Source organism: Citrobacter sp. JGM124, assembly GCF_018257795.1.
In the GTDB taxonomy this organism is placed as follows: Bacteria; Pseudomonadota; Gammaproteobacteria; order Enterobacterales; family Enterobacteriaceae; genus JGM124.
Genome location: NZ_JAERJD010000001.1, coordinates 346,028 through 548,971, shown reverse-complemented (window position 1 = coordinate 548,971; position 202,944 = coordinate 346,028). Strand labels below are relative to the sequence as shown.

The 202,944-nt window shown below is 49.0% G+C and carries 185 protein-coding genes, 1 tRNA gene, 1 pseudogene, 2 CRISPR repeat arrays, 1 riboswitch and 1 other annotated feature; of the genes and pseudogenes, 84 read left to right on the top strand and 103 right to left on the bottom strand.

Annotated elements, in window-relative coordinates; all coding sequences use genetic code 11:
• The 5 genes and pseudogenes from JK154_RS02570 to pspA form a co-directional block, all read right to left on the bottom strand.
• Positions 1 to 353: pseudogene (locus tag JK154_RS02570) on the bottom strand (TIGR01620 family protein); the annotation flags it as partial.
• Positions 350 to 1,747 carry a YcjX family protein gene (locus JK154_RS02565; RefSeq protein ID WP_211990906.1) on the bottom strand — a complete coding sequence of 466 codons (1,398 nt, stop codon included), beginning with the start codon at positions 1,745 to 1,747 and terminating at the stop codon, positions 350 to 352. The gene JK154_RS02565 and the pseudogene JK154_RS02570, both read right to left, overlap by 4 nt.
• A gap of 137 nt (positions 1,748 to 1,884) precedes the next feature.
• Complete coding sequence (gene pspC, locus JK154_RS02560; protein ID WP_211990953.1) at positions 1,885 to 2,244, bottom strand: envelope stress response membrane protein PspC; 360 nt, start codon at positions 2,242 to 2,244, stop codon at positions 1,885 to 1,887.
• Entirely contained in the window at positions 2,244 to 2,468 is a 225-nt protein-coding gene (pspB, locus tag JK154_RS02555) for an envelope stress response membrane protein PspB (RefSeq protein WP_211990905.1), read from the bottom strand. The genes pspC and pspB overlap by 1 nt, the downstream gene beginning before the upstream one ends.
• A gap of 56 nt (positions 2,469 to 2,524) precedes the next feature.
• The gene (gene pspA, locus JK154_RS02550; protein WP_211990904.1) at positions 2,525 to 3,193 is read right to left on the bottom strand and encodes a phage shock protein PspA; all 669 of its coding nucleotides are present in this window, start codon (positions 3,191 to 3,193) and stop codon (positions 2,525 to 2,527) included.
• A 179-nt stretch (positions 3,194 to 3,372) separates the two neighbouring features.
• Between pspA and pspF the strand changes: the two genes are divergently transcribed.
• The 13 genes from pspF (at position 3,373) to JK154_RS02485 (ending at position 17,380) form a co-directional block, all read left to right on the top strand.
• The gene (pspF, locus tag JK154_RS02545; protein ID WP_211990903.1) at positions 3,373 to 4,383 is read left to right on the top strand and encodes a phage shock protein operon transcriptional activator; all 1,011 of its coding nucleotides are present in this window, start codon (positions 3,373 to 3,375) and stop codon (positions 4,381 to 4,383) included.
• A 214-nt stretch (positions 4,384 to 4,597) separates the two neighbouring features.
• Positions 4,598 to 5,281, top strand: a complete 684-nt coding sequence (locus tag JK154_RS02540) for a lipopolysaccharide core heptose(II) kinase RfaY (protein WP_211990902.1) — start codon at positions 4,598 to 4,600, stop codon at positions 5,279 to 5,281.
• Between the two features lie 241 nt (positions 5,282 to 5,522).
• Positions 5,523 to 7,160, top strand: coding sequence for an ABC transporter substrate-binding protein SapA (gene sapA / locus JK154_RS02535; protein WP_211990900.1), 1,638 nt, complete (start codon positions 5,523 to 5,525; stop codon positions 7,158 to 7,160).
• The gene (gene sapB / locus JK154_RS02530; protein WP_211990899.1) at positions 7,160 to 8,125 is read left to right on the top strand and encodes a putrescine export ABC transporter permease SapB; all 966 of its coding nucleotides are present in this window, start codon (positions 7,160 to 7,162) and stop codon (positions 8,123 to 8,125) included. The genes sapA and sapB overlap by 1 nt, the downstream gene beginning before the upstream one ends.
• 122 nt (positions 8,126 to 8,247) lie before the next feature.
• Positions 8,248 to 8,526, top strand: a complete 279-nt coding sequence (locus JK154_RS02525) for a hypothetical protein (RefSeq protein WP_211990897.1) — start codon at positions 8,248 to 8,250, stop codon at positions 8,524 to 8,526.
• A 363-nt stretch (positions 8,527 to 8,889) separates the two neighbouring features.
• Positions 8,890 to 9,780 carry a putrescine export ABC transporter permease SapC gene (gene sapC, locus JK154_RS02520; RefSeq protein WP_211990896.1) on the top strand — a complete coding sequence of 297 codons (891 nt, stop codon included), beginning with the start codon at positions 8,890 to 8,892 and terminating at the stop codon, positions 9,778 to 9,780.
• Positions 9,780 to 10,772: a putrescine export ABC transporter ATP-binding protein SapD gene (gene sapD, locus JK154_RS02515; protein WP_211990894.1), complete on the top strand. Its 993-nt coding sequence runs from the start codon at positions 9,780 to 9,782 to the stop codon at positions 10,770 to 10,772. Before sapC ends, sapD begins: the two co-directional genes overlap by 1 nt.
• Positions 10,772 to 11,587, top strand: a complete 816-nt coding sequence (gene sapF / locus JK154_RS02510) for a putrescine export ABC transporter ATP-binding protein SapF (RefSeq protein ID WP_211990893.1) — start codon at positions 10,772 to 10,774, stop codon at positions 11,585 to 11,587. Before sapD ends, sapF begins: the two co-directional genes overlap by 1 nt.
• A 131-nt stretch (positions 11,588 to 11,718) precedes the next feature.
• Entirely contained in the window at positions 11,719 to 12,510 is a 792-nt protein-coding gene (gene fabI / locus JK154_RS02505) for an enoyl-ACP reductase FabI (RefSeq protein WP_211990892.1), read from the top strand.
• A gap of 195 nt (positions 12,511 to 12,705) precedes the next feature.
• Positions 12,706 to 13,887: a carboxymuconolactone decarboxylase family protein gene (locus JK154_RS02500; RefSeq protein ID WP_211990891.1), complete on the top strand. Its 1,182-nt coding sequence runs from the start codon at positions 12,706 to 12,708 to the stop codon at positions 13,885 to 13,887.
• Positions 13,888 to 13,963: 76 nt separating this feature from the next.
• Entirely contained in the window at positions 13,964 to 15,898 is a 1,935-nt protein-coding gene (locus tag JK154_RS02495) for an exoribonuclease II (RefSeq protein ID WP_211990890.1), read from the top strand.
• 228 nt (positions 15,899 to 16,126) lie between these two features.
• Positions 16,127 to 16,309 (top strand): hypothetical protein, encoded by a 183-nt coding sequence (locus tag JK154_RS02490; protein WP_211990889.1) that lies wholly within the window; start codon positions 16,127 to 16,129, stop codon positions 16,307 to 16,309.
• Positions 16,310 to 16,957: 648 nt separating this feature from the next.
• Positions 16,958 to 17,380, top strand: a complete 423-nt coding sequence (locus JK154_RS02485) for a hypothetical protein (RefSeq protein WP_211990888.1) — start codon at positions 16,958 to 16,960, stop codon at positions 17,378 to 17,380.
• 102 nt (positions 17,381 to 17,482) lie between these two features.
• Here the strand turns inward: JK154_RS02485 and yciH are convergent, their stop codons facing one another.
• The 4 genes from yciH to JK154_RS02465 form a co-directional block, all read right to left on the bottom strand.
• On the bottom strand, positions 17,483 to 17,806 hold the full coding sequence (gene yciH, locus JK154_RS02480) for a stress response translation initiation inhibitor YciH (protein WP_211990887.1): 324 nt from the start codon (positions 17,804 to 17,806) through the stop codon (positions 17,483 to 17,485).
• Entirely contained in the window at positions 17,803 to 18,540 is a 738-nt protein-coding gene (gene pyrF, locus JK154_RS02475) for an orotidine-5'-phosphate decarboxylase (RefSeq protein ID WP_211990886.1), read from the bottom strand. The genes yciH and pyrF overlap by 4 nt, the downstream gene beginning before the upstream one ends.
• Before the next feature lie 283 nt (positions 18,541 to 18,823).
• Complete coding sequence (lapB, locus tag JK154_RS02470) at positions 18,824 to 19,993, bottom strand: lipopolysaccharide assembly protein LapB (RefSeq protein ID WP_211990885.1); 1,170 nt, start codon at positions 19,991 to 19,993, stop codon at positions 18,824 to 18,826.
• 6 nt (positions 19,994 to 19,999) lie between these two features.
• Complete coding sequence (locus JK154_RS02465; RefSeq protein ID WP_211990884.1) at positions 20,000 to 20,299, bottom strand: LapA family protein; 300 nt, start codon at positions 20,297 to 20,299, stop codon at positions 20,000 to 20,002.
• Positions 20,300 to 20,797: 498 nt separating this feature from the next.
• On the opposite strand from JK154_RS02465, the gene ribA reads away from it, so the two are divergent.
• A complete protein-coding gene (gene ribA / locus JK154_RS02460; RefSeq protein WP_211990883.1) occupies positions 20,798 to 21,394 on the top strand; it encodes a GTP cyclohydrolase II in 597 nt (198 codons plus the stop codon).
• Between the two features lie 72 nt (positions 21,395 to 21,466).
• Here the strand turns inward: ribA and acnA are convergent, their stop codons facing one another.
• The 3 genes from acnA to topA all read right to left on the bottom strand — a co-directional run bounded on the left by acnA (position 21,467) and on the right by topA (position 28,112).
• Complete coding sequence (gene acnA / locus JK154_RS02455; RefSeq protein ID WP_211990882.1) at positions 21,467 to 24,118, bottom strand: aconitate hydratase AcnA; 2,652 nt, start codon at positions 24,116 to 24,118, stop codon at positions 21,467 to 21,469.
• Between the two features lie 228 nt (positions 24,119 to 24,346).
• Entirely contained in the window at positions 24,347 to 25,321 is a 975-nt protein-coding gene (cysB, locus tag JK154_RS02450; RefSeq protein ID WP_211990881.1) for an HTH-type transcriptional regulator CysB, read from the bottom strand.
• A gap of 193 nt (positions 25,322 to 25,514) precedes the next feature.
• On the bottom strand, positions 25,515 to 28,112 hold the full coding sequence (topA, locus tag JK154_RS02445; protein ID WP_211990880.1) for a type I DNA topoisomerase: 2,598 nt from the start codon (positions 28,110 to 28,112) through the stop codon (positions 25,515 to 25,517).
• A 403-nt stretch (positions 28,113 to 28,515) separates the two neighbouring features.
• Between topA and JK154_RS02440 the strand changes: the two genes are divergently transcribed.
• Positions 28,516 to 28,761 (top strand): YciN family protein, encoded by a 246-nt coding sequence (locus tag JK154_RS02440; protein WP_211990879.1) that lies wholly within the window; start codon positions 28,516 to 28,518, stop codon positions 28,759 to 28,761.
• A 64-nt stretch (positions 28,762 to 28,825) separates the two neighbouring features.
• On the opposite strand, the gene sohB is transcribed toward JK154_RS02440, so the two are convergent.
• Positions 28,826 to 29,875, bottom strand: a complete 1,050-nt coding sequence (gene sohB, locus JK154_RS02435; protein ID WP_211990878.1) for a protease SohB — start codon at positions 29,873 to 29,875, stop codon at positions 28,826 to 28,828.
• 235 nt (positions 29,876 to 30,110) lie between these two features.
• Between sohB and JK154_RS02430 the strand changes: the two genes are divergently transcribed.
• A complete protein-coding gene (locus tag JK154_RS02430; RefSeq protein ID WP_211990877.1) occupies positions 30,111 to 30,872 on the top strand; it encodes a YciK family oxidoreductase in 762 nt (253 codons plus the stop codon).
• Positions 30,869 to 31,459, top strand: a complete 591-nt coding sequence (gene cobO, locus JK154_RS02425) for a cob(I)yrinic acid a,c-diamide adenosyltransferase (protein WP_211990876.1) — start codon at positions 30,869 to 30,871, stop codon at positions 31,457 to 31,459. Before JK154_RS02430 ends, cobO begins: the two co-directional genes overlap by 4 nt.
• Before the next feature lie 57 nt (positions 31,460 to 31,516).
• Here cobO and rluB read toward each other — a convergent pair whose 3' ends face one another.
• The 4 genes from rluB to JK154_RS02405 form a co-directional block, all read right to left on the bottom strand.
• Positions 31,517 to 32,383 (bottom strand): 23S rRNA pseudouridine(2605) synthase RluB, encoded by an 867-nt coding sequence (rluB, locus tag JK154_RS02420; protein ID WP_211990875.1) that lies wholly within the window; start codon positions 32,381 to 32,383, stop codon positions 31,517 to 31,519.
• A gap of 347 nt (positions 32,384 to 32,730) precedes the next feature.
• The gene (locus JK154_RS02415; RefSeq protein ID WP_211990874.1) at positions 32,731 to 33,540 is read right to left on the bottom strand and encodes a MerR family transcriptional regulator; all 810 of its coding nucleotides are present in this window, start codon (positions 33,538 to 33,540) and stop codon (positions 32,731 to 32,733) included.
• 9 nt (positions 33,541 to 33,549) lie between these two features.
• On the bottom strand, positions 33,550 to 34,170 hold the full coding sequence (locus tag JK154_RS02410) for an L-threonylcarbamoyladenylate synthase (RefSeq protein WP_211990873.1): 621 nt from the start codon (positions 34,168 to 34,170) through the stop codon (positions 33,550 to 33,552).
• Positions 34,171 to 34,187: 17 nt separating this feature from the next.
• The gene (locus JK154_RS02405; protein ID WP_211990872.1) at positions 34,188 to 35,048 is read right to left on the bottom strand and encodes a PHP domain-containing protein; all 861 of its coding nucleotides are present in this window, start codon (positions 35,046 to 35,048) and stop codon (positions 34,188 to 34,190) included.
• Positions 35,049 to 35,208: 160 nt separating this feature from the next.
• Positions 35,209 to 35,302: a sequence feature (Trp leader region), on the top strand.
• 21 nt (positions 35,303 to 35,323) lie between these two features.
• Here JK154_RS02405 and JK154_RS02400 point away from each other — a divergent pair.
• The 5 genes from JK154_RS02400 to trpA are packed head-to-tail and all read left to right on the top strand — an operon-like array spanning position 35,324 to position 41,855.
• Entirely contained in the window at positions 35,324 to 36,886 is a 1,563-nt protein-coding gene (locus JK154_RS02400; protein WP_211990871.1) for an anthranilate synthase component 1, read from the top strand.
• Positions 36,886 to 38,481, top strand: coding sequence for a bifunctional anthranilate synthase glutamate amidotransferase component TrpG/anthranilate phosphoribosyltransferase TrpD (gene trpD, locus JK154_RS02395; protein ID WP_211990870.1), 1,596 nt, complete (start codon positions 36,886 to 36,888; stop codon positions 38,479 to 38,481). Before JK154_RS02400 ends, trpD begins: the two co-directional genes overlap by 1 nt.
• A 3-nt stretch (positions 38,482 to 38,484) precedes the next feature.
• A complete protein-coding gene (gene trpCF, locus JK154_RS02390; protein WP_211990869.1) occupies positions 38,485 to 39,846 on the top strand; it encodes a bifunctional indole-3-glycerol-phosphate synthase TrpC/phosphoribosylanthranilate isomerase TrpF in 1,362 nt (453 codons plus the stop codon).
• A 9-nt stretch (positions 39,847 to 39,855) separates the two neighbouring features.
• A complete protein-coding gene (gene trpB, locus JK154_RS02385; RefSeq protein WP_211990868.1) occupies positions 39,856 to 41,049 on the top strand; it encodes a tryptophan synthase subunit beta in 1,194 nt (397 codons plus the stop codon).
• A complete protein-coding gene (gene trpA, locus JK154_RS02380; protein WP_211990867.1) occupies positions 41,049 to 41,855 on the top strand; it encodes a tryptophan synthase subunit alpha in 807 nt (268 codons plus the stop codon). Before trpB ends, trpA begins: the two co-directional genes overlap by 1 nt.
• 114 nt (positions 41,856 to 41,969) lie before the next feature.
• Here the strand turns inward: trpA and ompW are convergent, their stop codons facing one another.
• A complete protein-coding gene (gene ompW / locus JK154_RS02375; RefSeq protein ID WP_211990866.1) occupies positions 41,970 to 42,605 on the bottom strand; it encodes an outer membrane protein OmpW in 636 nt (211 codons plus the stop codon).
• 451 nt (positions 42,606 to 43,056) lie between these two features.
• Here ompW and JK154_RS02370 point away from each other — a divergent pair, with 451 nt between their 5' ends.
• The 3 genes from JK154_RS02370 to yciA are packed head-to-tail and all read left to right on the top strand — an operon-like array spanning position 43,057 to position 44,792.
• Positions 43,057 to 43,800 carry a YciC family protein gene (locus JK154_RS02370; RefSeq protein ID WP_211990865.1) on the top strand — a complete coding sequence of 248 codons (744 nt, stop codon included), beginning with the start codon at positions 43,057 to 43,059 and terminating at the stop codon, positions 43,798 to 43,800.
• 57 nt (positions 43,801 to 43,857) lie between these two features.
• On the top strand, positions 43,858 to 44,397 hold the full coding sequence (locus JK154_RS02365) for a septation protein A (RefSeq protein ID WP_211990864.1): 540 nt from the start codon (positions 43,858 to 43,860) through the stop codon (positions 44,395 to 44,397).
• Positions 44,397 to 44,792: an acyl-CoA thioester hydrolase YciA gene (yciA, locus tag JK154_RS02360; RefSeq protein ID WP_211990863.1), complete on the top strand. Its 396-nt coding sequence runs from the start codon at positions 44,397 to 44,399 to the stop codon at positions 44,790 to 44,792. The genes JK154_RS02365 and yciA overlap by 1 nt, the downstream gene beginning before the upstream one ends.
• A 152-nt stretch (positions 44,793 to 44,944) precedes the next feature.
• Here yciA and JK154_RS02355 read toward each other — a convergent pair whose 3' ends face one another.
• The gene (locus tag JK154_RS02355; RefSeq protein ID WP_211990951.1) at positions 44,945 to 45,709 is read right to left on the bottom strand and encodes an energy transducer TonB; all 765 of its coding nucleotides are present in this window, start codon (positions 45,707 to 45,709) and stop codon (positions 44,945 to 44,947) included.
• Between the two features lie 220 nt (positions 45,710 to 45,929).
• Between JK154_RS02355 and JK154_RS02350 the strand changes: the two genes are divergently transcribed.
• A complete protein-coding gene (locus JK154_RS02350) occupies positions 45,930 to 46,226 on the top strand; it encodes a YciI family protein (protein ID WP_211990862.1) in 297 nt (98 codons plus the stop codon).
• A 193-nt stretch (positions 46,227 to 46,419) separates the two neighbouring features.
• Complete coding sequence (locus JK154_RS02345) at positions 46,420 to 46,953, top strand: hypothetical protein (RefSeq protein ID WP_211990861.1); 534 nt, start codon at positions 46,420 to 46,422, stop codon at positions 46,951 to 46,953.
• Positions 46,954 to 47,251: 298 nt separating this feature from the next.
• Here JK154_RS02345 and JK154_RS02340 read toward each other — a convergent pair whose 3' ends face one another.
• Positions 47,252 to 47,425, bottom strand: coding sequence for a YciY family protein (locus JK154_RS02340; protein ID WP_211990860.1), 174 nt, complete (start codon positions 47,423 to 47,425; stop codon positions 47,252 to 47,254).
• A 149-nt stretch (positions 47,426 to 47,574) separates the two neighbouring features.
• Between JK154_RS02340 and cls the strand changes: the two genes are divergently transcribed.
• Positions 47,575 to 49,035 carry a cardiolipin synthase gene (cls, locus tag JK154_RS02335; protein ID WP_211990859.1) on the top strand — a complete coding sequence of 487 codons (1,461 nt, stop codon included), beginning with the start codon at positions 47,575 to 47,577 and terminating at the stop codon, positions 49,033 to 49,035.
• A gap of 49 nt (positions 49,036 to 49,084) precedes the next feature.
• Entirely contained in the window at positions 49,085 to 49,408 is a 324-nt protein-coding gene (locus JK154_RS02330; protein WP_211990858.1) for an HI1450 family dsDNA-mimic protein, read from the top strand.
• 123 nt (positions 49,409 to 49,531) lie between these two features.
• On the opposite strand, the gene JK154_RS02325 is transcribed toward JK154_RS02330, so the two are convergent.
• From JK154_RS02325 to JK154_RS02295, 7 genes are all read right to left on the bottom strand, one after another.
• The gene (locus tag JK154_RS02325) at positions 49,532 to 50,380 is read right to left on the bottom strand and encodes an ion transporter (protein ID WP_211990857.1); all 849 of its coding nucleotides are present in this window, start codon (positions 50,378 to 50,380) and stop codon (positions 49,532 to 49,534) included.
• A 189-nt stretch (positions 50,381 to 50,569) separates the two neighbouring features.
• Positions 50,570 to 51,574, bottom strand: a complete 1,005-nt coding sequence (gene oppF, locus JK154_RS02320; protein ID WP_211990856.1) for a murein tripeptide/oligopeptide ABC transporter ATP binding protein OppF — start codon at positions 51,572 to 51,574, stop codon at positions 50,570 to 50,572.
• Positions 51,571 to 52,587 carry an ABC transporter ATP-binding protein gene (locus tag JK154_RS02315; RefSeq protein WP_211990855.1) on the bottom strand — a complete coding sequence of 339 codons (1,017 nt, stop codon included), beginning with the start codon at positions 52,585 to 52,587 and terminating at the stop codon, positions 51,571 to 51,573. Before JK154_RS02315 ends, oppF begins: the two co-directional genes overlap by 4 nt.
• 11 nt (positions 52,588 to 52,598) lie before the next feature.
• Positions 52,599 to 53,507, bottom strand: coding sequence for an oligopeptide ABC transporter permease OppC (oppC, locus tag JK154_RS02310; protein WP_211990950.1), 909 nt, complete (start codon positions 53,505 to 53,507; stop codon positions 52,599 to 52,601).
• A 16-nt stretch (positions 53,508 to 53,523) separates the two neighbouring features.
• Positions 53,524 to 54,444, bottom strand: coding sequence for an oligopeptide ABC transporter permease OppB (gene oppB, locus JK154_RS02305; protein ID WP_211990854.1), 921 nt, complete (start codon positions 54,442 to 54,444; stop codon positions 53,524 to 53,526).
• A gap of 108 nt (positions 54,445 to 54,552) precedes the next feature.
• Complete coding sequence (oppA, locus tag JK154_RS02300) at positions 54,553 to 56,184, bottom strand: oligopeptide ABC transporter substrate-binding protein OppA (protein WP_211990853.1); 1,632 nt, start codon at positions 56,182 to 56,184, stop codon at positions 54,553 to 54,555.
• Positions 56,185 to 56,901: 717 nt separating this feature from the next.
• Complete coding sequence (locus JK154_RS02295; protein ID WP_211990852.1) at positions 56,902 to 57,549, bottom strand: YchE family NAAT transporter; 648 nt, start codon at positions 57,547 to 57,549, stop codon at positions 56,902 to 56,904.
• Between the two features lie 478 nt (positions 57,550 to 58,027).
• Between JK154_RS02295 and adhE the strand changes: the two genes are divergently transcribed.
• Positions 58,028 to 60,703 carry a bifunctional acetaldehyde-CoA/alcohol dehydrogenase gene (gene adhE, locus JK154_RS02290; RefSeq protein WP_211990851.1) on the top strand — a complete coding sequence of 892 codons (2,676 nt, stop codon included), beginning with the start codon at positions 58,028 to 58,030 and terminating at the stop codon, positions 60,701 to 60,703.
• Between the two features lie 542 nt (positions 60,704 to 61,245).
• On the opposite strand, the gene tdk is transcribed toward adhE, so the two are convergent.
• A complete protein-coding gene (tdk, locus tag JK154_RS02285; protein ID WP_211990949.1) occupies positions 61,246 to 61,872 on the bottom strand; it encodes a thymidine kinase in 627 nt (208 codons plus the stop codon).
• A 534-nt stretch (positions 61,873 to 62,406) separates the two neighbouring features.
• Here tdk and hns point away from each other — a divergent pair.
• Positions 62,407 to 62,814: a histone-like nucleoid-structuring protein H-NS gene (hns, locus tag JK154_RS02280; RefSeq protein ID WP_211990850.1), complete on the top strand. Its 408-nt coding sequence runs from the start codon at positions 62,407 to 62,409 to the stop codon at positions 62,812 to 62,814.
• Between the two features lie 173 nt (positions 62,815 to 62,987).
• On the opposite strand, the gene JK154_RS02275 is transcribed toward hns, so the two are convergent.
• Positions 62,988 to 63,134 carry a hypothetical protein gene (locus JK154_RS02275; protein ID WP_211990849.1) on the bottom strand — a complete coding sequence of 49 codons (147 nt, stop codon included), beginning with the start codon at positions 63,132 to 63,134 and terminating at the stop codon, positions 62,988 to 62,990.
• 934 nt (positions 63,135 to 64,068) lie between these two features.
• On the opposite strand from JK154_RS02275, the gene JK154_RS02270 reads away from it, so the two are divergent.
• Positions 64,069 to 64,245, top strand: coding sequence for a hypothetical protein (locus JK154_RS02270; RefSeq protein WP_211990848.1), 177 nt, complete (start codon positions 64,069 to 64,071; stop codon positions 64,243 to 64,245).
• An 81-nt stretch (positions 64,246 to 64,326) separates the two neighbouring features.
• Here the strand turns inward: JK154_RS02270 and galU are convergent, their stop codons facing one another.
• Together galU and rssB are read right to left on the bottom strand one after the other, a co-directional pair.
• The gene (gene galU / locus JK154_RS02265) at positions 64,327 to 65,235 is read right to left on the bottom strand and encodes a UTP--glucose-1-phosphate uridylyltransferase GalU (protein WP_211990847.1); all 909 of its coding nucleotides are present in this window, start codon (positions 65,233 to 65,235) and stop codon (positions 64,327 to 64,329) included.
• Positions 65,236 to 65,430: 195 nt separating this feature from the next.
• The gene (gene rssB, locus JK154_RS02260; RefSeq protein ID WP_211990846.1) at positions 65,431 to 66,444 is read right to left on the bottom strand and encodes a two-component system response regulator RssB; all 1,014 of its coding nucleotides are present in this window, start codon (positions 66,442 to 66,444) and stop codon (positions 65,431 to 65,433) included.
• A gap of 729 nt (positions 66,445 to 67,173) precedes the next feature.
• Here rssB and JK154_RS02255 point away from each other — a divergent pair.
• The 4 genes from JK154_RS02255 to JK154_RS02240 all read left to right on the top strand — a co-directional run bounded on the left by JK154_RS02255 (position 67,174) and on the right by JK154_RS02240 (position 69,305).
• Positions 67,174 to 67,626 carry a YchJ family protein gene (locus tag JK154_RS02255; protein ID WP_211990845.1) on the top strand — a complete coding sequence of 151 codons (453 nt, stop codon included), beginning with the start codon at positions 67,174 to 67,176 and terminating at the stop codon, positions 67,624 to 67,626.
• A gap of 62 nt (positions 67,627 to 67,688) precedes the next feature.
• Positions 67,689 to 68,531, top strand: coding sequence for a formyltetrahydrofolate deformylase (purU, locus tag JK154_RS02250; protein WP_211990844.1), 843 nt, complete (start codon positions 67,689 to 67,691; stop codon positions 68,529 to 68,531).
• 157 nt (positions 68,532 to 68,688) lie between these two features.
• Positions 68,689 to 68,773 (top strand) — tRNA-Tyr (locus tag JK154_RS02245).
• A gap of 178 nt (positions 68,774 to 68,951) precedes the next feature.
• The gene (locus JK154_RS02240) at positions 68,952 to 69,305 is read left to right on the top strand and encodes a DsrE/DsrF/TusD sulfur relay family protein (RefSeq protein ID WP_211990843.1); all 354 of its coding nucleotides are present in this window, start codon (positions 68,952 to 68,954) and stop codon (positions 69,303 to 69,305) included.
• 96 nt (positions 69,306 to 69,401) lie between these two features.
• Here the strand turns inward: JK154_RS02240 and JK154_RS02235 are convergent, their stop codons facing one another.
• A complete protein-coding gene (locus JK154_RS02235) occupies positions 69,402 to 70,070 on the bottom strand; it encodes a gamma-glutamylcyclotransferase (protein ID WP_211990842.1) in 669 nt (222 codons plus the stop codon).
• Between the two features lie 522 nt (positions 70,071 to 70,592).
• Between JK154_RS02235 and chaA the strand changes: the two genes are divergently transcribed.
• Positions 70,593 to 71,696, top strand: a complete 1,104-nt coding sequence (gene chaA, locus JK154_RS02230) for a sodium-potassium/proton antiporter ChaA (RefSeq protein ID WP_211990841.1) — start codon at positions 70,593 to 70,595, stop codon at positions 71,694 to 71,696.
• An 88-nt stretch (positions 71,697 to 71,784) separates the two neighbouring features.
• Here chaA and kdsA read toward each other — a convergent pair whose 3' ends face one another.
• The 5 genes from kdsA to hemA all read right to left on the bottom strand — a co-directional run bounded on the left by kdsA (position 71,785) and on the right by hemA (position 76,935).
• Complete coding sequence (gene kdsA / locus JK154_RS02225; protein WP_211990840.1) at positions 71,785 to 72,639, bottom strand: 3-deoxy-8-phosphooctulonate synthase; 855 nt, start codon at positions 72,637 to 72,639, stop codon at positions 71,785 to 71,787.
• Positions 72,640 to 72,663: 24 nt separating this feature from the next.
• Positions 72,664 to 73,473, bottom strand: a complete 810-nt coding sequence (sirB1, locus tag JK154_RS02220) for an invasion regulator SirB1 (protein WP_211990839.1) — start codon at positions 73,471 to 73,473, stop codon at positions 72,664 to 72,666.
• 251 nt (positions 73,474 to 73,724) lie between these two features.
• On the bottom strand, positions 73,725 to 74,561 hold the full coding sequence (prmC, locus tag JK154_RS02215; RefSeq protein WP_211990838.1) for a peptide chain release factor N(5)-glutamine methyltransferase: 837 nt from the start codon (positions 74,559 to 74,561) through the stop codon (positions 73,725 to 73,727).
• Positions 74,561 to 75,643, bottom strand: a complete 1,083-nt coding sequence (gene prfA, locus JK154_RS02210) for a peptide chain release factor 1 (protein WP_211990837.1) — start codon at positions 75,641 to 75,643, stop codon at positions 74,561 to 74,563. The genes prmC and prfA overlap by 1 nt, the downstream gene beginning before the upstream one ends.
• A gap of 35 nt (positions 75,644 to 75,678) precedes the next feature.
• Positions 75,679 to 76,935: a glutamyl-tRNA reductase gene (gene hemA / locus JK154_RS02205; protein WP_211990836.1), complete on the bottom strand. Its 1,257-nt coding sequence runs from the start codon at positions 76,933 to 76,935 to the stop codon at positions 75,679 to 75,681.
• Between the two features lie 199 nt (positions 76,936 to 77,134).
• Here hemA and lolB point away from each other — a divergent pair, with 199 nt between their 5' ends.
• From lolB to prs, 3 genes are all read left to right on the top strand, one after another.
• Entirely contained in the window at positions 77,135 to 77,764 is a 630-nt protein-coding gene (gene lolB, locus JK154_RS02200; protein ID WP_211990835.1) for a lipoprotein insertase outer membrane protein LolB, read from the top strand.
• On the top strand, positions 77,761 to 78,630 hold the full coding sequence (gene ispE, locus JK154_RS02195) for a 4-(cytidine 5'-diphospho)-2-C-methyl-D-erythritol kinase (protein ID WP_211990834.1): 870 nt from the start codon (positions 77,761 to 77,763) through the stop codon (positions 78,628 to 78,630). The genes lolB and ispE overlap by 4 nt, the downstream gene beginning before the upstream one ends.
• Positions 78,631 to 78,756: 126 nt before the next feature.
• On the top strand, positions 78,757 to 79,704 hold the full coding sequence (gene prs, locus JK154_RS02190) for a ribose-phosphate diphosphokinase (RefSeq protein WP_211990833.1): 948 nt from the start codon (positions 78,757 to 78,759) through the stop codon (positions 79,702 to 79,704).
• A gap of 64 nt (positions 79,705 to 79,768) precedes the next feature.
• Here the strand turns inward: prs and ychH are convergent, their stop codons facing one another.
• The gene (gene ychH / locus JK154_RS02185) at positions 79,769 to 80,035 is read right to left on the bottom strand and encodes a stress-induced protein YchH (protein WP_211990832.1); all 267 of its coding nucleotides are present in this window, start codon (positions 80,033 to 80,035) and stop codon (positions 79,769 to 79,771) included.
• 226 nt (positions 80,036 to 80,261) lie between these two features.
• On the opposite strand from ychH, the gene pth reads away from it, so the two are divergent.
• The gene (gene pth / locus JK154_RS02180; RefSeq protein ID WP_211990831.1) at positions 80,262 to 80,846 is read left to right on the top strand and encodes an aminoacyl-tRNA hydrolase; all 585 of its coding nucleotides are present in this window, start codon (positions 80,262 to 80,264) and stop codon (positions 80,844 to 80,846) included.
• A gap of 140 nt (positions 80,847 to 80,986) precedes the next feature.
• Positions 80,987 to 82,078: a redox-regulated ATPase YchF gene (ychF, locus tag JK154_RS02175; protein WP_211990830.1), complete on the top strand. Its 1,092-nt coding sequence runs from the start codon at positions 80,987 to 80,989 to the stop codon at positions 82,076 to 82,078.
• Positions 82,079 to 82,599: 521 nt separating this feature from the next.
• Positions 82,600 to 82,988: a CRISPR direct-repeat array (repeat unit 28 nt; unit sequence TTTCTAAGCTGCCTGTACGGCAGTGAAC).
• Between the two features lie 130 nt (positions 82,989 to 83,118).
• Here the strand turns inward: ychF and cas6f are convergent.
• The 6 genes from cas6f to cas1f form a co-directional block, all read right to left on the bottom strand.
• Positions 83,119 to 83,673 carry a type I-F CRISPR-associated endoribonuclease Cas6/Csy4 gene (gene cas6f, locus JK154_RS02170; RefSeq protein WP_211990829.1) on the bottom strand — a complete coding sequence of 185 codons (555 nt, stop codon included), beginning with the start codon at positions 83,671 to 83,673 and terminating at the stop codon, positions 83,119 to 83,121.
• A 9-nt stretch (positions 83,674 to 83,682) separates the two neighbouring features.
• The gene (gene csy3, locus JK154_RS02165) at positions 83,683 to 84,693 is read right to left on the bottom strand and encodes a type I-F CRISPR-associated protein Csy3 (RefSeq protein WP_211990828.1); all 1,011 of its coding nucleotides are present in this window, start codon (positions 84,691 to 84,693) and stop codon (positions 83,683 to 83,685) included.
• Between the two features lie 14 nt (positions 84,694 to 84,707).
• On the bottom strand, positions 84,708 to 85,637 hold the full coding sequence (csy2, locus tag JK154_RS02160; protein WP_211990827.1) for a type I-F CRISPR-associated protein Csy2: 930 nt from the start codon (positions 85,635 to 85,637) through the stop codon (positions 84,708 to 84,710).
• The gene (gene csy1 / locus JK154_RS02155) at positions 85,634 to 86,968 is read right to left on the bottom strand and encodes a type I-F CRISPR-associated protein Csy1 (protein ID WP_211990826.1); all 1,335 of its coding nucleotides are present in this window, start codon (positions 86,966 to 86,968) and stop codon (positions 85,634 to 85,636) included. Before csy1 ends, csy2 begins: the two co-directional genes overlap by 4 nt.
• A gap of 101 nt (positions 86,969 to 87,069) precedes the next feature.
• Entirely contained in the window at positions 87,070 to 90,360 is a 3,291-nt protein-coding gene (cas3f, locus tag JK154_RS02150) for a type I-F CRISPR-associated helicase Cas3f (protein ID WP_211990825.1), read from the bottom strand.
• Positions 90,357 to 91,337 (bottom strand): type I-F CRISPR-associated endonuclease Cas1f, encoded by a 981-nt coding sequence (gene cas1f / locus JK154_RS02145; protein WP_211990824.1) that lies wholly within the window; start codon positions 91,335 to 91,337, stop codon positions 90,357 to 90,359. Before cas1f ends, cas3f begins: the two co-directional genes overlap by 4 nt.
• A gap of 295 nt (positions 91,338 to 91,632) precedes the next feature.
• Positions 91,633 to 93,103: a CRISPR direct-repeat array (repeat unit 28 nt; unit sequence GTTCACTGCCGTACAGGCAGCTTAGAAA).
• A gap of 440 nt (positions 93,104 to 93,543) precedes the next feature.
• On the opposite strand from cas1f, the gene JK154_RS02140 reads away from it, so the two are divergent.
• Positions 93,544 to 93,720, top strand: coding sequence for a hypothetical protein (locus JK154_RS02140; protein ID WP_211990823.1), 177 nt, complete (start codon positions 93,544 to 93,546; stop codon positions 93,718 to 93,720).
• An 85-nt stretch (positions 93,721 to 93,805) separates the two neighbouring features.
• On the top strand, positions 93,806 to 95,107 hold the full coding sequence (locus JK154_RS02135; RefSeq protein ID WP_211990822.1) for a dicarboxylate/amino acid:cation symporter: 1,302 nt from the start codon (positions 93,806 to 93,808) through the stop codon (positions 95,105 to 95,107).
• A gap of 120 nt (positions 95,108 to 95,227) precedes the next feature.
• Here JK154_RS02135 and JK154_RS02130 read toward each other — a convergent pair whose 3' ends face one another.
• The 4 genes from JK154_RS02130 to JK154_RS02115 form a co-directional block, all read right to left on the bottom strand.
• A complete protein-coding gene (locus JK154_RS02130) occupies positions 95,228 to 96,577 on the bottom strand; it encodes a GntP family permease (protein WP_211990821.1) in 1,350 nt (449 codons plus the stop codon).
• A gap of 106 nt (positions 96,578 to 96,683) precedes the next feature.
• Positions 96,684 to 98,651, bottom strand: a complete 1,968-nt coding sequence (locus tag JK154_RS02125; RefSeq protein ID WP_211990820.1) for a YjhG/YagF family D-xylonate dehydratase — start codon at positions 98,649 to 98,651, stop codon at positions 96,684 to 96,686.
• A gap of 10 nt (positions 98,652 to 98,661) precedes the next feature.
• On the bottom strand, positions 98,662 to 99,567 hold the full coding sequence (locus JK154_RS02120; protein ID WP_211990948.1) for a dihydrodipicolinate synthase family protein: 906 nt from the start codon (positions 99,565 to 99,567) through the stop codon (positions 98,662 to 98,664).
• 4 nt (positions 99,568 to 99,571) lie between these two features.
• On the bottom strand, positions 99,572 to 100,360 hold the full coding sequence (locus tag JK154_RS02115; protein ID WP_211990819.1) for an IclR family transcriptional regulator: 789 nt from the start codon (positions 100,358 to 100,360) through the stop codon (positions 99,572 to 99,574).
• A 378-nt stretch (positions 100,361 to 100,738) separates the two neighbouring features.
• Here JK154_RS02115 and JK154_RS02110 point away from each other — a divergent pair, with 378 nt between their 5' ends.
• A complete protein-coding gene (locus tag JK154_RS02110) occupies positions 100,739 to 101,278 on the top strand; it encodes a DUF2058 domain-containing protein (RefSeq protein WP_211990818.1) in 540 nt (179 codons plus the stop codon).
• Between the two features lie 98 nt (positions 101,279 to 101,376).
• Here the strand turns inward: JK154_RS02110 and JK154_RS02105 are convergent, their stop codons facing one another.
• Positions 101,377 to 102,075 carry an RluA family pseudouridine synthase gene (locus tag JK154_RS02105; protein ID WP_211990817.1) on the bottom strand — a complete coding sequence of 233 codons (699 nt, stop codon included), beginning with the start codon at positions 102,073 to 102,075 and terminating at the stop codon, positions 101,377 to 101,379.
• 257 nt (positions 102,076 to 102,332) lie between these two features.
• Between JK154_RS02105 and JK154_RS02100 the strand changes: the two genes are divergently transcribed.
• Positions 102,333 to 102,578: a DUF2543 family protein gene (locus JK154_RS02100; RefSeq protein WP_211990816.1), complete on the top strand. Its 246-nt coding sequence runs from the start codon at positions 102,333 to 102,335 to the stop codon at positions 102,576 to 102,578.
• A gap of 194 nt (positions 102,579 to 102,772) precedes the next feature.
• On the opposite strand, the gene JK154_RS02095 is transcribed toward JK154_RS02100, so the two are convergent.
• From JK154_RS02095 to JK154_RS02070, 6 genes are all read right to left on the bottom strand, one after another.
• Complete coding sequence (locus JK154_RS02095) at positions 102,773 to 103,702, bottom strand: 2-hydroxyacid dehydrogenase (protein ID WP_211990815.1); 930 nt, start codon at positions 103,700 to 103,702, stop codon at positions 102,773 to 102,775.
• A 49-nt stretch (positions 103,703 to 103,751) separates the two neighbouring features.
• The gene (locus tag JK154_RS02090) at positions 103,752 to 105,074 is read right to left on the bottom strand and encodes an MFS transporter (protein WP_211990814.1); all 1,323 of its coding nucleotides are present in this window, start codon (positions 105,072 to 105,074) and stop codon (positions 103,752 to 103,754) included.
• A gap of 349 nt (positions 105,075 to 105,423) precedes the next feature.
• Complete coding sequence (locus JK154_RS02085) at positions 105,424 to 106,269, bottom strand: sugar phosphate isomerase/epimerase family protein (protein ID WP_211990813.1); 846 nt, start codon at positions 106,267 to 106,269, stop codon at positions 105,424 to 105,426.
• A 109-nt stretch (positions 106,270 to 106,378) separates the two neighbouring features.
• A complete protein-coding gene (gene tkt / locus JK154_RS02080) occupies positions 106,379 to 108,373 on the bottom strand; it encodes a transketolase (RefSeq protein ID WP_211990812.1) in 1,995 nt (664 codons plus the stop codon).
• Entirely contained in the window at positions 108,360 to 109,340 is a 981-nt protein-coding gene (gene tal, locus JK154_RS02075) for a transaldolase (RefSeq protein ID WP_211990811.1), read from the bottom strand. The genes tkt and tal overlap by 14 nt, the downstream gene beginning before the upstream one ends.
• Positions 109,341 to 109,353: 13 nt before the next feature.
• Positions 109,354 to 109,833: an RpiB/LacA/LacB family sugar-phosphate isomerase gene (locus JK154_RS02070; RefSeq protein WP_211990810.1), complete on the bottom strand. Its 480-nt coding sequence runs from the start codon at positions 109,831 to 109,833 to the stop codon at positions 109,354 to 109,356.
• 329 nt (positions 109,834 to 110,162) lie between these two features.
• Between JK154_RS02070 and JK154_RS02065 the strand changes: the two genes are divergently transcribed.
• The 3 genes from JK154_RS02065 to JK154_RS02055 all read left to right on the top strand — a co-directional run bounded on the left by JK154_RS02065 (position 110,163) and on the right by JK154_RS02055 (position 113,792).
• Positions 110,163 to 111,917: a dihydroxyacetone kinase family protein gene (locus JK154_RS02065; protein ID WP_211990809.1), complete on the top strand. Its 1,755-nt coding sequence runs from the start codon at positions 110,163 to 110,165 to the stop codon at positions 111,915 to 111,917.
• On the top strand, positions 111,914 to 112,696 hold the full coding sequence (locus tag JK154_RS02060) for a triose-phosphate isomerase family protein (RefSeq protein ID WP_211990808.1): 783 nt from the start codon (positions 111,914 to 111,916) through the stop codon (positions 112,694 to 112,696). The genes JK154_RS02065 and JK154_RS02060 overlap by 4 nt, the downstream gene beginning before the upstream one ends.
• A gap of 133 nt (positions 112,697 to 112,829) precedes the next feature.
• On the top strand, positions 112,830 to 113,792 hold the full coding sequence (locus JK154_RS02055; RefSeq protein ID WP_211990807.1) for a sugar-binding transcriptional regulator: 963 nt from the start codon (positions 112,830 to 112,832) through the stop codon (positions 113,790 to 113,792).
• Positions 113,793 to 113,858: 66 nt separating this feature from the next.
• On the opposite strand, the gene JK154_RS02050 is transcribed toward JK154_RS02055, so the two are convergent.
• Positions 113,859 to 114,494, bottom strand: a complete 636-nt coding sequence (locus JK154_RS02050) for a carbonic anhydrase (protein ID WP_211990806.1) — start codon at positions 114,492 to 114,494, stop codon at positions 113,859 to 113,861.
• A 128-nt stretch (positions 114,495 to 114,622) separates the two neighbouring features.
• On the bottom strand, positions 114,623 to 115,150 hold the full coding sequence (gene blc / locus JK154_RS02045) for an outer membrane lipoprotein Blc (protein WP_211990805.1): 528 nt from the start codon (positions 115,148 to 115,150) through the stop codon (positions 114,623 to 114,625).
• A 228-nt stretch (positions 115,151 to 115,378) separates the two neighbouring features.
• On the opposite strand from blc, the gene JK154_RS02040 reads away from it, so the two are divergent.
• The gene (locus JK154_RS02040) at positions 115,379 to 116,338 is read left to right on the top strand and encodes a DUF523 and DUF1722 domain-containing protein (RefSeq protein ID WP_211990946.1); all 960 of its coding nucleotides are present in this window, start codon (positions 115,379 to 115,381) and stop codon (positions 116,336 to 116,338) included.
• Positions 116,339 to 116,398: 60 nt separating this feature from the next.
• Here the strand turns inward: JK154_RS02040 and arnT are convergent, their stop codons facing one another.
• Together arnT and JK154_RS02030 are read right to left on the bottom strand one after the other, a co-directional pair.
• Positions 116,399 to 118,063 carry a lipid IV(A) 4-amino-4-deoxy-L-arabinosyltransferase gene (arnT, locus tag JK154_RS02035; RefSeq protein ID WP_211990804.1) on the bottom strand — a complete coding sequence of 555 codons (1,665 nt, stop codon included), beginning with the start codon at positions 118,061 to 118,063 and terminating at the stop codon, positions 116,399 to 116,401.
• Between the two features lie 744 nt (positions 118,064 to 118,807).
• Complete coding sequence (locus JK154_RS02030) at positions 118,808 to 120,400, bottom strand: ABC transporter substrate-binding protein (RefSeq protein ID WP_211990803.1); 1,593 nt, start codon at positions 120,398 to 120,400, stop codon at positions 118,808 to 118,810.
• 108 nt (positions 120,401 to 120,508) lie between these two features.
• Between JK154_RS02030 and pepT the strand changes: the two genes are divergently transcribed.
• On the top strand, positions 120,509 to 121,738 hold the full coding sequence (gene pepT, locus JK154_RS02025; RefSeq protein ID WP_211990802.1) for a peptidase T: 1,230 nt from the start codon (positions 120,509 to 120,511) through the stop codon (positions 121,736 to 121,738).
• A gap of 495 nt (positions 121,739 to 122,233) precedes the next feature.
• Here the strand turns inward: pepT and attM are convergent, their stop codons facing one another.
• From attM to JK154_RS02010, 3 genes are all read right to left on the bottom strand, one after another.
• A complete protein-coding gene (gene attM, locus JK154_RS02020) occupies positions 122,234 to 123,025 on the bottom strand; it encodes an N-acyl homoserine lactonase AttM (RefSeq protein WP_211990801.1) in 792 nt (263 codons plus the stop codon).
• Between the two features lie 103 nt (positions 123,026 to 123,128).
• Positions 123,129 to 124,295: an iron-containing alcohol dehydrogenase gene (locus tag JK154_RS02015; RefSeq protein WP_211990800.1), complete on the bottom strand. Its 1,167-nt coding sequence runs from the start codon at positions 124,293 to 124,295 to the stop codon at positions 123,129 to 123,131.
• 41 nt (positions 124,296 to 124,336) lie between these two features.
• Positions 124,337 to 125,788 (bottom strand): NAD-dependent succinate-semialdehyde dehydrogenase, encoded by a 1,452-nt coding sequence (locus tag JK154_RS02010; protein WP_211990945.1) that lies wholly within the window; start codon positions 125,786 to 125,788, stop codon positions 124,337 to 124,339.
• A 120-nt stretch (positions 125,789 to 125,908) separates the two neighbouring features.
• Between JK154_RS02010 and JK154_RS02005 the strand changes: the two genes are divergently transcribed.
• Complete coding sequence (locus JK154_RS02005) at positions 125,909 to 126,694, top strand: IclR family transcriptional regulator (protein ID WP_211990799.1); 786 nt, start codon at positions 125,909 to 125,911, stop codon at positions 126,692 to 126,694.
• A 118-nt stretch (positions 126,695 to 126,812) separates the two neighbouring features.
• Here the strand turns inward: JK154_RS02005 and mqo are convergent, their stop codons facing one another.
• Entirely contained in the window at positions 126,813 to 128,468 is a 1,656-nt protein-coding gene (mqo, locus tag JK154_RS02000) for a malate dehydrogenase (quinone) (protein ID WP_211990943.1), read from the bottom strand.
• Between the two features lie 906 nt (positions 128,469 to 129,374).
• Here mqo and JK154_RS01995 point away from each other — a divergent pair.
• Positions 129,375 to 130,112, top strand: a complete 738-nt coding sequence (locus JK154_RS01995) for a flagellar brake protein (RefSeq protein ID WP_211990798.1) — start codon at positions 129,375 to 129,377, stop codon at positions 130,110 to 130,112.
• On the opposite strand, the gene emtA is transcribed toward JK154_RS01995, so the two are convergent.
• Positions 130,107 to 130,715, bottom strand: coding sequence for a membrane-bound lytic murein transglycosylase EmtA (gene emtA, locus JK154_RS01990; RefSeq protein WP_211990797.1), 609 nt, complete (start codon positions 130,713 to 130,715; stop codon positions 130,107 to 130,109). The two genes, JK154_RS01995 and emtA, sit on opposite strands and share 6 nt — an antisense overlap.
• Before the next feature lie 164 nt (positions 130,716 to 130,879).
• Between emtA and ldcA the strand changes: the two genes are divergently transcribed.
• Together ldcA and JK154_RS01980 are read left to right on the top strand one after the other, a co-directional pair.
• Positions 130,880 to 131,806 (top strand): muramoyltetrapeptide carboxypeptidase, encoded by a 927-nt coding sequence (gene ldcA / locus JK154_RS01985; RefSeq protein ID WP_211990796.1) that lies wholly within the window; start codon positions 130,880 to 130,882, stop codon positions 131,804 to 131,806.
• Between the two features lie 82 nt (positions 131,807 to 131,888).
• On the top strand, positions 131,889 to 133,616 hold the full coding sequence (locus JK154_RS01980) for a potassium/proton antiporter (protein ID WP_211990942.1): 1,728 nt from the start codon (positions 131,889 to 131,891) through the stop codon (positions 133,614 to 133,616).
• A 35-nt stretch (positions 133,617 to 133,651) separates the two neighbouring features.
• Here JK154_RS01980 and dadX read toward each other — a convergent pair whose 3' ends face one another.
• Positions 133,652 to 134,722, bottom strand: coding sequence for a catabolic alanine racemase DadX (gene dadX / locus JK154_RS01975; protein WP_211990795.1), 1,071 nt, complete (start codon positions 134,720 to 134,722; stop codon positions 133,652 to 133,654).
• 21 nt (positions 134,723 to 134,743) lie between these two features.
• Positions 134,744 to 136,030, bottom strand: coding sequence for a D-amino acid dehydrogenase (locus JK154_RS01970; RefSeq protein ID WP_211990794.1), 1,287 nt, complete (start codon positions 136,028 to 136,030; stop codon positions 134,744 to 134,746).
• A gap of 324 nt (positions 136,031 to 136,354) precedes the next feature.
• Between JK154_RS01970 and JK154_RS01965 the strand changes: the two genes are divergently transcribed.
• The gene (locus JK154_RS01965; RefSeq protein WP_349291087.1) at positions 136,355 to 137,884 is read left to right on the top strand and encodes a SpoVR family protein; all 1,530 of its coding nucleotides are present in this window, start codon (positions 136,355 to 136,357) and stop codon (positions 137,882 to 137,884) included.
• A gap of 93 nt (positions 137,885 to 137,977) precedes the next feature.
• Here JK154_RS01965 and fadR read toward each other — a convergent pair whose 3' ends face one another.
• Positions 137,978 to 138,697, bottom strand: a complete 720-nt coding sequence (fadR, locus tag JK154_RS01960; RefSeq protein ID WP_211990940.1) for a fatty acid metabolism transcriptional regulator FadR — start codon at positions 138,695 to 138,697, stop codon at positions 137,978 to 137,980.
• Between the two features lie 685 nt (positions 138,698 to 139,382).
• Between fadR and dsbB the strand changes: the two genes are divergently transcribed.
• Entirely contained in the window at positions 139,383 to 139,913 is a 531-nt protein-coding gene (gene dsbB / locus JK154_RS01955; RefSeq protein ID WP_211990792.1) for a disulfide bond formation protein DsbB, read from the top strand.
• 172 nt (positions 139,914 to 140,085) lie between these two features.
• Here the strand turns inward: dsbB and JK154_RS01950 are convergent, their stop codons facing one another.
• Positions 140,086 to 140,400 (bottom strand): BON domain-containing protein, encoded by a 315-nt coding sequence (locus JK154_RS01950; protein WP_211990791.1) that lies wholly within the window; start codon positions 140,398 to 140,400, stop codon positions 140,086 to 140,088.
• A 440-nt stretch (positions 140,401 to 140,840) separates the two neighbouring features.
• Here JK154_RS01950 and JK154_RS01945 point away from each other — a divergent pair, with 440 nt between their 5' ends.
• Entirely contained in the window at positions 140,841 to 141,041 is a 201-nt protein-coding gene (locus JK154_RS01945; protein ID WP_211990790.1) for a hypothetical protein, read from the top strand.
• Positions 141,042 to 141,163: 122 nt separating this feature from the next.
• Here JK154_RS01945 and JK154_RS01940 read toward each other — a convergent pair whose 3' ends face one another.
• The 3 genes from JK154_RS01940 to JK154_RS01930 form a co-directional block, all read right to left on the bottom strand.
• Complete coding sequence (locus tag JK154_RS01940; RefSeq protein ID WP_211990789.1) at positions 141,164 to 141,610, bottom strand: YcgN family cysteine cluster protein; 447 nt, start codon at positions 141,608 to 141,610, stop codon at positions 141,164 to 141,166.
• Positions 141,611 to 141,701: 91 nt separating this feature from the next.
• Positions 141,702 to 142,361: a fumarylacetoacetate hydrolase family protein gene (locus JK154_RS01935; protein WP_211990788.1), complete on the bottom strand. Its 660-nt coding sequence runs from the start codon at positions 142,359 to 142,361 to the stop codon at positions 141,702 to 141,704.
• 260 nt (positions 142,362 to 142,621) lie between these two features.
• On the bottom strand, positions 142,622 to 142,897 hold the full coding sequence (locus JK154_RS01930) for a YcgL domain-containing protein (protein ID WP_211990787.1): 276 nt from the start codon (positions 142,895 to 142,897) through the stop codon (positions 142,622 to 142,624).
• A 126-nt stretch (positions 142,898 to 143,023) separates the two neighbouring features.
• Between JK154_RS01930 and minC the strand changes: the two genes are divergently transcribed.
• Genes minC through minE form a run of 3 tightly spaced genes read left to right on the top strand, consistent with a single transcriptional unit; the run spans position 143,024 to position 144,850 of the window.
• Positions 143,024 to 143,734: a septum site-determining protein MinC gene (minC, locus tag JK154_RS01925; RefSeq protein ID WP_211990786.1), complete on the top strand. Its 711-nt coding sequence runs from the start codon at positions 143,024 to 143,026 to the stop codon at positions 143,732 to 143,734.
• A 24-nt stretch (positions 143,735 to 143,758) separates the two neighbouring features.
• Positions 143,759 to 144,571, top strand: a complete 813-nt coding sequence (gene minD / locus JK154_RS01920; protein WP_211990785.1) for a septum site-determining protein MinD — start codon at positions 143,759 to 143,761, stop codon at positions 144,569 to 144,571.
• Positions 144,572 to 144,574: 3 nt separating this feature from the next.
• Complete coding sequence (gene minE, locus JK154_RS01915) at positions 144,575 to 144,850, top strand: cell division topological specificity factor MinE (RefSeq protein ID WP_211990784.1); 276 nt, start codon at positions 144,575 to 144,577, stop codon at positions 144,848 to 144,850.
• A gap of 83 nt (positions 144,851 to 144,933) precedes the next feature.
• Here the strand turns inward: minE and rnd are convergent, their stop codons facing one another.
• From rnd to JK154_RS01895, 4 genes are all read right to left on the bottom strand, one after another.
• Complete coding sequence (rnd, locus tag JK154_RS01910) at positions 144,934 to 146,052, bottom strand: ribonuclease D (protein WP_211990783.1); 1,119 nt, start codon at positions 146,050 to 146,052, stop codon at positions 144,934 to 144,936.
• A gap of 58 nt (positions 146,053 to 146,110) precedes the next feature.
• Positions 146,111 to 147,796: a long-chain-fatty-acid--CoA ligase FadD gene (gene fadD / locus JK154_RS01905; RefSeq protein WP_211990782.1), complete on the bottom strand. Its 1,686-nt coding sequence runs from the start codon at positions 147,794 to 147,796 to the stop codon at positions 146,111 to 146,113.
• Positions 147,797 to 148,055: 259 nt separating this feature from the next.
• Positions 148,056 to 148,751, bottom strand: a complete 696-nt coding sequence (gene tsaB, locus JK154_RS01900; protein ID WP_211990781.1) for a tRNA (adenosine(37)-N6)-threonylcarbamoyltransferase complex dimerization subunit type 1 TsaB — start codon at positions 148,749 to 148,751, stop codon at positions 148,056 to 148,058.
• A gap of 68 nt (positions 148,752 to 148,819) precedes the next feature.
• Positions 148,820 to 150,730, bottom strand: coding sequence for an ATP-dependent DNA helicase (locus tag JK154_RS01895; protein WP_211990780.1), 1,911 nt, complete (start codon positions 150,728 to 150,730; stop codon positions 148,820 to 148,822).
• A 128-nt stretch (positions 150,731 to 150,858) separates the two neighbouring features.
• On the opposite strand from JK154_RS01895, the gene JK154_RS01890 reads away from it, so the two are divergent.
• Positions 150,859 to 151,203 carry a RidA family protein gene (locus JK154_RS01890; protein ID WP_211990779.1) on the top strand — a complete coding sequence of 115 codons (345 nt, stop codon included), beginning with the start codon at positions 150,859 to 150,861 and terminating at the stop codon, positions 151,201 to 151,203.
• A gap of 20 nt (positions 151,204 to 151,223) precedes the next feature.
• Here JK154_RS01890 and JK154_RS01885 read toward each other — a convergent pair whose 3' ends face one another.
• A complete protein-coding gene (locus tag JK154_RS01885; protein ID WP_211990778.1) occupies positions 151,224 to 151,409 on the bottom strand; it encodes a YoaH family protein in 186 nt (61 codons plus the stop codon).
• A gap of 74 nt (positions 151,410 to 151,483) precedes the next feature.
• On the opposite strand from JK154_RS01885, the gene pabB reads away from it, so the two are divergent.
• The 4 genes from pabB (at position 151,484) to JK154_RS01865 (ending at position 156,845) form a co-directional block, all read left to right on the top strand.
• Entirely contained in the window at positions 151,484 to 152,839 is a 1,356-nt protein-coding gene (gene pabB, locus JK154_RS01880) for an aminodeoxychorismate synthase component 1 (protein ID WP_211990777.1), read from the top strand.
• Positions 152,840 to 152,842: 3 nt separating this feature from the next.
• Positions 152,843 to 153,415, top strand: a complete 573-nt coding sequence (locus JK154_RS01875; RefSeq protein ID WP_211990776.1) for a CoA pyrophosphatase — start codon at positions 152,843 to 152,845, stop codon at positions 153,413 to 153,415.
• A 278-nt stretch (positions 153,416 to 153,693) separates the two neighbouring features.
• A complete protein-coding gene (gene sdaA, locus JK154_RS01870; RefSeq protein WP_211990775.1) occupies positions 153,694 to 155,058 on the top strand; it encodes an L-serine ammonia-lyase in 1,365 nt (454 codons plus the stop codon).
• 221 nt (positions 155,059 to 155,279) lie between these two features.
• Positions 155,280 to 156,845: an EAL domain-containing protein gene (locus tag JK154_RS01865; protein ID WP_211990774.1), complete on the top strand. Its 1,566-nt coding sequence runs from the start codon at positions 155,280 to 155,282 to the stop codon at positions 156,843 to 156,845.
• A gap of 32 nt (positions 156,846 to 156,877) precedes the next feature.
• Here JK154_RS01865 and JK154_RS01860 read toward each other — a convergent pair whose 3' ends face one another.
• On the bottom strand, positions 156,878 to 158,440 hold the full coding sequence (locus JK154_RS01860) for a TerC family protein (RefSeq protein WP_211990773.1): 1,563 nt from the start codon (positions 158,438 to 158,440) through the stop codon (positions 156,878 to 156,880).
• A 471-nt stretch (positions 158,441 to 158,911) separates the two neighbouring features.
• Here JK154_RS01860 and manX point away from each other — a divergent pair, with 471 nt between their 5' ends.
• From manX to mntP, 5 genes are all read left to right on the top strand, one after another.
• On the top strand, positions 158,912 to 159,874 hold the full coding sequence (gene manX / locus JK154_RS01855; RefSeq protein ID WP_211990772.1) for a PTS mannose transporter subunit IIAB: 963 nt from the start codon (positions 158,912 to 158,914) through the stop codon (positions 159,872 to 159,874).
• A 65-nt stretch (positions 159,875 to 159,939) separates the two neighbouring features.
• On the top strand, positions 159,940 to 160,740 hold the full coding sequence (locus JK154_RS01850; protein WP_211990771.1) for a PTS mannose/fructose/sorbose transporter subunit IIC: 801 nt from the start codon (positions 159,940 to 159,942) through the stop codon (positions 160,738 to 160,740).
• Positions 160,741 to 160,752: 12 nt separating this feature from the next.
• On the top strand, positions 160,753 to 161,607 hold the full coding sequence (locus tag JK154_RS01845) for a PTS mannose transporter subunit IID (protein WP_211990770.1): 855 nt from the start codon (positions 160,753 to 160,755) through the stop codon (positions 161,605 to 161,607).
• A 190-nt stretch (positions 161,608 to 161,797) separates the two neighbouring features.
• A complete protein-coding gene (locus tag JK154_RS01840; RefSeq protein ID WP_211990769.1) occupies positions 161,798 to 162,256 on the top strand; it encodes a DUF986 family protein in 459 nt (152 codons plus the stop codon).
• 194 nt (positions 162,257 to 162,450) lie between these two features.
• Positions 162,451 to 162,635: riboswitch (yybP-ykoY riboswitch) on the top strand.
• Between the two features lie 6 nt (positions 162,636 to 162,641).
• Entirely contained in the window at positions 162,642 to 163,208 is a 567-nt protein-coding gene (gene mntP, locus JK154_RS01835) for a manganese efflux pump MntP (RefSeq protein WP_211990768.1), read from the top strand.
• On the opposite strand, the gene rlmA is transcribed toward mntP, so the two are convergent.
• The 5 genes from rlmA to JK154_RS01810 all read right to left on the bottom strand — a co-directional run bounded on the left by rlmA (position 163,193) and on the right by JK154_RS01810 (position 166,044).
• A complete protein-coding gene (rlmA, locus tag JK154_RS01830; RefSeq protein ID WP_211990767.1) occupies positions 163,193 to 164,017 on the bottom strand; it encodes a 23S rRNA (guanine(745)-N(1))-methyltransferase in 825 nt (274 codons plus the stop codon). The two genes, mntP and rlmA, sit on opposite strands and share 16 nt — an antisense overlap.
• A gap of 464 nt (positions 164,018 to 164,481) precedes the next feature.
• Complete coding sequence (cspE, locus tag JK154_RS01825; protein WP_001062678.1) at positions 164,482 to 164,691, bottom strand: transcription antiterminator/RNA stability regulator CspE; 210 nt, start codon at positions 164,689 to 164,691, stop codon at positions 164,482 to 164,484.
• Between the two features lie 12 nt (positions 164,692 to 164,703).
• Positions 164,704 to 164,847, bottom strand: coding sequence for a DUF2627 domain-containing protein (locus JK154_RS01820; protein ID WP_211990938.1), 144 nt, complete (start codon positions 164,845 to 164,847; stop codon positions 164,704 to 164,706).
• Between the two features lie 706 nt (positions 164,848 to 165,553).
• The gene (locus tag JK154_RS01815; protein WP_211990766.1) at positions 165,554 to 165,844 is read right to left on the bottom strand and encodes a YebO family protein; all 291 of its coding nucleotides are present in this window, start codon (positions 165,842 to 165,844) and stop codon (positions 165,554 to 165,556) included.
• Positions 165,845 to 165,900: 56 nt separating this feature from the next.
• Positions 165,901 to 166,044, bottom strand: a complete 144-nt coding sequence (locus JK154_RS01810) for a PhoP/PhoQ regulator MgrB (protein ID WP_211990765.1) — start codon at positions 166,042 to 166,044, stop codon at positions 165,901 to 165,903.
• A gap of 871 nt (positions 166,045 to 166,915) precedes the next feature.
• On the opposite strand from JK154_RS01810, the gene JK154_RS01805 reads away from it, so the two are divergent.
• Entirely contained in the window at positions 166,916 to 168,289 is a 1,374-nt protein-coding gene (locus JK154_RS01805; protein WP_211990764.1) for an MFS transporter, read from the top strand.
• A gap of 47 nt (positions 168,290 to 168,336) precedes the next feature.
• Here JK154_RS01805 and htpX read toward each other — a convergent pair whose 3' ends face one another.
• From htpX to JK154_RS01785, 4 genes are all read right to left on the bottom strand, one after another.
• Positions 168,337 to 169,218: a protease HtpX gene (gene htpX / locus JK154_RS01800; RefSeq protein WP_211990763.1), complete on the bottom strand. Its 882-nt coding sequence runs from the start codon at positions 169,216 to 169,218 to the stop codon at positions 168,337 to 168,339.
• Positions 169,219 to 169,480: 262 nt separating this feature from the next.
• The gene (prc, locus tag JK154_RS01795; RefSeq protein ID WP_211990762.1) at positions 169,481 to 171,529 is read right to left on the bottom strand and encodes a carboxy terminal-processing peptidase; all 2,049 of its coding nucleotides are present in this window, start codon (positions 171,527 to 171,529) and stop codon (positions 169,481 to 169,483) included.
• Positions 171,530 to 171,549: 20 nt separating this feature from the next.
• A complete protein-coding gene (gene proQ / locus JK154_RS01790; protein ID WP_211990761.1) occupies positions 171,550 to 172,254 on the bottom strand; it encodes an RNA chaperone ProQ in 705 nt (234 codons plus the stop codon).
• A gap of 103 nt (positions 172,255 to 172,357) precedes the next feature.
• Positions 172,358 to 172,846, bottom strand: a complete 489-nt coding sequence (locus JK154_RS01785; RefSeq protein WP_211990760.1) for a GAF domain-containing protein — start codon at positions 172,844 to 172,846, stop codon at positions 172,358 to 172,360.
• A gap of 144 nt (positions 172,847 to 172,990) precedes the next feature.
• On the opposite strand from JK154_RS01785, the gene yebS reads away from it, so the two are divergent.
• From yebS to JK154_RS01765, 4 genes are all read left to right on the top strand, one after another.
• Positions 172,991 to 174,247: a membrane integrity lipid transport subunit YebS gene (gene yebS, locus JK154_RS01780; protein ID WP_211990759.1), complete on the top strand. Its 1,257-nt coding sequence runs from the start codon at positions 172,991 to 172,993 to the stop codon at positions 174,245 to 174,247.
• Positions 174,204 to 176,837, top strand: coding sequence for a PqiB family protein (locus JK154_RS01775; protein WP_211990758.1), 2,634 nt, complete (start codon positions 174,204 to 174,206; stop codon positions 176,835 to 176,837). Before yebS ends, JK154_RS01775 begins: the two co-directional genes overlap by 44 nt.
• A 71-nt stretch (positions 176,838 to 176,908) precedes the next feature.
• Complete coding sequence (gene rsmF, locus JK154_RS01770; RefSeq protein ID WP_211990757.1) at positions 176,909 to 178,354, top strand: 16S rRNA (cytosine(1407)-C(5))-methyltransferase RsmF; 1,446 nt, start codon at positions 176,909 to 176,911, stop codon at positions 178,352 to 178,354.
• 109 nt (positions 178,355 to 178,463) lie between these two features.
• Positions 178,464 to 178,655 carry a YebW family protein gene (locus JK154_RS01765; protein WP_211990756.1) on the top strand — a complete coding sequence of 64 codons (192 nt, stop codon included), beginning with the start codon at positions 178,464 to 178,466 and terminating at the stop codon, positions 178,653 to 178,655.
• 48 nt (positions 178,656 to 178,703) lie between these two features.
• Here the strand turns inward: JK154_RS01765 and JK154_RS01760 are convergent, their stop codons facing one another.
• From JK154_RS01760 to JK154_RS01750, 3 genes are all read right to left on the bottom strand, one after another.
• Positions 178,704 to 179,231: a GNAT family N-acetyltransferase gene (locus tag JK154_RS01760; protein ID WP_211990755.1), complete on the bottom strand. Its 528-nt coding sequence runs from the start codon at positions 179,229 to 179,231 to the stop codon at positions 178,704 to 178,706.
• A gap of 21 nt (positions 179,232 to 179,252) precedes the next feature.
• A complete protein-coding gene (locus JK154_RS01755) occupies positions 179,253 to 180,497 on the bottom strand; it encodes an MFS transporter (RefSeq protein WP_211990754.1) in 1,245 nt (414 codons plus the stop codon).
• Between the two features lie 320 nt (positions 180,498 to 180,817).
• Positions 180,818 to 182,314, bottom strand: a complete 1,497-nt coding sequence (locus tag JK154_RS01750) for a SulP family inorganic anion transporter (RefSeq protein ID WP_211990753.1) — start codon at positions 182,312 to 182,314, stop codon at positions 180,818 to 180,820.
• A 165-nt stretch (positions 182,315 to 182,479) separates the two neighbouring features.
• On the opposite strand from JK154_RS01750, the gene JK154_RS01745 reads away from it, so the two are divergent.
• The gene (locus JK154_RS01745) at positions 182,480 to 182,674 is read left to right on the top strand and encodes a hypothetical protein (protein ID WP_211990752.1); all 195 of its coding nucleotides are present in this window, start codon (positions 182,480 to 182,482) and stop codon (positions 182,672 to 182,674) included.
• A 548-nt stretch (positions 182,675 to 183,222) separates the two neighbouring features.
• Here the strand turns inward: JK154_RS01745 and JK154_RS01740 are convergent.
• Genes JK154_RS01740 through yobA form a run of 3 tightly spaced genes read right to left on the bottom strand, consistent with a single transcriptional unit; the run spans position 183,223 to position 184,843 of the window.
• The gene (locus JK154_RS01740) at positions 183,223 to 183,564 is read right to left on the bottom strand and encodes a YebY family protein (protein WP_211990751.1); all 342 of its coding nucleotides are present in this window, start codon (positions 183,562 to 183,564) and stop codon (positions 183,223 to 183,225) included.
• A gap of 26 nt (positions 183,565 to 183,590) precedes the next feature.
• Positions 183,591 to 184,466: a copper homeostasis membrane protein CopD gene (copD, locus tag JK154_RS01735; protein ID WP_211990750.1), complete on the bottom strand. Its 876-nt coding sequence runs from the start codon at positions 184,464 to 184,466 to the stop codon at positions 183,591 to 183,593.
• A 2-nt stretch (positions 184,467 to 184,468) separates the two neighbouring features.
• Positions 184,469 to 184,843, bottom strand: coding sequence for a CopC domain-containing protein YobA (gene yobA / locus JK154_RS01730; RefSeq protein WP_211990749.1), 375 nt, complete (start codon positions 184,841 to 184,843; stop codon positions 184,469 to 184,471).
• Positions 184,844 to 185,080: 237 nt separating this feature from the next.
• Between yobA and JK154_RS01725 the strand changes: the two genes are divergently transcribed.
• Together JK154_RS01725 and exoX are read left to right on the top strand one after the other, a co-directional pair.
• Positions 185,081 to 185,311, top strand: coding sequence for a DNA polymerase III subunit theta (locus JK154_RS01725; RefSeq protein WP_211990937.1), 231 nt, complete (start codon positions 185,081 to 185,083; stop codon positions 185,309 to 185,311).
• Positions 185,312 to 185,401: 90 nt separating this feature from the next.
• Positions 185,402 to 186,073 carry an exodeoxyribonuclease X gene (exoX, locus tag JK154_RS01720; RefSeq protein WP_211990748.1) on the top strand — a complete coding sequence of 224 codons (672 nt, stop codon included), beginning with the start codon at positions 185,402 to 185,404 and terminating at the stop codon, positions 186,071 to 186,073.
• A 57-nt stretch (positions 186,074 to 186,130) separates the two neighbouring features.
• Here the strand turns inward: exoX and JK154_RS01715 are convergent, their stop codons facing one another.
• Positions 186,131 to 186,442: a YebG family protein gene (locus tag JK154_RS01715; RefSeq protein WP_211990747.1), complete on the bottom strand. Its 312-nt coding sequence runs from the start codon at positions 186,440 to 186,442 to the stop codon at positions 186,131 to 186,133.
• A gap of 131 nt (positions 186,443 to 186,573) precedes the next feature.
• On the opposite strand from JK154_RS01715, the gene purT reads away from it, so the two are divergent.
• A complete protein-coding gene (gene purT / locus JK154_RS01710) occupies positions 186,574 to 187,755 on the top strand; it encodes a formate-dependent phosphoribosylglycinamide formyltransferase (RefSeq protein WP_211990746.1) in 1,182 nt (393 codons plus the stop codon).
• Between the two features lie 71 nt (positions 187,756 to 187,826).
• Here purT and zwf read toward each other — a convergent pair whose 3' ends face one another.
• On the bottom strand, positions 187,827 to 189,302 hold the full coding sequence (gene zwf, locus JK154_RS01705) for a glucose-6-phosphate dehydrogenase (RefSeq protein WP_211990745.1): 1,476 nt from the start codon (positions 189,300 to 189,302) through the stop codon (positions 187,827 to 187,829).
• A gap of 848 nt (positions 189,303 to 190,150) precedes the next feature.
• Here zwf and pyk point away from each other — a divergent pair.
• Entirely contained in the window at positions 190,151 to 191,593 is a 1,443-nt protein-coding gene (pyk, locus tag JK154_RS01700) for a pyruvate kinase (protein WP_211990744.1), read from the top strand.
• A gap of 89 nt (positions 191,594 to 191,682) precedes the next feature.
• Here pyk and lpxM read toward each other — a convergent pair whose 3' ends face one another.
• From lpxM to znuA, 3 genes are all read right to left on the bottom strand, one after another.
• Positions 191,683 to 192,657 carry a lauroyl-Kdo(2)-lipid IV(A) myristoyltransferase gene (gene lpxM / locus JK154_RS01695; RefSeq protein WP_211990743.1) on the bottom strand — a complete coding sequence of 325 codons (975 nt, stop codon included), beginning with the start codon at positions 192,655 to 192,657 and terminating at the stop codon, positions 191,683 to 191,685.
• A gap of 172 nt (positions 192,658 to 192,829) precedes the next feature.
• Positions 192,830 to 194,146, bottom strand: coding sequence for a murein DD-endopeptidase MepM (mepM, locus tag JK154_RS01690; protein ID WP_211990742.1), 1,317 nt, complete (start codon positions 194,144 to 194,146; stop codon positions 192,830 to 192,832).
• Between the two features lie 15 nt (positions 194,147 to 194,161).
• Complete coding sequence (gene znuA, locus JK154_RS01685) at positions 194,162 to 195,106, bottom strand: zinc ABC transporter substrate-binding protein ZnuA (RefSeq protein ID WP_211990741.1); 945 nt, start codon at positions 195,104 to 195,106, stop codon at positions 194,162 to 194,164.
• 79 nt (positions 195,107 to 195,185) lie between these two features.
• Here znuA and znuC point away from each other — a divergent pair, with 79 nt between their 5' ends.
• The 3 genes from znuC to JK154_RS01670 all read left to right on the top strand — a co-directional run bounded on the left by znuC (position 195,186) and on the right by JK154_RS01670 (position 197,442).
• Positions 195,186 to 195,941, top strand: coding sequence for a zinc ABC transporter ATP-binding protein ZnuC (gene znuC / locus JK154_RS01680; protein ID WP_211990740.1), 756 nt, complete (start codon positions 195,186 to 195,188; stop codon positions 195,939 to 195,941).
• The gene (gene znuB, locus JK154_RS01675; protein ID WP_211990739.1) at positions 195,938 to 196,723 is read left to right on the top strand and encodes a zinc ABC transporter permease subunit ZnuB; all 786 of its coding nucleotides are present in this window, start codon (positions 195,938 to 195,940) and stop codon (positions 196,721 to 196,723) included. Before znuC ends, znuB begins: the two co-directional genes overlap by 4 nt.
• Positions 196,724 to 196,950: 227 nt before the next feature.
• Complete coding sequence (locus JK154_RS01670; protein ID WP_211990738.1) at positions 196,951 to 197,442, top strand: GNAT family N-acetyltransferase; 492 nt, start codon at positions 196,951 to 196,953, stop codon at positions 197,440 to 197,442.
• Positions 197,443 to 197,520: 78 nt separating this feature from the next.
• On the opposite strand, the gene ruvB is transcribed toward JK154_RS01670, so the two are convergent.
• The 6 genes from ruvB to aspS all read right to left on the bottom strand — a co-directional run bounded on the left by ruvB (position 197,521) and on the right by aspS (position 202,813).
• A complete protein-coding gene (gene ruvB, locus JK154_RS01665) occupies positions 197,521 to 198,531 on the bottom strand; it encodes a Holliday junction branch migration DNA helicase RuvB (protein ID WP_211990737.1) in 1,011 nt (336 codons plus the stop codon).
• An 8-nt stretch (positions 198,532 to 198,539) separates the two neighbouring features.
• Positions 198,540 to 199,151, bottom strand: a complete 612-nt coding sequence (gene ruvA / locus JK154_RS01660; protein ID WP_211990736.1) for a Holliday junction branch migration protein RuvA — start codon at positions 199,149 to 199,151, stop codon at positions 198,540 to 198,542.
• 117 nt (positions 199,152 to 199,268) lie between these two features.
• Positions 199,269 to 199,790 carry a crossover junction endodeoxyribonuclease RuvC gene (ruvC, locus tag JK154_RS01655; protein WP_211990735.1) on the bottom strand — a complete coding sequence of 174 codons (522 nt, stop codon included), beginning with the start codon at positions 199,788 to 199,790 and terminating at the stop codon, positions 199,269 to 199,271.
• A gap of 43 nt (positions 199,791 to 199,833) precedes the next feature.
• Entirely contained in the window at positions 199,834 to 200,574 is a 741-nt protein-coding gene (locus JK154_RS01650; RefSeq protein ID WP_211990734.1) for a YebC/PmpR family DNA-binding transcriptional regulator, read from the bottom strand.
• A 23-nt stretch (positions 200,575 to 200,597) separates the two neighbouring features.
• Complete coding sequence (nudB, locus tag JK154_RS01645) at positions 200,598 to 201,041, bottom strand: dihydroneopterin triphosphate diphosphatase (RefSeq protein WP_211990733.1); 444 nt, start codon at positions 201,039 to 201,041, stop codon at positions 200,598 to 200,600.
• Entirely contained in the window at positions 201,041 to 202,813 is a 1,773-nt protein-coding gene (aspS, locus tag JK154_RS01640; RefSeq protein WP_211990732.1) for an aspartate--tRNA ligase, read from the bottom strand. Before aspS ends, nudB begins: the two co-directional genes overlap by 1 nt.
• Positions 202,814 to 202,944 lie beyond the last annotated feature (131 nt).

Sequence of the window (202,944 nt, the reverse complement as noted above, 5' to 3'; positions counted from 1 at the left end):
ACCGAGCCTACACCCGCAATAACGATCAATGTCCCCGCAGCCCCGGCACTCAAAGCTATCCAGTCCTGATCAACCCAGGCACGATACACCCACAACCCGCCTTCGGCGATAACACTCAGACCAAACAGCGCCAGCCCACAAGTGACCAGTCGCCGCCACAAACTGTGCTTCGGACGCAGGGCCGCCACCACAATAGCCTCACTACGGTCATCATCTGTTTCTGTTGCCCTTTCTTGAGGGGTAAAGTATTCCGACTCTTGCTCACTAAAGGTGCGGGCTGTTTTTGCCTTTTCTATGGCGTCATCCTGCTGAGTTGCCGCAAAGTCGATACGTGGTTTAATTGATTGGTTCATTGCAACTTGTCTCCAATTAAGAAATCCAGCGCGGCATCCATGCGGATATGAGGCAACGGGCTGTCAAAACTCATCACGCGCGGGCGGAACTGTTCAAACTGGAATTGTTGCTGTTGCCAAAATTCCGCCCCCGGCAGTCGTGGTGGCACATCCCCCGGATAAACGGTCAGGGGGGCACCATCACTCAGCCGCTCACCGCGCAGGGCGGGTATCTGCTCACCGTCAACCGTCACCAGGCCACTCTGTGTGGCTTGCACCGAAGCGATTCCCATACAGTTCATATTCACACCTTCAAAGGCGACATGCTGCCGGGCTTCAAGCACCAGCTGGGAAAGCAGCGACACCAGATTTTCATGCTGATCATGGGTTACGTGATCAGCTTTGGTGGCAGCAAACAGGAGTTTGTCGATAACCGGTGAAAACAGACGGCGATAGAGTGTACGCTGGCCGTAATGAAAACTTTGCATTAACTGACTCAATGCAAGCCGCATATCATTAAACGCCTGAGGCCCACTGTTCAGTGGCTGCAGGCAGTCAACCAACACAATTTGGCGATCAAAACGTACAAAATGTTCTTTATAAAATCCTTTGACGATTTTTTCGCAGTAGTAATTAAAGCGGGCACGTAACATACCAAAGTTAGTGCTGGGATCAGCCTGAGCCAGTTTAGACTCCCCCAGTGTTTCGATACCCGGCCAGGGGAAAAATTGCAGTACCGGGGCGCCGGCTAAATCGCCGGGTAGTACGAACCTGCCGGGCTGAATGAAGTGCAGGCCTTCATTTTTACACGTTCGCAGGTATTCGGTCCAGGACTCAGCAATAGCCGCCAGTTGACTTTCATCTGCTGGGGCAAACGGGTCCAGCCCCGCGCAACGGGACCGCCATTCGGCGCTCCATTGATGACGGTCTCCTTGAATCATTCCCGTCATCTGTCGTGACCAGCTAAAGTAGTCCTGGTCAAGCATCGGGAGATCCAGTAGCCATTCCCCAGGATAATCGACAATCTCAAGATAGAGTGTCGATATATCTTTAAGATGTCGCAGAAGACCATTCGCAGGACGATAGCGTAACGCCAGACGCATTTCACTCACCCCCCTTGTGGCCACTGGCCAGGCGGGGGGGGAACCATAAAGTTGAGCCAGTCCCTGGTCATAGGTAAAACGCTGTAGCCCCAAATCACGTTGAGCAACACGTTTAACCCCCAGCAAACGCCCTTCTCTTGCCACACTGAATAGCGGTAGTCGGGCGCCAGTATTGGCACCCAGGAGTTGGTTCACCAGTGAAGTGATAAATGCGGTTTTACCGCTACGGCTCAAACCGGTTACCGCCAGTCGTAAATGCCGGTCAACACCGCGATTAACCCATGCACTGAGTTCATTTTTAATTCGGTTCATCCCTATCCTGATATCTTGAGATATGTCATCTTCAATTACCCTGGTGACCCAGCACAGCCTGGCAGCCAATAAATGATGGCCAAACTACTAAGAGGCTGCACCGTCATGTCACTGTGGTAACCCGTTGGACCGATGTATCAGAGCTCACGAAAATTACTGCGTAACTGGAAGGTGTCTGATGTGACATAACGCTCCATGGCACGCAATCGTTGTTCCCCCGAACGCAGCTCTGTATCAACAATATTGAGGAGTTCACGGGAACCCGGTGCACTGGACTGCCATTGCTCATCTGCAGGCATCGGGTCAAGTAAAAACGTGAGTACGATATATCCCACCAGCACGAAAAACGCCAAGCCGAAGAAAAAGGCCAGAACGGTGATAATTCTGACTAATTTAACCGGAATATCAAAATACTGTGCAATACCTGCACAAACCCCTTTAATCATCCCTTTTTCTGGAATACGCCATAATTTACGGCCCTGAATCTCAGTCATCATCATTGATTCCTCCAGCCTGTGTGTTCAGTATCAAGGATTTGTTCCAGTGCGTGAATACGCTCACGCATTTGGCGAGCTTCTTCGGTCAGCTGCACCAGCCTCTGTCGCTCATTGGCGGATAGCCGGGCCCCTCCACTGCGATTGCTGTAATGTAACCAGAGCCAAAGAGGGGCAACAAAAAATAGAAAAATCGTCAAAGGTATCGCAAGGAAAAGCGCGCTCATAGGTACTCCTTACTCGCCTGTCTTACAGTGATGCGCACCACCGTCAGACAGAATTATTAATCGCGGCCAGAATTCATTTTGGCTTTTAACGCTGCAATTTGCGCGCTAATTTCATCATCGGCTTTCAGTTCTGCAAACTGCGTATCCAGTGACGTCGGTTTACCAAAACGCTGACTCTCCGCCTCTGATTCCATCTGGTCAATACGACGTTCAAAAGAGTCAAAACGTGCCATGGCCTGGTCCAGTTTGCCGCTGTCCAAATGACGGCGCACGTCACGGGAGGATGACGCAGCCTGATGGCGAAGGGCCAGAGCCTGCTGCCTGGCACGCGTTTCACTGAGTTTGTTTTCCAGCTCACCAATCTCCAGTTTCATCCGTGCCAGGGTTTCATCAACCTGACTAATTTCGCGTTCCAGCACAGCAATTAAATCTGTCAGTTTCTGCTTTTCAATTAAAGCAGCACGTGCCAGATCTTCTTTGTCTTTACGCAGAGCCAGTTCAGCCTTTTCTTGCCATTCTTGCTGTTGTGTTAACGCCTGTTCAACCCGCCGCACCAGCTGTTTTTTTTCAGCCAGGGCTTTGGCTGAAGTAGAACGTACCTCCACCAGCGTGTCTTCCATCTCCTGAATCATCAGGCGCACCAGTTTCTGTGGATCTTCAGCTTTTTCCAGCAAGCTATTGATATTGGCATTTACAATATCGGCAAAGCGCGAAAATATACCCATAATGTTTTCTCCATCACTATTTTAGTCTGTCATTCGGAATTGAGTTATCCCTCAAATACTTTTTTTGCAAAACACGTGCCAATTATTATGGTTATGATTTTAAAGGTTTTTTAAATTTTGACCTAATGGAACGCACTGCTATATTAAGTCAATAACACTAACTATTAGTTAATTTAACCATGCAAAAAAGTAAAGATAACCTGATTGGTGAAGCCAATAGCTTTCTTGAAGTACTGGAGCAAGTTTCCGAAGTGGCGCCATTAAACAAACCGGTACTGGTGATTGGCGAACGGGGAACCGGTAAGGAGCTGATTGCTAACCGCCTGCACTTCTTGTCTTCACGCTGGCAGGGGCCATTTATCTCATTAAACTGTGCCGCACTGAATGAAAACCTCCTGGACAGTGAGCTGTTTGGTCATGAAGCGGGGGCCTTTACCGGGGCACAAAGACGTCACCCTGGTCGCTTTGAGCGTGCTGAAGGCGGCACATTATTTTTAGATGAACTGGCAACAGCCCCAATGCTGGTTCAGGAAAAACTGCTACGGGTCGTGGAATACGGTGAATTAGAACGTGTGGGTGGCAGCCAGTCCCTGCAGGTGAACGTCCGCCTGGTGTGTGCGACCAATGCAGATCTTCCCCTACTGGCTCAGCAAGGCAAGTTTCGTGCTGACCTCCTTGACAGGCTGGCATTCGATGTAGTGATGCTCCCCCCTCTGCGTGAACGTCAGGCCGATATTCTGTTGCTGGCTGAACATTTCGCCATGCAAATGTGCCGGGAACTAAAGCATCCCTTCTTCCCGGGCTTTAGTGATAAAGCCCGTCAAGCACTGTTAAATTACGGCTGGCCCGGGAATATACGGGAGCTTAAAAATGTGGTCGAGCGTTCCGTTTATCGTCATGGAAACAATGAAAAAGTGCTTGATAACATGATTATCAACCCTTTTGCCAGTAAACCCCCCCCGTTCCCCGCCACTGAGAACTCCTCAGTACTACAAGCGTCCGGGAATTTGCCTGAATTACCGATGGACTTACGTCGGTTTCAGCATCAACAAGAGTTGCAACTGTTAACACAGAGCCTGCAAAAAGCGTTGTTTAATCAACGCCGTGCTGCTGAACTTTTAGGCATTACCTATCACCAGCTCCGGGCGATGATGAAAAAACATCATTTGAACCCTGGGGCATTCAATTAAAACGCGCCATGGATACCCAGGAGTGCGGAACATAAATATGGGTGCCAAAAAGAAACCCTGTGGTGGTGACTACGGCCAGAAGCCCACATAACAACATAAAAAATATGCAGAATTAACACAGATAAAGATCATCTCTTGAGGTTTAAAAGATATGTACTAATATTGAATTGTTAATATCAACGGGGTATTTAAGCAACGAATCCAGGGAGCAATTATGCGGATAACTAAAAAAAATGGATATAATATATTTTTCACTGACAAAGGTGCTTTTTTAAATGATTTAATATTCACCGATAAGCTTAAAGACTTTGTCGTGAAGCAACTTTCCACTGAAAATGAAAAAAGAGAAGTTTTTTTAATAGACTATCATGGGCGTAAGTTTGTCATCAAACGAGACAGAGAAATAGACCGTCGCTTTGAAAAGAAACTACAGTCCTTTATCTTCGCCTCATGTAACGTGAAGATGATGAAAAAGCTAAGGGAATATGAAAAAGAATTGACGCATGTTACTACTATGATTCATTTTTTAGCTGAAAAAAGGCGTTTCAGAAGAGTAATTGATAGCTATATTGCTTACGAATATATAGAAGGCACGCCATTAAAATCAATTGATGATTCAAATAAACATGCTGTTGCAAAATGCATTTCCACATTGCACAAATGCGATCTGGCATCGAATGATATCCATTGTGGGAATTTCATTCTCGATAAAGACCGCAATTTAAAGGTCATCGACTTATCGATCAAAGGCAGCCTTTTAAGATGCAAGGCAAATGACCTGGTCTTACTGAACGATAAATATGGAATCAAGCCATCACGAGAGAATATGGCTTATCATCTCGTAAGTATACGAAATAAAATAAGAAGAACCTTAAAAAAGATGAGAAGTCACAAATAATACTGCGCTCCCGAATGCGGCTCTTTTACTGACTATGATCATGATATGGCATTACAGAGCGCGATCTGCCTGCGCCACGCGCAGACATTCCAGGCACCGGCAAGTACTTCAGACCTGCAGGTTACGGTCAACAAGGCATGTCACATTAACAAAACGCTATCTCGCGTCATTCACAGGGATTTTGGGAACCAGCCAGAGTGCGATACAATTTGCATTATCACCTGAAAAGATACAGACCTTTATGCGCGCATTCATCTCTTCCCTGTTACTGAGCTTATGCTGTCTGCAGGGTATCGCCCGGGCCGCCCCCCCCGATACAAAGCCTGTAGATATCCGCCATAACGGCTTTATCTATTGTGTTAATGGCCAGGTTAATACCTTCAATCCGCAGATGGCCAGTACCGGTCTCACCGTCGACACCCTGGCGGCACAACTCTATGACCGCTTGCTGGATGTTGACCCCTATACTTATCGTCTGGTACCTGAGCTGGCTGAACGCTGGGAAGTCCTGGATAATGGCGCAACCTATCGCTTTCATCTGCGTCCCGGCGTTCAGTTTCAAAAAACGGCCTGGTTTAGCCCGACCCGAACCTTAAATGCCGATGATGTCGTGTTTACTTTTCAGCGTATTTTTGACCGTAACCATCCCTGGCATAACGTGAATGGTGGTCATTATCCCTACTTTGATAGCTTACAGTTTGCAGAAAGTATTAAAGAGGTACGTAAGCTGGACCAGAATACGGTGGAGTTTCGCCTGAATAAACCCGATGCCTCTTTTCTGTGGCATATGGCAACGCATTATGCCTCCGTAATGTCAGCCGAATATGCTGACCAGCTGACCCGGGAAGATAAACAGGAATTGATGGATCGCCAGCCTGTCGGAACAGGCCCTTTTCTGCTGAGTGACCATCGTGCCGGGCAATATATCCGTCTTGCGCGCCATCCGGGGTATTGGCGAGGCATACCATTAATGCCTGAAGTAGTACTGGATTTAGGGTCCGGGGGAACCGGCCGTTTATCCAAACTGATCACCGGTGAGTGTGATGTGTTAGCCTGGCCCGCAGCCAGCCAGCTTAACATTTTACGTGATGATCCTCGTTTGCGTCTGACACTGCGTCCGGGGATGAATATTGCCTATTTATCATTTAATACCAACAAACCGCCGCTTAATAACCCGGAGGTCCGCCACGCTTTGTCACTGGCAATTAATAACCAGCGTCTGATGCAGTCCATCTATTATGGCACGGCGGAAACGGCAGCATCTATTTTGCCCCGGGCATCCTGGGCCTATGATAATGATGCCCGGGTAACCGAATATAACCCTACCAAAGCACGGGAATTACTGGCCTCGCTAGGTATTAAAGATCTTGAACTGACGTTGTGGGTGCCAACCAGTTCACAACCCTGGAACCCCAGCCCCTTAAAAACCGCAGAGCTGATTCAGGCGGATATGGCGCAGATTGGCGTTAAAGTGACGATTGTGCCAGTGGAAGGACGCTTTCAAGAAACCCGGCTGATGGATATGAACCATGATATGACACTGGCGGGCTGGTCAACGGACAGTAATGATCCGGACAGTTTTTTCCGTCCGTTACTGAGTTGCCCGGCCATTGAATCCCAGACGAATCTCTCCCATTGGTGTAATCCACAATTTGATTCAGTATTACAAAAAGCACTGTCCTCACAACAACTGGCTTCCCGTATTGATGCCTATCATGAAGCACAACAGATTTTGTCTCAGGATATGCCTTTACTTCCCCTGGCCTCCTCTTTGCGTTTGCAGGCATCTCGCTACGATATAAAAGGACTGGTCTTGAGCCCATTTGGTAATGCGTCGTTTGCCGGTGTCTCTCGGGAGAATGTTGAGGTGAAGAAATAATGATAATTTACACGTTGCGACGTTTGATGTTGTTGGTTATCACCCTGTTACTTCTGTCCCTTGTGGGATTCTCATTACTCTATTTTACGCCCCATGCCCCGTTACAGGGCGTTTCGCTCTGGAATGCCTGGCTTTTCTGGGCTGAAGGCCTGATGCACTGGGATTTTGGGGTGTCGAGTATTAATGGGCAGTCCATTAACGCACAATTACATGATGTTTTCCCTGCAACCATGGAATTATGCCTGCTTTCGTTTTCGCTCGCCTTGTTACTGGGAATACCGGTTGGCATCCTGGCAGGGATCATGCGGAATCGTTGGCAAGATAAGCTTATTAGTGCCCTGGCTCTGGTGGGTTTTTCGATCCCCGTCTTCTGGCTGGCCCTGCTGTTGATCATGTTCTTCTCGCTGACCCTTGGCTGGCTCCCGGTGTCCGGACGTTTCGACCTGTTATATGAGGTAAAATCGGTAACCGGATTAGCCCTGGTAGACGCCTGGTTGACGGACTCACCTTATCGTCATGAAATTATCGGTAGCGTTGCCCGGCATATGGTTTTACCGGTAGTCGCCCTGGCCGTGGCCCCCACGACTGAAGTTGTTCGTCTGATGCGGCTCAGTACCATTGATATCTGTGAGCAAAATTATATTAAGGCCGCAACAACACGTGCCCTGTCACGCTTTACCATTATTCGTCGTCATGTGCTCCATAATGCGCTTCCACCGATCATCCCACGCCTGGGACTACAGTTTTCAACAATGTTAACCCTGGCGATGATAACGGAAGTGGTATTTAACTGGCCCGGACTGGGACGCTGGTTGATCAGTGCCGTACGTCAGCAAGATTATGCCGCTATTTCCGCCGGTGTTATGGTGACGGGGACACTGGTGATCGTGGTGAATATTTTATCCGACATCGTCAGTGTATTGACCAGCCCGCTGAAAAATAAAGCGTGGGGCAGTATCCGATAACAGTAACCACGTCGTTTGATGCCGTTTGAGTGCGGATGCTGTCAGCCCGATGAAACGGCTTCATATAGACTATATTGTGAGTAAGACAGGTAAGCTCCTGTGCTACAGACTCGGGTGACGCTATGGACAAATATATTTTTTATTATAAAGGTGATGACATTCAGGCCATCCCTAAGGCAGCGCTTTCAAGAAAGCTCAAAGCTGAGTTTTCCAGTAATGGTTTTAAAAAACATCCCATCACCGTCATGGCCAGTAATCAACAAGCAGCATTAGGTGAATTGCAGAAAGAGAATAACCTTAACCTGAGTATGCTGAGTGAGTATTCCGGTGGGATGTTTATTATCGCCCTGACCATGATACCCGTTCTTATCATTGCGGTTGTCGCCTTATTCCTCTCTTAACGGGCAATAACCGTAGAAAGGGTGCTCTGGTCGGTGCTGTCTGACTACCATGAGCGACAAATTGCAGGCCTCATACCCTTGCATGAACCCTGGAGTTCGATAGATAATTGCCAACACTGGGTTGTTTATACTTACTGTCAGTCAGGCGGGTAAACTCCACCAACGTATTGGCAGTTTAAAACATTATGCCGTCAGACACCCTGCGTCTGGCATTCAGGCCTGGTAAGTGTGATATCGTGGCACCTTTCCCCTCTTTCCCGAGGAATGTCCTCAGTTTGGTTTCAGTAAACCATCCAGCGATACATTTTGGGGCCGTCAGGCATAAAACCAAGGCAATAAATATGAAAAACAGATCAGGTCTCTATGCCCTACGATAGTGTTTACCGGGAAAAACGCCCCCCAAGCACGCTGCGCCTGACGTGGTACAAGTTTTATGGTGACACCACAGGGATGATTGGCCTGTATGGTTGTGGTGGCCTCATTATACTTTGCCTGTTTGGCGGGCTTTTCTCCCCTTACCAGATAGACCAGCAGTTCCTGGGCTATCAGCTGTTACCCCCCTCCTGGTCACGTTACGGTGAGATTTCATTCTTCCTGGGGACGGATGATTTAGGGCGAGATGTGCTGAGTCGCCTCTTGTCTGGTGCAGCACCAACCGTTGGCAGTGCATTTCTTATTACTCTGGCAGCAACCGGATGCGGTATCGTTCTTGGCAGTATTGCCGGGGCCACTCACGGCCTGCGCTCGGCGGTATTAAACCACATTCTTGATACCTTGCTGTTCATTCCCTCGTTGCTGTTAGCCATTATTGTCGTGGCGTTTGTTGGCCCCAGCCTGGGTCATGCGATGTTTGCTGTCTGGCTGGCACTTTTACCACGAATGGTTCGCTCGGTTTATAGTGCAGTACATGATGAGCTGGAGAAAGAGTATGTCATTGCGGCACGACTGGATGGCGCATCCACCTTTGAGTTAATGCGTTTTGCGGTAATACCTAATACCGCATCCACGCTGATTACAGAAGTGACCCGGGCCTTATCGATAGCTATTTTAGATATTGCCGCACTCGGTTTTCTTGATCTTGGGGCTCAGTTCCCTTCCACAGAATGGGGCAGCATGCTGGGTGACTCACTGGAATTAATTTACGTCGCGCCCTGGACCGTGATGCTCCCCGGGGCTGCTATCATGGTAAGTGTACTGCTCGTCAACTTACTGGGCGATGGTTTACGTCGCGCCATCAATGCCGGGGTTCAATAATGCCACTGCTTGATATTCGTAATCTGACCATAGAATTTATGACACCTGAAGGTTGGGTCAAAGCCGTCGACCGCGTTAGCATCACCTTGAACGAAGGTGAGATTCGTGGCCTGGTGGGTGAGTCAGGGTCAGGGAAGAGTCTGATTGCTAAAGCCATTTGTGGCATTACCCGGGATAACTGGCGAACAACAGCTGATCGCATGCGTTTTGATGATATTGACCTGTTAAAACTCTCACCACGCCAGCGGCGGCGGTTAATGGGGTATAACCTGTCGATGATTTTCCAGGAACCTCAGTCCTGTCTTGACCCTTCGGAAAAGATTGGTCGTCAGTTGATACAGAACATTCCCGGCTGGACTTATAAAGGCCGTTGGTGGCGTCGTCCGGGCTGGCGTACTCGTCGTGCAATTGAACTGTTGCATCGTGTGGGAATTAAAGACCATCGGGGCATCATGAACTGCTACCCCTATGAACTCACCGAAGGGGAATGTCAGAAAGTCATGATCGGCATCGCACTGGCTAACCAGCCACGACTCCTGATCGCCGATGAACCCACCAATGCCATGGAGCCCACGACACAGTCACAAATTTTTCGGCTGTTGACCCGGCTGAATCAAAACAATAACACTACCATTCTATTGATTAGTCATGACTTACAGATGCTCAGTAAATGGGCGGATAAAATTAATGTGATGTATTGCGGGCAGACGGTCGAAAGTGCATCCAGCGAAGAGCTGGTGACCACCCCGCACCACCCTTATACCCAGGCATTGATTCGTGCGATCCCTGATTTTGGTAGCCCGATGCCCCATAAAAGTCGTCTGAACACCCTGCCAGGAGCTATCCCGGTGCTGGAGCAACTTCCCATAGGGTGCCGTCTTGGACCTCGCTGCCCTTACGCACAACGAGAGTGTATTGATGCCCCCTGGCTTGAAAATACGAAGAATCACTACTATGCCTGTCATTTCCCGCTAAATATGGAGAGCAATTGATGCTCAATTCGCTGCTGGAAGTGCGTCATCTGAGTAAAACCTTTCGCTATCGTAACGGTTTATTTAAGCGTCATCAGCTTGAGGCGGTAAAACCGCTGAGTTTTACCTTACGTGAAAAGCAGACGCTGGCAATTATTGGTGAGAACGGTTCCGGAAAATCAACACTGGCAAAAATGCTGGTGGGAATGATTGAGCCTAGTGGCGGTGAGATCCTGATTGACGACACACCGCTGCACTATGGTGATTATGCTTATCGCAGTCAACGCGTCCGCATGATTTTTCAGGATCCTACAACGTCACTTAACCCCCGGCAGCGTATTTCACAGATTCTGGATTTTCCTCTGCGTCTGAATACGGAGTGGCAGGCCCATGAGCGTCGCCAGCATGTGATGGAAACGTTACGCATGGTGGGCTTGCTCCCGGACCATGCGAGTTATTACCCTCATATGTTAGCCCCAGGGCAGAAGCAGCGTTTAGGCCTTGCCAGGGCATTGATCCTACGCCCACAGGTGATCATTGCCGATGAGGCACTGGCCTCACTCGATATGTCGATGCGGTCGCAACTGATTAATCTCATGCTGGAATTGCAAGAGAAACATGGTATTTCCTATATTTACGTCACCCAGCATATTGGCATGATGAAACATATCAGTGATCAAGTGATGGTCATGCATCAAGGTGAAGTGGTGGAACGCGGCAGTACCGCTGATGTGCTGGCCTCTCCGTTGCATGAACTGACCAGGCGTTTGATAAACAGTCACTTTGGTGAGGCTTTAACCGCCGATGCCTGGCGAAAAGACCGCAAACAACCGTAATTGAGTGAAATAAAGTGGTCGGATTAACGATTGGCGTCGAGTCATGGTAGAATTGCCGCCGTTTTAACGCTGGCCTGGACGCGTTTTAATCCACAGGCCGCAAACAATAATGACAACTAAGGATTATCGCTATGGGTTTTCTTACCGGTAAACGCATTCTTATCACTGGCGTAGCCAGTAAACTCTCCATCGCCTATGGTATTGCACAAGCTATGCACCGTGAAGGTGCTGAACTGGCGTTTACCTATCAGAATGAAAAGCTGAAAGGCCGTGTTGAAGGTTTTGCTGCAGATCTGGGGTCAAACCTGGTTCTTCCTTGTGATGTAGCAGAAGATGAAAGCATTGACGCGTTGTTTACCGAACTGGCAAAAAGCTGGCCGAAATTTGATGGTTTTGTGCACTCTATCGGTTTTGCTCCGGGAGATCAGCTGGATGGGGACTATGTGAATGCTGTCACCCGTGAAGGCTTCAAAATTGCCCACGACATTAGTTCTTACAGTTTTGTGGCACTGGCCAAAGCCTGCCGCGAGATGCTGAACCCAAATTCTGCCCTGTTAACCCTGTCCTACTTGGGTGCTGAACGTGCTATCCCTAACTACAACGTGATGGGCCTGGCAAAAGCCTCTCTGGAAGCCAACGTTCGTTACATGGCAAATGCTATGGGACCAGAAGGTGTGCGTGTTAATGCCATCTCTGCGGGCCCTATTCGTACCCTGGCTGCTTCGGGTATTAAAGATTTCCGTAAAATGCTGGCTCATTGCGAAGCCGTGACCCCGATTCGTCGTACCGTTACCATTGAAGATGTAGGTAATTCAGCGGCGTTCCTGTGCTCGAATCTGTCTGCCGGCATCTCCGGTGAAGTCGTTCACGTTGATGGTGGTTTTAGTATTGCTGCCATGAATGAGCTCGAACTCAAGGATTAATTTCCAGTACTCATGAGGCGAACACCCGTTCGCCTCAACAGGCTGATTAGCACCATCCTCCCGGATTACCCGGTTATTATGCCTTTCTGATATTTATTATCACCGATCGTTATTTTGTCTGTTGCCCGCCTTGCGTCAGGATTACACCGGAACCCAACCCCTTTCGGTTTATAAACTGTCTTTCAAGGAACAAGCATGGAACAACGACGCTTTTCAGGTAAAAGCCAGTGGTATCATGAAACACAGTCCAGTCAGAATCTGACAAATGTTCAACCTCTCGTGCCTGAAGTGCCCCAGGTTGATGATCGTTTTCTGCTTGACCTCAAGCTGGCTGACCCCCCTCTCCTGAGAGGCATTCCCTGGGCACCAATCGCCCGTTCTTTGTCGAATTTGTTGCTGCCTGAACAGGTAGAAACGAATCGTCTGCACACTTTCACTCGCTATGAACGACTGACCACAGCCCTGACGGTGGCACAAGTCTTTGGTGTACAACGCCTGTGTAATTACTATGCTGCACTCCTTGCCCCGGAATGCAGCAGTGATTCGTCCCGCGAATCCAATCGCCGTCTGACACAAATCACACAATTCTCTCGCCAGCTTGCCAGCCACCCCACCAGCATCAAAGCAACATCATTAATGGAACTGGATGAGTGTGGATTATCGATTGAGGATATCATTACCTTTACTCAACTGATTGGGTTTATAGGTTTTCAGGCGTATACGATTGCTGTTTTACAGGCCTTTATGCACTTCCCTGTTCGCCTGCTACCGGGCCTTAATGCCCAGCAAGATGCTGATGGGGCAATATTCAATCACCCGGAGGGAATTTGGCAGTCTGATTTGGCCGCCCTTGAACGTCGTTATGCCAGTGAGGAACAGTTGCACGCCCTGAAGACGGGCCGTAAATCGGCCACACTTCATGAGCTAGCTGGCCTGCTGGCTCATGACCCACAAATGCTGATGGGGCTGGAACAACTCACCCGTCAGTTTTGGCCCACAGGACTGCCCGAAGATGATGACGGACGCCTGGTCATGATGCTGGTTTCCCGAATTAATGGCAGCCTGACATGTTTCAATAGCGCGGCATCGCACTGGCAAGGGGCCCCAAGTTTGCCTGATACGGTTCGCCAGGGAGAAAGTGCAGTCGACGCATTCAGCCAACATCACCCGCGTGAAAATGCCATAATGCAAACCGTTCAATTATTGACGCGCTCACCAGATAGATTTAGTTATACACAGCTGGCACCGCTCTTCGCCCAGGGCTTTACTGAACAGCAAGCCTTTCATCTTTTAATCCATTCCGGGCTGGTGGGATGGCTGAATCGGCTGAAGACGGGGCTTGGCACACTGAATGCCCCAAAAACCTTCCCCCCGTAAGGTAATCATCACTTGCCGCAAGGTAAGGATTCGCGTAAAACTGTCAGCCGCTCTTTGGCCACGAAAAAAAAATAATATGCTTCAGGATAACCCGCTGCTCGCGCAGCTAAAACAGCAACTGCATGCCAAGACTCCACGCGCAGAAGGTGTGGTGAAAGGCACTGAAAAAGGCTTTGGCTTTCTGGAAGTTGATGCCACCAAAAGTTATTTCATCCCGCCGCCACAGATGAAAAAAGTCATGCATGGCGACAGGATAAGCGCGGTTATTCATACGGAGAAAGACCGCGAATCTGCTGAACCAGAAACGCTGATTGAACCATTCCTCACACGTTTTGTTGGACGCATTCAGAAAAAAGATGACCGACTATCCATTGTCCCGGATCATCCATTACTGAGGGACGCTATCCCTTGTCGTGCTGAAAAGTCTGTTACTCATGAGTTCCAAAATGGGGACTGGGCAGTAGCGGAGATGCGTCGTCATCCCTTGAAAGGTGATCGAGGTTTTTTTGCTGACCTCACCCAATACATCACCTTCGCAGATGATCCCCTGGTCCCATGGTGGGTGACGTTGTCACGTCATAATTTGGAACGAACGGCTCCTGAGGGGATCGCGACAGAGATGCTGGATGACGGCCTCGTTCGTAAAGACCTCACCGCACTCAGTTTCGTTACCATTGATAGTGCCAGCACTGAAGATATGGATGACGCACTCTATGCAGAGGCGATGGATGACGGTAGTCTGTTGCTGACGGTGGCTATCGCCGATCCCACCGCATGGATAGCCCCGGATAGCCCCCTGGACAACATTGCCCGAGTTCGCGCCTTTACTAACTATCTGCCGGGGTTCAACATTCCTATGCTCCCTCGCGAGTTGTCAGATGACTTGTGCTCGCTGCGTCCGAATGTTACCCGCCCGGTGTTGGCTTGCCAGATGTCTGTCGGTGCAGACGGGGCCATTGGCGATGATATCCACTTCTTTACGGCGACTATCGAGTCCAAAGCGAAACTGGTGTATGACGAAGTTTCAGACTGGCTGGAAGAACAAGGAAGCTGGACACCGCCAAATGACGCGGTGGCTGAACAAATTCAGTTACTCCAGCGTATCTGTCTGGCAAGAAATACCTGGCGTCAACAGCATGCTTTAGTATTTAAAGATCGTCCAGACTACCGTTTTGTGCTGGGTGAAAAAGGCGAAGTCCTGGATATTGTTTCTGAATCTCGACGTATTGCAAACCGCATCGTGGAAGAATCCATGATTGCGGCCAATATCTGTGCAGCCATTGTGCTACGCGATACTCTCGGTTTTGGTATTTATAACGTGCATACGGGCTTTGACCCGGCAAATACTGAACAGCTAACCGAGATGCTTAAAACCCACGGTATCACGGCCGATCCTCAGGAAGTGCTGACGCTGGAAGGTTTTTGTAAATTACGTCGTGAACTTGATCGCCAGCCAACAACCTTCCTTGACAGTCGTATCCGTCGTTATCAGTCATTTGCAGAAACGAGTACCGAACCAGGCCCACACTTTGGTCTCGGGCTTGAGGCTTATGCTACCTGGACGTCACCGATTCGTAAATTTAGCGATATGGTGAACCACCGCCTGTTAAAAGCCATTATTAAAGGTGAAGTCGGACAGCGCCCGGGGAATGATATAACCACACAAATGACGGAGCGCCGGCGTCTGAACCGCATGGCGGAGCGTGACGTCAGCGACTGGTTATATGCCCGTTTTCTGAATGATAAAGCCGGAACAGAAACGCGTTTTGCCGCTGAAATTGTTGATGTCAGCCGGGGGGGTATGCGTGTCCGTTTGATCGATAACGGTGCCAGCGCTTTTATTCCGGCTCCCTTTATTCATACCGTGCGTGATGAGCTGGTCTGCAGTCAGGAACTGGGTACCGTACAAGTGAAAGGTGACGTGGTTTACAAAGTGGCAGATGTCATTGATGTCACTATTGCAGAAGTCAGGATGGAAACTCGCAGTATTATTGCGCGTCCCGCCCTCTAAAACGTAAAAACGATGCGGCTGCAGTAAGCCTTATCATGTCCCCCTGACAGCAACATGCTGCCGGGGGGATTTTAGCGATAGTCTGTGACAAACAATGTTATGATAACCAGGTATAAGTTATTCATAATCAATTGGAAAAAAAGCCAAAAAATCGCATTATCATCTTCTCTTTGTCCTGGTTATTTTGCATTATAGCGGGACTCACTATTTCTGTTTACAGGGGTTGCCATGTCAGCGATTGATCCACAACAATTAATCAAACGTATTGATACCGTGCTGGATATTCTGGTGGCGAAAGACTATCCCTCCGCGATTAATAACCTGGAAATTTTGAAAGCAGAACTGCTCGAACAGTATCGGGATCAGAACATTAATCATCATGAGCACAAGAAATCCCCCTGGGAGATCTAGTTCCAGGCCTTCTTTTTCCTGATATTTTCAGCGTCAGGCGATCTGCCCTGATGGGGTTTCCTGCTAAAAAGCGCGCAGGTTGCTTGTTGTCTTTTTCTTTTCGCCAGACTATTCGCTTTAACACTCACATGGCCCAATACCCTATTTTGTGTTGCTATAAAAACAGCCTCCCCCTCTCATATTGCCGGTGAAATAAATAAATCCGTACTCTCTGCGGCCGTTCGTAAACTGAGGTTTCCACCCACAATATTTACTCATTTATCCCTTGAACTCACAGAAGAAATTAAAGCACTTCGGGCGATAGCCTCATGATTTAGCCGTTATTTGATAGACTGCTGATTATTTAATGCAGGAGAATATATACATGGCATTTATAAATCATAAAATAAAGAGAAGGCGAAGATGAAAATAATTTATTGCTCCCAATTCATCCAGGAAATACAAAAAATCACTGCACCAATAACAGAGAAAATCAGACAGACATGCTCATTTCTGTCAAAACTATTCAGTGTTAAAAATACCGATCAAACTTGTAAAAAAAACGCAGCCGCCCCGGGCAGGGAACCATTTTATCAGCAGCGCACTCCCGTGAATGAGTCCAGATCCATGCCAGTCGACATACAATTCAGCCCCCATTTAACAGGAAAAATGGCGACTGCGGATAACCATAGCACTCAAATTAAAAAGGAACGGTATCCTCTTTCTTCTTGCGAATCAGGAGCCAAACGCCGATCATCTTTACAGACTCTGCCATTACGTCCACAGATAACGGCGAAAGCTCCGACAATGGCTGCCCCTGTCAAAAAGCGTCGCGCACCTTTGCCGCCACTGACGCCAAAAATGATATCCCAGCTTGAGCAAATGATAAAACAGGATACCTCCACCGCCCGACCTGCTGAGAGGGAGCAGATCAATATCGAACAATTAACACCAGACAAAATGAAAAATTTAAAACTGGCATTAAAAGACTTTGCGGTGGATCGACAGATGGCGCGAGATAAATGGATAAATACCAGTAATTCAAATAATCTCAATCCAGCAGACAATAATAAAATACCCCCCCATGAATAGCCGGTTCTATTCACGCAGTCAACGGCAGATATAGGGCATAAGAATTAAAGCAACCACCGGGAAAAATAGCAGGCCGGTTTATTACGGCCTGCATTAATATCGTTACCCACCAGCCAGTTTCACTTTCATCCCTTTTGCTTCAAGTAGCGACTTTAATAATTCTCTGTTATCTCCCTGAATTTCAATGATGCCCTCTTTCACTGCACCACCACAGCCACACTTCTTTTTTAATTCCGCAGCAATACGGGCAAGCGTGGCATCATCCGCATCAATACCACTGATAAGACAAACGCCTTTACCTTTACGGCCGCTGGTCTGTTTTTGTATACGTACAATGCCATCACCTTTAGGGCGCTGGACGACAGCTTTTGGCGTATCAATGCGCCCCGTTTCAGTAGAATAAACGAGGGGGTTATCTTTACTCATATTACCTCCTGTGCCAGTGATGCCCGTATGTCACGCAACGTCTGTGCAGGATCGTTTGACTGGGTGATAGGCCGGCCAATGACCATGAAATCCACCCCTGCTTGCTGTGCTGCAATCGGGGTCATAATACGGCGCTGATCATCCACATTGCTGCCTGACGGACGGATCCCCGGAGTAACTAATTTAAAATCATGCCCCAGTTCCTGTTTAAAGCGAACGGCTTCCTGAGCTGAACAGACCACACCATCAAGGCCACAATCACGGGCCAGCGTAGCCAGGCGAGCAGCATAGTCAGCAGGGGACATATTTACACCCAGATCAGCAAGGTCGCTCGCCTCCATGCTCGTGAGCACAGTAACAGCAATCAGTAATGGAGCATCCTTCCCAAAGGGAATCAGTGCCTCCCGGGCTGCACTCATCATACGTTTACCACCACTCCCGTGCACATTCACCATCCACACCCCTAACTCAGCTGCAGCCGCCACGGCATGTGCAGTCGTGTTAGGAATATCGTGAAATTTTAAGTCCAGGAAAACATCAAAGCCGCGCTGTTGCAGGTCCCGCACAAGCTGGGGCCCAGACAGGGTGAATAACTCTTTGCCGACTTTAAGGCGGCAATCACGAGGGTCGATACGGTCGACAAATGCTAATGCTTTATCACGACTGTCATAATCCAGCGCGACCACGATGGGGGACTCGGTGACCATACGGGAGGAGCAATCAATTGAATTCATAGCAGAACCTTCTGTCTGTTTGGCACCGTTCGGCGCAGAAAGATAAATCGGGTGCATTCTACTCGTCGACTTAAAAAATTGACAGCCAACTCCGTGTTTATGGGAAGATTGTTTGTGAAAATGATTTTAGCAGGCGCCCTGCCGCTGCCAGGCTTATGATCTTGCTGACGACACGGTTGCTGATGGTGGAATGGTAAATAGCAACTAGTATGTTGTAACTAATGAAAGCAAGACAAACACCAGCACACAGCATGTCGGTAACAGAATAATATGATAAGTTTCTTTATTGCCCGTCGAGCCCGCGAATCGGTTTAACGGTTGACCAGGCACGGCATGATGGGCAGTGCCAGTAAAGGCTAAATGCGGTGAAACCACATTTTTGACAGCGGTAGCGCGGTTTTGTACGGATTTGCTCGCCCACCATGTTCCGCAAGATCATCAGGCTTTCTTTCGCTCGCCCTTCTTCCGCTTCATGCAAGTGGTAGTCCATCAGGCGATGAAAAACGCGCATCGTTGGGTGACGTTGTAACTGGCGGTTAATATAAAGTTGGGCGGTCTCCGCCCCTTCTTTCTGTTCCAGGACATCCGCCAGCATCAACTCAGCACTGGACCCCACATTTTCTTCCACGCAACGCCGCAGAAAGGTTTCCCAAATATCAGGTTCATCCAACTGTCGGTAGCATGTCTGCAACATTTCAAGGGTTTCACTCACCAGCTCACTGTCCTGGTCTATCACGCGGGTCAGCGTTTCCGCAGCACGGCTGTACTCCCCTTTTTCCATAAAAATGCGCCCCATCATAATAGAGACCCGGGCACAATTTTTATCCGCTGCAGCGCCTTTCTTCAGTAAAGCCATACCCTTATCGAGGGAGTCACTGGCTATACTCTGCAATGCCAGTTCACAGTAGAAATGCGCGATTTCAGTATGATGCTGATCTTTACCATACTTAACCAGTTTTTCAGCGACATCAATGGCCTTCTGCCAGTCACTGGTGGCCTGATGGAGCTGCAGCAGTTGCTGCAGCGCGCTACTGCGAAAATCGGTTTCATCCACTAACTGGCTGAACATGTCTTCGGCACGGTCATACAGGCCTGCGGCCATGTAATCACGGCCCAGCTGCTGAATGGCGAGCAATCGCTGGTCGTAATTGAGGGAAGCGCTTTCCATCAGGGTTTGGTGAATACGTATCGCCCGATCAACTTCCCCGCGCTGACGAAACAAATTGCCTAATGTCAGATGGGCTTCAACCGTCCCCGTGTCCTCTTTCAGCATGTCCAGAAACAGGTCAACGGCTTTGTCCTGCTGATTGGAAAGTAAGAAATTGACCCCGGTGACATAGTCACGTGACAGCCGGCTGGCCTCCTGTTGCTTATCTTGTTGCGCACTCCGCCGCCCCATATACCAGCCATATGCGGCCGCAATAGGTAACAACAAAAACAACAGTTCAAGCATCGTCGCTTATCCCTTCACTACTGGCACATTCGCTGTTTCAACAGAAGAGACAACCTGTTGTTCCAGTCGCTTAATTTTGCGCTCTGCACGCACCAAAGATAAACGAACCCGCAGCCAGAAAAGTGTGCAAATTAACCAGCCGATGATAAACCCGCCAGCAAACAGTGTCGCCAGTAATGTCGACACACGATACTCGCCTTGAGCAATCAGATAGTTAAAGTTAACAACTTGATCATTTTGCGCCCCGAGAGTAATGGAGATCACAAAGATGGCGAGTACTAATAAAAAAATGAGTAAATATTTCACATTACATCCCGATATGTGCGAAAGGTCATCTACTATACCCAAATGCAACCTAATGATACCACTTACTACACTGGGGGATATCACGAAATCCATTGCCAGGGGCTGGTTTACTAAGAATGGGGGTTAAACAGAGAAGATCAACCCTCTTCTGCATATTCAATATCAGTCAATTCAAAGCGATGACGATCTGATTTTGTCACTGTTTGTCAAAAAAAAACGCCACCGGATACTGATATTTTCTAAGCATAACACCCCTTAATTAAAAAGACGCAGCTCTGCGCCTCACAGGAACAAACAATAACATTGTATCCAGGAATAAAAAGAGGTTCACCATCATCATAGTGCACAGATAGATAAACGGATTTTTCCAGAGTTAAAGAAAATAGAGCCGTTAATAACAGTTGAGGCGTACTGTTGTCGGTTGTGGCAAAATATGCCGTCATATTGCATCAGTGGTTTGGCGCACCCTTACGCCAAATCAAGTACCTGGAGAATCACATGCAGCTTAAACACGTGGCAGAAGCCAAACTGCCAACCCCATGGGGCGATTTCCTGATGGTCGGATTTGAAGAATTAGCCACCGGAAAAGATCACGTCGCGCTGGTGTATGGTGATATTACTGGGGAAGAGGCTGTGCTGGCGCGGGTACATTCCGAGTGTTTAACCGGCGATGCATTGTTCAGCCTGCGATGCGACTGTGGATTTCAGCTGGAAGCCGCACTCGCCCGGATAGCAGAAGAAGGTCGCGGGGTTCTACTCTACCATCGCCAGGAGGGCCGTAATATTGGCCTGTTAAATAAAATCCGTGCCTATGCCCTGCAAGATCAAGGCTATGACACGGTGGAGGCTAATCACCAGCTTGGTTTCGCGGCGGATGAACGTGACTTCACCCTCTGTGCTGATATCTTTAAATTGCTTGGGATCGACGGGGTTCGTTTACTCACTAACAATCCGAAGAAGGTCGATATACTCAGTGGTGCAGGAATCAATATTGTTGAAAGAGTACCGTTGATCGTCGGACGTAATCCCAACAACGAACACTATCTTGATACCAAAGCCAAAAAAATGGGGCACCTGCTGGGCGACACCCAGTAATACCACCGGTCCGGGGTACTGCCAGAGAAAAAGGGGACATTCCCCTCTTTCTCTGGTGATTATCGCCGCTTTTTAATTAAGCATCTTACGAATAACATATTGTAAAATGCCCCCATGACGGAAGTAGGTTAATTCATTCCCGGTATCAATACGGCAACGACAGAGCAATGTCTGTTGGCTGCCATCCGCACGGGTCAGAATAACAGGAATGTCTGCTTTCGGTGTCAGGCTATTCAGTGACGCTACCGCAACCAGCTCCTCTCCGGTTAACCCCAGTGTCTTACGCGTCGCACCCTCAGGGAATTCCAGCGGTAATATCCCCATACCAATCAGATTTGAGCGATGAATACGCTCAAATGACTCGGCAATCACCAGACGCACCCCCAACAGATTAGGACCTTTTGCTGCCCAGTCACGGCTGGAGCCTGATCCATACTCTTTACCGGCAACCACCGCCAGGGGCAAATTTTGCTGTTTATAGGCCATCGCCGCATCATAAATAGACATAATCCGGGAATCCGGTAACAGCCGTGTCATCCCCCCTTCGATACCGGGAACCATTTCATTGCGAATACGGATGTTGGCAAAGGTGCCCCGCATCATCACCTCATGGTTACCCCGTCTTGAACCATAAGAGTTAAAGTCTGACTCAGGGATACCCTGCTGTTGAAGGTATCGCCCCGCAGGGCTATCAGGCTTAATACTACCAGCGGGTGAAATATGATCAGTTGTCACCGAATCCCCCAGCATTGCCAGTATCCTGGCACCCTGAATATCCATCAGCGGTGCGGGTTCCGCCTCCATAAGGTCAAAAAAAGGCGACTGGCGAATGTAAGTCGACTCAGGCTGCCAGTGATAGGTTTGAGCCCGTTCGGTCTTGATATTACGCCACGCCTCAGTACCGGTGAAGACTTCCCGATATTCCCGGACGAACATAGCACTGGACACCTGGGCCACCGCCTGAGCAATTTCATCACTGCCAGGCCAGATATCATTCAAATAAACCGGCTCTCCCTGCTTATTATGGCCTAATGGTTCATGTACCAGGTCGATGCGCATATTCCCCGCCAGTGCATAGGCCACCACCAGTGGTGGTGATGCCAGCCAGTTAGTTTTAACCAGGGGGTGGATACGCCCTTCAAAATTGCGGTTCCCGGAGAGTACCGCCGCGACCGTAAGCGATTCAGCTTTGATGCTTTGTTCAATAGTCTCAGGCAGTGGCCCGGAGTTACCAATACATGTGGTACAGCCATAACCCACCAGATTAAAACCCAGCTGGTCAAGACTGGCTGTCAGCCCTGCTTTATCGAGGTAATCCGATACCACTTTAGAGCCCGGGGCCAGTGAGCCTTTTACCCAGGGCTTAACACTCAGTCCCGCTTTTATGGCGTTTTGAGCCAGTAACCCCGCGGCCATCATCACCCCAGGATTAGAGGTATTAGTACAAGAAGTAATTGCCGCGATCACTACCGCACCCTCCGCCAGCGCCCCCGTGTTCTCACGCGGGTGCCTGGGCGTATTCACCTCAAGCTCACGGGACGCATTAAAGGCCTGGGGTACGGCACTCAAGGGGACCCGATCCTGCGGACGTTTCGGTCCGGCAAGGCTGGCCTCAACATCTTGCATATGGAGTTCCAGCGTACTGGTAAATACGGGTTCATCCCCGGCGTGTCGCCACAATCCTTGCTCTTTCGTATAGGCTTCAACCAGGGCAATTTGTTGCTCACTACGGCCACTCAGACGCATATAATCAAGGGTGATATCGTCAACCGGGAAAAAACCACAAGTCGCACCATATTCGGGTGCCATATTCGCAATGGTCGCCCGGTCAGCCAGTGACAGTGAGGCCAGCCCGTCTCCATAGAATTCAACAAATTTCCCGACCACACCATGCTGACGCAGCATCTGTGTCACCGTCAGGACTAAATCAGTTGCGGTGATACCTTCCCGTAGTTTCCCCATAATCTTAAAGCCCACCACGTCCGGGATCAGCATCGACACAGGTTGCCCAAGCATTGCGGCTTCAGCTTCTATCCCCCCAACGCCCCAGCCAAGCACGCCCAGTGCATTGATCATTGTGGTGTGTGAGTCGGTTCCTACCAATGTATCCGGATAAGCTATCCAGTCCTCCCCCTGTAGTTCACTCCAGACGGTCTTCCCCAAATACTCAAGATTCACCTGGTGGCAAATCCCCGTACCCGGGGGAACCACTCTGAAGTAGTTAAACGCTTGCTGACCCCAGCGCAGGAACACATAGCGTTCGTGATTACGCCGCATTTCAAGATCCACATTCTCTTCAAAAGCGTCCGGCGTGCCAAAGTTATCCACAGTGACCGAGTGGTCAATCACCAAATCAACGGGAGTCAATGGATTAACCCGGCTGACATCCCCGCCCAGTCTTTTCACTGCCTCGCGCATCGCGGCCAGATCAACCACCGCAGGAACGCCGGTAAAGTCTTGCATCAGAACGCGTGATGGTCGGTAGGCAATTTCTCGCTCAAAATGCGCATCTTTAAGCCACAAGGCCACAGCCTGGATATCTTCCCTGGTGACGGAGTCTTCATCCTGCCAGCGCAGCAGGTTTTCTAACAAAACTTTCAGGGATTTAGGTAAGCGGTGAATATCACCGAGTTGCTGTGCAGCAAGCGCGAGGCTATAGAAATGGTAAGTCTTATCGTTGATTTTTAGTTTACTTTTGCTGATGGTCCTCAGGGTACACGACATAGCTCCTCCTTAACAAAGGCAAGGATGTTATAACCCTGTGGGATCACAGGGTACAGAGTAAAGATACCATAAGTTGATACCATCAGCCTGAAGTGGCGTTAATGAAGGAATAAGGGCGCGACAATAGCCAGGAGGAACGTATCAAGGGAATGCGGAAATCATCTCAAAAGCGAGTTATTCCTGAGGTAAAAATGGGTATCTTCAAGGGCCAGAAGACACCCGTTTCTGTTATTTCTCAGGGAGTTTAATGTCTTTAAACATCTCTTCGATATCATCATTGGAGCGTAATGCCACTGCGGTGTCCACAACATCACGCGTCAGATGCGGGGCAAAACGCTGGATAAAGTCATACATATAGCTACGCAGGAAAGTACTGCGTCTGAAACCTATCTTGGTAGTACTGTGGCTAAAGATGCCCGGGGTTTCGATACGCACCAAGTCCGGATCCGTGATCGGGTCAACCGCCATGCTGGCAATCACCCCTACCCCCAGCCCCAGTCGTACATAGGTTTTAATCACATCAGCATCAGTGGCGGTAAACACAATTCGCGGCGTCAGCCCGGCACGATTAAACGCAGTATCCAGTTCTGAACGTCCGGTAAAACCAAATGTATAGGTAACCAGAGGGTACTGGGCCAGTTCCTCAATCGTCACCGTTGTTTTGGAAGCCAGCGGATGATCTGGAGTCACCACAATGGAACGGTTCCAGTGGTAACAAGGCAGCATCACCAGGTCGTCATAAAGGTGGAGCGCTTCTGTCGCAATGGCAAAGTCAGCATTACCTTTAGACACAGCCTCGGCTATCTGGGTTGGTGAGCCTTGGTGCATGTGTAACGAGACCCTGGGATAGCGCTCGATAAAGCCCTTGATCACACTCGGCAGGGCATAACGCGCCTGAGTATGAGTCGTGGCAACATACAGGGAGCCTTTATCTGGCCAGGTATGTTCCCCGGCAACGGATTTAATGGCATCCACTTTTGACAGCACTTCCCGGGCGATGCGGATAATCTCTGCCCCTGCCGGAGTGACTTGGGTCAGGTGTTTACCGCTACGGGCAAAAATCTGGATCCCCAATTCATCTTCCAGCATGCGCACCTGTTTACTGATGCCCGGCTGGGAGGTATAGAGCCCTTCTGCCGTTGAGGAAACATTAAGATTGTGATTGACGACTTCAACAATATAACGAAGCTGCTGTAGTTTCATGATTGAGTATCCAGAATCAAAATAAGTACGCTATCGCGATGGGCGGCATGGCAGTATCGTGAGCGTAAAATAACCGTATATCCACTATATCATTTATAGCTACTTTGTATAGATTGTAGCGAATAATAATAAACAAGTTATATAGGGCTAAAAAAAAACCGGAGTCGCCCCCGGTTTTCTCATCGCTCAGACGCTATTTCTTTCCTTCAACCCATTTGCCGTCAACAAAGAACGCTGACCAGCCTGTTGCCTTGCCCTCTTTTTCAGAAGAGACATACTGCTGCTTGGTTTTACGGCTAAAGCGAACCACTGATTTATTACCTTCAGCATCAGCCTGGGGGGCATCCGCCAGATAACGCAGTTTTTCTGGCAGACGATCCCGGAAACGGTGCAACTCTTCAACCAGAGGGGCACGTGTTTCTCGTGATTTCGGGAACGTATTGGCCGCAAGGAAAACCCCGGCTGCACCGTCACGCAACACGAAATAGGCATCTGACCTTTCACAAGGTAACTCAGGCAATGGCACCGGATCTTCCTTCGGTGGGGCAACTTCGCCATTACGCAGAATTTTACGGGTGTTTTTACACGCTTCGTTGGTGCATCCCATATACTTGCCAAAACGCCCCATTTTCAGGTGCATCTCTGAGCCGCACTTCTCACATTCCACAACCGGGCCATCGTAACCTTTGATGCGGAACTCACCCTCTTCAATCTCATAGCCGTCACAAGTTGGGTTATTACCACAAACATGCAGTTTACGCTTAGGATCGATTAAGTAACTGTCCATTGCCGTGCCGCATTTCTGGCAACGACGTTTGGCTCGTAAGGCATTGGTTTCCGCATCGTCCCCTTCAAGGACGTTAAGCACTTCATTTTCGGCTACCAGATTGATCGTAGTCTTACAACGCTCTTTCGGGGGTAATGCATACCCGGAACAGCCTAAGAAAACCCCGGTACTGGCCGTACGAATTCCCATTTCCCGCCCACAGGTCGGACAATCGATACTGGTCAGCACCATCTGGTTAGGCCGCATGCCACCATGTTCAGGATCCTGCTCCGCTTTTTCAAGCTGGGCACTGAAATCACTGAAGAAGTGATCAAGAGCCTGTTTCCATTCCGCTTTGTTGGTCGCTATTTTGTCGAGGTTGTCTTCCATCTGGGCGGTAAAGTCATAGTTCATCAGCTCGCGGAAGTTTTCTTCCAGACGATCTGTGACTATCTCACCCATTTTTTCGGCATAGAAGCGGCGATTTTCCGCACGCACGTAACCACGATCCTGAATGGTGGAAATAATAGATGCATAGGTAGACGGACGCCCAATGCCACGTTTTTCCAGTTCCTTGACCAAAGAAGCTTCACTAAAACGCGCAGGCGGTTTGGTGAAGTGCTGGGCTGGCATCAGTTCCGTCAGGGAAAGAGCATCCCCCGGGTTCACGGCTGGCAAGGTGCGGTCTTCATCGCCTTTGCGCAGGGCTGGCATCACTTTAGTCCAGCCATCAAAACGCAGAATACGTCCCCGGGCTTTGAGCCGGTATTCTCCGGCTTCCACTGTCAGGGTGGTCGCATCGTACTGGGCCGGTGTCATCTGACAGGCAACAAACTGGCGCCAAATCAGTTGATACAGCTTCTGCGCATCCGCTTCCATATCTTTCAGGACTTCCGACTGTATCTGGATATCCGTCGGGCGAATCGCTTCGTGAGCTTCTTGCGAATTATCTTTACTGGCGTACTGATTCGGTTCTTTAGGCAGGTATTCCGCTCCAAAATTTTCCGAAACATAGTCACGGACCATGCTCAACGCATCCTGGCTCAAATTCGTCGAGTCAGTACGCATGTAGGTGATGTGCCCGGCCTCATAGAGACGCTGTGCCATCATCATGGTTTTTTTCACCCCGAAACCAAGACGAGTGCTCGCGGCCTGCTGCAGTGTCGAGGTGATAAAAGGCGCACCAGGTTTACTGCTGGTCGGTTTATCTTCACGATCCCGAACGGTGTAGCTTGCTTTTTCCAGCAGCGCTACTGCGGCCATAGTCTGTTCACGATTAACCGGGCGGAAGGGTTTATCCTGATGGTGACTGACCTGCATCCCCAACAAATCACCCTTTGGTGTGTTCAGGCTCGCATCAATTTGCCAGTACTCTTCCGGCACAAAAGCTTTGATCTCACGCTCACGCTCAACCACCAGCCGTACGGCAACGGACTGGACACGTCCGGCAGACAGGCCACGGGCGATCTTTTTCCACAGTAATGGCGAAACCATATAGCCTACGACACGGTCCATAAAGCGGCGTGCCTGTTGAGCATTAACCCGATCAATATTCAGTTCACCGGGTTTATCAAAAGCCTGTTGAATCGCATTTTTAGTGATTTCGTTAAAAACCACACGACTGTAACGGGCATCATCGCCACCGATCACTTCCCGCAGGTGCCAGGCAATGGCTTCCCCTTCGCGGTCAAGATCCGTTGCGAGATAGATGTGGTCAGCGTTTTCAGCAAGGGACTTGAGCTCGGCAACGACTTTCTCTTTACCAGGCAGTATTTCATAACGTGCCTTCCAGTCATGCCACGGGTCGATACCCATACGATTGACTAAGGCAGTATGTTCGTCCTTTTTGACCTTTTTAGCGCCCTTAGGGGCTGCTGCGTCGGTGCTTTTCTTGGTGGTTGATCCACTGGTCGGCAAATCACGGATATGACCCACGCTGGACTTAACCACGTAGTTATTTCCGAGATATTTGTTAATCGTTTTAGCTTTTGCCGGGGACTCAACGATGACGAGAGCTTTACCCATATTCACCTTTACCTATTTAATTCATCCAGGAATACGTCGCTGGTTTCACCATCCACTGGCGACGTGCCATACATGTGGTGGTCACGTCGGAGGAGATCAACCTTTTCATTTATCAACTGCGCCACAATCCACGACACAGCAAGGTGTTAAGTGCTCAGGCTTTCGTGTAAATGCTACAGTGCTACGAATATTTGGTTGAATGTCAAGCAATTCTGTTGCCAGATTCGCGAAAGCGTCACACTCTACCTGATAAAATATGTTACGCAACTTTATTAGCACGCAATTTTGGTTAACGCCAATTTGTCCTGCTATTTTGAACCGCTACCGATAGTACAGGGTTATTTGCCCTGACAGGAAAAATAGACGTACACTAACCTCATTTTTCATAAGAGACGAATGTTCCATGCAAACTCAACCCATCAATAGTGCATCCCTACTGGCCGAAGCGAATAAGATCATCCAGGAACATGAAGATTTTATTCATGGCATGGCTGTCACCAGTGTAGAACAGAAAAAGGGTGTTTTGATTTTTAAAGGCGAATACTTTCTTGATGAACAAGGGTTACCTACTACAAAAAGTACCGCCATGTTCAACATGTATAAACACCTTAGCCATATGCTGTCTGAAAAATACCGTCTGGTTGACTGAATCGCGTCCCCTGTAGCAAAGCAGGACAACGCTGCCTGTCAGCCACCAGACGAATAACGCAGATTTACAGTAAGGGCTTCTCACCCCTCTGCCACCAGCGCAGCAGCAACCGGTCAATACTTTGCGCAGCACTACGGGTGAAACGATCCATCATTTTTTTACGTTTAGCAAAACGCACTTGTACCACGTCATACTCTTTCATCATTGACAAGATCAAGTCATCACTGGTGGATATATCGTCCACCAGACCGCGCTCTTTTGCCTGAACGCCATACCAGTGTTCCCCCGTGGCCACCGCATCAATATCCAGTCCTGGACGCATCTCATGCACGAACTGTTTAAACAACAGATGTGTTTCATTCAAGTCTTCACGGAACTTTTCCCGGCCTTGTTCAGTATTCTCACCAAACAGGGTTAAAGTACGTTTATACTGCCCTGCCGTGTGCAGCTCCACATCAATATTGTGCCGTTGCAACAAACGATGGAAATTAGGCACCTGGGCGACAACACCTATCGACCCGATAATAGAAAAGGGTGCCGCAACAATGCGCCCGGCGACACAAGCCATCATGTAGCCGCCGCTGGCAGCGACTTTATCAACAGCCACCGTCAAAGGGACCTGTTTTTCACGTAAGCGTTGCAATTGTGAGGCCGCCAGACCGTAACCATGCACCACCCCACCCGGGCTTTCCAGACGCAACAAGACTTCATCCTGGGGTTTAAATACCGCCAGTACTGCGGTAATTTCTTCCCGCAGCGCACCCACTTCATGAGCATCCATACTGCCATTGAAATCAAGCACAAACAGACTCGGTTTACCCGAACTCGCCGTTTCACCTCGCTTCGCCCGTGCTTTAGCTTCTTTTGCTTCCAGTTTGTGTTTCTTCTTTTCTTCTTTATGCCACAGCTTTTGTTGATGACCGTCGAGCATAGCAACGTGCATCTCTTGTTGCATCTCCTGGTACTGCTCGCTCAGGTTGGTTACCTTTAACTCTCCAGGTGTGTTATTTCTGCGTAGCGCGATATTAGCGATAACTATCGCAATCGCGGCAATCGCCACGACGACCGTAACGATTTTTGCCAGGAAAAGTCCATAATTCGCAAGTAGATCCACAAGTTCCGCCTTTATTACTGAACAGTATTTATTTCACTAAGTGTACCTGAAATAGCCTTCTATCTGTAAACTACGATAAAAATGGCACAATGGAGAACAGGTGAGTCGCCTGAATGCCGTTTATTTCCAGGTGACAAGTGTCAGGAATAATCAGGCTGATCCATGAATATAACGCCAGTCAGCCTGCAATGACGCTATCACATTCGCCGTGTTATTCCATTCCGGGGAGTCTATTTTGCATTACCAACCAACAGAAAATTGCCTGGAGCAGCGTATTATTCTTGTGACTGGGGCAAGTGACGGGATTGGCCGTGAGGCCGCGATAACCTACGCCAGGCACGGTGCGTCTGTTATTCTGGTGGGGCGCAATGAAAGCAAATTGCGCGCTGTAGCAGAATCCATTCATCAGCAAGGCTTACCTGAAGCTGACGTGCTATTGCTGGATTACGCCAGCGCAACGGCGGACGATTGCCGTGAACTGGCTGATCGGCTGGCTAAAAAGATCTCGCATCTTGATGGTATCTTGCATAACGCAGGGATCCTCGGTGATTTGGGGCCAATGGCAGAGCAAGATCCCACCACCTGGGAGGCGGTGATGCAGGTCAATGTCAATGTGACCTTTTTTCTGACTCAGGCACTGTTACCCCTGCTGCTTAACGCCACCAGACCCTCGCTGGTATTCACCAGTTCGAGTGTGGGTAAACAAGGCCGGGCTGACTGGGGGGCTTATGCGGTCTCCAAATTCGCGACTGAGGGCATGATGCAAGTTCTGGCAGATGAATATCGTGAACAAAATTTACGGGTTAATTGTGTCAACCCGGGGGGAACGCGTACGGCAATGCGTGCCAAAGCGTTTCCCACCGAAGATCCGAATAAACTCAAGACCCCCACCGATTTGATGCCACTTTATGTGTGGTTGATGGCTGATGATAGCCATCACCAGTCAGGCATCAGTTTCGATGCACAGCCCCAGCGTAAACCAGGAATAGCCCAATGAGTGAATCACGTTATCAGCAACGACAACAACGTCAAAAAGAGCAAGTAGATGCCCGGGTAGCCAGTGCTCAAGAGGAGCGCGGCATTTTGATGGTGTTTACCGGCAATGGTAAAGGCAAAACAACCGCCGCGTTCGGGACAGTGACTCGCACTGTAGGCCATCAGAAAAAAGCCGGCGTTATTCAGTTTATTAAAGGCACATGGCCTAATGGTGAGCGAAATATGCTGGAATCAGCAGGCGTTGAATTCCAGGTCATGGGTACGGGTTTCACCTGGGAAACGCAAAACAGGGAAACGGATAAAGCAGCTTGTCAGGCTGTCTGGGAACATGCCATACGTATGCTGGCTGACGAACACCTTGACCTGGTGGTGCTCGATGAGCTGACCTATATGGTTACCTATGACTATTTAGCGCTGGAAGAGGTGATAGCGGCCCTTAATGCACGCCCGGCACACCAAACCGTGATTATCACCGGTCGCGCTTGTCATCGGGATCTGGTCGAGCTGGCTGATACCGTCAGTGAAATGCGGCCAGTAAAACATGCTTTTGACAGCGGGGTTAAAGCTCAGATAGGGATTGATTACTAACAGGAACCGTGAATTTCAGAGGGAATATGGGTTTCCCTCTGCATAAGATTCGCGGGTTTAGCTACTGCGCCCACCGGAACGACGCCCTGTCACCTGACCGTGACGCTTTACCGCCCGGCGAATTTGGTTCGCTTTCAGACGACGGCGATCTTTTTCTACCGCAACTTTACTGCCGGTCTCTTCATCTAAACCAACTAAAGTACGCAGGTAGTTGGTCGGCCCCAAATCAAGTTCAGTGTATCCACCCCGTGGTAAACCTTTTGGCAGGTTGATATCACCGTAACGAACACGGATCAGGCGACTGACCTGGACACCAACCGCCTCCCATAAGCGGCGAACTTCACGATTACGCCCCTCAGTCAGGGTGACGTTGTACCACTGGTTAATCCCTTCCCCGCCACTGAATTTAATCGTTTTAAAGGCTGCCGGGCCATCTTCTAACTGTACACCCCGTGAAAGCTGTTTGATTTTATCTTCATCAATCTGACCAAATACCCGAACAGCATATTCCCGCTCAACTTCACGGCTTGGGTGCATCAGGCGGTTAGCCAGCTCACCATCAGTGGTAAACAGCAACAGACCACAGGTATTCACATCAAGGCGTCCAACCGCTATCCAGCGTGCTCCACGTAATTTAGGCAAACGATCAAACACCGTAGGGCGACCTTCCGGATCGTTACGGGTACAGAGTTCCCCTTCTGGCTTATAATAGGCCAGTACACGGCAAATCTGCTCAACAGACTCTTTCACCGAGATCAGATGGCCGTCAATACGAATTTTAAGCCCTGGGGTGACGTCCACACGATCCCCCAGCGTGGCGACTTTACCGTCAACACTTACGCGGCCTGCAGAGATAATTGTTTCAATCTCACGACGAGATCCATGACCAGCACGAGCCAGTACTTTTTGTAACTTTTCGCTCATTGAGCTTCCTCGGTGTCGCCTTCACAGGCGTCTACTATTCTTTAGAAAAAACAATAAGTTAATGAAATATCAACTAACTTACTGATAAGTAACTCTTTCATGGTATACAGCGCGGCAAAATAATGCGTTACATCGGCTGTCACACACAATGATTCGTGGGCGCACATACTACACGAATTTTAGATTAAATGGTTCATCAAGTTATATTCGTGTGATTTTAACAATATGACCACTGTCAGGGCACTCACCCGGGGACAAAATCAGGCACGTTCCCGGTCGGGAACCAGGCAGTTAACTGCCGCATATCATCCTGAGAAGGAACGGCAAAAATACAGTTCACTTAACGACTAACGCTGACTGGATGATTCACTCACGCACTGACTGTGACTGATATTCGTATCCAGTATTTTTTGGGTCTCTTTCGCTGCTGGTCCAATTAAAAAGACGGGTCTGCCCTCGGTTATCCAGCGGCTATACTCTTTAAGCTGCCGGCCGTTTAATACCTTATCAACCCAAATCATAATATGATCAGCGTTTATTTTTTCCAGTTTAGGCAATATCACCACACTACTTAAGACTTCGACCCGGAAACCATCGCTGGCATACCGTATAGATTCCAGCCAAATATCGACGCTGTCTTTCAATGACATGGCCAGAATGTACATGCTGCCACCAAAACGCTTACGTCCGCTGGCCAGTACAAAAGTTGCGTATTCAATAATGGTGCTGTCCAGCACCGCTTTGGCCATCTGCAAGTCTGCCCGTTTATCGGCATTGATCCAGGCCCGTAGCGGGCGGATAACTTCATCAATGAAAATGGCCGGTGGAATATCCCGACCGTGACGCCACATCAAATTCCGGAGTCTGGCGGGCTGCTGCTGCTGGCAATAAGTGAGAAAGTGTTCTTGTACGTCAAACCAGCCAGATGCGCGACACGTCTCAGCCCCATTAAGTATCGCGAGCATGCTACTGAGTGCTACGCCCTTCTCCAGCCAGCCAACGATTTCACGAACTCTTGTGCAGTGGTCAATATCAAAAAAACGATGGCCTTTTTCATCAATGTGAGGGGTTATCAGCCCATAACGTTGCCAGCTCCGAATATTGGCTGGGGTAACACCACACTGAGAGGCAAAGACATCAATATTGAAACGTGCCATAGTTTTCCCTTACAGAAAAGGTGTGACGTCACCAACCCCCTCACGCAGAATTATCGGCGTATCTTCGGTCAGGTCAATCACTGTTGTCGGTTGCTGCCCCAAATACCCCCCGTGAATAATTGCGTCGACAACTTTTTCCAGCCTGTCTTTTATCTCTTCCGGGTCTGATTCGGTAAACTCACTGCCGGGCAACATTAACGATGTCGAAAGCATCGGTTCATTTAATACTTCCAGTAAGGCCTGGGCTATCGGATTGGAGGGGACGCGCAAGCCAATGGTTTTACGTTTCTCCTGCAACAGACGGCGCGGCACCTCTTTTGTACCTTTAAGCACAAAAGTATAATTACCTGGCGTGTTATTTTTAATTAAACGAAATGCCACGTTATCAACAAAAGCATAAGTAGACAACTCAGACAAATCCCGACACATTAACGTAAAATTATGCCCGTCCGGTAACTGGCGAATTCGGCATATACGCTCCATCGCGCTTTTATCTTCAATTTTGCAGCCCAGTGCATAGCCGGAATCGGTAGGGTAAACAATAACCCCACCTTTGCGAATCACCTCCACAGCTTGATTGATCAAACGGGGCTGGGGGTTATCCGGGTGAATATACAAAAACAGACTCATAGACTTATCTCTTCTTACTAAGGGCAATTTGCCCAGCGCAGCCATACTGGTTCAACACCTGCAGGCAGCCATAATTTGCGCCCCAGCTCGATCCATGCGCAAGGCTGATGGAAATCGGAGCCTTGTGAGGCCAGTAAATTAAATTGTCGGGCATAACTTGCCAGCAAAGTACGTTCGTTAGGTGCTTGCTGGCACTGTGCGACTTCCATGGCATCTCCGCCACATTCGGAAAAATACGCTAACAGTCGTTTTAACCATTTGGCGCTCAAACCGTAGCGTGCCGGATGGGCTAAAACCGCCTGTCCACCCGCCTGGTGAATCACATCAATTGCCTGCTGTATAGTACACCATTGAGGGGCAACATATCCCGTTTTACCTTTTGCAAGATACTTTTTGAAAACATCAGCAATGCTATTTGCTCGTTTCTCCTCCACCAGGAAGCGCGCAAAGTGCCCCCGGGTAATCTCGCCCCCCTGGGCATGTCGCATAGCGCCCTCCAGTGCCCCCGGAATTTTGGCTTTATCAAGACGCTCGGCAATCAGCACGGCTCGCTGCTGTCGGCGTTCGCTCTGGGCGCGCAACAAGTGAGTGATCTGCGGATGCGTCTCTTCAATATTCAGCCCCACAACATGAATCTCAATATTTTCCCAGAGTGTGGATATTTCCACCCCACTGACAAGCTGTAATGGCAAATTCGCGTCCGCAATGGCTTGTCTGGCGGGAGCAATACCGGCAACTGTATCGTGATCCGTAATGGCCAGTACATTAACCCGCATGTCCACCGCTCGCTGCACCAACGCATCCGGGGAAAGAACACCGTCAGAGGCTGAGGTATGGCTATGTAAGTCGTGAATGATGACCCGCCCTGTTTCGTTCAAAATAGCTCCGGCAAACAAAAAATTGATCTGGGTGCCCTATCATACCGATATTCAGTGGTTTAAAAAAATCGCTATTGACAACTTCCCTGTGAACTAGTTTACTAGTACGAAAGTTCACTTAGTCAGGTATCTGAATATGAAAGCGATGATTTGTTTAAACCGTGGTTGGCGTACTTCCTAAAACAGGACGGCGCGCGCATTCATGCTATTTGTCAGCACAGATATCCAGCCCGCCACCATGCGGGCTTTTTTATGAACAAAATTTGAGACATTCCATGCAACCACAAAAATACACACTTGAATTACTGAGCAGTGAGGCAGCTTACTGTGAAAACCCAACAGCCCTGTTCCACAAACTTTGTGGTGCCCGCCCGGCAACGTTATTGCTGGAATCTGCGGATATCAACAGCAAAGACGATTTAAAAAGTCTGTTACTGGTTGACAGCGCGATGCGCATTATTGCTGAGGGCAATACGGTAACGTTACAGGCACTGTCTCCAAACGGTGCGGCACTACTCCCGTTACTGGACAACGTTTTGCCTGACGATGTGAAAAGCGAGCAGCACCCCTCGTCACGGGTTTTGCACTTCCCGGCTGTCAGTGCATTACTGGATGAAGATGCCCGCCTCTGTTCCCTGTCGGTCTTTGATGCTTTTCGTCTGTTGCAGGCATGCGTGAATGTGCCAACAGCTGAACGTGAAGCCATGTTTTTTGGTGGACTGTTTGCCTATGATCTGGTTGCCGGATTTGAAGCCTTGCCGCCAGTTGAAAGAGATAATAATTGCCCTGATTACTGTTTCTATTTGGCGGAAACCTTACTGATTATCGATCATCAGAAACAGCAAACCCGGATTCAGGCTAGTCTGTTCACGCCGCTGGAAAGCGAGAAAACACGTCTCAAGGGGCGGATGGCACAGATAAAAGCCCAGATGGAGGAGCCTGTAGACAGCGTCCCCGTCCAGGTGGTTAATTCCCTGCGTTATGATGTCAATCAAAGCGATGAAGCTTACGGTGCCGTGGTTCGCCAGATGCAGAAATCAATCCGTGCCGGGGAGATTTTCCAGGTCGTACCATCACGCCGTTTTTCTCTGCCTTGCCCGTCACCACTGGCGGCTTACCAAACCCTGAAAAAGAGCAATCCCAGCCCTTATATGTTCTTTATGCAGGATAACGATTTCACCCTGTTTGGTGCGTCACCGGAAAGCTCACTGAAATATGACGCCAGTAACCGCCAGATTGAAATTTACCCTATTGCCGGTACACGTCCTCGTGGGCGTCGTCCTGATGGCTCATTGGATCGCGATTTAGACAGCCGTATTGAGCTGGAAATGCGCACCGATCAAAAAGAGTTGTCCGAACACCTGATGCTGGTTGATTTAGCCCGAAATGATCTGGCCCGGATTTGTACACCAGGCAGTCGTTACGTAGCCGATTTAACTAAAGTGGACCGCTACTCTTTTGTTATGCATTTGGTTTCCCGCGTCGTCGGAGAGTTGCGCCATGACCTTGATGCACTCCATGCCTATCGGGCCTGTATGAATATGGGGACGCTCAGTGGAGCACCTAAAGTCAGAGCCATGCAGCTCATTGCTGAGGCCGAAGGAGTGCGCCGGGGAAGCTACGGCGGTGCCGTGGGATATTTCACCGCTGCCGGAACGCTGGACACCTGTATTGTTATTCGTTCTGCCTATGTTGAAGAAGGGATCGCAACCGTCCAGGCGGGTGCGGGTGTCGTTCTTGACTCCGATCCCCAGTCTGAAGCAGACGAAACCCGTAATAAAGCCCGCGCAGTTCTGCGTGCGATTGCCAGTGCACACCATGCTCAGGAGCGTTTCTAATGGCTGATATTCTGCTGCTCGATAATATCGACTCTTTTACTTATAACCTGGCAGACCAGCTGCGTGCGAGTGGGCATAATGTCGTAATTTATCGTAACCATCTGCCCGCACAAACGTTAATTGACCGTCTGGGAACCATGAATAACCCTGTACTGATGCTTTCACCTGGTCCAGGCACCCCCAGTGAGGCGGGTTGTATGCCAGAACTGCTGACCCGTTTAAAAGGACGTTTACCCATTATAGGTATCTGCCTGGGGCACCAGGCGATTGTTGAAGCCTACGGTGGCTATGTTGGACAAGCGGGTGAGATCCTGCACGGTAAAGCGTCAGCCATTACCCATGACGGTGAAGGGATGTTTGCCGGCCTGCCAAACCCGTTACCGGTGGCCCGTTACCATTCCCTGGTGGGCAGTAATATTCCCGCGGGATTAACCATCAATGCCCAGTTCGATGGTATGGTTATGGCAGTACGTCACGAGGTCGATCGCGTTGCGGGTTTCCAATTCCATCCTGAGTCCGTGCTCACCACCCAAGGTGCGCGATTACTGGAGCAGACGCTTGACTGGGCACTCCTGAAACTGAAACAGACCAATACGTTACAGCCCATACTGGACCAGTTATATCAAGGCAAGACACTGAGTCGGGATGATAGCCACCAGCTTTTCTCCGGTATTGTACGTGGCGAATTAAAGCCTGAACAGTTAGCCGCGGCGTTGGTGAGTATGAAAGTTCGTGGTGAACATCCTCATGAGATAGCCGGCGCAGCGAGTGCCCTGCTGGAACATGCCAGTGCCTTTCCAACACCAGACTACGAGTTTACCGATATTGTCGGTACTGGTGGTGATGGCAGCAACAGCATTAATATTTCCACCGCCAGTGCCTTTGTTGCCGCCGCTTTGGGCATGAAAGTGGCTAAACACGGGAACCGTAGTGTTTCCAGCCGATCCGGTTCATCTGATTTATTAGCCGCCTTCGGTATTAACCTGGATATGAGTGCGGAAGCATCCCGCCAGGCACTGGACGAATTGGGGATCTGTTTCTTATTCGCGCCCAAGTATCATACAGGTTTCCGCCACGCCATGCCGGTACGGCAACAGCTGAAAACACGGACTCTGTTCAACGTACTGGGGCCACTGATTAACCCGGCCCATCCCCCTCTGGCACTGATTGGTGTCTACAGCCCGGAACTGGTCCTGCCCATTGCTGAAACTTTACGTATGTTAGGTTACAAGCGGGCAGCAGTCGTACACAGCGGCGGAATGGATGAGGTCTCCCTGCATGCCCCGACACAGGTAGCGGAGCTGCGCGATGGCGAAGTCAGCAGCTATACCTTAACGTCGGCGGATTTTGGCCTGGAACCTTATGTTCAGGAGGCGCTGGCAGGCGGTTCGCCTGAAGAAAACCGTGACATTCTCACCCGGCTGTTACAAGGTAAAGGTGACATTGCCCATGAGTCTGCTGTGGCAGCCAATGTCGCCATGCTGATGCGTTTACATGGTCATGAAGATTTGAAAGAGAATGCCCGACAGGTACTGAAGGTCATTCGTAGTGGGGCCGCCTACTCGCGCGTTACCGCCCTGGCAGGGAGAGGATAAGCCATGCAAGAGACCGTATTAACTAAAATCGTCGCCGACAAAGCACTGTGGGTTGCCGCGCGGAAACAACAGCAACCGCTGGAACACTTTCAAGAACAGATAGTAACCAGTGACCGTGATTTTTATCAGGCTCTGAGCGGACCACGTACCGTATTTATTCTTGAATGCAAGAAAGCGTCCCCATCCAAGGGCGTGATCCGCGAAAATTTTGACCCACAACAGATTGCCAGTGTGTATAAGCACTATGCATCAGCGATTTCAGTCTTAACCGACGAAAAATATTTTCAGGGTAGTTTCGACTATCTGCCCCTGGTCAGGGCGCAGGTGACTCAGCCCGTACTATGCAAAGACTTTATTATTGATCCCTACCAGATTTATCTGGCCCGTTTCTACCAGGCAGATGCCTGTTTGTTGATGCTCTCCGTGCTGGATGATGAGCAGTACCGCCGTCTGGCCGCCGTCGCCCACAGTCTGAATATGGGGGTACTGACGGAGGTCAGTACTGAGGAGGAGCTGGTACGAGCCATTGCCCTGGAAGCCAAAGTGGTCGGAATTAATAATCGCAACTTACGCGATCTTTCCATCACTCTTGACCGTACCCGGCAGCTTGCCCCTCGACTGCCACGTGATGTGACAGTGATCAGTGAATCGGGCATTAATACCTATGCTCAGGTACGGGAACTCAGTCATTATGCCAACGGTTTTTTAATCGGCTCGGCGTTAATGGGTGAACCTGACCTGGCTCTGGGCGTCCGTCGGGTACTCCTGGGAGCGAACAAAGTCTGCGGTTTGACACGCCCTGAAGATGCCGCCGCGGCTTACCATGCCGGTGCAAACTATGGCGGATTGATTTTTGTTCCGGCCTCTCCCCGCCAGGTCACTCAGCAGCAGGCGATGGCGATAATTACCGCTGCCCCACTGCGTTACGTGGGCGTCTTCCGCAACCAGCCAATTGATGATGTCGTGGCCAAGGCCATCGCCCTGAAGCTTGCCGCCGTTCAGTTACATGGGGACGAGGATCAGACTTATATCAATACGTTGCGTGAAGCGCTACCTGCAGCTGTTGAAATTTGGAAGGCCCTCAGCGTGGGCGCTTCACTGCCAGCACGCAACATCCAGCAGGTTGACAAATATGTCCTGGATAATGGCCAGGGCGGCAGCGGGCAGTCTTTCGACTGGGGCCTGCTGGCAGACCAGCCACTGGATAATGTTCTGCTGGCGGGTGGCTTGAATGAAAGTAATTGTCTGAGTGCGGCTAAACTGGGCTGCGCCGGTCTGGATTTTAACTCTGGTGTGGAAAGCGCGCCAGGTATTAAAGATGCTCACAAGCTGGCTGCGGTCTTCCAGGCCCTGCGAGCTTACTAAGGAGATGTTGTGATGACCTTATTGAACCCCTATTTTGGCGAGTTTGGTGGTATGTATGTCCCCCAGATCCTGATGCCTGCGTTACGCCAGCTTGAAGAGGCGTTTGTCGCGGCTCAAACCGACCCGGCGTTTCAGGCCGAATTTACCGATTTGCTAAAAAATTACGCCGGGCGCCCCACCGCCTTGACCAAATGCCGTAATTTAACGGCTGACACCCGTACGACGCTCTATCTGAAACGTGAAGATCTGCTACACGGTGGTGCTCATAAGACCAACCAGGTTCTGGGGCAGGCTTTGCTGGCAAAACGTATGGGGAAAACCGAAATCATTGCTGAGACGGGGGCGGGTCAGCATGGTGTGGCCTCAGCACTGGCATCCGCCCTGCTGGGGCTGAAATGCCGGATCTACATGGGCGCTAAGGATGTTGAACGCCAGTCTCCAAACGTATTCCGTATGCGTCTGATGGGCGCAGAGGTGATCCCTGTCCACAGTGGGTCGTCCACCCTGAAAGATGCCTGCAATGAGGCACTGCGCGACTGGTCTGGCAACTATGAAACCGCACACTATATGCTGGGCACCGCTGCAGGCCCGCACCCTTACCCAACGATTGTCCGTGAATTTCAGCGTATGATTGGTGAGGAAACCAAAGCACAAATCCTCGAAAAAGAGGGGCGTCTGCCTGACGCTGTGATTGCCTGTATCGGGGGGGGTTCCAACGCCATCGGGATGTTTGCAGACTTTATTGATGATGCCGGAGTGGGCCTGATTGGAGTGGAACCTGCAGGTCATGGCATTGAAACCGGTGAACATGGCGCACCACTGAAGCATGGTCGGGTGGGCATCTACTTCGGTATGAAATCCCCAATGATGCAGACCGAGGATGGCCAGATTGAAGAGTCGTATTCTATTTCTGCGGGTCTGGACTTCCCGTCGGTCGGGCCACAGCATGCCTACCTGAACAGTATTGGTCGCGCGGATTATGTCTCCATTACTGATGATGAAGCGCTGGAGGCTTTTAAAGATCTGAGCCGCCAGGAGGGCATTATCCCCGCACTGGAATCGTCACACGCCCTGGCATATGCCCTGAAAATGATCCGGGAAAACCCGGAAAAAGAGCAACTCCTGGTGGTGAACCTCTCTGGTCGTGGCGATAAAGATATTTTCACCGTCTATGATATTCTGAAAGCGCGAGGGGAAATTTAATGGAACGCTATCACCAACTGTTTAAACAACTGCAGGAAAAGAAAGAAGGCGCTTTTGTTCCCTTTGTTACACTCGGTGACCCTGGCCCTGAGCTGTCACTGCGTATCATTGATGCCCTGGTTGAAGGTGGCGCGGATGCTTTAGAGTTGGGTATCCCCTTTTCTGATCCCCTGGCAGATGGTCCAACCATCCAGAATGCCAATCTGCGTGCTTTCGCTGCCGGCGTTACCCCCGCCCAGTGCTTTGAAATGCTGACCCTTGTCCGCCAGAAGTATCCGGACTTACCGATTGGTTTACTGATGTATGCCAATCTGGTATTTAGCCCGGGTGTTGAGGCATTTTACGCCAAATGTGCCGCTGTGGGGGTTGACTCTGTGTTGGTTGCGGATGTCCCCGTGGAAGAGTCTGAAGTTTTTCGTAACGCGGCACTGCACCATGACGTGGCCCCTATTTTCATCTGTCCACCTAATGGGGATGATGCGCTGCTGCGTGACATTGCGTCACGGGGCCGTGGCTACACCTATCTGGTTTCACGTGCTGGAGTTACAGGTGCCGAGAGTCGCGCTCAGTTGCCCTTGCACCACCTGATTGAAAAACTCACTGAGTATCATGCAGCCCCGGCTCTGCTCGGTTTTGGTATTTCAGAGCCATCACAAGTGCGTGAGGCGATTAAAGCAGGTGCCGCGGGGGCCATTTCTGGCTCCGCGATTGTGAAAATCATTGAGAACCATCTCGATGCCCCTGAACACATGCTTGAACGCCTGAAACAGTTTGTCGCCGAAATGAAAGCGGCTACACGTCAGTAAATTGACGGCTGATGCCATTACCTCATAAAGTAAAACGGATAAAGTGACGGTGTCACTTTATCCGTTTCGTCTGATAAGGCTAAAACACCCCTAAATTTGCGGAGTGCCTGATCACTAGAAGCGATAACCCGCCCCGAACATAAACACCCAAGGATTGATTTTGGTATCAATACTTTGACGCCCTGCCTCACCCGCATCGAATCGCACTTTAGTATCGATATTGATGTACCAGACAGACATGTTAAGCATCCAGTCTTTATTGATCATGTAATCCAGACCGACCTGACCTGCCGCACCCCATGAGTTTTTAACACTCAGGTTACTCAAACCTGCATCTTTACCCGTATCATTGAAGTCGGTTTTAAAGAACATGGTGTAGTTGATACCCGCCCCGACATAAGGGCGAACCTTACTGTTAGCATCACCAAAATACCACTGTGCCATCAGGGTTGGTGGGAGTTGATGAACGGTTGCCAGTGTACCGGTCGGGCCAAGGCCGACTCTGTGGCGAAACGGGGTAGCGGCCAGCAGCTCAATCCCGACATTATCCGTCACCATGTAGTCAAAAGTCAGACCAAGCTGGGTATTATTGTCGATGCTGAATTCGCCCATGCCCAGAACGCTGTCGGAACTGGCGTTTGGACGCACAGTTGCGGTCCCAGCACGCATAAAGAAATCACCCGCCTGATGTGCTTCCGCAGCCCCAGACATTCCCATTAATGCCACTAATGCCAACGTCAATTTTTTCATCTTTATCTGCCTTGATATGGTTTTATCGTCAGCAAATATACGGGTAAATACCGGTAAAGTGATCGGGCAATGGTGCCTGTTTACAGGCTAACGTCACATTCATTGATCTGGATTAATTTTGATTCAGGCTGTTAAAAAGAATCGGTGTGATCTGGATCATAAAATGTTGTTTCCCACCGATATCCCCCTCCAATCACGTTCAGAAAACCGGGCGGCTGTTTACCGCCTTGCGTCATTAGCATGCCGACAGAGAGTCCGTCATTTCGTGCATTATTTACATCAGCTGACATAGTCTGAATAAAACCCAGGATGGATCTTATCTGGTGCCAGAATTCCACCAAAGAACCCTAATATTTGGTCATGCATAACAGGAGTTATAGATGCCAGCGCCCAGCATCCAGGGTACAATTACTCGTTGATTTATAACTGCAAGCAATACCGAGGAGAGTGCATGTCTATCACGGCAGGTTCTGTGTACCGTGACACGGGAAATTTTTTACGCCATCAGTTTGTGACTATTCTGCTGATTGCACTGCTTTGCGCCCTAATATCGGTGCTGTTTAGCAATGCGCTTTCACCCGGTGAACAGCAAATGGCCATTCTGAACGAAGGTGACAATCTGGTGGGTAGCACGGGGTTGTTTGACTTGGTTCAGAATATGACACCCGAGCAGCAGCGTGTGTTATTGAAGGCGTCCGCCGTGTCGACGTTTTCTGGCCTGATTGGTAATGCCATTTTAGCGGGTGGCATGTTGGTGCTAATGCAAATTGTTTCAAATGGTCATCGCGTCAGCGCATTACGGGCCATTGGTGCCGCCGCTCCTGTTCTGCCAAAAATGCTGGTACTGATTTTTATCACAACGCTGGTGGTTCAGATTGGCATTATGCTGGTAGTGGTACCCGGGGTTCTGTTTGCGATTCTTTTGTCGATGGCTCCGGTCATTCTGGTGCAAGACAAAGCAGGCATTTTCCAGTCCATCCGCCAGAGCGTTCAACTGGCATGGGCGAATATGCGCTTAGTGACGCCTGCTGTTGTACTCTGGTTAGCGGCTAAAACAGCTTTGCTGTTTATGGTCTCTTCTTTTGCTGCGTTTTCACCAGAAGTGGGGGCAGTGATAGCTAATACCATCAGTAATTTGATCTCAGCAATCTTACTTATCTACCTGTTCCGCTTATTTATGCTGATACGTCCATAATTCTACCGATGCCTGGCGGGTTGTCTGCCAGGCATCATCTGTTAACGGAATCCACTTATGAAGCAGTTTCTCGATTTTCTGCCCCTGATTATTTTTTTCATCTTCTACAAGATGTACGACATTTTCGTCGGTACTTGGGCGCTGATTATCGCCACCGGTGTCGCACTTATTTACAGCTGGTATAAATACCGCAAAGTCGAAAAAATGACGCTGGTCACTTTTGTGATGGTTGCCGTCTTCGGCAGTCTGACCATCTATTTCCATAATCCTGAATTTATTAAATGGAAAGTATCCATCATCTATGCCCTGTTCGCCATTGCTCTGCTGTTTACTCAGTATGTGATGAAAAAGCTGTTAATCCAGGGGCTTCTTGGTAAAGAAATCACCCTGCCAGCTGAAGTCTGGGCCAGGCTTAACGTCGCCTGGGCACTGTTCTTTATCGTCTGTGGCTTACTCAATATCTATGTAGCTTTTTGGTTATCAGAGGATATCTGGATCAACTTTAAAGTCTTCGGCTTGACGGCATTGATGCTGGTATTTACTTTGTTAAGTGGCGTCTATATCTATCGTCATATGCAGCCTCAGGACAAACAATAATGTCAGAACAATTACCCCAGGGTGACCTGGTCATGCGAACCATGGCCATGCCTGCTGATACCAATGCTAACGGTGATATTTTTGGTGGCTGGTTAATGTCACAAATGGATCTCGGCGGTGCCATTCAGGCTAAAGAAATAGCCCATGGACGTGTCGTCACTGTGCGTGTTGACGGCATGACGTTCCTCAAACCCGTCGCTGTCGGTGATGTTGTATGCTGCTATGCGAATTGTATTAAGCGCGGCAAAACGTCCATTACCATTAATATTGAAGTTTGGGTTAAAAAGGTCGCCAGTGATCCGATTGGTCAACGGTATAAAGCCACAGAAGCGGTCTTTATTTATGTTGCTGTAGACCATGAAGGTAAACCCCGCCAGCTACCCGCCGAGGGGTAACCTTGTTGTCCGGCGTAATAGGGCAATGATGATAACATCGCCCTATTACGCCCTCTCAGAAGACAGTTAATCACCATCCTGATGCAACAACCGTAACACCCGCCACTACTACGCCCAGCTATGGCCCGGGGCTCACTCCGTGTGGGTGAACCTTATTCGACTTTAGAACCACTGTTAATCTGGAAAGAAATATTTACAACGATCCCTTTCGCTGGCTTGCCGCTTTCATAACGCCATTTTCTCATCGCCAGTCTCACCTCACGTTCAAACATATTGCTGGGCTTCGCGGACAGGATCTCTATATTGCGCAGGCTTCCGTCGTCACCAATATCAAATTTAACGCTGACTTTACCCTCCTGACGCAAGGCATAGGCACGTGCTGGGTACTGAGGTTCACTCCGTGATACAGGGCGAGGTCCACTGGTTACAGAAGGAGATGGTGCAGCCCGGGATGCCGTCGCGGATGACGCTGCCTGATTTGCTGGCGCTGTTTCAGACAGTGGAGCGGTATTAACCGGTTCAGCCGCCTTTGCTACTGGTTTATTCACCGGTTTTGGCGGTGTCACTTTTTTAACCGGTTCTGGTTTAGGCTTGGGCTTGGGTTTAGGCTTGGGTTTTTCAATCACCACTGGCGCCTCTTGCGGGGGCTCAGGAATGGGTTCTGGTTCTGGCACTGCAACTGGTTCGGGTTCTGCGACCGGCTCTGCCACGGGTTCTGGCTGCGGCTCAACTGCTTCTGGTTTCGGAGGCTCTAATGATGACGGCGCCACCATACTCACACTGATAACCTGCGACGGGGCAGGTTGTTCAACGACCTTATGTACCGAGACGTAGAGAAGCCCAACGACGACAGCACCATGGAGGGTGACAGACAGTACGGTTGACCACGGAAAGCGGCGAGGTAAATCAAGGTGCATTGACGTCATAATTTTTTCAGTTTAACCAGGAGAAGTTAATTCTAAATGCAAATAGCAATCATATTCAACAATACATCGGTTAAAACCTGTTACTTTGTCCGTCGCCGCGATAAATGCTAATGCTCACAAACGTATATTAACGTGTTCTTTATCTTTTATTTGCAGTTCCGTCACCATTAACTTACTGTATTTTCACCTCTAATCAGTTCAGGAATTCTGTATGTTATACGTTATTTTTGCCCAGGATATTGCCCACTCTCTGGAAAAACGCCTTGCTGCACGCCCGGATCATTTGGCTCGTCTGCAAAAACTGCGTGATGAAGGTCGTTTACTGACCGCAGGCCCCCTGCCCGCCATTGACAGCAATGACCCCGGTGCTGCCGGCTTTACCGGTTCAGCTGTTATTGCTGAGTTCAACTCACTGGAAGAGGCAAAAATCTGGGCGGATAATGACCCTTATGTCGGTGCGGGCGTTTATGAAAATGTCGTGGTAAAACCGTTCAAAAAAGTTTTTTAACTGATTCATTAAATGATTAAATATCAATTGGTTATATAGTCACCGGTCAGATATATAACGCGGGCGCAATTTCCTTATTCTTATTGCGCCCATCTCAACCCCGCTGACTGACAGTGCGCAGCCATCAGTAACGAAGCAACTACAGTTCCAGAACGGCACCATTCATCTGATGTTAATCAGAAAGAGGTTTCCTGTGAAAACAAATAAAACAAGAATTCACCGAATCAGGACTGTATTATTTGCCTTTTTTTGTCTCAGTCTGGCAGGGTGCAGCCCGTCACCGGGCCTGGAAAAAACCGAGCAAGGGTACCTGATAACACCGGGGGTTGGTATTGAAAATCTTTCGTTAAATGACTCGATTCAACATGCCAGAACACATTTCTCGCCGCACTTTGTCACAAAAGACGGATACTTGTTGCTTCCCTCAAAAGGGATAGATACTGCATATGATGTTAATGGAAAAATAAAGACCATCTTCCTCTACTACAGATTACCGGAATATACGACTTTTTATGGCAAGACAGATAAAGGAATAGGGAAAGACAGTTCCGTTGAAGAGGTCTATGCGGCTTATGGCGTTCCTACAGCAGAGAGCGACAGCGTTATTTCAGCGTTTGGTGCCCTTCCAGGTGCGCAAGAACATTCAATGGATTATGAACATCAAGGGATAACCTTTACGTTCTGGGATAACAGGCTGGCTGATATAAGGATTTTTCCCTCCCGTTGAATCGGCCCGCAAAAGCGTTATGACCCGTCGTCAGTTACGGGATGAAACTCACGAGAGTCACCCCGCCATAGCGAGTGCCCCGTTCTGCACCAGCAGAAGTACCCGTGACGGCATCTCATATTAATACCATCAGGGCGTTGCCGTCACTTTTATTGGCGCCGCCGGATGCGAAGAGTGCTTTGGGCTCCAGGGGAAAGTTTTACCAGGGCGAAACAGAAAGGATTATTTCAGAAAAAACCGAAGACCTTTCCATAAAATATTCCCCAGGATATCCTCAAATAGCATGTCTGATTCGTTTTTATCTGTCATGAATAGCAAACAGCAATGAATTACGCTGATGGTTGATAGAAGACTTCCGAATGGCATAAATACGTAAATTACGCCGGGACTGACTCTCCAGCCAGCGTGTTCTGCGCCGCTGCTGCTGACGCAACATACGCCAGCGCCCTACTTCAGTTCTGCTGCGTCTCATTTTATCACTCTATTTTTTTAAGAAGACCCGGTATTATAGGGATATCAACCAGGCAAACCACTCGTTTTATACATTGTTTATTTAATATGAAAAAGAGTTAATTATGCCTATTCACTTATGTTTACGCTTTAATGGGATATATTGAGCGCATGACAACAATTTTTAGCATACTAAGCTGGCTGATCATTTTGGGATACTGGCTGATTATTGCCGGTGTCACAATTCGTATTCTAATGAAACGCCGCCCAGCGACGTCAACCATGACATGGCTGCTGATTATTCATATCCTGCCTTTATTGGGGGTGGTGACTTATCTGTTAATAGGCGAACTGCACCTCGGTAAAAAACGGGTTGAACGCGCGCAAGCGATGTGGCCCTCCACACAGAAATGGCTGCAAAATTTAAAGGCTTATGGCCGGATTTTTGCTAAAGATAACAGCGATGTGGCAATAAACCTGTTCAAGTTGTGTGAGCATCGTCAGGGAATTGCTGGTATTAAAGGTAATCAACTACAGCTTTTTACCCAGTCCGATGAATCCATGACAGCCATGATTCGTGATATTCATCTGGCGCGCCATCATATCGAGATGGTGTTCTATATTTGGCAGCCCGGGGGCATGGCTGACGACGTTGCTGAAGCACTGATGACGGCAGCAAGGCGTGGTGTCCACTGCCGCCTGATGCTCGATTCCGCTGGGAGTAAGGCGTTCTTCCGCAGTCCCTGGGCTAAAAAAATGCGCGCCGCCGGTATCGACGTAGTGGAGGCATTAAAAGTCAATATTATGCGGGCATTTCTGCGACGTATGGACTTACGCCAACACCGTAAGATGGTCATGATCGATAACTATATATCGTACACTGGTAGTATGAATATGGTTGATCCACGTTACTTTAAGCAGGACGCTAATGTGGGCCAGTGGATAGACTTAATGGCCCGAATGGAGGGGCCTGTCACCAGCGTGATGGGAATTGTCTACGCCTGTGACTGGGAGGTTGAAACCGGTAAACGCATTTTACCCCCCCCACCGGATCAAAATATTATGCCGTTTGAAGAGGCTACCGGGCATACTATTCACACTATCGCCTCAGGCCCGGGTTTCCCGGAAGACCTCATCCATCAGGCGCTTCTGACTGCCACATATTCCGCACGCAATTATTTAATCATGACGACCCCTTACCTGGTTCCCAGTGATGATTTACTGCATGCTATTTGTGCTGCCGCACAGCGTGGGGTTGATGTCAGTATTATCCTGCCACGTAAGAATGATTCCCTGTTGGTGGACTGGGCCAGTCGTGCCTTCTTTACCGAGCTGCTCGAAGCAGGGGTCAAGATTTATCAGTTTGAAGGCGGGTTGTTACATACCAAAAGTATCCTGGTCGATGGTCAGTTAAGTCTGGTGGGGACGGTTAATCTGGATATGCGCAGTTTGTGGTTAAATCTTGAGATCACCCTGGCAGTCGATGACGCAGGTTTCGCCAGCGACCTCTCGGCGGTACAGAACGACTATATTTCCCGTTCACGTCTGCTGACCCAGGAAGAGTGGCAAAAGCGCCCGTTCTGGAACCGTATGGTTGAGCGACTATTTTACTTTTTCAGTCCGTTACTGTAAAAGTGCCGGCTTAAGCATCTGAACATTGAGCAAAGAGATGGAATACCCTATGGATTTAAATAACCGCTTGACCGAAGACGAAACCCTGGAGCAAGCGTATGATATTTTCCTGGAACTGGCCGGGGATAATCTCGACCCCGCTGATATTATTTTATTTAACTTACAGTTTGAAGAACGTGGTGGCGCGGAGTTGTTCGATCCCGCAGAAGACTGGAGTGAGCACGTAGACTTTGATCTGAACCCTGACTTTTTTGCTGAGGTCGTTATCGGCCTGGCCGAAAGTGATGGTGAGGAAATCAATGATATCTTTGCCCGGGTTTTACTGTGTCGCGAGAAAGACCATAAGCTGTGCCATATCTTGTGGCGTGAATAGTAGCCACTGCCGTGACGCGTACTGAATAACGCCGGTGGTTTCGTCAGCATGGCGAAAAAAAAGGGAGTGAAACGCTGTTTCTCTCCCTTTTTAATTGCACCACAGAGTGCCGCAGTAACTGCGTTATTTTTGCTCAGTCTGTGGCAGATGCTCACCACATGTCTTGCAATAGTGAGCGTCAGACTCGTGATCCTGCTGATGACAACGAGAACAGGTGCGAAGACGCTCTTTCCGCTGCAAGTCCTGGGACATTTGGGCGGTCAGAATACCGGTTGGGATGGCAATCACTGAGTAGCCAACCAAGATCAGTAACGAGGCCAGGAAGCGACCAAAAGCAGTATGGGGCACAATATCACCGTAACCCACCGTGGTAACCGTCACAATCGCCCAATAGACCGAAGCCCCAAGACTCGTGAAACCATTGGCCTTGCCCTCTATCCCAAACATAATCGCGCCAGATGCGATCATCAGCACCATGATGAACGAGAAGAACAGGATTAGCTGATGGCTGGCATTCATAATGCTGCGTTTCAGGCTCTGCAAAGCAGGCATATAGCGCAGTAGTTTCAGAATACGCAATACACGAATGGCCCGCATTGAACGCCAGGCAAAGTAATAATGCACTGAAAATTCAGGCCATAACCACAATACATAGAGCGGTATTGTCGTCGCAAGGTCAATAACCCCCCAAAAACTAAAAATATAACGGGCTGGTTTGGGCCAGCTAAGTACTCGCAGAATGTACTCCAGGGTAAACATCAGTGTAAAAAAGAGTTCCACACCAATAAAAAGATACCATTCGTCGAGCGTGAGGTTACTATCACTGCCAATACTGGACTCAATAAATATCACCACCACACTGAGTAGCGCCAGTATTCCACAGAATGCCTCAATGCATCGCCCTGAACGGGTTGCCTGATCAAACAGATAACGATATACCAGACGCCTGAGGGATGAAAAATGCCTGAGCACCGGGAGCCTCACCAATAGAAAAAGAAAGAGTATAAATCAGGGATTTCGAGGATAACGAATAAACAGAGCACATGAAAAGGTTATTAGGCGCTGATTAACTGACAATGGCCAGCCCTGTATCCCGATTCATCAAATAGCAATGGGCCGTTCAAGCTATCAGGCGGGGGCTCCCCGCCTGATATGACTGACTTACAGAGGATCAATTTTAAGGCAGGATACCGCATGGCGGAAACTGCCTTCCAGCACAGGGCGTGTTATTGCACACTCCGGTCCCGCAATAGGGCAACGCGTACGGAACACACAACCCGATGGAGGATTGATGGGAGACGGTAATTCCCCTTCAAGCAGCTGTATCACCTTATTTTTTTCCAAGTCCGGGTCAGGGATAGGTACTGCTGACATCAGGGCTTTCGTATAAGGATGAAGGGGATTACGGTACACCTCATCGTAGGTTCCTAACTCCACCGCATGACCGAGGTACATCACCAGGACACGATCTGAAATATGTTTTACTACGGCCAGATCATGGGCAATAAAAATCAGTGACAGCCCCATCTCTCGCTGTAATTGCTGGAGTAAATTAACCACCTGAGCCTGAATCGATACATCCAGTGCAGAAACCGGCTCATCACAGATAATCAGCTTTGGCTCCAGGATCAACGCTCTGGCAATACCAATACGCTGGCATTGGCCACCGGAAAACTCATGGGGATAACGGTTAATCAGATTCGGTAGCAGTCCCACCTTCATCATCATCGCCTGTACCCGCTCACGCACTTCATGGCGAGACATTTTGGGATGATAAGTCAGTAAAGGTTCGGCAATAATATCGCCAATGTTCATACGCGGGTTCAACGATGCCAGGGGATCCTGGAAGATCATTTGGATATCACTGCGTACGTCACGCCATTGATCAGGACTCATGCCCAGCAAATCTTTACCAAGCCACGCCACACGCCCTTCTGTCGCCTTCACCAGGCCAATGATGGCCCGGGCAAACGTGGACTTTCCGCAACCTGACTCCCCTACTACGCCCAGCGTTTCACCTTCGTACAAGCGCAGGGATACACCATCAACAGCCTTAAGCGTTTTAGCCGGTTTCCAGAACCACTGCTTGCCATCCTTAATGGTAAAGTGCACTTTCAAATCCTGCACTTCCAGCAGAACTTTTCTCTCTTCCGTCAGATGACTCATGCTAACTCCTCCGCAGTTCTGAAGCAGGAACGTAGACGGCCTTCACCATAGGCTTCCAGTGGTGGTGCAGTGGTGCATTTTTCCATCGCATAAGGGCAACGTGGCTGGAAAGGACAACCGGAAGGGAGACGGAGCAGGTTTGGCGGATTACCCGGGATAGTCTGTAACAGCTCCCCTTCAGTATCAAGACGCGGAACCGCATTTAGCAGGCCGATTGAGTAAGGATGCACGGGATCATAAAAGACTTCCCGGGCACGGCCGTATTCCATTGTGCGCCCGGCATACATCACCAGGACTTTATCGCAAATACCCGCAACCACCCCCAAATCATGGGTGATCATGATAATGGCAGTATTGAATTCATGTTTTAGCTCATTTAATAATGTCATTATTTGAGCCTGTACCGTTACATCAAGCGCTGTGGTCGGTTCATCAGCAATCAATAGCTTTGGCCGGCACAACAGGGCCATGGCTATCATGACCCGCTGACGCATACCGCCAGAAAATTCATGGGGATACATACCCATGCGTTTACGCGCTTCAGGCATTTTTACCGCATCAAGCATACGCAGCGATTCTTCAAAGGCCTGCGCTTTACCCATTTTTTTATGCAGGATCAATACTTCCATTAACTGCTCGCCTACCTTCATATAAGGGTTTAGCGAGGTCATCGGATCCTGGAATATCATTGCGATTTGTTCAGCACGCAGACGGTTAAGCTGGGCTTCAGGGATATTAAGCAGTTCACTGCCGTTGAAGCGAGCGGAACCCCCCACGCGACCATTTGCCGCCAGTAAGCCCATCAGTGCAAATGCAGTTTGCGACTTGCCTGAACCCGACTCCCCTACAATACCCAACGTCTCACCTGCCGATAAGCTGAAATTTAAATTGTTTACGGCGGTTACATCCCCATCAGGGGTTGAGAAACTGACGCGAAGATCTTTAACATCCAGTAGCACGTCATCATGCGGATCAAGCAAAGTGGTCTTCGCTGAGGTGTTAGTGATACTCATAGAGGACCGCCTTATCTGTCTTTCGGATCGAGGGCATCACGCAGGCCATCGCCGATAAAGTTGAAACAAAACAGGGTGACAACCAGGAACGCTGCTGGAAAAAGCAACAACCAGGGAGACACTTCCATCGAATTAGCACCATCACTGAGTAACGCCCCCCAGCTGCTTAATGGCTCCTGTGTACCCAGGCCAAGAAAGCTGAGGAAAGATTCAAACAGGATCATACTGGGTACTAACAATGACGCGTAAACCACCACCACACCCAATACGTTTGGCACTATATGACGCACCACTATTTTAAACGTTGATACCCCACCGACCTGCGCGGCTTCAATAAACTCTTTACGTTTCAGACTCAGGGTCTGGCCACGTACAATACGTGCCATATCCAGCCAGGAGACCATGCCAATCGCGACAAAAATCAGCAGGATATTTTGGCCAAAGAAAGTGACCAGCAGGATCACAAAAAACATAAATGGAAACGAGTTCAGGATCTCCAGCAAACGCATCATGACGGAGTCTGTTTTCCCCCCCACATAGCCCGCCAGTGAACCATACAACGTACCAACGAGCACAGCCACTAGTGCGGCAGCAACCCCGACCATAAGAGAAATGCGCCCACCAATGGCAACACGAACCAGTAAGTCACGCCCGGAGGAGTCTGTGCCAAAATAGTGGCCGGTTTCCATCTCCGGGGCTTCTGACATCATGCCAAAATCCGCATCAAAGTAGGTGAAAGATGACAGCATCGGTGCAAAAGTCACGAACAGAGCTATCAGAAACAGAATACCTAAACTGGTGACCGCAGCACGGTTATGGATAAAACGGCGGCGCGCATCTTGCCAGAGACTACGACCTTCAACTTCTAATTGCTCACTGAAGTTGCCTACCGCTTCGCTGTTTTTATTGGTTAACATTATGATTACAACTCCAGCATTAGTATCGAATTTTCGGATCGATAACGGCGTACAAAACATCGACGATGGCATTAAACAAAATCGTCAGAGCCCCAACCAGAATGGTCAGACTTAAAACCAGTGAATAATCACGGTTTAATGCGCCGTTAACAAACAGCTGACCGATACCCGGCAAGCCAAAGATGGTTTCAATAACCATCGAACCCGTGATAATACCGACAAATGCCGGACCTAAATAAGAGAGCACTGGCAATAAGGCTGGTTTCAGTGCATGCCGCAGGATAATACGCCGCATTGGCAAACCTTTTGCCCTTGCGGTACGAATAAAGTTAGAGTGCAACACTTCAATCATTGAGCCGCGTGTAATACGCGCGATACTGGCAATATAAGCCAGTGACAGGGCCGTCATTGGCAGGATGATGTAGGGAAGTGCCCCACCATTCCAGCCGCCGCCGGGAAGCCACTGTAAATTAATCGCAAAGATCAGTACCAGCAACGGTGCCACAACAAAACTCGGGATCACCACCCCGGTCATAGCAAACCCCATCACGGTAAAGTCCCATTTGGTATTTTGCTTCAGTGCCGCAACCACCCCTGCCGAAACGCCCAGCAATATCGCCATGATAAAGGCGGCCAGACCCAGCTTGGCTGACACCGGGAAACTCGCGGCAACCAAGTCATTAACAGAGTAGTCTTTATATTTAAAGGAAGGTCCGAAATCACCATGCCCCAACTGTTTTAAGTAGTTAAAGTACTGGAGATACATCGGATCATTTAAGTGATATTTCGCTTCAATATTTGCCAAAACTTCTGGTGGCAAAGCGCGTTCGCTAGTAAAAGGGCTCCCCGGAGCCAGACGCATCATAAAGAAAGAGATAGTTATTAGAATAAAGAGTGTCGGAACCGCTTCCAAACAACGACGTAGAATAAATTTCAACATTGCCCGTACCTTCTGGCCTGTGCCTTTATAGTGCGATGTAAACAAGACACGATGGGGCAGACTGAATTTCCCCGTAAAAACGGCGGCAGTCTGCCCCACTATTTGCCATTAATGTTTGATGATATACAGATCTTTCACGTAAACGTTATCTTGTGGATCCTGCCCGGTGTAACCGCCAACCCAGGGCTTAACCAGACGGGCGTTAACATAGTAGAACACCGGCACAATGGCAGAGTCTTTGTCCATTTGTTGTTCAGCTTTGTTATACAACTCAGCACGCTGCTCTTCGGTACTGGCTTCCAGAGCCGCGCCCACGAGTTTGTCGAACGCCGGGCTCTTATAACCGGTGAAGTTATTTGAGCTATCGGACTGCATGGCGTTCAGGAATGAAGTTGGCTCATTGTAGTCAGCACACCATGCCGCACGTGCGACGTCATAATTACCCTGGCGACGCGAGTCAAGGAAGGTTTTCCATTCCTGGTTTTCGAGTTTAACATCAACACCCAGATTCTTTTTCCAGATGGAAGAAGCCGCAATCGCCAGTTTTTTATGCAGGTCGGAGGTGTTGTATAACAGGTTGAAAGTTAGCGGTTTATCTTTGGTATAACCAGCTTCAGCCAGTAATTTTCTGGCTTCTTCATTACGCTTCTCTTGTGTCCAGCCGAACCACTCTGGCTCAGTCAGTTTTGCACCATCAGTATAAGGAGGGGTGAAGCCATAAGCGGGCAAGTCCCCTTGATTCTTCACTTTATTTACAATGATATCACGGTCCAGACCCAGCTTCAGGGCAGCACGTACACGTGGATCGGTAAATGGCGCTTTCTGGTTATTCAACTCGTAGTAGTAAGTGCACAGATAAGGCGAGACACGGACCTCTGCCGGGATCTCTTTTTTCAGTTTCTGGAACAGTTCAATCGGCATGTTGTTGTAAGTCATGTCGATTTCACCACTACGGTAACGGTTAACGTCAGTCACTTCTGATGCGATAGGCAAGTAAGTCACTTCGTTAATTACCGTTTTGGCGTTGTCCCAGTATTGCGGGTTACGCTCCAGTACGATGCGCTCGTTAACAACCCAGTCTTTTAATTTATAGGCACCGTTGGAGATAATATTGCCAGGCTGGGTCCATTTCTCTTTGTATTTCTCAACCGCACTTTGAGGAACCGGGGACATTGAAGGGTGGACAAGGAGTTTATAGAAGTATGGAACAGGTTCATCCAGCGTCACTTCAAGGGTATGGTCATCCAGCGCTTTTACGCCAAGATCACTGGTAGGTTTTTTACCGGCAAGAATATCATCAATATTGTTCAGATGACCGTACTGCAAATAACTGGAATAAGGAGAAGCGGTGTTAGGATCAGCCAGACGACGCCAGCTATAGACAAAATCATTAGCCGTCACCGGCTCACCATTGGACCATTTGGCATCTTTACGCAGATGGAAGGTCCAGACTTTACCGTCTTTATTTTCCCATTTCTCAGCAACGCCTGGAACGGGATGGCCGTCAGCCCCACTGATAACCAGGCCTTCAAACAGGTCACGGCTTACATTGGACTCAGGAACGCCCTGAATTTTATGTGGGTCAAGGGATTCAACTTCAGAGCCATTATTACGTACTAAGGTTTGTTTCTCGGCTAATGTCACGCCAGCCGGAACGTCGGCTGCTATTGCAACATTACCCGCAATAAGCGCACTCAAAATACTTGCTGTGATCAAACTTTTTTTAGAAATTATCGCCATCTTGTTGCTACCCCACTTATCATCGTTGTTCATCAATTCGTCAACGTGTTTTAGCCTTAACAGGAGGCTGCGTGAACCCTCTGTAAGGCATCCCGCTGCTTTTGATATTATTCCCGGGTCATCCTTACTGACAGTCAAGTCCTTGACGCTTTATTGCCCATTAATTGCGTGGTCATGGACAATAAATACGCTATTCCGTAGAGCAAAACTTGCAAGCCATATCATTCTGCTCTGAAAACACACCATTTCTAAGAGAATTATTTTGCATGGAAAGTATCAAAAGCTTGTGGCTGTCGCCAATACAATTTGCAGATTTGTTAAGTAATTCTCTTTATTTTTATCTGAAGGGGCGATAAAAAAACAACCATATAATAATAAAACATTAAAAATCAAACCGATATGACATTATTTTCAGTGTGAATAAAGTGACATCCATTCATCTGCCGATATAAGCAAAATCAATAAGCTGATGATTTTTTAGCACGTTATCTCCCTGTAATATAAGAAATAGTTATATCACTATAAACTGACGTCAATATGTCTTGCCCTGAGCGTGTCAGACCACACCTGATGAGGCGAAATAAATGCGGTGCCCCGCACCGGTCATAATGCAATTCACCGCTAATCATCTGGAAAAACAAAAAGTAATAATGCCCCTTATTGCCGACACTAAAAATCAGTGCAGGCATTTCTCCTCTCCGGACGCAACGTCTTACACTAACCCGCCAGCCCCGGGAAAATAGATTTCACACCCGTCACGATAAATTCGATACCCAGAGACATTAATAGCAGCCCCATAATACGGGTTATAACGTTAATACCGGTCTGCCCCAGCATACGAACCAGCCAGGGAGCGATACGGAACAGTGCCCAGCAGCTCAGAGCAAACAAGGCTATCGCCAGAGAGAAGCCAAGAAAATGCTGCCAGTTGTTATATTTCACGCCCCAAACAATGGTGGAACTAATCGCACCGGGGCCAGCCATCAAGGGTAGTGCCAGTGGAACGACCCCAATACTTTCCCTTATAACACTCTCTGATTTCTCCTGTTTGTTCTGCTTATCTTCACCCAGTTTGCCACTGATCATCGACATGGCAATGGTCACCACCAGAATACCGCCAGCAATCCGGAAGGAGTCGATTGAAATACCAAACATTTGCAGAATAGCGTTACCGAGGAAAAGTGAAGTCCAGAGTATTATTGCGACAGACAGGTTGGCGGTAAGATTGGTTTTATTCCTGGCAGCCGCCGTCTGGTAGCTCGTCATGCTAATAAACACGGGAATAATACCCACCGGGTTAACCAGCGCAAACAGGCCGATGAAAAATTTAAAATAGGTTGCTAAATCAAAAAAAGATTGTGTCACACATCGCCCCACAAGGTAAAAATGACTGCAAATACCCGCGTAATGTAATAGAAAACCCTCATCAGGGCTACGTTCTTTCATCACATAACGTCCCTGGCAACCTATTATGCTCAAACCGGGTTGTTATGTTGGGATTCTGTTAACCAATATCCGTGAAAATTTAAATGGAATGTAACCAGTTTTATCTGGCAATTCATAAGGCTGAATATTGCATGCTGAAAGGAGTCAGCAATAGAAATATGTGATTTAGATCACGAAACAAGATAAAGAAAATCGCTAGTCTTGATAGCAAGTTAAGGGCAGAAAACCAACAGAATGTCTGAACCAGCAGGACCAGGCTTTTTTAGTAAATAGGCAGAACATATTAATAAAGTTTCATTAACATGTCCTTCTTAACACATTATTTTCATTTGCTGACTATACTTGCGTTTTGGGATGCTTATTTACTAAAAAAGTTTAACATTATCAGGAGAGCATTATGGCTGTTACTAATGTCGCGGAACTTAACGCCCTTGTAGAACGCGTAAAGAAAGCCCAGCGTGAATATGCCAATTTCACTCAAGAACAAGTTGATAAAATCTTCCGCGCAGCGGCCCTGGCTGCAGCAGATGCACGTATCCCATTAGCAAAACTTGCTGTTGCGGAATCGGGCATGGGGATTGTTGAAGATAAAGTGATTAAAAACCACTTTGCTTCTGAATACATTTACAATGCTTACAAAGACGAAAAAACCTGCGGTGTCCTTTCTGAAGATGACACTTTTGGTACCATCACTATTGCAGAACCTATTGGTATTATCTGCGGCATCGTCCCTACGACTAACCCAACCTCTACTGCCATCTTTAAATCACTTATCAGCCTGAAGACACGTAACGGTATCATTTTCTCACCACACCCACGTGCAAAAGATGCAACCAATAAAGCAGCGGATATCGTACTGCAGGCGGCTATTGCAGCTGGCGCACCAAAAGACCTGATCGGCTGGATTGACCAGCCATCTGTGGAACTGTCCAACGCCCTGATGCATCACCCGGACATTAACATGATCCTGGCGACGGGTGGACCGGGCATGGTTAAAGCAGCATACAGCTCCGGCAAGCCTGCTATCGGCGTTGGTGCCGGTAATACCCCTGTCGTCATTGATGAAACAGCCGACATCAAACGTGCGGTCGCTTCTATCCTGATGTCAAAAACCTTCGATAACGGGGTTATCTGTGCATCTGAACAGAGTGTCATTGTGGTTGATGAAGTCTATGCCGCAGTGCGTAAACGTTTTGAGGAGCATGGCGGTTATCTGCTGCAAGGTAAAGAACTGAAAGCCGTGCAGGATATCATCCTGAAAAATGGTGCGCTGAACGCAGCCATTGTCGGCCAGCCAGCGTTTAAAATTGCAGAACTGGCGGGTTTCAGCGTCCCGGCTGGTACCAAAATTCTGATTGGCGAAGTGACTGATGTTGATGAGTCTGAACCTTTTGCTCATGAAAAACTGTCGCCGACCCTTGCGATGTATCGTGCTAAAAACTTTGATGACGCAGTCGTTAAAGCAGAAAAACTGGTTGAAATGGGGGGTATCGGTCATACCTCTTGTTTGTACACTGATCAGGATAACCAACCTGAGCGTGTGAAATACTTCGGCGATAAGATGAAAACCGCTCGTATTCTTATTAACACCCCTGCGTCTCAAGGGGGGATTGGTGACCTGTATAACTTCAAACTGGCGCCATCGCTGACGCTGGGTTGTGGTTCCTGGGGAGGTAACTCCATCTCTGAGAACGTGGGTCCAAAACACCTTATTAATAAGAAAACTGTGGCTAAGCGAGCTGAGAATATGCTGTGGCATAAACTTCCTAAATCCATCTACTTCCGTCGTGGTTCATTGCCTATCGCGCTGGATGAAGTCATCACCGATGGTCATAAACGCGCCCTCATTGTTACTGACCGTTTCTTATTCAATAATGGTTATGCAGACCAGATCACCTCAGTTTTAAAAGCGGCAGGTGTCGAAACTGAAGTCTTCTTTGAAGTCGAAGCTGACCCGACACTGACCGTTGTACGTAAAGGTGCAGAATTAGCCAACTCCTTTAAACCGGATGTGATTATCGCTCTGGGGGGCGGGTCCCCAATGGATGCGGCTAAAATCATGTGGGTGATGTATGAACATCCTGAAACCCACTTTGAAGATTTAGCACTGCGCTTTATGGATATCCGTAAACGTATTCACAAATTCCCGAAAATGGGCGTCAAAGCGAAAATGATCGCCGTGACCACCACTTCAGGTACCGGCTCTGAAGTCACACCGTTTGCGGTAGTGACTGACGATGCGACAGGACAGAAATACCCGCTGGCAGATTATGCCCTGACCCCGGATATGGCTATTGTTGATGCCAACCTGGTCATGGATATGCCGAAGTCTCTCTGTGCCTTTGGTGGCCTGGATGCGGTAACCCACGCACTGGAAGCTTATGTTTCTGTCCTGGCGAGTGAGTTTTCTGATGGTCAGGCCCTGCAGGCACTGAAACTGCTCAAAGAAAACCTGCCAAATTCTTATAAATTTGGTGCCAAAGACCCTGTTGCTCGTGAGCGTGTTCACAGTGCTGCGACCATTGCCGGGATTGCGTTTGCTAACGCCTTCTTAGGGGTGTGTCACTCAATGGCCCACAAACTGGGTTCACAGTTCCATATTCCTCATGGTCTGGCGAACGCCCTGCTTATCTCAAACGTTATTCGCTATAACGCTAACGATAACCCAACCAAACAGACTGCTTTCAGTCAGTATGACCGTCCACAGGCTCGTCGTCGTTACTCTGAAATTGCTGACCACTTGGGTCTTACTGCCGTCGGTGATAAAACTGCGGTTAAAATTGAGAAATTGCTGGCCTGGCTGGATGAGATTAAAGCTGAACTGGGTATTCCGAAATCTATCCGCGAAGCCGGTGTTCAGGAATCAGACTTCCTGGCGAATGTAGACAAGCTTTCTGAAGATGCATTCGATGACCAGTGTACTGGCGCCAACCCACGCTATCCGTTGATTTCTGAACTGAAACAGATTCTGCTGGATACTTATTATGGTCGTGAGTATGTCGAAGGTGGTGCTGAGGCAGTGAAAGAAACCGCGGTCCCCGCACCAAAAGTAGAGAAAAAAAGCAAAAAATAACGCCTGATTAACGGCTGCGACGGTCAGTAACGTCGCCTCATTGAGCCCCGAACACCACGTTGTGGTCAGTAGGGGCTTTTTATTTCGTCAGCGGACACGATTCGGGCATATATCCCTCATGCCCAGTCACTGCCTCCCCCGCCTGATACCCCGCCCCAGCGCAGTCATATGACCTCTTATTATTACCCGCTATCGTACCGCTGAGAGGACGGCCATCCCTGTCCCCCGGGGATATATCTCCCGGCGCGACAACGGGTTTCTGCTCACGTTCCGCCCCGACAGCCCCTGACAGAATATTTGCCGGAAAAGATGGCAGACTGCCGGGCGATAAACAATATTCAGATGGTGGTCACCGCGGGCCGGGAAAGAGAATGTGCTGAGAGGCCTGATTACCACCTCTGGGGGGATTGCGGACATAACGCGCCGAACTGGCGGGAGCGTTTCTCCATTCAGGTGAGCCTCTGTGTCTTGAATGCGTCACGGTTATCTCGTGCTGCATAGCCGCCCGATAACCGCCTGAGGACGTTCCTGCGGCGTCGTTATCACAGGTCCCCTGTTCTGCCTGCATTCATCTGTATATCACGCAGAGAACCTTTTTTTTGTGCCTCTTTATAATGTTTTCGACAGACCGAGACATAGCGTTCATTTCCCCCAATAACGACCTGCTCACCTTCGTTATAAGGGCGCCCTTCACTGTCGAGCCTTAATACCATCCCCGCTTTACGCCCACAGAAACAGATGGTTTTCAGTTCCACCAGTTTATCGGACAGCGCCAGTAAATAGTGACTGCCGTTAAACAACTCCCCGCGAAAATCAGTGCGTAAGCCATAACATAAAACGGGAATCGATAATTCATCGACAACATCAGATAAGGCATATACCTGCTCACGGGTTAAAAACTGACTCTCATCAACTAATACACAATGGATCGGTGAGGATAAGTGCTCTTCTTTGATCTCTGCATATAAGTCTGTGGTTTGATGATAAAGTTTTGCCGGGGAAGCCAGGCCAATACGTGAGCTCACCTTGCCGCTACCAAAACGATTATCGATTTCTGCGGTATAAACCAGGGTGCGCATGCCTCGTTCTTGATAATTGTATGAAGACTGTAATAGAGCGGTAGATTTACCCGCATTCATTGCCGAGTAGTAGAAATAGAGTTGTGCCATCGCGCTTGCTGCCTGAGTCAAAGTGAAGATTGTTTTGCCAGATTGTATCACAAGCCTTTCACCTAAGGCGCTGATGATGTTGAGTAACACAGCCATAAGAACATTAGCCGATATATAAACGGTGTGACATCCCACACATAATAGAATTCGGATAATTATGTTTAATTGTAACATTCACCGTAATCAAGGCGTTAATTCGTATAGCTCACAATGATAATTTATCGAAATTATTTTCGTTTGTAATCGGTTACCCAATACCTGCCTGTATAATAGTTCGGTATTATATTTATCAACTAATGCTAAATTCTGTTGCACGACACAGCTGTTGACGCAGTAAGGTAAACTGGTTAAAAAACGAGTGTCATCCGCGCCATTACTACAGAAAAATCCTGGTAATTTAAGTTATCGACATTTAATTTCTGCGTATATATCTGTATATTTTTATCCAACGCCATTATTTCCTATTGCAGAACGGATATAATGGCTCTATTATTATCACAACATACCCCAATAAATAATCCTGAGATTACTAAAATGAGCGAAGCACTTAAAATTTTGAACAACATCCGTACACTGCGTGCACAGGCAAGAGAATGTACTCTGGAAACTCTGGAAGAGATGCTGGAAAAATTAGAAGTTGTTGTTAATGAGCGTCGTGAAGAAGACAGCGCTGCTGCTGCTGAAATTGAAGAACGTACTCGTAAATTACAGCAATATCGTGAAATGCTGATTGCAGACGGTATTGATCCAAATGAATTACTGAACAGCATGGCTGCCGTTAAAACTGCCGGTAAAGGTAAACGTGCTGCTCGCCCTGCTAAATATCAATATATTGATGAAAATGGCGAAACCAAAACCTGGACTGGCCAGGGTCGCACCCCTGCTATCATCAAAAAAGCAATGGACGAGCAAGGTAAGACTTTGGATGATTTCTTGATCTAATCCCTTGAGTGCTGCTTATTAAAATCCCGCTTCGGCGGGATTTTTTATTATATAACGTCACCAATAATGTCACCCTGAGTCATGCTCTGACGCTCTGGTTTACTTTCCTTAAGGGTGATTACCCTTGGGGGCAAACGCATCAGCAGAGGGCTTCTCCTTGCGCTGACAGGCTCTCACCGGGTTTCATCAACCATCAGCAGAATACACCAGGCACTGATTGCAGCAAAACAGGTTGCTGACAGCCCTGTTGTTTGTGCCACCACCCGAATGGACGCCACAAAAACAGCATCAAGGTCACTACTACAGCAAATAATATTCACAGCGATACTTTTATACCCAGAATAAGTGCCCTTATCCTGCGGCAGAAACAGTCCCTGTTATCCCTGTTTATTGTCAGGTAACCTTGTATTTACAGATAAGAATTATTGCTTTTTACACCACAATTCTCGCCCCGCTACCTGACGGTGTAACCCGGCAGTCTCCCTGGCTGCGGCATATTAACCTATTAAAATAGCTTTTGATTCAGGTATCCGTTGGTGCTCATAACCAATAGCAATGAAAAATAACCAGCCCCTTATTTTTGAATACTTAACCCATGCTATCAGACAAATGACGTCATAATCACTCCAGTAGACAGCTTAAAAAAACCCGCCATACATTAAGGACGTTAACAGAACAAATTATAAACCCACAGCGTTGCCCATACTTTCGTTAGCATAGAAATCATGCGGCAATTACCTTTATGCCAGAAGCGTATGGCCATCCGTCTATAAACTGAGTGGGGAACATTTTCCTGTTATATACCATCGGCAGCAGAATTCTACCTGTATCAATTTATGACAATATGCTTTTTTAAAGTTATTTAATCTACTTGTTTAAAATAAAGGGATGACAGACGTGCAACAATCTTTTTCCTGGTGTTAACTTACACCAGCAGATGTAAATTATTCATTACTCCCCTCAAAATCCTGCCTACCCCTAAAGGAGTACGACGTGCCGATAACGCTGGTTATTTAATCTTTCAGGTACAGACAGCATTTTATCAATACCAGTAGTTCATCTGGATACAGTATCCCTGACCAGGTAAGGGCATAGCAGCCACAGGCTGGCACTAAAAAATTCTTTATTTCATCTCTGAATGGCGGAAAGAAAAGCAATACCCGCTCAGTTTTTTGATTTTCTTGGGTAACTTTAAACAATTTTTCATTCCGTGTATCACGTTATCTATTATCATCACTCTCAGTGGCTGAATGTATGGAACATGAGTACGGCGGGCTTTATTTCAAAAAACGATTTAATCCCTTTATATTTTCAGGGCTTATTCGTCGACTGGCAGGATACGTTAATGATGACAAGTACGGTGACGTTATTTGCCTGATACCCGCATGGTTATCAGCACAGCGCGATAAATCAAACTCCCTGCTGCTGTAACACATAAAAAAACGTGGCAAACCTTTTCAGGAGAACCACGTCCGGTAAACGTCACATTTTAATTAATGAACGATAATGTCTTTACTTTAAGTTACCCAGTGTTGTTTTTAACCAGGCTTTAAAATCTTCGCCCAGCGTTTTATGGCGAATGCCATATTCTACAAATGCTTCCATATAGCCTAATTTATTGCCACAGTCATGACTGACGCCCTTCATGTGGTAAGCCTCAACGGTCTCTTTTTCCATTAGCATCGCGATAGAGTCAGTTAACTGAATCTCGTCACCAGCACCTGGAGGCGTCTTCGACAGCAGTGGCCAAATGCCAGCACTCAGAACATAGCGTCCGACAACCGCAAGATTGGACGGTGCTTCATCAGCTTTAGGTTTTTCTACAATGCCCACCATCGGCGCACTGCCACCCGGGGAAAGCGTTGCGCCCTGGCAGTCGACCACACCATATGCGGTGACATCCGCAACCGGCTCAACCATTATCTGGCTATGTTTCGTCTCATCAAAGCGGCTAATCATTTCCGCTAAGTTGTCACGGGACAAATCTGACTCGTATTCATCCAGGATGACATCGGGGAGGATGACAGCCACTGGCTCGTCACCCACTACTGGATGGGCGCACAGCACTGCATGGCCCAGACCTTTCGCCAGTCCCTGACGCACCTGCATGATGGTGACGTGCGGAGGGCAGATCGACTGAACTTCTTCCAGAAGCTGACGCTTAACGCGTTTTTCAAGCATCGCTTCCAGTTCAAAGCTGGTATCAAAATGGTTTTCAATGGAGTTCTTTGATGAGTGAGTCACCAGAACAATTTCGGTGATACCCGCTGCAATACACTCATTTACCACATACTGAATCAGCGGTTTGTCCACCAACGGCAGCATTTCTTTAGGAATTGCTTTGGTTGCGGGCAACATACGCGTGCCTAATCCCGCTACCGGGATAACAGCTTTTGTTACTTTAGAATTGATAGCAGCCATCAAAAAATCTCCAACACTGTTTAAGCTGTATATTTGCCATTAATATTAAAGAGGCTAGTCATTATATCGATTGTAACGTTAAACACTGCGATTTATCCATGCCCCTGTTAATAGGATAAATACGAGAAAACCGCATGATACTACCACCAGGATATAAACCTGAGTACGGCTTCTTTTTTTTTATCGTCTGACTGCTCATTCCGCAGACAACATTAACCGTAAGCGTCCCCCGCTCCCCCATACCTGGCAATGCCAGGAGTCGCATTCAAGACTCATCTGATTAGGGTAAACATTGCTGAGGGTGCCGAGTGGTAACCCACTATTCAGTTCCTTGTGCTGTTTATCAATGCTCAGGCTGGCATTCAAACCGGCAGAGATCAGAATCAGTTTCCTTCTGCCGCGATGATAATAACCAATTAACAACGGGAACTGACCGGTCAGATTGGCCTGTCGAAGCAGCTGATTAAGCTGTTTCAGTAACCGACCTAATTCAGGTAAACGATGGTGCTCGTGAACCAGCTGCTCTTGCAATAAACCATTAAACAGCACGCGCAATAATAAGGCAGCTAACACGCCGTTATCACCACTCCGGGTAACGTCGAGGCAGTAAAAAGCTAAATCATCTTCTGACAGTGGTGCAATATCCAGCACCAACCCGGGTTTATCCACTGAAATCAACTGACGATAATTGACGCGACAATGGGAAACGACTTGCTGTACCGGGGGCTGTAACTCATGCAATAGCTTTGATGCCGCGATGGGATCCCGGGCGAATGCATCCCAGTGTTCAAACAGTCTCTCTTCTTCTTCAACACGCGAACCAAACATCAGTGGATAAAGACAGGTAAGAACGGTTTCACGTAGTCTGTCAAAATCCTCCATCGGTTTTAGCAGCACATCCTGCACACCAAAACGCAGTGCTTTGGCAATTTGTGACATGTTATCCGCCCCGGAGATCACCAGAATGGGCAGTTCGCTATCTTGATGCCGGATCTGTTCTATGAGCTGTAACCCCGTCACCGGAGACATGTTCAGATCACAGATTAATAAATCAGGTTTTGCCTCATTAAACTTAGTTAATGCCGTAACGCCATCATTGACCGTGACAGGCACTGCCCCCAGAGATAAAAAATACCGGTCGAGCAAAGTGCCAAATGTTGTGTCCTCATCGGCTATAAGGATTTTCTTTCCTTCTAATGGCCGGCGCATGAATGCTCTCCAGCCTGATAGTAACTCAATCGTGACACAATACTGTTTTTATCCTCACCGGGTCTGGCATAACGAAAAAGATGCTGGCGTTTGCGTGTATGACAACCAAAAAATGTAAAAGCTGCAGGCTGCGATTCAGCACAATATTGCCCGTGCATAATCCTGCTGGCAATGTGTACCGGGTACGGTGCAGCAACGGGTTCATTCCCTGAATCGGCTTGCTCCTGAGTTGCTTCTTGTGGCTGAATGACCCAAGTAGCAACTGAAGCTAAGTGATTTTCATTATAGCCCACATCAGTGAATTTTACCGCCTGACCAGGCACCAGTATAAAAAACGGCCGGCTGGCAGATAGTGGCAACCTGACAACATATAATGAGATGTAACACGCCCTTCGGCTCTCCCTCACGATAAACTCCTCCTTGAGTATGACTAAATACATCTTCGGTATTGGTAAAAGGGGTCTCCCTCTGGTGGGGAGCATATCCACTCAAGTACCCTACCCCCAATAGCCCTGCTCTGGTATAATTACCGGACTCAACCATCACTATCACTGCATGTTCTGATTTTGCCACAGGATTCGACAAGATTGTCCACGTCACTCTTACCAGTAGCATTGCGCTCAGTCAAATTTCACGGCAATCACGCCATAGCGGCAAAGTAACGATTCGGTTAACCGAACCTCGGTCATTATCTTACAGATAACGTCCCTATTTCCTGGAGATCAATAAATGCAGCTGTGTCCATGTGGCAGCGGTCTGGAGTATAGCTCATGTTGTCAGTCTTATCTGGATGCCCGCCAGTATCCTGAGCACGCAGAGCAATTGATGAGATCGCGTTATACTGCTTTCGTACTTGCCCGGGCAGACTATTTAGTGGCGAGCTGGCACCCGACTCGCCGCTATCCTGAGCTCGAATCTGAAATTTCTGCGAGTTTTGGCACCCCAGACTGGCTGGGTCTGACCGTCTTTGAGAAAGCCAGCGGCAGTGATCAAAATGAGGCTTATGTCAGTTTTGTCGCTCGTTTTAAGGAAAGCGGCAAAGAAATTGCCATAATTGAACGTTCTCGTTTCCTGAAAGAAAACGACCAGTGGTACTATGTGGACGGCGTACGTCCCGCATTTGGTCGTAATGACGCCTGCCCTTGCGGCTCAGGCAAAAAATTTAAAAAATGTTGTGGTTAGGCTCGCTTAACCCCCTGAAGCATTATCGTTTTGCAGACACACTCAACAGGACTTAGCATTCCATGCAGGCATTACAACGTAAAATTCTTCGCACTATCTGCCCTGACCAAAAAGGTCTGATTGCGCGTATCACTAACCTCTGCTACAAGCACGAACTGAATATTGTGCAGAATAATGAATTCGTTGACCATCGTACCGGGCGTTTCTTTATGCGCACCGAGCTGGAAGGTATTTTTAACGACACCACGTTACTGGCTGACCTCGACAGCGCGTTACCGGAAGGTTCAATTCGCGAACTGACGCCTGCAGGAAAACGCCGCATAGTGATCCTGGTCACTAAAGAGGCACACTGTCTGGGTGATTTACTCATGAAATCCGCCTATGGCGGCCTGGACGTGGAAATCGCAGCAGTAATAGGTAATCACGATACCCTGCGTAGCCTGGTTGAGCGTTTTGACATTCCATTCCAGCTGGTCAGCCATGAAGGCCTGACGCGTGACGAGCATGATGCACAGATGGCAGACGCCATTGCCGCCCACCAGCCGGATTATGTGGTACTGGCTAAATATATGCGTGTGTTAACACCGCAATTCGTCGCCCGTTTTCCGAACCAGATCATTAATATTCATCACTCATTTCTGCCAGCGTTTATCGGTGCACGCCCTTATCACCAGGCTTATGAACGTGGTGTCAAAATTATCGGCGCAACCGCACATTATGTTAATGATAATCTGGATGAGGGGCCGATCATTATGCAGGATGTCATTCATGTTGATCACACCTACAGTGCCGATGACATGATGCGTGCCGGGCGTGATGTCGAAAAAAATGTCCTTAGCCACGCACTCTATCAGGTCTTAAACCAGCGTGTATTTGTCTATGGCAACCGCACGATTATTCTGTAGTCGCTTTTTCAGTAACGCGGCTTAGTCCGACGCCAGTCCGGGTAAAAAAACGGCAAACGATTCATTTTATTCATATAACGTCTTTACAGCGGCGCATTGTTTGGTATGATGCGCCCGCTTTACAACGTTTCGTGGTCAGTAAAGTGCATTACCCCGTGGTGGGGTTCCCGAGCGGCCAAAGGGAGCAGACTGTAAATCTGCCGTCATCGACTTCGAAGGTTCGAATCCTTCCCCCACCACCATCTGCTTTCCTTATTAAGGATGTTATGTTCATCCTGAACATCGTCGATATCTCTCTGCCCTTTTAATCTTCAGCCGTGTCTACCATTTACCCTGCTTCCAACGTATGCTGAACCGGGTATGACGTTCTGTACAGGCGGCATAACTTTCCCCGGCCATACTGGTATACAAGGAGTACACGTGCAGAAAATTGTCATTATTGCCAACGGCGCTGCTTATGGCAGCGAATCCATGTTCAATAGTTTACGTCTGGCCATTGCTCTCAATGAACAAACCCCTTCCCCGGAAGTTAAACTCTTTTTAATGTCTGACGCGGTCACCGCGGGTATTCGCGGCCAGAAACCGGCTGAAGGTTATAATATTCAGCAAATGCTGGAAATCCTGACCGCACAAGGGGTCCCGGTGAAACTGTGCAAGACCTGCGCAGATGGTCGGGGGATCAGTACGCTCCCACTGGTGGAAGGCATTGCTATTGGTACGCTGGTAGAACTGGCTGAATGGGTTATCGCGGCGGATAAAGTACTGACGTTTTAACGTGGGATAGCGCCACGATCCAAACCCTACGGTGACCTGGGGGAAAGCCCGGTCGCCCGTGGATTCTATTATTGTCACCGTTATGACAGCAGGGCATTATTCCTGCTGTTTTTGTTGCAAAGACCGCACCCTGCTCGCTAATTCAGAAAGAACATCATCGTGCATTCCCCGTTCTTTCATGGCTTGTTCAAGTGAAAAAAGATACTGGGCATTGCTGCCTAATGGCCCGCTGGCTGTTGCTATCAGAGGCGCAATAGTCTCCGCCCGCGAATCTGCTTCATACAGCGGATGCCGGGAGTCCATCGCGAAGACCAGTGCATTAACCTCACGTCCATCGTCAAGTAACAGCGGGCACCACGTCGGTAAATAGCACCCCGTGATCATTTCCCGTTTCCAGACAAGAGTGAGTTCCTCTTTGAGTCCTTCTTCTGGTAACCGGAATGCCAGCCCCGTTGTTTGCCCCCCCTCTTTAAGGGCCAGCATTCGCCCTGGGTGGCATGCGGTACCACGCCCGGCGGTGAGCCGTAAACAGAAGTCCCGGTGCCAGCCTTCAAGAATGGCTGGGGCGGTTTCATCATAGACAAAGGCCGGATTCCACATTAAAGAACCATAACCAAACAGCCACACTGGACTCTGATCTGGACGTCGGGCAAGCGTAGCCAAAAGCGAGGCTGAACGTTGCTCAGGACTCCATAATAATGATTCCTCAATGGCACCAAAAGCTGTCTTACAATCCGCTTTCATTAAGAAATCTCTTGTTATCACACCATGCCTCCACTACAGCAAACGTCCCTCTGTTCAGGTAGATTGACTTATCCTGTCCAATCGATGACTAAACTGACCATAATAAATTAATTGATGTCTCGCAAGTCAGAGAGCGATCCCGGTATCTGTCATTTTGCACGTTAACCACCGTGATGACGCTTCATGGCACAGCCCCACTTTTATTCGCTACAACCTTGTTATCGCTGGTTTGAATTGTAAGATTACCTGAACGGACAGCGTAACATTAACCATGTATTATCTCTGATACTATGAACCAAAACAGGGTTTCAGCAAAGCATTACCGATCATGTATATTGTGCATTATTAAATTCTATTTATATGTTTTAATGGATTAAATTGTTAAACATAGTTCTTTTAATGCATTTAAATGGTTAATCAACTAAAAGCAGTAAAAAAAAGTAAATATTAAGTAAAAAACACACTTTTTTGCTATATTATTGAAATCAAAAACACAGCAACAACAAATACACCACTTGTCATCTGCAGCAATGGAGTAGTTTAATGCCAAAAACACAGCATGAGGCGGTTAAAACCCGTCACAAGGAGAGTTCTCTCATTTTTCCTGTTCTCGCACTGGCCATACTGGCGATGTGGGGCTCCAGCCAGTCTCTGCCGGTGGTTGTCGGGATAAATATCCTCGCACTGGTGGCCATTCTGACCAGTGCTTTTAGTGTGGTTCGCCATGCAGACGTACTCGCACACCGTCTGGGTGAACCCTATGGTTCACTCATTCTGAGCTTGTCCGTGGTCATTCTCGAAGTCAGCCTGATCTCAGCCTTGATGGCGACCGGTGATGCGGCCCCGACCCTGATGCGTGACACGCTCTATTCTATCATTATGATTGTGACTGGTGGTCTGGTTGGTTTTTCACTGCTCCTGGGCGGCCGAAAATTTGCCACACAGTATCTGAACCTGTTCGGTCTGAAGCAGTATCTTATCGCCCTGTTTCCACTCGCCATCATTGTGCTGGTTTTTCCTATGGCGTTGCCAGAAGGAAACTTTTCCACCGGTCAGGCACTATTGGTCGCTTTAATCTCTGCGGCTATGTACGGTGTGTTTCTGTTAATTCAGACCAAAACCCACCAAAATTTATTCATCTATGAGCATGAAGATGAAGGCGATGATGGCGATCCACACCACGGTAAACCGTCTGCCCATAGTTCAAAATGGCATACAGCCTGGCTGATTGTTCACTTAATTGCGGTTATTGCCGTGACTAAAATGAATGCCAACCCTCTTGAGCATTTACTCAGTAGCCTGAATGCCCCTGAGCAGTTCACAGGCTTCCTTGTCGCTTTATTGATCCTTTCCCCTGAAGGGCTTGGAGCGCTGCGAGCCGTGCTGAATAATCAGGTTCAGCGTGCTATGAACCTGTTTTTTGGCTCAGTGCTGGCCACGATTTCACTCACCGTCCCTGCGGTGACGGTTATCGCAATGCTAACCGGTAATGAACTGATATTCGCATTAGGCATGCCACAAATGGTGGTGATGGTTTCCGCACTGGTCTTGTGTCAGATATCATTCTCAACGGGCAGAACGAACGTCCTTAATGGCTCCGCCCATCTGGCATTATTTGCTGCCTACCTGATGACTATTTTTGTCTGACCGTATGCATGCAGAAAAAAAGCCCTTGTTATAACAAGGGCTTTTTATTTTACTGGCGCAAGTCAAGACTTACCATCAGTCAGCAGGATTAATGGCTGGTATCCAGAAAATCAAAACCTTTCACCAAATCATCGATGGCTTTAATTTGGCTCAAGAAACCTTCAAGCTTGCCTAATGGCAGTGCAGAAGGCCCATCACACAAAGCACTCTCTGGGTGTGGGTGAGCTTCAATAAATAAGCCAGCCAGCCCTGTAGCCATACCAGCACGAGCCAGTTCAGCAACCTGCGCACGACGGCCACTCGACGCCGCACCAAAGGGGTCACGGCATTGCAACGCATGAGTCACATCGAAAATTACCGGTGCGCCATGTGAGACCTGTTTCATCACGCTGAAACCCAGCATGTCCACAATCAGGTTGTCATAACCAAACTGGGTACCACGGTCACATAAAATGACCTTGTCGTTACCCCCTTCAGCAAACTTATCAACGATATTGCCCATCTGCCCCGGGCTGACAAACTGGGGTTTCTTCACATTGATAACGGCACCGGTTTTTGCCATGGCTTCGACTAAGTCAGTCTGACGGGCAAGGAATGCTGGCAGCTGAATCACATCCACCACATCGGCAACCGGCTGTGCCTGCCAGCTTTCATGCACATCAGTAATGATTTTCACACCAAAGGTCTGCTTAAGTTCCTGGAAGATCTTCATGCCCTCTTCCAGACCAGGACCGCGGTAAGAACGAATTGATGAACGGTTCGCTTTATCAAACGATGCTTTAAACACATAAGGGATGCCTAGCTTTTGTGTTACCTGAACATAGTGTTCACAAATACGCATCGCCAAGTCACGAGACTCCAGCACATTCATGCCACCAAATAGCACAAATGGCAGATCGTTTGCGACGTTGATATCGCCAATGTTAATCACTTTTTGTTTCATATATTCGCCTTGTTAGGTGTGCGCTTAATGAAGAGTTATCTGCTTATGCGCAATTGCATTAATTTGCGCTTTGATCATGTCACTGATCGGATCTTCGGGACACTGTTCAACAAAGTAGCTCAGGTCATTCAGCGCCACATGCTCACAATCCAGCTGAGCATAGATAAGACCACGATCGCGTATTTCATACGGGTCTTCAGGATTAAACTGTAACAACACCTCGCTGACGCGCAGGGCTTGTTCCATTTGCCGTTCTTCCATTAATGAAGACTTTAGGGTATCCAGCAATTTACGAATAACCTCTGCATTATCGGACTCTTCGAGGTCTTCTTCATACAGCTCGGCGGTCGGGTTGATGTTACCTTTCAGCCATACTTCAAGAGTATGTTCGTCCAGCGTATCACCATTAAACGGGTTAATAAGCCACATTTCACCGTCCACCCAGTCTGCACGCAAAATAAGCTGTGTCGGGAAAATAACCGGCATCAACGGAATATTAAGCTGTCCGGCTACCCATAATAAAATCGCCCCCAAAGAAGCGGCGCTCCCCTGACGTCGTGTTAATACAGTATCAAGCCACAGGGCATCAGACAGACGATAAATACCCTCGGCATCTTTAAATCCCCAGGCGCCATAAAAAAGCTCGATCAGCTTTTCAAGTTGCAAGTCTGGATGCTGACCTTCACAAATTTCCTCACGCGCCAGGGCCACTAACTGCCCCAATTGCCGCTCGACCTCTGCTGCTGGAAAGTCATCACGAATCAGTTGTGAGACTAAAATCATGCCTTCACAAAGCGGTGCCTGATTAAATTCGAAATCGGCTAACGACTTCATACTTACCCCAGTAACGATATTTTAGTGGTGATGAATTCAGTGATGATGTTGTGCACCACCAGTCCAGGCAAATAACAGACCAAAAAATACTGGTTTTACTGATATTGGCTGGGTCAATAAACTTTAAATCAGCGTAAATAATAACGCTAAATATTATGTCAGTCAGCTTTCAGAGCCGGGTTTGCAACAAACTGATAAGTAAATACCGTATTTTGAAGTAAAAAGGGACATCGGGTTTAACGATCTCTTTTTTAAGGGATAAATTGCCCCGATGTGAAACGCTCATTTCCTCCATAATCCTTACCCGTGCTGACATGATGATAACCCGCCTCACGAAAAAGTTGTCGGACCTGTGCGCCTTGTTGCCAGCCATGTTCTAAAATCAGCCAGCCACCCGGCTCGAGGAACCCCTGGCTATGGCCGACTAAAATTTCGATATCAGCAAGACCATGATGATCGGCAACCAGTGCACTCTTCGGTTCAAAGCGAACATCTCCCAGGCTGAGATGCTTATCCGCACTGTCAATATAAGGCGGATTACTGGCAATCAGGTTAAAGCGCTGATCATTATCCAGAGCACTAAACCAGTGACTCTGCTGCACCGTAACATTTGTGATACCCAGCTGAAGCCCATTACTGCGCGCCAATTCAACTGCTTCAGGCACCACATCGAGGGCAATGATCTGACAGTCTGGGCGTTCACTGGCCAGCGCCAGGGCTATCGCCCCTGTACCTGTCCCCAAATCGAGAATATTGCAAGGATGAGATGGCAAGTATGCTAAGGCCTGTTCAACCAGGCACTCCGTATCAGGGCGAGGGATCAGTGTGGCAGGAGATACACGCAGGGGAAGTGACCAGAATTCGCGCTCCCCCACCAGGTAGGCCACAGGTTCCCCCTTTACCCGACGACTCAGTAATGCAGCCAGCTGACTGAGCTGGCTGTCATCTAACACTGTCTCGGCAAAGGCCAGGATGAATGTCCGGGATTTACCCGTCACAAATCCCAGTATGATTTGCGCATCACGTTTCGGGCTGTCGCTATTCTCAAGCTCCGTTACCGCACGGGCCAGCCAGGTCTGAAAATCCATTAATCCTGCTCAGAAAGTGCAGCCAGCTGGTCGGCCTGGAATTCCTGAACAATCGGCTCAATCAGGGCGTCGATTTTCCCCTCCATTACCTCATCCAGACGATAAAGAGTTAAGTTAATACGGTGATCCGTCACACGGCCTTGAGGGAAATTGTAGGTACGGTTACGATCAGAACGATCCCCTGAACCCAGCAGGTTACGCCGTGTGGAAGCCTCTTCTTGCTGGCGTTTTGCGACTTCAGCGGCACGAATACGGGCCCCTAATACCGACAGTGCTTTCGCTTTGTTCTTGTGCTGAGAGCGTTCATCCTGGCACTCAACAACAATTCCCGTCGGTAAGTGGGTAATACGAATCGCTGAGTCGGTGGTGTTAACATGCTGGCCACCGGCACCTGAAGAGCGGAAAGTATCAATACGCAGATCAGCCGGATTAATGTCTGGCAATTCCGCTTCGGGGATCTCAGGCATCACCGCGACGGTACAAGCGGAGGTATGAATTCGCCCCTGAGACTCGGTGGCTGGCACACGCTGAACACGATGCCCACCTGACTCAAATTTGAGCCGGCCATAAACTCCATCACCGCTAATTTTTGCGATAACTTCTTTAAAACCACCATGTTCACCTTCGTTGGCGCTGATGATCTCCACACGCCAGCGACGCGCTTCAGCGTAACGGCTATACATGCGAAACAAGTCCCCGGCAAACAGCGCGGCTTCATCACCACCAGTACCCGCGCGTACTTCGATAAACGCATTACGCTCATCATCCGGGTCTTTCGGTAGCAATAACACTTGCAGCTGCTGTTCCAGTTCTTCACCACGGGCTTTTGCTTCGGTCAGTTCTTCCTGAGCCATCTCACGCATTTCAGGATCACTGAGCATGCTTTCAGCTGTCTCAATATCCTCCTGCACTTGACGCCAGTCCAGGAAACAACGTGATACGTCACTTAATTGCGCATATTCACGGGACAATGCACGAAAACGATCTTGATCGGCAATAGTTGCAGCGTCACCCAGCAGAGCCTGAACTTCTTCATGGCGCTCTTGCAAGGCTTCCAGTTTGGCAACAATAGAAGGCTTCATAGGCGGTGTTTCACCTTGTAATAAGAGTTATTGGATTAATCCAGCCCGAGGCTGTTACGCAGGATTTGCAGACGTTCATGGTCACCGTCACGGGCGGCCTGCGTCAGGGATTTTGTTGGCGTATGAATTAAACGATTCGTCAGTTTCCATGCCAGTTCCTGAAGGACGGCTTCGGCATCACCACCTTGTTGCAGGGATGCCAGCGCTTTGGCCGTCAGGTCATCGCGTATCTGCTCGGCCTGGGTACGATATTCACGAATCGTCTCTGAGGTGCTCTGAGCGCGCAGCCAGGCCATAAATTCGCAGGATTCCTGGGCAACAATCGTCTCAGCTTGTACCGCAGCGGCTTGCCGCTGGGCAAGGTTGGTCTGAATAATAGCCTGGAGATCATCGACACTATAAAGGTAAACATTGGGCAATTTACCCACTTCCGGTTCAACATCCCGTGGCACGGCAATATCGACCAGCAGCATCGGCTGATTACGTCGCGTTTTCAGTGCACGTTCAACCATGCCTTTACCCATAATGGGCAAGGGGCTGGCTGTTGAGCTAATCACAATATCCGCATCAGCTAAACGCACATCAATATCACTGAGGCTAATCACCTCAGCCCCGACCTCATCTGCCAGTAACTGTGCCCGTTCACGAGTACGGTTGGCTATAATCATTTTTTTAACATGGTGTTCGCGCAAGTGACGAGCAACAAGTTCAATCGTTTCCCCTGCGCCCACCAGCAAGACACTGACCTCTGAAAGCGACTCAAAGATTTGTCTGGCCAGCGTGCAGGCAGCAAAGGCGACAGAAACCGCACTCGCACCAATATCTGTTTCAGTTCTGACTCGTTTAGCGACGGAGAATGATTTCTGAAACATGCGTTCCAGTTCCCCCGATAACGCCCGCTCTTTCTGGGAGTCAGCAAAGGCTTTCTTTACCTGCCCCAGAATTTGGGGCTCGCCCAGTACCAGAGAATCAAGCCCACTGGCAACCCGCATCAAATGGCTGACAGCATCATTGCCGTTGTACCAGTAAAGACTTTTACGTACCTCATCTTCATTCAGATTGTGGTAACTGCACAACCAGTTCACCAGTTGTTCATGAAGGTTTTCTTGCTGTTCGACACTCAGATACAGCTCTGTCCGATTACAGGTCGACAACACCACCCCGCCCTGCACTAAAGGCTGGGCAAGCAGACTCCCCAACGCCTGGTCGAGCGTATCCGGCGAAAACGTGACACGTTCTCGCAACGATACTGGGGCTGTTTTGTGGTTAATACCTAGTGCTAACAGGCTCATATAGCAATCTGAGTAATACTAATGTTGATAAGGATTTCTGGGCGCATCATACAGGATGAGCGCAGTCAATAAAAGAGAGCGACGCATCCCAGTCTTCTTCGCTGATTTATGATTTAGGACAAGATGATACTGGACGCCCCCTGGTCCTGCCGTTAGCATGGTGTTAACCCCGAATTTTATCTATGGATGATCTGACATCATGTTGACCGCAGGATTTCGTTTTAAATACCTTTTACTGCCCCTTGCCAGCCTGGTCCTGACGGCCTGTTCTTATCATTCTTCAACCGATCCGGTGATAACCCCCGACGCCCCACAATGGCGTGAACACCAGCAGGCCGTACAGAAAATCACGCAATATCAGACACGTGGTGCCTTTGCGTATCTCACGGAAGACCAAAAAATTTATGCACGCTTTAACTGGCAACAGACAAACCCGGAACGCTACCGTCTGTTGCTGACGAACCCCCTGGGCAGTACAGAACTTGAACTCAATGTCACACCGGAGCAGGTACAGCTAACCACCAGCGATGGTCAGCGTCATACCACAGCCGATGCAGAAAAAACCCTGACGCAGCTCACTGGCATGCCAATTCCATTGAATAGTTTGCGCCAGTGGATCCTCGGGCTACCCGGTGAAGCGACCGATTATCGCCTGGACAGTAAGTACCAGTTAAAAGAGCTGCACTATAAGCAAAATGGCAAAACCTGGAAGGTTGTTTATAGCAGTTATGACAACACCCGCGTCCCGGCACTGCCTTCCAATATGGAACTGAGTAGCGGTTCTCTGCGTATTAAGCTGAAAATGGACAACTGGGCGGTGAGTCAATGATAACCCGCTGGCCCTCTCCGGCCAAAATAAACCTCTTTCTTTATATTACGGGTCAGCGTGCTGATGGCTACCATAACCTGCAAACGTTGTTTCAGTTTCTGGATTATGGGGACACGCTCCTGGTGGAACCACGCCATGACGGTGAAATTGTTCTCACTACCCCTCTCCAGGACGTTGCGGACGAAGACAATCTCATCATCCGCGCGGCCCGTTTACTGGCCACCTTTTCCCAGGGGAAAGGAACACTCCCGTCAGGAGCCGGGGCCAGTCTTGGCGTCGAAAAACGGCTTCCTGTAGGGGGCGGGTTGGGTGGTGGGTCATCGAATGCGGCCACCACGCTGGTGGTATTAAATCAGCTGTGGAACACCCGCTGTACCGAGGACGAACTGGCAGAGCTCGGTCGTCAGTTAGGGGCCGATGTCCCGGTATTTATTCGCGGTCATGCCGCTTTTGCCGAAGGGATTGGTGAACAACTCACCCCGGTCAATCCTGCAGAAAAATGGTATCTGGTTGCCCACCCTGGGGTGAGCGTTTCCACCCCTGCCATATTCAGTGATCCAGACCTACCGCGCAAAACACCGGTCAGGTCAATCAATACCTTACTTAATTGTGAATTTAGTAACGATTGTCAGGTTATCGTAAGAAATCGGTTTCGCGAGGTTGATGCACTGCTTTCCTGGCTGTTAGAATATGCCCCGTCGCGCCTGACTGGTACCGGCGCTTGTGTGTTTGCAGAATTTGACACCGAGCACGCTGCCCGACAGGTGCTTAAGCAAGCCCCGGATTGGCTGTATGGGTTTGTTGCGCGAGGTGTTAATGTCTCTCCGCTGCACCAAACCTTATCCGGGCAAGCTGGGCATTGGTGACAACGTCACCCTGTTTCAGACGTTGCACCGTGCTTTAAATACATCGCATGGATGGGTGCTACCCTCCCCGCACATTATATGCGGTAGTCACCATCCACCACTGGACGCATGCCTGAGGTTCTTCTCGTGCCTGATATGAAGCTTTTTGCTGGTAACGCTATCCCGGAACTAGCACAACGTATTGCCAACCGCCTGTACACCTCTCTTGGTGACGCCGCCGTCGGTCGCTTTAGCGACGGTGAGGTAAGCGTACAAATCAATGAAAATGTACGCGGTGGTGATATATTCATCATCCAGTCCACCTGTGCTCCCACAAACGACAACCTGATGGAATTGGTTGTTATGGTCGATGCTCTGCGCCGCGCTTCTGCTGGCCGCATCACCGCCGTTATTCCGTATTTTGGTTATGCCCGCCAGGACCGCCGTGTGCGCTCTGCTCGCGTTCCCATCACCGCGAAAGTTGTGGCTGATTTCCTGTCGAATGTGGGTGTTGACCGTATTCTGACAGTGGATTTGCATGCCGAGCAGATCCAGGGTTTCTTTGATGTCCCGGTTGATAATGTCTTTGGCAGCCCTATCCTGCTGGAAGACATGCTGCAACTGGATCTTGAAAACCCGATTGTTGTTTCCCCGGATATCGGTGGTGTTGTGCGTGCTCGTGCTATTGCGAAGCTGCTGAACGACACTGATATGGCTATCATTGATAAACGCCGCCCACGGGCAAACGTTTCCCAAGTGATGCATATCATTGGTGATGTTTCTGGCCGTGACTGTGTCCTGGTCGATGATATGATTGACACGGGTGGTACACTGTGCAAAGCCGCTGAAGCGCTGAAAGAGCGTGGTGCCAAGCGCGTATTTGCCTATGCGACTCACCCTATCTTTTCGGGCAATGCGCTGCACAACTTACGTAACTCCGTCATTGACGAAGTTATCGTTTGTGACACCATTCCCCTGTCACCGGAAATTAAAGCGCTGCCTAATGTACGCACTCTGACGCTGTCAGGTATGCTAGCAGAAGCCATTCGCCGTATTAGCAACGAAGAGTCTATCTCTGCGATGTTTGAGCATTAATTACTGCTCAAGACAAAAAACCCGCCATCATGGCGGGTTTTTTTATTTCTGTTTCTGCGCTAAATCACTGCCCGCCTTTGCGGCAGCGTTTATCAAAATGACGGATCCACCAGTAACGATCGCTGACCTGTTCATGACCACTCAGGCGAGCTCCCGCCAGCCAAACCACCGCACCAACAAAGATGCCCAGCACGGCGCCGGAAGCCACTATCGCGGGTATATTGAACTGTGGAAGATGGTTCGCCACAGCCCCTATTACCCCGGCAGCCATGACCAGTAGTCCACACCCCATTAAGATATTGCCGCATAATGTTGCATTTTTACGTTTCATACCCACCTCCGCTTAGTGACAACTCATCAGCTTATGAATGTTGCCCTGATTTATCTTTACATAAGTATAAACAAGGGCCGGGCGGATGCTTGCGTGGCAGATCACAATTGTTAACAAAAGCACATTTATCTTGCTATGAAATGACGTAAATGCCATTGAACTTTGTCAACCGGGTGTGAGCACAGTAAACTACCCGGCTCTGAACTGTTTTCTTCAGGATGAAACCGTGAGCATTAAACTGATTGTCGGCCTGGCTAATCCAGGCGCGGAATATGCTGCTACCCGCCATAATGCCGGAGCATGGTATGTGGATTTACTGGCAAGCAGACATAACCAGTCATTAAAAGAAGAAGCTAAATTTTTTGGCTACACTGCCCGTATTAATGTCGATGGGGAAGATGTGCGTCTACTCGTGCCGACGACATTTATGAACCTCAGCGGTAAAGCTGTCGGAGCGATGGCCAATTTTTATCGCATCCAGCCCGACGAGATCCTGGTGGCCCATGATGAACTCGATTTACCCCCCGGCGTTGCAAAATTCAAACTTGCGGGTGGGCATGGTGGCCATAATGGTCTGAAAGACATTATCAGTAAACTGGGTAATAACCCTGGGTTTCATCGGTTACGCATTGGTATCGGGCATCCGGGAGACAAAAACAAAGTCGTCGGGTTTGTGCTCGGCAAACCGCCCCTGAGTGAGCAGAAATTGATTGACGATGCCATTGACGAAGCCACGCGCTGTACTGATGTCTGGCTAAAAGAGGGGCTGACGAAAGCGACTAATCGTCTGCACACCTTTAAGGCACAGTAAACAGCCCATATAAATAGCAGAATAAGCATTTCTGCCCCCGATTATCCAGCTTTAAGTGTATAATGACCCAGGCTGGCTACATTTCTTCAATGAAACTAAACTAATTCATTGATTATAAATATATTAAGGTGATTTAAAACATGGGATTCAAATGCGGTATTGTTGGTTTACCAAATGTAGGTAAATCCACCCTGTTCAACGCGCTCACGAAAGCTGGCATTGAAGCAGCCAACTTCCCTTTTTGTACTATTGAGCCGAACACCGGTGTCGTTCCTATGCCGGACCCGCGTCTGGACAAACTGGCCGAAATCGTAAAACCTCAGCGAATTCTGCCAACCACCATGGAATTTGTGGATATCGCTGGTCTGGTAAAAGGCGCTTCCAAAGGTGAAGGCCTGGGAAACCAGTTCCTGACGAACATCCGTGAAACAGAAGCCATTGGTCATGTTGTTCGTTGCTTTGAAAATGACAATATTATTCATGTTGCCGGTAAAGTTGACCCCGCCGAGGATATTGACGTGATCAATACCGAGCTGGCGCTGTCCGATTTGGATACCTGTGAGCGCGCTATCCATCGTGTGCAGAAAAAAGCCAAAGGTGGTGATAAAGACGCCAAAGCCGAACTGGCTGCCCTGGAAAAATGCCTGCCACACCTCAGTAATGCGGGTATGCTGCGTGCACTCGACCTGACTGAAGAAGACAAAGCCGCCATTCGTTATTTAAGCTTCCTGACCCTGAAGCCGACCATGTATATTGCTAATGTCAATGAAGATGGTTTCGAGAATAACCCATACCTGGATAAAGTCCGGGAAATCGCAGCGGCAGAAGGATCGGTAGTGGTTCCAGTTTGTGCTGCAGTAGAGTCTGACATTGCTGAACTTGACGATGCTGACCGGGACGAGTTTATGGCCGAACTGGGTATCGAAGAGCCGGGCCTGAACCGCGTTATCCGGGCTGGCTACGCCCTGCTTAATCTGCAAACCTACTTCACCGCGGGTGTCAAAGAGGTTCGCGCCTGGACCATCCCTGTCGGTGCGACCGCGCCACAGGCAGCCGGTAAAATCCATACCGACTTTGAGAAAGGCTTTATCCGTGCCCAGACCATCGCCTATGAAGACTTTATCACCTACAAAGGTGAACAAGGGGCTAAAGAAGCCGGCAAAATGCGTGCGGAAGGGAAAGAGTATATTGTTAAAGATGGCGACGTGATGAACTTCCTGTTCAACGTCTGAATAATGTTTGTCGTCTTATGATGCTTCATAAGAATCGATAAAAAACGATAAAAACCACGCAATGGCGTGGTTTTTTTATTCCATAACGTCTCAAATCATCGCGTAACAATGCTGTCAAAAATGCGTATTTGGATAAGTACAACAGGCTTTCTACCTATTGCTGCTGAAACCCACCGCACTATTTCATCGGTTTTTTAGCTGGCAGCCCTTTGATATTAACTGGCCCGCATCTTGCACGACTAAATTACCCCAGGGGTCTGGCGACGGTGAGAGGTATAGCGAGCATACCGAACGCTTTGAACCACTCGGCAAAAACCGGGCCAATACATGAAGTTACCTATCTTTTGGTATGCGGCGAATATTTTGCAAACTCCACTGAACGGTGGGGAGGTTCTGAATCTCATTCACCTGCCCCCAGTGAGATTAGCCACAGCAATGTGCAAGCCATTATCGCACGAAGATATCTGAACGACTTATATGGCATATAAAGTTACAGTGTCACAAAATGCGGTTATCAAAACGTTCTAAGCTGCCTGTACGGCAGTGAACATCTGGGTCGAAGTATCACGGTCTTTTGATGCTTTCTAAGCTGCCTGTACGGCAGTGAACACTTGCCGAGACCCGCATCGCATGACGCTGTGCTTTCTAAGCTACCTGTACGGCAGTGAACTTTATCCAGTGCTGTTACTTTTGACTCAAGCGTTTCTAAGCTACCTGTACGGCAGTGAACACCAAAAGATAGAAATGGGCAGGAACTAATCTTTTCTAAGCTACCTGTACGGCAGTGAACCAATCATCTTCATTCCTGAAGCTGATTAATATTTTCTAAGCTGCCTGTACGGCAGTGAACATCCGGTGGCTGATATATTCCTGACATTAGCTTTTCTAAGCTGCCTGTACGGCAGTGAACTGTTTATATTTTACTATAACAGCCAGATTTTCAAAGAAAATCTGGCTGTTTCGTGACCAGAACCCTTTTGGGGAACCTTTTAATTTCATATTAAAAATCAAAGAATTAAATTACCTCTAAAAAAAAAGGGTTAGAACCATGGGATCGTGGCTTCAGAACTCAGACCATATGAAGAAAAGCGACCCGCAACAGCGCTATCACGGAGTGGGCCATGTTCCACAAACACAAAAAACATCTGCCCATTCGACAGGCTTTTAATTTGCAGAAATGGCAGTTTGCTGCGTTTCTCACTGGTGTCTGGGATCCGGGTTACAGCCTCTTCAGTAGTCAGCCAGCCTTTCGCGACGGAACGGCGACGTAATCGTTCAGCGCTACTCTTGTACTGAACACGGCGTACTGTGCGGTACTGCACCTTGAGCGGAATTTTTTGACAGGGGGAAATGAGGGTGTAATCCCGTAGCCCTTTTAACCAACAGGTTTGTTCCAGCGCGGCCAGTGCCTCAGCACTACCGTGCAGCCGTAAACATTCCCCTAAGGTTTTGTCCACTTCGGGAAAGCTGATCCCTATTTTGCCATCTGCCAGTTGCCCGAGCGCCCGATGCAGTTTGGCAAACAGGGCATTCATCAGCTGGGAGGCGGTAAACTCAGGATCAGGCTGGACGTGAATATCGATGTAGTTTTCCATCACACCACCCTATTCGCCTTTTTCACCAAATACACCACCCCGAATAAGGGTCGCTATCACGTAATGCTGCTGTTCTGGTACTGGAATATCACCTTTCACTACCCAGTTATCCAGCAGGGTATAAAAATCCATTTTTTCCTTAGGCTGGCGATAGGCTTTCCCCCTGCTGGTAACAGAACCGTAGGGTTCGACAGCGATCGGGCCAGCTTCATGTGCTGCCGGATACCAGTCATCGATTGTGCGTAGTGCGTTACCAATTTTTTGTGAGTGAATCGCAGCCACTTCATTGACTTGATAAAGGATTTTGCTTTTTCCATTTCGTGATTTTTCATCAAGCACCAGCTCCTGGGAGGGGAAAACCTCCTGGCCGTTACCAAGCTGTACACAAGCTTCTATGGTCAATAACACTGACGAGTCTCCAGCCAGCCCTTGCTCAATGGTCTTAGTCAGCTCTGCCAGATTTCCCGCAGGCTTGCTGAACTGGCGCAAGGAATAGTCCTCCCCGTTAAATTCCCAGCGTTGTGAACCCGTTGTCACCACAATGCTGATTGCCTCTGCCCCGACACGGTTACGCCACAAGAAGCGACCATTCGCGATATTTTCCGCATAACGGGCCGCTAAAATGCTAAAACCCTGCTGCCGGGCGTAACCGGTAATAATATCGCTAAGGGCCGTTTGATAGGCCTGATCGTTACAGACTGAAGGCTGCGCCAGATTACCCAGCACACGCAAGGTAAACACCACCCTCAGCGTATCAGCATGAAAAGGGAGTGAGGCAACATCAACCTTTTGCAGGTTGGCTTTCTGAATTTCAGCATCCAGTTTGGCCGGATCGCTGGCCAGGGTATTTTTCAGGCGGTTGGATATGGTGCCACGTACAGATTTTTCCTGAATAACAATCGGCACCCAGTTGTCTTTCGACGCCCAGTTACCGGCATACATCACTGCGTCCGAGTTTGCCAATTTACGTTCAAAAGCCAGTACAGATGCGGTTTTAATCGTTGCTGGTGCTTTAGCCATGAGAGTTATCCTTTTTAGTAATCGAAATCATAAGAAGCGTTATCTACTGCTAAATCGGTATCTGATGACTGACGACAGTAATAGTCACCATCCTGATACTGGTATTGCCAGAACGCCTGGCGGATGTCATTAATGCGGTGAGCTCCTTGCCATTCTCCGATACCATAAGCGGCTTCTGCAAAACAGAATGGCGTCTGTTGACAACGTACTTTTTCAACCTCACCTTCCGAATAGAGGGGGGAAATGGCCCGGTATCCCACCATCAATGGCGTAAGAAAACCGCCACCAGGTTTAGGGAGAGAGTGCCAGCTTACGGGATAATCAGGCGGTGCTGGTTCTGCCTGCATCTTTAATGCAGCAAAATCCAGCCAGGCATCGAGCAGTTCAGCGTGCGGATTCACCTGACGTAGCGCCTGAAAGTGTTGGTGCAATAGTGAAGTCCGATCTCTTAAAATAAACCCCGGGATCAAACGGCGCATCACCTGCCGGGTCTGTGCCTCATCCTGTGGAAATGACTGGATAGCAACCTGCTCAATATCAATAATGGTGCCCCCTGCCAGCCTCTGGCACTGCGCCTGCTGTGTTATTGCATCCCGCAGGACGGCGATATCCGCCGGAAGCTGCCCCTGGCAATCAATCAGCAGGGAGACCGTCATGTGCATACGCCCCTCTTCATTGAACGCAGCGGTTTTCGCTTCCCTGGTCAGGGGATTACGCGTCAGAGCAAAGCTTTTTTCCCAACGGGTACCGTAGGCATGGAGCTGCTGTTGATGGCTGATAACCGCGCAGCCTTCCAGGGTCAGGCCGTGACTTTGTTGCAATTTACGTGATAAGGCATGCGTAAAACCAAGAAAGTGGGTGATCGCAGGAAAACCATAAGTCAGCCCGGCAATGGCATTGGCGTTTTCAACCTTAATGCGACGCAGAATAATTAGTGTACTCATGCCAGTTCCCCTTTCAGTGCATCTTCCATTTCGCGCATCCGCCGTTTGAACAGTACCGCACTGGCCCACTCCTTGCGTTCAGCATCGCCGAAAATCAATGCCTCATGCTTCAGGCGCCGGTTCAGCCAATGGCTAAATTCCTCCACCACGGACTGCTGCCAGTCGCCCGCTTCCAGTTCCAGCCGAAAAGCGGGATCGGTTTTTGCTCGCCAGGGATCGAGCCACAGCTGCTGGGCGGGTTTAAGTTTTGACTGTGCACTCCAGCCAGGAGCAAGATTTTGAATAGTGGCGACATAGAAGAACAGCTGGTCAATCAGTTGGTCGAGATACGTTAAGCGCTGCTGCCGGATATCGCGGTTATTCTGGATATCTTTCACCCGCAGTAAAAAACGCCGCATCTGGTTTAATGTGGTGCTAGTGTGGTAGTCCGCTTCTCCGCGTTCCCGAAAAATGGAACCATGATGCAAGGGCGGATGGTCAACAGTGTTCCACTCGGGCGGCGCACAGCTAAGTAAATAGGAACGGCCGCCACGCACGCTATTGAGCGAGGAAATATTTTGCGGTTTAGTCCCACCCATGTACTGCACCGCCAGATCGGGGTAGCTGATATCCGCCTGCTCATGCCACTGCTGGTTTTTTCTTGCCTGGCGAATAATTTTGGCTTGTTCACCAAAACGTGTCGCATTAATCCGCTGGTAGAGTGCCTGAGCCAGAGAGGTGGAGTAAAGCGGGCTTAACAGATGATATTGACCCTGCCCCACCGGGAAATAGACCTGCTTTGCCAGTTTATGGGAACTGAGCTGTTTGTCGCTAAAAACTTGCCTGAAACCCTCCAGCCATTGCTGGAGCTGCGCGGGGCTTTCTGCCAGTGCCTCCAGGGCCTGATTATCCCCGCGTTGTAACGCCGCTACCAGAGAGTCCCCTTCGTGTTCGGTTTGCAGTAGTTTTGCGACATCCAGAGCGGCCGCGTTGCCAACCGCATCAATGGCGGGCTGTAACAGGGTCGAGGTGGTCAGCGTTTGAGAGTCATCCGCCGTCATGGTGCTAAAAACACTGGAGCCTTTTGCATCACTGTGGGTATATTTTAGCGCGTGTGTCACCAGGCTAATTTGCCCCGCGCGGCTGGCGGCATCCGTTAGCCAGTGTCGTGCTTCATGCCTGAGTTCAATATCCCGGCGCGCCTGCGCCAGTTCCAATGTTACAAGACTTAGGGCGTCACCACTGAGCCCTGAACGTTTCTTCTCCGCTTCTTTATCGAAAGTATCCAGTTTGGCCTGCTTTCGGGTATTGATGTAGGAGAGTATGAACACCTTCAATTTCTCACCACTCATAGTTAATCCTTTTTTATAGCATTATATAAAATCCTGCTGATTTAGATTTAATGACCAAAAGAAGCATTACCGGGTACTACTTTTACCAGGAATTAATAGCTTTAACCCAGTGCGCCAAACATCCCTAATAATGGGTGCCAGCACCAGTTATCACTGTCTCGCAGGCGAATCTCTCCAAACCGGGCGCTAACCCAGCTCAATTCCCACTGTTTTTCGTCTGCCACCTGTTGATATAATCTGAGGTAATCCGGTGTTATCCAGGCGTTAACACCCTCAGCCATTGTCAGACTAATGGAACGGGCAATATTGTTCTGTTTCCAGCCACTGCCACTTTCATCCACGACCATAAATACCGGCTCCTCATCCTCATCCGCTATCCAGAAGTAACAGGCATCCTTCTTTTCTGACTGGCGAAATGGTGTGCGTCGTTGCATTTCACCATTCCAGTGCGGGTGCTCCCGCCACCAGAATGCAGCAGGGGGATGTTTCAGGTCATCGATATTTTGATTTTTTAAACCAAACAACACCTTACCCAAAGCAATATGTTCCAACGTGACCAGTGACAGCGGCCTTTTTAATGATGGGGGGGACACAATACGCGGCACAGCACTGAGATGCCGGTACTCTTTTTCCTGTAATAGCTGATGGAGATCATGGCTCTCCAGGCTTATCTCCTTTGACTCATAGCCAGGCTTGCAGAAGGCGGGGATCTGCCCTTTTAGCGCGCGGATATTGTGACTCAGCAGATGAATATTGGGTGATTCAGGAATGAATTCCTTCAGCTGGCGATGGCGTAATACCCTTCCCGCTAACTGGATAAATGAACGCACAGAGCTGGGCTCGACAATTGCCCAGTCGTAGTCATGATCCCGCCCTACCTCGGCCACCGAGGTGGCTAAGACCACAAAAATATGATGCTGCTGTGAGGTGTTTTCCAGCGCGTGTCGAATTTCGTCGACCTGCCACAGCGCGTTAATATCACTACGCATCAGCGCAGTGTCCAGCCGCTGCTCAATATGTGATCGCATCGCTAACGGGTGCTGACTATGGTAAATACAGTAATGAATACAGGTATCTGGCGGGGAAGGTGTCGTGAGCAGATGCCGGGCCACAGCAACCAGCGGATCAATATTTGCCATCCTGATCAACCCCAACGAAACCGTTCGGCCCTGTTCATCTCTTTGCTGGTGCCGGGCATGGGAATCCAGTATCAGGGGATGCATAACCTGCGCGACAGACAGATGTACCTGATCCTCGTCTTCCGTCGGGCTATTCACCGGAACGATAGAAGCGAAACGGAGCGGGAGCTCATTATTACTCAGATTTTCGATGCGTTTATGGACGAAGGCTTCATGCCGCGTGGTGAAATGACTCACATCACCGTATTCCTCATGCTGACAGTCAAACTCGTCAAACCAGCCACAACAGACGGTTAATGGCCTGCCGGGAGGCCCGTAAGCCTGTTGCCAGGCACCACGGCCATCAAGATAAGCGTCAAATAAGGCACGGATAAATACCGGGGGAAGTGTGGCTGATGATAACAATACCCGTGAGCCCAGCATGCCAGCCCAGTTAACCAGCCGACACAGTGCCGGGAGATCCTCCTGCCCAAAGTCATCCGGCTCATCGAGCACCAGATCAGAGGTTAATAGCCGCAGCATCGGCGCAATTTGATGACCACCGCGCAACCCTTCTGTCACCGGCATTAAATGGTCAATGGTACTGACCAGTACCGGGGCACTTAATAACCGATGCAGGGTTGGGTCGCGTTCCAGCCATTTTTTGAGTCGACCATCATCCAGGGAGCCGTCATAACGCACATACTGATGCTCAGAAAACAGTGCCCCGGCAGACTCACTCCCCGTTTGTGGTATCAGCGGCTGCCGGTTTTGTTGGCCCATGACATAGAGATCCTGTACTGCCTGGGAACCAATCAGTACCGCGAGATCATCCTCTTCCAGTTTCAGCCGCTGACGAAGCGCATCCCCGGTTTGCAGCGTCAGGGTGCGTAATCCCAGCGCGACTGAAAAACGGCATCCCACTGACTCGTTCGACAGACCATACATAATTCGGGCATTAGCAAAGGTTTTACCCCGCCCGGTCGATGCCATATTGACCCCAAAGAAGCCCTGTTGCTGGCTGCGCTCGCGAATAGAACACGCCAGATCGAACGCCTTATCCTGCCAGCGAAAACGCGGATCTGTGGCACGCAGACGAAACCCTTTATGACGCGTGATAGCTGGTAATGTCTCGCGCAGAGAAGGCAGGCTCCGCCCCAGTAGCAGAGCATTTTGACCAACGCCAATGCAATGTTCATCCAGGCGCTGCTTATATTTCCCGGTTTTGCGGTCAGTATTCGCCCAGGCAGAATAAGTATTATCCTGCCAGCCCAGTGTCGCGTCGCCAGATGAATAGTGATGATCAGCCAGCATCAGGGCGAGGCGCGCTAAGTGGACAGTGAGCCGTTGATCCAAACGGCCAAAATGCGTCAACCCAGGTAGTTTTAGTATCCGGCTGGTAAATTTTTGCGCCTTTTCGCGCCAGGTATGACTTTGCAACGGCGTTCCATAGGGAAACTGCCAGTTCAGTGCTAAGTCCGCAGCGGTATGCTTGCCCTGGCAATGGTTCAGTGAATTCCATTGTGGTGAAAAGCGATCAGTGAGCCATTTGTCGGCAAAGCTTAACTCTGGCGTGATACCCGGGGTCTGGGTATCCGTAGTGGGAGTAAATACCGGCAAACGATGGTGAGAAATAATAAGCCAGGCAACAGTCTGCGCTATCGGAGGCAAAGAGCGAAATGGGCTGGGGCTGAAGGTCAACGTGTCGCACTGCAGCCCGGCCAGCACCGTTTTTTCAGCATCCGGGGCCAGCGTATTCAGAGCCGTTAACCAGCCGGTATCGTCCCGATCCCCCACAAAAGCCTGAAATAGCCGGAGCGATACCCACTCATGGCGATAAGGCTGGCTGTAGGGCCCTGCTCCACTGAGCCCTCTCTGAAAAAGGGCATTGGCTTTGCCAATATCATGAAAGAGCCCGGCAATCGCTGCCAGTAAGCTAAAAACTTCGGCACTGTGCCAGGGGTTTTCATCTTTTCCACGCAGAATATCCCGCCCTGTGGTGTTGGTCGGTACTGTCCCCTGGGCATTGAAGCGACGCAGGTTGCCGACTATCCAAAGCAATTCCGTATGATTGGCACTACGGACCCAATGGCATGAAACGGCAGTATTTCTTCGCGCCGTCTTTCGCAGTAACTTGCGCAACGTGTTTAATCCATCCTGGGTGATAGCCGTTTGCCAACAGCGATCCCCTTTACGTTCAGCGAACTGATCCAGTATGCGACGTGTTTCACCCAATGCACGTTTACTGCATTCAGAGATCAGCAGAATATTCATTGTCCCACCTGACTCAGTTTAGTGGAGACATCCTGCAGGCTGCCTATCATGACATCTAAGGCTTCACATTGCTGGAATAGGGTCAGGCAACGCTGGCGAAACGCTTGTTCATCTTCCCCTTCCATCGCCGCAATAAATGCCAGAGGCAGGACTAACGCATCTTTAATTAAATCAGCGATATCAAAGACCAGCCCACCACGACGAGTCTTACCATGTAACACCGCTAACCCATGAGGCAGACCGAGGACCCAGGCAGACACAGCAGCCAGGCCATAAGCCAGGTAGTTACCGTGATCCAGAAAGCGATTTGCCAGGTCAGTCCCACCACCACGTTTGGCTCGCGTAAAGTCACCATAACTCACGGCATTGGCGGCCAGTCGGTAGAGTGCCTTGGTCATCATCGCTTCCTGCACCAGCACATCATTACTGGTTCTGCAGCCTGCTAACCCTTTTTCATAACGCTCAAGTAGCGCCTGCAGGTGTTCTTGCTTAAAAGCAAACCGGGGTTCGCGAGACAGCCGGGAACCTGACCAGTGCTGACGAATTTGAGCTATCCGAATCTGCTGAAAGGCGATGGCCGCCGACAACCTTTTTGTATCATCAAACCAAAAACTCACCCAGTTTTGCAGGTACTCCGTGGGGCGATATTCGCTTTGTGGTGATAGCCAGGAAACCGCCACTTCCGCCTCATTGGCTGCAAATAGCGGTGTACCGCCACCGCCACAAAAACCAACCATCACCCCTGCCCTGGCAAACTCCCGCATCGCCGCTTGTGTCACCGATGTCCCGGTTCCCAGCATCACAACACTGGTGTTAGCGATGGGAATATTCCAGTAGAGGGACTGATTCCCCTCCTCAGTGACATATTCCACCCGACCGCCATTCACCAGAATACGACAATACTGGAGGTAATAAATGTTCGCTCGTTTGGAATGCAATATTGTTTTTAAATCCGAAGGGCTAACAGGCTTATTCATAATTTATTTTCTGCCACCATAAGTCATCGTTGTCAGACCGAAGATAAAATCCCTGGCTAACTCTTTGATCAGAAAATACTAATGTCTTCAGAACGGGTACAGGTATAAGATTAACACAAATAATCTCTTACAAAACAGGTTGCAAAAAATACTCCCCGGCAGGAGACCCTTTTTTTCAGCCATCTTTAACGGCTTTAATAATCAATGGGTTACATCGATGCATTGAAAAAGGGTCTTGTCGGTGAAAACAGCAATTGCGACTAATAAAACAAATCGTTAGAGTGAAAAGGCTACAGTTCACTGCCGTACAGGCAGCTTAGAAACGTTAGTCTCTACTGTTCTCGGGTAGAATGCAGTTCACTGCCGTACAGGCAGCTTAGAAATTTCTTATCAGCAGAAAGTGCGTCCCACGCAAGTTCACTGCCGTACAGGCAGCTTAGAAACTGATGGAACAATGTTTGCTGGAGTCAATAACGTTCACTGCCGTACAGGCAGCTTAGAAAGTACAGCAAAGACAGTCGTAAAAACACGATTGGTTCACTGCCGTACAGGCAGCTTAGAAAATGACTCCAGGTGTAGTAGAACTATCAATTGATGTTCACTGCCGTACAGGCAGCTTAGAAACTTCGGTGTCATTTTCTGACGTTGGTTTTTTTGTTCACTGCCGTACAGGCAGCTTAGAAAATTGTCGCGGCTTGCAATATCATCAATAGCTAGTTCACTGCCGTACAGGCAGCTTAGAAAATCTACTCCGACTGCTGGAACGTTAACCACAGGTTCACTGCCGTACAGGCAGCTTAGAAATCTTGGGTAATCCTTACCGCATGGTGAATACAGTTCACTGCCGTACAGGCAGCTTAGAAAAGAAAAATGGGCTGGGCGCATTCTATCCAAGAAGTTCACTGCCGTACAGGCAGCTTAGAAAGTTAGCATCAATCGCACTGCCAGCAGGAGCAAGTTCACTGCCGTACAGGCAGCTTAGAAATTGATTGAATGGGTAGAAACCATCAGCAAAGCGTTCACTGCCGTACAGGCAGCTTAGAAACATTGATGTCGATTTTTGCATCCGCTCGCAGCGTTCACTGCCGTACAGGCAGCTTAGAAAAGTTCAATATTACCACGTCGGCGGAATTGTAAGTTCACTGCCGTACAGGCAGCTTAGAAATATGAGTCGGATTGGACTATCTGTGCAGATTAGTTCACTGCCGTACAGGCAGCTTAGAAAATTACATGCTCAGGAGCTGATGAAGGAAGTTTGTTCACTGCCGTACAGGCAGCTTAGAAAATTCTGAGTTCTAACAAAAGCAACAAGTTGGTGTTCACTGCCGTACAGGCAGCTTAGAAAACCGGGGCGGGAATGCTTTCTCCTGATTCGATGTTCACTGCCGTACAGGCAGCTTAGAAAATTTCCCATCCCCGGCAACCATGTTCATATGAGTTCACTGCCGTACAGGCAGCTTAGAAATGCTCAGTGACGGTCTGAGTGTTGACGGCCTAGTTCACTGCCGTACAGGCAGCTTAGAAAATTCAAAACTATCTTCATTAATATCGGGCCGAGTTCACTGCCGTACAGGCAGCTTAGAAATCAACCCATTGTTCGTATGATCCGTTGTCCCACGTTCACTGCCGTACAGGCAGCTTAGAAAACTGCATCATCTCGCGGCGCTTGTCCATGTATGTTCACTGCCGCACAGGCAGCTTAGAAAACAACAGAGAGAACACCGGTATTGAGATTCGCGTTCACTGCCGCATGTGCAGATTGGAAAACTTAACAACGCTGCCGGCATACTGGTTCAGGGGGGCGCTGAGATCACCCTCGCCTTATTATCAAATTAACTCATTGGCCGTTAACTTTTTGCAGCAGAATGCTGGATACTCCCCGCCACCGCCCGTCCGGTTAACGGCCCCGCATCAAAGGATTAATAAAACAGAATTTGATGCTGCCAATTATTTTTCCCGGTAAATGATACGACCCCATATTATTGTCTAAAAATATCGGGATACCGGGTTTTATTATGCATAAAAATTAAAGACGAAAGTCCTGTAATGATGTGACAACGGTCACAAGAAACATTCTATTGGCAATCATCGAATAGTTTGATCGTCTTAACATTAATGAAAATATGGTATGTCCTCCTGTGGAGAACTCTGTTAAATATGTTGCAGAAATATGGATATTAACAATGTTATTACTATGGATAAACATATGATGCTGGATTCAGCAACCTGTTTAAACAAGATGCAGGCACATGAGAGTAATGGATATTTTATAGATTTCATTACCCTTAATGATGTCAGTCAATGGGTTGGCGGGGGCATTATCCTGAGCAAAAAATATGATAGCCGCAATCCTCATGCGTTGCGGTCGATGCTATCAACATAGCGGTGTCTGAGAAGCCGTGACCGAGAAGATGTGATGGTAAGAGTAAATAATATTTTGTAGTCGATCCCTCTTATAGGTATATTTAATGTCGAAAAAAACCGCAACAAAACAACCTCTTTATAAAATACTGTACGTTCAAGTTATTGTCGCCATCCTTCTCGGTATCCTCCTCGGGCATTTTTATCCTGATGTGGGGGAGTCTTTTAAACCACTGGGTGATGCCTTTATCAAAATCGTCAAAATGATCATTGCGCCAGTTATTTTTCTGACTGTGGTTACCGGTATTGCGGGAATGAAAGACATGGCATCCGTCGGCACTGTCGCGGGTAAGTCAATGTGCTATTTTATATTCTTCTCGACACTGGCACTGATTATTGGGCTGATAGTCGCGAATATAATCAGGCCGGGGGATGGGCTTAATATATCGCCAGACTCACTTGATTTCAGTAAAGTTCAGGGTTACGTACAACAAGCACATGATGCTTCAATTGTCGGCTTCCTGATGAATATCATTCCTGAAACGGTAGTGAGCCCGCTGACAAACGGGAATATTCTGCAAGTGCTCTTTGTCTCCGTTATCTTCGGGCTTGCACTGTCTGCATCGGGTAAACACGGCGAGCCGGTATTAACTTTTTTCCAGAATCTCTCCACCCCTGTCTTTAAAATGGTCACCATGCTGATGAAATTAGCACCCATAGGTGCGTTCGGGGCTATGGCGTTCACTATTGGAAAATATGGTGTGTCATCCATCAGCAATTTACTCTTGCTGATCATGACATTCTATATTACCTCCTTGTTATTTATTCTGGTGGTACTGGGGCTGGTTGCCCGGTATAACGGCTTCTCTATTATCGCCCTTATCAAATACATCAAAGAAGAGCTGTGGTTAGTGCTGGGTACCTCTTCATCTGAAGCCGCACTCCCCAGCCTGATGAATAAAATGGAAAATGTGGGTTGTAAAAAATCCGTCGTCGGGCTGGTTATTCCTACCGGGTATTCATTCAATCTGGATGGCACCAATATCTATATGACGATGGCGGCGTTGTTTATTGCGCAAGCCACAAACATTGAGCTGACACTGACACAGCAAGTGACATTGCTCGTTGTTGCCATGGTCAGCTCAAAAGGTGCGGCAGGTGTGACAGGGGCTGGTTTTATTACCCTCGCAGCAACACTCTCTGTTGTGCCAAGTATTCCCGTGGCAGGCATGGCACTGATCCTGGGTATTGATCGCTTTATGTCAGAATGCCGTGCCTTAACAAACCTGGTAGGTAATGCTTGTGCCAGCATTGTTGTCGCACGCTGGGAAGGCGCCCTGGATAAAGAAAGAATGAATGAGGTTCTGGGTGGTAATGTCAGGCTTGAAAGCGAAGCTAATAATACCTGATGCAAATAAAGGGGTTGAAACGGTGCATTTGTTCCACGACACCCCCGGCCCCTGGGATATCACAGACAACAATATTGCAAGACTGGTGAACCCGCACAGGGTTCACCAGTAAAAGCGAGATTACAGTACAGTATTAACCATCAGAATAAATATCAACCCACAGATGGAAAGCAGCGTTGACATTAATGTCCAGGACAGCAGTGTTTCTTTAATAGTCAGCCCGAAGAAGTCTTTAATCATCCAGAAACTGGCATCATTAACGTGGGAACAGATACAAGACCCGGCCCCTGTTGCCAGTGTGATCAGCGCCAGATTCGTGCTGGGATGCACCGCCAGCATAGGGATAACCAGCCCCGCGGTGGAAATCGCCGCCACAGTGGCTGACCCCAGGCAAATCCGCAGGAAAGCAGCAACCCCCCAGGCCATGAGCAGCGGATTGATGTCCATACCAGAGACCAGTGTGGAGATATACTGCCCAATGCCAGAGTCAATAAGCACCTGCTTGAAGGCACCACCACCGCCTATAATCAGCAGCAACCCGGCAATACCCGCGATACCTTTCCCGCAGGAGTCCATCAAATCAGGGATCGTTTTTCCACGCCCCAGTCCCATGGTGTAAATCGCGAATAACAGTGAGATCAGCATCGCAATGGTCGAATTACCCAGGAACAGTATCACATGATAAAACATGCCAGTATCTGCGGCGTTTTTTACCTGCGTCATCTGAATAATCGTCACGAGTGCCATCAGGATCACGGGCAACATCGCCGTGAGAAAGCTGATACCAAAACAAGGCATTTCACTTTCACTGAAATGTCGGGTTGCCCCGAGCGACGCGATATTACCCTCTTTTTTAAAAGCCTCTGGAATAATACGCTGGCAGAATTTATTCAGTACGGGGCCGCAAAGAATAAAAGTAGGAATACCCACAATAATACCGTAGATCAATACCAGCCCCACATCAGCACCATATTCGCGAGCAATCACGGTGGGGCCTGGGTGCGGAGGTAAAAAACCGTGTGCAACAAGCAAACCTGAAAGCATAGGGACGCACATATACATCGGTGATATTTTAGCTTCACGGGCAATAGCGAATAAAATCGGGACCAGCAGAATTAAACCTACCTCGAAAAAAAGAGCAATACCCACAATGAAGGCGGAACAGACAACAGCCCAGTCAAGTTTTTTAGCGCCAAAGTAATTCAGCATTGTCAGGGCTATTCGTTGTGCCCCACCGGCATCAGACAATAAACGACCGAGCATCACACCAAAGCCAAATATCAGACCAATATGACCAAGAGTGCCCCCAAGACCAGACTCTACCGATCCGACGACTTTATTTAATGGCATACCGCTGGCAATGGCGACAGCAATCGAGACAATAATTAAAGAAACAAAGGTATTGAGTTTAACTTTTATGGTTAAAAGCAGGAGTAAAGCAATCCCTGCCACAACGATAATTAGTGGCATAACAACCTCTTATTGTAGGGTAACCGCACCTCATAATCTGACTACGAGAATAATTAATAATATGTAGTCAGATTATTAAGGTACCAGGATGTTTTTATTATTTACTTCAGTTCTTATTAATATAATCGTGTAAGGCAATACCAATTTTATTCACATCATAAATACATCCTCGCCAGGTTCCGCCGCTCACCGCCTGAAGCATCGCCCAGAGTCGGGTATCATCGGGTAGTTCCGGGTCGGGTAATAAATCCTGATGGCTGGGTCTGGCGTTTAATATTTCCGTCGCTTGTTCCCGCGATGGTAATATTTCCTGACTACGAGTACCCAGGAAATTGATTTCACCCTGGAGTTCACGGCAGTCAATTTTAATTTCAATGATATCCCCGGTACGCAATTTCCCAATTGGCCCGCCCGCCAAAGCTTCTGGCCCGACATGGCCAATACATGCCCCGGTTGATACACCGGAAAAACGCGCGTCGGTAATCAAGGAAACATGCTTACCGTAGGACAGATGTTTCAGGGCACTGGTCACCTGATAGGTTTCCTCCATCCCGGTCCCGGAGGGGCCAACACCGATGATGACCAGGATATCCCCTGCTTTAATCTTGTCATGCTTAATATCGTAAATGGCACTCTTCTCAGACAGGTAAACTTTTGCGATACCTTTATGATAATAAATACCCTGATCATTGATCACCGAGGCATCGATGGCTGTCGACTTAATCACCGAGCCTTCAGGCGCAATGTTACCTTTCGGGAAGGTGATGGTGGAGGTCAGGCCACGTTCCTGTGCTTGTTGTGGCGACATGATCACGTCCCGGGCATCGATTTGTTCCTGATCCCACAGTAATTGTTTGAAGCGCTGGCGACGTTCGGAGTGTTCCCACCAGTCAAGGTTCTCTTTTAATGTGCTGCCTGTTACGGTCATCACGTCTTCATGGAGCAGTCCAAGGCTGCGCAGATGCAACATCACTTCCGGCACGCCCCCGGCCATAAAAGCATTCACTGTCGGGTAAGGAACGGGCCCATTAGGCAACACACTCACTAGCCGGGGGACACGTTTGTTAATCCGGATCCAGTCATCCACTGTCGGGATATGACACCCGGCCTGATGGGCAATCGCGGGTATATGCAGCAACAGGTTTGTCGACCCACCAAACGCCGCATGCACGGTCATCGCATTCTCAATAGCTTTATCGGTAAGTATTTCCCGGGTGGTGATGCCCTGCTTACACAGGTTCAGTGCTGCCCGGGCAGAGGCCCTGGCAATTTCCTGCCATACGGGTTCCCCCGAGGGGGCCAGGGCTGAGTGTGGCAGCGCCAGTCCCAAGCCTTCAGCGACAACCTGTGATGTCCCGGCCGTACCGAGGAATTGGCACCCTCCACCCGAAGAGGCACAAGCCTTACATCCTGCACGACGCGCGTCTTTGAGGGATAATTCCCCGTTAGCAAAACGTGCACCAATGGTTTGTACCTTGCCGTTATCTTCCCCGTCCCTGGCAGGGAGTGTGGCACCACCAGGCACCAGCACCGTGGCTTTGTTATGCTGTGAGGCGAGCGCCATCATTGTGGCCGGCAGCCCTTTATCACAGCTCGCCACACCAATAACCGCTTTAGCGTCAGGCAGTGAACGGATAAGGCGGCGCATGACCATTGAGGCATCATTGCGGTAAGGCAGTGAGTCAAACATGCCGGTTGTGCCTTGAGTACGCCCGTCGCAAGGGTCAGAGACATATACCGCATAAGGTAATGCCTGCCCCTCTTTGATAACCTCCGCCGCCGCTTTCATTTGAATATCGAGCTCATAGTGCCCCTGATGCAAGGCCAGAGCCACAGGCTTGCCATCAGCACCACGTAAGCCGCCCAGGGTACTCAGCAGTAAAATCGCGTCCCGATCCAGCTCGTCCGGTGACCAGCCCATTCCCGCATTCATGGTCATCCCAAACAGATCTCCGCTGGGGCGGTTGATCAGCATCTCTGGGGTTAATGGCAGTTCGCCATCCGGCCCGTTCGCGTGGGTTCTCACCGTGTAGATGTCCTGATTTTCATCAGCAAAAATAGTGCGAACTGACATGAGTGCCTCCTCAGACGGGTAAAATGCCCTGTGCGTTTAGTAGTGCATGAACTTTCTCTTTCGCTTCTTCTGAAATATCCAGAATCGGCGGTAAGCAATACGTCTCTACAGGCAGGCCCACACATTGCATGCCGTACTTAATCAGCGACACAAAAGGTGTTTCCAGGGCATAAATTGACGGCAGTTGTAACAGTTTTTTATTCAGAGTGGCAGCCGTGGCAAGATCTCCTTTTTTCCAGGCCTGATAGATACCAACGGAGAGTTCTGGCGCAAAATTCGCGCTGGCGGATATGGCACCATCCCCCCCGAGTAGTAAATTATTCAGTAAATGGTCATCATAACCACAGAAGACTGAAAATGACGGGCGTACTGACTTCAGGGTATTGATCATGGTGCGCAGGTGGCTGACGCTGTCGATAGTGTCTTTAATACCCACAATATTTTCATTTTGCAGGACAAGGCGTTTTACTGTTTCCGGGGATAAATCCTGCCCTGTCAGGTCCGGGAAGTTATACAGGATCACGGGCAGTGAGGTACTGCGTGCGATTTGCTGGTAATAGTCGTCAAGATTGCGAGATGCGACTTTCCAGTAGTAAGGATTGATTGCCACCACTCCATCAGCACCACAGCTTTCCGCATGTTTGGTGAGTTTGACTGCCTCATCAGTCGAGGGGGAACCCACACCGATTAATACTGGCACCCGTCCATCAGCCGCAGCAACCGCCTCTTCGGCAAATTCCATTCGCCTGGCCGTGCTCATTTGGCTAAACTCCCCCCCTGTGCCCAGGTAAAATAGCCCATCGACACCTTTATTGATCAGGAAATCGGCCACTGCACGCATTGCTTTTTTATCAAGGGTTCCATCACGATGAAACGTGCTGGATACCGGTGGAATAATGCCACTAAATTTTTTCACTGTTTCAGTTTCCTTTTCGTAAGTATTCATTTTCGTTTCTGTATCCCAACCCACTGGATATTTGCCACGCACATTTCTTGAGTAATTCTAAATAGCCATCAATCTTATTGGCGGAGTAAACAATAGGATCACCCGACAGGGAAATGGCATAGTTAACCCGGTTGTACATATTAAAAATCGGCATGCTTAAACAAACAGCGCCATAGGTTGATTCTTCGTTGTCGATGGCCCATCCCCTTAGCCGTGTTTTTTGTAATTCGTCCAGAAATAATTTTTTATCGGTAAATGTATTTGTGGTATGCGACGTCAGCGTAAGCACGTCCAGAAAATAGTCCAGCTCTTCCCGGCTTTTCCATGCCAATAATGCTTTACCTAATGCAGTAATATGCAATTCGAGTTTTTTGCCGATCCAGCTTTTATTTGTCGGTACTGAACTGGGGCTCTCTATTTTATCAAGGTAGATGGCTGAGTGGCTTTCCATCGCGCCCAGGTGGCAAACCAGGCCACTTTTCAGTGACAGTTCCTGCATCGGTCGTTTAGTCATCTCAAATATGTTCTGGCGGTGTAACGCCTGGCAACCCAGCTCATAATTTTTTATTCCCAGTAGATAGTGGCCATTTTTGTTTTTAATTAAAAAACCGCACTCCACCATGACATTCAATAAATTAAGCAGGCTACTTTTAGGATATTCAAACTCCTTCAGTAATTCCATATAACTCGCCACTCCCACCCACGCTATATGGGTTAATATTTTTTCAGCACGAATTAATGAATTACAACCTTTGCGAACCATAATAGCCACCTTGTGTTAACGAAAAATAGAATATCGGCATTACACCGTGGGAAATATACTTTGTTCAACATGCTGAACCGCAATTCAACTATTAAATGTGACCCGGCACACAATTTTAATTAAGATGCTCTTATTATTTCTAACCGGGCCTGGATAAATATATTGATAATCGATGACATGGCCTGACTAATAAATAACAGACAACACCGGATCAGGTTCAGAAGTCACCGCCATCGTTAACGAGTCGATACCTTCAAAACGGTTGAATAACCGTTATCCTGCCAGGGCATTTGTACCGGAACCCGGTGTCTGAATCTGGCACAGTGGTAAAATTTACGGGTATAATCCCCCCATTGTTCAATATGTTTGGAAGTCGAGATGACAAAGCTCACGTTGCAGGAGCAGATGCTCAAAGCGGGATTAGTAACCAGTAAGAAAGTGGCCAAGGTTCAGAGAACAGCCAAAAAATCACGCGTTCAGGCACGCGAAGCCAGGGAAGCCGTGGAAGAGAATAAAAAAGCCCAGATGGAACGGGACAAGCAGCTCAGTGAGCAGCAAAAGCAAGAAGTTTTAGCGAAAGAGTACAAAGCCCAGGTTAAGCAGCTTATTGAAATGAATAAAATTATTGTTGCTAAAGGTAATATTGATTTTAACTTTACCGACCATAATCTGATCAAAAAAGTCGCGGTTGATAAGCTCACCCAGTCCCAGTTAATTAGCGGCCGTCTTGCCATTGCTCGCCTGAGCGTGGAAGGGAGTGTTGACAGCCAATACGCCATTATTCCGGCGAGTGTCGCGGATAAAATTGCACAACGCGACGCCAGTAGTATTGTATTAAACAGCACCTTGAGCCAGGACGCACAGGATGAGGATGATCCTTATGCTGACTTTAAGGTACCGGATGATTTGATGTGGTAGCACCCATGCGGGTATGGAATACCGGTATTCACGCCCCGCTGCGATGATTAAAGCACGACGTATCGCTCTGTGGCATCAGAGTGCCACGCACCACAGGATTAAAATGGGCTTTCCTGTACCCAGGACATCTTTTCTTGTTTTATTGGATGCATAAAATGCAGCTCGCTGGCATGCAGCATAAGCCGGGGAGTTCCTTGTGTGCCTGGCAACAGGCACCCACCGTACAGATCACACCCCAGAATGGGATGGCCTAGCCACTGGCAGTGGATACGCAGTTGATGGGTTCGCCCAGTTTCAGGGGTGAGTTTTACTCGTGTTACTGGCACTGCCATTCCGCTGTCAGACGTATAACTCAAACGCTCAATTACCTGATAATGGGAGCGTGCCACCTTGCCTGTTAACGCACAAATGGACATTAACGGAAACAACGCCGGGTCTTTAGCTATCGGGGCATCGATGATGCCTTCATTCTTGTCCAGGTCGCCGCACAACAGTGCGGTATAGACTTTTGTCACCGAACGCTGGCTGAACTGGTGGCAAAGTGCGGCATTGATCCCTTTATTACGCGCCACCACCATAAGTCCGGAAGTACCAAAATCGAGGCGATGCACTAATGTACAGCCGGGAAAGCGTTGTACTAGCCGGTGATGAACAGAGTCAAGATTTTGCGGATTTTTCCCCGACAGGCTGAGTAGCCCCGACGGCTTATTGATGACGATAAGGTCATCATCCTGATAGAGCACGGTGATTTGTGCATGACACTGGGTGGCAATAAACGTGTCGATAATCGTGGACATGAAATAACCTGGCTAAAGAATGACAGCGGATGATAACGAATTTCCTGTTACCTGGCGAATCTGGCCATCTCTCGTGACGGGCTGAAGATAAAAAGGGATCAAACTCACGCCCATTTTACAGTACACTCCCCCGGAAGCCGCCTTCAGGGCGATAAAATCGTTTATTCACGGTTTCTGTTTAAGACACGCCATGCCGTGTGCTTATGGGACAGTAATCCCGACAGTAAATAATCAACGCCAATCCCGGAGGGTAATATATGCGTAATGAAATCCCGCTTAAGTACTATGATATCGTCGAAGAGTATTCAGCGGAATCCCCCAAGCCGGTTGAAGATTCAGAGCAGGATGCCCTGGCTCATTATTTCCAGCTGCTGGTCACACGCTTGATGAATAATGAAGAAATCAGTGAGGAAGCCCAGCAACAGATGGCCAATGAGGCAGGGATCGACACGCGGCATATTGATGCCGTAGCAGAATTTTTGAATCAATGGGGCAATGAGTAATCATCCCCCAGCTACCCTGTTCTGACGGGCCGCGGGATAACTGAGGCCCCATCGGGAAGATGGCCTGGCCCTTGGGTCATGATGTGCTGATCCCGGAGCCTGTTGAGCCGGTGTGGTTCCGGGCAACATGAAGCAGGGGAAAACATTCATCTTCCCCTGCCCCCGTTCACTGATGCGTTTTTAATACCTGCCGTTTATCTTACTGGTGTCAGTAGTGCCTCGCCAGCATAGAAGGCGGCGATATTATCCATAACCAGTTTCGCCATGGCCGCGCGTGTCGCCCGGGTAGCGCTGCCGATATGTGGTGTCACCACCACATTATCGCGGTTCAGCAATGCCGCCGGAACATGAGGTTCGTTGGCAAAAACATCCAGCCCCGCGCCACCAAGTGTTCCCTGACTGATTGCCTCCACGAGCGCCTCTTCATCAACCACGCTGCCCCTGGCAATATTAATCAAAATGCCCTCCGGCCCCAGCGCGGTGAGGACATCCCGGTTGATCAGTTTTAAGGTTTCAGCCCCCGCACTGGCACACACCATCAAAATATCACTGTTTTTAGCCAGTTCCTGGAGGCTGGGATAGTATGTTATTTCACTATTTTCGACCGGGTTGCGGTCAAAACAGGAAATTTTCATTGAGAAACCCTGTGCTCTTTTCGCGACAGCCCGCCCAATGCGCCCGAATCCAACAATGCCCAGACGCCCGCCACTGACCTTGGTTGACTGGGGATAAACACCGGAAAGCCAGTCACCACGTTCAATAAACTTTTGTGCACCATTAATACGTCTTGAGACATTCAGCATCAGCGCAATTCCAAGGTCGGCAACGTCATCGGTTAAAATATCCGGCGTGTTGGTCACCTCGACGCCTCTTGCCTTGGCGGCGCGAATATCCACACCGTCATACCCGACACCAAATACTGCGATCAATTTTAATTCTGGTAGTTGGTTAATTAGCGCGGCTTCAACTTTTGACTCTCCACTGGCTAATATCACCTGAACGTCTTCGATAATAGCCTGTAATTGCTCCGCAGATAATTGACTGTATTCATATAAGGTATGAGTCTGCGCTAATGCGTCAGCTAATACTTGAGGTACTTTATCAACTCTTAATATAACAGACATTTCAGTATCCTGTATTATTCATGAACATCCACCAATTTTGCCTGGCGTATTATTTCTGTGAAGCGTACTGTTTATTACCTTGAGGTAATTTATTGAAGTTAATGCACAGCGTTCCAACAGTATAGAAGCCTGCACAGATAGCAAAATAGACAATGACGCTTTCAAAGCTCCCCGTGGCTTGTAGAATGATCCCCACCAGAATAGGAACCAGAATCCCGGCGCAACTGTTAGCCATGTTCATCAGCCCGCCAACTAAACCAACACGATCTCTTGGTGCAAGGATTGCCGGGAAACTCCAGTAAAGGCTGCCAAACATCATGAAGAATGCCGCAACAGAAAGCAGGCCTACTGCCAAGTCCGGGTCAGTCACCGTGGCCAGGGCATACAGTATGCTCAAACCAACAATGCCCGAGACAGAAAGCATGCTCTTCAGGGCAATATTGTAGCTGACGCCTCTTTTCACCAGGAAGTCCACAAAGAAACCACTGAACAGGCAACCCAGGGTGCCCATAATGAAGATGATAAACGTTGAGTTGCCGATGGCTGCCAGCTGCAGACCCTGAGCCTGGGCCAGGTAGCTCGGCCCCCATGTCAGTAGTCCCCAGTAAACCATACCCCAGGAGGCCCGGCCAACCATAATGGCTATCATGGTAAACCAGCTTATCCCCAGACCTTTGGTCGGCACACTGTTGTCCACACCGGAAGCAGTATTAATGTTACCAGCATTAATATACGCCACCTCCTGCTCGCTCACTTTAGGGTGTTGATTTGGATGGTCACGCAGGATGCGCCACGCCACAAATCCAAGCAACATGGTGAAGATCCCTACCAGCACGAAGGTGATGCGCCATGAATCCAGCAACACGATTAGGTGGGCAACAATGATACCGCCAATAGCCACACCCAGCGGGCTACCGGAATCCATGATAACGGCGCCACGTCCCCTTTCTGACTTAGTCAGCCACGTTGAACTCAGCTTTGCCCCACTGGGGGAAACTGGCGCCTCTGCCGCCCCCAGACCAATGCGATAAAGGATCAGACTAATCCCGCCGGTCGCCAGGCCGATGATAGCCTGGAAGAACCCCCAGCCAAACAGCGCCCCGGTTATCACTTTACGCGGGCCATAACGGTCAAGCAGCCAGCCTCCAGGTACCTGTAACAGTGCGTAGGACCAGAAGAAACTGCTCAGAATTAAGCCTTGAGTGGTCGGTGAAAGATCAAATTCTTCTTTGATATACGGCATTCCAATGGACAGGGTAATACGGTCCATTAAGTTAACGGCTAATAAGAAGAACATGGTGGCAAAGATAACCCAACGGAAGTTGGTGGATTTCTTGGTATTGGGTAATGGTGTGAGCGTAGAGTCAGACATAATTAACCTTCGATTTTAAAAGTCGTTAAAGAAATAAAACGAAATTAATCTATGAACATGGAGTACCCAGTGAACATTAGTTACTATTTTTAATTAAAATGAACAAAAGAAATACTTGTGAACTTATGTTATATTTATGAAATCATATACACTAAAAATCGTATGCGAGCTTAATCACAGAACCTGGAAATATGCTTATAATTATTTTCACATTTCTCAGAAGATAATTTTCATGAGGATTTATTCATTTTTATATATAAAAATGAATTGTTATTTTAAAAATAAATTGCACTCGCGACTAATATATTCAGAAGTAAGCCCAGCCGCGAGACAATTTTATTTATTCATTTTACAAGGCATAACCCAGCCATTTTTCCAGCATTAATCTGGACTGAATTAACACATCAAGACTATATGCTGGATCAATCGGTGATGCCCCACGCACAGGGTAGCTATCACGCTGACGATGCATGCGTAAAGGAATTTCCAGGCTGCAGGGGATCGCACGGGTTTCCAGCGCGTTAAGCATGGGAACATAATTTAACTGCCCGTAGCCCATTGGAGTGAAGTGAACTTCCCCATCAATAACCTGCAGGTCCTTCAGATGGCAGTGCTGTGCTCCTGGTAACATGGCGATCGCCTGTTCTATCGGATTAACATCCGGACAGAGCGATACAATATTCCCCGCATCAACATTGAATGCCACGGCAGGACTGTCGATAGCCTCCAGTAACCCAAAGCCATCATCAGCCAGACGGAACACGTCGTAATTCGGGTCCCCCCCGTTTTCCAGACAGATAACACAACCATGTTCTTCAGCAACAGGGGCCAGAGCCCGGAGATTTTCGATAATACGCGCCCGATCGGCATGCCTGCCGACACAGATGTTAATCCATTTTGCGCCAATCATACTGGCGAACTCGATACGCTTACCGAACTGTTCAACGGCGTCCACAGCGCCCATATTCATGGTGGCACCCAGGGAATGCGTACTCAGTTGGTACTTTTCCAGCAGTTCACGAATATGCTGCGCATTTTCCGCGCCGAAGAGCTCTGGGGGCATATCCCCAACATAGCCCTGGTTGTAAGCGAGCTCAACGTAATGAAACCCGGCTTTTTTTATAGTACTAAAGGCAATATCCGTATCAAGCCCGTCGAACATTGCGGTATTTACGCCAATCACAAGTCTATTCATACTGATTCCTTCCCCTCTATAACAGCGTTACCAACAGGAGTCCTGGCAAGCAGCGGGAATATATTCCCGCCAGGTTTTATCAGCCACTTCTGAGAGCTCAGAGCAGATTTTATTCCAGTAGCGCTTTTGCTTTAGCGACAATATTGTCAACCGTGAAGCCAAACATCTCGAATAGCTGCTCTGCGGGAGCCGACTCACCAAAGCGAGTCATGCCAACAATCGCCCCATTCAGGCCCACATATTTAAACCAATAATCTGCAATACTGGCTTCGATGGCCACACGGGCAGAGACCGCTTTTGGTAGCACGGATTCACGATAAGCAGGATCTTGCTTGTCATAGACATCTGTGGAAGGCATCGAAACCACACGCACTTTCACCCCGTCCCGGGATAATTGTTCCCGGGCGGATACCGCAAGCGCAACTTCCGAACCTGTGGCAATAAAAATCAGCTCTGGCTGACCGTCACAATCTTTCAGCACATATCCCCCCCTGGCCACATTGGCCAGCTGTTCCTCGGTACGTGCTTGTTGTGCCAGATTCTGTCGAGACAGGATCAGTGCCGTTGGGCCATCCTGCCGTTCAACAGCAGATTTCCAGGCTATCACGGATTCCACCTGGTCACAGGGACGCCATGTGGAGACATTCGGCGTCAGGCGCAGTGAGGCTAACTGTTCAACCGGCTGGTGTGTCGGGCCATCTTCCCCTAAACCAATGGAGTCGTGGGTGTAAACCATCACCTGACGTTGCTTCATTAGCGCCGCCATGCGTACCGCATTACAGGCATATTCAACAAACATCAGGAAAGTGGAGGTATAAGGCAGGAATCCTCCATGCAAGGCGATGCCATTGGCAATCGCGGTCATCCCGAACTCACGCACGCCGTAATGGATATAGTTACCTGCGGCATCATCATTAATCGGTTTAGAACCAGACCAGAGAGTGAGGTTCGATGGGGCTAAGTCAGCAGATCCCCCGAGAAACTCAGGTAACAACGGGCCAAAAGCTTCAATCGTATTTTGAGAAGCCTTACGACTGGCAATTGTCGCTGGATTGGCTTGTAGCGTCTTAATAAGTGCCGCAATTTTTACGCTAAAATCTGCCGGCATATCCCCGTGGGTGCGACGAACAAACTCAGCAGCTTCCCGGGGAAAGGCCTGAGAATAGGCAGCAAACTGCGCATCCCAGGTGGATTCGCTGATCGCGCCGGCCGCCCTGGCATCCCACTTTTCATAGATTTCAGTGGGGATGTCAAACGCCGGATAAGGCCAGTCCAGGCGCTCACGGGTTAACACAATTTCAGCATCACCCAGGGGAGCTCCGTGAGACTCGTGAGTACCCTGTTTGTTGGGCGAGCCAAAGCCAATAATGGTTTTACACATCAGCAAAGAAGGCTTGTCTGTCACTTGCCGGGCTTGTTCTACCGCACGCTTAATGGCATCGGCATCATGGCCATCAATGTCCCGCACCACATGCCAGTTATAGGCTTCAAACCGTTTGGCTGTGTCGTCAGTGAACCAGCCTTCAACCTGGCCGTCAATGGAGATCCCATTGTCGTCATAAAAGGCCACCAGTTTACCCAGTTTCAGGGTTCCTGCCAGGGAGCACACTTCGTGAGAAATGCCTTCCATCATGCAGCCATCACCCAAAAAGACGTAGGTGAAGTGGTCAACAATATTGTGTCCCGGGCGGTTAAACTGGGCTGCCAGCGTTTTTTCGGCTATCGCCATACCCACCGCATTGGCCACCCCCTGCCCCAGCGGGCCCGTGGTGGTTTCAACACCCGCGGTGTAACCCAGTTCCGGGTGACCCGGCGTTTTTGAATGCAGTTGACGGAAGTTTTTCAGCTCTTCAACAGGCAAATCATAACCTGTGAGGTGCAGCAGGCTGTAAATCAGCATTGAACCGTGACCATTAGAGAGTATGAAGCGGTCCCGGTTGACCCATGAGGGATTAGCAGGATTATGTTTCAAGAAATCACGCCACAAGACTTCGGCAATATCCGCCATTCCCATGGGGGCGCCAGGATGACCTGATTTCGCTTTCTGAACCGCATCCATACTCAGGGCGCGAATCGCATTAGCCAGCATCTTACGCGATAACATGGTTTACCCCCTGTGTTGCCAACCGTTCACTGAGCATCAGTTCGAGTTTTTGCTGGTCCCGGGCAAACAAACGAATGCCTTCAGCCAGCTTATCTACCGCCATCGGGTCCTGATTGTGCAGCCAGTAAAACTCGGACTCGGTTAATGGGGTGGGTGCTATCTCCGCATGCTGAGAAGGCACTAATGCCCGGGTAAGGTCCCCGCTCATTTGGCTGAGTTCTTCCAGTAATCCCGGGGCTATCGTCAGACGATCGCAGCCCGCAAGGGCAATCACCTGGGCCGTTTTACGGAAGCTGGCCCCCATAATCACCGTCGGGTAGCGATGCTTCTTGTAATAATCGTAAATATTACGCACCGAAATAACCCCGGGGTCATTCTCGGGCGTATCATCAGCCAGCTGATTATGCTCCCGATACCAGTCGTAAATACGCCCGACGAAAGGCGAAATCAGCCATACTCCAGCCTCGGCACAGGCTCGTGCCTGGGCAAATGAAAAAAGTAGCGTCAAATTACAGTGAATACCTTCACGCTCAAGCTCTTCCGCTGCTTTAATTCCCTGCCAGGTGGATGCCAGCTTAATCAGTACTCTGGAGCGTTCAATCCCTGCTTGTTCGTAAAGACGGATCAGCTTTCGCGCTTTCGCCACACACAGACCGCGATCATAAGAAAGGCGGGCATCAACTTCTGTGGACACTTTACCCGGAACCTGTTTAAGAAGCTCAACCCCAATATTCACGGCCAGTTTGTCGCTGGCATTCATCAGTACCGTGTGTTCCGCTCCCCCCTGCTCGCGGGCCCAGGCGATGGCGTCTTCAATAAGAGGACGGTACAGTGGTTGAGCCGTCGCTTTCAGTATTAGTGAAGGATTCGTCGTTGCATCTTCAGGGTGGTATTCACGGATGGCCGTAATATCGCCGCTGTCCGCCACTACGGTAGTCACTTTCTTGAGTTGTTCCAAAATGCTCATCGTGCTAGTTCCTCTATTCCTCAGTATCGGGGGTCGCAGTGGAGTGAGCTAACTGGTCATAGTAATCAATACGCGCCACTTTAGGCCCTGAACGCCCGGCTTCAAATTCAGAAGCCAGCCAAATATCCACCAACATGAGCGCCAGCTCACTTCCGACCACTCGTGCTCCAAGGGTCATAATCTGGGCATTATTACTTTTACGCGCACGTTCGGCGGAGTACGCATCATGGCACTGAGCCGCGCGGACGCCAGGCACTTTGTTGGCAACAATCGCCATCCCTATGCCCGTGCCACAAAACAGCAGCCCACGTTCAAAAGTGCCTTCGCGAATGGCCGAAGCCAGGTTAAAAGCAATATCAGGATAGATCTGATCATTACCAGCCACGTCGTGGCTAAAATCGACCACCTCAATACCCTGCTGCTGCAGATGTTCTTTCACCTGATTCTTGAGCCCGGTCGCAGCATCATCAGCCCCGATTGCAATTTTCAACATTTCTCTTACCTCATGGATGACAGCATCAATTTCAAACTTATGTTCAGAAGCCAATCTTGTGATGGATTCAGGCTGGATATCCTGGTTGCTTAACTGAACTAAAGTTCAATGGTTGTTCTAATGATATAATATTTACCAAGAAAATACTGACTAAAAAAGGGGCTGAATCACAAAAATAGGCTTTATATGGCAAATCATGATTCGGATCACATAACCACTCATCGAACATTTGATTAACGCATCTGTTCTGATAGCGTTCATTTGTGATGGTGGAAATGGCCAAAAGCTGGCGGCTGGAAACTCAATACAAATCATCTGGAGAAGATAAAATGAGCTGGATTTTTAATCGCCCGTCAGACTTTGCAAAAGAAATGGTGGCTGGCTTTGTCAGCGCCTATTCCTCTATGGTGCGTCAGGTGCCTGGCGGTGTGGTGCGTAACACTCAGAGTAAAGCTGGCAGCGTGGCTATTGTGGTCGGTGGTGGCTCCGGGCACTATCCGGCATTTGCCGGGCTGGTCGGTCAGGGCCTGGCACATGGAGCCGCCATGGGTAACCTTTTCGCCTCACCTTCTGCACAACAAATCTGCTCCGTCGCCAGGGCTGCTGACAACGGCGGCGGCGTGTTACTGATGTTCGGCAACTATGCCGGGGATGTACTTCATTTTGGTCTTGCCTGCGAGCGACTCCGCGCCGAAGGGATCCCTTGTGAAATTCTCCCCATCACCGATGATATCTCCAGTGCCCCCCTGGCCGAAAAAGAGAAGCGCCGTGGCGTGGCGGGTGATCTCGTGATGTTTAAAATCGCGGCAGCGGCGGCGGAACGCGGTGATTCGCTGGCGGATGTGCTGGCAATATCCCGTCGCGCCAATGAACAGACTCGTTCCTTGGGTCTGGCCTTTGGCGGGTGTACCTTTCCTGGGGCAGAACACCCCCTGTTCACCATCCCTGAAGGCAAGATGGGCTTTGGGATGGGGATTCACGGTGAGCCTGGCATCAGTGAGCTGAACCAGCTTTCCTCAAATGAACTGGCACAGCTGCTCACCCGTACATTGCTGGAAGAACGTCCGCAAGCGATAGCCCAGGCAGAAGGGGCTCGTGTAGGGGTGATAATCAACGGTCTTGGCACCGTGAAATATGAAGAATTATTTGTTCTTTGGCATGATGTCCAGCCATTACTACAGAATGCAGGGGTCCTGGTGGCGGACATTCAAGTTGGTGAGTTTGTCACCAGTCTGGATATGGCGGGGTTATCCATCACATTCGCCTGGTTTGATGATGAACTGGAAGCCTTGTGGCTGGCCCCCGCCACCACACCTGCTTTCAGCCGTGGCTCCGTACTCCCCCATATCCCCCTTGATCCACAGCAGCTGGAACAGAGCAGTGAAGTCAGTATTCAGCCGGGCAGCCCGGCGTCGCAAGACGTGGCGGTTAAGGTCATGCATATGGTTGATGTCCTGACACAAACGGTTATCGATAATGTGGAAGAGTTTGGTCGTATCGATGCAGTTGCCGGGGACGGTGACCACGGTATCGGTATGGAACGCGGGGCCGTTGCCGCCCGTCGGGCCGCGAAGGCAGCACTGGATAAAGGCGCTGGTGCGGGTACTCTGCTGCAGTTCGCAGCAGATGCCTGGGCAGATGATGCCGGGGGAACGTCTGGCGCTATCTGGGGCGTGATCCTCAATACGTTGGGTATCACCATTGGTAATAGTGAAAAACCGGATGCGCCGCAGGTTGCCAGGGCCATCTCCCAGGCCTGTTCAGGGGTGATGCATTTTGGCAAAGCTAAACTGGGTGATAAAACACTGGTTGATGTCCTGCTGCCGTTTAGTCAGGCGCTCAATGCCGCCACTGAAGAGGGGCTTTCTCTCGCGCAGGCGTGGAATAAAGCGGCTCGGGTGGCCAGTCAGAGCGCCAAAGACACGGCACAGTTATTACCTAAAATTGGCCGTGCCCGTCCATTAGCTGAACGTAGCCTGGGCACGCCTGATGCGGGTGCGGTCTCCCTGGCGATGATTATCGTGGCGATCGGGGCCTGCATGGACGAGAATACCGTCACTGACGCTATCCAGGAGAACGCATGACCCTGAACCCCATTATCGGTATTAGCCATAAGACGTATTTTGGTTATCACCAAACGCAGCAATGGTGTTTGCAAGTGGCGGATTTGCTCCGCCACTTGCCTGCGGAACAGGTGTCTCGCCTGCAGTTATTCACCTTCCCGGCAATGCCGGCACTCGACGTGACACTGCAAAGTTTTGCGGGAACATCAATGGCGACGGGTGCCCAGAATATTTGTGCAGCCCCCCCGGGGGCATGGACAGGGGAAAGCAGTGCTGCCATGGTGCAGGAAATGGGCTGCCGCTATGTGGAGCTCGGTCATGCCGAGCGGCGACGCTACTTTGGGGAAACCACGGAGATAATCAATCAGAAAATTGATATGGCATACGCGAGTCACCTCACGCCGGTTATTTGTATTGGTGAAGACCAAAAAATGGCCGCTGAAGAGGCTGTTCGTTACGCTATCGGACAGGTGCAGGCACTACTGGCGCACCGCGGAAACAAGGCACTGCCCGCGACCCTCTTCGCCTGGGAACCCCAGTGGGCTATTGGCGCCTCAGAGCCCGCAGGTGATGACTATATTCGTCAGGTTTGCCGGGAGCTGCGCCGTCATTTACAGCAACACTATGGCCCGCAGTTCCAGGTTATCTACGGCGGGAGTGCCGGGCCGGGTCTGCTAAGTCGTTTGTGGCCGGATGTTGACGGAATCTTCCTCGGTCGCTTTGCTCACCAGCCCGAAGCCTTTGCCTCGATTCTTGCTGAAGCACAAAAAATAGTAGCCCCCCGTACTGATCAGGCGTGATACTTTACCCAGCCGCGACGGTCTCACCGCAGGCCGTCGCCCTGGGGTGACTTGAGGTAAGCGTGTTTCTGATATACATTTCAACAAATGTTCACCCACTAAACATTACTCTAACACGGGGAGAAACAGCCGGATGGAAAAATCGAGCGCATCACAGGAATATGAACTACTGACTGAGATTGCCGTCGCTTATTACTGTGATGAGATAACCCAGGAAGAGATTGCTAACAAATTTGGTTTTTCCCGTATTAAAGTAGGACGTTTGCTGAAACGGGCAAAAGAAGAAGGGATCGTCGAAATAAACGTACGTTATCATCCCATCTTCAGTACTCAGCTTGAAAAACAACTTAAAGATCGTTTCCCGATCACCCGGGCACTCATCGCCCTCGATCATAACGATGAAGAGGAGCAACGCCGCCAGGTTGCCACACTGGTCTCCAGCCATCTTAATAATATGCTGAAAGATAATGTGGTGGTTGCGGTTGGCCAGGGGCGTAATGTGGCAGCAGTGGCTGAGTTTTCTGGCACGATTCAGGAACGTGATTGTCGTTTTATTTGTGGTATCGGTGGCACTCACAGGCCGGGGGATATTATCAACGCCGACCATATCAGCCGTCTGCTGGCTAAAAAATTTGGGGGCAGCAGCGAGTCACTTTATGCCCCGGCCTACGTTGAAAACCCGCAGTTAAAAGAGCTATTACGGCAGAATGGTACCATTAAAGAAACACTTGATCGTGCCCGTAAAGCGGATATCGCGCTGGTGGGGATCGGGGATATGAATGAAGAAAGCTACATGGTGAAACTTGGCTGGTTCACCCCGCAAGAGATCAACGATGCCAGTATTAATCAGGGTGTCATTGGTGATGTGGCTGGCTATGATTTTTTCAACTCCCGCGGGGAGCATGTCAATACCGTGATGGACGACCGGGTTATTGGCCTGAGTGTTGAAGAGCTCAGACAGATCCCTTGCGTGATTGCCATTGCGTCAGAGAATACCAAAGCCATGGCGATTATGGGCGCCCTGCGTACTGGCGCTATTAATATTATTGCCACCAGCGCGCGTAACATTCGCACTATTTTAAGCATGAGTCAGTAACAGACTGACCAGGAAATATCCCCGCAAAGTATCATCTTTGGCGGGGACGTTTTCCGGGGTCAATACTTACTCAAAATAAGTGTCCGGATTGTCCACCAGTGAAATAAAGCGTTTGCTGTTTTTATCCAGCGTACGGATCACACCCGTTTCAATATCATAGACCCAGCCGTGTAATCGCAGTGCATTGTTGCGCAGACCAACCGCAACGGAAGGATGAGTTTTAATGTTATTAAGCTGCGCAATAACATTTTCTTCCACCATGGCATTCACTTTATCGGTTTCGTTATCCCAGTCCTTTTTCTCAACCACGGCTTTTGCCGCATCCGCATAATGCAGCCAGTGAGCCACGGCAGGCATCGGGTCGAGGCACTGACAGGTGGCGATGGCTTTCATCGCGCCACAGTTGGAGTGCCCACAAATCACGACGTCAGTCACCCCAAGGGCTACCACAGCATACTCGATGGTTGCTGAGACCCCACCTGGCTCTGGCCCAAATGAAGGCACAATGTTGCCGGCGTTACGGATAACAAAAAGTTGCCCGGGCTCTTGCTGGGTAACCAGTTCCGGTACCAGGCGACTGTCTGAGCAGGAAATAAACAGCGCTTTGGGGTTTTGGCTGGATGCCAGGCTGCGGAACAACTCTTTACGTTCGGGGAAGACCTCTTTTTGAAAATTGAGGAAACCTTCAATGATATGTTGCATAGCACATTCTCTTTTTTTCAAATATCACCTGTATCATAAGGCCAAGATTCTGTGCAGCAACCCCCGGAGGTGAAAAAAGCGCATTATGCTCATCGTCGGTAACCGGGGTTAACTTTAGCATGGTGCATTCAGTGCGGTGAAATCCATAACAAATCATCAATGGCAAACCCAAGATGATGCGCAATCGCCAGATAGCGCTGTTTAATATTTTCCGGAATGGTGGGGGTTCGGGAAAGTATCCATAAATAATCACGATTAGGTCCACTGACCAGTGCATACTGATACTGATTATCCAGGGCAATAATATTATAGCCACCGTAGAATGGTCCGAAGAACGAGACTTTCAGCGCTCCGGTGGTTGGTGCCCCGGTAAAATAGGCTTTTCCTTCACTTTCACGCCACTTCTGCTGTTCGCGGTGATAACCTCGGTTTATCACCCTGATCCCGCCATCACGACGTTCTGTATAGGTTGCTGTCACCTGCTCAAGTCCCCGTTCAAAACGGTTATCCAGCCGGGCGACTTCGTACCACTTACCCAGATAGCGCTGCACATCAAATTCCTGTATCGGCTCTACGCCTTTCGGCGGTGTTGGTGACGAGCAGGCCACCAATGTCAGCGCAACAACAATGCCGGTTATAACAGGCCATAATGCCATATGGACTTCCTCTCTCTGTCTGTACCGCCCCAGTATAGAGCACATGGGCATAATACGTTACCGCACTGCCACCCCACCAGGAGTGATACGGGCTGCTACACTGATGAGACTGAATCGGTGTGTTCTGAGAGGACTCACCGTTAAGTGACTGTGAATGAACGAGTTAAAAAACAGCAACACTACCGGCCTGTTCTGTGCGTAAACAATACACTGAAAGGGGATGACGCGATGAAAACACCACCCATAATTGGGATCAGTGGCTGTTTAACAGGCGCCAGTGTTCGCTTCGACGGAGGGCATAAGCGCATGCCCTTCGTCATGGACGAACTGGCATCCTGGGTAACCTTTAAACCCATTTGCCCGGAAATGGCTATTGGCCTGCCCTCGCCACGCCCGCCATTACGTCTGATTCAGATGGCTGATGGTGAGGCACGGATGCGTTTTACCCGGGCACCGAATGATGATGTGACCGAAAAAATGTCTCAATTTACTATGACCTGTCTCCCGGGGCTGGAGGATATTGCGGGGTTTATTGTCTGCGCCAAGTCACCGAGTTGTGGAATGGAGCGTGTACGCCTGTATGATGAAAAAGGCAATCGTGGGCGTAAAGAGGGGGTTGGGTTATTCACCCGGGCACTTATGGCAACTTATCCATGGCTACCGGTGGAAGAAGATGGCCGTCTGAATGATCCCCAGCTCAGAGAAAATTTTGTCAGCCGTATTTTTGCGCTTCACGCGCTGAATACATTGCGTCGCCAGGGGCTCACACGCCAGGGACTAATGGACTTCCACCGCCGTTATAAGCTGCAATTATTGTCCCATACCCAGTCAGGCCAGCGGGAAATAGGACGATTTATTGCTTCGTTACATGAGTGGGACAACCTTGATGCCTGTTTTGTTGCCTACCGTGAAAAACTGATGGCTCTGCTGCGGAAAGTCTCTTCCCGAAAAAATCATACCAATGTGTTGATGCATATTCAGGGTTACTTTCGTCCGTACCTGAGTCAGCGCCAGCGTGGCGAGTTACGGGAAGTGATCCTCCATTATCATGCGGGAGTATTGCCCCTCCTCGCACCGATAACGTTGCTGAAGCATTATCTGGCAGAGTACCCGGATAACTATTTATTAACACAGAACTACTTTGACCCTTACCCACAGGATTTAGCCTTACGCCTTACGGCGTGCTAAAACGACGGCTGGTCTCTGAACAGAAAGACGGATCGCCCTGACCCGCCTTTCTGTGAAGTATCAGGGCTGCTTAAAGTATTGCAACAACACCAGACGACCATCGCTGTACGTGTAATCCGCCGGCGGTAAGTTCATCTCTTCCAGCGTCTCATTCCTTGTGGTCAGCACGACCAGTGACACATTGCCACTCTTGCGGTGCTCGGCCAGCCACTGGGGGAATGCCTGAGCAGTGGTGTAACGATCTTCATTACCAGGGTAAGCGAGCCCATACCCCAACTCGCCCCGGGATTTATACAGGTCAATATCGCTGCGTTTCATCTCCCAGGCAATGCCCGAAGCAATACCCGTATTACTCGCCAGGATGTACTGACTGTCAGCCAGTTCAGGCCTGACAGCCTCGATAAATGCCTGGGGCTGCTTTGAATGGACGACCGAATCAGGAATGGCAAAACCAACCAGCAAAGCGATGCCTAATGGGCAACAACCTGCCCAGAACCAACGACGCTCACTGTGGAATAGTGTAATGATGCCAACGACAGCCCAGACCAGAAAGGCAAAAGACCCAAGCATGACTTTATTGACTTCATTTTCATCATACAGGGTATGTGCCCCCATGCCCCATGGTGCCAGCGCCACTAAGACCACAAGTACACAGATCAGACCAAATATGACATTAACCCAGCCGTTAACACGGAGTGTGCGGGCCTTGCTTTTTGCCAGTATTACCGCATGGCGTGCCATCAGAATAGACAGAGGGGCAAAACACGGCAAAATATACGTGGGCAGTTTCCCCTTAGCAATGCTGAAAAAGAGTAACGGCATTATGACCCAGCCTAACAAATAGAAAGAGCCGTTCTCAGAACTTCGCTCCTGGAAGCCCCGTTTCAGTGCGCCAGGCAGCAGCCCTAACCATGGCATGCAACCCACAATAAAGATAGGCAAGTAGTACCAGAATGGCGCCTTATGCTGCGCATTATCTTCAGCAAAACGCTGAATATGCTCAACCCAGAAGAAGTAGCGCCAGTAATCCGGTTCTTCCCTGGCGATGGCTAGCGCCCAGGGCAATACGATCACCACCGCACTGATAATGGCGACAGGACCAAATAAAAACAGCTCTTTCCAGCGTTTTTGCAAGACGACCCAGGGCAGTACCCCAACGACTGGAATGGCGAGGGCCAGAAAACCTTTGCTCATAACCCCTAAACCACAGGCAAACCCCAGCAGAATATATCCCCCGATTTTCGCCCTGGTGGTGTTCGTGCTGCTCGCTGCCCAGAAAAAGCACATAGCCCCGGTCAGACACAGGGTCAGCATAGGATCCAGAACGGAATATGTGCCAATACCGTAAACCAGGAAACAGGTGAGGTAAATAACACCGGATAAGGCCGCAATGGCTTTGTCTCGCCACAGGCGGAATGCCAGCCAGACGACCAGCAATGCACTTGACGCAGTGGAGAACACGGAACCAAAACGCACGGCGAAATTATTATGACCAAAGATAAACTGGCTAATATTGTTTATCCAATAACCAAATACTGGCTTTTCAAAATAACGTAATTCCAGAAAATGGGGCACTACCCAATTACCAGAAACCAGCATCTCGCTACTAATTTGTGCATAACGTGTCTCATCTGGTTGCCATAATGCCCGGGAATCCAGCGGAATGAGATACAACAAGGCAAAACAAATACCAAAGGCGATTCCATAATTTACTAAGGGTTTCATCAATCAAAACTCGATAAGTTATTGGCTGCCCGGCCTCCCGGACCAGGAAGAAAAAAGTCATACCCCAAAGTGCCGACATGTGACATCGGGTCCGTTCTGCTGAACCCGCAAACACGCAGCATGCTGAATTTATCCACACATCAACATCTTTTGGTAACTCACTGGCAATTAACGGAAATCAGCGTACAAAAACGCCCGACGGCCCCGCCCTCTGCCTTTCCATGTGTCCATGTGTCGATAACTACACTCATTCTATTAATAGAATATTGTTTTTCAGCTAACGGGGTGACTCACAACGTTCAATTAAGCATTAAGTAACTTAAACAAAATAAAGTATAAGAGAGTGTTCTTCATTTCAGATGAAACAGGCCCCCCTCAAAAACTATTCAGGATACTTGGTTTCGACACAGCAGAGTGAGTATCGTTCACTCAGCAGAGCACAAATATAAACAGTACGCGTATCTTTTGATACTTTACAGGCAGTATTAATCCACATTTTTTGCATGGCTTAAAATCTTTAACAAAAAATGCGGTTAACCTGAATGGTAACAGGACGGCAGGGAGGTTAGTAACATTATTTTTTCTTCACACTCCCTTACCTCTGTTTCTTAAATGGGCTTTTGGCTGAGACGCTGCCCTGGATAAGCTGAATAACAGAAATACCAGATAGCCGTGGGGAAACCAGCACGCATACAGCTTGAAATATTAGCCCCCCTGCCCATGAAACAAAGAGGCTAAAGTGCACTATTTTTTATCGACTTGATAGAAAATATGCTTACCAAATGGGTCTATCTCATACCCGGTTACTTCTTTACGCACCGGCTCGAAAATAGTTGAATGCGCAATCATGACGGCGGGCATCTGGTCGTGCATCATCTGCTGCGCTTGCTGATACAATACTGCCCGTTTACTTTGATCACTTTCGCTACGGGCTGCTTCGATAAGTTTATCAAAAGGCGGATAACACCATTTTGCAGAGTTAGACCCACCCTGTGCGGCGGTACAGGTAAACAGCGGGCCAAAGAAGTTGTCCGGGTCCCCTGTTGCTGTCGTCCAGCCCATTAGTGCTGCCTGGTGTTCACCATTTTTCAACCTCTGGAGATATTCGCCCCATTCATAGGTCACAATTTTGGCGTTGACTCCCACCTTCTTCCAGTCAGCCTGGATCATTTCCGCCATGCGTCGGGCATTGGGATTATAAGGACGCTGAACCGGCATCGCCCAGAGATCAATGGTGGTTTCAGGGTTATATCCCGCTTCTTTCAGTAAGGCTCTGGCTTTTTCTGGATCGTAAGCATAGTCTTCCAGTTTATCATCAGCGCTCCAGACACCTGGCGGTAACAGGTTCTTAGCTTGCGTTCCACTACCGTTAAAAACCGCTTCAATAATTGCTGGTTTATTGATAGCCATCGCCAGAGCCTGGCGAATTTTTACATTATCCAGGGGTGGTTTTTGCGTATTAAATGATAAGAAACCAGTATTCAACCCGGATTTACTCATGAGATTAATATTTTTATTCTCTTTCATCCGGGGCAAGTCGGCCGGATTGGGGAATGGCATGACCTGACATTCATTTTTTTCAAGCTTGGCATAACGAATAGACGCATCCGGCGTGATGGAAAACACCAACCTGTCCAGCCTGGCTTTCCCCTCCCAGTAGTCAGGGAATGCGGTGTACAGGATGCGCGAATCTTTCTGGTACTGTTTCAACTCAAAAGGACCAGTACCAATCGGTTCCATATCAACGCGTTCAGGGGTGCCTGTTTTCAGCATGGCATCAGCGTATTCTGCTGAAAGAATTGACGCGAAATACCAGCCCAGGGCTGCAATGAATGGCGCATCAGGACGTGACAGGGTAAAGCGAACCGTGTTGTCGTCTATTTTATCAATACGGGTAATCAGTTTCGCAAATTCCATACTATTGAAATTGGAATAGTTACCATTAGACACGTTATGGTACGGGTGCTGAGGGTCTTTTTGACGCATAAATGAGAAAATCACATCATCAGCGTTGAAATCCCGGGTTGGTTTAAAATATTTATTACTTTGGAATTTCACGCCTTTCCGAAGATGAAAAGTATACTCTTTGCCATCCTCGCTAATATCCCAGCTTTCAGCGAGACTCGGTATTAGCTCCGTCGTCCCGACTTTAAAGTCCACCAGCCGGTTATAAATGGGGACCGCACTGGCATCCACACTGGTTCCAGAAGTATAAAGCTGAGGGTTAAAATTTTCCGGTGATCCTTCAGAACAAAAAACCAGGGTATTGGCGGAAACACTTGTACTAAATGCCAGAGCCGTTAAGGTCATAGCAAAGGCAGTTATCTTTTTTTTCATTCCTACTCCCAATGTTGTAACTCGCAAGAAAATAATTATTATTAATTCTTGCTATAAATAACATTAAATTTCCATACTGTGATACCGTTATTTTTTAAGGAACTTATTATGTCATCTCCACTGCAGTTGCAATTAACCCAGCGCTTCTTTCGTTATTTAGCCGTTAGTAGCCAGAGTGACCCGCGGGTTAATACTTTACCCAGCACACCAGGACAGAAGGAGATGGCAAAATTATTAGCTGACGAACTACAATCTTTGGGGCTGGAAGATATTATTATTGATGATCATGCGACTGTGACCGCGGTGAGAAAAGGCAATGTATCCACTGCACCACGGATTGGTTTCATTACCCATATTGATACGGTTGATGTAGGTTTATCACCGGATATTCATCCGCAAATACGCCCTTTTACTGGCAGTGATCTGTGCCTTAATCAGCAGCAAGATATCTGGTTAAAAGTTGAGGAGCACCCGGAGATTCTGCGCTATAAAGGGGAAGACATCATTTTTAGTGACGGTACCAGTGTGCTGGGGGCAGACAATAAAGCTGCGGTCACCGTGGTGATGACTTTGCTTGAGAATTTAACCCCACAAGATCAGGTCGGGGATATTGTCGTCGCCTTTGTTCCTGATGAAGAAATTGGTCTGTGCGGTGCAAAAGCACTTGATTTAAAACGTTTTGATGTCGATTTCGCCTGGACCATTGATTGCTGTGAAATCGGTGAAGTCGTCTATGAAAACTTTAACGCCGCTCATGCGGAAATGACCTTCACCGGGGTGACCAACCACCCCATGTCTGCCAAAGGCGTGCTGGTGAATCCTTTACTGATGGCGATGGACTACATCAGCCATTTTGACCGTCTGCAAACGCCGGAGCACACGGAAGGCCGGGAAGGTTATACCTGGTTTAATGGCATGGAAGCATCCCAGAGCACCGCCGTGCTGAAAGCCAATATACGTGACTTTGACTTGGCGCGTTTCACCGCCCGAAAACAGCAGATTGCAGAAGTGGCAGAGAAAATTACCGCGCAGTATCCTACCGCTAAAGTCAGCTATGAGATAAGCGATACTTATAGCAATATCAGTAATGCACTCGGTGAAGATCGTCGAGCCATTGACCTCATTTTTTCTGCACTGGAACAGTTAAATATTCCACCTAAAGTGATTCCTATGCGTGGTGGCACAGATGGTGCGGCGCTTTCGGCCAAAGGTTTATTAACGCCTAACTTCTTTACTGGCGCACATAATTTCCATTCCCGGTTTGAATTCCTGCCACTCAGCTCTTTCGAGGCCTCTTATCAGGTCGCACGAAAATTGTGTTTGCTAGCCGCTAAATAATGCATTCATGCTGCGGGAATCGATGGCCAGGGTGCAAATAATCTGAAGCGAATGCCGGGGGGAAATACTCCCTCCCCCCGATAATCTGAGCATATATACCGCCCGACCGAAAATTATCCCCTGTCTGCAGACATTATCCTTATGTCAGCAGCAAATAATGCGATTCACCATCTGATGGTTTATGAACAGTCTCATATGAGTGGCGTAATTTCGCTTAAAGGAATAAAACGTATTGTCCCGATGACATATATATCCTCCCCATTAAGGGCCCCATTATTGTGCACTGCACCATAATTGTTTGTCATGCGGCTTTTTCAGACTGATATGAATGAAAAATATATACTGGCTGAAAATAAACATCATCAGTGATTTTATAATGTATATTTGATTTAACCTTTGGTGTAATTCTTTTTTTTAGATAATTAGCTATATAAAAAGCGATAAAAGCAGCGTAATCATCGGTCAGTTCTCTGAGCGCTGGCCGATCAATAAAGGCTAGTCGTAATATTCTGGCGCATGGCGGAAAGTCGGCCAGGCATCGGGGTCATGCCCGGTAACCACCTGGGCGTGAGTTCGCTCAACAATGGCTCTCATTTTCTGTACTGAGCGTACGGCTTCAACCGCGGACGACATAAAACCAGGCAGCGCTTTTTCTTCCCAGTGATCAAGGGTGTAAGCAGCATCAATAGCCAGCAGCAAACTTCCACTGCCAGGCAGTGTCACCAGGATTGACTGGTGACCAGGGGAATGTCCGGGTGTGAAAATGGTTTTGAGGGTTCCATCACCATAAATGTCATAGAGATCAGTATATTCACCATCAAGGAACTGCCATTTCAGGTTCGGGCGGTCGAAATCATTACGTATATACCCCCCTGCCGCAAACCAGTCGGGTGTGAAGGCATACTCATATTCCCGGCGCTGTACAATATGGGTGGCATTAGGAAAGCGCCCTACTGCGCCAGTATGGTCAAGATGCAGGTGGGACTGTAATACATAGCGCACATCTTCAGGGGCAATGCCCATCTTTTTTAGCTGTGCGACACAGCCTTCATCTTCCCTCATGACAGGCCAGTAAACATCCGTTATACCGCCCCAGTACCCCACGGGGTCCAGCGCAGTTTCAACCGCATTTCCCCCATCAATCAGGGTATGGCCTTCCGGGTGCGTCAGCAGGAAAAAGGGGACCGGGATTTCATAGTCAGCCCCGTTCCCTTGGTTCATCTTAATGTTATGCACCTTACATTTAAGCGTACCGGTTTGAAACATATACAGGCGGATATCTGTCATTATTATTATCCTTATACAAGGTTTTTGTAGGGTACTTGCTTGCACTGTTACAAACCGATCCCCACTCACAGCATCGGTTTGCTGATCATGTGTGCCAGACGCTTTAAAACGCTTGCCGGTACAGTGCCAGAGCATCAGCCTCTGTGACGTCCACCGGGTTATTCATTAGTAAACGGGTCTGTTTCATTGCTTCACTGGCAAGTGAAGCTAATGAGGCTTCACTCACCCCAACATCCCGCAGGCGACGTGGAGCACCGCTATCATCCATGATGGTGGTCAGTGCGCTAATGAACGCCGCTGATCGCTGTTGAATATCCCCCTCCCCAGGCAAATTCAGTACTTCTGCCAGTTCGGCATATAGCGGAGCCGCTGACTGACTGTTGTATCGCAGAACCCCCTCCAGCATCAGTGCATTAGAAAGCCCGTGGGGGATGTGATACTGCCCCCCCAGAGGGTAAGCAAGGGCATGAACGGCTGCCACCGGGGAGTTAGAAAATGCCTGACCTGCCAGCGTGGCCCCCAGTAAAACCGCTTCGCGAGCCGCACGATTGCTACCATCACGGCAGGCAGTGACCAGATGTTTACTAATCAGACGCAGGGCTTCGCGACTCAGGGCATCAGACAGAGGGTTTTTCTTATGCTTACCGGTGTAAGCCTCTATGGCATGAACCATGGCATCAATGCCCGTTGCCGCCGTATGGATGGCAGGAAGCCCCACCGTCAGTTCCGCATCCAGCAGGACAAAATCCGCATATAACTGGCGCGACACCACCCCCATTTTGGTCGTTTCACCCGTGGTCAAAATAGAGATATTGGTGACTTCTGAACCCGTACCTGCGGTTGTAGGGATCTGAACTAAGGCAAGGCGTTTCCCTTGCACGTTATCAATACCATACAGCGCGTTAAGGGATTGCTTTGAGGGTGTCAGCACAGCGGTGAGTTTTGCCACATCAAGGGATGAACCACCCCCAATCCCCATTACCAGGTCAATCTGTTGCGCTTTTGCCAGTGTCGCTGCCTTTAAGACAATCCCTTCAGGTGGATCAGCGATGACGTCATCAAATACCGTGACACTGAAGCCTTGCTGACGCAGTGATGCTTCCGCCGACTGGAGTAACCCCGCTTTAACCAGTCCCCCGTCGGTGACAATCAATACCCGACGTTCAGTAAATCGGGTGGCAAGGATCTCCCCCAGACGTTTGGCCCCGGACCACTCCACCAGCATGGATGGCACGCTATTGAATTCAAATGGTTGTATGACACTCGTCATGATCAATTCCTCTCCCGCAGGTGAATGAAGTTCATTGTGGTTTAGTCCACTGCGCTACAGATATATTTGCTCTCCATGTATTCTTCGATACCGTATTTAGAGCCTTCACGACCAATACCAGACTGTTTTATACCGCCAAATGGTGTTACCTCATTAGAAATGAGGCCGGTATTGTGGCCCACCATGCCGTACTCCAGTGCTTCGGCAACACGCCACATGCGCTTACTGCTGTCGGTATAAAAATAGGCAGCCAGGCCGAATTCAGTATCATTCGCCATCGCAATCGCTTGTTCCTCGGTGTCAAAGCAAAAGAGAGGAGCGACCGGCCCGAATGTCTCTTCATGGGCAATTTTCATCTCCAGGGTGACGTCGGCCAGGACGGTAGGCTCAAAGAAGTTCCCACCCAGCGCATGACGCTGTCCCCCTGCCAGCACGGTTGCCCCTTTCGTGCGGGCATCATTTATGTGATCCATGGCCTTGGTGACGGCAGCCTCATCAATTAATGGTCCAACGACAACCCCGCTGTCACGGCCATCACCAACCTGCAGTGCTTTTACTCGTTCAGTCAGTCGCCGGGCAAAACGGGAATAAATACCTGACTGCACCAGGAAACGGTTGGTGCAGACACAGGTTTGCCCCGCGTTACGGAATTTCGACTGCAGAGCCCCTTCCACTGCGGCATCCAAGTCCGCGTCATCAAAAACAATAAACGGCGCGTTGCCACCCAGCTCCAGAGAAACACGTTTGACCGTGTCAGCACACTGTGCCATTAACAGGCGACCAATACCGGTGGAGCCGGTGAAGGAGAGTTTCCGCACAACCGGGCTTTGAGTGAGAAGACCACCGATCATTTTGGCATCCCCAGTCACTATCTGTAGCACACCCGCTGGGATACCCGCTCGCCGGGCCAGCTCCCCCAGTGCCAGGGCAGTGAGTGGCGTTTGTTCCGCTGGTTTGACTATCATCACGCAGCCCGCCGCCAGTGCAGGGGCGACCTTCCGGGTTATCATCGCCGCCGGAAAATTCCATGGGGTAATAGCCGCGCAGACACCAACGGGTTGTTTAATCACTAACAATCGTTTATCCGCCTGGGGGGAAGGAATAATATCCCCATAGGTACGTTTGGCTTCTTCGGCAAACCAGTCAATAAAGGAAGCGGCATACTGTATCTCCCCCCGGGCCTCAGCCAGGGGTTTACCCTGCTCAAGAGTCATTAAACTGGCAAGATCTTCAGTATTTTCAATGATCAGATCAAACCAGCGACGCAAGATGACACTGCGGTCTTTGGCGGTTTTTTCACGCCAGCGAGGCAGGGCTGTTTGTGCTGCCGTGATGGCTTCTTCAATGGCAGCTGAGTCCAACCCGGCGACCTCAGCAATGACCTCCTGAGTTGCCGGGTTCAGTACCGGGAAAGTGTGGTGGTGAGCTGCCTGACGCCACTCCCCGGCAATCAGACTAACTTCTTTGAATAACGTGGGATCGCGCAGATCTATCATGTTCTTTCCTTTTAATATCAAATTGACAAGTTCAATATATTGAACTACATTCTATACACTGAACTTTAGCATCTATTTTAACCTATCGTCAATTTTCCGTTAGCAAAGTGAGATAAAATGCCAAAAATTTTGTCCAGTGAACCGGCGACTGGCAGCGCCCCTGCATTACGCCGTGCGGTACATATTCTTGATTTAGTTAGCCAATTAACAACACCGCCTACCTTTACCGAGATTGTCGATACGCTTGGACTGCCCAAGAGCTCAGTGCATGGGTTATGTGCCACACTGGTGGAACTGGGGCTACTGATTCGTTCCGAAGCAGGAACCTATCGACTCGGCCCGCACACTATGTCCTGGGCAAATGGTTTCCTGCGACAAACAGACTTAGTGGCTGAGTTTCAGCAGCTTCTGAATGAACGGCAAGAACTGAGCCAGTTTACGGTGACCTTGACGGTTCTGGAGGGGATGCAGGTCATCTATCTTGCCTGTGCCAACAGTAACAGGGCTCTGGGCTTTACTTTCCGCATTGGTATGCGGCTGCCTGCTCCTTTTACTGCCACCGGGAAGGCGATACTCAGTGCCCTAAGTGATCAGGAGATAAGCCAGCGTCTCAGCGGGCAGTGGCCAGCCCCTCTCACGCCGCACAGTGTGGCAACCTATAATGAACTCATGACTGAGCTGGCAGAGGCGCGTCAGCGCGGGTTCTCGGTTGATAACGGGCAAATTCGCGATGGGATGCTGTGTATTGGTGCCCCGGTCTATGACTTTTCGGGCAATGTTGTCGCCGGGTTAGCGGTCAGTATGCTGGAATTGGAAGCAACGGCGGAGGCCATTGATCAGACTGGACACCGGCTGGTGGAACTGTCCAAAAAACTCTCGGCACGTATGGGGAATCGGCCCTGACGACGGCGAATGTCTGTCTGCCGGGGATAAAAAAATCCCACGTCGATAGACGTGGGATTCAGCGGCAGAGCAACAGGCTCTCAGAATATAAATTACCGTCAGTGACTATTGCTGGCGATTACAGTGCCATATCTGCGGCTGGCTTTTCTGCTGTATTTTCCTGTGCTGCTGGTTTGGCTGTTACTTCTCCAGCACCGGTAGGAATAACAGGCGGAGTGGTCAGTTGCAGTGCTGCCGCTGTGTCATTCCACACTTTTTGGGTCAGGGCCACATTGCCATTCAGATTCTGTCCATAGCTTGGTACTATCTGATGAATTTTTTCCTGCCACTCTGGTGTTGCAAACTGCTCAGGGAACATCTTTTTAATCACGTTCAGAGCAATAGGCGCTGCGGTAGAAGCACCTGGTGATGCACCCAGCAGGGCAGCGACACTCTTCTCTTTATCAATGACTATCTCTGTACCCAGTTTCAGGACGCCGCCCTGTTTTTCATCTTTCTTGATGATCTGAACACGCTGACCAGCCTGAATAAGCTTCCAGTCTTCTTTACGCGCTTCCGGGTAGTACTCTTTCAGGGCTGCAAAACGGTCATCATCATTCAGCATTACTTGGCTAACCAAGTATTTTACCAAGTCAAAGTTATCAATTCCCACATCGGTCATCGGCATTACGTTACCGAAAGTCGTCGTGCTGAGCAGATCAAAGATAGAGCCGTTTTTCAGGAACTTAGTAGAGAAGGTAGCGAAAGGCCCGAAAAGAACAACGTTTTTACCATCAATGATACGTGCATCAAGGTGCGGTACTGACATCGGAGGTGCACCGACAGATGCCTGACCATAGACTTTTTCCAGATGGCGCTTCGCGATTTCTGGATTTTCTGTGACCAGGAATGATCCTCCCACTGGGAAACCGGCGTAGTTTTTACCTTCTTCAATACCCGTTTCTTGCAGCAGTTTCAACGCTCCACCACCCGCACCAATAAAGACATATTTGGCGTCGATAGCGTGCTTTTTACCACTTTTCACATCTTTAACAGTCACATGCCAGGAGTTATCTTTGTTACGTTCAAACTCGGTCACTTCTGTGGAGGTTTCCAGCTGGAAGTTTGGACTTTTCTTCAGGCTACCGATTAACTGACGGGTAATCTCACCATAGTTAACATCAGTGCCCACTGGTGTCCAGGTTGCCGCAACTTTCTGATCAGCAGGACGGCCTTCCATTACAAGAGGTGCCCACTCTTTAATTTGGTTGTGATCCGTTGAAAACTTCATGCCCTGGAACAGCGTTGTATTCTGTAACGCCGCATAGCGTTTACCCAGGTAGTCGACATTTTTGTCGCCCCAGACAAAGCTCATATGAGGAGTGGAGTTAATAAAAGAGTGAGGGTTGTTAAGCACACCGCGATGAATCTGAGACGACCAGAACTGACGGGAAATCATAAACTGTTCGTTAATATCCAGTGCCTTGCTGACATCAATTGAACCGTCTGGACGCTCTGGAGTGTAATTCAGCTCCATATTGGCTGAGTGACCGGTTCCGGCGTTATTCCAGCCGTTTGATGACTCAAGTGCGACACCATCAAGCTTTTCAACCATAATCTGTTTCCAGTCTGGTTCAAGAGCCTGAAGCCAGGTTCCCAACGAGGCGCTCATGATACCGCCCCCGATTAACAGGAAATCTGTTTTTTGATTATCTTGCGTTTCCGCATAGCTTGCTGAACTCACTAATATTGCGCATGAGGTCAAAGAAATAAGGACTTTTTTCATTACAGGCATGGTCATATTATTTCGTCTGGAGTAAATGTTTTCACGTTATTTTAACCATAATTTACTTTATTTTAAAATATAAACTACATTTCTATTCATCATATTCACCTGGCTTTTTTAATTAAAAAAAGAGGCTCCACTCTTAGTGTGGAATTAATAACAACAATAGAAAAATATTCTATAGAATAACCAATAAGATAATTAATCATTATCAATACCGATTTATTAAAATTTAGTTACAATATATTGTCTAAATGAAGTTCCCGGCGCGCTGTCAGGGCCACCGAACCCCCTTTTTCTGGCTGGGATCGGCATGTTTTTCATCATTTGTTGTGATCAGTGAATTAAAAAAATGAGGGAACCTGAGGCACCGGACAGGATACCTCAGGCAAATCAACGGCAGGTTATTTTGCGAATACCCATTTACCTTGATAATTATCACAATCAGGCAAGTCGCTGATGACCATATTTATGATTTTTTACTTAACAGTCAAGTCACGCCCCGGGGGGACGAGCCGAGCGTTTTATGTACTGTCATTATTATAAGCAATAACATATTAGTGGCGGTGCTTTCCCCCTGTTAATAACAAGGATATACACCAGCAACTCAATATATAAATAATGTTGCTCGTTATATAAGGTTATTCTTCTGCAGAAAAAAGGGACGTAAACGGAATACTCTCCATCAGCAGAGCATTTTTTAAACTAAATGTGCCACCCTGTCGGTGGGTGTTTTACTGCCGGGTCTCAGGCAGCCCTGACGGATAGCTGCTGATAAAAAATGCGCGATCTGATGGGGGTTCTGCGAGTAAGATACTCCGTGTTTCATGCTTAAAAATATCGCTGAAGATCAACGTCGTTTTGCCGATAAAAGGTCTTACCCGAACCACTTGAAATACAATAAGGGTTTTAGTCTTGAGTCACTATCACGAGCAGTTTCTGAAACAGTCCCCGTTAGCCGTTATGGGTGTGCTCCGGGATCTACAACGTGGCCAGGTTGCTATCAAACTGGCATGGCCACAGGGGCAGCTTATCAGTAAAATTCTGGCGGTGACGCCCGAACGTTTGACCCTCGATTTCGGCAGCCAGAGTCATGAGAACCATGCGGTGCTGCAGGCCGGACATATCGACGTGACTGCCGAGACGGCTGGCGCAAAGGTTGAGTTTTCCCTGCCAGGTTTAATCGCCATCGGATATCAGAATCTGCCGGCCTTTAGTGCTGAACTGCCACCTTCCCTTTGGTTTGTACAGCGCCGGGAGTTTTTCCGGATTGCCGCGCCCCTGCAGCCGCGCTATTTTTGTCGCACCTCATTAGCGGATACAACACCTTTTGTTTTCCAGCTTTGTGATCTGTCTCTTGGCGGGCTGGGAGCATTGCTCGAAGGGGAGTTACCTGAAACGTTAAAAGAAGGGGTTAACTTCAGCCAGGTTGAGATGGATTTGGCCCAGTGGGGTAAATTCTATTTCGATATGCAACTGGTGACCATTTCCGAACGCAAAGTGGTCGACAGTAAAAACCAGACGATAACAACCCCACGCCTGAGCTTTCGCTTCTTAAATGTAAACGCGGCTGTCGAACGAGAGTTACAGAAAATCATCTTCTCCCTTGAACGAACAGCCAGAGAAAAAGCCAATCGTGTCAGAGAGTCATAGCACTTCCATGGCGCGCGTTATTTTATATAGGTAACGCGCGGCTTGGGGAGCAGGATGATTTTTCGCGATATGCTGCATAAACTGTTGCGCATTCATCCGATTGATTTTCTTGATAGCCGTGGGTCTGTCATTATCGAACGTTCTCAGCATTGCCCCTGCGCCGTTGGCATAAGAGACGACCAGAGCATATTCCATCACTTCCGGGTCATTGATCCCTTTCAGAATGCCGTTTTCCAGCACACTTAAATAGGCGGTTCCAATCGTAATATTACGTGCCGGGTCTTTTAACTCAGCATCTGTAGGCTGGCCTTTTAACCCCATGTGGCGGTAAACATCCTTGCCTGCGGTGGAGCCCTTAATCTGCATCAGGCCAACCGCATTGGATGTGCTGACCAGGGCTGGGTTACCCCCCGTTTCAACCGCAATAATGGCAGTAATCACCTTTGTGCTTACTCCCCACTCCTGCCCGGTCTGTTCAGATATCGGCATCCAGGTCAGGGCCCCTTGCACAGGCACCGTTGGGTTCCATTCTGCCTGTTGGGTTGGCTTGCTGGAACACCCAGCCAGAATCAGAATCAGAACAAGTAATCCCGTTAATTTCACGTCTCGTATCCTTTATTACGGGCCGATGCCCTGAACCATGTAACTTGTTATGGGGACCAGTACGCCGTCCCACAGGGAATTAAACTATGATGGGGTTATATCATCAATGACAAGTTCCGTTAATCCCGGCATGATAATCAATCCGTTTTCAGCAAGGAACGTTAATGTCTGTTATTCAGTTAATTGCCCCATCCGGTTATTGTCTTAATCAAACTGCAGCGGCGCGTGGCATTCAGCGTCTGCAGGATGCGGGGCACCGGGTGAGTAATCCGCATATTGTGGCTCGCCGTTTTCAGCGTTTTGCTGGTACGGATGAAGAGCGACTTGCCGAACTGAACGCCCTGGCGGCACTGCCATCGGATATCGATTTAGTACTGGCAGTACGCGGGGGTTATGGCGCCAGTCGATTACTGGAAGGTATAGACTATTCCCGATTGAGTGCCGCCTTTCGTCAGCGAATGCCTGTTATCTGCGGACACAGCGATTTCACCGCTATTCAGCTGGCCCTGCTGGCACAGTGTGGCGCCATTACTTTTAGTGGCCCAATGCTGGCAGGAAATTTTGGTGCCGATGATCGGGATGACTATACCTGGCAGCATTTCTGGCAGGCCATCAGCCAGCCACGCTATACGGTTAACTGGGAATGCCATACCCCGGCATGTCATGTGAGTGGCACCCTGTGGGGTGGTAATTTGACCATGCTGAGTTCATTGACAGGATCCCCCTGGTTGCCAGTGATAAGCGGAGGTATTCTTGTTGTGGAAGACATTAACGAGCACCCCTTCCGGGTAGAAAGGATGCTGTTACAGCTTTATCATGCGGGTATTCTCGCCCGCCAGAAAGCCATTATCCTTGGCAGTTTTAATGGTGTTACCCATACTGATTATGATGCCGGTTATGACTTCAGTGCCCTGTCCCGGTTATTACAACAACGTCTTAATATCCCGGTGCTGCATGGTTTGCCCTTCGGGCATGAGCCCAAAACAGTGACCTTACCCCTGGGTGCTTTCGGGGAATTAGCCCATGACGGCCAGGCCGCCAGCCTGACGCTCAGTGGTCACCCTGTTTTACGTTATTCTGTAAACAGTTAAGGCCCTTTTTGACACCTGATTTTTTCGGGTTGATGCTACTATTTTACTATTATAAACCGCCGATTACGGGAGAATGGCAATCTTGGATGCAGGAACAATCATCAGTCTGTTTATTTTAGGTTCCGTTCTGGTTACCTGTAGCATCTTATTGAGTTCTTTTTCCTCGCGTCTTGGCATCCCTATTCTGGTCATTTTTTTAGTGATTGGCATGCTGGCTGGCGTGGATGGTCTTGGGGGGATCCCTTTCGACAACTACCCTCAGGCTTATCTGGTCAGTAACCTCGCCCTGGCCGTTATCTTGCTCGATGGGGGGATCCGTACTAAAGCCAGCTCATTCCGAGTGGCTTTAGGTCCGGCATTATCATTGGCGACCGTCGGCGTGCTCGTGACGTCCGGGCTGACGGGCATCGCCGCGGCCTGGTTGTTTCATCTGCACTGGCTTGAAGGTTTGCTGATTGGTGCCATTGTCGGCTCAACCGATGCTGCAGCCGTGTTCTCTCTGTTAGGTGATAAAGGACTTAATGAACGCGTTAGTGCCACGCTGGAGATAGAGTCAGGAAGCAATGACCCCATGGCGGTCTTTCTGACAATCACCCTGATTGAGATGATTCAGGCCCACCACATTGGTCTGGACTGGATGTTTGTGGTCCATATTGTTCAGCAGTTTGGGCTGGGGATTTTGTTAGGGTTGGGTGGGGGATATTTGCTGCTGCAGATGATCAATCGCATCACCCTGCCCCAAGGGCTTTACCCCATGCTGGCCCTCAGTGGCGGAATTATGGTGTTCGCCGTGACAACCGCCCTGGAAGGGAGCGGAATTCTTGCCGTTTATCTGTGTGGCGTGGTACTGGGAAATAACCCTATTCGTAGCCGTTTTGGTATCTTACAAACCCTTGACGGGCTTGCCTGGATGGCGCAAATCGGAATGTTCCTGGTTCTGGGCCTGTTGGTCAACCCGTCGGATCTTTTGCCGATAATGATCCCGGCATTACTGCTCTCAGCCTGGATGATACTCGTCGCCCGGCCGTTAGCCATTTTTACTGGCTTATTACCCTTCCGTGGTTTTACCTTTCGTGAGCGTACCTTTATCAGCTGGGTTGGGCTACGGGGAGCCTTACCCATTATTCTGGCAGTCTTCCCCATGATGGCCGGGCTGGATAACGCCCGCCTGTTTTTCAATATTGCCTTTTTTGTGGTCCTGGTTTCGTTGCTGTTACAGGGGACATCCCTGGGCTGGGCAGCTCAAAAAGCCAAAGTCATTGTGCCCCCAGTCGGGCTGCCACTCTCACGCGTGGGGCTGGATATTCACCCTGAAAGCCCCTGGGAACAGTTTGTCTATCAACTCAGTGCTGACAAGTGGTGTATTGGGACTGCATTATGCGACCTCCCTATCCCACCAGAAACCCTGGTAACGGCTGTATTTCGCGATGACAGGCTGTTACGCCCCACAGGCCGCACGAGACTGCAGGAGGGGGATATTCTCTGTATCATTGCTCGTGAGCAGGATTTAGTGGTACTGGGGAAATTGTTTAGTCAGCCCCCTACCGTGGAACTTGAACAGCGCTTCTTTGGTGACTTCATTCTTGAGGGCAATGCCCCCCTGGACGACATCGCGACGCTTTACGGCCTGGAACTGTCTGACGACATTAATCGTGAGCAATCATTAGCAGATTTTATTCAGTTAATGCTGGGGGCAGCACCGGTCGTCGGAGACCAGATTACCTTTGCAGGACTGATTTGGACGGTCGCGGAAAAAGAAGATAACCAGGTACGGAAAATAGGACTGCGGATGGTGGAGTCTGAAGAATAAGCGTCCCGGGGCAGCTCAGTCGCTGCCCCGTTACATTAACCGGCGATGACGGGTACTCGCGGTGCAAGGGCGCACATAAGTTCATAGCCCACCGTGCCTGCTGCACTGGCTACATCATCAATTTTAATATTTTTGCCCCATAATTCGACGCGACTGCCGATACCCGCATGCGGGCAAGGGGTCAAATCAACCGCCAGCATATCCATGGATATCTTGCCCACGGTGCGGGTATGGATGCCATCCACCCACACGGGTGTGCCATCAGGGGCATGGCGCGGGTAGCCATCAGCATACCCCCCTGCAACAATGCCAATCCGCAGCGCATCGGTTGCCTTAAAGCGCCCCCCATAACCGACTCTGTCGCCGGCCTGTAATTGCTGTATGCCAATGATTTCGCTCTCAAGACTCATCACTGGCTGGATGCCAGTCGTGGCCACATCCTGCCACTGTCCACTGGGTGAGGCTCCGTAGAGAATGATCCCAGGGCGCACCCAGTTATAATGCGTCTCCGGGTGCCATAGCGTCGCTGCCGAATTAGCAAGGGAACGAGGGCAACCGAGTCCTGCAGCCGCCTGGTGGATACGGGCCAGTGGTTCAATGATACCTTCTGGTGATTCTGCATCGGCAAAGTGTGCCATTAAGGTGACCTGACCAACATGGGGACTTTCCTGAAGCTTTTTCCAGACGGTTCCCACACTATCCGGCGTGAATCCCAGACGGTTCATGCCGCTGTTAACCTTCAGGTAAACATCAACCGGAGCCGACAGTTTCGCATCGTCCAGCGCCTTAAGTTGCCAATTGCTGTGAACCGCCGTTGTCAGACGATACTGATCATATATGCTCAGTTCATCATGGTGGAAAAAACCTTCCAGCATTAAAATCGGGCCTTTCCAGCCACGCTCCCGCAGCAGTATTGCCTCTTCAAGGTTCAGCATGGCAAAACCATCGGTCTGCTTCAGGGCTGACCAGACTCTTTCCAGGCCATGCCCATAAGCATTTGCCTTCACCACAGACCAAATCCGGGACTGTGGTGCCGCGCGTCGAGCCACTTCCAGATTATTGCGTAACGCCCCCAAGTCAAGGTGGGCAACAAGAGGACGAGACATGCCAGCTCCTTAAAAACTGAATTATGACAAGGAAGTAAAGTGACCCGGAGTGAAGCCCGGCGCATAGCGTTCTACCGCTAAATCATCAAAAGCGATGGCGGGTTCTGTGCCACTGATTAAATCACTTAACAATTGGGCAGAACCACAGGACATGGTCCAGCCAAGCGTTCCGTGACCGGTATTGATCCAGAGATTACTGAACGGCGTTGCCCCGACAATAGGGGTGCCATCGGGGGTCATTGGACGTAACCCACTCCAGAACGTCGCCTGTTCAACCGCCCCGCCCCTGGGATAGAGATCGCTCACTACCATTTCCAGGGTCTTGCGCCGGGCTTCCAGTAACTCTTGATTAAAACCGACGATCTCAGCCATGCCCCCGACACGGATGCGATCATCAAAACGGGTAATTGCAACTTTATAAGTCTCGTCAAGAACGGTAGACACCGGGGAGGCTGCAGCATTAATGATTGGCAACGTTAAGGAGTAACCCTTAAGTGGGTAGACCGGGATATTGACAATATCTTTCAATAGCCCAGTGGAATAAGCAGCTAAAGCAACAACATAGGCGTCGGCTTTGATGATTTCATCGCCACACTTTACGCCATAGATTTTTTGATTTTCATACAGTAGACGATCAATCGAGCAATTAAAGCGGAACTTTACCCCGGCAGCGGCAGCCATTTTCGCCAGATTTTGGGTAAATAGCTGACAGTCGCCAGTCTCGTCATTGGGTAAGCGTAGCCCCCCTGTCAGCTTCTGAGCAACGTCCGCAAGGGCGGGTTCAACCCCTTCCAACTCATGAGATGCCAGCAGTTCGTAGGGCACCCCCGCGTCTTTGAGGACGGCGATATCTTTGGCGGCATTATCAAACTGCTGGGCAGTGCGGAACAGTTGCAGTGTCCCCCCCTGACGGCCTTCGTACTGAATGCCTGTAGTCTGACGCAGGGTTTTCAGGCAATCACGGCTATATTCCGCCAGGCGCACCATGCGGCTTTTATTTTCTTTATAATGTTTTTCGTCACAATTACGCAACATCTGCCAGACCCACTTCAGCTGAAAGGGGGTTCCATCCAGGTGCATCGCCAAAGGGGCATGACGCTGAAACATCCATTTAATGGCTTTTAAAGGTACCCCTGGTGCTGCCCAAGGGGCCGCATAGCCAGGTGAAATCTGCCCCGCATTTGCCGCACTGGTTTCCAGCGCAGGCCCAGCCGCCCGGTCTATAACCGTGACATCATGCCCTGCCTGGTTTAAATACCAGGCACTGGTTACCCCAATAACACCACTACCCAGTACGACAATTTTCATCTTACCCCCTGTTGTTTGTTAAAGAATAATACTCTAATTACAAATTGATAACCCAGATGAAAATCTTATTCAATATCTATGGCTCTCATGGTGAACAAATTCACTATTATCATCATGGTAACTGGGCTCTGGAGGTTAGCATCTCCTGCGATGGAAGATATTCATCGTAGTTTTTTATTCTGAAAAAATGAATAAAAATGGTTTCTGTCGTAAGTTAATCGTGAAGACGAAACAAAGGGTACTAATCCATCTTCATATTGATTGTCCGGGCATTAAACTGATACTTTCTAATCAAAGAGTAGATGATCGGGAGGGGCGCTGATGGTGACTGTAACTGATTCTGATGCGAAAGACCTGGGACGTCTGGATGACGGCCCTGACTGGACATTTGAGCTACTCGAACAGTATCTCGCTGAGATAGATCGTGTGGCGAAGCTATATCAGCTTGATACGTATCCCCATCAGATTGAGGTGATTACCGCCGAGCAGATGATGGATGCCTATTCCAGCATAGGGATGCCAATTAATTATTCCCACTGGTCATTTGGGAAAAAATTTATTGAAACAGAACAGCGCTACAAACAAGGGCAGCAAGGCCTGGCCTATGAAATAGTCATTAACTCCAATCCGTGTATCGCCTATTTAATGGAAGAAAACACCCTGACGATGCAAGCCCTGGTGATGGCTCATGCCAGTTATGGTCACAACTCATTTTTTAAAAATAATTACTTGTTTCGTAGCTGGACGGATGCCGGATCCATTGTTGACTATCTTATTTTTGCCAGAAATTATATCCGTCAATGTGAAGAACGCTATGGGGTTGATGAAGTAGAACAACTGCTGGACTCAAGCCATGCCCTGATGAACTACGGTGTGGACCGCTATAAACGCCCGCAAAAAATTTCGCTTGAACAAGAAAAGGCCCGCCAGGAAAGCCGCGAAGCCTATCTCCAGAGCCAGGTAAACACCCTGTGGCGCACGTTGCCACGGCGTGAAGAAGAGACACCGGCCGCCACTGAACAGCGTTTTCCCACTGAGCCTCAGGAAAACCTGCTCTATTTTATGGAAAAAAATGCACCACTGCTTGAACCCTGGCAGCGGGAAATCATGCGTATTGTACGTAAATCCAGCCAGTATTTTTATCCACAAAAACAGACCCAGGTCATGAACGAAGGCTGGGCAACTTTTTGGCATTATACCCTGCTTAATCATCTCTACGATGAAGGGAAAGTCAGTGAACGCTTTATGATGGAGTTTCTCCATAGCCATACGAATGTCGTGTTCCAGCCCCCCTATAATAGTCAGTGGTATAGCGGGATTAACCCCTATGCGCTGGGTTTCGCTATGTTTCAGGATATTAAACGGATCTGTCTGTCGCCAACCGAGGAAGACAAGTACTGGTTCCCGGATATTGCCGGAAAGGACTGGCTGGAAACATTGCATTTTGCCATGCGTGACTTTAAAGATGAGAGCTTTATCAGCCAGTTCCTCTCGCCGAAACTCATGCGTGATTTCCGGCTATTTACCGTACTGGATGATGATCAAAAGCCTTATCTGGAAATCTCCGCTATCCATAACGAGGAAGGCTACCGCCACATTCGTCATCAGCTTGCGGCACAATATAACCTCAGTCATCTGGAGCCCAACATCCAGGTATGGAATGTGAATTTACGCGGTGATCGATCATTAACCTTGCGGTATGTTCCACATAATCGAATCCCTCTGGACATAGGGTACAAAGAAGTTTTGAAACACGTTCATCGTTTATGGGGATTTGGCGTCGTGCTGGAACAACAAAATGAAGATGGGAGCATCGTGCTGCTGGATCGTTGCCCGGGCCCCGCTCAGGGCTGATATCAGGCTCAGATTGCGATAAAGGGGCCAGGCGCCCCTTTATCGCAAACAAACAAGGTTGTCAGTCCCCTTGCGTATTGTCTAATCCGGGGGCTAACGCCCTTGCATTTTTAAATCACCAGGCAGGTTCTTCTGCATGCCGTGCCAGATTTCCCCACTTTCTCGACCATAATTTCTGACCACATCGAAGACGTTGTCATAGCGATGCTGCTCGCACAGCGCGTCAAGCTGGCGGTAAAAATCCAGGGCCAGCCGGCGAGCCGCCGGGTTTGAAAAATAATGACGACCAATACGGGTGTACAACCCTTTCATCCCATTAATGATCAAGCCATAAACCGGATTACCGGAAGCAAACGCCAATCCGCGAAAGATATTATAATCGAGTTCAGCAAACGCATCGGCGTGGTCATCAACCCCGGCAGTTTGAGATAATACTTCTCGCACGTTATCAGGATGTAAACGAATAGCGGTGCGAATAAAAATAGTCGAAATATTCGTGCGCACCGATAAAAGATTATCGATAAGTTGTGGCATGCTATCGTGGTCAAGGCGCGCGATAGTTTCCAGAATATTAAGCCCGGACGTTTCCCAAAAATTATTCACACGAGTAGGTTTACCATGCTGAATAGTTAACCAGCCATCCCGGGCAAGGCGTTGTAACACTTCACGCAGCGTGGTTCGGGTAACGCCAATCAGTTCCGATAATTCACGTTCTGCAGGAAGAATCGACCCGGGCGGGAAGCGATTATTCCAAATACTTTCGATAATATACTCTTCAGCGAAACCCGCTGGGCTTTGTGCCTTGATGACCATGGTAAAATTGTCCATTACTCAGGTTTTGCTAATTAAACTCATCATACCAGACACCATGAACGCCAGATAGCGCCCATATTTAAATTCTATATTGAATTTTAGTATCCAATCGACACAGACCATCTTATCGCCCGGTAAAACAGACTCACACGACAAGGCTTCAGGATGATTTTTAACAAAACGATACAATAGAAATAACCTTTATAGCGCATTTTACAATAACATTATTGAGGTCGGGTGCGCTATATCACGGCCTGTCATTCAGTCGCTGGTGATAACAGGCTCGCTATGGTTATAAATTTATCAAAAGTAATCGTATGTAAAAGCGGTATTATTCGGAATTATTTTATGCTCCCGACAATAGACAAGCGTAAATAAATGCAGTGTCTATCGCTATAACACGATCGTAAGCACATTATAGCTAAAAAATAGATTCCATTAACAGTATCAGCACGCCTTGCTTTCGGAGTATTTCTTTACCGGAAAAGGCATAATATATTGATTTTTATTGAATAACTTGGTAATTCTGTTGTCATAAAAACATCTGCCCCTTGAAGGCCTCAGTGTTGAAGGTTTTTAAGGTGACCAGCGTTTTCGTTAAGTGGGTTATTTTCAGCGGCCTACTGGCACAAAAAACTTTTTCGTTTACACTGCCGACTCTTGGCATGTTGCAGGGACCTTGATTATGTTGCAATACTTAAACCAGTGCTCACGTGGACGCGGAGCATGGCTGTTAATGGCGTTTACCGCATTCGCTTTAGAATTAGTCGCTCTTTGGTTTCAGCACGTCATGGGGCTCCACCCTTGCGTGATGTGCATCTATGAGCGTTGTGCATTATTCGGTGTAATGGGGGCCGGGTTATTGGGAGCCATCGCGCCGAAATCACCACTGCGCTATGCAGCCATTGCACTGTGGTTATTCAGTGCCGCCAAGGGGCTGCAACTGGCCTGGGCACATACCATGATACAGCTACACCCTTCCCCTTTTGCTACCTGTGATTTTGCACCACACTTTCCCCAATGGTTACCTCTTGATCAATGGCTGCCACAAGTCTTTGTGGCGAGCGGTGACTGTGCAGAGCTGCAATGGTCATTCTTATCACTTGAAATGCCCCAGTGGTTAGTGGGTATTTTCGCAGCTTATCTGTTGGTTGCGGTGCTGGTATTGATAGCCCAGCTGTTTAAACCTAAAAAACGCGGGCTGTTCAGCAAGTAGTCCCTGATAAACAAAAATAAAATGGCTCACCCTGGGGTGAGCCATTTTTTTATCATTTGAGTTCACTCCCTTACGGGAGACCAGAGGCTTGCCTGAATAATAAAACCACCGGCAAAGGCACAATGCGTTTTATAAAATGAGGACCTTAAGTGCCACCTTCCATGACGCCTGTTTATCGCAAGCGTAGAGAGTTAATAACTAATCTGACACCAGGAACGGTTTGTGCCGTTTTAACCGCTAACGCTGCTTCTTGTTCACTGGAAACAAATCCACTGAGTTGTACGCGGCCTTTAAACGTTTCAACAGAGATTTGAGTTGATTTAATGTTTTTCTCACCGATCAGTGCAGCTTTTACTTTAGTGGTGATAACAGAGTCATCAAAATAACCACCAGTCCCTTCAGCTGTTGGGGTTGGTGCGCAAGCGGTTAACGTCAGTCCCAACGACATGACAACGAAGATCATCATAAAAAATTTCTTCAATTTCATTCTGCTTTCCTTACGTTATAATTAGCACTATCACCCTGATGTGGTGATGCCCCTCTAAGAATTACCGATTTTTACTGATGCTGCAAGCAAGCTTCTTCCTGACAGTGAAAAAATATCAGCCCTCTTTTGATGTTTATTCCATTAGATTATCTGGCAAGAAATAAATACCCATTCTCCTGCCCGAAAATTAATTACCTTAATACCCTCCATGTTGCACGGCACATTATTACCGTATCTGAACGTTAAACCCTCAGACAGTCTTAAGGTATCGGAAGGTGCGTTATCATAATCAAACGGTGGTGGCAGTAAAATAATCAAGTTTGCCACCCGGCAACATGGGCTGAATTTATCCGGGGCAGAAAGCAGACAAGCTCGACAGCGTATGGAAATAGACTTAGAGTACTCATACTTTCCGAATGACGAATGCTTATGGATTAAAAATGAAAATATTGATTTGGGTTATCACATGGATCTTCGGTATCGCTTGCGGATTATCCATAGCCAGCTGGATGGTGGCGAATGAAAAAATTGCTGATGCTGTCGTCTTTCTTTATGTCACCAATGGATTGGCTTTAATTACTTTCATCGCCCTCGTCTACCTGGTCATTAAGCACCGTATCAACTTAAGCAGAAAAGCATAACCCTGGCGCATAACGGGCAGGCAAATGAGGTGTAAAATGCCTGCTCTCGTCTTACAAGTGGCCCCTGCGCTTTATCAAAAACAGCGTAACTGATTCGCTAATATCATTGATAAATCAGATAATTACTCCGCCCACTCTGGCTTATTTAAAATGTGATCTTGCCAGTCAACCACCTCAGACTCTTTTACCGCAATATGACGTACCGAAATACGCTCACGGTGCATCGCAGATTTAGATCCTGTAAGAAGTGGGTGCCATGCGGGGAGCGGCTTGCCTTCCGCCAGTAGACGATAGGCACAACTTTGGGGCAGCCACTCAAAAGTGGGTAAATTGTCCCGGGTCAGTTTGATACAGTCCGGTTCATACTCAAAACGCCGGGCGTAGTTTTTACACTGGCAAGTTTTTATATTGAGCTGTTTACAGGCGACATTGGTGAAGTAAATTTCATCCGTGTCTTCGTCCATAAGTTTGTTGAGACAGCATTGCCCGCAGCCATCACACAGCGATTCCCATTCGGCATCACTCATTTCATCAAGGGTCTTACTTTGCCAGAAGGGGACAACGGTCATAACAGTTCCTGCATGATAATATTTAAAGATGCACCTTATAAACAGTATACCTTAAGGATGCAAGTATTGCCGCCGGTTGGCGGCAATAGGATCACAGAACGCGGGTGGTCAGGCTGTTATCAGCAAAAAGAAGTTCCAGTTGATCATTTTTAGCCAAAGGGCCGACGCCCTCTGGTGTTCCCGTAAGAATGATATCCCCAGGACGCAAGGTAAAAAATCGACTCATATAAGCAATCAATGGCACAATTTTATGCAGCATATCGGCTGTTGAACCCAACTGGCGCACCTCTCCATTAATTTTCAGTCCCAGCGTGATATTCTGTGGATCATGAGGGAACCCTTTTGCAGAAATAAAACCCGAAACAGGGGCTGAGTTATCAAAAGCTTTTGATTTTTCCCATGGTTGCCCCGCTTTCTTAAGACTTGCCTGCAAGGTGCGTAATGTCAGGTCCAGCGCAATCCCATATCCGGCAATAGCGTCCTGTACTTGTACTTCATTAGCCTGTTTCAAGGTTGAACCGATCAATACGGCCAGTTCGACTTCATGGTGTATCTCACCCAGGCCTTCAGGAAGAACCAGCGACTGGCGGATATCACACAACGCGGTTTCTGGTTTGATAAACAGCACTGGCTCTTGTGGGGTATGGCTCCCCATCTCTTTAATATGATTGGCGTAATTGCTGCCAACACAAATGACTTTATTGACTGGAAAATCCAGCACCTCACCTTGCCAGTTGCGATGTTGATACATAATGTTTTCTCCGCCTTAATGTCGTTAGCCTTAATGGTGATTGCGCGAAATCAGGTGTAACAAGAAATTCCCGCAATCCATATCACAACCCGATTCGCACCGTCACCCGGTCGAGTCACCGCCCCGGTTCCCCTTTCGCCTGACAGATAATGGGAACACTGTTTAACTTCACACACAATAACTCAGAAAAAACAGAACAAAAATAATCCGCCTGATGCCCGTATCGCTAAAACGTAATGGGCATCGGTGGCCTGACTCTTCTATTTTTTGCTGGTATTTTCCAGATGCATGGTGAGCAGACTCTCAGGAGGCGGAGGGATCTGTAAATAATATCCCTCTTGTTCCAGTGCTTGCTTAACTTTATTCAGGTCAGCATGCGCCAGTGTTTTGCTGCCATCGAGCGGTAGCATCATTGCCAGCACAGGTGTGCCAAAACCTTTCATTAACTCTTCGGGAACACGAGAGAAATCGTCCTTTTTCTCTACGTAGAGGTAGGTCTGGTCACGTTTAGAACTTCGATAGATCACACAATACATGTTTTTTACTCTATTTTAGCCAGTCTTTGGCTTGCCTGAATATACCCGGGACTATAACATGCCTTACGTAGTTCGGAATATCGTCCCACCATGGTGGGGATTGAAACTGAATTGAGTAAGGTCAGGATGTCAAATACGCCAATAGAGTTAAAAGGGAGCAGTTTCACACTTTCAGTCGTCCATATACACGACTCCCGGCCAGCGGTGATTCAACAGGCCCTGGAAGAAAAAATAGCTCAGGCTCCTGCATTCTTAAAGCATGCCCCTGTGGTATTAAATGTCGCGAGCCTGGAAGGTGCTGTTAATTGGCAACAAATTCAACAGGCGGTGCTCGCGACCGGACTGCATGTGGTTGGGATCAGCGGCTGTAAAGATGCATCCTTAAAAGAAGAGATTCAGCGTGCGGGATTACCCCTGCTTAATGAGGGTAAAGAGAAAGTCGCGCGTGAATCTCACGTTATTACACCTGACCCAATACCTGAACCTGCCCCGGCTGTGCCCCCCTATGCTAAAGCGCGCTTTATTGATACGCCGGTTCGTTCCGGGCAACGTATTTACGCGCAAAATAGTGATCTGATTGTGGCAAGCCATGTTAGCGCAGGTGCAGAATTAATTGCAGATGGTAATATTCATATATACGGTATGATGCGGGGTCGTGCCCTTGCTGGTGCACAGGGTAATACTGATACTCATATATTTTGCACTCATCTGTATGCAGAACTGGTTTCTGTCGCGGGGGAGTATCGGCTGAGTGATGAAATCCCGGCAGACTATTATGGAAAAGCGGTCCGTCTTAATTTGATTAATGGTGCGCTTTTTTTTCAACCTTTATTTTAAGCCCTTTATAGCAAGGAACTCCTCATGGCACGCATTATAGTAGTTACATCGGGTAAAGGAGGCGTAGGGAAGACCACGTCCAGCGCAGCCATCGCTACAGGATTGGCCCAAAAGGGAAGTAAAACCGTCGTTATCGACTTTGATATTGGTTTACGTAACCTGGATTTAATTATGGGTTGCGAACGCCGTGTAGTATATGACTTTGTCAATGTTATCCAAGGTGATGCTACTTTAAATCAAGCACTTATCCGTGACAAGCGTACTGAAAATCTATACATTTTACCGGCATCACAGACCCGTGATAAAGACGCCCTGACCCGGGAAGGGGTTGGGAAGGTACTTGACGATCTTAAAGAGATGGATTTTGAATTCATCATCTGTGACTCACCGGCAGGTATTGAAACAGGTGCCCTTATGGCACTCTATTTCGCTGACGAAGCGATTATTACCACGAACCCTGAAGTATCTTCCGTTCGTGACTCTGACCGCATCCTGGGTATTCTCTCTTCTAAATCTCAGCGCTCTGAAAAAGGCGAAAGCCCTATCAAGGAACACCTGTTGCTCACACGTTATAACCCTGGGCGTGTCAATAAAGGGGATATGCTCAGTATGGAAGATGTGCTGGAAATCTTACGTATCCCTCTGGTTGGCGTGATCCCCGAAGATCAGTCTGTTTTACGGGCGTCTAACCAGGGTGAGCCGGTTATTCTTGATGTCGAGTCTGATGCCGGAAAAGCCTACACAGACATGGTTGAACGCTTGCTTGGAGAAACTCGCCCTTTCCGCTTCATTGAAGAAGAGAAGAAAGGATTCCTCAAACGTCTTTTCGGAGGATAAGTTATGGCACTGTTAGACTTTTTCCTGTCGCGAAAAAAGAGTACTGCCAATATTGCCAAAGAACGTTTGCAAATTATTGTCGCAGAACGCCGTCGTGGTGATAGTGAGCCCCATTATTTACCCCAGCTGAAACGTGATATTCTCGAGGTTATCTGTAAATATGTACAGATAGATCCTGAAATGGTCACAGTGGCGCTGGAGCAAAAAGGGGATGATATTTCGGTACTGGAACTTAACGTCACCTTGCCTGAAACCGACGAGGCCGTTAAATCAGCCTGAATGCATCAGTGCCTGGTGTTCGCGAGTAGCGTCACACCAGGGCTCAGGTCAGTGGCAGGCAGATATTATCTGCCCGCCACTGCTTAGTGGTCTGCCAGCAGCTGATTCAATGTTTCTGCCATCAGTTTACCCCGCCAGCCATTGATAAGCTCCGGCTGGGATGATGTTTTTAATTTCCAGTGCCAATTCAGTAACTGGTTTATCTGGCGACGTGATGCCAGGAGCTCAACACTGAGTCCGCTGCTCTCACTTATACCCTGCACCGCTGCTTTAATTCCTTTAAATAACCCCCGATAGCCAGGCATATCGACCAAATTCACTAAGGGGGCGGGTAGCTCACTCTCAGATAATGCTTCGGCCTCTGCCACCAAAGCAATCAGGGTCTTACCATGAAAGCGAATCTCACTCCCACTGAGGCCCAAAGCATCCAGCTCACCTAAAGAACCAGGCATGTACCGAGCCACTTGCCACAGATGCTCTTCCCGCACAACAAAATTAACGGCCATATCTCGTTCACGGGCACTACGCAACCGCCAGGCGGCTAATTTTTTCAGGCAGCCCAGCTGACGTGGGCGTAACTGCCAGGCCTGCCCAATTTCACGCCAGGCCTCTTCCGGTGCCAGTATGTCCTGGCGGCGGGCTTGCATCAGATGACACTCATCCAGGGCCGCATCCAGCCAGCCAGCAGCCTCGACTTCAGCCATCAGCTGCTGGGCAATGGGAAGCAAATAGAAAACATCGGCCGCGGCATACTCACACTGGCGTTCAGATAAGGGACGTGCCAGCCAGTCTGTTCGTGATTCACTTTTATCCAGCGCTATCCCCGTAAAAGACTCCACCAGCGTGGCAAAACCACAAGAGAGCGCCTTGCCAGTGAAAGATGCCAGGATCTGGGTATCAATGAATGGGTTGGGCATCATCTGGAAGGTATTGAGAAAAACCTCAAGATCTTCACTCCCCGCATGAAGGAACTTTTTGATGCGAGTATTCTGCAGCAGAGCTTTGAAAGGTGACCAGTCTGTGATGGCCAGTGGATCAATTAAAGAGACCGTTTCACCGTCATACAGCTGTATTAGCCCCAGTTGTGGATAATAGGTACGGGTACGAACAAACTCAGTATCCAGCGCTAATGCAGAATGATGTCCGGCCATTTCACACACAGCCACCAGTCCTGCATTGGTAGTAATCATCTGGTAATTCAAATTCTATTCTCTTAGATTGATGCTTCAATTATTAGCACGCCGAAGGCTGGTTGTACCCTCAGAGGGTCGCGCTCCCCGTCCCACCTGTCTCGTCTCGTAGCTCTCGTCGTAGTATTTTCCCGACACTGGATTTAGGCAATTCAGAACGAAACTCAACCAGTTTTGGCACTTTATAGGCTGTTAAGTGCTTACGACAATAGAGAATCAATTCCTGCTCGCTCAGTTCAGGTGATTTTTTAACCACAAAAATTTTGACAGTTTCACCAGTAACACCCGCAGGAACCCCCACGGCAGCCACTTCCAGCACCCCCTGGTGCTGCATGACGACTTCTTCAATTTCATTAGGATAGACGTTAAAGCCCGAGACCAGGATCATATCTTTTTTACGATCGACAATACGCATAAAGCCGTCATTATCAATGTCCACAATATCGCCGGTTCGTAGCCACCCGTCTTTGAGCACTTCTGCTGTCGCGTCAGGCTGTTGCCAGTAGCCAGCCATCACTTGCGGGCCTTTCACACAAAGCTCACCGGGTTCACCTGGGGGAACCTCCTGACCATTATCATCAATCAGTTTCACTTCAGTAGAAGGCACAGGCAAACCAATTGAGCCACTGTGATAAGTCATATTATGGGGATTAGCGCTAACCAGTGGGGCGCACTCCGTCAGACCATAACCTTCCAGCAAAAAACGCCCTGTGAGCTGCTCCCAGCGTTCGGCAACCACACGCTGGACTTGCATGCCTCCACCGGCGGATAAATGCAGTGTTGAAAAATCCAGCTGCTGAAATGCCTTATTATTTAATAACGCATTAAACAAGGTATTTACCCCCGTCATAGCGGTAAATTTATGGCGCCCCAATTCTTTGACAAAACCAGGAATATCGCGCGGGTTAGTTATCAGTAAACTGCATCCCCCCAGTTCAATAAAGAACAGGCAGTTCATCGTCAGGGCAAAAATGTGATAGAGCGGTAACGGTGTCACCACCAGCTCTTTCCCTTCTTCAAGCAATGGGCCATATGCGGCATTCACCTGCTCGAGGTTAGCCAGCATATTACGATGCGTCAGCATTGCTCCTTTAGCAACGCCGGTGGTACCACCGGTGTACTGCAAAAAGGCAAGATCCGCATTAACCATCTCAGGCTTAACATACTGTAAACGCTCGCCGCACTGAATGGCCTGACGGAATGAAATGGCATCGGGGAGATGATACTTGGGTACCATGCGCTTAATATACTTCACCACCAGATTGACCAGTGTTCCTTTCGCGGTGGAAAGCTGATCTCCCAGGCGGGTTAAAATCACATGTTTGACGGGCGTTTTGCCGACCACCTTTTCCAGGGTATGAGCAAAATTTGAGACGATAACAATTGCGCTGGCCCCACTGTCCACCAGCTGGTGTTCCAGTTCACGTGGGGTGTAGAGTGGGTTCACGTTTACCACTACCATCCCCGCACGTAATATGCCAAACAGTGCCACAGGATATTGCAGCAGGTTAGGCATCATTAAAGCGACGCGATCCCCCTTCTTCAGGCCAAGCCCTTGTTGCAAATAAGCTGCAAATGCCCGGCTACGTGCTTCCAGTGTGCGAAAGGTGATGGTGTGGCCCATATTAACAAAAGCCGGGTTGTCAGCATAACGTGCGACGGCTTGTTCAAACATATCAATCAGAGACTGATATTTATCGGGATTAATCTCTGCCGGTACATCGGCAGGATAGCGGTTAAGCCAGACCTTATTCAAGGGTACACCTCTGATAGTACTGTGTATTGTCATCGCTCCCGCCGTTTCATTTTATTGACATGATATTAACCCGGCGTGCCAGTGTATTTTTTACCGGTTCAACGGTTGCGAAACCTGTCACTCATTTTTTCATCAGGAATGATGACAATAGTCCACGTTCAATTTCTGTGAATTAAAATATTTTATTCAATACGTTGTGTTGCAGATAAAAGGTTCAATGCCCCTTGCGGGGACAAGGGAAACACAGGTAATTTTGCGGTTACTCACGGCCGGGCAATTTTTTCCAGGTCACTTCATTACGCAAATAGACCGGTTCTGCCTGTTCCACCGGGACGCTATGCCCTGCAGCAAATGCCTGTTGTGCCAGCGGTAGCATGTCTTCAGCCTCGGGTAGTGTGGTTTCACCGTCACGCAGCACTACCCCACTGTCTTTTGCCATATCAGGCCAGGCCTGCCAGCCGGTTCCCACCGTGGCCCATTCCCCGTGTAAATCAGCCAGACGTTCGGCGACGGCTTCAGGTTTTAATACGGCTTCACTGGCTTCACCCTGCCAGAAACCCGATGCATCACGCACATACTCCGCCCAATAGACTTCCCCCATACGGGCATCAATGGCCGCCAGAACCCGGGTCGCCCCGGTACGACGCCAGGCACCCTGGGCCATGGTCGCAAGGGTTGATACACCAACCATGGGAAGATCCGCCCCTAACGCAAGCCCCTGGGCAATACCAATGCCGATACGAACGCCAGTGAAACTTCCGGGGCCGCGTCCATAAGCCAGTACGTCGATGTCTGCCAGGGGAACTGCAGCGCGGGCAAGAATATCTTGCACCATCGGTAAAATTCGTTGCGTGTGTTCACGCGGACAAAGTTCAAACTCAGCATATAACGCTGTCGGGTCTTGCAGTGCAACAGAACAGGCTTCTGTTGCGGTATCGATGGCTAAAATTCGCATGGACTGACTCGCCTCTGGCAGAGATAAGGTCAAAAAACGGCGCGTATCGTACCACGAACCGAAGACAATTACCGCTCCGGGAGGGCATTAAGGAAGTCGACTGCCCGATTAATATCCCGGGTACGGGGTGTGGGTGGCAAACTATTGAGGAAAACGCCGCCATAAGGACGCATCACCAGCCGATTGTCACAGATAACAATCACCCCACTGTCGTCTACGTCACGAATCAAGCGCCCCACCCCCTGTTTGAGCTGAATAACAGCATCAGGTAACTGAATATCTGTAAACGGATCGCCTCCCCGTAACTGGCAATCCTCCATCCTGGCTTTCAGTAACGGGTCATCTGGTGAGGTAAAAGGGAGTTTGTCGATGATCACCAGCGATAGCGCATCACCACGCACATCCACGCCTTCCCAGAAGCTACTGGTTGCCACCAGTAATGCATTACCAGCCCGGACAAATTGTTCCAGTAACTGCCCTTTGCTGGTCTCACCCTGGAGCAATACAGGCAGTGTCATAGTGGCACGAAACTGTTCAGCTAAGTCGCGCATCATGGCATGAGACGTACAAAGCATAAAACAACGCCCATTATTAGCTTCGATTAATGGGCGAAGTAAATTAGCCAATTGTTTAGCACCATGGGGACGATTGGGCTCGGGTAAACCACGAGGCACACATAACAGGGCCTGCTTTTCATAGTCAAACGGGCTGGCCAATAGCAAGGTTCGTGCCTGTTCTATACCCAAACGTTCAGTGAAGTGACTCAGCTTATCGTTTACCGAGAGGGTGGCGGAGGTAAAGACCCAGCTGGCGGACTTTTCGCTCATCACCTCTTTGAATTTATCCGCCACCGAAAGCGGGGTTAATGCCAGAGTGAAATGGCGTGCATTACACTCGTACCAATAGCTGTAACCTGGCTGGCCGACATCTTTCAGGCGTTTTATCCGCTCACGATAGATGACCGCACGTTCAAATGCAGCATCCAGTAGAGCAGACCGTCCCAATGACAGCTTCGCAACGTCGTGACACAGCTCCAGGGCATCATCAAGTAATAACAAGGCGCGCTGAATCCCCGGTTCAAGCAACACGGTGCGCAGATTTCCCCGGTATCCCGGCTCACCGAGCTGTAAACGAAAATCTTGTGTCCGCATGGCCAGGCTATCCGCACTCTTCTGCAGTTGCTGTACATCACGCACTTCAGTGCGATAAGCAATCGATATATCTTTTGCCAGATCAAGGAGCTGACGACTTGAGAGTGATTTCCCGAAATACTGGCTGGCAATATCAGGAATTTGATGGGCTTCATCGAAGATGGTGATATCAACATCAGGGATAAGCTCCGCGAAACCGCTCTCTTTAACCACCATGTCTGCCATAAATAAGTGGTGATTAACCACCACCAAATCGGCATCCATTGCCTTTTTACGTGCTTTGACGACGAAACATTCCTGATACAGGGGGCAGTCCTGACCAAGACAGTTGTCATTGGTGCTGGTAACTAATGGCCAAACCGTCGAGTCCTCTGCTACAGCGGTACAGCTACTGATATCCCCTTCCTGGGTCGCACTGGCCCAGTGCCGTAAATGCGCCAGGTCACTGAGCTGTTGTTCTGTGAGCCCGCCCGCCCCTAGCATCTGTTGCTCAAGGCGCTCAAGACAGAGATAGTTGGCTCGCCCCTTCAGTAGAGCAATACGGCCCGCAAAAGAGAGAGCTTTCGCTATCGTCGGTAAATCTCGGGAATAGAGCTGGTCTTGTAAAGCCTTAGAGCCGGTTGAGATGATGACTTTTTTGCCCGAACGCAATGCGGGCGCAAGATAAGCATAGGTTTTACCGGTTCCAGTACCTGCTTCTACTACTAAGGAACGCCCTTCATCAATGGCCTGGGTTACCGCCAAAGCCATCTGCCGTTGGGCTTCTCGAGGCTTAAATCCTGGGATAACATTCGCCAGCTGGCCATCTTGCGCAAAATCGTCTGTCACATTACCCCCTGGTTTTATTGCCAGTGATTATGTCAGCCCGGGCAAGTTTAATCCAGTTACCCAGTAGAACCTGCGAGGTGATTATGGCAGTCTGTGTCCCCCAACGCGTTTACTACCAAGGAACAATCATGACCATTACCAGAATAAAACCAGAAGATCGCTGGTCTGACGCGGTTATTCATAATCAGACCGTCTATTACACCGGTGTACCGGAAAACCTCGACGCGGATGCTTATGAGCAGACAGCCAATACCCTGGCGCAAATTGATACGTTGCTCGCATCCCTGAACAGCGATAAAACGCGTATTCTGGATGCCACTATTTTTCTGCCTGATGGGAAGGATTTTACCCTGATGAACCGGGCATGGGATGAGTGGGTCGTCGCGGGTCATGCCCCTGTACGCTGCACCGTACAGGCCGCACTGATGAACCCACAGTACAAAGTGGAAATAAAAATTATTGCTGCCCTGTAAATTATCAGGATAAGTGGTAATTACACTTGTTCGTCATCATCGTCAAAGCGGGCAACGATATGGTCGCCGGTATGAGTGGCCCGGATTTCGCTGGCAACCAGAGTGATTGCTTCGCCGCTGCTCATTCCTCCGCTGATAAGTTCCTGAATACGCTCGACAGCCTTCTGCTGCTGTTCATGGCTCAGCGCGGGTAATCCTGAAATCATGTTAAACTCCTTTGACAAATTTTTGACTCTTATTGTAACCCATACCCATTGATGCCATCTGGATAAACGTTACCATGTCCCCTGCTTTTCATATTCTCCCCTGGCAAACTGATGCCGTACAGCACTACTTTCAAGGGGTATCACACCATCCCTGGGCAATGATGCTACATTCCGGTTCTTCCCGGCATCCTTATAGTCGCTTTGATATCATGGTGGCAGACCCCCGGGCAACACTGGTCACCCGTGGCAAATTGACACAAATTAACCGTGACGGGCACCTCACCGAGTCAGATGATTGCCCATTGGTGCTTTTGCAAAATACCCTCGACAGCTACGGTTTCTGTGCAGAGCCCCAAGAACAGTACCCCTTTTGCGGGGGAGCCCTGGGACTGTTAGGCTATGATTTAGGCCGTCATTTTGAAAACATACCGGAACAGGCGGAAAAAAGCCTCAATACCCCTGATATGGCGATAGGTATTTATGACTGGGCATTGATTGCTGATAACCACCTCAAGCGCCTGACACTGGTCAGTTTTGGGGATATTGAGCAACGACTGGCTTTTTTGAATACCCTCCCTTCTTCCAGGGCGCGCCTTCCGTTTAGCCTGACCTCACCCTGGCAGTCAAATATGAGCCGTGAGCAATATGGGGTTAAATTTGGCAAGATACAGGAATACCTGCGCAGCGGCGACTGCTACCAAGTGAACCTCGCCCAGCGATTTAGTGCCCGCTATCAGGGGGATGAGTGGTCTGCTTTTGAAAAGCTAAATCAAGTAAACCAGGCACCCTTCAGTGCATTCCTGCGCCTGCCTGACAGTGCTATTTTAAGTCTGTCACCTGAACGTTTTGTCCATCTGCAAAACAAACAGATCCAGACCCGCCCCATAAAGGGGACCTTACCACGGCTGGCAGATCCACTGGCGGATAAAGAACAGGCGAACAGGCTGGCATCATCCCCTAAAGACCGGGCCGAAAATTTAATGATCGTTGATCTGCTGCGTAATGATATTGGTCGTGTCGCCGTACCCGGCAGTGTTAAAGTCCCGGAGCTCTTTGTCGTCGAACCGTTTCCTGCTGTCCACCATTTGGTCAGCACGATTACCGCCCTGTTGCCTGACAACCTTAATGCCTGTGATTTACTCCGCGCAACCTTTCCTGGCGGCTCAATTACAGGGGCACCAAAAGTGCGCGCCATGGAAATTATTGAAGAACTCGAGCCTCAACAACGGAATGCCTGGTGTGGTTCGGTCGTCTATATTAGTTTCTGCGGCAGTATGGACAGTAGCATTACTATTCGTACCCTGATTGCTGAGGATGGCCAGCTCTATTGTTCCGCTGGCGGGGGAATTGTTGCGGACAGCCATGAGAGTGCCGAATATCAGGAAACCTTTGATAAAGTCAATCGTATCCTGCCACTGCTGGAGAACTAATTGATGGCACTGAATAATTTCCTTGCCCGCTTTCAGCTGCTACAACCCGATTTCCGCCCCGTAGGGGAACATCAGCGCGAAGCCGCCGTTTTAGTCCCCATCGTCAGACGACTCCAGCCCGGGCTACTGCTGACCCGGCGTGCTTTGACGTTACGCAAACATCCTGGGGAAGTTGCTTTCCCGGGCGGTTCTGCGGATCAAAGTGACAATTCGCTCATTGCAACCGCACTGCGTGAGAGTTTTGAAGAAATCGCCATCCCGCCCCAGGCCGTGGAGGTGATTGGCTGCTTGCCCAGTATCGACAGTGTGACGGGGTTTCGTGTTACCCCTGTGGTGGGAATTATCGCCCCTGATTTACCCTTACAGGCAAGCCAGGATGAAGTGGATACTATTTTTGAGATGCCACTGGCTGATGCCTTAACCCCTGCACGCTACCATCCCCTTGATATTCAACGCCATAACATTCCCCATCGTGTCTGGCTCTCCTGGTACCAGGAATACTTTGTTTGGGGCATGACGGCCAGTATTATTCGGGCCCTGGCATTACAGATAAACGGTAATACAGATACACACTAAATAACGTGCATGATAAATAGTTTATTAGCTAAATAGTTTATACTTACCCTACCAGGTTACAAAAGCCAGCGCAGCGGCGGCTTGAACGATAACATACGGACCAAACCATATTGACACTATAATGCCAGTATTTTTCACTGGTATTAGGTGATTTATGCTAATTCATTAGTTTAATTCATGTGAATAGTTTACCTGGGTTACCAATAACTTTTTAAACTAGCGCATAGCCATTTTACAGCATCATCTTTGGTAAAAGATGCAGCAAGAGGAGTTTCACTGTGATTAGTATATTCGACATGTTCAAAGTCGGTATCGGACCTTCCAGTTCTCATACCGTTGGCCCGATGAAAGCCGGTAAACAATTCGTCGATGATCTGGTCGAACGTGGATTGCTGGCCAGTACCACGCGAATTGCCGTAGACATTTATGGTTCCCTGGCGTTAACCGGTAAAGGACACCATACCGATATCGCGATTATCATGGGTCTGGCGGGCAACCGTCCCGACAATGTTGATATCGATACGATCCCGGGTTTTATTCGTGATGTTGAGTCCCGTGGGCGCTTGCCCTTAGCGAAGGGAACTCATGAGGTTGACTTCCCCGTGGATGACGGCATTCGTTTCCATAGCCGAAATTTACCTTTGCACGAAAATGGCATGCAAATCCATGCATACCAAAATGAAAAAGTTATTTACAGCAAAACTTATTACTCCATTGGCGGTGGTTTTATCGTTGATGAGGAGCATTTTGGCAAGGCCGATGCCAGTGAAGTGGCTGTGCCTTATGCCTTTAAGTCAGCCCAGGAGCTGTTGCAGTATTGCCAGGATACCGGGCATTCCATATCAGGCCTGGTGATGCAAAATGAGCTGGCGCTACGCAGCCAGACGGAAATAGAACAGTATTTTGCCAATGTCTGGCAGACCATGCGTGCCTGTATTGATAAAGGGATGAATACTGAGGGTGTGCTGCCCGGGCCTTTGCGTGTTCCTCGCCGGGCTTCGGCATTGCGCCGGATTCTGGTTTCCACAGACAAGCTCTCTAATGACCCGATGAATGTTGTCGACTGGGTGAATATGTTCGCACTTGCCGTCAATGAAGAAAATGCCGCGGGTGGGCGCGTTGTTACAGCGCCAACCAATGGTGCCTGTGGCATTGTTCCGGCTGTGCTGGCCTACTACGATCACTTTATTGAGCCTGTTACCCCTGAAATTTATATTCGCTATTTCCTTGCATCTGGTGCGATCGGCGCCTTATACAAAATGAATGCGTCCATTTCAGGTGCTGAGGTCGGTTGTCAGGGCGAAGTGGGGGTTGCTTGTTCTATGGCCGCAGCAGGGCTGGCGGAGATCCTTGGGGCCAGTCCTGAGCAGGTCTGTATTGCCGCAGAAATTGGTATGGAACATAACCTTGGCCTGACTTGTGACCCTGTGGCTGGGCAGGTTCAGGTTCCGTGTATTGAACGCAATGCGATTGCTTCCGTTAAGGCAATTAATGCCTCCCGTATGGCAATGCGGCGGACCAGTTCACCACGTGTTTCCCTCGATAAAGTGATCGAAACGATGTATGAAACAGGTAAAGACATGAACGCAAAATACCGCGAAACGTCCCAGGGCGGATTAGCCATAAAAGTGCAATGCGACTGATCACTAAATAACCGCTTTACTGTTTGCCTGACACTGCCAGGTGTCAGGCTTTGCAAACCGCCTTGTTTTTCATTTGTCTTATTGTCAGATATCCCTTCCAGGCTCCATACTGCTGTCACTTTTTTACATTATCGTAATATATTCATATGCTGACGACTTCACATACTACACTGTGATCAGAACTCATGTGAGTTTGGAAAGGCCAACCAAGGCGGTTTGGAATGCACACAACACAAAGGATTCTCTCTGGCTACCAACGCCGGCGCGTTATTGTCTGCATTTTGCTGGCAGCGCTGGTGGGCCTGCTGACTCTTGCTGCCAAATATTTTTCCGAACTTCGTTTAAATGAGCAACGCGTTGATCAATTTAATCAGCGTGCAGTACTGACCGTTGAGAGCCTGCTTGCGCCTTTTGAACAGTTATACAAGGATACGCTACCGTTAATCAGCCTTTCTTGTGAAAACGCCCAGCAGACACTGCGTGAGTTTACTGCGAAGGTACCCACAATACGGTCTATTTCACTGGTCAAAAATGGGGTTTTATACTGCTCCAGTGTTTTTGGTACCTCACAATTTATTGTGCGCGACCTTCAGCCTCAGATGCCTTCCCCTGAGCCGCGACTCCTGTTAGGGGTGGATCATTTAATTAATAAAGGCTCTTCTATTCTTCTCTCATGGCATCCGATTTCTGCCAGCCCTAATGATGGTATTGTTCAGGTGATTAATCTGGGTATGCTGACGGCGTTTATGCAACACGCTGAAGGCTCGTGGATAACCAGAACCATTTTAAATATCTCCGGCTCGCACTTTGAGTATACGCAGGGTCTGGTTAATGATGTGGACATGCTGGGGAATGAGATACGCCATGATACTCCTTCTCAAAATTACCCCTTTTCAATCACCACAGTCGGCCCTTCTCCCAGCTCTCTGGCAATCGACAATCTACCCTCACATCTGCCGCTGGCCGCTGTGATCAGTCTACTGGCAGGGGTCTTCGCCTGGTTTATGACCGCAAAACGGATGAGCTTTTCCCATGAAATAAAAATGGGGCTGGCCTCCAGGGAGTTTGAAGTTTATTTCCAGCCACTCATTCATTCAGATAACCAGCAATGTATCGGTATTGAACTGCTGCTACGCTGGGATAATCCTCGCCACGGGAGCATCTCTCCGGATGTTTTTATCCCTCTGGCTGAACAACAAAACCTGATTATTCCACTTACCTGCTATGTTCTGCGCGAAACGGTGGGAGCCCTTGACCAGTTCCCGAAAATGGACGAATTTCATATTAGTATCAATGTGGCAGCTTGCCATTTTAAAGATAACATCATCATTAAAGATTTACGCCGTTACTGGTTTCCGGCTCACCCTCAGCAGCAATTGGTTCTCGAACTCACCGAACGAGAGGCATTGCCCATCGTAGACCACCATGTGGTTCGGGAACTGCATCATTTAAATATTAAACTGGCCATTGATGATTTCGGTTCAGGACAAAGCTCACTGGCATATCTGGAAACACTGAGACCAGATATCCTGAAAATAGACAAGAGTTATATCGGGGCTATTGGGACTGATGCCGTGAATTCTAAAGTCACGGATATCATTATTGCGCTCGGCCATCGGTTAGATATTGAATTGATTGCTGAAGGGGTTGAAACGGCTGCGCAGGCTGCCTTTTTACGCCAGCAAGACGTGAAATTACTGCAGGGGTTTTTCTTCGCCAGGCCGATGCCACTGAAACATTTTCCTGCCTGGCTGGAGATGCATAATCGCCACCTCTCCAGCCAGTAAAAACAGACTACTCGCGGTAAGCCCTCTCAAGCTTAAAGTTCATCATCCTCATGAACTTCAGGCTCTTTAACGACGCGAACTAAGTCGACGCGATAGTTATTGGCCTCTACGATCTGTATTTGCAACGGTGGCACTTCCAGAATATCACCCGGCTTAGGAATCTGGCCATTAACAGCAATCACTAATCCAGCAATTGAGGCTATGTCTTCATCCACATTCACCAGTGTATTAATATCCAGACGCTGTTGTAACGCGTGCAGATCGGTTGTGCCTTTCACCAGCCAGCCATCACCATCCTGGGTAATCTCTGGGGTTTCATCCGCATCAGGAAACTCACCGGCAATGGCTTCCAGCACGTCCAGAGGAGTGACCAGTCCCTGAACCATACCGAACTCATCATTTACGATGACAAAGCTCCCCCGTGCCCGACGTAATACACCCAGCAGGTTAATGGGGTCAAGAGTTTCAGGAACCACAATGGCCGGCGACTGTGCTGCAACCACCGCAATGTTGTCCCCTTTATCCAGGGCCACCAGTAATTCTTTAGCGCGAGCAACGCCAATGACTTCATCCAATTCCCCGCGGCAAACCGGGAACAGGCTGTGTGGTGAGGCCAGCAGTTGTTCGCGAATTTCTGCTTCGGTTTTAAGGGCATCGACCCAGGAGATATCCCCCCGGGGTGTCATGATACTGCGTAAAGATCGGGAAGCGAGCGTCAATACGCCGTTAATCATATAACGCTCCTCTTCTGCAAAAGCTTCTGCCTCAATGGGCGTCATCGCCTTACTACTTTCACTGCTGGCTTCCATTTTTTTGCGCTTGCTTCCCATCATGCTGAGAATCGCGTCGGCTGTACGAGCGCGGAGCGGTTGTCGTGACTGGTGACGAATAAAGTTACGACGAGCTATCTGGTTGAAAAATTCAATCAGAATAGAGAAGCCAATGGCCGCGTACAGGTAGCCTTTCGGAATATGGAAACCAAAGCCTTCTGCCACCAGACTCAGACCGATCATCAGCAAGAAGCTCAGACAAAGCACGACAACGGTAGGATGCTGATTGACAAAGTTGGTCAAAGGTTTTGACGCCAGCAGCATCAGAATCATGGCAATCACAACCGCGGCCATCATGACCGGAAGATGGTTGACCATCCCTACTGCCGTGATGACAGCATCAAGCGAGAATACCGCATCAAGTACCACTATTTGGGCAACGACAACCCAAAAACTGGCATAGCCTTTTCCATGACTGCCATCATGTTGTTGGTTTTCTAGCCGTTCATGTAACTCGGTGGTGGCTTTAAACAATAAGAACAACCCCCCGAGCAGCATAATAAGTTCTCGCCCGGAAAAGGAAAAACTGCCGATGGCAAACAGCGGCCTGGTCAGTGTCACCATCCAGGAGATCAGTGACAGTAAACCCAGTCGCATTATCAGAGCCAAAGAGAGGCCAATAACGCGGGCTTTATCTCTCTGTTTTGGCGGTAGTTTATCCGCAAGGATGGCAATAAAAACGAGGTTATCTATGCCAAGAACAACCTCCAGTACGACCAGGGTAAACAACCCTATCCAGATTTGGGGGTCCATTAACAGTTCCATGTCGTACTCCTGATGCAAATAGCACAAGTTTTCATTTTATTAAAAGCAAGGGCGACATGGGAAACAGGGGTATTTTTCGGGCCTGACGCGCCGAAATGAGAGAGGAACACTGAAGTCCCCATTGTGAAAAGGCGTCGGTGACGATCCATAGGGTGGGCTACTGCCCTTTACTCCTTACAATTAAACGGATGCTAACATTACCAAAGCTCAATACGGTTTTGCAAAGTTTTAGCTTACTTTTTTGTCAAAAACATCGTCGTTGGCAACTTAATTTATGCTGCAAAAATATTGAGGCATGACAGTTCTAAATTACGGATCTTCATCACATAATTTATTTCTTTCACAGCCTAAAATAAATTATGTGAGTCATTAGTTTGTTTATTGACCACGTTGTTTGAATCGTTTCGCTACACTTATCTTGAACACTCGTACCCTTCATGGGTTAGTCATCGCAACAATAGGAGGTAGCAAGTGACTATTGCTATTGTTATAGGCACACACGGATTTGCGGCTGAACAACTGCTTAAGACAGCCGAAATGTTACTCGGTGAACAAGAAAACGTAGGCTGGATAGATTTTGTTCCCGGTGAAAACGCAGACACATTAATCGTTAAGTATAACGCTCAACTGGAGAAACTTGACACATCCCAAGGCGTACTTTTCCTCGTTGATACCTGGGGAGGAAGTCCATTTAATGCCGCCAGCAGGATCGTCGTGGATAAAACACATTATGAAGTTATTGCCGGCGTCAATATTCCTATGCTGGTGGAAACATTCATGGCGCGGGATGATAACCCCTCTTTTGATGAATTGGTTGCCCTGGCTGTCGAGACAGGTCAGGAAGGTGTTAAAGCACTCAAAGCCGCCCCGGTAGAAAAAGCGAAACCGGCAGTTCCCAGTGCTCCGAAGGCGTCCGCCCCGGCGAAACCTATGGGCCCTGATGACTATATGACTTTTGGACTGGTGCGCATTGATGACCGTTTAATTCATGGTCAGGTTGCTACCCGCTGGACAAAAGAGACCAACGTCTCGCGTATTATCGTCGTCAGCGACGAAGTGGCAGCAGATAACGTGCGTAAAACATTACTGACTCAGGTTGCGCCTCCTGGTGTAACTGCCCATGTCGTTGATGTTGAAAAAATGATCCGTGTTTATAACAACCCCAAATACGCGGGTGAACGAGTGATGCTACTGTTCACTAACCCTACCGATGTTGAACGTTTAGTTGAGGCTGGAGTAAAAATTACTACTGTTAATATTGGTGGGATGGCATTCCACCAAGGTAAGACACAGGTGAATAACGCTATTTCTTTAGATGCCAAAGATATTGAAGCTTTCAATAAATTAAATGCTCGTGGAATAGAGCTTGAGGCACGTAAAGTGTCTTCAGACCAAAAACTTAAAATGATGGACCTTATCGCTAAAGTTAAATAACGATCTTTTACTCAAATAAATTGCTCAGACTTCACACTTAAGTCGTCATCAATAGGAGAAGTACAATGGAGATTACCGTTCTTCAGATTGTGCTGGTGTTCATCGTGGCCTGTATTGCAGGTATGGCATCGGTACTTGACGAATTTCAGTTTCACCGCCCATTAATCGCCTGTACCTTAATTGGTATCGTTCTTGGGGATATGAAAACCGGTATTATTATCGGTGGTACTCTGGAAATGATCGCCCTCGGCTGGATGAACATCGGCGCTGCTGTAGCACCGGATGCCGCCCTGGCTTCCATTATTTCGACCATTCTGGTTATCGCCGGGCATCAGAGCATTGGTGCGGGTATCGCCCTGGCCATCCCTCTGGCTGCAGCGGGCCAGGTATTAACCATTATTGTGCGTACTATTACCGTCGGCTTCCAGCATGCGGCAGATAAGGCGGCAGAGAGTGGCAATCTGAGCGCCATTTCCTGGCTGCATTGTACTGCCCTGGTGCTGCAGGCCATGCGTGTTGCTATTCCTGCCGTTATCGTTGCTATTTCCGTGGGCACCAGCGAAGTTCAGTCCATGCTTAATGCAATACCTGAAGTCATCACCAGCGGTCTGAATATTGCCGGTGGTATGATTGTGGTCGTTGGTTATGCCATGGTCATCAATATGATGCGTGCCGGCTACCTGATGCCATTCTTCTATCTGGGTTTTGTTACTGCTGCCTTTACCGACTTCAACCTTGTGGCACTGGGTGTGATTGGTACCGTTATGGCCGTCCTCTACATTCAGCTCAGCCCAAAATATAACCGTACTGCTGGTGGGCAAACCCCCGCTGCTGCAAGTAACGACCTTGATAACGAACTGGACTAGCAGGTGAATAAAATGGTTGATATCACTACTAAATTGGCAACTGAAAAGAAACTGACACCCAGTGACGTTCGTGGCGTATTCATGCGTTCAAACCTTTTCCAGGGTTCATGGAACTTTGAACGTATGCAGGCCCTTGGCTTCTGTTACTGCATGGTTCCGGCAATCAAACGCCTGTACCCTGAAAATAATGACGAACGTCGTCAGGCAATTAAACGTCATCTGGAATTCTTTAACACACACCCTTATGTGGCAGCCCCCGTTCTTGGTGTCACACTGGCGATGGAAGAACAGCGTTCTAACGGAGCCCCCATTGATGATGCCGCAATAAACGGCCTTAAAGTGGGTCTGATGGGTCCCCTGGCCGGGGTCGGTGATCCTATATTCTGGGGCACGGTTCGTCCGGTATTTGCAGCACTTGGTGCGGGTATCGCAATGAGTGGAAGCCTGCTCGGCCCTTTGCTGTTTTTTGTCTTGTTCAACATTGTACGTCTGTTAACGCTCTATTACGGTGTCTCCTATGGATACCAAAAAGGTGTCGATATCGTTAAGGATATGGGCGGCGGCTTTCTGCAAAAACTGACGGAAGGGGCGTCCATTCTCGGCTTGTTTGTCATGGGAGCCCTGGTCAACAAATGGACACATGTGGATATACCACTGGTCGTGTCAACGATTACGGATCAAAATGGTACCGTCCACGTCACCACTGTACAAACAATCCTTGACCAGTTGATGCCCGGAGTGGTGCCGCTATTACTGACCTTCGGTTGTATGTGGCTGCTACGTAAGAAAGTGAATGCCCTTTGGATTATTATGGGGTTCTTCGTGCTGGGTATTGTTGGCTATGCCATTGGCCTGCTCGGCGTGTGATTACGCTGTCTCCCGGGGGCAGTTATTGCCCCTGAACTGACTGAATAACAGAGGGAAAAAACCACGTTTTTTCCCTCTTGTTCATTTCCGTACCCTGTCCTTTCATCGTGCTGCGTCAGCCAAAGGTTGTATACCGCCTTGAACAAAGGCTTATGGGGCGTAAAAGGCGTATTTTTCTGGCAGGAAAACTATGACATTAACCGATTTTGTCTTGATTTTGTTTATCGTGTTGCTATTGGTTTGGGCGATTTATGATGAGTGCATCATGGATAAGCGTCATGGAAAGACGCTGCTACGCATCACATTACTGCGCCGTAACCGCATTGATGGTTCTATTTTTATCTTTCTGATTGGTATTCTTATTTATAACAATATCACCACTCAGGGTACGCTGTTAACCACATGGTTACTTTGTGCACTGATATTGCTGGCTGTTTATATCTCGTGGATAAGAAAACCCAAATTATTACTTAAATCTGAGGGGCTATTCTTCGCCAATGTGTGGGTGAAATATGACCGGATACAGGCGATGAATTTATCTGAGGACGGTGTTTTAGTTATCCAGTTAGAAAAAAGACGCTTGCTTGTTCGGGTCAGGAATATTGATGATCTTGAGAAAATCTATAAGGTAATGGTTACAAATCAATGATTTAAAATATAGCATAGTCTATATTCAAGCTGTTTCTTCAGCGGGGATATATAGACGATGCTATATTTCACCCAAGCCTTATCGCATATTTAACCTGAATTCAATAAATGAATTAAAATGCCCCCACGACACGGTGAACTCACCATAAAATAAATAGCAATGATTGTTTTATCGCAGATAAATATGTTAAGGTTGCGCCCGTTAGTGGGGAGTAGCCGATTTCCTTTTATGGAAATGTACATGTCAACATACTCGTTTCAGCCGTTTGGTAATGAAACGTGGCATGTACGCCTCAGCATTCTGAGTAGGCGAGACCATAGGCGCACACCATCGTAAGTTGGGGATGGCTGTCGTGCATATGGATATTCCCAACTGAGGTTGTTTTATGAATTTCTCCGCCACTATTCTGCTTGCCTTCGGTATGTCGATGGATGCTTTTGCTGCCTCCATTGGTAAAGGTGCCGCCCTCCACAAGCCTAAATTTTCTGAAGCGTTACGCACAGGCCTCATCTTTGGTGCGATTGAAACACTCACTCCGTTAATCGGCTGGGGGTTAGGCTATCTGGCCAATGAAGTGATCATCGCCTGGAACAACTGGATCGCATTTATTCTTTTGGTATTCCTCGGCAGCAGAATGGTGATTGCAGGTTTTCGCCACACCCCGGAAGAAGCGGTAACGAAAATTCATCGTCACGGATTCTGGTTACTGGTAACGACAGCCATCGCCACCAGTCTTGATGCTATGGCTGTCGGGGTGGGTCTTGCCTTCCTGCAAGTGAATATCATCGAGACGGCACTCGCCATAGGCTGTGCAACCGCAATCATGTCAACCCTGGGATTGATGATTGGCCGCTTTATTGGCCCGCTCCTGGGTAAGCGTGCAGAAATTCTCGGCGGCCTGGTGCTGATAGGTATTGGCTGTGAAATTATCTATAGCTATTTAACCGCCTGACGTTCAGTAATGGGCTCTGCACGTTTCTCCCATACACGAACAACAAAATCGGTTTCACAAACAAATAACGCTGACTGTTCAAGCTGCTGCCAGACCTCCTGGCGTGCACGCCAGGCAAAGGGGGTCATCTGTAATAATGTTGCAGCTTGATTCCCGGTTAACTCCATCGTCCATGCGGGCTGTAAGGTCTGCTTAAGCTCAAAATGGGGCATGTCTTCCAGTTCCTCATGATGTAACTCTGCATGGGAGTAGATCAGTTCTTTAAACTGCAACAGGTGCCGTGGGCCAGGCGTTGCGGTGATAACCACCCCGCCAGGTTTCACAACACGAGCCAGTTCGGTTGCATTACAGGGGGCAAAAATTCTTACAATGGCATCCATGCTATTATCGGCAAAAGGCAGACGCTGGCTGGAAGCAACACAAAAATGTGCATTGCGATAGCGTTTAGCGGCATAACGTATTGCAATTTTAGAGACATCCAGCCCATAAGACTCCCGGGCTATTTCCCCAAATGTTCCCGTGTAATACCCTTCCCCGCATCCAATATCCAGCAACGTTTGCACTGATAATGATGCCAGCACCTGGCTGATAGTGTCCCGCAGGGGCTGATAATGACCTGCGTCGAGAAAAGCACGACGGGCCTGGATCATTTCCCCATTGTCACCGGGTTCTTTAGAACGTTTATGTTGTACCGGTAATAAATTGAGATACCCCTCTTTGGCAACATCAAACTGATGTCCGTTGATACAACGGTAGCTATTTGTAACCTGCAATAATGGGGAATGGCATAAGGGACAAAGCCAGGACATCAGAAACTCCGGAAATCACAAAGAGGCCAAGTGTAACGCTGAATGTTCTCAGCGTAAAATACTACTCTTCTCTGATAGCAACAGACGATTATTTTCCGTCACGGTGGGGACAATCACAAACCTGATTAATGCAGTGAAAATGAACATATCCTGAATGACAGATAATACAATAGCTCTTGTATACAATTATCACTATCAGTCACCGCCCTCTTTGTGACCAATAAAAGAGAGGATATATTATTCCTTATTAAAGGTGATGAATTGAATGTGTCATAGGATATTTTTATGATTTCAATATTTTTGTAATAATTCATCAGGTGACGTATAAAGTTTAATCAAATTTTATTGCCTGCAGGCAGCCAGATTTGACTAAATAAATGTGATGATCGTTGAGGGCATAAAAGAAAAAAACCCCGATAAACGGGGTTTTTATCCTGACTCTGGACATTAGACCAAAGCAGTAATTAGATAGCAGTAACGTTTACTGCAGCAGGACCTTTCTGGCCGTCCTGAATTTCAAACTCAACGTTTTGGCCTTCAGCCAGGGTTTTGAAGCCATTGCCCTGGATTGCAGAAAAGTGTACGAATACATCCTTGCTACCATCAGCTGGAGTAATGAAGCCAAAACCTTTGGATTCGTTGAACCACTTAACTTGACCTTTAATCTTTGCCATTTTGCAAATTCCTTAGAGTGTTTTCTTCGCCCGCAGGCATACTATAGATAAAACAGAGATATTACTGCATGAGGCACTCATATAATGCTCGGCAGAGAAGCGGTATTCAACGACAACGTTTTTACTCAGAACTTCTTTACTGAAAATGCCATACATAACCAGAAGTGTACCCCGTTCAACCCAATGTGTTATCACATACAACGTTGATAATGGCAAGCCATTTTTAAACATGTATCGATCTGATGCACAAACTCATAAAAATAAGTGATTGATTTAGACAATAACTCATTTTATTTGAGTAAATGTTTACCAAATTCTGCTGTAGAAAACTATTCAAACAACAAACTCCGGCAACAATGTAACGATAGCTTAACGCATTGTTTTCGTCTAGAAAAAGACGAAATTAAATCAATTTAAAATTCGATATCTTTATGTTAATAAACTCTTACCTAAGACGAAAACAGACTAAACAGAGCCCGGACTATTCTGTTGTATCATTTATCACCAATAGAATTAGCTTATACAAACTACATAATATATTTTTTAAAATAAAAGAGTGTCACATTTTTTTGCAGAATTAATAGTACCGCCCTTCACATATCCCTGTTATATACCCAACACTGTTTGAGCCGCCGGGAGCGCCAGTACCCCCACAATATAACAAGATACGGGGGCATGATAACCTCAAAGAGCACCTTCCCTTAAGTTAAATATTCTTCTGTATTCAGCAAAGGGCAATAGCGTTCAGGTGATTTAATCCGTCCCCCCTGTTTATCACCTGACTTAACAGGTGATTTCAACATAAAGCTCGGGAGAAATTCTTCCTATTATTTCCCGCAAAAACGACAACCCCTGTCGGGATTTAACGTTCAGCGATCATGCCCACCAGATCACTATCATCACGATCCTGGGGCACTTCCTGTTTTTTTTCTACAATGGTATCCGGTTCGTTGGCCTCACACAGGCGACGCAGCAGGCTGTTCTGCCTTTTTTGCAGGTCAATGAGCTGCTCTAATAACGCGATCTGCTCGCTGGCTCGCACACTGGCACGATTGATAAAAAACCATAGTACGGCGACCAGCAGCAATACTCCCCCTGACACAACCAGTGACAGGATATTGATGGCACCGGGTAGCCACTCAAATGCATTCATCTTAACCACCTCATTAAAAAACCCATTCTACACCTGAGGTGAGAAGAGAAAAATCGCTACCAGGGAATAAATTTGTTGATGGTACAAGCACCGGTGAAAAAGGAGACATCCTGATCACACATTACATTAACCGTCTGAATCCACAACAGCAAACTGCCTGTCAATATGACAAAGACCAGTATCCATCTGTACTTTTTCACAACCGACTCCGAATTAATAGGGGCGATGAAACAACACGTCATACCCTGCCTGGCGTGGCTATGAGCCTGACTATCGAGCATGCTCTGTGAGCATTTCGATGCTTCAGTAACGTTTACACATAAAAACTATTAAGCGTATTATTTTGCGAAAATGCAACAGAAGCAACTCTGTCGTATCGTTAATCCTTCCTGCGCAGCAGATTTGGTCAGGCGGCAAGTCAGGTATGTGGGCCTGCAACCGCAATAACTCACTGATCAGGGGGCTGGAAAGGCGATGCTCAACCACCATGCTGGCCAAAAACAGGCACCGCAACACAACCCGGCTTCCTGTTCTTGGTTATCTTCAGCATCCTCTGATTATGGGTATGACTTAACACCGGAAATAAAGCATCGGTGCTGGTAAGGGTATGCTCAGTTTCTGGAACAGAATTTACTGTTGCAAAGCTCTCTTTAACATCCTGAGGGTAACGCTATGCCAGCAGTACTTTACCAATAACCCTGCTGCACAGGAGCCCTGTCAGGGAATACATCTGCAGGCTATGCATCAAGTCTGTCTTGTGAATATAAACAATACTCCCCCTCTTCGAGGGGCCCCAAATGAATGATCCCCCGCACTTATCCAAGTACGTACCGAAGACCAAAAACGTCCAGTACTGAAGGGACAGGATCGGGCGGTTTATCCGGGTAAGCCACTGCCTCTTATCACCCCTACTGCCTGTATTTTATACAAATACGAAGCTATTTTTATTATAAAAGTCAGTTACTAGCATCGAAATAAATCGGTTATTTACACCTCAAAATAGACGACATTTTTCTGACACTTTGATGGTAAACTGGTGGCTATTGTTTGCTCACAAAGAATCCGTTAAATATGGTCAAAACTGCGCCAGATGGCTTACCCACGCCACAACGTTATGGAGCCATTGTTACAATCGGTCTGGGGATCACCATCGCGGTACTGGACGGTGCAATAGCCAATGTTGCACTCCCCTCTATTGCTCATGATCTTCATTCGACGCCGGCAGAGTCTATATGGATAGTTAATGCTTACCAGATTGCGATTATCGCCTCCTTGCTGTCATTCTCTTTCCTGGGGGATATTTTTGGGCATCGTCGGGTATATCAGTGCGGGTTAGCCGTTTTCTGCGCCACGTCGATACTCTGCGCGCTCTCCACTACCTTATCCATGATGACGATCGCCCGTATTATGCAGGGCCTCGGGGGAGCGGCACTGATGAGCGTAAATACGGCGCTGATCCGGCTTATTTATCCCCAAAGCCTCCTCGGCAGAGGAATGGGGATTAACTCATTTGTCGTTGCCGTGTCTTCAGCCGCCGGGCCTACCGTGGCTGCCGTGATCCTTGCTTATGGTTCATGGCACTGGTTATTCTTGATTAATGTTCCCATCGCCCTGGTGGCATTGATTATCTCCCTGCGCTATCTCCCGCCCAATAATGTCGCCACCTCCCGCCAGCGGTTTGATATCCCCAGCGCACTGATGAATGCCGCAACCTTTGGTTTATTAATTACCGCCATCAGTAGCTTCTCGCAAGGGCAATCCCATGGGATTGTTGCCGCTGAAGTGGTCGCCTTCCTGATTATTGGCTACTTCTTTGTACGCCGGCAGTTAACACTCCCGGTTCCCTTGCTGCCTATTGATTTGCTGCGTATCCCTATTTTTTCGTTATCCATGGCGACTTCCGTCTGTTCTTTTGCCGCACAGATGCTGGCATTCGTCTCACTGCCATTTTTTTTGCAAAACGGTCTTGGGCGTAGTGAAGTCGATACCGGGTTATTACTCACACCCTGGCCACTGGCAACCATGGTCATGGCACCGCTTGCCGGGTACTTAATTGGTCGGGTCAATTCGGGGCTGATGGGCTCCGTTGGAATGCTGGCCATGGCCGTGGGCCTGCTTTCTCTTGCCATATTGCCAGCCCAGCCCAGCGATGCAGAAATTATCTGGCGAATGGCACTCTGTGGTGCTGGGTTCGGGCTGTTTCAGTCACCCAATAACCACACGATTATCTCTTCTGCACCTCAGGGGCGCAGTGGTGGTGCCAGTGGTATGCTCGGCACGGCCCGTTTACTGGGCCAAAGTAGCGGAGCCGCCCTGGTCGCCCTGCTCTTCAACCTGTTTGTCCACAATGGGACCCATGCTTCTTTGATCCTGGCGGGGATTTTTTCTGTGCTGGCAGCCATAGTCAGTGGCCTGCGTATGAATGAGTCGAAAAAAACGGCATAAAAAAAGCGCGCCCTGGGGCGCGCCTGACTGACATTCACTTAACGAGATTATTTCAGATATTCACCTGAACGTAATGCTTCGATACGTTTATCCAGTGGTGGGTGAGTCATAAATAGCTCACTCATTGATTTTGCTTTGCCATTAATGCAAAACGCCATCATGCTACTCGCTTCCTGCGGCTCATAGCTGGTTTTCAGACGCTGCAACGCAGCAATCATCTTCTCACGCCCCACGAGTTTGGCCGATCCTGCATCCGCGTGGAATTCACGGTGACGGGAGAACCACATGGTGATAATACTCGCGAGGATACCAAACACCAGCTCCAGAACGGTTGCGACAGCAAAATAAATTAACGGGTTACCGTTACTGTTTTCACTGTCATCACGATTGCCTGACAGGAAGCCAGAAACTATCTGAGCGATAATACGGGAAATAAAGATAACAAAGGTGTTCACTATTCCCTGTACCAGCGTCATCGTCACCATATCGCCGTTAGCGACATGACTGATCTCATGAGCGATAACGGCCTCAGCCTCATCGCGGTTCATGTTTTGTAGCAGCCCGGTACTGACCGCGACCAGGGAAGCATCTCGACGCGCGCCGGTTGCAAAGGCGTTAATATCTGGCGCATGGTAAATCGCAACCTGGGGCATGGCTATACCCACTTGCTGTGACTGATGACGAACCGTGTCCATCAACCAGCGTTCAGTTTCATTACGTGGCTGTTCAATGACTTCGCCCCCCACGGAACGCAACGCCATCCACTTTGACATGAGTAATGAAACAATAGAGCCGCCGAAACCAAACAGCAGCGCCATGATCATCAAGCCCTGCACACTACTGGACTGGATACCCGTCAGACTCAGAACCAGCCCAAAAACCAACATCACTGCAAGGTTGGTCAACAAAAAAAGACCGATACGCATCATAATTCTCTTTTACCTCGGTTAAAAATACGCATTCTATACGCTACCCCTCATCCTAGGGGCACGCCGCCTATTTTCAAGCATCAAAGCTCGCCAACTCATTAATAATACATAACTTTACACTCTGTAATCATTTCTCTAACAGGGAATAAGAAAAGCAGACTCACAGAACACTGCCGCAATCATCAAACGATGTTTAAAAAGGCTGGCAGAAACAAGGATGGGATAAAAAAATAGCAGGCCCCTTGTGGGGCCTGCTAACTGATCAGTTTGATGCTTTCGGCTGATCAGCGGCACTCTTTTGCTCGACATTGGCAAGGTCGAGTGCAATGTTTACCGTTTCATCTAGGTAAGGATCAGGATCCTGATAAGTTTTCGGTAAGTCTTCCAATTTTTTGATCGCCGGTTTACCCGCACGTTTTAAACGGTCATTAATGCGTGATAATCGTGTCGCATCATCTTCCTGGCTCTCTTTTTCACGTTGAGCAAAATTAAGGGAGACAATACTACGCTTATCTTTCAATGCATTAATGCGTTCAATATCTTTGGCGATATACTGAAACTCAGGGTCTTTCGCAATACGCTGTTCATGTCTTTTCAGTAGTTGCGGTTCAAACTGGGTGATATCCCCGGTTTTATTATACGACGCCGCTTTAATACTATCCCAAGGGAGGGCATTGTCCTCAAATTGCTCACCGGTTTCAATTTGCTGATGTCCTGTTGGCATCAGGATATCTGGTGTGACCCCTTTACGTTGAGTACTCCCCCCGTTAATACGGTAGAACTTTTGGATAGTATATTGCACTGATCCCAGTGCTGGCCAATCCGGGCTTAACATCTGATCATAGATACGGTTGAGCGAACGGTACTGCTGAACCGTACCCTTACCAAAGGTCGGTTCACCGACCACTAATGCCCGGCCATAGTCCTGCATTGCGGCAGCAAATATTTCCGAAGCAGAGGCACTAAAACGATCCACCAGGACAACCAGTGGCCCGTTATAATAGACGACACCGTCCGTATCACTGTCTTCACGTATCCGCCCATTGTTATCCCGTACCTGAACCACCGGCCCACTAGGAATAAACAACCCCGATAACGCTACTGCTTCAGTCAGTGCACCACCGCCATTGGAACGTAAATCAATAATCACGCTCTTTACGTTCTCTTTTTCCAGTTTTTGCAACTGGACTTTAACATCGTCCGTTAAGCCAACGTAGAAGCCAGGAATATCCAGGACACCGACTTTTTCATTGCCAACAGTCTTAATCGACATTTTAACGGCCCGGTCTTCAAGGCGAATACGTTCCCGGGTTAATGTAACAATACGTGTTTTTGCCCCTTTACCGGCAGGCAAAATTTCCAGCCGGACTTTACTGCCTTTTGGCCCTTTGATTAAGGCAACGACATCGTCCAGACGCCAGCCAATGACATCAACCATGCCCTTACCGGCCTGACCAATACCCACTATTTTGTCCCCTACGGCAATGGCTTTGCTTTTTGCCGCCGGGCCGCCCGGTACCATGGAGTTAATCACGGTATAGTCATCATCCATTTGTAATACCGCGCCAATCCCTTCCAGGGAGAGACTCATTTCGGTATTAAACTGCTCGGTATTACGCGGAGAAAGATAGTTAGTATGGGGATCAATTTCGCGTGCAAAAGCCGTCATAGCTAAAGTGAATACATCCTCGCTATTACTTTGAGCCAGACGACGGATCGCAAACTGATAACGCTTTTTAAGCGTTTCACGAATTTCCTGATCTGTTTTACCGGTCAGCTTCAGGCTTAATTCATCAAATTTAACTTTTGCATCCCATAGTTTGTCCAGTTCAGCCACACTGGTTGGCCATGAGGCCTTACTACGGTCAAGGTTAATGGTATCGCTACCGGTGAAGTCCATAGGTTTTTCAAGGACTTTGAGTGCATATTGATAACGCTCAAAACGACGTTTTTGTGCCAGATTGTAAAGGTCATAAAAAATCGTCAATTTTCCAGAGCGCAGTTCATCACCCAGTTCAGCTTTTTTATTGGCAAATTCAGCCACATCACTGGCTAACAGTACATTGTGACTGTAATCAAGCAGGTTCAGATAACGATCAAATATCTTAGCCGAAAAATCAGCGTTCAGATCAAACTGGCGATAGTGAGAGCGGGTGAACCTGGATGTCACTCGCTCACTCACTGTGGAGTGCTGATGCTCTTCCTTTAACTGCGGAATTTGATCAGCACGCGTAATATCTGTCAACGCCATGGCGCTGCCTGCCACAAAGAGCAGGCAAGCAACAGCCGTAAGCTTAAAGAGTTTGTTCATGCCTGGACCAGGCCTCCGTTTCAGAACTGTAAGTGTTCTGCGCGTACGATCATTGCCATACCAGAAGTCAGCTGTACACGGACGCCATCTTTGGTAATTTCCAGAACAGTTGCGCCCATTGCGTTGTTACCCGCTTTGACTTTAATTGTCTGTCCAACCTGTAGTACTGATAGATCAGTCACCGGGGTGAGCGTCTCTTCACGCACGACTTTATCGGCGGTCTTTTCTGCTGGTTTGCGACTTGGTCTATCTGCACGCGCTTTACGCTCAGTACCTTCCTGACGACGTGCCGGCGCGGGCTGAGGTTTACGTTTACGACGCGGGGCTTCTTCTGTTACCCCTGCGGCAGCGGCTGCCTCACGTTTTTTCGCTTGCTGTTCAGCACGTTTCGCCTGAACACGTGCTTTCGCTTCTTCAAGCTGGGCACGTGCATGTTCAACATGCTGTTCATCCAGCTCACCGCAAGCCTGACCATCGAGGTCAACGCGAATTGCCCCCGCTTTGATACCATGTAAATAGCGCCAGCTTGAAGTGTAAAGACGCAATGCGGAGCGCAGCTGCGTTTTACTGAGGCTCAATTCACCGTCAACACGGGCTACCAAATCCTGAAAGATACCTATCTTTAAAGGACGTGCTTCGCCTTCGGCACTAAAACAGAGCGGGAAACGCTCGGCCAGAAAAGCGATAACTTCTTTGCTGCTATTCAACTTAGGTTGATTTTCCATGAAATTTCCTGATTACACCGGAATTGCCAATTAGCGCAGGCATGAACAGGCCACATTATAATGACGCTCTCGCTAAATGCCACGTGATCCGTTGTTTATCATGCTATAAGGAGACGATTTTTTTAAAATCGGTGCTATTCAGTACTTCTGACAGCCGTCCGACAAGCGCTTTGAGGCCATTTTCGTCCTCTTCGGTAAACCGACCGTACTGAGTACTGTCAATATCCAGCACTCCAATAATCTGTCCCCCCGCCGTGACTGGCAGAACAATCTCTGAATTACTGGCAGCATCACAAGCAATATGCCCGTCAAATGCATGGACATCCTCAACGCGCTGTATCGATCCGGTGGCGATGGCTGTTCCACACACACCTTTGCCGACAGGAATGCGTACACAAGCTATTTTGCCCTGAAAAGGCCCAAGCACCAGTGAACTGCCGTCAAGAAGATAAAAACCTGCCCAGTTGACCTCTTCCAGACGTTCAAACAGCAAAGCACTGGTATTCGCCAGGACAGCCAGAACGCTGGTTTCACCGGTCATCAATGCACTAAAATCACGGTGTAAATCCGCGTAGAATTGCTCTTTACTCATTACTCAACCATTTTCATATCAACAATAATTGTGGCACCCACTCAATTAAGCATTATATGCGCCACACGACAAGGTGTATCATTTTATAAAAAATATCCGATGGGATAAATAAAACCTATCGCAGCTTGATGGGGATGACAACAGATGAAAATAAAGAACGTTAGACAAATATTGCCATCGACATGCTATCAACGCTGCCCTGAATGCGATGAGTTGTATCTGCTTCCCCCTGTGACTGCAAGGCAAAATGCCTATTGCCCCCGCTGTGATGCCCGGGTGCGTAATGGACGGGACTGGTCGTTAACCCGTCTGGGAGCCATGGCGATTGCTATGCTGCTACTGATGCCCGTCGCCTTTACAGAGCCCTTGTTAAGTATCTATATGCTGGGCTCCCGCATTGATGCCAGCTTATGGCAAGGGATTTGGCAGATGGCCATTGAAGGAAACACCATTACTGCCGGAATGGTCATGTTTTGCCTGATAGGAGCACCATTAATCCTGGTATGCGCCATTGCCTATCTCTGGCTGGGGAATATTTTAGGCATGAACTTGCGCCCGGTACTGTTGATGCTTAACCGTCTCAAAGAGTGGGTAATGCTCGATATTTATCTGGTAGGGATTGGTGTCGCTTCCATTAAAGTCAGCGATTATGCCTTCATCACGCCTGGATATGGTCTTATTGCCTTCTCCGCTTTGGTGATATTGAGCTTACTCACGCTGATTCATCTTAATGTTGAGCAGCTCTGGCGGCGTTTTTATCCACGTCGACGTTGCCAGGCAAATGCCTCGCAATTACGTGTGTGTCTCGGCTGCCACTTCACCACAGTACCGGACGATCGGGGCCGCTGTTCACGCTGCCACTCCCCCTTACCAGTGCGACGCCCATTAAGTTTGCAAAAGACCTGGGCGGCACTGATTGCCTCTTTTATTTTTTTGCTGCCTGCTAATCTGCTGCCTATCTCGATTCTTTACGTCAATGGCACACGTCAGGAGGACACCATTATCTCTGGTATCATCACCCTGGCTAATACCAATATTGCCATTGCCGCCATCGTATTTGTTGCCAGTATTTTAGTACCATTTACGAAAATTATTGTTCTGGTTACGCTGTTACTCAGTATTCATTTAAACTGTGGTCCAGGGTTAAAGACGCGGATGAAGCTATTACGCTTTGTCACTTGGATCGGTCGCTGGTCGATGCTGGATTTGTTTGTTATTGCATTAATGATGTCATTGATTAATCGTGACTTATTACTCGCTTTCACGATGGGACCTGCTGCCGTTTATTTTGGTGCAGCGGTGATATTAACTCTGCTTGCTGTCGAATGGCTGGACAGTCGACTGCTTTGGGATGTACATGCCTCAGGAAACCCCCGCTTCTGTGAAAGAAGCACGGATTAAAACCAAACGCCGAATCTCACCATTTTGGCTGCTGCCCTTTATTGCCTTGCTCATTGGTGGCTGGTTAATGTGGACCACCTATCAAGAAAACGGCGGGACGGTAACCATCGACTTCACTTCCGCGAACGGTATTGTTGCGGGCAGAACTCCTGTACGTTATCAGGGGGTGGAAGTGGGAATGGTAAAAAGTATCAGCCTGGATGACGATTTACGAAAAATTGAAGTGAAAGTCAGTATCAAAAACGATATGAAAGATGCACTCCGCCAGGATACCCAGTTCTGGCTGGTGACGCCGAAGGCCTCTTTGGCCGGTGTTTCAGGGCTTGATGCACTGGTTGGCGGTAACTATATCGGTATGATGCCTGGGGAAGGCGAACCTCAGAATCACTTTACAGCCCTGGATACGCAGCCCAAATATCGCCTGGATAACGGTGAGCTTTTGATTCACCTCACGGCGCCGGATCTTGGATCTCTGAATAGCGGCTCACTGGTTTATTACCGGAAGATTCCCGTCGGGCGGGTCTATGATTATGAAATCGACAACAGCAAACAAGGGGTGAATATTGACGTTTTAATTGACCGTCGCTTTGCCAGTCTTGTCAAATCCAGTAGTCGCTTCTGGAATGTTTCCGGGGTGAAGGCTGATGTGAGCCTGAGCGGAGCCCAGGTTCAGCTTGAGAGTCTGGCGGCCCTGGTGAATGGCGCCATCGCTTTTGATTCCCCTGATAATGGCCAGCAAGCCAGCAGTAATGCGAATTTTACCCTATTTGAAGACCTTGCTCATAGCCAGCGCGGTGTCAATATTACCCTGACCCTGCCCGGGGGAAATGGCCTTCGTGCCGGGTCAACTAAACTGATGTACCAGGGACTGGAGGTGGGCTCCCTGACACGAATGACGCTGAATCCTGACAGTTCCGTTACCGGGGATGTGGTCGTCGACCCGGGCGTGGTGGATTTAATGCGCAGCGGGACTAAGATAATTTTACAACAGCCCAAAATTTCATTAAATAATCCGAGTATCAGCCGCCTGCTTACCGGTAATACCCTGGAGTTAATACCCGGTGAGGGTGAGCCACAGCAGCATTTTACCGTGTTACCCAGCGCCCAGAGTCCATTACAACAACCGGACGTACTGACACTGACACTTAATGCCCCTGAAAGCTACGGTATTGATGTCGGTCAGCCAGTTATTTTGCATGGCGTACAAGTGGGGCAAGTGACTGAGCGCACCCTGTCAGGACAAGGGGTAAGTTTTGCTATCGCTATCGCGCCTGAGTATCGATCCCTGATTCAGGGGGACAGCAAGTTCGTGGTGAATAGCCGGTTTGATTTAAAAGTGGGGGTCGACGGTGTTGAAATGCTGGGGGCCAGCGCCAGTGAATGGTTATCGGGAGGCATTCGTGTTCTTCCCGGTGACAAGGGAGTGGTCAAGTCAAACTATCCTCTGTTCGCTAATCTGGACAAAGCACGTGAAAATAGCCTCACACCACAGCCCACAACCACACTGACGCTTATCGCCACTAGCCTGCCGGATATTCAGAACGGTTCGGTCGTTCTGTACCGCAAGTTTGAGGTGGGCAAGATTACCAACGTCCGCCCACTGGCTGACAATTTCGAGATAAATGTTCATATAAAACCTGAATATCGCCATTTATTGACCCCCGGGAGTGTCTTTTGGGCCGAGGGCGGCGCGAAGGTACAAATCAATGGCAGTGGCCTGAGTGTTCAGGCAGTTCCCTTATCCCGAGCCTTAAAAGGTGCCATTAGCTTTGACAATATCAAAGGGGTGGGTGAAGGCGCTGTTAAAGGGGGAAAACGCATCCTGTTCGCGTCTGAAACAGCCGCCCGAGCAGTAGGGAGTCAAATCCTGTTGCGGACGTTTGACGCAGGTAAGCTTTCCGTGGGGATGCCTATTCGTTATCTGGGTATTAATATCGGCCAACTGGAATCAATGGATCTGTCCGCCACCCGTAAAGAAGTGGTCGCCAAAGGGGTGCTGTACCCGGAATATGTGACCACCTTTGCAAAAGCAGGTACCCGTTTTTCCGTGGTGACGCCGCAGATTTCTGCCGCTGGTGTCGAGAATCTCGATACCATTATTCAGCCTTATATCAATGTTGAACCCGGCCAGGGCAGTGCACAGCGTGATTTTGAACTGCAGGCTGCCACCATCAGTGACTCTCGCTATGCGGATGGCCTGAGTGTGGTGCTGGAAGTTCCTGAGGCGGGTTCCTTGAATATTGGTACACCGGTACTGTTCCGGGGTATTGAGGTGGGCATTGTCACGGGTATGAAACTGGGTGACCTCTCTGACCGGGTATTGGTAAACCTGCGAATCAGTACCCGTTATCAGCATCTGGTGCGTGACAGCTCTGTCTTCTGGATGGCATCGGGTTACACTCTTGATTTCGGCCTGATTGGCGGCGTGGTGAAAACTGGCACCTTTAATCAGTTTATTCGTGGCGGGATAGCCTTTGCCACACCACCAGGTACCCCGCTCGCCCCTAAAGCCAGAGCAGGAAAACACTTCCTGCTGGAGCAAAATGAACCCAAAGACTGGCGTGAGTGGGGCGCCGCCCTGCCCCGTTAACTCAAGCCAGGCTGCGTGATGCACCAGGCTTGTGCTAAACTGCGCCCCTTATTCTTTCCGGGGGCGCTTTTATGGCTCAGTCCAGTTCTGCTTATTTACCACAACCTTTTCTAGATATGATCAGCGAGGCTATGCCCGCTCCCCTGACTCTGGAGAGTTTTATTGCTGCCTGTCGCCGCCCATTGCGGCGCAGTTTACGCGTCAATACACTCAAAATTTCTGTCAGTGATTTTCTTACTCTGGTTGCCCCCTATGGCTGGCATCTGACGCCGGTTCCCTGGTGTGCAGAAGGTTTCTGGATTGAACGTGACGACGAAATCCTGCCATTGGGGAGTACTGCCGAGCATTTGAGCGGTTTGTTCTACATTCAGGAAGCCAGCTCCATGCTGCCAGTAAGCGCGCTATTCAGTGAGCAAGATATCCCCCTGCGCGTAATGGACATGGCTGCTGCTCCCGGTTCTAAAACGACACAAATTGCGGCACGGATGGGTAATCAAGGTGCAATTCTGGCAAATGAGTATTCCGCCAGCCGGGTCAAAGTCCTGCACGCAAATATCAGCCGTTGCGGTATCAGTAACGTTGCTCTGACCCACTTTGACGGCCGGGTATTTGGTGCTGCGGTGCCAGAAAGTTTTGATGCGGTGCTACTCGACGCGCCTTGTTCAGGTGAAGGCGTGGTACGCAAAGATCCTGACGCACTGCGTAACTGGTCACTGGAAAGTACCCAAACCATCGCCCAAACCCAAAGGGAATTAATCGATAGTGCGTTTCACGCCCTGCGTCCTGGTGGCACCCTGATCTACTCAACCTGCACCCTGAACCCGGCTGAAAATCAGCACGTCTGTTTGTGGTTACAGCAACAATACCCCGACGCGGTAGAGATAGTCCCCCTGGGCGCACTTTTTCCTGAAGCAGAAAAGGCTCTGACACCTGAAGGTTTTTTACATGTCTTCCCACAGGCGTATGACTGTGAAGGTTTTTTTGTTGCCAGATTACGTAAAACCGCTTCAGTGACGCCGTTGCCCAAACCCAGTTATAAACTGGGGAAATTCCCGTTCACTCCGCTGAACGGTGCCCAGGTGCAGCAGCTGAAGAATGCAGCAACACAGTCAGGCTTGCAGTTTGGCGACAACCTTACGCTATGGCAACGGGATAAAGAAATCTGGTTGTTTCCCAAGGAGATAGTCCCCCTGCTTACGGCGGTGCGTTTCTCACGGACAGGATTAAAACTGGCTGAACAGCATAATAAAGGTTTCCGCTGGCAACATGAGGCGGTGATTGCACTGGCACCAGGTGTTGGCCCATTGTGCTTCCCACTCAGCGCCACAGAAGCCGAGAGCTGGTATCGCGGCCAGGATATTTATCCCGACACCCCCATCCCCCGGGATGAGGTGATTGTGACCTTCCAGGAACAGCCACTGGGTCTGGCCCGGAAAATAGGCTCCCGGCTTAAAAATAGCTATCCCCGCGAACTGGTTCGTGACGGAAAATTATTTAGCTCTGTGATGCCGGTTTAAAAAATTATTCTTTTTTGCTTGTAATCCACGCGGTTGCGACCAGGCTAAAGGTAGACACCACGGCTGGTCGTCATTTTCTGCGTCTTACCCCAGCAACAGAGGGATGATAATGTTTGCCTTGGTTATTTTTGTTTGTTATCTGCAGGGGGGTTGCAACGATTATATCGTTGAAATCCTCCCCACTGAGGAACAGTGCCTGGCGGTGATGGAAGAACAACGCATTCGCCGCGGTGGCTGTTATCCTCTGGACGAAGTACATGACAACTTTTGGCTACCGGCTCAGGAATTTGCGGACTTTTAAGATCCAGCGCCTGGCGGGAGTGCCAAAAGAAGCGTGAAGGATCACGGTTCAGACTACGGGCGGACGAACCATCATACGGACAGCTTTATTATGGTAGTCCGCATAGTGTATGAACTGAAATCCCATTTTTTCCGCCAGATGGATGGAGGGCACGTTATCATCATCAATAATGCAACAGACTGGCGCCCCGAAAGTCGAGTCTGACCATTCCAGAACTGCGGTTAATGCTTCACTGGCATAGCCCTTCCCACAGGCAGCAGGCAACAAAACCCAGCCTGCTTCCTGGTACTCAAGCGCTGGTGTGATATTCCGCTTTTGGTCCTGTAGCCCTATGGTGCCGACAAACTGCCCACTCTCTTTTTCACATATGGCCCAATAGCCATACCCCATCACCTGCCAGTGACCAATATACCGTAGCAGACGGCCCCAGCTAACCTCAGGATCATGGGGTGTTCCCCCCATATATTTTACCGTTTCAGCGTTCGCCCAAGAGGCTGCCAACGAATCAAAATCATTGAGCGTTAGATGGCGTAATACTAAACGCGCCGTTTCCAGGGTTGGTGCCTGAGTAAGCATAACTTGTTCCTTGCATAATCCTTATTGAAGACGTTGCTGAATACCAGCACGCGCTAAAAAGATAATTGTCGCCAGCAGTACGCTGAAAAAGAGTGTCCCCATAAATACGCCTGAGCCAGTTAAGGTCAGCAGTACACCACCAATTAAAGGACCAATGGCAATTCCCAGAGTCTGGAGCGATGAAGCCCCCATATAGGCCCCTCGATGCTCTGCCGGTGCGAGCTGATCCAGCAAAATATTGAGATTGGGCATCAGAATCGCTTCCCCGACACTGAATACCACCGTGACGCTGAACCATAATACCGGGTCAGTATTCCCTATCGAGAAAAAGCCCAGCTGGGCAATCGCAAAAATAGCACTACCGAGTAAGATACGCTGGGGCAGTGCAATCGGTGCCAGCCAGCGAACTAAGAAAATTTGTGCCACCAGCACGGTGCTGGCATTGGTCACCAGAATCAGCGTGATTAACGGCACGGCGGCTTGTGCATCCAGAGTCATTAAATACAGTGGCACCACAGCTTCATAATGCACAAAGACGATGGAGCATAAAATACTGCACAGCAACGCCGCAACAAACAGTTTATCCCGTGCGATGATCAGCATCACTTGACGCAGAGGAACAGCGGGCTCCGCATCCTGCTGCGTCGTGGATACTCTGCCCTTAGGTAAAAACAGCAGTAGCCAGATGAGGAAAGGTAAATAACTCAACGCGGTGATCAGAAAGGTTCCTTTCTGGGATGTTAATCCCCAGGCGATACCCACCAGGGGGCCGGTCACCGCACCAAGGTTAATCAAGTAATAACGTATTTGCAGGGCAAGGGCTCGACGGCGTTTATCCCCGAGTAAATCGCTCATTAATGCGCGCATGGGCGGATCGACCCAGGCAAAACAGACCCCCACCGTCAGCAGCCCCGCTATAAAGACCCCCATGTTACTGGCAAGTGCCAGTAAGGCATAACCAACAAAAGAAAAAGCACAACCGAGGGATAAGATACCCCGCCGTCCCAGACTATCGGAGATTTTCCCCCCATAAATGCCCAGGACTACCGCCAGTACAGCACTGCCAGTCATCGCGACGCCAATGGTAATCGGTGACATGAGATAGTCACGGGTCATGATGATGCCAAGAAAAGGCCAGGCCATAAAATAACTGAAACGAATAACCAGGGTAAAGAATAGCAACATCACCACCGTCGCCGGGAAAGTTTTTAACATCTGGAAAAGGGTTGGAGTCCCCACACTGGCGCGGGCAGATTCACTGCTCATAGGCTATCCCATTATTAATTAAATCGTTTTTATCCTCCCGTTTTCTGGGCTGCTAATTAGATTTAAAAGGTTTAACCTGCTTGCGCAATAGAAATGTAACCACAATGTTTAATACGCACGCTTTATGGGTGGATCTTCATTCTGCCAGCAAAAAATATTAATATCTGCTGGCAAAAACCATCGTGGCAGGTGATTAATACTGTCGCGGTCTTTTTTACTGGCGGACAACCCGGGATGACGGGCCACCCACCAGCGAAAAAAGCGAAACCCGCACAGCCTTAAGGCTGGAAAACATTCAAACGTAAAGATTTAAAGAACCATTATAATTTACCAGTCAGTCGCTGATGAAAATCAGTACTGCGTGTATCAAGGCCGATGATCTCAACCGTTGTCTGGTAACGCTGATATCGCATGCTTATCGTGTCGAGTATTGCCACTGTCGACGCATCCCAAATTTGGGCTAGGGTCAGATCAATAATCACCCGTGATGGATCATCCGCATAATGGAAATGCTCAACCAAATCGTTACTGCTGGCAAAAAATAGCGGGCCACTTACCTGATAGGTCACACAGTCCCCGCTGGGGGATAGCTGACGCCGGGCCTTCACCACGTGGGCGATACGGCGGGCAAACAGCAAAATAGCGAAAATTACGCCCCCGACAACCCCCAGGGCCAGGTTGTCGGTATAGACCGTTATCGCCACAGTCACCAGCATCACCAGCGTTTCTGATACGGGCATCCGCCGTAACATCGTTGGAGAAAGGTTGTGCCAGTTGAGTGTTTTCACCGCCACCACCATCATGATCCCGGCCAGGACTATCATAGGTATTTGAGCCATCACCTCACTTAGCGCCGTCACTAGCAGTAGCAGTACAATAACCGCCGACAGGGTCGAAAGTCGTGTACGCCCTTTTCCCAGTTCGACGTTAACCATGGTCTGGCCGATCATGGCACACCCGGCAATACCCCCGTAAAAACCAGCAAAGATATTTGCCACCCCCAGCCCCCAGCACTCTCGCCCTTTATTTGATGGGGTATCCGTCATGGCATCGACTAATTTGGCAGTCAGTAATGACTCCATTAGCCCTACAAAGGCAATGCTTAAAGCACAGGGCCAGATAATCTGGAACGTGGTCCAATTAAGGGGGACCAGTAATTCAGTGATCCCAGGCAGCCCTGGTTTCATGCCACCAATATCCTTCACCATCGGTACAGACCAGCCCATAAGCAACGTGATGCCAGTAATCACAATGACCGCCACTAGCGGAGCAGGAATAGATTTAAGTACTCTTGGCAGCAGTAAGACGATGACCAGTGTCAATACCAGTAATCCCCAGATTAATGGTCCTTTTCCCCAGACATGGGGCAGCTGGGCAAAAAAAATCAAGATAGCCAGGGCATTCACAAACCCGTTCATCACGGAGAGCGGAATGTACCGCATCATGCGCGCCAGCCCGGTGACACCAAACAGAATTTGAATACCTCCCGCCAGCACCACCGCTGGCAGAATATAACCCACACCATGCTGCTGAACCATAGGGGCGATGACCAGCGCAACTGACCCCGCGGCAGCCGTCACCATGGCAGGCCGCCCACCCAACACCGAGAGGGTAAAACAGAGCACAATGGATGCAATAAGGCTGACTTTCGGGTCCACGCCGGCAATCACTGAAAAAGAGATCACTTCAGGGATCAGTGCCAGGGCGGTAATCACCCCGGCGAGGAGTTCCCGTTGTATCAGTCGTGGTGAACGTAGCACACCCCTGAGGCTATTTTCCCTGGCGTGTTGAGTGGTGGCATAAACATGTTTTGTCATAGTAAATACAGTATTAAGAGATCATCGCACGATGTACTGGGAAGGCGTCAGAGTGTAATCGCCCCCTTGCCCAGAAGCGAGCTTTTCAACGGCCCTTTATTATATTTAACCTGACGTTTGTTATACTGCCGGGCTCTTCACTGGATAAGTCAACAAGGAACCCTCATGCAAAAAAGCATTCACCGGGCAAGTCATCGCATCGGGCTGGTTACCGCACTGTTGTGTTTTCTGATTTTTTCGCTAATCCTGCCAGGTGGGGATTTATCCCTGGGAGTCACGGTCGCTGTGCTGGTTTATTGTGCATTTCGCCTGTTGGGGTGGGTGATTGCTGTTTTTTTCTCTTCTGATAAGGGCCGGTGATGGCCCCCTTGCGGCAACTGTATTTTTTAACTGTCTTGTGCATTAACCATGCGAGAACGATATTCAGTCCGGGCCTTCCGCTATGAAGGAACAGAATAAACCGGGTATATTGATGTATAAAAACGTGGGGAGATAAACGTTCTCAATTTTTATTGGAACAAGATACGTTAAGAATTAATCAGCGATGATGCTGAAGACACATTGCCGGGAAGATATTATGGCGGAAAACAAACAGAATAAATCCTGGGCGGTCGCCTGCGTCTTGTAATTAAAATAACACTTTGAAAAACATGAAGATAAAAAAAGACCGAATACGAGCCCTGTATTCGGTCGTGGGAAAGGGCTCATTTATGAGCCATGCGCTAAAAGCAGGTTTAAGGGAAATTACCGTTCACCATGCTTTTAAGCATAGATGAGTCATATCAACTTTCCAGTTTTCTCAGGAAATAACACAAAATAAACTATGTCTTATTTTACCGTCAGAGAAAACAGTAACAGTGCGTTGACTTAATTACTGTTTTCACAAAATCATGCCAAATAATGAGGCCTTAATCACAAAGTTTCTGGGCTCGCTCAATAAAAGGCTCAAGACTCATTTTCTCACCCGGGTGCTTGGGTGAGTCTATCAGGATAACCGAGATAGGCTGCCCGCTGGTTCTGCCACTGAGCACTTGCTGTTCCGCCTCTTGATTAAGGGGATACTGCATCAGTGTGCTCGGGTTTATCACAAATAAAGCATTGCCGGTGCGACAGGTCAGCATCACCTCTTCGCGATTGAAGGCCCATGTCCCTTTTCCCATTTCAAAACGGCTTACCGTAATGACATTGGATGCAGCCAGTGCCGTACTGGTGCTGGCAAGCAGGGCTAAAGTCAAAATTATCTTTTTCATCGTTCTCTCGTATACCCTAATGACTATCAGAATGGTTCCTGGGTGGCAAACAGGCTCACAATCAATAATACCGCCACTGATAGTAACATTTCCAGCCAGGTAAACTGAATAAACCGCTGTTGTGCCAGCGCAGAACGATTAAACCGTGGAACTAGCCAGTAACGATTGATTAGCGCCAGGAATACCATCACCGCCACCAGGAAGATTTTCAGTAGCAACAGGCGAAAATAAGTGCTCCCGAGGGGGAAAACCCAGCCAACGATCAGCAGGCTATTCACCACACCGCTCAGGATCACGGCAGCCACCGCCAGGTGACCATAACGTGAGAAGCACATCATCGTACCTGTCGCTTCCTGACGCCAGACGGCTTGATGCGCCATCCCCATGCAAGCCAGTAAAGGAATTAATCCGCCCGCCCAAAAAGCGGCACTTAGCAAGTGGACTGCGTGATTTACCCGCTGAATGGCCCCCAGGATGCCGTCATGCAGGGTCGCATGCCCTACCCCGGCAAGCAGGATTATCTGGAATGATGTCAGCGCTAGCAGTAAAGCCTGTATCTTTGGAGGGCTAACCACTACACACCCTAAAGCGACCAGTGCCAGCATCAGCTGCCAGCACCAGACAGCACCAAATTGTGTTCCCAGAACAGCCCGCCAGATTTCAGGTGTGACCGTGTCAGGCCAGCCGTCCCCCATCAGTCCTGCCTGGGCACCAAACAATAAAATGGCGCTGATAAAGGATAGCCACACGGCTGGCCGCCAGACTTTCTCGAGACGCAGTGCTAACATGTCCCCTAAACGGCCAGGGGCCAGCAACACACTATAGACAGTACAGCCAAAGACAGCCATCAGCGCCGCAAAGTGCACAAACCGTAGCGCAATATAACACGCCAATAGCCCCATGATTATTTCACGGTGAACTGATAATCACCTTTAGTCTTATGCCCATCGACCGATACAACATGCCATTCCACAAGGTAACGGCCTGGTTGTAAGGCGGTTTCGACAGGGACTATTAGCTGTTTTTCATCCTGAGCATTGCGCCGGGCTTTGCCAACGTTCACAACAACCTGTTCAGGCCCCGTCACCTTAATACCACTAAAATTGGGTTCAATACCTTCAGAAAAATCCAGGGTGATAACCTGCGGTGCAGGGCTGACTTCCGCGTCAGAAGCTGGAGAGTGGGTTTTCAGGTGCGCATGTGCCAGGGCGGCTGAAGACGTCGTCAGGGCAGTGATAAAAAGGGCCAGTGAAACGACGCGTTTGGCAAAAATAGCCATATTTACAACTCCTTTTTTATTATCAGGTGAGGCACTGAGGATAACGTTGTGACGTGAGCAAGTCGAGTATGAAGGCGATTACTGCCACATTACAGGCTACGTTGTATCCAGTTTATCATCAGTGGGATCTCTTTTTGTTGCTGTTATTCTGAATAACACCCTCTGTTTAAGGGTATAAAACTTGTTATCTCAAAGAGAAAGCAGTAACTTTTGCCCAGCATTTTGCAGGAGAAAATGATGACCTATAATCTCGCGGAACTCCCCTTTGATGAGATGGAAAAAGTGAATGTTGATTTAGCGGCGGCAGGTGTGGCGTTTAAAGAGCGCTACAATATGCCTGTTGTGGCCGAAATAGTAGAACGCGAACAGCCCCAGCATCTGCGCGACTGGTTCAGGGAACGATTAGGGGTTCACCGTGCGATATCCGTGACACTCTCAAAGCTGCCTTATGAGCCGAAAATGAAATAGCCCCATTGCTGACTATTTTGCCTCGAACGGCCAGCCTGTTCATTGCCTGACAGACACCTCTGGCCATAAGACACCAAACAGGAACCAACAATGCTGCGAGTTATTGATACAGAAACCTGTGGCCTGCAAGGGGGGGTAGTGGAAGTGGCCTCTGTGGATATCATCAATGGCCAAATCACCAACCCAATGAGTGACCTGGTTCGACCGGATCGCCCGATTAGCCACCAGGCGATGGCCATCCATAAAATTACCGAACAAATGGTGGCTGACAAACCCTGGATTGAAGACGTTGTCCCCCGTTATCAGGGAAGCCACTACTACGTGGCACATAATGCCAGCTTTGACCGACGCATGTTGCCAGAGCTTTCCGGAGAGTGGATTTGTACCGTTAAGCTGGCAAGGCGCTTGTGGCCGGGAATGAAATACAGCAATATGGGGTTATATAAGTCCCTGAAACTACAGGTTGATACCCCCCCGGGTTTACACCACCACAGGGCGCTGTTCGACTGTTACATTACCGCCGCATTGCTGTTGCGAATCATGGAAGAGTCAGGCTGGTCAGCTGAGGACATGGTTACCCTGACCGGGCGTCCTGCACTGGTGACCGAGCTGGCATTCGGTAAATACCGCGGTAAAGCAATTGCCGATATTGCACGTCAGGACCCGGGCTATTTACGGTGGATGCTGAACAATATAAAAACACTCACGCCTGATCTGCGTTTGACCCTGAATCATCACTTATCGCAGCAGGAAACGCCCTAACCAGCCGGTGGCATTATAGTGTGATGCCACCTGCTGAAGTTGGGCTGGACAGCCCCGTTATGCGGCATCCTTCTTTTTACGCGCCGGATGATCACTGACATTTTCAGTCAGTGGGGCTTCGCTATTCGACGCCGAGGGTAATTTGCCGTTTTTAATAATACTGGCCAGCGTGTCTTTATTTTCCGCCATCCATAATGCCAGCATCTCTCTTTTGTCATCATCCATTTCTGGAGGACTTTGCTGTAACCAGGTACTGAGCACTTCCGCCATATCCAGCATTTTGTCGTAAGCATCGGCATCTTTTTTACTGGTAAAGGCCATTTTTTCCTGCCCCTCTCTTACAACAATGTATTTAATTTCAACTGCCATTTCCCGGCCCCGTTTAACTGTTTATTTGTCCAGTATATTAAAAAAATATTATTCCCTCAAGGGGATTTTATTTCAACGCAAACGTTTTCGTTTATACTGCGACAGTTTTTTATTCATAAGGCCTATTCGCTATGTCAAATTTAGGAACTGCCCTGCGTCCTGCAGCGACACGTGTTATGTTGTTGGGTGCCGGAGAACTGGGTAAAGAAGTCGCCATTGAATGTCAGCGTCTGGGGGTCGAGGTGATTGCCGTCGACAGATACCCTGATGCACCTGCCATGCACGTGGCTCATCGCAGCCATGTCATCAATATGCTGGACGGAGAGGCATTGAAGGCCCTGGTCGCACTTGAGAAACCCCATTTTATCGTTCCTGAGATTGAAGCGATTGCGACTGATGCGTTGCTGGAGCTTGAAGCCCTGGGTCAGCATGTTGTGCCCTGTGCCCGCGCCACGCAACTCACCATGAACCGTGAAGGTATTCGCCGTCTGGCAGCAGAAACACTTCATCTCCCCACTTCCCGCTATCACTTTGCTGACACCGAAGCCTCATTCCGCCAGGCCGTGAGTGAGACAGGCTACCCTTGCATTGTTAAGCCAGTCATGAGTTCATCCGGTAAGGGACAAAGCATGATTCGCACCCCGGAGCAACTCCCTGAGGCTTGGGCCTATGCCCAGCATGGTGGGCGTGCTGGTCAGGGCCGTGTCATTGTCGAAGGTGTCGTCAATTTTGACTTTGAAATCACACTGCTAACGATCAGTGCCGTGGATGGGGTACATTTCTGTGCTCCTATTGGCCATCGTCAGGAAGATGGGGATTACCGTGAGTCATGGCAGCCGCAGCAGATGAGTGATATCGCCCTGAACAATGCAAAAGCTATTGCTGAAAAAGTCGTTGTGGCTTTGGGGGGGTATGGTCTGTTCGGTGTCGAGCTTTTTGTCTGTGGTGATGACGTTATTTTCAGTGAAGTATCCCCACGTCCCCACGATACCGGTATGGTGACGCTGATTTCTCAAGACTTGTCAGAATTTGCCCTGCATGTGCGTGCCTTTCTTGGCTTGCCCATTGGCAATATTCGCCAGTATGGTCCTGCCGCGTCGGCAGTCATTCTGCCACAACTGGAAAGCAATAACGTGACATACACTAATCTGGCTGCAGCCCTAGGAAGCGGCTTACAACTGCGCCTGTTTGGCAAACCCGAGATTACAGGTAAACGTCGTATGGGCGTGGTACTGGCAACTGCACCTGATGTGGAAGACGCCGTAGCCTGCGCGATCGACGGAGCAGCAAAAATTCAGGTTATCGCGGGGTAAAACAACGCCGTTAACCTGCCCCATGACGGGGGGACACCGGTGACATATCGTCACCGGTGGTTCACACAGGATTACTGAAATTCACTCCAGGAATGGCCGTCACGGGTGATCATCGCCACAGAAGCTACTGGCCCCCAAGTTCCTGCCTGATAAGGTTTGACCCCATCACAGTCGGTTTCCCAGGCATCAGTAATGGAGTCGACCCATTTCCAGGCTTCTTCCACTTCATCACGGCGTACAAACAGGGCCTGGATGCCGCGCATGGTTTCCAGCAACAGACGCTCATAGGCATCCGCCAGATGTGACTCGTTAAAGGTTTCAGAGTAGCTTAAGTCCAGTTTGGTGATCTGGAGATTATGCTTGTGCTCAAGACCCGGCACTTTGTTCAGAACCTGAATATCGACCCCTTCATCAGGCTGCAAGCGTATTGTCAGCTTGTTCTTTGGCAATTCCTGCCAGGTATCTTTAAAGATATTGAGCGCCGGTTTTTTGAAATAGACCACCACTTCTGAACATTTGGTTGGCAGACGCTTCCCAGTACGCAGATAGAAAGGAACCCCAGCCCAACGCCAGTTATCAATATCCACACGAATAGAAACAAATGTCTCTGTCGTGCTGGTTTTATTCGCGCCTTCTTCCTCAAGGTAACCCGGTACTTTTTTACCCTGAGCAAACCCTGCGGTGTACTGCCCGCGAACCGTCTTCTCACGCACATTCGTGCGGTCAATACGGCGTAAAGATTGCAGCACTTTCACTTTTTCATCACGAATACTGTCAGCACTCAGATTGGAAGGCGGCGACATGGCTATCATGCACAGAATTTGCAGCAAGTGGTTTTGGATCATATCGCGCATCTGACCCGCTTTATCGAAATAACCCCAACGCCCTTCGATACCGACTTCTTCTGCAACGGTGATTTCCACATGGTCAATCGTGCGATTGTCCCAGTTATTGACAAACAGTGCATTCGCGAAACGCAGTGCCAGCAGATTAAGTACCGTTTCTTTACCTAAGTAGTGGTCAATACGATAAACCTGACACTCTTCAAAGAATTCGCCTACCTGGTCATTAATTTCGCGGGAAGTCTCCAGCGAGGTTCCCAGTGGCTTTTCCATAACAACCCGGGCAGGTTTAGCATTCAGTTTGGCTTTACCCAGACCACGGCAAATCGCCCCAAAGGTGCTGGGCGGCATAGCAAAATAGTTGATCGTGACACGATTGGTCTGATCCAACATTTTGCCAAGTTTAGTGAAGCTTGCTGTGTCTTCCACATCCAGATTACAGAAATCAAGACGCGCACTGAGCGTTTGCCACAAACTGTCGTTAATGTCCTCTTTCATAAAGGTTTCAAGTGCTTCGCGCACGACTGCGGTGTACGCCGCTTTATCCCAGTCTGCACGCCCCACCCCTAAAATTCGGGTATCTGGGTGAAGCTGCCCGGCCTTTTCTAACTGATAAAGCGATGGCAACAACTTACGACGAGCCAGGTCGCCTTTTGCGCCGAATATAACCAGGTCGCACGCCTGGGCTGTTTGCGTTACCGCCATGTTTGTCTCCTCGTTTCGGACATTCCGGTTGATTTTTACATTCCCCTACTCAGGGCATGGACAACCGGACTATTCATATAACTTAATGACATGCAATGTACTTCTTTTGCCAATTTGACGTAAACCTTTACGCCGTATTTGCGCATTTTATTCTGCATTTTCCCATTATCAGTGGGTTATAACGCAATATTTGCAAAATTTCCTGAACGATTTTTGTCATCATTAAGGTCAGCACGCGGGGGGAGGCCCTGTTCCTGATCACCATTTTGAAGAAACTGACTGATGATTTCCCCTTTTTCTGAAATCATTAAAACCAATGGGATCTAATTTTATAAAGAAACAGGCCAGCAGTTGCCCCTGAATTCCCGTCACTCACCCTTTTGGGGCTCTGAGCCCGGTGCAAAAGATCAATTCTCAGGTTTTCATGTCCCGGTCATTTGCGTCTGTAATATTGTAGTACAGTGGGCGCGCCAGGCGAAGGGGTCTGCCCAGGGAATGATAACCTCAGGTAATGGTTTACGGTCACCTGAAAGCTCTGGCTTTTACTCCGCGGGAAACCCACTTGTGGTGCTTCACCAGGCGGGCTCAATGCGTGTTGGTATGTCAGCGTCCCATTTCACTTCGTCGTCCGGGGACAGCATTAAGCCCAAACGCGTCAGAAGGACGTAAATGCGCATCGAACCATCATAAACCCTGAGCGCCAATGCCACTCACGGGAATTATTTTATCATGACACTGTAACTTCGCTGCGCATTCGGTTAGCTTATTTCCATCAACTTCTTGTCGCGCTGATTTCATGCGCCATTGTTCACACAACACCAAAGTTGTTTCAGTCAACGGAGTAATACATGTCCAGACGGCTACGCAGAACCAAAATTGTCACTACTTTAGGCCCGGCAACCGATCGCGATAATAACCTGGAAAAGGTTATTGCCGCCGGTGCTAATGTGGTACGTATGAATTTCTCTCATGGTTCTCCTGAAGATCACCAACTGCGCGCCAACAAAGTGCGTGAGATTGCTGCAAAACTCGGGCGTCACGTTGCGATTCTGGGTGACTTGCAAGGACCTAAGATCCGTGTCTCTACCTTTAAAGAAGGTAAAGTCTTCCTGAATGTCGGTGACAAGTTTCTGCTGGATGCGGATTTAGGTAAAGGTGAAGGAGACAAAGAGAAGGTCGGTATTGACTATAAAGGTTTACCTGCTGATGTTGTTCCGGGTGATATCCTGTTACTTGACGACGGTAGAGTGCAGTTAAAAGTGCTGAACGTGCAGAACCTGAAGGTGTTTACCGAAGTCACTGTCGGCGGACCGTTGTCAAATAACAAAGGCATCAATAAGCTTGGTGGCGGACTTTCTGCGGAAGCACTGACTGAAAAAGATAAAGCTGACATTCTGGTAGCAGCAAAAATTGGTGTGGACTATCTGGCCGTTTCATTCCCGCGTTGCGGGGAAGATCTTAACTATGCCCGTCGTCTGGCCCGTGAAGCGGGTTGTAACGCAAAAATTGTTTCTAAAGTGGAACGGGCTGAAGCGGTAGCCAGTGAAGCAGCCATGGATGATATTATTCTCGCTTCTGACGTGGTCATGGTAGCCCGTGGCGATTTAGGCGTAGAGATAGGCGATCCGGAGCTGGTCGGTATCCAAAAAACGCTGATTCGTCGGGCGCGTAAATTAAACCGTGCGGTTATCACCGCGACGCAGATGATGGAATCAATGATAACCAACCCGATGCCAACCCGGGCAGAGGTGATGGACGTCGCCAATGCGGTACTGGATGGTACAGATGCAGTGATGCTCTCGGCGGAAACGGCAGCTGGCCAGTACCCGGCAGAAACCGTCGCAGCAATGGCTCGGGTCTGTATGGGCGCAGAAAAAATCCCCAGTATCAACGTTTCCAAACACCGTCTGGATGTGGAGTTTGATAATGTGGAAGAAGCCATCGCCATGTCAGCGATGTATGCCGCAAACCATCTGAAAGGGATCACCGCCATCATTACCATGACGGAGTCAGGCCGTACCGCGCTAATGACGTCACGGATCAGTTCTGGCCTGCCTATTTTTGGGCTGTCGCGTCATGAGAGCACACTGAACCTTATCTCATTGTATCGCGGGGTGACACCTGTACGTTGCGAATCCAGCACTGACGGGGTGGCGGCGGCGAATGAAGCCGTCATATTACTGCGGGATAAAGGATATCTGCTTTCCGGGGATTTGGTCATTGTGACTCAGGGTGATGTGATGGGTGCTATCGGCACGGCGAATACGACACGAATTCTGTGTGTTGAGTAACGTTCGTTAATCCGGGGTCATTCCCTTGTTTCATGCCTTGCAAAGGGGAAAACGTCTGCGTTTTCCCCTCTTTTTTCATGCTGCCAGGATCATTTCCGGGGGTATAAATCGTCCCGTAAGTAAGGCTCCGTTTCCCCTTCTTTACGTGTTTTTAGTAATTTCAGTATCCAGGTATACTGCTCAGGGTGCGGGCCAACCAGCAGCTCCACTTCTTCGTTCATTCGACGGGCAATCTGTTTGTCGTCCGCCTCCAGCAGGTCATCCATGGGGGGGCGAATATAAATATCAAGGCGGTGCGTGGTGCCGTTGTAGACAGGAAACAGAGGAACCACTCGTGCCCGGCAGACCTTCATCAAACGACCGATAGCGGGTAGTGTTGCTTTGTAGGTAGCAAAAAAGTCGACGAATTCGCTATGTTCCGGGCCATGATCCTGATCCGGGAGATAGTAGCCCCAGTAACCCTGACGGACAGAGCTGATAAAAGGCTTGATGCCATCATTACGGGCATGCATCCGCCCGCCAAAACGACGGCGTACCCTGTTCCAGGCATAGTCAAAAAGTTGGTTGCCCTGGTTATGAAACATTGCCGCCATTTTCTGTCCCTGGGATGCCATCAGCATCGCTGGAATATCCACAGCCCAGCCATGGGGAACCAGAAAAATTACATTCTCCCCCCTGGCCTGGAGATCATCGAGCAGCGCTTTACCATGCCAGTCCACACGTTCCAGTATTTTTTCAGGGGAGCGCATCCCTAATTCCGCCATCAGGACCATCGACTGGGGTGCCGTCATGAACATGTCATCAATGATTTTTTCACGCCGGGCTTCTGACAGCTCAGGGAAGCAATAGAGCAGGTTAATTTGTGCCCGGCGTCGTGCGCTGCGTGCCAGACGCCCTGCCAGGCGCCCCATTTTAGCCAGGAAAGGATCCCGCACCTTCGGGGGGAATAATGCCAGAGCGGCAAATGTCCCCACTCCTAGCCAGGCCCCCCAGTAACGAGGGTGTAAAAAGGCTTTCTTGAATTCAGGAATGAACTCACTGTGATTTTTTTTATTTTTTTCCATGCGGATACCAGTAGGTCGCCAATGTACAGGCGAGAAAAAATTGTTTCTATAATAGCGGGGGCCACGCCAGCGTACAAAAATAAATGGCCCGAGCCGAAAAAATTTCGAACTCAGGCCAGAAGAATACGCCTTACATGGCGATTATCAGTACAGCATCGGTTGACGTCAGGCGCTAATCAAGCGTCAGTTTAGGCACCACGTCACGAACCAAGGCCAGGTAACTACGACGATCACTACCGGTCAGCCCATCAGAGCGTGGCAATTTAGCCGTTAACGGGTTAACTGCTTGCTGGTTGATCCATACCTCATAGTGCAGATGCGGGCCGGTAGATCGCCCCGTATTGCCAGACAGCGCAATATGGTCGCCACGTTTTACTTTCTGTCCTGGTTTTACCAGCAACTTCTTCAGATGCATATAACGTGTGGTATACGAACGACCGTGACGAATCGCCACCAAATAGCCTGCGGCGCCACTGTGCTTGGCCATCACGACTTCCCCATCACCCACGGCCATGACGGGTGTCCCCTGGGGCATGGCAAAGTCGACACCTTTATGCGGGGCAATACGGCCTGTGACAGGATTCAGACGGCGGGGGTTAAAACCAGAAGAGACCCGGAACTGCTTGGTCGTAGGAAAACGCATAAAGCCTTTCGCCAGCCCTGCGCCGTTATTGTCATAAAATTTGCCGTCTTCAGCACGAATAGCGTAATAATCTTTGCCATCGCTGCGCAGACGGACACCAACCAGTTCACTCTGCTCGCGCTTGCCGTCGAGCATTTCCTGGGACAGCAGGACCGAGAAAAGATCGCCTTTCTTCAGTTTACGAAAGTCCATCTGCCATTGCATGGCTTTAATCACGGAATTAATTTCAGTGTTGGTCAGCCCGGCGTCACGGGCGCTGGCAATGAAACTGCCACCAACCGTGCCTTTCAGCACGCGGTTTACCCACTCCCCTTGCTGAATCGCCGTACTCAGTTTAAAGCTGTTACCGGTGCGGTCATAGGTTCGGGTTTCACGTCTTGAGACTTCCCAAGTCAGACGCTGGAGATCGCCGTCATCATTCAGTGTCCAGGAAAGTTGCTGCCCTATTTTCAAGTTACGCAGGTCTTTATCGACCGTGGCTATCTGGCTGATAGCCCCCATTTCAATACCATACTGATTAAGGATGCTACTGAGCGTATCTCCTGAAGACACAACATACTCATGCACCCCCTCTTCATTTGCCGTTTTATCGTCTAACTCATCCTGGGGAATGATGTCATCTTCAGCATTGGGGGCTTGTTCCAGTGGCTCACTGGCTTCAGGTAGCAGAGTACGGGTATTGTCGAGCGCGATAACCTTACTGACAGATGAAGAAGCAGGATGGTAAATGCTTGGCCGCCATACTGCGACCGCAAGTGTAAGGACAGTGAGCGACCCCAGCATAACGCGGTGGGGTCGTGACAAATTATCAAATGTCCTGGCGACAGAGCGAGCTATCTGTTGCACGTCATGAATTCCTCATTAATCTCCTTTCAGACAGCTCACATACTGGTCCGATAATTGGGCTAAAAACTGCATATAGCTGTCTTTACCCAACGCAACCCCGATGCCCAACGGGTCCAAGCTGCCTGTGCGCACTGGCGTTCCCTGAGCAACGGCATGGATTACCGCTGGCCTGAATTGTGGCTCAGCAAAAACGCAAACGGCTTTATGCTCAACCAACTCTGTTCTGATTTGATGTAAACGCTGCGCGCCGGGCTGGATCTCCGGATTAACGGTAAAATGCCCCAAGGGCGACAGGCCATAGTGTTTCTCAAAATAGCCATAGGCATCATGAAAAACAAAGTACCCTTTTCCTTTCACCGGTGCGAGCACGGAACCTACTTGTTTATCTGCGTCGGCAAGGCCAGACGTAAAATCACGCAGGTTAGCATCAAGTTTCTCTCGATGCTCCGGCATAAGTTCCACTAATTTGTCATGGATTGCAACTGCTGACCGTTGCGCAACTTCCGGGGATAACCATATGTGCAGGTTATAATCCCCATGGTGATGATCTTCGTCACTTTTTTCACTGTGATCATGACCATGATGGTCTTCATGGTCATCTTCATCGCTCCCTTTCATCAGCAGGGGTTTTACCGTATCCAGTGCCGACAATTCCAGCTGTTTTTGTTCCGGTAACTGGCGAACGGATTTTTGCATGAACGCTTCCATATCCGGGCCAACCCAAACCACTAAGTCTGCGCCCTGTAAGCGTTTTACGTCTGATGGCTTCAGTGCATAATCATGCTCTGATGCTCCATCAGGCAGCAAAACCTCAGTGTCAGTTACCCCATCCGCAATGGCGGCAGCGATAAATCCCAGAGGTTTAATGGAAGCGACTACGGCGGCATTAGCAGTGAATACCGGCGCGGCACACAGAAGCGTAGAGAGTGCTGCGCAAAGAAGTGTTTTTTTATGTAACATAATGCAAATTACCACCGTGATAACGGGAAGAAGTGTGATATTATAACATTATACGATTTCTGCAACCCCTAATACATTCATGGCAAATTTGGTTGAGCTCGAAAATATTTCCGTTTCCTTCGGGCAGCGGAGAGTATTAAATAATATCTCTCTCGCCTTAGCCCCAGGACGGATTATGACACTACTGGGTCCAAATGGTGCGGGTAAGTCTACCCTTGTCCGTGTGGTTCTGGGGCTGGTGAAGCCCAGTACCGGCATCATTAAATGTGATAAAAATCTGCGTATTGGCTATGTCCCCCAGAAGCTCCACCTGGATATCACCCTACCCTTGACCGTTGAACGTTTTATGCGTTTGCGCCCTGGTGTCAAAAAAGCGGATATTCTGCCTGTTTTGCAACGTGTTCAGGCCGCACACCTTATTGATGCCCCAATGCAAAAGTTGTCTGGCGGTGAAAATCAGCGAGTCTTGCTGGCGCGGGCACTACTCAATAACCCTCAGTTATTGGTGCTGGATGAACCAACCCAGGGGGTCGATGTGAATGGTCAACTGTCACTGTACAACCTTATTGACAAACTGCGTCATGAGCTGGGTTGTGCAGTATTGATGGTTTCCCATGATCTGCACTTAGTGATGGCGAAAACAGATGACGTGCTCTGCCTGAATCACCATATTTGTTGCTCAGGAACCCCTGAAGTGGTCTCCACCCATCCGGAATTTATCTCTATGTTTGGACCTATAGGCGCCGAGCAACTGGCGGTGTATCGTCACCACCATAACCACCGCCACGATCTGCAGGGCCGTATCATTTTACGTAAAGAAAAGGGGCAGTCATGATTGAGCTGCTACTCCCTGGCTGGCTGGCGGGTATTTTGCTGGCCTGTGCTGCCGGGCCACTGGGATCCTTTGTCGTCTGGCGACGCATGTCCTACTTTGGTGACACCCTTGCCCACGCTTCCCTGTTAGGTGTCGCTTTTGGCCTGTTGCTGAATGTCAGCCCTTTTTATGCCGTCATTGTCGTCACCTTACTGATGGCGCTGGGGCTGGTGTGGCTGGAACGTCGTCCTCATTTGGCGATCGATACCCTGCTGGGGATTATGGCCCACAGTGCCCTTTCCCTGGGCCTGGTCGTCGTCAGCCTGATGGGCAATGTCCGTGTGGATTTAATGGCGTATTTGTTTGGTGATCTGTTATCCGTGACCCTGGATGATATCGCCACCATTGCCCTGGGTGTGGCCATCGTCTGTGGGGTTTTATTCTGGCAGTGGCGTAACCTCCTGGCCATGACCATCAGCCCGGATCTTGCCCATGTGGACGGGGTGAATTTACAACGTACCAAGATGTTGTTGATGCTGGTTACTGCACTGACAATTGGTGTGGCTATGAAGTTCGTCGGGGCTCTGATAATCACCTCTTTACTGATTATCCCGGCGGCCACAGCGCGTCGCTTTGCCCGTACCCCGGAGCAAATGGCAGGCATTGCCGTCATTCTCGGTATGCTTTCGGTCACTGGGGGGCTTGCTTTCTCAGCACTCTATGATACCCCAGCAGGCCCGTCAGTGGTGCTGGCCTCAGCGGTGCTGTTTATTCTTTCCATGACGCGAAAACAGCATGGTTAACCACGGGAAGATAATCCCCTGATGTCTGTATTATAATGGGCCCTGTAAGGGCCCGTTATGATTCCATGCCGTGATCATCCGTCCGATGGCTAACTCAAATCGCCATCAGCCCGACACGGGCTCAGGCATGTTAAATAATACAGACCAGCCGACATGCTCCAGAGGGGTGTTCTGTGCAGAGCGTATCGACATATCGGCAAGGCAGTCTGCGAACTTAAGGAAACCCCATGGTGACATTCCGCCCAATGACAGAAGATGAGTACCTTGGTTACCAGGAATATTTCATTCCGGATTACGCGCAAGAAATTTCATCCAGTTATGCGCTTTCCTGGGACGATTCCCTTGCCCGAGCAAAGCAGGAAATTACCGAGTACCTGCCCGCCGGCGTGAAAACCCCCGGGCATATTTTATTGAGTATCGTTGTCGGTGCCGGTGAGGCTATACAGCAGGTGGGTTATCTCTGGTACAAACCGGATACCATCATGCGGACGGTGTTCATCTATGATTTCCATATATTCACAGCCTGTCAGGGGCAGGGTTTGGGGAAAAAGGCACTCCATGCATTAGAGCAGGATCTGCGGGAGCAGCATTTCAGCCAAATAAGACTCCGTGTTGCCGGTGACAATGCCCGTGCCCAGCATGTCTATAAAACGCGCGGGTTTGGCGTCACAGGCATCAATATGAGCAAGAATATTATACCGTCAGACGAGCAGGCCTAGCCCACTGATATCCCGGATGTTGTTCTGCCAACGGGAAGCATTGCCCCCCGGTGATCATCGGGAATCAATGGGGACGAGTCACGGCATCTCCGGGGGAATGATTTCAAAATGAGTCCAGGCCCGTGGGGTCGCAATACGGCCTCGGGGGGTACGTTGCAAGAATCCCTGCTGGATTAAGAACGGTTCAAGCACATCTTCAATAGTTTCACGTTCTTCACCAATGGCGGCGGCAAGATTGTCCAGGCCTACCGGCCCCCCCTGAAACTTATCAATCACAGCGAGCAACAGTTTACGGTCCATATAATCAAAACCTTCACTGTCCACATTCAGCATATCCAGTGCCTGGGAAGCGACCTCTGCGCTGATCATGCCATCATAGCGCACTTCAGCAAAGTCCCTGACCCGGCGTAACAGTCGGTTAGCAATACGCGGCGTCCCCCTGGCGCGGCGGGCCACTTCCAGTGCGCCTTCATTACTCATTTCCAGCCCCAGTACGGCAGCACTGCGGCCGACGATATGCTGCAAGTCAGCCACCTGATAAAACTCAAGACGCTGTACAATGCCGAAACGATCGCGCAGCGGCGATGTGAGTGACCCCGCGCGCGTCGTCGCCCCGACCAGGGTAAATGGTGGTAAATCGATTTTAATTGACCGTGCGGCTGGGCCTTCCCCGATCATGATATCCAGTTGGTAATCTTCCATCGCGGGATAGAGTACCTCTTCAACCACAGGCGACAAGCGGTGAATTTCGTCGATAAACAACACATCATGAGGCTCGAGATTGGTGAGCATCGCGGCCAGGTCCCCTGCTTTTTCCAGTACCGGGCCCGATGTGGTGCGCAGATTCACGCCCATCTCGTTGGCGACAATATTCGCCAGGGTGGTTTTCCCCAATCCCGGAGGGCCGAAGATTAGCAAGTGGTCAAGAGCATCACCACGCAACTTTGCCGCCTGGATAAAGATTTCCATCTGTGAACGCACATGGGGCTGTCCAACATAGTCAGACAGTTGTTTAGGGCGAATGGCGCGGTCAATCAGCTCATCAGGGGTCATTGCCCCGGAAGAGACCAGGCGGTCAGCTTCAATCATCCTTTACCTCACAGGGCTGCGCGTAACGCGTCGCGGATCAGGGTTTCACAATCCGCGCCAGCACGGGCAACTTTACTTATCATACGGCTGGCTTCCTGAGGTTTATAACCCAATGATACCAGGGCAGCAACAGCCTCTGCTTCACTGTCATCAGCCATGCCACTTTCTGGTGCGGTAAGAACCAGTTCAGCCGCAGGGGTGAACAAGTCACCGTGCATACCTTTAAAGCGGTCTTTCATTTCCACCACTAAACGTTCAGCCGTTTTCTTACCCACACCTGGCAGTTTTACCAGTGAGACGGCGTCTTCCCGCTCAACTGCATTAACAAATTGCTGGGCTGACATTCCGGAAAGGATCGCCAGCGCAAGTTTAGGCCCCACGCCGTTTACTTTAATGAGCTCACGGAACAGGGTACGTTCCTGTTTATTATTGAAGCCAAACAGCAAGTGAGCATCTTCACGTACCACAAACTGGGTGAATACCAAGGCTTCAGTGCCGATATCAGGCAGTTCATAGAAACAGGTCATCGGCATATGTATCTCATAGCCAACCCCTCCCACTTCCAGTAATACCAGTGGGGGTTGTTTTTCCAGAACAAGGCCTCTGAGTCTACCTATCACATTGTGCTCCCGGGCATGGCTAAATTAAAGGTGATAACCGTTATTACCTGACGGCTATCAATAACATCATAATTTTGTTTATCATATAAAAAAGGCTGGATGCATATCCAGCCTTTTTTATTTTAATCGTCCCCGGGCCAAATTAAGCCGTGACGCACTGACTTGCAACGCATTTTGCGTGACATGGCAGTGGGTAATAGCAATGGCAAGCGCATCAGCGGCATCAGCCTGAGGATTCGCGGGAAGCTTTAACAGCATCCGCACCATATGCTGTATTTGACTCTTCTCGGCGCTGCCGCTGCCTGCCACCGTTTGTTTTACCTGACGGGCCGCATACTCAAATACCGGCAAATCCGCGTTGACCGCCGCAACAATAGCGACGCCACGTGCCTGCCCCAGTTTTAGCGCTGAATCCGCATTCTTTGCCATAAACACCTGTTCAATCGCAAAGTAATCAGGCTGAAACTGGGTAATGATTTCACTGACCCCCGCGTAAATTATTTTTAAGCGCGAGGGTAAGTCGGTAACTTGAGTGCGTATACAGCCACTACCTAAATAGGTAAGCTGCCGCCCCGTCTGGCGAATGACACCATAACCCGTGATGCGTGAGCCTGGGTCGATACCGATAATGATCGCCATTACTTGCCACCTTTATGCAGGTATCTTGCCTGGGGTGAGCCCATTAAAGGGTCGCCGCCACCTCATCAGAAATTTCGCCATTATGGTAAACTTCCTGAACATCATCACAGTCTTCCAGCATATCGATCAGACGCAGCAGCTTAGGCGCGCTATCCACATCAAGCTCCGCTTTCGTGGATGGGATCATAGAGACTTCCGCGTTATCGGCTTTCAGGCCAGCCGCTTCCAGCGCATCTTTCACCGCACCCATCTCTTCCCAGGCAGTATAGACATCAATAGCCCCGTCATCATAGGTCACGACATCTTCAGCACCAGCTTCCAGTGCGGCTTCCATGATCTGATCCTCATCCCCTGCATCAAAGGATATCACCCCTTTTTTGCTGAACAGATAGGCCACGGAACCATCAGTCCCCAGGTTTCCACCACATTTATTAAAGGCATGGCGTACTTCTGCCACAGTACGGTTACGGTTGTCGCTCAGACACTCCACCATCACCGCTGAACCACTAGGACCATAACCTTCATAGATGATGGTTTCCATATTGGCATCTTCATCACCACCAACACCGCGTGCGATAGCACGGTTGAGGGTGTCACGCGTCATGTTATTAGACAGCGCTTTATCAATCGCCGCACGCAGACGAGGGTTAGAACCCGCATCGCCGCCGCCTAAACGTGCTGCCGTTACCAGCTCACGGATAATTTTGGTAAAAATCTTACCGCGTTTCGCATCTTGGGCTGCTTTACGGTGCTTCGTGTTGGCCCACTTACTATGACCTGCCATAAAAATCTCCAAAAACGCCTTTATCAGGCGACATCAATGATAAATTCTTCAATCGCCATGCGGTTGCTCCATGACTTCGTCATCTGAGCCGCCTCCCGCGCCGGCACCCATTTCCAGTCCAGGTGCTCACTGATTGTGATCTGGCGTTCATGGGGGAGTGCCAGCAGGAACCAGGATTCCTGATTCCGCGTCACTCCCGGGGCGTAACGGTGGCGTAAATGCGTAAAAATTTCAAACTCAACACAACGATGACAATCAACCAGAGGTAGCCGCTCGTCGACCACGTCAACAGCGACTTCCTCTTTTACTTCACGCTGCGCCGCAAACAGCGCCGTTTCACCCGCTTCCACACTGCCGGTAACCGACTGCCAAAAATCAGGATCATCACGCCGTTGCAGCATCAACACCCGTTTCGTATCCTCGGCATAAATCACGACCAGGACTGAAACGGGAGGCTTATAACTCATTATTTTTTCTCAGCCTTTTTAACCACATCGATACCCAGTTCAGCCAGTGCAGCTGGGTTAGCAAAACTTGGCGCTTCAGTCATCAAACAAGATGCGGTTGTGGTTTTCGGGAAGGCAATAACATCACGAATATTTTCAGTACCCGTTAACAACATGGTCAGGCGATCGAGTCCGAAAGCCAGGCCCGCATGTGGCGGAGTACCGTATTTCAGGGCATCCAACAAGAAACCGAATTTTTCGCGTTGTTCTTGTTCGTTAATACCCAAAATACCAAATACTGTTTGCTGCATCACTTCATGGTGAATACGTACCGACCCACCCCCGACTTCATAACCGTTAATCACCATGTCATAAGCATTCGCAATCGCGCTTTCAGGTTCGGCGGCTAAGTCTTGCGCACTCATATCACGTGGTGAGGTGAACGGGTGATGCATGGCGCTCAGGGTACCATCGCCATTGTCTTCAAACATGGGGAAGTCGATAACCCACAACGGTGCCCACTTGCTTTCATCTGTCAGCTGCAGATCTTTCCCTACTTTCAGACGCAGAGCCCCCAGCGCATCAGCAACCACTTTCTTATGGTCAGCACCGAAGAAAATCATATCTCCGTCAGCCGCGTTAGTACGGGCCAGAATCGCTTCAACGATAGACGCATCGAGGAATTTAGCTACCGGGCTGGTAATACCTTCCAGCCCTTTTGCACGCTCATTGACCTTCATATAAGCAAGGCCCCTGGCGCCATAAATTTCAATAAATTTGCCGTACTCGTCAATCTGTTTGCGACTCAACTGGGCACCGCCGGGTACACAGAGTGCTGCAACACGTCCTTTGGCATCATTTGCAGGGCCAGAGAACACCTTAAACTCAACCTCTTTAAGCAGATCAGCAACGTCCACCAATTCCATTGGGTTACGTAAATCAGGCTTGTCTGAACCGTAACGACGTTCCGCTTCAGCAAAGGTCATTATCGGGAACTCACCAAGGTCAACATTCTTGATGTCCAGCCATAACTTGCGCACCAGCTGTTCCATTATTTCACGCACCTGTGGCGCCGTCATAAAGGATGTTTCAACATCGATTTGAGTAAATTCTGGCTGACGATCAGCGCGTAAGTCTTCATCACGGAAGCATTTGACGATTTGGTAGTAGCGATCAAAGCCAGACATCATCAGCAGCTGTTTAAACAACTGCGGAGACTGTGGCAGGGCATAGAACTTCCCTTTATTAACACGGCTAGGAACCAAATAGTCACGGGCGCCTTCCGGGGTCGCTTTTGTCAGCATCGGGGTTTCAATATCCAGGAAACCATGATTGTCCATAAAATTACGGACCAGACTCGTGATTTTGGCTCGGGTCTTCAGACGATTTGCCATTTCCGGGCGGCGCAGGTCAAGATAGCGATACTTGAGGCGAGCTTCTTCCGTATTGACATGGTTCGAGTCCAGGGGAAGCGCTTCTGAGCGGTTAATAATCGTCAGTTCAGCGGCTAAGACTTCAACCTCCCCGGTCGCCATCTCTTTATTGACGTTTTTTTCGTCACGGGCACGTACTGTGCCGGTAATCTGAACGCAATACTCATTTCTTAACTCAGCAGCACGTGAGAGCGTATCCTGGCTGTCCGGGTCAAAAAAGACCTGCACGATACCTTCACGATCACGCAAATCAATAAAGATAAGGCTACCAAGATCTCGACGACGATTAACCCACCCACAAAGTGTTACTTGTTGTCCCACATGAGTGGCATTAAGCTGCCCGCAATATACTGTACGCATGAGATATTCCTTAATGAGCTACGCGCGCCACGTCACCTGCTATGCAGGCATATGGGTGGCAACTCTGTCGACTATCACGACTGAATGAAAAAAGGGGGCTATTATACTGGAAATTATAGCTGGCGATAACC

Coding starts and splice junctions, on each gene's coding strand:
- JK154_RS02400 (WP_211990871.1), top strand. CDS start 35,324: ATGCAACCACAAAAATACACACTTGAATTACTGAGCAGTGAGGCAGCT.
- csy1 (WP_211990826.1), bottom strand. CDS start 86,968: ATGAGTGGTGAGAAATTGAAGGTGTTCATACTCTCCTACATCAATACC.
- htpX (WP_211990763.1), bottom strand. CDS start 169,218: ATGATGCGTATCGGTCTTTTTTTGTTGACCAACCTTGCAGTGATGTTG.
- JK154_RS01725 (WP_211990937.1), top strand. CDS start 185,081: ATGACCTATAATCTCGCGGAACTCCCCTTTGATGAGATGGAAAAAGTG.
- rluB (WP_211990875.1), bottom strand. CDS start 32,383: ATGAGCGAAAAGTTACAAAAAGTACTGGCTCGTGCTGGTCATGGATCT.
- trpD (WP_211990870.1), top strand. CDS start 36,886: ATGGCTGATATTCTGCTGCTCGATAATATCGACTCTTTTACTTATAAC.
- ruvB (WP_211990737.1), bottom strand. CDS start 198,531: ATGATTGAAGCTGACCGCCTGGTCTCTTCCGGGGCAATGACCCCTGAT.
- ompW (WP_211990866.1), bottom strand. CDS start 42,605: ATGAAAAAATTGACGTTGGCATTAGTGGCATTAATGGGAATGTCTGGG.
- JK154_RS02115 (WP_211990819.1), bottom strand. CDS start 100,360: ATGGTTCGCAAAGGTTGTAATTCATTAATTCGTGCTGAAAAAATATTA.
- sapB (WP_211990899.1), top strand. CDS start 7,160: ATGATAATTTACACGTTGCGACGTTTGATGTTGTTGGTTATCACCCTG.
- JK154_RS01670 (WP_211990738.1), top strand. CDS start 196,951: ATGGTGACATTCCGCCCAATGACAGAAGATGAGTACCTTGGTTACCAG.
- prmC (WP_211990838.1), bottom strand. CDS start 74,561: ATGGATTTTCAGACCTGGCTGGCCCGTGCGGTAACGGAGCTTGAGAAT.
- JK154_RS02350 (WP_211990862.1), top strand. CDS start 45,930: ATGTTATACGTTATTTTTGCCCAGGATATTGCCCACTCTCTGGAAAAA.
- dadX (WP_211990795.1), bottom strand. CDS start 134,722: ATGTCTCGTCCTCTTGTTGCCCACCTTGACTTGGGGGCGTTACGCAAT.
- JK154_RS01865 (WP_211990774.1), top strand. CDS start 155,280: ATGCACACAACACAAAGGATTCTCTCTGGCTACCAACGCCGGCGCGTT.
- JK154_RS02090 (WP_211990814.1), bottom strand. CDS start 105,074: ATGTCTGACTCTACGCTCACACCATTACCCAATACCAAGAAATCCACC.
- JK154_RS01970 (WP_211990794.1), bottom strand. CDS start 136,030: ATGAAAATTGTCGTACTGGGTAGTGGTGTTATTGGGGTAACCAGTGCC.
- pyrF (WP_211990886.1), bottom strand. CDS start 18,540: ATGAATTCAATTGATTGCTCCTCCCGTATGGTCACCGAGTCCCCCATC.
- JK154_RS01785 (WP_211990760.1), bottom strand. CDS start 172,846: ATGAGTAAAGAGCAATTCTACGCGGATTTACACCGTGATTTTAGTGCA.
- yciA (WP_211990863.1), top strand. CDS start 44,397: ATGTCAGAACAATTACCCCAGGGTGACCTGGTCATGCGAACCATGGCC.
- attM (WP_211990801.1), bottom strand. CDS start 123,025: ATGACAGATATCCGCCTGTATATGTTTCAAACCGGTACGCTTAAATGT.
- JK154_RS02070 (WP_211990810.1), bottom strand. CDS start 109,833: ATGTTGAAAATTGCAATCGGGGCTGATGATGCTGCGACCGGGCTCAAG.
- JK154_RS02485 (WP_211990888.1), top strand. CDS start 16,958: ATGGCGACTGCGGATAACCATAGCACTCAAATTAAAAAGGAACGGTAT.
- mntP (WP_211990768.1), top strand. CDS start 162,642: ATGAATTTCTCCGCCACTATTCTGCTTGCCTTCGGTATGTCGATGGAT.
- rlmA (WP_211990767.1), bottom strand. CDS start 164,017: ATGTCCTGGCTTTGTCCCTTATGCCATTCCCCATTATTGCAGGTTACA.
- JK154_RS02355 (WP_211990951.1), bottom strand. CDS start 45,709: ATGCACCTTGATTTACCTCGCCGCTTTCCGTGGTCAACCGTACTGTCT.
- JK154_RS02140 (WP_211990823.1), top strand. CDS start 93,544: ATGATGCTGGATTCAGCAACCTGTTTAAACAAGATGCAGGCACATGAG.
- JK154_RS01875 (WP_211990776.1), top strand. CDS start 152,843: ATGGCACTGAATAATTTCCTTGCCCGCTTTCAGCTGCTACAACCCGAT.
- fadR (WP_211990940.1), bottom strand. CDS start 138,697: ATGGTCATCAAGGCACAAAGCCCAGCGGGTTTCGCTGAAGAGTATATT.
- pspB (WP_211990905.1), bottom strand. CDS start 2,468: ATGAGCGCGCTTTTCCTTGCGATACCTTTGACGATTTTTCTATTTTTT.
- lapB (WP_211990885.1), bottom strand. CDS start 19,993: ATGCTTGAACTGTTGTTTTTGTTGTTACCTATTGCGGCCGCATATGGC.
- JK154_RS02130 (WP_211990821.1), bottom strand. CDS start 96,577: ATGCCACTAATTATCGTTGTGGCAGGGATTGCTTTACTCCTGCTTTTA.
- nudB (WP_211990733.1), bottom strand. CDS start 201,041: ATGAGTTATAAGCCTCCCGTTTCAGTCCTGGTCGTGATTTATGCCGAG.
- JK154_RS01715 (WP_211990747.1), bottom strand. CDS start 186,442: ATGGCAGTTGAAATTAAATACATTGTTGTAAGAGAGGGGCAGGAAAAA.
- cas3f (WP_211990825.1), bottom strand. CDS start 90,360: ATGAATATTCTGCTGATCTCTGAATGCAGTAAACGTGCATTGGGTGAA.
- znuA (WP_211990741.1), bottom strand. CDS start 195,106: ATGTTACATAAAAAAACACTTCTTTGCGCAGCACTCTCTACGCTTCTG.
- sapA (WP_211990900.1), top strand. CDS start 5,523: ATGCGCGCATTCATCTCTTCCCTGTTACTGAGCTTATGCTGTCTGCAG.
- JK154_RS01745 (WP_211990752.1), top strand. CDS start 182,480: ATGCAAAAAAGCATTCACCGGGCAAGTCATCGCATCGGGCTGGTTACC.
- ychF (WP_211990830.1), top strand. CDS start 80,987: ATGGGATTCAAATGCGGTATTGTTGGTTTACCAAATGTAGGTAAATCC.
- JK154_RS02340 (WP_211990860.1), bottom strand. CDS start 47,425: ATGAGACGCAGCAGAACTGAAGTAGGGCGCTGGCGTATGTTGCGTCAG.
- JK154_RS02255 (WP_211990845.1), top strand. CDS start 67,174: ATGCAGCTGTGTCCATGTGGCAGCGGTCTGGAGTATAGCTCATGTTGT.
- csy2 (WP_211990827.1), bottom strand. CDS start 85,637: ATGAGTACACTAATTATTCTGCGTCGCATTAAGGTTGAAAACGCCAAT.
- JK154_RS02110 (WP_211990818.1), top strand. CDS start 100,739: ATGACAAAGCTCACGTTGCAGGAGCAGATGCTCAAAGCGGGATTAGTA.
- galU (WP_211990847.1), bottom strand. CDS start 65,235: ATGGCTGCTATCAATTCTAAAGTAACAAAAGCTGTTATCCCGGTAGCG.
- JK154_RS02065 (WP_211990809.1), top strand. CDS start 110,163: ATGAGCTGGATTTTTAATCGCCCGTCAGACTTTGCAAAAGAAATGGTG.
- oppF (WP_211990856.1), bottom strand. CDS start 51,574: ATGAGTCATCTGACGGAAGAGAGAAAAGTTCTGCTGGAAGTGCAGGAT.
- JK154_RS02415 (WP_211990874.1), bottom strand. CDS start 33,540: ATGGCACGTTTCAATATTGATGTCTTTGCCTCTCAGTGTGGTGTTACC.
- JK154_RS01755 (WP_211990754.1), bottom strand. CDS start 180,497: ATGAGCAGTGAATCTGCCCGCGCCAGTGTGGGGACTCCAACCCTTTTC.
- yciH (WP_211990887.1), bottom strand. CDS start 17,806: ATGAGTAAAGATAACCCCCTCGTTTATTCTACTGAAACGGGGCGCATT.
- mqo (WP_211990943.1), bottom strand. CDS start 128,468: ATGCCTGTAATGAAAAAAGTCCTTATTTCTTTGACCTCATGCGCAATA.
- JK154_RS01885 (WP_211990778.1), bottom strand. CDS start 151,409: ATGATTTCAGGATTACCCGCGCTGAGCCATGAACAGCAGCAGAAGGCT.
- hns (WP_211990850.1), top strand. CDS start 62,407: ATGAGCGAAGCACTTAAAATTTTGAACAACATCCGTACACTGCGTGCA.
- fabI (WP_211990892.1), top strand. CDS start 11,719: ATGGGTTTTCTTACCGGTAAACGCATTCTTATCACTGGCGTAGCCAGT.
- JK154_RS02135 (WP_211990822.1), top strand. CDS start 93,806: ATGTCGAAAAAAACCGCAACAAAACAACCTCTTTATAAAATACTGTAC.
- ruvC (WP_211990735.1), bottom strand. CDS start 199,790: ATGGCGATCATTATCGGTATCGACCCAGGCTCACGCATCACGGGTTAT.
- yobA (WP_211990749.1), bottom strand. CDS start 184,843: ATGGCTATTTTTGCCAAACGCGTCGTTTCACTGGCCCTTTTTATCACT.
- minE (WP_211990784.1), top strand. CDS start 144,575: ATGGCACTGTTAGACTTTTTCCTGTCGCGAAAAAAGAGTACTGCCAAT.
- JK154_RS01860 (WP_211990773.1), bottom strand. CDS start 158,440: ATGGAACTGTTAATGGACCCCCAAATCTGGATAGGGTTGTTTACCCTG.
- zwf (WP_211990745.1), bottom strand. CDS start 189,302: ATGGCGGTAACGCAAACAGCCCAGGCGTGCGACCTGGTTATATTCGGC.
- cobO (WP_211990876.1), top strand. CDS start 30,869: ATGAGTGAATCACGTTATCAGCAACGACAACAACGTCAAAAAGAGCAA.
- JK154_RS01820 (WP_211990938.1), bottom strand. CDS start 164,847: ATGTATGGCATTTTCAGTAAAGAAGTTCTGAGTAAAAACGTTGTCGTT.
- cas1f (WP_211990824.1), bottom strand. CDS start 91,337: ATGAATAAGCCTGTTAGCCCTTCGGATTTAAAAACAATATTGCATTCC.
- purU (WP_211990844.1), top strand. CDS start 67,689: ATGCAGGCATTACAACGTAAAATTCTTCGCACTATCTGCCCTGACCAA.
- pepT (WP_211990802.1), top strand. CDS start 120,509: ATGTCATCTCCACTGCAGTTGCAATTAACCCAGCGCTTCTTTCGTTAT.
- rssB (WP_211990846.1), bottom strand. CDS start 66,444: ATGCGCCGGCCATTAGAAGGAAAGAAAATCCTTATAGCCGATGAGGAC.
- pspA (WP_211990904.1), bottom strand. CDS start 3,193: ATGGGTATATTTTCGCGCTTTGCCGATATTGTAAATGCCAATATCAAT.
- tdk (WP_211990949.1), bottom strand. CDS start 61,872: ATGGCACAACTCTATTTCTACTACTCGGCAATGAATGCGGGTAAATCT.
- JK154_RS01740 (WP_211990751.1), bottom strand. CDS start 183,564: ATGAAAAAGATAATTTTGACTTTAGCCCTGCTTGCCAGCACCAGTACG.
- chaA (WP_211990841.1), top strand. CDS start 70,593: ATGCCAAAAACACAGCATGAGGCGGTTAAAACCCGTCACAAGGAGAGT.
- sapD (WP_211990894.1), top strand. CDS start 9,780: ATGCCACTGCTTGATATTCGTAATCTGACCATAGAATTTATGACACCT.
- JK154_RS02030 (WP_211990803.1), bottom strand. CDS start 120,400: ATGAAAAAAAAGATAACTGCCTTTGCTATGACCTTAACGGCTCTGGCA.
- pspC (WP_211990953.1), bottom strand. CDS start 2,244: ATGATGACTGAGATTCAGGGCCGTAAATTATGGCGTATTCCAGAAAAA.
- tal (WP_211990811.1), bottom strand. CDS start 109,340: ATGAGCATTTTGGAACAACTCAAGAAAGTGACTACCGTAGTGGCGGAC.
- JK154_RS01950 (WP_211990791.1), bottom strand. CDS start 140,400: ATGAAATTGAAGAAATTTTTTATGATGATCTTCGTTGTCATGTCGTTG.
- yebS (WP_211990759.1), top strand. CDS start 172,991: ATGAAAATAAAGAACGTTAGACAAATATTGCCATCGACATGCTATCAA.
- lpxM (WP_211990743.1), bottom strand. CDS start 192,657: ATGGAAAAAAATAAAAAAAATCACAGTGAGTTCATTCCTGAATTCAAG.
- JK154_RS01930 (WP_211990787.1), bottom strand. CDS start 142,897: ATGTATTGTGTGATCTATCGAAGTTCTAAACGTGACCAGACCTACCTC.
- JK154_RS02125 (WP_211990820.1), bottom strand. CDS start 98,651: ATGTCAGTTCGCACTATTTTTGCTGATGAAAATCAGGACATCTACACG.
- topA (WP_211990880.1), bottom strand. CDS start 28,112: ATGGGTAAAGCTCTCGTCATCGTTGAGTCCCCGGCAAAAGCTAAAACG.
- pspF (WP_211990903.1), top strand. CDS start 3,373: ATGCAAAAAAGTAAAGATAACCTGATTGGTGAAGCCAATAGCTTTCTT.
- znuC (WP_211990740.1), top strand. CDS start 195,186: ATGGCAAATTTGGTTGAGCTCGAAAATATTTCCGTTTCCTTCGGGCAG.
- proQ (WP_211990761.1), bottom strand. CDS start 172,254: ATGGAAAATCAACCTAAGTTGAATAGCAGCAAAGAAGTTATCGCTTTT.
- pabB (WP_211990777.1), top strand. CDS start 151,484: ATGTCCCCTGCTTTTCATATTCTCCCCTGGCAAACTGATGCCGTACAG.
- JK154_RS02095 (WP_211990815.1), bottom strand. CDS start 103,702: ATGTCTGTTATATTAAGAGTTGATAAAGTACCTCAAGTATTAGCTGAC.
- JK154_RS01750 (WP_211990753.1), bottom strand. CDS start 182,314: ATGACAAAACATGTTTATGCCACCACTCAACACGCCAGGGAAAATAGC.
- JK154_RS02050 (WP_211990806.1), bottom strand. CDS start 114,494: ATGCAACATATCATTGAAGGTTTCCTCAATTTTCAAAAAGAGGTCTTC.
- JK154_RS01945 (WP_211990790.1), top strand. CDS start 140,841: ATGAAAATATTGATTTGGGTTATCACATGGATCTTCGGTATCGCTTGC.
- tsaB (WP_211990781.1), bottom strand. CDS start 148,751: ATGCGAATTTTAGCCATCGATACCGCAACAGAAGCCTGTTCTGTTGCA.
- blc (WP_211990805.1), bottom strand. CDS start 115,150: ATGGCATTATGGCCTGTTATAACCGGCATTGTTGTTGCGCTGACATTG.
- rsmF (WP_211990757.1), top strand. CDS start 176,909: ATGGCTCAGTCCAGTTCTGCTTATTTACCACAACCTTTTCTAGATATG.
- znuB (WP_211990739.1), top strand. CDS start 195,938: ATGATTGAGCTGCTACTCCCTGGCTGGCTGGCGGGTATTTTGCTGGCC.
- JK154_RS02060 (WP_211990808.1), top strand. CDS start 111,914: ATGACCCTGAACCCCATTATCGGTATTAGCCATAAGACGTATTTTGGT.
- JK154_RS02500 (WP_211990891.1), top strand. CDS start 12,706: ATGGAACAACGACGCTTTTCAGGTAAAAGCCAGTGGTATCATGAAACA.
- JK154_RS02370 (WP_211990865.1), top strand. CDS start 43,057: ATGTCTATCACGGCAGGTTCTGTGTACCGTGACACGGGAAATTTTTTA.
- aspS (WP_211990732.1), bottom strand. CDS start 202,813: ATGCGTACAGTATATTGCGGGCAGCTTAATGCCACTCATGTGGGACAA.
- JK154_RS02495 (WP_211990890.1), top strand. CDS start 13,964: ATGCTTCAGGATAACCCGCTGCTCGCGCAGCTAAAACAGCAACTGCAT.
- pyk (WP_211990744.1), top strand. CDS start 190,151: ATGTCCAGACGGCTACGCAGAACCAAAATTGTCACTACTTTAGGCCCG.
- cysB (WP_211990881.1), bottom strand. CDS start 25,321: ATGAAACTACAGCAGCTTCGTTATATTGTTGAAGTCGTCAATCACAAT.
- JK154_RS01890 (WP_211990779.1), top strand. CDS start 150,859: ATGACCATTACCAGAATAAAACCAGAAGATCGCTGGTCTGACGCGGTT.
- acnA (WP_211990882.1), bottom strand. CDS start 24,118: ATGTCGTGTACCCTGAGGACCATCAGCAAAAGTAAACTAAAAATCAAC.
- trpCF (WP_211990869.1), top strand. CDS start 38,485: ATGCAAGAGACCGTATTAACTAAAATCGTCGCCGACAAAGCACTGTGG.
- JK154_RS02410 (WP_211990873.1), bottom strand. CDS start 34,170: ATGAGTCTGTTTTTGTATATTCACCCGGATAACCCCCAGCCCCGTTTG.
- JK154_RS01935 (WP_211990788.1), bottom strand. CDS start 142,361: ATGTATCAACATCGCAACTGGCAAGGTGAGGTGCTGGATTTTCCAGTC.
- JK154_RS02365 (WP_211990864.1), top strand. CDS start 43,858: ATGAAGCAGTTTCTCGATTTTCTGCCCCTGATTATTTTTTTCATCTTC.
- cspE (WP_001062678.1), bottom strand. CDS start 164,691: ATGGCAAAGATTAAAGGTCAAGTTAAGTGGTTCAACGAATCCAAAGGT.
- arnT (WP_211990804.1), bottom strand. CDS start 118,063: ATGAAACCCTTAGTAAATTATGGAATCGCCTTTGGTATTTGTTTTGCC.
- JK154_RS01815 (WP_211990766.1), bottom strand. CDS start 165,844: ATGAATGCATTTGAGTGGCTACCCGGTGCCATCAATATCCTGTCACTG.
- hemA (WP_211990836.1), bottom strand. CDS start 76,935: ATGAGCCTGTTAGCACTAGGTATTAACCACAAAACAGCCCCAGTATCG.
- kdsA (WP_211990840.1), bottom strand. CDS start 72,639: ATGAAACAAAAAGTGATTAACATTGGCGATATCAACGTCGCAAACGAT.
- JK154_RS02005 (WP_211990799.1), top strand. CDS start 125,909: ATGCCAAAAATTTTGTCCAGTGAACCGGCGACTGGCAGCGCCCCTGCA.
- JK154_RS02315 (WP_211990855.1), bottom strand. CDS start 52,587: ATGAGTATCACTAACACCTCAGCGAAGACCACTTTGCTTGATCCGCAT.
- oppA (WP_211990853.1), bottom strand. CDS start 56,184: ATGGCGATAATTTCTAAAAAAAGTTTGATCACAGCAAGTATTTTGAGT.
- JK154_RS01650 (WP_211990734.1), bottom strand. CDS start 200,574: ATGGCAGGTCATAGTAAGTGGGCCAACACGAAGCACCGTAAAGCAGCC.
- ldcA (WP_211990796.1), top strand. CDS start 130,880: ATGTCTGTTATTCAGTTAATTGCCCCATCCGGTTATTGTCTTAATCAA.
- JK154_RS02040 (WP_211990946.1), top strand. CDS start 115,379: ATGAAAACACCACCCATAATTGGGATCAGTGGCTGTTTAACAGGCGCC.
- sirB1 (WP_211990839.1), bottom strand. CDS start 73,473: ATGAAGTCGTTAGCCGATTTCGAATTTAATCAGGCACCGCTTTGTGAA.
- oppB (WP_211990854.1), bottom strand. CDS start 54,444: ATGTTGAAATTTATTCTACGTCGTTGTTTGGAAGCGGTTCCGACACTC.
- JK154_RS02490 (WP_211990889.1), top strand. CDS start 16,127: ATGTCAGCGATTGATCCACAACAATTAATCAAACGTATTGATACCGTG.
- JK154_RS01940 (WP_211990789.1), bottom strand. CDS start 141,610: ATGACCGTTGTCCCCTTCTGGCAAAGTAAGACCCTTGATGAAATGAGT.
- adhE (WP_211990851.1), top strand. CDS start 58,028: ATGGCTGTTACTAATGTCGCGGAACTTAACGCCCTTGTAGAACGCGTA.
- sapF (WP_211990893.1), top strand. CDS start 10,772: ATGCTCAATTCGCTGCTGGAAGTGCGTCATCTGAGTAAAACCTTTCGC.
- JK154_RS02330 (WP_211990858.1), top strand. CDS start 49,085: ATGGATTTAAATAACCGCTTGACCGAAGACGAAACCCTGGAGCAAGCG.
- cls (WP_211990859.1), top strand. CDS start 47,575: ATGACAACAATTTTTAGCATACTAAGCTGGCTGATCATTTTGGGATAC.
- purT (WP_211990746.1), top strand. CDS start 186,574: ATGTCAAATTTAGGAACTGCCCTGCGTCCTGCAGCGACACGTGTTATG.
- minC (WP_211990786.1), top strand. CDS start 143,024: ATGTCAAATACGCCAATAGAGTTAAAAGGGAGCAGTTTCACACTTTCA.
- JK154_RS01775 (WP_211990758.1), top strand. CDS start 174,204: ATGCCTCAGGAAACCCCCGCTTCTGTGAAAGAAGCACGGATTAAAACC.
- minD (WP_211990785.1), top strand. CDS start 143,759: ATGGCACGCATTATAGTAGTTACATCGGGTAAAGGAGGCGTAGGGAAG.
- exoX (WP_211990748.1), top strand. CDS start 185,402: ATGCTGCGAGTTATTGATACAGAAACCTGTGGCCTGCAAGGGGGGGTA.
- JK154_RS01760 (WP_211990755.1), bottom strand. CDS start 179,231: ATGCTTACTCAGGCACCAACCCTGGAAACGGCGCGTTTAGTATTACGC.
- JK154_RS02100 (WP_211990816.1), top strand. CDS start 102,333: ATGCGTAATGAAATCCCGCTTAAGTACTATGATATCGTCGAAGAGTAT.
- JK154_RS01845 (WP_211990770.1), top strand. CDS start 160,753: ATGGTTGATATCACTACTAAATTGGCAACTGAAAAGAAACTGACACCC.
- JK154_RS01765 (WP_211990756.1), top strand. CDS start 178,464: ATGTTTGCCTTGGTTATTTTTGTTTGTTATCTGCAGGGGGGTTGCAAC.
- csy3 (WP_211990828.1), bottom strand. CDS start 84,693: ATGGCTAAAGCACCAGCAACGATTAAAACCGCATCTGTACTGGCTTTT.
- ribA (WP_211990883.1), top strand. CDS start 20,798: ATGCAGCTTAAACACGTGGCAGAAGCCAAACTGCCAACCCCATGGGGC.
- JK154_RS01850 (WP_211990771.1), top strand. CDS start 159,940: ATGGAGATTACCGTTCTTCAGATTGTGCTGGTGTTCATCGTGGCCTGT.
- JK154_RS02565 (WP_211990906.1), bottom strand. CDS start 1,747: ATGAACCGAATTAAAAATGAACTCAGTGCATGGGTTAATCGCGGTGTT.
- JK154_RS02540 (WP_211990902.1), top strand. CDS start 4,598: ATGCGGATAACTAAAAAAAATGGATATAATATATTTTTCACTGACAAA.
- JK154_RS02270 (WP_211990848.1), top strand. CDS start 64,069: ATGGAACATGAGTACGGCGGGCTTTATTTCAAAAAACGATTTAATCCC.
- sapC (WP_211990896.1), top strand. CDS start 8,890: ATGCCCTACGATAGTGTTTACCGGGAAAAACGCCCCCCAAGCACGCTG.
- cas6f (WP_211990829.1), bottom strand. CDS start 83,673: ATGGAAAACTACATCGATATTCACGTCCAGCCTGATCCTGAGTTTACC.
- trpA (WP_211990867.1), top strand. CDS start 41,049: ATGGAACGCTATCACCAACTGTTTAAACAACTGCAGGAAAAGAAAGAA.
- ychH (WP_211990832.1), bottom strand. CDS start 80,035: ATGAAACGTAAAAATGCAACATTATGCGGCAATATCTTAATGGGGTGT.
- JK154_RS01840 (WP_211990769.1), top strand. CDS start 161,798: ATGACATTAACCGATTTTGTCTTGATTTTGTTTATCGTGTTGCTATTG.
- lolB (WP_211990835.1), top strand. CDS start 77,135: ATGTTGACCGCAGGATTTCGTTTTAAATACCTTTTACTGCCCCTTGCC.
- JK154_RS02525 (WP_211990897.1), top strand. CDS start 8,248: ATGGACAAATATATTTTTTATTATAAAGGTGATGACATTCAGGCCATC.
- ispE (WP_211990834.1), top strand. CDS start 77,761: ATGATAACCCGCTGGCCCTCTCCGGCCAAAATAAACCTCTTTCTTTAT.
- JK154_RS02085 (WP_211990813.1), bottom strand. CDS start 106,269: ATGAATAGACTTGTGATTGGCGTAAATACCGCAATGTTCGACGGGCTT.
- copD (WP_211990750.1), bottom strand. CDS start 184,466: ATGGGGCTATTGGCGTGTTATATTGCGCTACGGTTTGTGCACTTTGCG.
- prfA (WP_211990837.1), bottom strand. CDS start 75,643: ATGAAGCCTTCTATTGTTGCCAAACTGGAAGCCTTGCAAGAGCGCCAT.
- dsbB (WP_211990792.1), top strand. CDS start 139,383: ATGTTGCAATACTTAAACCAGTGCTCACGTGGACGCGGAGCATGGCTG.
- tkt (WP_211990812.1), bottom strand. CDS start 108,373: ATGTTATCGCGTAAGATGCTGGCTAATGCGATTCGCGCCCTGAGTATG.
- prc (WP_211990762.1), bottom strand. CDS start 171,529: ATGAACAAACTCTTTAAGCTTACGGCTGTTGCTTGCCTGCTCTTTGTG.
- JK154_RS02440 (WP_211990879.1), top strand. CDS start 28,516: ATGCAAACTCAACCCATCAATAGTGCATCCCTACTGGCCGAAGCGAAT.
- JK154_RS01805 (WP_211990764.1), top strand. CDS start 166,916: ATGGTCAAAACTGCGCCAGATGGCTTACCCACGCCACAACGTTATGGA.
- JK154_RS02055 (WP_211990807.1), top strand. CDS start 112,830: ATGGAAAAATCGAGCGCATCACAGGAATATGAACTACTGACTGAGATT.
- JK154_RS02015 (WP_211990800.1), bottom strand. CDS start 124,295: ATGACGAGTGTCATACAACCATTTGAATTCAATAGCGTGCCATCCATG.
- JK154_RS02105 (WP_211990817.1), bottom strand. CDS start 102,075: ATGTCCACGATTATCGACACGTTTATTGCCACCCAGTGTCATGCACAA.